Origin of the sequence: Pseudomonas sp. MYb118 (assembly GCF_040947875.1) — a bacterium.
Taxonomy (GTDB): Bacteria; Pseudomonadota; Gammaproteobacteria; order Pseudomonadales; family Pseudomonadaceae; genus Aquipseudomonas.
Map to the genome: position 1 here is coordinate 1 of NZ_JBFRXN010000003.1, position 226,706 is coordinate 226,706.

Annotated in this window: 207 protein-coding genes, 2 tRNA genes and 9 pseudogenes (1 of these 218 running past the window's edge); 102 read left to right on the forward strand and 116 right to left on the reverse strand. The window is 61.3% G+C overall.

Going from position 1 to position 226,706, the window contains the following annotated elements; translation table 11 throughout:
* The 12 genes from ABVN20_RS21350 to ABVN20_RS21405 form a co-directional block, all read left to right on the forward strand.
* Positions 1–1,544 (forward strand): phage tail protein (locus ABVN20_RS21350; protein WP_368557742.1); only part of this gene is annotated, 1,544 nt, incomplete at its 5' end.
* Complete coding sequence (locus tag ABVN20_RS21355; RefSeq protein ID WP_368557743.1) at positions 1,541–1,888, forward strand: hypothetical protein; 348 nt, start codon at positions 1,541–1,543, stop codon at positions 1,886–1,888. The genes ABVN20_RS21350 and ABVN20_RS21355, both read left to right, overlap by 4 nt.
* A 55-nt stretch (positions 1,889–1,943) precedes the next feature.
* Positions 1,944–2,570 carry a hypothetical protein gene (locus tag ABVN20_RS21360; RefSeq protein WP_368557744.1) on the forward strand — a complete coding sequence of 209 codons (627 nt, stop codon included), beginning with the start codon at positions 1,944–1,946 and terminating at the stop codon, positions 2,568–2,570.
* Positions 2,571–2,653: 83 nt separating this feature from the next.
* Positions 2,654–3,826: a phage tail sheath subtilisin-like domain-containing protein gene (locus ABVN20_RS21365; RefSeq protein ID WP_368557745.1), complete on the forward strand. Its 1,173-nt coding sequence runs from the start codon at positions 2,654–2,656 to the stop codon at positions 3,824–3,826.
* A gap of 11 nt (positions 3,827–3,837) precedes the next feature.
* On the forward strand, positions 3,838–4,341 hold the full coding sequence (locus ABVN20_RS21370; RefSeq protein ID WP_368557746.1) for a phage major tail tube protein: 504 nt from the start codon (positions 3,838–3,840) through the stop codon (positions 4,339–4,341).
* Positions 4,342–4,353: 12 nt separating this feature from the next.
* Positions 4,354–4,665 carry a phage tail assembly protein gene (locus tag ABVN20_RS21375; protein ID WP_368557747.1) on the forward strand — a complete coding sequence of 104 codons (312 nt, stop codon included), beginning with the start codon at positions 4,354–4,356 and terminating at the stop codon, positions 4,663–4,665.
* A gap of 148 nt (positions 4,666–4,813) precedes the next feature.
* Positions 4,814–7,237: a phage tail tape measure protein gene (locus ABVN20_RS21380; RefSeq protein WP_368557748.1), complete on the forward strand. Its 2,424-nt coding sequence runs from the start codon at positions 4,814–4,816 to the stop codon at positions 7,235–7,237.
* Positions 7,238–7,249: 12 nt separating this feature from the next.
* Entirely contained in the window at positions 7,250–8,095 is an 846-nt protein-coding gene (locus ABVN20_RS21385) for a phage tail protein (protein ID WP_368557749.1), read from the forward strand.
* Positions 8,070–8,276, forward strand: a complete 207-nt coding sequence (locus ABVN20_RS21390) for a tail protein X (RefSeq protein ID WP_368557750.1) — start codon at positions 8,070–8,072, stop codon at positions 8,274–8,276. The genes ABVN20_RS21385 and ABVN20_RS21390 overlap by 26 nt, the downstream gene beginning before the upstream one ends.
* An 84-nt stretch (positions 8,277–8,360) precedes the next feature.
* Positions 8,361–9,407: a phage late control D family protein gene (locus ABVN20_RS21395; protein ID WP_368557751.1), complete on the forward strand. Its 1,047-nt coding sequence runs from the start codon at positions 8,361–8,363 to the stop codon at positions 9,405–9,407.
* Between the two features lie 56 nt (positions 9,408–9,463).
* Complete coding sequence (locus ABVN20_RS21400) at positions 9,464–10,027, forward strand: glycoside hydrolase family 19 protein (RefSeq protein ID WP_368557752.1); 564 nt, start codon at positions 9,464–9,466, stop codon at positions 10,025–10,027.
* Positions 10,009–10,548 (forward strand): lysis system i-spanin subunit Rz, encoded by a 540-nt coding sequence (locus tag ABVN20_RS21405; RefSeq protein WP_368557753.1) that lies wholly within the window; start codon positions 10,009–10,011, stop codon positions 10,546–10,548. Before ABVN20_RS21400 ends, ABVN20_RS21405 begins: the two co-directional genes overlap by 19 nt.
* Here ABVN20_RS21405 and ABVN20_RS21410 read toward each other — a convergent pair.
* On the reverse strand, positions 10,537–11,106 hold the full coding sequence (locus ABVN20_RS21410; RefSeq protein WP_368557754.1) for a hypothetical protein: 570 nt from the start codon (positions 11,104–11,106) through the stop codon (positions 10,537–10,539). The two genes, ABVN20_RS21405 and ABVN20_RS21410, sit on opposite strands and share 12 nt — an antisense overlap.
* Positions 11,107–11,280: 174 nt before the next feature.
* Between ABVN20_RS21410 and ABVN20_RS21415 the strand changes: the two genes are divergently transcribed.
* Positions 11,281–12,075 carry a DNA adenine methylase gene (locus ABVN20_RS21415; RefSeq protein WP_368557755.1) on the forward strand — a complete coding sequence of 265 codons (795 nt, stop codon included), beginning with the start codon at positions 11,281–11,283 and terminating at the stop codon, positions 12,073–12,075.
* Between the two features lie 212 nt (positions 12,076–12,287).
* Here ABVN20_RS21415 and ABVN20_RS21420 read toward each other — a convergent pair whose 3' ends face one another.
* On the reverse strand, positions 12,288–13,001 hold the full coding sequence (locus ABVN20_RS21420; protein ID WP_368557756.1) for an SOS response-associated peptidase family protein: 714 nt from the start codon (positions 12,999–13,001) through the stop codon (positions 12,288–12,290).
* A 102-nt stretch (positions 13,002–13,103) separates the two neighbouring features.
* Here ABVN20_RS21420 and ABVN20_RS21425 point away from each other — a divergent pair.
* From ABVN20_RS21425 to ABVN20_RS21450, 6 genes and pseudogenes are all read left to right on the forward strand, one after another.
* Positions 13,104–13,527 (forward strand): annotated as a pseudogene (locus ABVN20_RS21425) (LexA family protein).
* Positions 13,520–14,299 (forward strand): hypothetical protein, encoded by a 780-nt coding sequence (locus tag ABVN20_RS21430; protein WP_368557757.1) that lies wholly within the window; start codon positions 13,520–13,522, stop codon positions 14,297–14,299. The pseudogene ABVN20_RS21425 and the gene ABVN20_RS21430 overlap by 8 nt, the downstream one beginning before the upstream one ends.
* A 57-nt stretch (positions 14,300–14,356) precedes the next feature.
* Positions 14,357–14,578 (forward strand): annotated as a pseudogene (locus ABVN20_RS21435) (DNA polymerase V subunit UmuC); the annotation flags it as partial.
* 66 nt (positions 14,579–14,644) lie between these two features.
* Complete coding sequence (locus tag ABVN20_RS21440; protein ID WP_368558691.1) at positions 14,645–14,800, forward strand: DUF4113 domain-containing protein; 156 nt, start codon at positions 14,645–14,647, stop codon at positions 14,798–14,800.
* Positions 14,801–15,103: 303 nt separating this feature from the next.
* Positions 15,104–16,234 (forward strand): AAA family ATPase, encoded by a 1,131-nt coding sequence (locus ABVN20_RS21445; RefSeq protein ID WP_368557758.1) that lies wholly within the window; start codon positions 15,104–15,106, stop codon positions 16,232–16,234.
* A complete protein-coding gene (locus tag ABVN20_RS21450; RefSeq protein WP_368557759.1) occupies positions 16,234–17,274 on the forward strand; it encodes a DUF4435 domain-containing protein in 1,041 nt (346 codons plus the stop codon). Before ABVN20_RS21445 ends, ABVN20_RS21450 begins: the two co-directional genes overlap by 1 nt.
* A gap of 471 nt (positions 17,275–17,745) precedes the next feature.
* Here the strand turns inward: ABVN20_RS21450 and ABVN20_RS21455 are convergent, their stop codons facing one another.
* Complete coding sequence (locus ABVN20_RS21455) at positions 17,746–17,955, reverse strand: hypothetical protein (RefSeq protein ID WP_368557760.1); 210 nt, start codon at positions 17,953–17,955, stop codon at positions 17,746–17,748.
* Between the two features lie 557 nt (positions 17,956–18,512).
* Between ABVN20_RS21455 and ABVN20_RS21460 the strand changes: the two genes are divergently transcribed.
* From ABVN20_RS21460 to ABVN20_RS21470, 3 genes are all read left to right on the forward strand, one after another.
* Positions 18,513–18,599 (forward strand) — tRNA-Leu (locus ABVN20_RS21460).
* Positions 18,600–18,859: 260 nt separating this feature from the next.
* Complete coding sequence (locus ABVN20_RS21465) at positions 18,860–19,069, forward strand: hypothetical protein (protein ID WP_368557761.1); 210 nt, start codon at positions 18,860–18,862, stop codon at positions 19,067–19,069.
* Between the two features lie 3 nt (positions 19,070–19,072).
* The gene (locus ABVN20_RS21470) at positions 19,073–19,555 is read left to right on the forward strand and encodes a type II toxin-antitoxin system YhaV family toxin (protein WP_368557762.1); all 483 of its coding nucleotides are present in this window, start codon (positions 19,073–19,075) and stop codon (positions 19,553–19,555) included.
* A 94-nt stretch (positions 19,556–19,649) separates the two neighbouring features.
* Here the strand turns inward: ABVN20_RS21470 and ABVN20_RS21475 are convergent, their stop codons facing one another.
* From ABVN20_RS21475 to ABVN20_RS21520, 10 genes are all read right to left on the reverse strand, one after another.
* Positions 19,650–20,633: an alpha/beta fold hydrolase gene (locus tag ABVN20_RS21475; protein ID WP_368557763.1), complete on the reverse strand. Its 984-nt coding sequence runs from the start codon at positions 20,631–20,633 to the stop codon at positions 19,650–19,652.
* Positions 20,634–20,791: 158 nt separating this feature from the next.
* Entirely contained in the window at positions 20,792–20,995 is a 204-nt protein-coding gene (locus tag ABVN20_RS21480; RefSeq protein ID WP_368557764.1) for a hypothetical protein, read from the reverse strand.
* Between the two features lie 286 nt (positions 20,996–21,281).
* The gene (locus tag ABVN20_RS21485) at positions 21,282–21,563 is read right to left on the reverse strand and encodes a hypothetical protein (RefSeq protein WP_368557765.1); all 282 of its coding nucleotides are present in this window, start codon (positions 21,561–21,563) and stop codon (positions 21,282–21,284) included.
* Positions 21,564–21,849: 286 nt separating this feature from the next.
* Positions 21,850–22,080, reverse strand: a complete 231-nt coding sequence (locus ABVN20_RS21490) for a hypothetical protein (RefSeq protein ID WP_034147138.1) — start codon at positions 22,078–22,080, stop codon at positions 21,850–21,852.
* Between the two features lie 107 nt (positions 22,081–22,187).
* Positions 22,188–22,409 carry a hypothetical protein gene (locus ABVN20_RS21495; RefSeq protein WP_368557766.1) on the reverse strand — a complete coding sequence of 74 codons (222 nt, stop codon included), beginning with the start codon at positions 22,407–22,409 and terminating at the stop codon, positions 22,188–22,190.
* A 71-nt stretch (positions 22,410–22,480) separates the two neighbouring features.
* Positions 22,481–23,521, reverse strand: coding sequence for a DNA topoisomerase IB (locus ABVN20_RS21500; protein ID WP_368557767.1), 1,041 nt, complete (start codon positions 23,519–23,521; stop codon positions 22,481–22,483).
* A 75-nt stretch (positions 23,522–23,596) separates the two neighbouring features.
* Positions 23,597–24,676, reverse strand: a complete 1,080-nt coding sequence (modC, locus tag ABVN20_RS21505; RefSeq protein WP_368557768.1) for a molybdenum ABC transporter ATP-binding protein — start codon at positions 24,674–24,676, stop codon at positions 23,597–23,599.
* Positions 24,677–24,679: 3 nt separating this feature from the next.
* A complete protein-coding gene (gene modB, locus ABVN20_RS21510; RefSeq protein WP_368557770.1) occupies positions 24,680–25,360 on the reverse strand; it encodes a molybdate ABC transporter permease subunit in 681 nt (226 codons plus the stop codon).
* Entirely contained in the window at positions 25,361–26,107 is a 747-nt protein-coding gene (gene modA / locus ABVN20_RS21515; protein WP_368557771.1) for a molybdate ABC transporter substrate-binding protein, read from the reverse strand.
* A 141-nt stretch (positions 26,108–26,248) separates the two neighbouring features.
* Positions 26,249–27,313 (reverse strand): NAD(P)H-dependent flavin oxidoreductase, encoded by a 1,065-nt coding sequence (locus tag ABVN20_RS21520; protein WP_368557772.1) that lies wholly within the window; start codon positions 27,311–27,313, stop codon positions 26,249–26,251.
* Between the two features lie 243 nt (positions 27,314–27,556).
* Here ABVN20_RS21520 and ABVN20_RS21525 point away from each other — a divergent pair, with 243 nt between their 5' ends.
* A complete protein-coding gene (locus tag ABVN20_RS21525) occupies positions 27,557–28,540 on the forward strand; it encodes an MDR family oxidoreductase (protein ID WP_368557773.1) in 984 nt (327 codons plus the stop codon).
* Between the two features lies 1 nt (position 28,541).
* Here ABVN20_RS21525 and ada read toward each other — a convergent pair whose 3' ends face one another.
* The 4 genes from ada to ABVN20_RS21545 form a co-directional block, all read right to left on the reverse strand.
* A complete protein-coding gene (ada, locus tag ABVN20_RS21530; protein WP_368557774.1) occupies positions 28,542–29,588 on the reverse strand; it encodes a bifunctional DNA-binding transcriptional regulator/O6-methylguanine-DNA methyltransferase Ada in 1,047 nt (348 codons plus the stop codon).
* An 87-nt stretch (positions 29,589–29,675) separates the two neighbouring features.
* Positions 29,676–30,341 carry a DNA oxidative demethylase AlkB gene (gene alkB / locus ABVN20_RS21535; protein ID WP_368557775.1) on the reverse strand — a complete coding sequence of 222 codons (666 nt, stop codon included), beginning with the start codon at positions 30,339–30,341 and terminating at the stop codon, positions 29,676–29,678.
* 11 nt (positions 30,342–30,352) lie between these two features.
* A complete protein-coding gene (locus tag ABVN20_RS21540) occupies positions 30,353–30,523 on the reverse strand; it encodes a hypothetical protein (protein ID WP_368557776.1) in 171 nt (56 codons plus the stop codon).
* A 7-nt stretch (positions 30,524–30,530) separates the two neighbouring features.
* The gene (locus ABVN20_RS21545) at positions 30,531–30,833 is read right to left on the reverse strand and encodes a DUF1883 domain-containing protein (protein WP_368557777.1); all 303 of its coding nucleotides are present in this window, start codon (positions 30,831–30,833) and stop codon (positions 30,531–30,533) included.
* Between the two features lie 203 nt (positions 30,834–31,036).
* Here ABVN20_RS21545 and ABVN20_RS21550 point away from each other — a divergent pair, with 203 nt between their 5' ends.
* Together ABVN20_RS21550 and ABVN20_RS21555 are read left to right on the forward strand one after the other, a co-directional pair.
* Positions 31,037–31,396 (forward strand): hypothetical protein, encoded by a 360-nt coding sequence (locus ABVN20_RS21550; RefSeq protein ID WP_368557778.1) that lies wholly within the window; start codon positions 31,037–31,039, stop codon positions 31,394–31,396.
* Positions 31,397–31,468: 72 nt separating this feature from the next.
* On the forward strand, positions 31,469–31,699 hold the full coding sequence (locus tag ABVN20_RS21555) for a hypothetical protein (RefSeq protein ID WP_368557779.1): 231 nt from the start codon (positions 31,469–31,471) through the stop codon (positions 31,697–31,699).
* A gap of 3 nt (positions 31,700–31,702) precedes the next feature.
* Here ABVN20_RS21555 and ABVN20_RS21560 read toward each other — a convergent pair whose 3' ends face one another.
* Together ABVN20_RS21560 and ABVN20_RS21565 are read right to left on the reverse strand one after the other, a co-directional pair.
* Positions 31,703–31,984, reverse strand: coding sequence for a hypothetical protein (locus ABVN20_RS21560; RefSeq protein ID WP_368557780.1), 282 nt, complete (start codon positions 31,982–31,984; stop codon positions 31,703–31,705).
* Positions 31,985–32,234: 250 nt separating this feature from the next.
* A complete protein-coding gene (locus ABVN20_RS21565; RefSeq protein WP_368557781.1) occupies positions 32,235–32,423 on the reverse strand; it encodes a hypothetical protein in 189 nt (62 codons plus the stop codon).
* A gap of 272 nt (positions 32,424–32,695) precedes the next feature.
* Between ABVN20_RS21565 and galU the strand changes: the two genes are divergently transcribed.
* The 4 genes from galU (at position 32,696) to ahpF (ending at position 38,332) form a co-directional block, all read left to right on the forward strand.
* Complete coding sequence (gene galU / locus ABVN20_RS21570) at positions 32,696–33,535, forward strand: UTP--glucose-1-phosphate uridylyltransferase GalU (protein ID WP_011061681.1); 840 nt, start codon at positions 32,696–32,698, stop codon at positions 33,533–33,535.
* A 108-nt stretch (positions 33,536–33,643) separates the two neighbouring features.
* Complete coding sequence (gene gorA, locus ABVN20_RS21575; RefSeq protein WP_368557782.1) at positions 33,644–34,996, forward strand: glutathione-disulfide reductase; 1,353 nt, start codon at positions 33,644–33,646, stop codon at positions 34,994–34,996.
* Positions 34,997–36,072: 1,076 nt separating this feature from the next.
* Positions 36,073–36,636 (forward strand): alkyl hydroperoxide reductase subunit C, encoded by a 564-nt coding sequence (gene ahpC, locus ABVN20_RS21580; RefSeq protein WP_007975937.1) that lies wholly within the window; start codon positions 36,073–36,075, stop codon positions 36,634–36,636.
* A 130-nt stretch (positions 36,637–36,766) separates the two neighbouring features.
* Entirely contained in the window at positions 36,767–38,332 is a 1,566-nt protein-coding gene (gene ahpF / locus ABVN20_RS21585) for an alkyl hydroperoxide reductase subunit F (RefSeq protein ID WP_368557783.1), read from the forward strand.
* 209 nt (positions 38,333–38,541) lie between these two features.
* Here ahpF and gloA read toward each other — a convergent pair whose 3' ends face one another.
* Positions 38,542–39,063: a lactoylglutathione lyase gene (gene gloA / locus ABVN20_RS21590; protein ID WP_368557784.1), complete on the reverse strand. Its 522-nt coding sequence runs from the start codon at positions 39,061–39,063 to the stop codon at positions 38,542–38,544.
* A gap of 142 nt (positions 39,064–39,205) precedes the next feature.
* Between gloA and ABVN20_RS21595 the strand changes: the two genes are divergently transcribed.
* On the forward strand, positions 39,206–39,724 hold the full coding sequence (locus ABVN20_RS21595; protein ID WP_368557785.1) for a DUF4946 domain-containing protein: 519 nt from the start codon (positions 39,206–39,208) through the stop codon (positions 39,722–39,724).
* Between the two features lie 165 nt (positions 39,725–39,889).
* On the opposite strand, the gene ABVN20_RS21600 is transcribed toward ABVN20_RS21595, so the two are convergent.
* Both ABVN20_RS21600 and ABVN20_RS21605 read right to left on the reverse strand, forming a co-directional pair.
* The gene (locus tag ABVN20_RS21600) at positions 39,890–40,255 is read right to left on the reverse strand and encodes a histone-like nucleoid-structuring protein, MvaT/MvaU family (RefSeq protein WP_368557786.1); all 366 of its coding nucleotides are present in this window, start codon (positions 40,253–40,255) and stop codon (positions 39,890–39,892) included.
* A 235-nt stretch (positions 40,256–40,490) separates the two neighbouring features.
* Positions 40,491–42,026 carry an EAL domain-containing protein gene (locus tag ABVN20_RS21605; RefSeq protein ID WP_368557787.1) on the reverse strand — a complete coding sequence of 512 codons (1,536 nt, stop codon included), beginning with the start codon at positions 42,024–42,026 and terminating at the stop codon, positions 40,491–40,493.
* Between the two features lie 455 nt (positions 42,027–42,481).
* Between ABVN20_RS21605 and hppD the strand changes: the two genes are divergently transcribed.
* The gene (hppD, locus tag ABVN20_RS21610; protein WP_368557788.1) at positions 42,482–43,558 is read left to right on the forward strand and encodes a 4-hydroxyphenylpyruvate dioxygenase; all 1,077 of its coding nucleotides are present in this window, start codon (positions 42,482–42,484) and stop codon (positions 43,556–43,558) included.
* A gap of 133 nt (positions 43,559–43,691) precedes the next feature.
* On the opposite strand, the gene rarD is transcribed toward hppD, so the two are convergent.
* Both rarD and ABVN20_RS21620 read right to left on the reverse strand, forming a co-directional pair.
* Positions 43,692–44,573 carry an EamA family transporter RarD gene (gene rarD, locus ABVN20_RS21615; protein WP_368557789.1) on the reverse strand — a complete coding sequence of 294 codons (882 nt, stop codon included), beginning with the start codon at positions 44,571–44,573 and terminating at the stop codon, positions 43,692–43,694.
* 206 nt (positions 44,574–44,779) lie between these two features.
* The gene (locus ABVN20_RS21620) at positions 44,780–45,787 is read right to left on the reverse strand and encodes an aldo/keto reductase (RefSeq protein ID WP_368557790.1); all 1,008 of its coding nucleotides are present in this window, start codon (positions 45,785–45,787) and stop codon (positions 44,780–44,782) included.
* Positions 45,788–45,901: 114 nt separating this feature from the next.
* On the opposite strand from ABVN20_RS21620, the gene ABVN20_RS21625 reads away from it, so the two are divergent.
* The 4 genes from ABVN20_RS21625 (at position 45,902) to ABVN20_RS21640 (ending at position 51,594) form a co-directional block, all read left to right on the forward strand.
* Complete coding sequence (locus tag ABVN20_RS21625; protein WP_368557791.1) at positions 45,902–46,999, forward strand: sugar diacid recognition domain-containing protein; 1,098 nt, start codon at positions 45,902–45,904, stop codon at positions 46,997–46,999.
* Positions 47,000–47,221: 222 nt separating this feature from the next.
* Positions 47,222–48,361, forward strand: a complete 1,140-nt coding sequence (locus ABVN20_RS21630; RefSeq protein ID WP_368557792.1) for a glycerate kinase — start codon at positions 47,222–47,224, stop codon at positions 48,359–48,361.
* A 333-nt stretch (positions 48,362–48,694) separates the two neighbouring features.
* Positions 48,695–50,320 (forward strand): methyl-accepting chemotaxis protein, encoded by a 1,626-nt coding sequence (locus ABVN20_RS21635; RefSeq protein ID WP_368557793.1) that lies wholly within the window; start codon positions 48,695–48,697, stop codon positions 50,318–50,320.
* 86 nt (positions 50,321–50,406) lie between these two features.
* Complete coding sequence (locus ABVN20_RS21640; protein ID WP_368557794.1) at positions 50,407–51,594, forward strand: pyridoxal phosphate-dependent aminotransferase; 1,188 nt, start codon at positions 50,407–50,409, stop codon at positions 51,592–51,594.
* Between the two features lie 127 nt (positions 51,595–51,721).
* Here the strand turns inward: ABVN20_RS21640 and ABVN20_RS21645 are convergent, their stop codons facing one another.
* From ABVN20_RS21645 to ABVN20_RS21665, 5 genes and pseudogenes are all read right to left on the reverse strand, one after another.
* Positions 51,722–52,327: a LysE family translocator gene (locus tag ABVN20_RS21645; protein ID WP_368557795.1), complete on the reverse strand. Its 606-nt coding sequence runs from the start codon at positions 52,325–52,327 to the stop codon at positions 51,722–51,724.
* A gap of 52 nt (positions 52,328–52,379) precedes the next feature.
* Positions 52,380–53,218, reverse strand: a pseudogene (locus tag ABVN20_RS21650) (AraC family ligand binding domain-containing protein).
* A gap of 77 nt (positions 53,219–53,295) precedes the next feature.
* A complete protein-coding gene (locus ABVN20_RS21655) occupies positions 53,296–53,937 on the reverse strand; it encodes a DUF1345 domain-containing protein (RefSeq protein ID WP_368557796.1) in 642 nt (213 codons plus the stop codon).
* 187 nt (positions 53,938–54,124) lie between these two features.
* Complete coding sequence (locus ABVN20_RS21660) at positions 54,125–57,220, reverse strand: multidrug efflux RND transporter permease subunit (protein WP_368557797.1); 3,096 nt, start codon at positions 57,218–57,220, stop codon at positions 54,125–54,127.
* 15 nt (positions 57,221–57,235) lie between these two features.
* On the reverse strand, positions 57,236–58,393 hold the full coding sequence (locus tag ABVN20_RS21665; protein WP_368557798.1) for an efflux RND transporter periplasmic adaptor subunit: 1,158 nt from the start codon (positions 58,391–58,393) through the stop codon (positions 57,236–57,238).
* A gap of 277 nt (positions 58,394–58,670) precedes the next feature.
* On the opposite strand from ABVN20_RS21665, the gene ABVN20_RS21670 reads away from it, so the two are divergent.
* The 3 genes from ABVN20_RS21670 (at position 58,671) to ABVN20_RS21680 (ending at position 61,249) form a co-directional block, all read left to right on the forward strand.
* The gene (locus ABVN20_RS21670; RefSeq protein WP_368557799.1) at positions 58,671–59,372 is read left to right on the forward strand and encodes a response regulator; all 702 of its coding nucleotides are present in this window, start codon (positions 58,671–58,673) and stop codon (positions 59,370–59,372) included.
* A gap of 4 nt (positions 59,373–59,376) precedes the next feature.
* A complete protein-coding gene (locus ABVN20_RS21675; RefSeq protein WP_368557800.1) occupies positions 59,377–60,675 on the forward strand; it encodes an ATP-binding protein in 1,299 nt (432 codons plus the stop codon).
* A gap of 298 nt (positions 60,676–60,973) precedes the next feature.
* Positions 60,974–61,249 carry a hypothetical protein gene (locus tag ABVN20_RS21680; RefSeq protein WP_368557801.1) on the forward strand — a complete coding sequence of 92 codons (276 nt, stop codon included), beginning with the start codon at positions 60,974–60,976 and terminating at the stop codon, positions 61,247–61,249.
* Positions 61,250–61,285: 36 nt separating this feature from the next.
* Here the strand turns inward: ABVN20_RS21680 and ABVN20_RS21685 are convergent, their stop codons facing one another.
* From ABVN20_RS21685 to ABVN20_RS21715, 7 genes are all read right to left on the reverse strand, one after another.
* Positions 61,286–62,053, reverse strand: coding sequence for an anti-sigma factor (locus tag ABVN20_RS21685; RefSeq protein WP_368557802.1), 768 nt, complete (start codon positions 62,051–62,053; stop codon positions 61,286–61,288).
* Entirely contained in the window at positions 62,050–62,547 is a 498-nt protein-coding gene (locus ABVN20_RS21690; RefSeq protein ID WP_368558692.1) for an RNA polymerase sigma factor, read from the reverse strand. The genes ABVN20_RS21685 and ABVN20_RS21690 overlap by 4 nt, the downstream gene beginning before the upstream one ends.
* 46 nt (positions 62,548–62,593) lie before the next feature.
* The gene (locus ABVN20_RS21695; protein WP_368557803.1) at positions 62,594–63,124 is read right to left on the reverse strand and encodes a tetratricopeptide repeat protein; all 531 of its coding nucleotides are present in this window, start codon (positions 63,122–63,124) and stop codon (positions 62,594–62,596) included.
* A 188-nt stretch (positions 63,125–63,312) separates the two neighbouring features.
* Positions 63,313–64,266: a D-2-hydroxyacid dehydrogenase family protein gene (locus tag ABVN20_RS21700; protein ID WP_368557804.1), complete on the reverse strand. Its 954-nt coding sequence runs from the start codon at positions 64,264–64,266 to the stop codon at positions 63,313–63,315.
* Positions 64,267–64,279: 13 nt separating this feature from the next.
* The gene (locus ABVN20_RS21705; RefSeq protein WP_368557805.1) at positions 64,280–65,302 is read right to left on the reverse strand and encodes an alpha/beta fold hydrolase; all 1,023 of its coding nucleotides are present in this window, start codon (positions 65,300–65,302) and stop codon (positions 64,280–64,282) included.
* 85 nt (positions 65,303–65,387) lie between these two features.
* On the reverse strand, positions 65,388–65,822 hold the full coding sequence (locus ABVN20_RS21710; RefSeq protein WP_368557806.1) for a YqaA family protein: 435 nt from the start codon (positions 65,820–65,822) through the stop codon (positions 65,388–65,390).
* Complete coding sequence (locus ABVN20_RS21715) at positions 65,822–66,268, reverse strand: DUF411 domain-containing protein (RefSeq protein WP_368557807.1); 447 nt, start codon at positions 66,266–66,268, stop codon at positions 65,822–65,824. Before ABVN20_RS21715 ends, ABVN20_RS21710 begins: the two co-directional genes overlap by 1 nt.
* Positions 66,269–66,610: 342 nt before the next feature.
* Here ABVN20_RS21715 and ABVN20_RS21720 point away from each other — a divergent pair, with 342 nt between their 5' ends.
* Positions 66,611–67,141, forward strand: a complete 531-nt coding sequence (locus tag ABVN20_RS21720) for a hypothetical protein (RefSeq protein ID WP_368557808.1) — start codon at positions 66,611–66,613, stop codon at positions 67,139–67,141.
* A gap of 242 nt (positions 67,142–67,383) precedes the next feature.
* Positions 67,384–67,572, forward strand: coding sequence for a hypothetical protein (locus ABVN20_RS21725; RefSeq protein ID WP_096511186.1), 189 nt, complete (start codon positions 67,384–67,386; stop codon positions 67,570–67,572).
* A 19-nt stretch (positions 67,573–67,591) separates the two neighbouring features.
* Here ABVN20_RS21725 and ABVN20_RS21730 read toward each other — a convergent pair whose 3' ends face one another.
* The gene (locus ABVN20_RS21730; RefSeq protein ID WP_368557809.1) at positions 67,592–67,963 is read right to left on the reverse strand and encodes a fe2+ zn2+ uptake regulation protein; all 372 of its coding nucleotides are present in this window, start codon (positions 67,961–67,963) and stop codon (positions 67,592–67,594) included.
* Positions 67,964–68,214: 251 nt separating this feature from the next.
* Here ABVN20_RS21730 and ABVN20_RS21735 point away from each other — a divergent pair, with 251 nt between their 5' ends.
* On the forward strand, positions 68,215–70,560 hold the full coding sequence (locus ABVN20_RS21735; RefSeq protein WP_368557810.1) for an acylase: 2,346 nt from the start codon (positions 68,215–68,217) through the stop codon (positions 70,558–70,560).
* A 50-nt stretch (positions 70,561–70,610) separates the two neighbouring features.
* Here ABVN20_RS21735 and ABVN20_RS21740 read toward each other — a convergent pair whose 3' ends face one another.
* Both ABVN20_RS21740 and ABVN20_RS21745 read right to left on the reverse strand, forming a co-directional pair.
* Positions 70,611–71,630 (reverse strand): FecR domain-containing protein, encoded by a 1,020-nt coding sequence (locus tag ABVN20_RS21740; RefSeq protein WP_368557811.1) that lies wholly within the window; start codon positions 71,628–71,630, stop codon positions 70,611–70,613.
* 201 nt (positions 71,631–71,831) lie between these two features.
* Complete coding sequence (locus ABVN20_RS21745) at positions 71,832–76,607, reverse strand: DUF6543 domain-containing protein (protein WP_368557812.1); 4,776 nt, start codon at positions 76,605–76,607, stop codon at positions 71,832–71,834.
* Between the two features lie 222 nt (positions 76,608–76,829).
* Between ABVN20_RS21745 and ABVN20_RS21750 the strand changes: the two genes are divergently transcribed.
* Positions 76,830–77,870: an Ldh family oxidoreductase gene (locus ABVN20_RS21750; RefSeq protein ID WP_368557813.1), complete on the forward strand. Its 1,041-nt coding sequence runs from the start codon at positions 76,830–76,832 to the stop codon at positions 77,868–77,870.
* 167 nt (positions 77,871–78,037) lie between these two features.
* Here the strand turns inward: ABVN20_RS21750 and ABVN20_RS21755 are convergent, their stop codons facing one another.
* Positions 78,038–78,355 (reverse strand): YqjD family protein, encoded by a 318-nt coding sequence (locus tag ABVN20_RS21755; protein WP_192308529.1) that lies wholly within the window; start codon positions 78,353–78,355, stop codon positions 78,038–78,040.
* Positions 78,356–78,517: 162 nt separating this feature from the next.
* Between ABVN20_RS21755 and ABVN20_RS21760 the strand changes: the two genes are divergently transcribed.
* Entirely contained in the window at positions 78,518–78,772 is a 255-nt protein-coding gene (locus ABVN20_RS21760; RefSeq protein WP_368557814.1) for a hypothetical protein, read from the forward strand.
* 9 nt (positions 78,773–78,781) lie between these two features.
* On the opposite strand, the gene ABVN20_RS21765 is transcribed toward ABVN20_RS21760, so the two are convergent.
* Entirely contained in the window at positions 78,782–79,690 is a 909-nt protein-coding gene (locus ABVN20_RS21765) for a LysR family transcriptional regulator (protein ID WP_368557815.1), read from the reverse strand.
* An 84-nt stretch (positions 79,691–79,774) separates the two neighbouring features.
* On the opposite strand from ABVN20_RS21765, the gene ABVN20_RS21770 reads away from it, so the two are divergent.
* Positions 79,775–80,698, forward strand: coding sequence for a carbon-nitrogen hydrolase family protein (locus ABVN20_RS21770; RefSeq protein ID WP_368557816.1), 924 nt, complete (start codon positions 79,775–79,777; stop codon positions 80,696–80,698).
* A 126-nt stretch (positions 80,699–80,824) separates the two neighbouring features.
* On the opposite strand, the gene ABVN20_RS21775 is transcribed toward ABVN20_RS21770, so the two are convergent.
* The 3 genes from ABVN20_RS21775 to ABVN20_RS21785 form a co-directional block, all read right to left on the reverse strand.
* On the reverse strand, positions 80,825–81,298 hold the full coding sequence (locus ABVN20_RS21775) for an LEA type 2 family protein (RefSeq protein ID WP_368557817.1): 474 nt from the start codon (positions 81,296–81,298) through the stop codon (positions 80,825–80,827).
* Between the two features lie 55 nt (positions 81,299–81,353).
* Positions 81,354–82,826 carry a nucleobase:cation symporter-2 family protein gene (locus ABVN20_RS21780; protein WP_368557818.1) on the reverse strand — a complete coding sequence of 491 codons (1,473 nt, stop codon included), beginning with the start codon at positions 82,824–82,826 and terminating at the stop codon, positions 81,354–81,356.
* A gap of 273 nt (positions 82,827–83,099) precedes the next feature.
* Entirely contained in the window at positions 83,100–83,993 is an 894-nt protein-coding gene (locus ABVN20_RS21785; protein WP_368557819.1) for a LysR family transcriptional regulator, read from the reverse strand.
* 101 nt (positions 83,994–84,094) lie between these two features.
* Between ABVN20_RS21785 and ABVN20_RS21790 the strand changes: the two genes are divergently transcribed.
* Complete coding sequence (locus ABVN20_RS21790; RefSeq protein ID WP_368557820.1) at positions 84,095–85,186, forward strand: polyamine ABC transporter substrate-binding protein; 1,092 nt, start codon at positions 84,095–84,097, stop codon at positions 85,184–85,186.
* Positions 85,187–85,205: 19 nt separating this feature from the next.
* Positions 85,206–86,165, forward strand: coding sequence for an agmatinase (speB, locus tag ABVN20_RS21795; protein ID WP_368557821.1), 960 nt, complete (start codon positions 85,206–85,208; stop codon positions 86,163–86,165).
* A gap of 57 nt (positions 86,166–86,222) precedes the next feature.
* On the opposite strand, the gene ABVN20_RS21800 is transcribed toward speB, so the two are convergent.
* Positions 86,223–87,275 carry an aldo/keto reductase gene (locus tag ABVN20_RS21800; protein WP_368557822.1) on the reverse strand — a complete coding sequence of 351 codons (1,053 nt, stop codon included), beginning with the start codon at positions 87,273–87,275 and terminating at the stop codon, positions 86,223–86,225.
* A gap of 184 nt (positions 87,276–87,459) precedes the next feature.
* Here ABVN20_RS21800 and ABVN20_RS21805 point away from each other — a divergent pair, with 184 nt between their 5' ends.
* The 5 genes from ABVN20_RS21805 to ABVN20_RS21825 all read left to right on the forward strand — a co-directional run bounded on the left by ABVN20_RS21805 (position 87,460) and on the right by ABVN20_RS21825 (position 91,240).
* Positions 87,460–88,176 carry a helix-turn-helix transcriptional regulator gene (locus ABVN20_RS21805; RefSeq protein ID WP_368557823.1) on the forward strand — a complete coding sequence of 239 codons (717 nt, stop codon included), beginning with the start codon at positions 87,460–87,462 and terminating at the stop codon, positions 88,174–88,176.
* Positions 88,177–88,228: 52 nt separating this feature from the next.
* Positions 88,229–88,570 (forward strand): nuclear transport factor 2 family protein, encoded by a 342-nt coding sequence (locus ABVN20_RS21810; RefSeq protein WP_368557824.1) that lies wholly within the window; start codon positions 88,229–88,231, stop codon positions 88,568–88,570.
* 30 nt (positions 88,571–88,600) lie between these two features.
* Positions 88,601–89,722, forward strand: coding sequence for a cell division protein ZapE (gene zapE / locus ABVN20_RS21815; RefSeq protein WP_368557825.1), 1,122 nt, complete (start codon positions 88,601–88,603; stop codon positions 89,720–89,722).
* Positions 89,723–89,739: 17 nt separating this feature from the next.
* A complete protein-coding gene (locus ABVN20_RS21820) occupies positions 89,740–90,321 on the forward strand; it encodes a DinB family protein (protein WP_368557826.1) in 582 nt (193 codons plus the stop codon).
* Between the two features lie 424 nt (positions 90,322–90,745).
* Complete coding sequence (locus tag ABVN20_RS21825) at positions 90,746–91,240, forward strand: GNAT family N-acetyltransferase (RefSeq protein ID WP_368557827.1); 495 nt, start codon at positions 90,746–90,748, stop codon at positions 91,238–91,240.
* Positions 91,241–91,379: 139 nt separating this feature from the next.
* On the opposite strand, the gene ABVN20_RS21830 is transcribed toward ABVN20_RS21825, so the two are convergent.
* From ABVN20_RS21830 to ABVN20_RS21840, 3 genes are all read right to left on the reverse strand, one after another.
* Positions 91,380–91,580, reverse strand: coding sequence for a hypothetical protein (locus ABVN20_RS21830; protein ID WP_368557828.1), 201 nt, complete (start codon positions 91,578–91,580; stop codon positions 91,380–91,382).
* A 162-nt stretch (positions 91,581–91,742) separates the two neighbouring features.
* Positions 91,743–93,488, reverse strand: a complete 1,746-nt coding sequence (locus tag ABVN20_RS21835) for a phosphoethanolamine transferase CptA (RefSeq protein ID WP_368557829.1) — start codon at positions 93,486–93,488, stop codon at positions 91,743–91,745.
* 197 nt (positions 93,489–93,685) lie between these two features.
* Complete coding sequence (locus tag ABVN20_RS21840) at positions 93,686–93,868, reverse strand: DUF6026 family protein (protein WP_368557830.1); 183 nt, start codon at positions 93,866–93,868, stop codon at positions 93,686–93,688.
* Between the two features lie 271 nt (positions 93,869–94,139).
* Between ABVN20_RS21840 and gnd the strand changes: the two genes are divergently transcribed.
* Genes gnd through ABVN20_RS21855 form a run of 3 tightly spaced genes read left to right on the forward strand, consistent with a single transcriptional unit; the run spans position 94,140 to position 97,452 of the window.
* The gene (gene gnd / locus ABVN20_RS21845) at positions 94,140–95,120 is read left to right on the forward strand and encodes a phosphogluconate dehydrogenase (NAD(+)-dependent, decarboxylating) (protein ID WP_368557831.1); all 981 of its coding nucleotides are present in this window, start codon (positions 94,140–94,142) and stop codon (positions 95,118–95,120) included.
* Complete coding sequence (gene zwf, locus ABVN20_RS21850) at positions 95,117–96,640, forward strand: glucose-6-phosphate dehydrogenase (protein WP_368557832.1); 1,524 nt, start codon at positions 95,117–95,119, stop codon at positions 96,638–96,640. Before gnd ends, zwf begins: the two co-directional genes overlap by 4 nt.
* A complete protein-coding gene (locus tag ABVN20_RS21855) occupies positions 96,637–97,452 on the forward strand; it encodes an HAD family hydrolase (protein ID WP_368557833.1) in 816 nt (271 codons plus the stop codon). The genes zwf and ABVN20_RS21855 overlap by 4 nt, the downstream gene beginning before the upstream one ends.
* A 119-nt stretch (positions 97,453–97,571) precedes the next feature.
* On the opposite strand, the gene nhaB is transcribed toward ABVN20_RS21855, so the two are convergent.
* From nhaB to ABVN20_RS21870, 3 genes are all read right to left on the reverse strand, one after another.
* A complete protein-coding gene (nhaB, locus tag ABVN20_RS21860) occupies positions 97,572–99,074 on the reverse strand; it encodes a sodium/proton antiporter NhaB (RefSeq protein WP_368557834.1) in 1,503 nt (500 codons plus the stop codon).
* A gap of 78 nt (positions 99,075–99,152) precedes the next feature.
* A complete protein-coding gene (locus ABVN20_RS21865; RefSeq protein WP_368557835.1) occupies positions 99,153–100,457 on the reverse strand; it encodes a hypothetical protein in 1,305 nt (434 codons plus the stop codon).
* A gap of 278 nt (positions 100,458–100,735) precedes the next feature.
* Positions 100,736–101,002 (reverse strand): hypothetical protein, encoded by a 267-nt coding sequence (locus tag ABVN20_RS21870; protein WP_368557836.1) that lies wholly within the window; start codon positions 101,000–101,002, stop codon positions 100,736–100,738.
* A 340-nt stretch (positions 101,003–101,342) separates the two neighbouring features.
* Here ABVN20_RS21870 and ABVN20_RS21875 point away from each other — a divergent pair, with 340 nt between their 5' ends.
* Together ABVN20_RS21875 and ABVN20_RS21880 are read left to right on the forward strand one after the other, a co-directional pair.
* Positions 101,343–102,671 carry a sigma 54-interacting transcriptional regulator gene (locus tag ABVN20_RS21875; protein WP_368557837.1) on the forward strand — a complete coding sequence of 443 codons (1,329 nt, stop codon included), beginning with the start codon at positions 101,343–101,345 and terminating at the stop codon, positions 102,669–102,671.
* A 61-nt stretch (positions 102,672–102,732) separates the two neighbouring features.
* Positions 102,733–102,888: a DUF3693 domain-containing protein gene (locus ABVN20_RS21880; RefSeq protein WP_368558693.1), complete on the forward strand. Its 156-nt coding sequence runs from the start codon at positions 102,733–102,735 to the stop codon at positions 102,886–102,888.
* Positions 102,889–103,305: 417 nt separating this feature from the next.
* On the opposite strand, the gene ABVN20_RS21885 is transcribed toward ABVN20_RS21880, so the two are convergent.
* The 9 genes from ABVN20_RS21885 to ABVN20_RS21925 form a co-directional block, all read right to left on the reverse strand.
* Positions 103,306–104,583 carry a hypothetical protein gene (locus ABVN20_RS21885; RefSeq protein WP_368557838.1) on the reverse strand — a complete coding sequence of 426 codons (1,278 nt, stop codon included), beginning with the start codon at positions 104,581–104,583 and terminating at the stop codon, positions 103,306–103,308.
* Between the two features lie 46 nt (positions 104,584–104,629).
* Positions 104,630–105,370, reverse strand: a complete 741-nt coding sequence (locus ABVN20_RS21890; RefSeq protein WP_368557839.1) for a hypothetical protein — start codon at positions 105,368–105,370, stop codon at positions 104,630–104,632.
* A 33-nt stretch (positions 105,371–105,403) separates the two neighbouring features.
* Positions 105,404–106,084: a C39 family peptidase gene (locus ABVN20_RS21895; RefSeq protein WP_368557840.1), complete on the reverse strand. Its 681-nt coding sequence runs from the start codon at positions 106,082–106,084 to the stop codon at positions 105,404–105,406.
* A gap of 62 nt (positions 106,085–106,146) precedes the next feature.
* Positions 106,147–107,439 (reverse strand): heme utilization protein, encoded by a 1,293-nt coding sequence (locus ABVN20_RS21900; RefSeq protein ID WP_368557841.1) that lies wholly within the window; start codon positions 107,437–107,439, stop codon positions 106,147–106,149.
* 50 nt (positions 107,440–107,489) lie between these two features.
* Positions 107,490–108,062, reverse strand: coding sequence for an adhesin (locus ABVN20_RS21905; RefSeq protein WP_368557842.1), 573 nt, complete (start codon positions 108,060–108,062; stop codon positions 107,490–107,492).
* Position 108,063: 1 nt separating this feature from the next.
* Entirely contained in the window at positions 108,064–108,504 is a 441-nt protein-coding gene (locus ABVN20_RS21910; protein WP_368557843.1) for a hypothetical protein, read from the reverse strand.
* 333 nt (positions 108,505–108,837) lie between these two features.
* Positions 108,838–109,362 (reverse strand): AAA family ATPase, encoded by a 525-nt coding sequence (locus ABVN20_RS21915; protein WP_368557844.1) that lies wholly within the window; start codon positions 109,360–109,362, stop codon positions 108,838–108,840.
* Positions 109,359–109,922: a nicotinamide riboside transporter PnuC gene (pnuC, locus tag ABVN20_RS21920; protein ID WP_368557845.1), complete on the reverse strand. Its 564-nt coding sequence runs from the start codon at positions 109,920–109,922 to the stop codon at positions 109,359–109,361. The genes ABVN20_RS21915 and pnuC overlap by 4 nt, the downstream gene beginning before the upstream one ends.
* 114 nt (positions 109,923–110,036) lie before the next feature.
* Positions 110,037–111,671: a methyl-accepting chemotaxis protein gene (locus ABVN20_RS21925; protein WP_368557846.1), complete on the reverse strand. Its 1,635-nt coding sequence runs from the start codon at positions 111,669–111,671 to the stop codon at positions 110,037–110,039.
* Between the two features lie 296 nt (positions 111,672–111,967).
* Here ABVN20_RS21925 and ABVN20_RS21930 point away from each other — a divergent pair, with 296 nt between their 5' ends.
* Both ABVN20_RS21930 and ABVN20_RS21935 read left to right on the forward strand, forming a co-directional pair.
* Positions 111,968–112,795, forward strand: a complete 828-nt coding sequence (locus ABVN20_RS21930; RefSeq protein WP_368557847.1) for an undecaprenyl-diphosphate phosphatase — start codon at positions 111,968–111,970, stop codon at positions 112,793–112,795.
* Positions 112,795–113,229, forward strand: coding sequence for a DUF1294 domain-containing protein (locus ABVN20_RS21935; RefSeq protein ID WP_368557848.1), 435 nt, complete (start codon positions 112,795–112,797; stop codon positions 113,227–113,229). Before ABVN20_RS21930 ends, ABVN20_RS21935 begins: the two co-directional genes overlap by 1 nt.
* Positions 113,230–113,241: 12 nt before the next feature.
* On the opposite strand, the gene ABVN20_RS21940 is transcribed toward ABVN20_RS21935, so the two are convergent.
* Complete coding sequence (locus ABVN20_RS21940) at positions 113,242–113,598, reverse strand: MmcQ/YjbR family DNA-binding protein (protein ID WP_368557849.1); 357 nt, start codon at positions 113,596–113,598, stop codon at positions 113,242–113,244.
* Positions 113,599–113,732: 134 nt separating this feature from the next.
* Here ABVN20_RS21940 and cynR point away from each other — a divergent pair, with 134 nt between their 5' ends.
* The gene (gene cynR / locus ABVN20_RS21945) at positions 113,733–114,632 is read left to right on the forward strand and encodes a transcriptional regulator CynR (protein ID WP_368557850.1); all 900 of its coding nucleotides are present in this window, start codon (positions 113,733–113,735) and stop codon (positions 114,630–114,632) included.
* A gap of 21 nt (positions 114,633–114,653) precedes the next feature.
* Here cynR and ABVN20_RS21950 read toward each other — a convergent pair whose 3' ends face one another.
* From ABVN20_RS21950 to ABVN20_RS21960, 3 genes are all read right to left on the reverse strand, one after another.
* Positions 114,654–115,316: a carbonic anhydrase gene (locus ABVN20_RS21950; RefSeq protein ID WP_368557851.1), complete on the reverse strand. Its 663-nt coding sequence runs from the start codon at positions 115,314–115,316 to the stop codon at positions 114,654–114,656.
* A gap of 84 nt (positions 115,317–115,400) precedes the next feature.
* Positions 115,401–115,868, reverse strand: a complete 468-nt coding sequence (gene cynS, locus ABVN20_RS21955) for a cyanase (RefSeq protein WP_368557852.1) — start codon at positions 115,866–115,868, stop codon at positions 115,401–115,403.
* A 136-nt stretch (positions 115,869–116,004) separates the two neighbouring features.
* Complete coding sequence (locus ABVN20_RS21960) at positions 116,005–116,913, reverse strand: LysR substrate-binding domain-containing protein (protein WP_368557853.1); 909 nt, start codon at positions 116,911–116,913, stop codon at positions 116,005–116,007.
* Between the two features lie 129 nt (positions 116,914–117,042).
* Here ABVN20_RS21960 and ABVN20_RS21965 point away from each other — a divergent pair, with 129 nt between their 5' ends.
* On the forward strand, positions 117,043–117,654 hold the full coding sequence (locus tag ABVN20_RS21965; RefSeq protein ID WP_368557854.1) for an FMN-dependent NADH-azoreductase: 612 nt from the start codon (positions 117,043–117,045) through the stop codon (positions 117,652–117,654).
* 169 nt (positions 117,655–117,823) lie between these two features.
* Positions 117,824–118,861 (forward strand): alpha/beta hydrolase family protein, encoded by a 1,038-nt coding sequence (locus ABVN20_RS21970; protein ID WP_368557855.1) that lies wholly within the window; start codon positions 117,824–117,826, stop codon positions 118,859–118,861.
* Positions 118,862–118,996: 135 nt separating this feature from the next.
* Here ABVN20_RS21970 and ABVN20_RS21975 read toward each other — a convergent pair whose 3' ends face one another.
* Together ABVN20_RS21975 and ABVN20_RS21980 are read right to left on the reverse strand one after the other, a co-directional pair.
* Positions 118,997–120,184, reverse strand: coding sequence for an MFS transporter (locus ABVN20_RS21975; RefSeq protein ID WP_368557856.1), 1,188 nt, complete (start codon positions 120,182–120,184; stop codon positions 118,997–118,999).
* Between the two features lie 358 nt (positions 120,185–120,542).
* Positions 120,543–122,129, reverse strand: coding sequence for an ABC-F family ATPase (locus ABVN20_RS21980; protein WP_368557857.1), 1,587 nt, complete (start codon positions 122,127–122,129; stop codon positions 120,543–120,545).
* Between the two features lie 309 nt (positions 122,130–122,438).
* Between ABVN20_RS21980 and lpxO the strand changes: the two genes are divergently transcribed.
* Entirely contained in the window at positions 122,439–123,338 is a 900-nt protein-coding gene (gene lpxO / locus ABVN20_RS21985; protein WP_368557858.1) for a lipid A hydroxylase LpxO, read from the forward strand.
* A gap of 102 nt (positions 123,339–123,440) precedes the next feature.
* Here lpxO and ABVN20_RS21990 read toward each other — a convergent pair whose 3' ends face one another.
* Positions 123,441–124,286 carry a Ku protein gene (locus ABVN20_RS21990; protein WP_368557859.1) on the reverse strand — a complete coding sequence of 282 codons (846 nt, stop codon included), beginning with the start codon at positions 124,284–124,286 and terminating at the stop codon, positions 123,441–123,443.
* 185 nt (positions 124,287–124,471) lie between these two features.
* On the opposite strand from ABVN20_RS21990, the gene ABVN20_RS21995 reads away from it, so the two are divergent.
* Both ABVN20_RS21995 and ABVN20_RS22000 read left to right on the forward strand, forming a co-directional pair.
* The gene (locus tag ABVN20_RS21995) at positions 124,472–124,822 is read left to right on the forward strand and encodes a hypothetical protein (protein ID WP_368557860.1); all 351 of its coding nucleotides are present in this window, start codon (positions 124,472–124,474) and stop codon (positions 124,820–124,822) included.
* An 18-nt stretch (positions 124,823–124,840) separates the two neighbouring features.
* Positions 124,841–125,992 carry a PQQ-dependent sugar dehydrogenase gene (locus tag ABVN20_RS22000; protein ID WP_368557861.1) on the forward strand — a complete coding sequence of 384 codons (1,152 nt, stop codon included), beginning with the start codon at positions 124,841–124,843 and terminating at the stop codon, positions 125,990–125,992.
* A gap of 123 nt (positions 125,993–126,115) precedes the next feature.
* On the opposite strand, the pseudogene ABVN20_RS22005 reads toward ABVN20_RS22000, so the two are convergent.
* Positions 126,116–126,559 (reverse strand): annotated as a pseudogene (locus ABVN20_RS22005) (GNAT family N-acetyltransferase); the annotation flags it as partial.
* A gap of 188 nt (positions 126,560–126,747) precedes the next feature.
* Between ABVN20_RS22005 and ABVN20_RS22010 the strand changes: the two are divergent.
* From ABVN20_RS22010 to ABVN20_RS22025, 4 genes are all read left to right on the forward strand, one after another.
* Entirely contained in the window at positions 126,748–128,226 is a 1,479-nt protein-coding gene (locus ABVN20_RS22010; RefSeq protein WP_368558694.1) for a RimK family protein, read from the forward strand.
* A gap of 7 nt (positions 128,227–128,233) precedes the next feature.
* Complete coding sequence (locus ABVN20_RS22015; protein WP_368557862.1) at positions 128,234–129,157, forward strand: magnesium transporter CorA family protein; 924 nt, start codon at positions 128,234–128,236, stop codon at positions 129,155–129,157.
* 301 nt (positions 129,158–129,458) lie between these two features.
* Complete coding sequence (gene ilvA, locus ABVN20_RS22020; RefSeq protein WP_368557863.1) at positions 129,459–130,466, forward strand: threonine ammonia-lyase, biosynthetic; 1,008 nt, start codon at positions 129,459–129,461, stop codon at positions 130,464–130,466.
* A 325-nt stretch (positions 130,467–130,791) separates the two neighbouring features.
* A complete protein-coding gene (locus ABVN20_RS22025) occupies positions 130,792–131,058 on the forward strand; it encodes a DUF1652 domain-containing protein (protein WP_368557864.1) in 267 nt (88 codons plus the stop codon).
* A 68-nt stretch (positions 131,059–131,126) separates the two neighbouring features.
* Here ABVN20_RS22025 and ABVN20_RS22030 read toward each other — a convergent pair whose 3' ends face one another.
* Positions 131,127–131,387: a DUF2790 domain-containing protein gene (locus ABVN20_RS22030; protein ID WP_368557865.1), complete on the reverse strand. Its 261-nt coding sequence runs from the start codon at positions 131,385–131,387 to the stop codon at positions 131,127–131,129.
* A gap of 343 nt (positions 131,388–131,730) precedes the next feature.
* Between ABVN20_RS22030 and ABVN20_RS22035 the strand changes: the two genes are divergently transcribed.
* Entirely contained in the window at positions 131,731–133,032 is a 1,302-nt protein-coding gene (locus tag ABVN20_RS22035) for an OprD family porin (RefSeq protein ID WP_368557866.1), read from the forward strand.
* Between the two features lie 585 nt (positions 133,033–133,617).
* On the opposite strand, the gene ABVN20_RS22040 is transcribed toward ABVN20_RS22035, so the two are convergent.
* From ABVN20_RS22040 to ABVN20_RS22090, 11 genes and pseudogenes are all read right to left on the reverse strand, one after another.
* Positions 133,618–134,559 carry a carbohydrate kinase gene (locus ABVN20_RS22040; RefSeq protein ID WP_368557867.1) on the reverse strand — a complete coding sequence of 314 codons (942 nt, stop codon included), beginning with the start codon at positions 134,557–134,559 and terminating at the stop codon, positions 133,618–133,620.
* Positions 134,560–134,572: 13 nt separating this feature from the next.
* Positions 134,573–136,069: a xylulokinase gene (gene xylB / locus ABVN20_RS22045; protein ID WP_368557868.1), complete on the reverse strand. Its 1,497-nt coding sequence runs from the start codon at positions 136,067–136,069 to the stop codon at positions 134,573–134,575.
* Positions 136,070–136,208: 139 nt separating this feature from the next.
* Complete coding sequence (locus ABVN20_RS22050) at positions 136,209–137,681, reverse strand: mannitol dehydrogenase family protein (RefSeq protein WP_368557869.1); 1,473 nt, start codon at positions 137,679–137,681, stop codon at positions 136,209–136,211.
* Positions 137,682–137,697: 16 nt separating this feature from the next.
* Positions 137,698–138,801, reverse strand: a complete 1,104-nt coding sequence (locus ABVN20_RS22055; RefSeq protein WP_368557870.1) for an ABC transporter ATP-binding protein — start codon at positions 138,799–138,801, stop codon at positions 137,698–137,700.
* Between the two features lie 188 nt (positions 138,802–138,989).
* Positions 138,990–139,820 carry a carbohydrate ABC transporter permease gene (locus ABVN20_RS22060; protein ID WP_368557871.1) on the reverse strand — a complete coding sequence of 277 codons (831 nt, stop codon included), beginning with the start codon at positions 139,818–139,820 and terminating at the stop codon, positions 138,990–138,992.
* Between the two features lie 10 nt (positions 139,821–139,830).
* Positions 139,831–140,730, reverse strand: a complete 900-nt coding sequence (locus tag ABVN20_RS22065; RefSeq protein WP_368558695.1) for a carbohydrate ABC transporter permease — start codon at positions 140,728–140,730, stop codon at positions 139,831–139,833.
* Between the two features lie 163 nt (positions 140,731–140,893).
* The gene (locus tag ABVN20_RS22070; RefSeq protein ID WP_368557872.1) at positions 140,894–142,204 is read right to left on the reverse strand and encodes a sugar ABC transporter substrate-binding protein; all 1,311 of its coding nucleotides are present in this window, start codon (positions 142,202–142,204) and stop codon (positions 140,894–140,896) included.
* A gap of 356 nt (positions 142,205–142,560) precedes the next feature.
* A pseudogene (locus ABVN20_RS22075) lies at positions 142,561–143,467 on the reverse strand (helix-turn-helix domain-containing protein).
* Between the two features lie 89 nt (positions 143,468–143,556).
* Positions 143,557–144,399, reverse strand: coding sequence for a phospholipase (locus ABVN20_RS22080; RefSeq protein ID WP_368557873.1), 843 nt, complete (start codon positions 144,397–144,399; stop codon positions 143,557–143,559).
* Positions 144,400–144,598: 199 nt separating this feature from the next.
* On the reverse strand, positions 144,599–145,891 hold the full coding sequence (locus tag ABVN20_RS22085; RefSeq protein ID WP_368557874.1) for a glycosyltransferase: 1,293 nt from the start codon (positions 145,889–145,891) through the stop codon (positions 144,599–144,601).
* Positions 145,892–145,983: 92 nt separating this feature from the next.
* Positions 145,984–146,349 (reverse strand): response regulator, encoded by a 366-nt coding sequence (locus ABVN20_RS22090; RefSeq protein WP_368557875.1) that lies wholly within the window; start codon positions 146,347–146,349, stop codon positions 145,984–145,986.
* Positions 146,350–146,624: 275 nt separating this feature from the next.
* Here ABVN20_RS22090 and ABVN20_RS22095 point away from each other — a divergent pair, with 275 nt between their 5' ends.
* The 8 genes from ABVN20_RS22095 to ABVN20_RS22130 all read left to right on the forward strand — a co-directional run bounded on the left by ABVN20_RS22095 (position 146,625) and on the right by ABVN20_RS22130 (position 157,645).
* The gene (locus tag ABVN20_RS22095; protein ID WP_368557876.1) at positions 146,625–150,116 is read left to right on the forward strand and encodes a response regulator; all 3,492 of its coding nucleotides are present in this window, start codon (positions 146,625–146,627) and stop codon (positions 150,114–150,116) included.
* Entirely contained in the window at positions 150,116–150,949 is an 834-nt protein-coding gene (locus ABVN20_RS22100) for a protein-glutamate O-methyltransferase CheR (protein WP_368557877.1), read from the forward strand. The genes ABVN20_RS22095 and ABVN20_RS22100 overlap by 1 nt, the downstream gene beginning before the upstream one ends.
* The gene (locus ABVN20_RS22105; protein WP_368557878.1) at positions 150,946–151,539 is read left to right on the forward strand and encodes a chemotaxis protein CheB; all 594 of its coding nucleotides are present in this window, start codon (positions 150,946–150,948) and stop codon (positions 151,537–151,539) included. Before ABVN20_RS22100 ends, ABVN20_RS22105 begins: the two co-directional genes overlap by 4 nt.
* Complete coding sequence (locus tag ABVN20_RS22110) at positions 151,533–152,714, forward strand: ATP-binding protein (RefSeq protein ID WP_368557879.1); 1,182 nt, start codon at positions 151,533–151,535, stop codon at positions 152,712–152,714. Before ABVN20_RS22105 ends, ABVN20_RS22110 begins: the two co-directional genes overlap by 7 nt.
* Positions 152,715–152,791: 77 nt before the next feature.
* Positions 152,792–153,169: a response regulator gene (locus tag ABVN20_RS22115; RefSeq protein ID WP_368557880.1), complete on the forward strand. Its 378-nt coding sequence runs from the start codon at positions 152,792–152,794 to the stop codon at positions 153,167–153,169.
* Between the two features lie 247 nt (positions 153,170–153,416).
* The gene (locus ABVN20_RS22120) at positions 153,417–156,257 is read left to right on the forward strand and encodes an RHS repeat-associated core domain-containing protein (RefSeq protein ID WP_368557881.1); all 2,841 of its coding nucleotides are present in this window, start codon (positions 153,417–153,419) and stop codon (positions 156,255–156,257) included.
* 249 nt (positions 156,258–156,506) lie between these two features.
* Entirely contained in the window at positions 156,507–156,812 is a 306-nt protein-coding gene (locus ABVN20_RS22125) for a transposase (RefSeq protein ID WP_368557882.1), read from the forward strand.
* The gene (locus tag ABVN20_RS22130) at positions 156,809–157,645 is read left to right on the forward strand and encodes an IS3 family transposase (protein WP_368557883.1); all 837 of its coding nucleotides are present in this window, start codon (positions 156,809–156,811) and stop codon (positions 157,643–157,645) included. The genes ABVN20_RS22125 and ABVN20_RS22130 overlap by 4 nt, the downstream gene beginning before the upstream one ends.
* Before the next feature lie 268 nt (positions 157,646–157,913).
* On the opposite strand, the gene ABVN20_RS22135 is transcribed toward ABVN20_RS22130, so the two are convergent.
* The 11 genes and pseudogenes from ABVN20_RS22135 to ABVN20_RS22185 all read right to left on the reverse strand — a co-directional run bounded on the left by ABVN20_RS22135 (position 157,914) and on the right by ABVN20_RS22185 (position 174,069).
* Positions 157,914–159,584 (reverse strand): ATP-binding protein, encoded by a 1,671-nt coding sequence (locus ABVN20_RS22135; protein ID WP_368557884.1) that lies wholly within the window; start codon positions 159,582–159,584, stop codon positions 157,914–157,916.
* Positions 159,581–161,084, reverse strand: a pseudogene (locus ABVN20_RS22140) (ATPase domain-containing protein). Before ABVN20_RS22140 ends, ABVN20_RS22135 begins: the two are co-directional and overlap by 4 nt.
* Positions 161,085–161,198: 114 nt before the next feature.
* Positions 161,199–162,254: a tetratricopeptide repeat protein gene (locus ABVN20_RS22145; protein ID WP_368557885.1), complete on the reverse strand. Its 1,056-nt coding sequence runs from the start codon at positions 162,252–162,254 to the stop codon at positions 161,199–161,201.
* A 99-nt stretch (positions 162,255–162,353) separates the two neighbouring features.
* Entirely contained in the window at positions 162,354–164,309 is a 1,956-nt protein-coding gene (locus tag ABVN20_RS22150) for an acetoacetate--CoA ligase (protein ID WP_368557886.1), read from the reverse strand.
* 182 nt (positions 164,310–164,491) lie between these two features.
* Entirely contained in the window at positions 164,492–165,265 is a 774-nt protein-coding gene (gene hbdH / locus ABVN20_RS22155) for a 3-hydroxybutyrate dehydrogenase (protein WP_368557887.1), read from the reverse strand.
* A gap of 7 nt (positions 165,266–165,272) precedes the next feature.
* On the reverse strand, positions 165,273–166,664 hold the full coding sequence (locus tag ABVN20_RS22160; RefSeq protein WP_368557888.1) for a GntP family permease: 1,392 nt from the start codon (positions 166,662–166,664) through the stop codon (positions 165,273–165,275).
* A 276-nt stretch (positions 166,665–166,940) separates the two neighbouring features.
* A complete protein-coding gene (locus ABVN20_RS22165; RefSeq protein WP_368557889.1) occupies positions 166,941–168,356 on the reverse strand; it encodes a sigma-54 interaction domain-containing protein in 1,416 nt (471 codons plus the stop codon).
* 147 nt (positions 168,357–168,503) lie between these two features.
* Positions 168,504–170,075: an ABC transporter ATP-binding protein gene (locus tag ABVN20_RS22170; RefSeq protein WP_368557890.1), complete on the reverse strand. Its 1,572-nt coding sequence runs from the start codon at positions 170,073–170,075 to the stop codon at positions 168,504–168,506.
* 45 nt (positions 170,076–170,120) lie between these two features.
* Positions 170,121–171,143, reverse strand: coding sequence for an ABC transporter permease (locus ABVN20_RS22175; protein WP_368557891.1), 1,023 nt, complete (start codon positions 171,141–171,143; stop codon positions 170,121–170,123).
* The gene (locus ABVN20_RS22180; protein ID WP_368557892.1) at positions 171,143–172,204 is read right to left on the reverse strand and encodes a microcin C ABC transporter permease YejB; all 1,062 of its coding nucleotides are present in this window, start codon (positions 172,202–172,204) and stop codon (positions 171,143–171,145) included. The genes ABVN20_RS22175 and ABVN20_RS22180 overlap by 1 nt, the downstream gene beginning before the upstream one ends.
* Positions 172,204–174,069 (reverse strand): extracellular solute-binding protein, encoded by a 1,866-nt coding sequence (locus tag ABVN20_RS22185; protein WP_368557893.1) that lies wholly within the window; start codon positions 174,067–174,069, stop codon positions 172,204–172,206. The genes ABVN20_RS22180 and ABVN20_RS22185 overlap by 1 nt, the downstream gene beginning before the upstream one ends.
* Positions 174,070–174,291: 222 nt before the next feature.
* Here ABVN20_RS22185 and ABVN20_RS22190 point away from each other — a divergent pair, with 222 nt between their 5' ends.
* Entirely contained in the window at positions 174,292–175,194 is a 903-nt protein-coding gene (locus ABVN20_RS22190) for a hypothetical protein (RefSeq protein WP_368557894.1), read from the forward strand.
* Positions 175,195–175,274: 80 nt separating this feature from the next.
* Here ABVN20_RS22190 and ABVN20_RS22195 read toward each other — a convergent pair whose 3' ends face one another.
* The 3 genes from ABVN20_RS22195 to ABVN20_RS22205 all read right to left on the reverse strand — a co-directional run bounded on the left by ABVN20_RS22195 (position 175,275) and on the right by ABVN20_RS22205 (position 177,823).
* Entirely contained in the window at positions 175,275–175,556 is a 282-nt protein-coding gene (locus ABVN20_RS22195; protein ID WP_003445034.1) for a peptidylprolyl isomerase, read from the reverse strand.
* Positions 175,557–175,641: 85 nt separating this feature from the next.
* The gene (locus ABVN20_RS22200) at positions 175,642–176,523 is read right to left on the reverse strand and encodes a lipase family alpha/beta hydrolase (protein WP_368557895.1); all 882 of its coding nucleotides are present in this window, start codon (positions 176,521–176,523) and stop codon (positions 175,642–175,644) included.
* Between the two features lie 226 nt (positions 176,524–176,749).
* Positions 176,750–177,823, reverse strand: coding sequence for a 3-deoxy-7-phosphoheptulonate synthase (locus tag ABVN20_RS22205; RefSeq protein ID WP_368557896.1), 1,074 nt, complete (start codon positions 177,821–177,823; stop codon positions 176,750–176,752).
* Between the two features lie 602 nt (positions 177,824–178,425).
* Between ABVN20_RS22205 and ABVN20_RS22210 the strand changes: the two genes are divergently transcribed.
* From ABVN20_RS22210 to ABVN20_RS22240, 7 genes are all read left to right on the forward strand, one after another.
* On the forward strand, positions 178,426–178,890 hold the full coding sequence (locus ABVN20_RS22210; RefSeq protein WP_368557897.1) for a GNAT family N-acetyltransferase: 465 nt from the start codon (positions 178,426–178,428) through the stop codon (positions 178,888–178,890).
* Positions 178,891–179,015: 125 nt separating this feature from the next.
* Complete coding sequence (gene uvrY, locus ABVN20_RS22215) at positions 179,016–179,657, forward strand: UvrY/SirA/GacA family response regulator transcription factor (RefSeq protein ID WP_008015884.1); 642 nt, start codon at positions 179,016–179,018, stop codon at positions 179,655–179,657.
* Positions 179,658–179,659: 2 nt separating this feature from the next.
* Positions 179,660–181,483, forward strand: coding sequence for an excinuclease ABC subunit UvrC (gene uvrC, locus ABVN20_RS22220; protein ID WP_368557898.1), 1,824 nt, complete (start codon positions 179,660–179,662; stop codon positions 181,481–181,483).
* A 32-nt stretch (positions 181,484–181,515) separates the two neighbouring features.
* A complete protein-coding gene (gene pgsA, locus ABVN20_RS22225) occupies positions 181,516–182,076 on the forward strand; it encodes a CDP-diacylglycerol--glycerol-3-phosphate 3-phosphatidyltransferase (RefSeq protein ID WP_368557899.1) in 561 nt (186 codons plus the stop codon).
* Between the two features lie 63 nt (positions 182,077–182,139).
* Positions 182,140–182,215, forward strand: a tRNA-Gly gene (locus ABVN20_RS22230).
* A 225-nt stretch (positions 182,216–182,440) separates the two neighbouring features.
* On the forward strand, positions 182,441–182,677 hold the full coding sequence (locus tag ABVN20_RS22235) for a type II toxin-antitoxin system ParD family antitoxin (protein ID WP_368557900.1): 237 nt from the start codon (positions 182,441–182,443) through the stop codon (positions 182,675–182,677).
* On the forward strand, positions 182,674–183,003 hold the full coding sequence (locus tag ABVN20_RS22240; RefSeq protein WP_368557901.1) for a type II toxin-antitoxin system RelE/ParE family toxin: 330 nt from the start codon (positions 182,674–182,676) through the stop codon (positions 183,001–183,003). The genes ABVN20_RS22235 and ABVN20_RS22240 overlap by 4 nt, the downstream gene beginning before the upstream one ends.
* A gap of 1 nt (position 183,004) precedes the next feature.
* Here the strand turns inward: ABVN20_RS22240 and ABVN20_RS22245 are convergent, their stop codons facing one another.
* Complete coding sequence (locus tag ABVN20_RS22245; protein ID WP_368558696.1) at positions 183,005–184,018, reverse strand: LacI family DNA-binding transcriptional regulator; 1,014 nt, start codon at positions 184,016–184,018, stop codon at positions 183,005–183,007.
* 186 nt (positions 184,019–184,204) lie between these two features.
* Between ABVN20_RS22245 and ABVN20_RS22250 the strand changes: the two genes are divergently transcribed.
* Genes ABVN20_RS22250 through ABVN20_RS22260 form a run of 3 tightly spaced genes read left to right on the forward strand, consistent with a single transcriptional unit; the run spans position 184,205 to position 187,737 of the window.
* Complete coding sequence (locus tag ABVN20_RS22250; RefSeq protein WP_368557902.1) at positions 184,205–185,371, forward strand: Gfo/Idh/MocA family protein; 1,167 nt, start codon at positions 184,205–184,207, stop codon at positions 185,369–185,371.
* On the forward strand, positions 185,368–186,444 hold the full coding sequence (locus ABVN20_RS22255) for a sugar phosphate isomerase/epimerase family protein (protein ID WP_368557903.1): 1,077 nt from the start codon (positions 185,368–185,370) through the stop codon (positions 186,442–186,444). Before ABVN20_RS22250 ends, ABVN20_RS22255 begins: the two co-directional genes overlap by 4 nt.
* 42 nt (positions 186,445–186,486) lie before the next feature.
* On the forward strand, positions 186,487–187,737 hold the full coding sequence (locus ABVN20_RS22260) for a nucleoside permease (protein WP_368557904.1): 1,251 nt from the start codon (positions 186,487–186,489) through the stop codon (positions 187,735–187,737).
* 118 nt (positions 187,738–187,855) lie between these two features.
* Here ABVN20_RS22260 and ABVN20_RS22265 read toward each other — a convergent pair whose 3' ends face one another.
* From ABVN20_RS22265 to ABVN20_RS22275, 3 genes are all read right to left on the reverse strand, one after another.
* Positions 187,856–188,260, reverse strand: a complete 405-nt coding sequence (locus ABVN20_RS22265) for a helix-turn-helix domain-containing protein (RefSeq protein WP_368557905.1) — start codon at positions 188,258–188,260, stop codon at positions 187,856–187,858.
* 113 nt (positions 188,261–188,373) lie between these two features.
* Positions 188,374–189,453, reverse strand: a complete 1,080-nt coding sequence (locus tag ABVN20_RS22270; RefSeq protein ID WP_368557906.1) for a metal-dependent hydrolase — start codon at positions 189,451–189,453, stop codon at positions 188,374–188,376.
* Between the two features lie 125 nt (positions 189,454–189,578).
* Positions 189,579–190,097 (reverse strand): RNA polymerase factor sigma-70, encoded by a 519-nt coding sequence (locus tag ABVN20_RS22275; protein ID WP_368557907.1) that lies wholly within the window; start codon positions 190,095–190,097, stop codon positions 189,579–189,581.
* A gap of 204 nt (positions 190,098–190,301) precedes the next feature.
* Here ABVN20_RS22275 and ABVN20_RS22280 point away from each other — a divergent pair, with 204 nt between their 5' ends.
* Together ABVN20_RS22280 and ABVN20_RS22285 are read left to right on the forward strand one after the other, a co-directional pair.
* Positions 190,302–191,267, forward strand: a complete 966-nt coding sequence (locus ABVN20_RS22280; RefSeq protein ID WP_368557908.1) for a FecR domain-containing protein — start codon at positions 190,302–190,304, stop codon at positions 191,265–191,267.
* 97 nt (positions 191,268–191,364) lie between these two features.
* Positions 191,365–193,740, forward strand: a complete 2,376-nt coding sequence (locus tag ABVN20_RS22285) for a TonB-dependent siderophore receptor (RefSeq protein WP_368557909.1) — start codon at positions 191,365–191,367, stop codon at positions 193,738–193,740.
* Between the two features lie 142 nt (positions 193,741–193,882).
* Here the strand turns inward: ABVN20_RS22285 and ABVN20_RS22290 are convergent, their stop codons facing one another.
* On the reverse strand, positions 193,883–194,539 hold the full coding sequence (locus tag ABVN20_RS22290) for a glutathione S-transferase (RefSeq protein ID WP_368558697.1): 657 nt from the start codon (positions 194,537–194,539) through the stop codon (positions 193,883–193,885).
* Between the two features lie 185 nt (positions 194,540–194,724).
* On the opposite strand from ABVN20_RS22290, the gene ABVN20_RS22295 reads away from it, so the two are divergent.
* Complete coding sequence (locus ABVN20_RS22295; protein WP_368557910.1) at positions 194,725–195,288, forward strand: TetR/AcrR family transcriptional regulator; 564 nt, start codon at positions 194,725–194,727, stop codon at positions 195,286–195,288.
* A 36-nt stretch (positions 195,289–195,324) separates the two neighbouring features.
* Here ABVN20_RS22295 and ABVN20_RS22300 read toward each other — a convergent pair whose 3' ends face one another.
* The 5 genes from ABVN20_RS22300 to ABVN20_RS22320 all read right to left on the reverse strand — a co-directional run bounded on the left by ABVN20_RS22300 (position 195,325) and on the right by ABVN20_RS22320 (position 200,151).
* Positions 195,325–196,656, reverse strand: coding sequence for an amidohydrolase (locus ABVN20_RS22300; RefSeq protein ID WP_368557911.1), 1,332 nt, complete (start codon positions 196,654–196,656; stop codon positions 195,325–195,327).
* Positions 196,657–196,968: 312 nt separating this feature from the next.
* Entirely contained in the window at positions 196,969–198,030 is a 1,062-nt protein-coding gene (locus ABVN20_RS22305; RefSeq protein ID WP_368557912.1) for a dihydroorotate dehydrogenase, read from the reverse strand.
* A 10-nt stretch (positions 198,031–198,040) separates the two neighbouring features.
* On the reverse strand, positions 198,041–198,973 hold the full coding sequence (locus tag ABVN20_RS22310; RefSeq protein WP_368557913.1) for a DUF6282 family protein: 933 nt from the start codon (positions 198,971–198,973) through the stop codon (positions 198,041–198,043).
* A 27-nt stretch (positions 198,974–199,000) separates the two neighbouring features.
* The gene (locus tag ABVN20_RS22315; protein WP_368557914.1) at positions 199,001–199,759 is read right to left on the reverse strand and encodes an HpcH/HpaI aldolase/citrate lyase family protein; all 759 of its coding nucleotides are present in this window, start codon (positions 199,757–199,759) and stop codon (positions 199,001–199,003) included.
* A complete protein-coding gene (locus ABVN20_RS22320; protein WP_368557915.1) occupies positions 199,756–200,151 on the reverse strand; it encodes a cupin domain-containing protein in 396 nt (131 codons plus the stop codon). The genes ABVN20_RS22315 and ABVN20_RS22320 overlap by 4 nt, the downstream gene beginning before the upstream one ends.
* 182 nt (positions 200,152–200,333) lie before the next feature.
* On the opposite strand from ABVN20_RS22320, the gene ABVN20_RS22325 reads away from it, so the two are divergent.
* From ABVN20_RS22325 to ABVN20_RS22360, 8 genes are all read left to right on the forward strand, one after another.
* Positions 200,334–201,764, forward strand: a complete 1,431-nt coding sequence (locus ABVN20_RS22325) for an NAD-dependent succinate-semialdehyde dehydrogenase (protein ID WP_368557916.1) — start codon at positions 200,334–200,336, stop codon at positions 201,762–201,764.
* 28 nt (positions 201,765–201,792) lie between these two features.
* On the forward strand, positions 201,793–203,382 hold the full coding sequence (locus tag ABVN20_RS22330; RefSeq protein ID WP_368557917.1) for a GMC family oxidoreductase: 1,590 nt from the start codon (positions 201,793–201,795) through the stop codon (positions 203,380–203,382).
* A gap of 50 nt (positions 203,383–203,432) precedes the next feature.
* Positions 203,433–204,773 (forward strand): MFS transporter, encoded by a 1,341-nt coding sequence (locus ABVN20_RS22335; RefSeq protein WP_368557918.1) that lies wholly within the window; start codon positions 203,433–203,435, stop codon positions 204,771–204,773.
* Between the two features lie 75 nt (positions 204,774–204,848).
* Entirely contained in the window at positions 204,849–205,649 is an 801-nt protein-coding gene (locus ABVN20_RS22340) for an IclR family transcriptional regulator (RefSeq protein WP_368557919.1), read from the forward strand.
* 297 nt (positions 205,650–205,946) lie between these two features.
* Positions 205,947–208,427 (forward strand): DUF4062 domain-containing protein, encoded by a 2,481-nt coding sequence (locus ABVN20_RS22345; RefSeq protein WP_368557920.1) that lies wholly within the window; start codon positions 205,947–205,949, stop codon positions 208,425–208,427.
* Positions 208,428–209,132: 705 nt separating this feature from the next.
* A complete protein-coding gene (locus ABVN20_RS22350; protein ID WP_368557921.1) occupies positions 209,133–209,954 on the forward strand; it encodes a hypothetical protein in 822 nt (273 codons plus the stop codon).
* A gap of 1,156 nt (positions 209,955–211,110) precedes the next feature.
* Positions 211,111–211,338, forward strand: a complete 228-nt coding sequence (locus ABVN20_RS22355; RefSeq protein ID WP_368557922.1) for a hypothetical protein — start codon at positions 211,111–211,113, stop codon at positions 211,336–211,338.
* Between the two features lie 75 nt (positions 211,339–211,413).
* Complete coding sequence (locus tag ABVN20_RS22360) at positions 211,414–211,695, forward strand: hypothetical protein (protein ID WP_368557923.1); 282 nt, start codon at positions 211,414–211,416, stop codon at positions 211,693–211,695.
* Between the two features lie 74 nt (positions 211,696–211,769).
* Here ABVN20_RS22360 and ABVN20_RS22365 read toward each other — a convergent pair.
* From ABVN20_RS22365 to ABVN20_RS22415, 11 genes and pseudogenes are all read right to left on the reverse strand, one after another.
* A pseudogene (locus ABVN20_RS22365) lies at positions 211,770–212,243 on the reverse strand (IS5 family transposase); the annotation flags it as partial.
* Between the two features lie 120 nt (positions 212,244–212,363).
* Positions 212,364–212,561: pseudogene (locus ABVN20_RS22370) on the reverse strand (integrase); the annotation flags it as partial.
* 3 nt (positions 212,562–212,564) lie between these two features.
* Positions 212,565–212,772: pseudogene (locus ABVN20_RS22375) on the reverse strand (integrase); the annotation flags it as partial.
* 11 nt (positions 212,773–212,783) lie between these two features.
* Complete coding sequence (locus ABVN20_RS22380; RefSeq protein WP_368557924.1) at positions 212,784–214,010, reverse strand: OprD family porin; 1,227 nt, start codon at positions 214,008–214,010, stop codon at positions 212,784–212,786.
* 156 nt (positions 214,011–214,166) lie between these two features.
* Positions 214,167–215,261, reverse strand: a complete 1,095-nt coding sequence (locus tag ABVN20_RS22385) for a class II histone deacetylase (protein ID WP_368557925.1) — start codon at positions 215,259–215,261, stop codon at positions 214,167–214,169.
* Positions 215,262–215,286: 25 nt separating this feature from the next.
* A complete protein-coding gene (locus tag ABVN20_RS22390) occupies positions 215,287–216,618 on the reverse strand; it encodes an MFS transporter (RefSeq protein WP_368557926.1) in 1,332 nt (443 codons plus the stop codon).
* Between the two features lie 207 nt (positions 216,619–216,825).
* Entirely contained in the window at positions 216,826–217,626 is an 801-nt protein-coding gene (locus tag ABVN20_RS22395; protein ID WP_368557927.1) for an ABC transporter permease, read from the reverse strand.
* Positions 217,623–218,840 carry an ABC transporter permease gene (locus ABVN20_RS22400; protein ID WP_368557928.1) on the reverse strand — a complete coding sequence of 406 codons (1,218 nt, stop codon included), beginning with the start codon at positions 218,838–218,840 and terminating at the stop codon, positions 217,623–217,625. The genes ABVN20_RS22395 and ABVN20_RS22400 overlap by 4 nt, the downstream gene beginning before the upstream one ends.
* Before the next feature lie 14 nt (positions 218,841–218,854).
* Positions 218,855–219,898, reverse strand: a complete 1,044-nt coding sequence (locus tag ABVN20_RS22405) for an ABC transporter substrate-binding protein (RefSeq protein WP_368557929.1) — start codon at positions 219,896–219,898, stop codon at positions 218,855–218,857.
* 90 nt (positions 219,899–219,988) lie between these two features.
* The gene (locus tag ABVN20_RS22410) at positions 219,989–221,143 is read right to left on the reverse strand and encodes an ABC transporter ATP-binding protein (protein WP_368557930.1); all 1,155 of its coding nucleotides are present in this window, start codon (positions 221,141–221,143) and stop codon (positions 219,989–219,991) included.
* Positions 221,140–222,510, reverse strand: a complete 1,371-nt coding sequence (locus tag ABVN20_RS22415; RefSeq protein WP_368557931.1) for an aminotransferase — start codon at positions 222,508–222,510, stop codon at positions 221,140–221,142. Before ABVN20_RS22415 ends, ABVN20_RS22410 begins: the two co-directional genes overlap by 4 nt.
* A gap of 317 nt (positions 222,511–222,827) precedes the next feature.
* Here ABVN20_RS22415 and ABVN20_RS22420 point away from each other — a divergent pair, with 317 nt between their 5' ends.
* Both ABVN20_RS22420 and ABVN20_RS22425 read left to right on the forward strand, forming a co-directional pair.
* The gene (locus tag ABVN20_RS22420; RefSeq protein WP_368557932.1) at positions 222,828–223,616 is read left to right on the forward strand and encodes an IclR family transcriptional regulator; all 789 of its coding nucleotides are present in this window, start codon (positions 222,828–222,830) and stop codon (positions 223,614–223,616) included.
* Between the two features lie 122 nt (positions 223,617–223,738).
* Positions 223,739–224,731, forward strand: a complete 993-nt coding sequence (locus ABVN20_RS22425; protein ID WP_368557933.1) for a cytochrome-c peroxidase — start codon at positions 223,739–223,741, stop codon at positions 224,729–224,731.
* A gap of 54 nt (positions 224,732–224,785) precedes the next feature.
* Here ABVN20_RS22425 and ABVN20_RS22430 read toward each other — a convergent pair whose 3' ends face one another.
* Complete coding sequence (locus ABVN20_RS22430; protein WP_368557934.1) at positions 224,786–225,745, reverse strand: oxidoreductase; 960 nt, start codon at positions 225,743–225,745, stop codon at positions 224,786–224,788.
* A gap of 82 nt (positions 225,746–225,827) precedes the next feature.
* Here ABVN20_RS22430 and ABVN20_RS22435 point away from each other — a divergent pair, with 82 nt between their 5' ends.
* On the forward strand, positions 225,828–226,706 hold the 5' portion of the coding sequence (locus ABVN20_RS22435; RefSeq protein ID WP_368557935.1) for an AraC family transcriptional regulator. 42 nt of this gene lie beyond the right edge of the window; 879 of the gene's 921 nt are visible here — the first part of the coding sequence; it begins with the start codon at positions 225,828–225,830; its stop codon lies beyond the right edge, outside the window.

Genomic DNA, 226,706 nt, shown 5'->3' on the forward strand with positions numbered 1-226,706 from the left:
GCGGACTCGCCAAACCTGAGCAAACCAGGCTGATCAACGAGTGGCGTCGCCGGCCGTTGAATCAACTCAAGGTTGATCCGGTAGACCCGTCGATCATCATTGCCGAGCAAGTCATCCCAGCCGATGAGGGAGGGCGCTGGATTCGTGAAATCGGTCTGTACGACGAGGCGGGCGATCTGGTGGCTGTGGCCAACTGCGCGCCGAGCTATAAGCCACTGCTGGCTCAAGGCTCTGGTCGCACGCAAGTGGTGCGGATGAATTTCATCGTCAACAACTCCGGCAGCGTCACGATCAAGATTGACCCGTCCGTGGTGCTGGCTACGCGCGGGTACGTGGATGCGGCCATCCTGGAGGTGTTGCCGGCGAACAAAACAGCCGGCGAGTACACCCGCGTCAAGACCAACAATCGTGGCCTTGTGGTGTCGGGGGATAATCCAAATACCTTGGCCGCAATGGGCATCACCGATGCTTTTACCCGGGCTGAGGTGCTTTTCACTATCCAGTCCCAAGCCGCGACGGCATTCACCACGTCGGGGGCTTCCCCGGCGTACACGCTGGCCCCGGTCCCGGCCATTGGGGTTTATGCGGCGAACCTGCGCTACCGTGTCAAATTCCATGAGGCAGGATCAGGGCCCGCAACGCTGAATGTTTCGGGGCGTGGTGCGAAAGAACTCAAGCAGTATGACCATACCGGTGCCAAGGTCGCGGCGGTGATCGCTGCCGGTCAACTGGTCGATGTGGAGTACGACGGTGTCGACTTCGTTTTGATGGACCGGTTGCCGGCGCCCTTGGCGTCTGGTGTTCGTGGGGCATTCAGTAACCTCAAGCTATCCGCTACCGGCACCAATACCAACATCACGATTTCTGCGGATGAGCTGGTGTTGGAAAACGCTGATGGCCTTTACAAAACAGTTCGAAATGTCGCCCTGACGATCAATCAGGGTGGCAGCCTGGATGCGGGGCTTATTACCGCATCCACATGGTACTCGGTGTGGGTCATTGCGTCGGCTGATGGCTCGGCGGTTGCGGCGATCACGTCGCTATCTGCAACGGCGCCGGCGCTGCCTGGTGGCTACACCTTCAAGGCTCGGGTGGGCTGGTTCAGGACGGATGCCACGGGGAACAAGTTTCCGTTGGCCTATTGCCAGTTTGGTCGACAGGCCCGTTACGCGGTGACCGCGGGGAGCAACCTGGTGGCCTTGCCATCCATGGCGGGTGGGGTGCTGGGTAACCCTGGGGCGGGCGGTTATGTCGCGGTGAGCCTTGCGCCATTTGTTCCGGTTACGGCGGCGGCGGTGGATTTCTTTGCATTTGCCCAATCTGCCGGCGCTTATTACGCGGTTGCCGATACCAACGCATACGGCACTTACCTGAGCACCACCAACCCGCCGCCGATTGCGAGCGGCGCGTCTACCTCAACTTCGGCGGTCGATTTCTGGCGCTCCATGTCGCGCTTGATGCTGACCGCTGGGCAAAACCTTTACTGCGCCTCAAATGCTGCGGACTTCAGCATGCGATGCCTGGGCTGGGAGGACAATCTATGAATGGCTTTGCCGTGAATGCGGCGGGTGGTTTTCGCGCTGTCAGTAGTGCGGAGGATGTGGGCGAAGACGAGACGTTTTCGAAAGTGGTGCCGCCGGCGTATGTCGCCCCCCTGGCCGACGTCGAGCGTGCTTGGCGTGATGCTGAAGTGGTACGTGTGTCGTGGCTGCGTGATCGGCATCGCGACCAGCTCGATGCAGGCATTGAAACCACATTGACGACGGCTCAGTTCGCTGTGCTGTTGACCTACCTTCAGGCGTTGCGCGATTGGCCGCAATCGCCCGATTTCCCCGACAGTCAGCACCGGCCGGTCGCGCCGGAATGGATCGCCGAACAGGTCGAATAAGCGCCCCGCACTGACGGGGCGTTTCTTTTCCGCTGTCTACTACCGAGGTTTGTTTATGACGTCGCATATCTTGCGCGCTGCTTTGCAGTGGGCGTTGTTCCTGCCGTTACGCTTAACGCTGATCCTGTTGGGGTTTCTGGTGGTGCCAGCCGCGCTGCCACTCCTGGCGATCGAGGGGCCGGCAATTCCATTCAGTCAGGCGCCGGGCAACTGGAGGCTGGCCAAGCTGCCGGCCTGGGCCTGGCTCTGGTCGAACGATCGCGACGGTGCCCTGGGCGACAAGCGTGGCTGGTGGCACCTGAATGCGCCCTTCGGACTGGGCGCCTATCACTGGTTTTCCCAGCTCTGGTGGCTGGCCATTCGCAACCCGGCCAACAACATGCGCTTTCATCCCTGGTTCAGTTGCCCGGTGGCCGAGTGTGATTACCGCTATTGGGGTGACGGGAGCGTAGAGGATCGCCCCGGGGAGGGCGGCCGCCGGCTGCTGCTGGCCACGCACAAAGCCACCGGCCGGCGTTACTACGGTTTCTATGGCGTGTGGCAGTGGTCCGACACCCGCGCCCTGGTGATCCAACTGGGCTTCAAACCCGAGCCCAGCGACTGGGCCGAGGACTACAGCAGCGACCCGACCGCGCAGTGGAAAGGCCTGACGTTTGAGGTCAACCCCTGGAAATCCATTTAACCCCGCTGCGCCGTTACGCGTAACGCAGACACCCCTCACAACCTCGCTCACGCGGGGTTTTTCGTTTTTGGAGACTGACCTTTATGAGTGGTTCTTTTTTTCACGGCGTCACCACGACGTTGATCGACACCGGCGCGCGCACCATCTCGCTGCCGTCGTCCTCGATCATTGGTTTGTGCGACACCTTCACCCCGGGCGTGCTCGGCGGCGGCACGGCCAAGGCCGGTGATCTGGTGCTGCTCACGTCCGAGCGCGAAGCCATTGCCGCGTTCGGTGCTGACTCGGCGATTACCAAGGCCGCCCAGGCGATCTATGTGCGGGCCAAGGCGGTGATCGTCGCGGTGGGTGTGGCCAAGCTGGAAGATCCCGCGCTGCAAACGTCGGCCATCATCGGTGGCGTACTGGCCTCGGGTCAGCGTACCGGCCTGCAAGCGCTGCTCGATGGCAAGAGCAAACACAACGCCCAGCCGAAACTCATCATTGCCCCCAAGCATTCCGCCACCCAGGCGGTGGCCACCGCCATGGACGCGCTGGCCGCCAAGTTGCGCGCGATCGCCATCATCGACGGCCCTAACACCACCGACGAGGCGGCTCTGGCCTATGCCGAGGAATTCGGCAGTAAGCGTCTGTATATGGTCGATCCGGGTGTGCAGTACTGGGACACCGGCACCAGTGCCACGATCGACGCGCCGGGCTCGGCCTGGACGGCGGGTCTGTTCGCCTGGACCGATGCCAACTATGGCTACTGGGCATCGCCGTCGAACAAGGAATTTGTCGGCATGACCGGCACCACGCGGCCGATCGAATACCTCGACGGCGACGAGACTTGCCGGGCGAATCTGCTCAACAACGCCAATATCACCACGATCATTCGCGACGGCGGGTATCGCTTGTGGGGCAACCGCACGTTGTCCAGCGATGCGAAATGGGCGTTTGTTACCCGAGTTCGCACCTGCGACATCCTGATGGATGCGATCCAGGCCGGGCACAAGTGGGCGGTCGACCGCTCGATTACCAAGACGTACGTCAAGGACGTTACCGAAGGTCTGCAAGCGTTCATGCGCGATCAGAAAAACGCCGGTGCGGTGATCAATTTTGAGGTCTACGCAGACCCCGAAATGAACACGGCCAGCCAAATCGAGCAGGGCAAAATCTACTGGCGCATCCGCTTCACCGACGTGCCGCCGGCGGAAAACCCGAATTTCCTCATTGAAGTCACCAACGAGTGGCTGACCGAAGTTCTCGAAACTGCCTAAGGGGCCAAACGATGATTCCTCAAGTTCTCTCCAACTGCGCCGCGTTCGTCGACGGTGTGAGTTTTGCCGGCGACGTGCCGACCCTGACGCTACCCAAGCTGACCCAAAAAACTGACGACTATCAAGGCGGCGGCATGTCGGCGCCGATTGAGTTCGCGATGGGCCTGGAAAAGCTGGAGGCGGCGTTTACCACCAATGGCGTTCGCCGTGAGTCGCTGAAGTATTTCGGCCTGGCCGATCAGACCGCGGCCAACATCGTGTTTCGCGGCTCCTTCAGGGGCCTTAAGGGCACCGTGGTGGCGGTGATCGTGACCATGCGCGGCGGCATCAAAGAAGTCGACATGGGCGACTGGAAGCTGGGTGACAAGGCGGAAATCAAGCACGCCGTGAAGCTCACGTACTACAAGCTCGAAATCGACGGTCGCGTGATGTACGAGATCGACCCCCTCAACATGATCCAGGTGGTCGACGGTGTCGATCAGCTGGCTGCCGAACGCTCGGCCCTGGGACTTTAAGGATAAATGAACATGACACCAATCAACCTCAACAAGCCTTTGCCGAGCTGGCTGGTCCTGACGGACGAAGGCGTTACCGTAACGCTGGCCTACAAGGCGAATATCGGCGGCGTCGTGGTCGACAAGTTGTCTATGCGCGCGCCGAGCGTGAAGGACATGGAGGCCGCGAAAGCGGCCAGCGGTGGCGAAATGGACAAGCTCGAAAAGAACCTCTTTTGCAGCTTGGTCATGGCCAGCGATGCCGAGCTGACCGCCCTCAAGATCAAGGACTACAACCGTTTACAGGCGGGCTATTTTCGCCTGGTTGAAGACGACGACCTGTAACGAAGCCACCTTGAAGGTGTTGGCCCGACGCTTGGCTAAGGAGACTGGTTTTTCCGCGGCCGAGATTAAGGCCATGCCTTTCTCGGAAATGGTGTGGTGGCTCACGGATTGAGCCGCTGTTGAATTCCTCGACGTATGGGGCACGCACATGGCGAATAAACTCGCGCTCGGCCTGGTCATCGGCGGGGCAGTTAGCTCCACGGTGGGCAGCGCATTTAAGGATGTCACCGGGCGCATCAAGAAGCTGGAGGCTGAAGGGCAAAAGGCCCGGGTGCTGCAAAAGACCATCAGCGACACCATCCGTCTGCGCGATGAGTGGCGCAAGTCGCACCTGGCAGGTGAGCAGGGCGCCGGCGCGCTGCTGAAGAAGCTCAATAGCAACCTCGACAGCCTGAAGAAACAAGGCATTGAGGTGCGTAACTTGGGTAAGGCATACGCCACGATGGGGCAGGCCGCGGTCAAGGCGGAGCTGAAAGCCAAAGGGCATATGCAACTCGATGAGGGCAAGGAGAAGCTCAAAAGCAGCGTCGGCCAGGCCGTGGCGGCCACGGCCGCGATGGCCATCCCGACCAAGGTCAGCGCGGACTATGGCGCAATCATTCGTGACATTGCGATCAAGTCGAACATTGCCAACAAGCCCGAAGAGGGCGACATGTCGCGAAGGATCATCGACACGTCGCGTGAAACGGGCATGGCGCGCAATCAGGTGGCCGAGGTGGTCAACGCCCTGGTAGGCGCTGGTATGGAACTGGACAAGGCCCTGGCCTACGCACCGACGGCGGCTAAGTTTGCCATCGGCCAGGGGTCGGACGGCGGCGAAACGGCGCGCATGATCAACGCCCTGGGGCAGAACGCCAAGATCACCGACCCGGCCGACATGCAAAAAGCCCTTGAGGCGATCGCTTTCCAAGGTCAGGCGGGCAGCTTTGAAGCCGCCGACATGGCGCGCTGGTTCCCTGAGCTGCTCGCGGGGATGGGCAAGCTGGGCATTACCGGTATGGACTCGGTGACGCAACTGGGCGCCATGCTGCAAGTGCAGATGAAGACCGCCGGCGGCGCCGATGAGGCGGCCAACAACCTCAAAAACTGGATGGAAAAAATCGGCTCGGGTGACACGATCGAGGCCTACAAAAAGGCCGGGATCGACTATCAGGGTTCGATGAACACCGGCCTGCAGAATGGCAAGTCAACGCTGGAATCCAGCTTTGAGTTGGCACAGAAGTACATCGCGGCGACCGATCCGAAAAAGGCCGCGGCCATGGCTGAGGCCACGGCGAAGATCAGCAAGGAGCAGGATCCGGAAAAAGCCAAGGCCATGATTGCGTCCCTGGAGCAGGCGTTGCGCACCGGCGACCTGTTCAACGATATGCAGGTCAAGGGCGCGTTGACCGCGTTCATGCAGAACAAGGACCTGTACGCCCAGCTCAAAAAGGACTCGGCCGATGCCACCGGGATTCTGGACAAGAACCTGGAAGAGCGCCGGCAGTCGTCGGCGCAGAAGTGGGCCGAAATGGCGCAGAACACCGATGACGCCATGCGCGCGATCGGTGATGCCTTCCGACCGGTGACCGACGCGGTGGCCGATGGACTGACCTACGTCACCCAAGGCCTGAGCAAACTGTCTGATGAGTCCCCGAAGGTGGTTACAGGTATCGGCGCCGCGGTGGCGGCGCTGATTGCGTTTCAAACGGCGATGAGCAGTTTCAAGATCGCCAAGGGTTTGCTGAACATCGGCCGCGGTTCGTTGATGGGCAATCCGAACATCCCGCAAAAGGTGATCGTGACCAACATGGGCGCCCTGGGCGGGGCCGGCGGTCCGGACTTGGGCGACCTGGGCGGTGAAGGAAAAAATGGCAAGGGCGGGGCCAAGGGGGGCGGTGGCGGTGGTGTAAGCGTGGGCTCGGTGGTCAAGGGGGCCACGATGCTTGCGGTGGTGGAGGCGGGCTTTAAGGCCGTTGACACCTATCAGAATGCCGAAACCCAGGACGAAAAAGCCGAGGGTTATGGCGCGGCCGTGGGCGGCCTGGCAGGCGCCATCGGCGGTGCGGCGGCGGGGGCCATGATTGGCTCAGTGGTGCCGGTGATCGGTACGGTGGCTGGTGGGCTTATTGGCGGGATTATCGGCAGCCTTGGCGGTGATCCACTAGGGGGCTATCTCGGTAAGTCGATGTTTGGCACCGATGAATCGCTGAAGCGCATGCCGGACGCGGGTCCACTGATGATGGCCAACGCTGGCCAGAACCTGCCGCCAGTGATGGGCGCTATCGGGCGGTCCTTCGCCAAGCCTGGCGGTGCCCAGCCCGGCGATGCCGCGCGGGCAATGTTGATGCCGCCGGCCAGTGCTGACGCCGCCGCGGCGCTGCTGGCCAAGCCGCCGGCCGCTGAAAAGGCCGAGGGGGTCAAGGTCGATTCCAAGGTGGATATCCAGGCGCCGTTTACCCTGACTGTCCAGGGCGATGTCAAAGACGGCGCCCAGCTCTATGCGCAAATTCGCCCGTATCTTGAGCAGCATCAGCGCGAAATGGCCCAGCAACTGGAAAGCCGCAAGCTGTACGACGCGCCGCATATTTAAACAGGGGGACTTATGCCTGCATTGGAGCAGTTGCAATCGGGGTTGAAGTACCTGGCGTCAGCCGGGGAGACCGGTCGGCGCAGCATGGACGGCATGCTGGGGCCGGTGAACGGTGCGATCGGCGAAATCACCGGCGCCGCGTCCGAGTTGGAGGGCGTGCCCTTTGTCGGTCCGGCGCTGGGCGCCAAGCTGCAACGGGTCATGCGCGGAGTGAATGCCGCGCAGGCCAAGGTCGGCCAGGTGGTGGCCATGTATGGCACGGCCACCCGAGCGGTGTCGCAAATCGACGAGCGCCTGGGTGTGCTCAAGGAGCAGGCCAGCCGGGCGGCCACGGCGATCAATAAGGTCGCCGGCAACGCCAGTCCCGCCTTGGCCAACATCTTGCCCACTGGGGCCTTTGCCACGGATCAGACGCCGGCGCCGGAAGCGGTTAAGCCGTTCCCGCACCTGTTGATCATCCAGCCGCAAGACCCTAAGGCGGCGCCGTATTTCTTCAACCTCGACACCGCAGCCTTTGACGAACTGCGCCGATCGACGGCGTTCCGCTGGGCTTCCCAAGAGCGCCTTGGGCGCCGGCCGGCCCAGCAAGGGATCGGCATGGGGGACGAGAAAATCACCCTCAAGGGCGCGATCTTCCCGGGCTTCAAGGGGGGCTTGAAACAGCTCGACACCTTGCGCCAGATCGGCGGCCGGTTGCAGCCGCTGACCCTGACCACCGGTTATGGCGAGGTGTTGGGCACCTGGTGCCTGACCTCGATCGAGGAAGAGCAAAGCGTGCTGATGCCGGGCGGTATCCCGCGTAAACAAGGGTTCACACTGGAGTTTGTCTGCTATGGCGACGACATGCAGAACGTCTGATGGGGATCTGCTGGATACTATCTGTCACAACTATTACGGCCATCTGGTCGGCAGCGTGGAGGCGGTGCTGGCGGCCAATCAGGGCTTGGCCGATGAGGTCCAGCCCTTTCGCGCCGGCGTGCTGATCTGGCTGCCGGATCTGCCTGCACCCATGGTTGAACACGTCTCATTATGGGATTAGTGGTCTACACTCTCATGGCTTGTATCCTCCAAGCTCCTTACGTTTCTGACCCGCCTTGTGCGGGTTTTTTTTCGGAAAAATTCCATGAACCCCAAGTTTCGCGTGGTCGCTGACGGCGCCGATATCACGGCGTTGATCAATGACCGGCTGTTACTGCTGCGCACCTCGGACAAGCCCGGGATGGAGTCGGATGAGTTCGAATTGCGCATTGATGATCGCGATGGCCTGGTGACGTTGCCGCGCCGCGGGGCCGGTGTTGAGATTTACCTGGGCTACGAAGGGCAAAGCCTGGCGCGCCAGGGGCGTTACGTGGTTGATGAGGTCGAGGTGTCCGGTCCGCCGGATACGCTCGTGATCCGCGGCAAGGCCAGTGACATGCGCGGCAGCGGCAAGACCATTCGTAGCGGCAGCTGGGAAAACGTACCGCTGTCGAAGATCGTCGCCGATATCGCCGCACGCAACGGCTGGCAGCCGGTGTGCCCGGTGTCGACCAAGGTTGCCCGCGCGGATCAACTCAGTGAGTCGGATTTCAGCTTTATCACCCGGCTGGCCAAGCAATACGACTGCACAGCCAAGGTGGCCGACGGCAAGCTGTTGGTCATGCCGCGCCAGGCTGGGGAAAGCGCGAGCGGTCAGAAGTTCGGGGCGATCACCCTTACGCGATCGGACGTCAGTCGCTGGCAATTTCGCCTGGGTGATCGCAACGCGCACAAGTCGGTCGGGGCCAAACATCAGGACAAGAAGACTGGCGAATTGGTGGTGGTCGCCCTGGACAACGACGACGTGCCGGATGGCTTGCCGGCAGTGCATACCGATCGACACATTCACCCGAACAAGACCGCCGCCGAGTCGGCCGCCAAGGCGCGCTTGGCTGCGTTCAATCGCTCGACTGCCGGCGTGCGGTTTGAAATGCCGGGGCGAACCGACATTTTTGCCGAGCGCCCGATAAACGCCCAGGGCTTCAAGGTCGGGCTCGATGGCGAGTACCTGGCCGACTCGGTCGAGCAGGTTTACACCCAGTCGGGATGGTCGACCACCGTCGAATGCAACGGCGGCAAGAAGGGCAAGGCCAAGGCCAAAGGTAAGAAAAAGAAAGCTGAGAAGCCGGTCAAGGTGGTCAGCCTCGCATAGCGCTACAGCGCATCCCATCGGCCGCCGCGAGCGGTTTTTTTACGCCTGGAGTTTGTATGTCACTCACTGAGCAACAGCTTTTACGCATCATGCCCAACGCCCGCCGCCAAGCGGGAGTTTTTGTATCCGCGCTCAATGCCGCCATGGCCGGCCGGCAAATCGACACACCGAAACGTCAGGCAGCGTTCCTGGCCCAGGTCGGGCATGAGTCCGGCCAACTGCAGTACGTCCGCGAGCTGGGCGGTGAGCAGTACCTGAGCAAGTACGACACCGGCACTTTGGCGGCCAAGCTCGGCAACACCCCCGCGGCCGACGGCGATGGTCAACGCTATCGAGGTCGCGGCCTGATCCAAATCACTGGCCACGACAACTACCTGCGCTGCAGCTTGGCGCTGTTTGGTGATGAGCGATTGCTGCGCACTCCGGCGCTGCTGGAACAGCCGCAATGGGCCGCCGAGTCAGCGGCCTGGTTCTGGTTCGTCAACGGGTTGAACGCGCTTGCCGATCGCAATGAGTTCAACGCGATCACACGCAAGATCAACGGCGGCCTGAATGGGCTGGCCGATCGGCTGCAACTGTGGGAGCGAGCGAAGGGGGTGTTATGCGTTTCAGCGACCTGATTCCGCCGCAGTATCGGATGTTCATGATGGGCGCAGCAGTGCTCGTCGTGGCAGGCTGTTTCGGCGCGCTGGCCTGGCAGGTCCAGGACTGGCGCTACGGCCAGAAGCTTGAGCAACAAGCCCGCCTGCACGTTGACACCCTGAATCAACTGGCCTTGGCAGCCGCCGCGCAACAACGAACTGAGCGCGACAACCGCTTTGCCCTGGAGCAGCGCCTGTCCGCCAACGAGCAAACTCATTACCGAGCCCTGAACGATGCCCAACGTGATCAAGATCGCCTGCGCGATCGCCTTGCCACTGCTGATGTGCGCTTGTCAGTCCTACTCGCCGCCAAACCCGGGAACGCAAGCGGATCGGTGCCTGCCACCACCGCCGGCGGCGGCGTGGTTCATGGTCCCGCAAGAGCCGAACTTGACCCGGCGCATGCTCAAAGAATTATCGGCATCACCGACGACGGTGATACAGGATTGATGGCGTTAAGGGCATGTCAGAATTATGTGGAGTTGATATCAAGGCCCTAGGCCAATGAATGCAAAATACGATTTATAAGTCCCATATCCAAATGCAGCGAGTCCCAGTAAACCTAGTAAAACGGCTATTGCTTGCAGGGCAATGCCAGACCGGGTTCTTAGTTTACCTTCTTCGGAATAAATAAGTTGCGTAAGATAGCTTATTCCGGAGGTGAGTCCTGCAGTAAACGCACCAATCACAAAAGTCGTTAGTGGTGTTGCGAAAAGTGGGATTTGTCCTGTGCCGGCGAGTTTGCCGATGAAGGCAAGTAGAGCAACGGCTGCGCCACCATTGAGCAGCATGATTGACTTGATAGCATTCTGCCCGGTTTCAATGATGGACTTGAACATTTCCAAGTCTACAGCGTGATTGTATTTTTGTATTTCGACTTGGGACTGTAGGTATGCTTTTAATCTTTCAATAACTACGGCTTCACTCTCCTGATCGTCCGCCGCAATAGCTTTGTCGAGTGCAGAGGTCAGGATGTCGATTTTGATCGACTCATTTCCTTGGGCAGAAAATCTTTCAATCTCAGATTTTAGCTGCTCAGCAAATTCTTTTAACTTCATAAGGAATATCCCTTTCATCCGTAGTAAGGAGCGAGCCTGTTAGATGCGTCAACATCTAATCAGGCCCGCTAAACTGCAGACCAATCCTGCAAGTCCAGCCATGGCTCCTGCCCTGTGCACAAAGCACAGCGAGCCTAGCACCTGTTTATTCATACAGTAAAGGTCTTGCTTTCAATGTCTACTCCTATCATCCCTTGGATGGGTGGCAAACGTCGCCTAGCCGATCGCCTCATTCCGCTTTTTCCGCCACACGAGTGTTACGTTGAAGTCTTTGCCGGCGGTGCCGCGCTTTACTTCATGCGTCCCCAGGCCGCGCCCGTTGAAGTGCTCAACGACATCAACGGCGACTTGGTGACGTTGTACCGCGTCGTGCAGAACCACCTTGAAGAGTTCGTGCGCCAATTCAAATGGGCGCTCAGCTCACGCCAGGTGTTCGAGTGGCAGAAAATGACCCGTCCCGAAACGCTCACCGACATCCAGCGTGCGGCTCGATTCTTCTACCTGCAACACCATGCCTTCGCCGGCAAAGTCGCCGGGCAGACGTTCGGCACTGCGACTACCGCCCCGGCGATTAACCTGCTGCGCATCGAGGAGAACCTCTCCGCCGCGTGGCAGCGCCTGTCTGGCACCTACGTCGAAAATCTCCCCTGGCTTGAATGTGCAGAACGCTACGACCGTGCGCACACGTTCCACTACATGGATCCACCGTACTGGCAGACCGCCGGCTACGGCGTGGATTTTCCGTTTGAAAACTATGAGCGCATGGCTGAATTCATGCGTCGCTGCAAGGGCAGGGTGATGGTCAGCATCAACGATCACCCCGACATTCGCCGCGTATTCGAGGGCTTTCACTTTGAGACCCTTGATATCCGCTACACCACTGCCAACCAGCGGCAGGGGAAAGCTGACGTCAGTGGTGAACTGGTAATCATGAACTGGGTGCCGGCCGCGTTAGGAGGGCTATTCTAATTTTGGCTGGAGGGCTCGGAGTAGAGCACTTCCGCGCGGATTTGCAGTATTGCAAGAGGAGCTCAATCGGCCCATGCTGCTTGTTCAGTGCACCAGGCCCGGCCAATGGACAAGCAGCTCGTTGGACTTTCAATTTTGATGACAGTCGTGTGGGTTTCGGCGGTGCTGCTGGTAATGTGTTGGATGTCGTAGTGAAGGTAAAGACCTTCGGATCAGCCATTACCTTTCTCATCCCCACCTAGGATGTCACCCACCGGCGTGATCAATTCCTTCCCTTGGTTTCGAACATTGCCCACGGCGCGGTCGACCTTAAACCACTCGAACGCATTGCTGGGCTCACCCTGCATCAACACCATCTGCTCAGCGCGCTCCTTGAGCGTTGCCGGATCAAGCCATTCGCGCGCCAGTTCTGGTGACAACACCACGGGGCGGCGGTCGTGAATATCCACCATGCCGCCAGCGCTGTCGGCGGTGATGATGACGAAACCATCATGCTCACTGGGTTCGTGCTCGGCGTTCGGGTACTGGCCGATCGCTGCGCACAGAATCGGCATGCGGTCCCTGTGGCGGATGAGGTAGGGCTGCTTTTTTGGTTCACCTTCGTCAACCCATTCAAACCAGTTGTTGATGGCGACGATTGCTCGGTGTGGCCAGATCGCCCGAAAGAAGGGGCCATGGGCGACTTTCTCGACACGGGCATTGATGGGCGCGGCACGATCCTTAGCCCAGTGTGGTCGCCAACCCCAGCGCACCATGTCCGCGCGCAGGGAGTCACCTTCCTGATGAAAGAGGGCGAGCTGGGTGGTCGGGGCGGCGTTGTAGCGTTCGAACGGTTGATCGCCGGCATTGTTGATCAATGCATTGGGCATGCTCAGTGCAGCGACGAAGTCGTGTATGCCGTCGTATTGAGAAAGTCGTCCACACATCACTCACCCCCCCCCACCTATCAGATTTCTTCCTGCATAAATTGACCGCAAGGCTTTTTGAAAGTTAACTGTATATTCGTACAGTATCGGAAATCGTGCGTCATGAGCTTTTTAACTATAGGGCCAATCGCCAGGCCGGCCGGAAGCTGCCACTGTGTTTGTTTCGCGTGCCGGCGGCTTTACCGTCGCCAGCAGCTGACCATATCGAGGCCCAAATCTCGCTCGATGAGGTTCTGAATATTCGGGCCCCGCATGTGTACCTGGTGTCGATTACCGGCGACAGCATGCAGGGGGCCGGTATTTTGAAGGCGATTTGGCGATTGTGGACCGTTCGCTCGAGCCTGCTCATGGCCACATCGTGGTGGCGTTGCTCAACAACGATCCAATCTGTAAGCGGCTATGCATCCGCGGCAAAGAAGTGGTGCTGCTGTCGGAGAATCCGAAATACCCAGCGCGGTACATCCTGGAGAGTGACGAGCTGTCGATTTGGGGTGTGATCACGGGCACGGTGCGCAGCCATGTCTAAGCCTTCACCGGTGTTCGGCTTGATCGACTGCAACAGCTTCTATGCCAGTTGCGAGCGGGTATTTCGTCCGGACCTGGCCAAGGTGCCTATCGTGGTACTCTCTAACAATGACGGCTGTGTGATTGCCCGTAGCTACGACGCCAAGCCGTTTGTGAAGATGGGCGAGCCGTATTTCAAGATCAAGCACACGCTAAGGCAGCACGGCATTATTCCCTTCTCGTCGAATTACGCACTATATGGCGACATGAGCGAGCGGGTGATGTCCTTGATCGAGTCGATGGTGCCGGCGGTCAAGGTGTACAGCATCGACGAGGCCTTCGTTGACCTAACGGGAATCCACGGCCTGGATGCGCTGGGCCGCCATATCCGCAGTCAGGTACTCCGCTGTACAGGCATCCCGGTCGGCGTTGGCATTGCTCCCACCAAAACCCTGGCGAAGCTGGCCAATCACACGGCAAAACGTCTGCAGGCCCAAACCGGTGGCGTAGTGAACATCTGCGATCCGGTAAAGCGTGACTGGGTCCTGCGGAACACCGATGTTGGTGAGGTATGGCGGCGTAGGCCGGCGCATGAAAGTGCACTTGAACACCTTGGGTATCAAAAGCGCTATGGACCTGGCAAAGGCCGACGCTTGGTCGTTACGGAAAAACTTCAGTGTCGTTATCGAGAAAACCGCTCGGGAGCTGGCCGGCACCTCGTGCCTGGATCTGGAAGAGCCAGATCCCCCAAGCTAGGAGGATCTGTTGCAGCCGTATGTTTGGCAAACGGCTGAAAGAGCTGCCGCCAATCGAGGAAGGCGGCGGCCACCTTACATGATTCGAGCCTCGGAAAAGCTGAGGGCACAGATTCTTTGTGCAAAAAGATCAGGGTCAGCATCCGTACCGGCATGTTCAACCCCGACGAACCCAAGTACGCAAACGGTGTGGTGGTGGAGTTGCCCTACCCAACGGATGACGTGCGCCTGTTGACCAAGACTGCTGTGGATGCGCTAGACCGCGTGTACCGACCAGGATTTTCATACAGCAAAGCGGAAGTGCTGTTGCTCAACCTTTGCCAACCTGGCGAGTACACAGACGACCTATTCGCTGTCTCTCAGACTTCCGAGGCAACCCGTGTAATGGCAGTGTTGGATCGGATCAATGGGAAGTGGGGGAGAGGGACTCTGCGAGCTGCCAGCGTGCCAGCCACTCCAGATTGGAGGATGCGGCGCGAATTAATGAGTCAAAGCTACACCACGAATTTGGATCAGCTGTGGAAGGTGGCCTGCGTTTGAGTTCGGGATGCAAAATCGAGATCACTCTGGCGCCGTTCACACAGTAAGGTGAATTAAAATGAAGGGATTTTCGGAATCTCGGGTACTCGCCAGCAGAGATTGGTCAGTGAGAGTCAGCCCGATCTGATCAGACCGACAGTAGGTCTTGATTAGTATCGGATAGTGAGCCTGTGACGCCTGCAGTTTGTCCGTGTGTGGCTCAAGCGAAGGTTCAGGGAGACAAGGCGTAGCAAAAGTAATCAGAAAAGTCTAATATCTCACAAGCTAAATCAAATTTCTTATGGTTTAATCTTTGAAGGCCACATGAATCGAATAACGAAAGTAGGAATACATAATATATTTACGGATGATGAAACTGCCTTCATTGATGTTGACTCTCCAATTACGATATTTACGGGTTATAACGGAATCGGCAAGTCAACTGCTCTCGGAATAATTCATAGTACTATTTCACTTGCGAATCGTGGGGAGTATTTATTTCCTCGCTCGAATTGGGCAAGTCAAATTTTTCTATTGGATGGGCGTATTCTCAATCATGGAAAGGTAGCCCGGCCAGTTTCAGACGATTTTTCCCCACCGCAGATCAAAAATCCACAGAAGGAAGATTCACTAAAACAGTACTTCACTGATTTGAACTCAAGAATTTTGCCAATTAACAAGAAAAATAAAACTCTTGTTAGTAAGGATGGTGAGAAGCGAGATTTGCGCTCAACAAATGTTCTGACTATTGCCGATAGTTCTAGGGTTAAAAAAGGGGCTGCTGCTACCGGGATTGGGGTGCAGTCACTTCTTTATTGTGATGAGCTATTTAACTTTAACCAAGATGTTGATCAATCTGAGAGGTTGGAAGAGCTAGATATATTTTCAAAAAAGAATACTCTTGATAAAACTCTATACCTGTTGATTATTGAATTTTCGATGGTGGAAACAAAGACTAATTTTAATAGTGAACTGCATGATTTGATTAAGCAGATCGACGAACTATTTTCTGATAGCGAGATGCCGTTATCGCTCAGGGAGAGAGTCGAAGATCTACGGTCAATCTCTACTCCAGAGTCTTCATTTCTAACTGAGGTCAACATTTTTTTTAGTATGACTGGTAGAGAGATATTTTATACTGATGAAAAAATGCTGCAGCTCAGAGTTAAGTCTCGGCCTAAAGAGTCAGTCGAGTGGTTCAATTTGTCTAAAGGCGAAAAGACTCTACTTTGTTTGTTGTTGGCGGCATATTTGAACAAAGATAAAGACACTGTGTTTCTTTTGGATGAGCCAGATCTTTCACTGCATATAAAATGGCAAAAACAACTCTTGAAGAGTTTGAGGGCCCTGGCTCCAAAATCCCAGTTCATAATTTCTACCCACTCTCCCGCAATGATCGGCAATGCAGAAGGTGAAAAAATTATCAATGTTGGATCTTTTGCACGGGTGAAATAATGGAAGATTTGGGATTTGCATTGGATGCTGATTACATCGAGAATCAAAAATACTTTATGGATAGTAATGAGATTCCTGAAGTCGTCGTTTGGTTGGAGTCTCATGACGACTGCCGTCTGTGGTTACCATTATTTGAAGGGTTTGATAAATTTAAATTTGTATTCAAGCCAGCTTCAATATTCCCGGCGCCAGATGGAAAATCATCTAATGGATGTAGTAGGCTGCTGGCATTGTTAGATAGAGGGCAAATTAATTTAGGTAAATATCAAATTTTCTGCTTGGATAGCGATTTTAGATTTACGTCAAAGATTGCGGATGATTTCGCCGGGTCTGTCAATGCGGATGGCAATATTTACTGGACATTGGTGCATTCGAAAGAAAGTATATATTTTAATCCTGTTTTAGTAGATAAAGTAATAAGTCACCAAACAGGTGTGTCTTCGAAGCATTTAAAGCAAACCTCGGAGGAAATTTTTCAGAACATTTCCGAGCAAGTGTATGAGCCATTTTCTAAAATTCTTTATTTAGAAGCACTGCTGTGGGGTAAAACAAGCTCAGAGTTATCCTATTTCAAGTCGAACTTTAAAGCGGCCATGGATATTCTTAAGTCGAAGCCAGTTTCTGAGGCGATTGAATTCTCTGGATGCACGCACTGGAATGATTTTATTGAGGCGCTAGCGGTACTAGATGTCGAGTTAAATTCTTATTTAGCCGCTCAGTCACTACTAGATCGCTTTAAAAGCTATCAAAAATCACTGTCCGTCTCTGGGGTGGTGCCTAGCAATGTCTATTTTTTTGTCAGAGGGCACGACTGGAGCGAAGTAGTCAAAGAGCTTTCGTGCAAACGACTGGAATTCCACAAAAAAAGACGGATTGGTGAGATTGTTTCAGCCGCTTCAACAAACGCTCCAGAAAAAATTAGAGAGTATGTAGGGTCATTTGGTAGCTTTACTGAAATTTTATCTTCGCGAACCCCTATTTATGATGGTGTGCCTTTTTTTGACTCGACTTTAAATCAGATAAAGGCTCAGTACGCATGAGTAAACGTGTGCGAAATTATTGTTTGTGCGTGGATTAATCTGATTTCAAATCCAGGGTCTGTTGTGCGGCTCTGGACTCGCCGCAATTCCTGAGCGTGGTTGGCAGTAGTTGAGCAGTAAACTAATCCTCCCACTGAAAGATTTTTATCGTCGAGCCTAGACAGCGTAATAGCGCCGCCACACGTTCCAGGTGGCAATAGGCGGAAAGAGCTATTATCGGTCTTCTAAGTTGTAAAATATATATAGCTGTGCGGCAATGCTAATGACACATATTTATTGTTTACAGGTGTCAGAAGTTGTTCTGATGCACAATCTGCGAAGAAAGGCTAGTTGGATGGGTGGCGCAAAAAGTGGCACGGTGCTCTCTCGGGTCAGCGTGAACAGCCTTTCTTTAGGGGGTGAAATAGAACCGGTTGAACCACCATAGGGATCAGTGGACGTCTGAGTCTGACCGATCACTTGCCGTAATTTTCATTCCGGTGACATGAGTACCGCAAGTGTCAGTTTGATGAACTCTTCATTCTTGTCGATAGTATCAAGAGCACCGCGAACGTTGTCGGCGACTTCTGCTGATCCGCGAGCCTCCACCCAGTTGGAGAGTTCCAGGATAGCAGCTTCCAGAGCGAGTTGATTCTCGTTGAGCTTGTAGAGCAGGGAAGGTAATAGGTCTGATTGGTACATGATGGCTCCTCCTTGACAAGAGCAGCTTAGCGGTATGAATACATTATGAGAAGGACGAGATTGGACGCCAATTCTTATCAGTCTTTGCATTGACCTACAAATCGGGCTAGGACGGTGGGCAGAGCGGGAATCGAGTGACTCAATGTCGTCGGTCCAGCCTAGCGCGGCCCGGTCCCGGCCTCAAAGCTCTAAAAGCTGGACTAAAAAGCGTTCCGCAAGCAAATGTCGAGCCCGCGTAGCGCGTGGGTTGCAGCGCCAGGAAAAATGGTGGCTTGCGGAACGGTTTTTCTGCTAAGCTATTGATCTACTTAGCTTTGTGGCGTGGATTGCAAATCCGCCTACGCCGGTTCGATTCCGACCTCGGCCTCCACTCTTGAAAAGCTCCGTAGATTGTTGATTTACGGAGCTTTTTCATTTGCGCAGGACGGCAAGATTTAGTCTTGAAAAGGGCCCTCGCAAACTTGCTTCACCGGGACGGGATGTATATATTTCGTCCTTTGCTGCACAAGCGGCAGAACTGACAGGCCAAGGCCTTCAGACCGCTTGACCGCGCTACCGCCCGAATGGCGAAACTGGTAGACGCATGGGACTTAAAATCCCCCGCTCGTAAGGGCGTGCCGGTTCGATTCCGGCTTCGGGCACCATCTTTATCAAGGGTTTGCTGGCGAAAGCTGTGCAAACCCTTGTTCGTTTTTGGGCCGCAATTTACTGAGTGTGCCTACTTTTCGCCCCTTCGATTGCGGATGCGTAGCTTCATTAAAGTTGCCGACGTATACCTGTGTTGACGCTCGCCGCTCGGAACCCTTTGAAATTGCCGGTAACCACTTGAAGGCCCGTGAAACCCTGTGTGTTGTATAGTCACTCTGAGGTCAGCCCTTGGTAACGCTGACTCAAGGAGTGATTTGTGTCTAAGAGAAAGGGGCAGGTGTCATCTCTCGCCGCCGAACGTGAGGAGCAGGAGACCAGGAAAGCATTTCTCGGTCTGCTGAGCGTCGATATCTGTGAAAACCCTGAACGTATCGAACCAATTTCTGCGTCGTTGTTGAAGCGCATGGAGCGCTTACGCGTCAAAGCACGCGTTAATCGTGGGCGAGGCGATCTTCTAGAAGGATAAGGAATGCTTTCACGGACGAATGCTGTTATCAATGACTGGGCGCTTTATGGGCACCCCTTGTTCCTGAATCGCTTGGAAACTTTGGTGGAAGAGGTTGAATCGCTTGCCGATGAACACCCAGATCGTTTCCATCAGCACCCGCACTACAAGCTATTGGAGAAGGTCGACTTTTCAATACTGGTTCGGGTGCCTGCGAATCCAGCAGCTTCAGAATACCTTCAAGGCAATACGCTAGGAAAAGACTGCCGGCACTGGCGCAGAGTCAAATCAGGCCTGCCAAATCGATATCGACTGTTCTTTCAGTTCGTGGGAGATGCTCCAAAACGAATTGTCTATGCCTGGTTAAACGACGTGACCACCCTTCGCAAGGACGGAGCCAGAACAGATGTGTATGCGGTGTTCAAATCCCTGCTTAAGAGTGGTCAAATGCCATCAACGTTCGCTGATTTGATAAAGGCATCCGCTCCGGTGCCCAAACACGGATGATAGCCAGAAAAAAGCCCAGCCTAGCGGTGGGCTTTTTGTTTTGGCGAATGGCCAACGTTCGTTGATTTCCGGCCGCAACGTCGCAGCCCACCCATCACCCCTTGATAAACGCCAGCAAATCCGCATTGATCGTGTCGGCATGCGTGGTGCACATGCCATGGGGCAGGCCAGGGTAGGTTTTCAGCGTGCCGTGCTTGAGCAGTTTGATGCTCAGGCGCGCTGAGTCTTCGATGGGGACGATCTGGTCATCTTCGCCGTGCAGGACCAGGGTCGGTACGTTGATCATTTTCAGGTCTTCGGTGAAGTCGGTTTCCGAGAAGGCCTTGATGCAGTCGTATTGCGCCTTGGCTCCGCCGGTCATGCCCTGGCGCCACCAGTTGTCGATCACGGCTTCGGAGACTTTGGCGCCTGGTCGGTTGAAGCCATAGAAAGGACCGGCAGCCACGTCGCGGTAGAAGTTCGCGCGGTTGGCGGCGAGGGCTTCACGGAAGCCGTCGAATACTTTGAGTGGCAGGCCACCGGGGTTGTTCGCCGTTTGCAGCATGATCGGTGGGACGGCGCCGATCAGTACGGCCTTGGCCACGCGGCCATTGCCGCCATGGCGTGCGACGTAGCGTGCAGCTTCGCCACCACCGGTGGAGTGACCGATGTGTACGGCGCCCTTGAGATCGAGGTGGGCGGCCAGTTCGGCGAAGTCGGCGGCGTAGGTGTCCATGTCGTTGCCGGTGGCGGTCTGGCTGGAGCGGCCGTGGCCACGGCGGTCATGGGCGATCACGCGAAAGCCTTTGCTGAGGAAGAACAGCATCTGGTTGTCCCAGTCGTCCCCCGACAGCGGCCAGCCGTGATGGAAGACGATGGGTTGGCCGCTGCCCCAGTCCTTGTAGAACAGGCGGGTGCCGTCCTTGAGGGTGAGATAGCCCGAGCCCTGATGGCGTGAACCGCCGCTGGCGGGCGTTGGCGCTTTACCCGGTTGGCCCGGTTGGCCCGCGAGGGCCGGCACGGCCACCGCGAGGGCTGCCACTGTCAGGCCCGCGTTCATCAGCGCGCGGCGGGAGGTTCCTTGGATTTCGTCGGTCATGGTGAGAGCTCTCGTCTGGGTACCGCGCTTGCGGCGAATGAGGGCCGGAGGGTGTTGAAGTACCGGCCCGCAAACCCTATTCCCAGGCGAAAGTCCGCACCATCGTCCATGTGTATCGAATGGCCATACTTACGTTTCGATGGCGGGCGACTCTGCTCTTATTGCTGACCACCCCAATCCTGGTCCTGGCGTCGCTCGACACCCGCCGGGTTGCCGATGTTCACCAGGCGTCGTTCCACCAGGATGTTCTGCAGCGCCTGGCGGGCGCTGGGGTCCAGTTGGTGCTCGCGTTCCTTGAGTTCCAGCAGGATCGGGCTGGACCACATGCGATAGGTTTTCTCGGCTTCATGAATGAGTGTCATCGCTCCTCCTTGATCAGGTGCTCGCGCAAAAGGTCGACATTGTTCGAATGCGCTATTGATCCTAGCCGAGCAAATCCGTTATCGCCCCGCCGAACGTCGTTCTCTTGCCTGGCAAATTGTCGCACCCTGAGGAGGTCTGCTTGATTCATACAACCCCCTGTAGGAGCGAGCACGTCGAGGCGTCGAACCGTCGCGATGGTGGTTCAAACACCGCGGGGTGTCAGGCTGCCAGCGTTATCGTTGACGACCATCGCGAGCATGCTCGCTCCTACAGGGGGAGGTTCAGCTAGACGAAGTGTTGCCCGGCAAAACCACGGGGCAGGCGTTGCAGTCCGGCCATGGCGGTGAGCCGTTCGATCCATTCGCTGCGCCAGTCATTGGCGGTATGGACAGCCCTGGCTTTGCGCGCAGCACGACGGGCCGCGTTGCGCTGGTCCTTGCGTGCATCCTTGTAGGCATCGGTATTCCGACAGCTTCGGCATTTGACCCGATTCAGTTCGGTGGTCGAGGGGAGTTTGCCTTTGTGACCGCAGGCCAGATGCCCGCCAGTTTTGAAGTGAGTAACCATCAGACGCCTCCTTCGTGACGTGTGATCGTTGGACCGTTCCCTGGCGGCGACGTTCGGTCACCGGATCGCAGGCAAAAAGAGACCCGCATGCGGGCGGGTCAGGGTGGGATCAAAAAGGAGTGAGTTCACAGTACGAAGGTCAATGTGAAGAGAATGTGAAAAAACCGGGCAAAAAAATCCCGACACGGGGTCGGGTGGGTGTTTGGCGATAAACGGTCAGACAGGACAGCGGGCGGTGGCTGATATGCCACCGTTCATGCACCTGCACCTGGCCGTGACCCTGGGGTCATCTGAACCGGGGCAGTGGCCGATCGACAGGTTTGAGCGCCGACAGCGTATTGCGAATCAGCGGTGTGTCTTTTTCGATGTCGTTCAGCCGGTCGCGGATTCTCAGCGCGGTCGGGTGGCCGCCTTGATGATCGACCCAGTCGGCGATTTCCTTGCAGGCTGCGGCCAGGCGAACCTGGCGGGAGTCGAGCAGGGTGAGCAATGTGGTGATGGACTCTTTTTCGGACATGACAAACCTCCGTTCAAGAAACCTGGCAAAAATGGCATCAAAAAGCCCGCGTCAGGCGAGCTTTTGCCGTTGCTGGTCCCTCAGCCATTTGAGTATAGACCCGGGCGTCAACCTTGCCGGGCCGTCACGCGGGAGCGGGCATTGAGCTGGAGGCAGACGCGCTGGGCCTCTTCCTCCCTGTCATAGCCGTCACCGATGAAGCCCTGGGTGCGGGTATCGGCAATGCGATACCAGACGGCAGCATCAGGCGGTTGATGATCGGTTTCCCCGGCTCGGCGCCCATGAATGATGATCTTGTTGCAGCGCTTCACAACGAAAATGTCTTCCATGGCTTCACCGAAGCAAAATTTCTGTCACACAACTATAGAAGCCCTGAGTGATCGTGCAAAAAATGCACGGGTCAGTTCGTCGGTTGTGTCGCCTCGATCATTTGTTCGAGAAACATCGCCAGCCCGACTTCCTCGGCCCGCAGGCCCTTGCGCGTGCGCGGGCGCGGCAGTGCGGCCAGCGCGCCCAACAGAAAACCCTCGAGCACGGCGGGGTGGATGTAGCACTTGCGACAGACCGCCGGCGTGTTGCCCAGTTGCCGGGCCACACCCTTGACCATTTCCACCACATGCCGCTTGGCGTCCGATTCCGGCTGCCATTGCAATTCGCGCAGCACCGCCAGCGCCAGCGCACTCCCGGCCCAGGTGCGGTAGTCCTTGGCGGTGAAGTCGGCGCCGGTCAGGGTTTGCAGGTAGGCGTTCACATCGCTTGAGCTGACCGTGTGCCGCTCGCCGTCCTCGTCCAGGTACTGAAACAGGTTTTGCCCGGGGATCTCCTGGCAGCGCTTGATGATCCGCGCCAGGCGCCGGTCCTTGACGGTGATCTGGTGTTCGATGCCGCTCTTGCCTCGAAACTGGAAGCGGATCGCCGTGCCGTTGACCTCCACATGCCGGTTGCGCAGGGTCGTCAGCCCGTAGGAGCGGTTGTCTCGCGCGTACTGGGTGTTGCCGACGCGAATCAGCGTCGCATCGAGCAAGGTAATCACCGTGGCCATGACCTTGTCGCGGCTGAAGCCCGGTGCCTCCAGCAGCGCTTCGAGCTGCTTGCGCAACTTAGGCAGGGCCAGGCCGAATTCGCGCAGGCGCGAGTATTTATCGGCATCACGTACTTCGCGCCAGCGCGGGTGATAGCGGTATTGCTTGCGCCCGCGGGCATCGCGGCCGGTGGCTTGCAGATGCCCGCGCGGGTCGGCGCAGATCCACACATCGGTGTAGGCCGGCGGTACGGCGAGGGCGTTGATGCGCTGGATTTCGTCTTTGTCGGTGATGCGCTGGCCTGAGGCGTCGAAGTAGCAGAACTTGCCGCGCAGCTTTTTACGGCTGAAGCCGGGCTGGGTGTCGTCGACGTAATGCAGGTCGGGTGGTAGTACGTCGGGCAGGGCGGTGTCGGGCATGGCAGTCATCCTGGAGCGCGAATCGAGGGCCGTTACAGCCATTGACCGCGCGCCGTTGCCGTGGTGCCAGCGGGTTTACGCCAGGACCGCCACCGCCTTGATCTGTGCCCAGAGCTGCTGGCCGGGGTGGACCTGCAATTGATCCCGGGAGAAACGGGTGATCCGCGCCAGCAGCGGCGTGCCGGCGGCCTCCAGGCGGATCAGCACGTGCGCGGCATTGTCGGCGGGCGTCTCGCTGACCACGGTGACCGGCAGGCGATTGAGGATGCTGCTTTGCTCGGCGCTTTGCAGGCTGAGGCTGACGTCCCGCGCCTGCACCTTGCCACGCAGCGCCTGGCCGACGGCCATGGGCGTGTGGGCCACGCGAATGCTCAGCGTGCTGCCGGGCAATTGCAGGGTCAGCAACTGGTAGTCGTCGTCGTAGGCGCTGACCTGGCCCTCGATCACCACGCCGGCGTCATCGCCCTGGGCCAGCGGCAGATCGAGGCGTGCCAGGGTTTCGACGATGGGGCCGCTGGCCACGGCCTTGCCTTCGCCGAGCAGGACGATGTGGTCGGCCAGGCGCGCCACTTCATCCCGCGAATGACTGACGTACAGCACCGGGATGTCGAGTTCATCGTGCAGGCGTTGCAGGTACGGCAGGATTTCGCTCTTGCGCTTGGCATCCAGCGCCGCCAGGGGTTCGTCCATCAGCAGCAGTTGCGGGCTGGTCAGCAGGGCACGGGCAATGCCGACACGCTGGCGCTCGCCGCCCGACAGGTGCTGCGGATGACGGTCGAGAAGATGGCCGATGCCGAGCAATTGAGTGGCATGTGCCATGTCGACCTTGCGCTGCGCCTTGGCGATGCGCTTGAGGCCGAACTCCAGGTTGGCCAGCACCGACAGGTGCGGGAACAGGCTGGCTTCCTGGAACACATAGCCGATCGCGCGTTTGTGCGGTGGTACGAAAATCTGCTTTTCGCTGTCCTGCCAGACTTCATCGTTGACCTGGACAAAACCCTGTTCGGCCCGTTCCAGGCCGGCGATGCAGCGCAGGCAGGTGGTCTTGCCGGAGCCCGAATGACCGAACAGCGCGGTGACGCCACGGCCGGGCAATTGCAAATCGACATCCAGGGCGAAGCCCGAGTAGTTCAACTTCAAACGCGTGTGAATCATCAATCAGCTCCAGCCGGCTTTGGTTTTACGGCTGGAGTAGAGCGCCAGCAACACGGCGAACGAGAACACCAGCATGGCACCGGCCAGCCAGTGCGCCTGGGCATATTCCATGGCTTCGACGTGATCGTAGATTTGTACCGAGACCACCCGGGTCTTGTCCGGGATGTTGCCGCCGATCATCAGCACCACGCCGAACTCGCCGACGGTGTGGGCAAAGCCCAGAATCGCGGCGGTGATGAACCCCGGTCGGGCCAGGGGCAGGATGACGCTGAAGAACACGTCCCAGGGGTTGGCACGCAAGGTTGCGGCCACTTCCAGCGGACGGGTGCCAATGGCGGAAAAGGCGTTTTGCAGCGGCTGGACCACGAATGGCATCGAATACAGCACCGAGCCAATCACCAGGCCTGCAAAACTGAAACTCAGGGTGCCCAGCCCGAGGGACTGGGTGAACTGGCCGACAAAGCCGTTGGGGCCCAGCGCCAGCAACAGGTAAAAACCGATCACCGTGGGTGGCAGCACCAGGGGCAGGGCGACGATCGCCCCGACCGGGCCGCGCAACCAGGAGCGGGTGCGCGACAACCACAGGGCAATCGGAGTGCCGACGATCAGCAGGATGACCGTGGTCAATGAGGCAAGCTTCAGGGTCAACCAGATTGCGGAAAAATCGGCACTCGACAGGGACATTTAGATCTCGTAGCCGTAGGACTTGATGACAGCAGCGGCTTTCGGGCCTTTCAGGTAATCAACCAGCGCCTTGGCAGCCGGGTTGTCCTTGCCCTTGTTGAGGATCACTGCATCCTGCTTGATCGGGTCGTGCAGGCTGGCTGGAACGATCCAGGCCGAACCGCTGGTGACTTTGCCGTCCTTGTAGATCTGCGACAGGGCAACGAAGCCCAGCTCGGCGTTGCCGGTGGACACGAACTGGAACGCCTGGGTGATGTTCTGGCCTTCGACCAGCTTGTCCTTGACCTTGTCGGTCAGGCCTTGCTTGGCCAGCACCTGGGTGGCAGCGAGGCCGTAGGGTGCGGTTTTCGGGTTGGCGATCGACAGGTGTTTGTACTGGTTATCGGCCAGCACTTTGCCTTTGGCGTCGACGTAACCTTCCTTGGCCGACCACAGCGCCAGGGTGCCCACGGCGTAGGTGAAGCGCGAGCCCTTGACGGTGTCGCCTTCGGTTTCCAGCTTGGCCGGGGTGGTGTCGTCAGCCGACAGGAACACTTCGAACGGCGCGCCGTTCTTGATCTGGGTGTAGAACTGGCCAGTGGCGCCGAAGGAGGTGACCAGTTTGTGCCCGGTGTCTTTCTCGAAATCAGCGGCGATGGCCTGGATCGGCGCGGTGAAGTTGGCCGCGACCGCAACCTGGACTTCGTCGGCATGGGCGCCGGCAATGGCGAATACGGCGAGCAGCGGGGCAAAACGTGAGGCTGTCATGAAACGGCTCCGTTATAGGCAGTTGTTGCGAGGGATAAATCGCTATGTAAAAAACTATATAGCGAAATGCCTTCAAACGGAATCCATCGGATGCGTCGAATTGTCCCGGCAGCCGCTAGAAGCAGCGACTGCCGGGGTGCATCAGGCTCGCAGCAGCTTGGCCAGGCCCTCTTTGGCCAACTGCCGGGTCAGCTCGGCGGTGCTCATTTCCACCGATAGCGGGAATGCCTGACCGGCCCAGAGGTTGGCGAACTGCGCTTCGCCCTTGGCACGCAGAGGCATCAAGGCACCACCGGCCAGCGGGAACGCCGGTGCCTGGTCGCTCATGGGGCCGATTTCTCGCATCACCCGATTGAAAATGCCCCGCGCCGGGCGCCCGGTGAACAGGTTGGTGAGGGCGGTGTCGCTCTCTTTGGCGGTGCGCAACGCGGTGTGATGGGAGGCGCTGACTTTGGCTTCCGGGGTGAACAGATAGGCCGTGCCGACCTGCACCGCCGAGGCGCCGAGCACCAACGCGGCAGCGACACCACGGGCATCGGCGATGCCGCCGGCGGCGATCACCGGTACTTTCACCGCGTCGACAATTTGCGGCAGCAGTGCAAAGAGGCCGACCTGGCTGCTGATGTCATCGGTCAGGAACATGCCGCGGTGGCCGCCGGCCTCGTTGCCCATGGCGATGATCGCATCGCAGCCGTGCTGTTCCAGCCAGATGGCTTCCTCGACCGTGGTTGCCGAAGACAGCACCTTGGCACCGGTGGCCTTGACCCGGTCCAGCAGGGGTTTTTCCGGCAGGCCGAAGTGGAAACTGACGACCTCAGGAAGCAGTTCTTCGACGATGGCGCAGGTGGCGCTGTCGAAAGGCGCGCGGTTGGATACGGGCGTCGGCGCGTCGAAATCCACGCCCAATTCGCGGTAGTAGGGTTCCAGCAGGTTTTTCCAGTTCTGCGCGCGCTGTTCGTCTGCGGCTGGCGGCTGGTGGCAGAAGAAGTTGACGTTGATCGGGCGGCGGGTTTGCTGGCGAATGCTCTTCAGGTCTTCGCGCAATTGCTCGGTGCTCAACATGGCCGCCGGCAGCGAGCCCAGGCCACCGGCTTCGCTCGCCGCGACCACCATGGCAACCGTGGTTGCGCCGGCCATGGGCGCCTGGATGATCGGCAGCTCGATCCCCAGCAGATCAATAATTCGGGTGTCTGGCCATTGGCTCATGTGCGATTCTCCGACGTCAAAACAGGGCAGCAAAGGTTTTACCACGCCACCCCCTGTAGGAGCGAGCTTGCTCGCGATGAGGCCAGTACACATCCAGCATCAATGGCGACTGACACGCCGCCATCGCGAGCAAGCTCGCTCCTACAGGGGTGGGGAGGGGGTCGCCGAAAGTCGGGTGTGGGGATCGGGCGGGGATGTGTTATTCCATTGCTCCACAACCAGACGAATGCGCAGGAGACAGTCATGTTCCAAGGTATTTTGATCGACAAGGACGACAGCGGTTATCGAGCCACGCTGCAACAGATCAGCGACGATCAACTGCCCGAGGGCGATGTGACGGTGCGGGTCGCGTACAGCACGTTGAACTTCAAGGACGGCCTGGCCATCACCGGCAGCAGCCCGGTGGTGCGCAAATTCCCCATGGTGCCGGGCATCGACCTGGCAGGGACGGTCGAGGCCAGTGAGCATCCGGACTACAAGGTCGGTGATCAGGTCGTACTCAACGGTTGGGGCGTCGGCGAAGGGCACTGGGGCGGCCTGGCGCAGAAGGCGCGCTTGCAGGGTGACTGGCTGATCCCGCTGCCGCAGCAATTCTCTCCCGCCCAGGCCATGGCCATCGGCACCGCCGGTTACACGGCGATGCTCAGCATCCTGGCACTGGAGCACAACGGCGTGACGCCGGAGCAGGGCGAGATCCTGGTCACCGGCGCCAACGGCGGTGTCGGCAGCTTTGCCATCGCCTTGCTCAGCAAGCTCGGCTATCGGGTGGTCGCGTCCACCGGGCGCACTTCGGAGCACGACTACCTCAAGCGCCTGGGTGCCAGCGACATCATCGACCGCGCGACCCTGTCAGAACCGGGCAAGCCATTGGCCAAGGAACGCTGGGCCGCGGTGATCGACTCGGTGGGCAGCCACACCCTGGCCAACGCCTGCGCCAGCACCAAGGCCAACGGCACGGTCGCCGCCTGTGGCCTGGCCCAGGGCATGGATTTTCCGGCGTCCGTCGCGCCGTTCATTTTGCGTGGCGTGACCCTGGCCGGGATCAACAGCGTGACCCAGCCCAAGGCCAAGCGCATCGAGGCCTGGAACCGCCTGGCCACTGACCTGGACTTTGCCCTGTTGCCGCTGATCAGCCATGAGATCGGCCTGAGTGAAGCGATCGAAGCCGCGCCACGTCTGCTCGCCGGCCAACTGCGCGGCCGGGTGGTGGTGGATGTGAATCGCTGAGTCAGCGCGACTCACGCTCCAGCAACTGGCGTTTGCGCTCCACGCCCCAGCGGTAGCCCGACAGGTTACTGTCGCTGCGCACCACGCGATGGCAAGGGATGGCCACCGCCAGGCTGTTCGCGCCACAGGCCTGGGCCACGGCGCGCACCGCTTTCGGCGCACCGATGCGATGGGCGATGTCGGCATAGCTGGCGGTGCTGCCCACCGGAATCTCGCCCAGGGCTTGCCAGACCCGCTCCTGGAACGCCGTGCCGCGCACATCCAGTGGCAAATCCAGGCCGATCGCCGGCGCCTCGATGAAACCGACGACCCTGGCGATCAGTTGCTCGAACTCAGGGTCGGCGCCAATCAGGTTGGCCCGGCGAAACTTGTCCTGCAGGTCGCACACCAGTTGATGGGGATCGTCCCCCAGCAGAATCGCGCAGACACCCCGCGCACTCTGTGCCACCAGGATCGCCCCGAGGGAGCACTGGCCCACGGCAAAACGGATGTCATTGTTCTGGCCCTCGGCGCGGTAATCGCCGGGTTTCATGCCCAGGACTTGATCGGCCGCCGCATAAAAACGCCCATTGGAGTTGAAGCCGGCGTCGTACAGGGCATCGGTCACCGAGCCGCCCGCGGTCAGATGTTGCCGGACCTTGCGTGAACGGTGAGCCGTGGCGTAGCCCTTGGGCGTCAGCCCGGTAATGGCTTTGAACACCCGATGAAAGTGAAAACTGCTCAGGCCTGCGGCATCCGCCAGCTCAGCCAGGGTCGGCAACTGCTCGGCGGTTTCGATCTGGCGACACGCGGTGGCGACGGTCGCCGCGTGCTGTGCGGCCACCTCGCTGTGATCCTTCGCCGCGCGTTTGCTCGGGCGATACCCGGCCGCCTGGGCCTGTTCGGCCGAGTCGAAGAACTCGACATTCTGCGGCTTGGGCAAGCGCGCCAGGCTGCTGGGGCGGCAATACACACCGGTAGTTTTCACCGCATAGACAAATTGCCCGTCGGCACGGGGATCGCGGGCGACGACGGCGGCCCAGCGTGGATCGTTCTCGATGGTGGTCATGGCGTTAGGTCCGTTGATCCGTTTGAATCAGGTTAACCAGACGACGAGGTCGCCGCACTCCGGGTCTTGCGGTCAAATTCCGCCTGTTCAGTGGGAGGTGCGAAAGGTGAAGTTGATCCGTTGCTCGCCCAGGCGCGGGTGCTGGCCTGGTTTGATCGGCAAGACGCCGTGATAGCGCAGGCGATCGACGCCACCCCAGACCACGATATCGCCATGCAAGAGCGGCACGCGCTGGCTTTTGTCGCTGCGCTCGAAGCCGCCGAACAGGAACATCGCCGGCAACCCCAGCGACACCGACACGATGGGCGCGGCGTAGGACGCTTCGTCCTTGTCCTGGTGCAATGACATCTTTGCGCCGGGGATATAGCGGTTGATCAGGCAGGAATCCGGGACGAAATCCGCAAAGCCCGCTGCCTGCGCCGCAGCCTGCGCAAGGGCCAGGAACGCCTCGGGCATTTCGGGCCAGGGCGCAGCGGTTTGCGGGTCGACGCGTGAATAGCGATAGCCGTTGCGGTCGGTGGTCCAGCCCCAGGTGCCGCAACTGCTCAAGGCGGCGGACATGGTGAAACCACCGGGCGTGACCATTTGCCGAAACGGCGCAGCCGCCAGCACCTTGTCCAGCGCCGGCAGCAATTGTTCCAGCCAGGGCAGGGCGAAGCCGCGCAGGACCCAGGACTGTTCGCCGATCTGTTCGCGCCGGGGCGATGGCTCGGGCTCGACGTCGGCAAACAGATCGAAGGTGATCGGGGTCATGACGCTGGCCGTTACAGCGCCTTGCTGACGCTGATCTCGCTGATGACATCGTCACCAGGGCCATGCAGAGCGTCCAACGCTGCCCGGGCCTCGGCTTCGGTGCCGTTTTCCAGTTGGGCAAATTCGAAGCGGCGCTCGCCGTTGAGCTTGTACTTGATGACGTATTTGGTGGTTTGGGCCATGGTCGGTTCAGCTCAGTTTCGTGGTGGAACGACGAATGATCTTGATCGAGTGGGTCAGGGTCGGCTTGCGCGTGACGCTGATGGCGCGGCGGCTGACGGTGTCGATGGTGATGTTCCAGAAGCCGGTGCTCGGGGCGGTGATGCGCGCCGGGAATGTATCGAATGCGCCGCCATGATACGTGTGGCGGCCACCATTCTTGAAGCTGCGGAAGTTGGCGTCGTTCATCAAACGGATGTTGCACGTTTGCGAGCACTGGATGACGACGATGTCGTCTTCATTGAGGTGCTCGCGCTGGTGGATAAATTTCATTGAGGCGCCTCCAGAAGGGCTTTTGCTACAAAATCAAAACGATAGCTTGGTCGATTGGCGCAGTTTATCAGCCCGGACAGGTTATTATCTGGCCGCCGGGCGTCGCTTTGGCAATAAAAGCAGATCAATGTATGAAAAAAACACGGAGCCCTGGAGAAAAGCAGCGTTTGCGCTGTCCCAGGCTCTTTGTCGGAGATTTTGTTATGAAGTGGGCTGTGTGGGTCTTGCCGATGGCATTGGCAATCAGTGGTTGTGCGAGTGTTGAGGAAATCAACGAGACGCTGCCGACCATGAACGTGATGTCGGGCAAGAAACCCCATGAATACGCGCAGTGCCTGACCGAAAAGCTGGCCGGTAGCCGTGGAGCCCTGCAAATAGAGCCGCAGGGCAAGGACGGCGTGCGAGTCATCGTCCCGCAGAAGTTTTCCTCAGGTCCGGCTGCGGTGTTCGACATTGAAGAACGTTCCAACGGCAGCGGCATCAAGCTGCACGAACGCATCTCCAATGTACCGCTGCGCCCGATGGATGTGCGCAACGCCGCCACCGCGTGCATTTCCGGCTGATACACTAGCGCCCGACAGCACCGATGCCGCCCCAGCAACGCTTGGGCGGCATCGTCATTTCTGGAGTCGAGCATGAAGCGAGAGCAGGTACGGGAGCGCCATGCAGAGGGTCAAATCTCTGCCACCCACGTGATTCAGAACCCGGCGGAACCCGCGCAATGGATCGTGTTTTTCAAGAAAAGCGCCGGGCGCAGTTATTTCCTGGTGGATGACAACGACGAAGTCGAATCCTTCACCAGCCTCGATGAGCTGATCGAGACCGTGCGCGGCCTGGGCATCAAGTTCGCCGAAATCCACATGTAGGTTTTATTTGCAGACCACCACGACGCTGCGGTTCTTGTAGTTGCCAATGTCGGCGCCGAGTGTCTTGTCTTCTTCATCGGGTGCCGGTGTGCCGTTGGTGCCGACGATTCGATAGCCGGTGCCGGCGCAGGAATCATCGGCTTTTTCATAGCATGCCGCCCAGGAGTTGGCCTCGCCGGAGCAGTCGATCGCCAGGCCTTGTTCGCCATTGTTCAGGTAAGTGGTTTCAGTGGTGGCACAGCCGCCCAGGGCCAGGAGCGCAATCAACGGCAAGAATCTGTTCATGTTTGGGGTCGTCGTCAGGGGATGGGGCTAAGCCTGTGACAGCGCCGTGAGCAAAAGGTTATAGCCAAAGGCCATGACTTTGTCACCCATTCGCAAATACTCCGAAACTACTGTGGGAAAACCACTGTGGGAGCGAGCCTGCTCGCGATTGCGGCCTGTCAGACACCCACCATGTTGGATGTCCCGGCCTTATCGCGAGCAGGCTCGCTCCCACAGGTTTATTGCCCCGCAAAAACAGCAGGGAGGCAGGTCATTCCTTATCCTTGCCCCGCCGCGCAGCAGCCGGGCGCTCAAGCTCCAGCACACTGGCCACTTCAATCGCCATTTTCTCGCTCGGGAACGGCCCGGCGATGCGTTCGCCGTTGGCGCTGTCGACCCACCACTGGCCGTCGTTCGCTTTGTTGATCAGGAAACCGTTGACGCTTTTTGCTGCCGACATCTATCTGCCTCGTTGGCTGGTTGAATCGCGCCATGATAGCGTCAAAAGGCCGCATCCGGCGCGGGCAGAAAAAACGGCTCCGACGCCAATTTCTGCTATGCCTAATGGCACGCCTGCGATCCTGCGGAACTCACGCCAACGTTCCTGCGGAACTATCGGCAGGAATATTTCTCTATGTTGACATCGGTTAGCCAGCGCGGGGCATTGTAAGGTGCACGCCGCCTGATTAGACTGCGCCGAAACTCGTACACACAGCCCTTTCAAGGACTTTTATGATCAAGAAATGCTTGTTCCCAGCAGCCGGTTACGGTACTCGCTTCCTGCCAGCGACTAAGGCCATGCCCAAGGAAATGCTGCCGGTGGTAAACAAGCCACTGATCCAGTACGGCGTTGAAGAGGCATTGGATGCCGGTTTGAACGAAATCTCCATCGTCACCGGTCGCGGCAAGCGCGCCCTGGAAGACCACTTCGACATCAGCTACGAGCTGGAAAACCAGATCAAGGGCACCGACAAGGAGAAATACCTGGTCGGCATCCGCAAGCTGCTTGACGAGTGCTCGTTCTCCTACACCCGTCAGACCGAAATGAAAGGCCTGGGCCACGCCATCCTGACCGGCCGCCCGCTGATCGGCGACGAGCCGTTCGCCGTGGTGCTGGCGGACGACCTGTGCGTCAACCTCGAAGGTGACGGCGTGCTGACCCAGATGGTCAAGCTGTACAAGCAATTCCGCTGCTCGATCGTGGCGATCCAGGAAGTCGACCCGCAGGAAACCAACAAGTACGGCGTGATTGCCGGCGAGATGATCCGCGACGACATCTACCGCGTACACAGCATGGTCGAGAAGCCAAAACCGGAAGACGCGCCATCGAACCTGGCGATCATCGGTCGCTACATCCTGACCCCGGACATCTTCGACCTGATCGAACAGACCGAGCCAGGCAAGGGCGGTGAAATCCAGATCACCGACGCCCTGATGAAGCAGGCCCAGAACGGCTGCGTCATGGCCTACAAGTTCAAGGGCAAGCGTTTCGACTGCGGCGGCGCCGAAGGCTACATCGACGCCACCAACTTCTGCTTCGAGAACTTCTACAAGACCGGCAAAGCTTACTGATAGCGCACCTCTTGTACAGAAAGCCACCTTCGGGTGGCTTTTTGCTTTTCTGCGCTTGCCCAACCAACGGCGGCGAGTATGCTGATGGGCTGCCGAGGAGATAGACAAATGGCCTTTGATTTTGACCTGTATGTAATTGGTGCCGGTTCCGGCGGTGTACGCGCGGCGCGGTTCGCGGCGGGGTTTGGCGCCAAGGTGGCTGTGGCCGAGAGCCGCTACCTGGGTGGCACCTGCGTCAACGTCGGTTGCGTGCCGAAAAAACTGCTGGTGTTCGGCGCGCACTTCGCCGAAGACTTCGAACAGTCTGCGGGCTTTGGCTGGACCCTGGGCGAGGCCGATTTCGACTGGGCGACGCTGATCGCCAACAAGGATCGCGAGATCAACCGTCTCAACGGCATCTACCGCAACCTGCTGGTCAACAGCGGCGTGACCCTGCATGAAGGCCACGCCAGCATCGTCGACCCGCACACGGTCGAGATCAACGGTGAGCGTTTCACCGCGAAAAACATCCTGATCGCCACTGGCGGCTGGCCGCAGATCCCCGAGATTCCGGGGCACGAGCATGCGATCAGTTCCAACCAGGCGTTCTTCCTCAAGACCCTGCCAAAACGCGTGCTGGTGGTGGGCGGTGGCTACATCGCCGTCGAATTCGCCGGGATCTTCCACGGCCTGGGCGCCCAGACCACCTTGCTGTACCGCGGTGACCTGTTCCTGCGCGGCTTCGACGGCTCGGTGCGCAAACACCTGCAGGAAGAACTGACCAAGCGCGGCCTGGACCTGCAATTCAACGCCGACATCGAGCGCATCGAAAAACTCGCCGACGGCAGCCTCAAGGCGACGCTCAAGGACGGTCGCGTGCTGGAGACCGACTGCGTGTTCTACGCCACCGGCCGGCGCCCGATGCTGGACAACCTCGGCCTGGAAAACACCGCGGTCAAACTCAACGACAAAGGTTTTGTCGAGGTCGACGAGCAATACCAGACCGCCGAACCGTCGATCCTCGCCCTTGGCGATGTGATCGGCCGGGTCCAACTCACCCCGGTGGCCCTGGCCGAAGGCATGGCCGTGGCGCGGCGCCTGTTCAAGCCCGAGCAGTATCGCCCGGTGGATTACAAGATGATCCCGACGGCGGTGTTCAGCCTGCCGAACATCGGCACCGTCGGCCTGACCGAGGAAGAGGCGCGGGCGGCCGGGCATGACGTGGTGATTTTCGAAAGCCGCTTCCGGCCGATGAAACTGACCCTGACCGAGTGCCAGGAACGCACGCTGATGAAGCTGGTGGTGGACGGCAAGACCGACAAGGTCCTGGGTTGCCACATGGTCGGCCCGGATGCCGGCGAAATCGTCCAGGGCCTGGCCATCGCCCTGAAAGCCGGCGCCACCAAGCGCGACTTCGACGACACCATCGGCGTACACCCGACGGCGGCGGAAGAATTCGTGACCATGCGGACCCCGGTCTAAAGAATCACTCGATCTAAACCCCCTGTGGGAGCGAGCCTGCTCGCGATGGTAGCCCAGACAACGCAGGCACTCAGACAGTCCGCGTCATCGTTAACGACCATCGCGACGGTTCGACGCCTCGACATGCTCGCTCCTACAGAAACAGAAACAGAAACAGAGCGACAATCCCACAGGCGCCGCAGATCGCCCCGTCGGAAGGCCGAGTGGAGGTTCTGCGCAGTGGGCAACCCGGCATGGATGCCGGGTTAGCCGCCCTCGGCCAAGGATGGCCGATGGCGGCAGGCCCACGGAGCAGGACCGGAGCGAGGGAACCCGGAGCGCCAGCGAAGGGCCGTACGTCAGGGGCCGGGCGTTTTGGTTACTTTGCGCCGGGCCGCGTAGGCGACAAAGTAACCCGCCGTAAGGGCGGAACCAAAAGCGGGCCGTTACCGCAGAAATGGATATGTACGCCTGTAAGGCCGCCATCGCGGGCAAGCCCGCTCCTACAGAGCCACCAAGTCACCCGCCGTAAAGGCGGAACCTTAAGTGGCCGTTACCGCAGAAAAGGATATGTACACCTGTAAGGCCGCCATCGCGGGCAAGCCCGCTCCTACAGAGCCACCACCCGCCGTAAGGGCGGAACCCAAAGCGGCCGTTACCGCAGCAACGGATATGTACACCCGTCAAACCGCCATCGCGGGCAAGCCCGCTCCCACAGAGTCACCCGCCGTAAGGGCGGAACCATTAGCGGCCGTTACCGCAGAAATGGATATGTACACCTGTAAGGCCGCCATCGCGGGCAAGCCCGCTCCTACAGAGCCACCACCCGCCGTAAGGGCGGAACCATTAGCGGCCGTTACCGCAGAAATGGATATGTACGCCTGTAAGGCCGCCATCGCAAGCAAGCCCGCTCCCACAGGGGTTGGTGGGGTGACAGACATCGGGAGCGAACATCCCTCAGATTCCTTTCTTCTATTAATAATGTCCGCTAATAGCGAAAACCGATCAGCAGCATCAGGTTTGCCAATGAGCCAAGCGCCGCCTGAGTCGGTAAAGTCATCTCCATCAACTTCTTAACCCCTGACGGAGAGTCAACGATGCCTATCATCAACAGCCAAGTTAAACCGTTCAAAGCAGACGCCTTCAAAAACGGCGACTTCGTGAAAGTCTCGGACGCTGACCTGAAAGGCAAGTGGTCTGTCGTGTTCTTCTACCCAGCCGACTTCACCTTCGTTTGCCCAACCGAGCTGGAAGACCTGGCTGACAACTACGACGCGTTCCAGAAACTGGGCGTCGAAATCTACAGCGTTTCCACCGACACTCATTTTGCCCACGCTGCCTGGCACAACACTTCGCCAGCCATTGGCAAAATCCAGTACACCATGATCGGCGACCCAACCCACGCCATCTCCCGCAACTTCGACGTGCTGATCGAAGAAGCTGGCCTGGCTGACCGTGGCACCTTCGTGATCAACCCTGAAGGCCAGATCAAAATCGTTGAACTCAACGATGGCGGCGTAGGCCGTGACGCTTCCGAACTGCTGCGCAAAATCAAGGCAGCCCAGTACGTCGCTGCTCACCCAGGCCAGGTTTGCCCAGCCAAGTGGAAAGAAGGCGAGGCCACTCTGGCTCCGTCCCTGGACCTGGTCGGCAAGATCTAAGTCAGTGACACGCTCCACAGGGCGGTTCACCGCACCTACTCAGTAAGCTGCACCGCCCAATAAAAACGCCCGGGCGAGATTCGCTCGGGCGTTTTTTTATGCAAAAAATTTGATAAAGGAAATCGCCCGTATGTTGGACGCCAATCTTAAAGCCCAGTTGAAATCGTACCTGGAACGGGTCACCCAACCGATCGAGATCGTTGCTTCGCTCGACGACGGTGCGAAATCCCAGGAAATGCTCGAACTGTTGAAAGACGTTGCCAGTCTTTCCACCCTCATTACCTTGATCGACAGCGGTGACGATGCTCGCAAGCCATCGTTCTCGATCAATCGCCCAGGCCAGGACATCAGCCTGCGGTTTGCCGGCCTGCCGATGGGCCACGAATTCACCTCGCTGGTGCTGGCCCTGCTGCAAGTCGGCGGCCACCCATCGAAGGCCAGTGTCGAAGTGATCGAACAGATCCGTTCGCTCAAAGGCGAATTCAACTTCGAGACCTACTTCTCGCTGTCCTGCCAGAACTGCCCGGACGTGGTCCAGGCGCTGAACCTGATGGCGGTGCTGAACCCGAACATCCGCCACGTCGCCATCGACGGCGCGCTGTTCCAGGCCGAAGTCGATGAGCGCAAGATCATGGCCGTGCCCAGCATCTACTTGAATGGCGAAGTGTTCGGCCAGGGTCGCATGGGCCTGGAAGAAATCCTCGCCAAGATCGACACCAGTGGTGCCGAGCGCCAGGCCGAGAAGATCAGCGCCAAGGAAGCCTTTGACGTGCTGGTGGTCGGCGGTGGCCCGGCCGGTGCTTCGGCGGCGATCTACGCGGCCCGTAAAGGCATCCGCACCGGTGTCGCGGCCGAACGTTTTGGCGGCCAGGTGCTGGACACCATGGCCATCGAGAACTTCATCTCCGTGCAGGAGACCGAAGGGCCGAAGCTGGCCAGTGCACTGGAAGAACACGTCAAGCAGTACGACGTCGACATCATGAACCTGCAACGGGCCAACGCGCTGATCCCGGCGAAGAACCCTGGCGAGTTGCACGAAGTACGCTTCGAAAGCGGCGCGAGCCTGAAAACCAAGGCGCTGATCCTGGCCACCGGCGCCCGCTGGCGCGAAATGGGCGTGCCTGGCGAGCAGGAATACAAAGCCAAGGGCGTGTGCTTCTGCCCGCACTGCGACGGTCCGCTGTTCAAGGGCAAGCGTGTGGCAGTGATCGGCGGCGGCAACTCCGGCGTCGAAGCGGCCATCGACTTGGCGGGTATCGTCAGCCACGTCACGCTGCTGGAGTTCGACAGCAAGCTGCGCGCCGATGCGGTACTGCAACGCAAGCTGTTCAGCCTGCCCAACGTCGACGTGATCACCAGCGCGCTGACCAGCGAAGTGAAGGGCGACGGTGAGAAGGTTACGGGCCTGGTGTACAAGGACCGCGATTCGGGCGAGTTCAAGACGGTCAACCTCGAAGGCATCTTCGTGCAGATCGGCTTGCTGCCTAACACCGACTGGCTCAAGGGCACCGTCGAGTTGTCGCCCCGTGGCGAGATCATCGTCGACGCCCGTGGCGAAACCTCGCTGCCGGGTGTATTCGCCGCCGGTGACGTGACCACCGTGCCGTACAAGCAGATCGTGATTGCGGTCGGCGAGGGCGCCAAGGCCTCCCTGAGCGCCTTCGACCACCTGATCCGCACCTCGGCCCCGGCGTAACGCCTGGCCTGAAACACAAAAACCCCATGAGTGATCATGGGGTTTTTTGTGTTTTGCACTTCTCTGAAACTGGGGAGTACTCACTCACTGTGGGAGCGAGCCTGCTCGCGATTGCGGTGTGTCAGCTAAATCTCAGTTTCTGACACACCGCAATCGCGAGCAGGCTCGCTCCCACAAAAGAAGGTCCCACAGGGATTTTGCGCGGGGCTTTAGAGCGGCGCAGGCTGAATGATTTCAACCCAATAGGCATCCGGGTCCTTGATGAACGCCAGGCTCTTCATGCGCCCGTCGCTCAGGCGTTTCTGGAAATCGCAGCCCAGGGCTTCGAAGCGCTCGCAGGCGGCGACGATGTCGGGTACCGAGATGCAGATGTGGCCAAAGCCGCGCGGGTCGGTGTTGCCGTTGTGGTAGGCGAAGTCCGGGTCGTTCTCGGTGCCGTGGTTGTGGGTCAGTTCGAGGATGCCCGGGATCGACTTCATCCACTCGGTGCGCGCGGCGGCATCGGCCGGGATCTGGTCCTTGTCCACCAGCGCCAGGAAGTACAGGCTGAACTCGGCTTCCGGGAAGTCGCGTTTTTCCACCAGCGAGAAACCGAGGATGCGCGTGTAGAAGTCCAGGGACTTGGTGATGTCCTTGACCCGCAGCATGGTGTGGTTGAAGACGAACTTCCGGGTGGCGCTGTCCGGCTGGGCGGTCACGCCGGGGAAAGTGTTCAATTCGTGCAGGCTCATGGGCCCTCCGTAAACAAGTGGGGCTAAACAATGGTGCCAATGATACGCAAGGGGGCTGGCATCACCAAACCCAAAGCGCAGGCTTGCCTGAGCGCGGGCTGGGGCTCAGACTTTGCGGTTCTATCCGCGAGTGCTCATTGCAATGATCCGATCCTGTCCATCGCTGTTCGTTCTGTTGGGTTTGCTGTCCGGCGTTGCCCTGGCCGATGCGCCTGTCGTCACCTGGCCTTCCGGCTGGGAAATCGAAGCGGTGCCGCAGGATGGTGCCCAGCCGCAACTGTCCCGCCAGCGGGCGGTGAAACATGATCCGGGCGGTACGCCGGTGATGGTCATGGAGTTGACCACAACCGCGGTGGACAGTGGGCATCAGGTCAATTTGCAAGGCGTGTTACTGGAGATGCGCAAGTCCGTGCAGAAGGACTTTTTCCAGGGCGGTTATCAAAGCGTGTGCAATAAGATCCACCCGGCGACGCTGAGCCGGTTAACGGCGCTGGAAACCACCTGCACGATTACCCAGAACGGCCGCCATGTGCTCTCGCAAACATTGGTCGCGGCGCTGGATGGCGATAAGGCGTATGTTTTTTCCTACGCGGGGCAGGCCGAGGCTTATAAGGCCAGCGAGGACGAAATAGCGCTGGCTCGTAACAGTCTGAAACTTTAGTTGGAGCAATTGCGTAATCCTGCAATGCGCCATGTTTAGATATCCAAAAGGATTAAGCCGAAAGTAAAACGGCGATGAAATATAGGTCGATTCAAATCATTGCATTTGTTGAGTATTCATGAAAAAGCCCCGCATCATGCAGGGCTTTTTTGTTACCGCCAGCGCTTAGCCACGCAGCCAGGAATCAACGGTGGAAGCACCGTATTGTTCCTTCCAGGCTTTCAGGCCGCGGTGGTTGCCGCCCTTGGTTTCAATCAGTTCGCCAGTGTGTGGGTTCTGATAAACCTTGACCACGCGAGCGCGGCGGGTTTTAGGTGCTGTGGCTTGACGCAGGCCGGATTTGGCCGGGTTCGGATCGAGAATGGCGATGATGTCGCCCAGGGACTTGCCGTAGGTTTTCATCAGCCCCTGGAGCTTTTCTTCGAATTCGATTTCTTTCTTGAGCCCGGCATCGTTCTTCAGGGATTCCAGCTGTTTGAGCTGTTCTTGAAGGGCCTTTTCAGCTGCACGAAATTCAGCGAGTCTGGACAATATCTTTACTCCAATAGTGTGTTTGGCTGATACCAACCGCAAACAAAGCTATAAGCCAAGAGCCTTGAAGCGACTCGGTGACAAGTGGCTCACCTGCCAATCTAGCGCAGGCATGAAAAATTGTAGTAGTTAATGCTCAAAGAGTAAATCCTGACTTTTTCTTCATGTAACAAGATTGGCCGTTTAGATTCAAATTGGTGCGCGATATGGTTGTTTCGTCGCATGAATTGGCGAGTTAATGAAGAGTTAATGCTCTAATGAAGTCCGCCCCCGGCATCGGCTTGCCGAACAGATAACCTTGCAGGAAGTTAACGCCGTGGGCGCTCAGATAATCACTCTGTTCGGTGGTTTCCACCCCTTCGGCGACGATGCCCAGGTCGAGTTTCACCGAGAGTTCGATGATGCTGTCCAGAATGTGCCGGGACAGGGCGTCGGCGCCGATCATGGCGACGAAACTCTGGTCGATCTTGAGGAAATCGACATTGAACTGGCGCAAGTAACCCAGGCTGGAATGGCCGGTACCGAAGTCGTCGATGGCGATCTTCACGCCCAGAGCATGCAGTTGCTCGAACAATTGCAGGGTCACCGGCGCAGGTTCGATGAGCTCGCGCTCGGTCAACTCCAGCACCAAATGAATGGAGCCGGGCGCAAAGGCGCTCAGGAAGGTCCGGCAATCGTCCACCAGTTCCAGGTTCTTGCAGTGGCTGGCGGTAATGTTGATACCGATATGGAAGGGTTCATCGAAGGACGCGGAGACCGGCCCCAGCAATTTTGCCGTTTGCTGCATCAGCGAGCGGGTCATCGGCACGATCAGGCCGGAATGCTCGGCAAACGGAATGAACAGGTCGGGCCGCACCAGGCCTTCCTTCGGATGATTCCAGCGCATCAGCACCTCGGCGCCGGACCACTGTTTGTTCGTGCCGTGCACCACCGGCTGGAAATACGCAACGAACTCCTCGGCATCCAGTGCCCGAAGCAGTTCATGGCTGGGCGACGACGAGCGCTTTTGCAGAACATGCCCGATCAGTGCGGACACCGCGCCAAAGAAGATCAACAGGCTGAACAGTGCCGGGTACTCGCTGCGCATGTAGCGCCAGGTTTCACCTTCGGCAAAGCCGGCGGCGACCGTGAAGTCATACCGCGTGGACGTCAGTTTGCTCTCGGCCACGGGCAAGGCGGGCAGGGCGGCCACGTGGACCTTGCCGTCAGCGGATAGCCAGTTGGGGCCGACACGCAGCAACAGCAGGGTCTGGCGACCGATCAGGCGCAGCACATTGCTCAGGTGATACCCGTCCAGGGTGGTCAACGCCCCCTGTTTGCCGTCGCTGAGCCGATACACCAGCAACGCGCTGTCGGGGGTGACCGGGTTGCCATTCATCAGCCATAAGGTGCCCTGGGTGTAATCGCCGGCGTTGACCTTCTCCTGATAGTCACCAAACAGCGAGCTGCAATAGAGGTTGTCTTCCCACACCAGGTTGGTCGAGCGCACGAACGGCCGCCGGGTGACCTGTTCGCGTAACGCCAGCTTGACCGCGTCGCAAGGCTGGCCAGCCAGCGGTAGCAATTCGCGCGCCGCCTGGGCGGTGTTATCGAGCATCAGTTCGAATTGGCGGATGGCTTCTTCAGCGGTCAGACGGGTGTCGTGCTCCAGCGTGCGTTGTGCCTGCAGGTAAAGAATGACGCCGCCCAGGACGATCGGCAGCAGGCCACAGAATACGGTGACCAGCAAACGAATGCGGCGGCTGCGGCGGGCTTTGATGATCAGTGGCATTCGGGAAACCTGTGAAGAGGGATGTGGCGCTCAAATGCGGGTCGGGCAACGGCAGGGCCTCCCAGGAAGCGTGGGTTACCGGCCATGATAGTTGGGGTCGGGCGCGAATGGAGCCTGTCAGTCATATCCGGCTGTTTCCGGCGCTGATTTCTCCTGCAACAAACCTCTTGCACGCGCGTCGAAAAAGGGCTTCTGATAAGGGCGGAGCGACAGGAAGCGGACAAACCGTTTTACGCTGTGTAGAATCGGTTTACGCATACAATAATAATCCTGCTGGCAGCAGACGCCTTGCCTGCCAGCGCCTTGGGTCGACGATGAAGAGTTTCGGGTTTCAACTGATCTATGGTGACTTCCTCGCCCGCAGCGTGCGGGGCATCTCCTGCGCGCCACCCGGCGGCCTCAGCTTTTTCAGCCACTGACGATCGTTAATTGAAAAGCATGATGAGGCGCCAACCATGGCAGATCTATACGAAAACCCAATGGGCCTGATGGGCTTCGAGTTCATCGAATTCGCATCGCCAACGCCCAACACCCTGGAGCCGATCTTCGAGATCATGGGCTTCACCAAGGTCGCGACCCACCGTTCCAAGGACGTGCACCTGTATCGCCAGGGCGCGATCAATCTGATCCTCAACAACGAGCCGCACAGCGTGGCCTCGTACTTTGCCGCCGAGCACGGGCCGTCGGTGTGCGGCATGGCATTTCGCGTCAAGGACTCGCAGAAGGCCTACAAGCGCGCACTGGAACTCGGCGCGCAGCCGATCCACATCGAAACCGGGCCGATGGAACTGCACCTGCCGGCGATCAAGGGCATTGGCGGTGCGCCGCTGTACCTGATCGACCGTTTCGGCGAAGGCAGCTCGATCTATGACATCGACTTCGTCTACCTCGAAGGCGTCGACCGTAACCCGGTGGGCGCGGGCCTGAAAATCATCGACCACCTGACCCACAACGTCTATCGCGGGCGCATGGCGTACTGGGCGAATTTCTACGAGAAGCTGTTCAACTTCCGCGAAATCCGCTACTTCGACATCAAGGGCGAATACACCGGCCTGACGTCCAAGGCGATGACCGCACCGGACGGCATGATCCGCATTCCGCTCAACGAAGAGTCGTCCAAGGGCGCCGGGCAGATCGAAGAGTTCCTGATGCAGTTCAACGGCGAAGGCATCCAGCACGTGGCGTTCCTCACCGACGACCTGGTCGGCACCTGGGACCGCCTGAAGAAGATCGGCATGCGCTTCATGACCGCACCGCCCGACACCTACTACGAAATGCTCGAAGGTCGCCTGCCGAATCACGGCGAACCGGTGAACGAACTGCAATCGCGGGGCATCCTGCTCGACGGCTCTTCCGAGGCCGGCGACAAGCGCCTGCTGTTGCAGATCTTCTCGGAAACCCTGATGGGGCCGGTGTTCTTCGAATTCATCCAGCGCAAGGGCGATGACGGTTTCGGCGAGGGCAACTTCAAGGCGCTGTTCGAGTCGATCGAGCGTGATCAGATTCGGCGTGGGGTGTTGAACGCCGAGTAATGAATGAGTAACTGTGGGAGCGGGCTTGCTCGCGATGGCGGAGTATCAGTCAACAGTGTTTTGACAGACCCACCGCCATCGCGAGCAGGCTCGCTCCCACAATGATTTCTCCAGCAATGATCTTGAGTGTCAGTCAAGGCCTGCGCTGTCGCATCAAATGCTTGAACCCCTCGAACACCAGCACCAGCACCGCCATCCAGATCGGGATGTAGGTCAGCCATTCCCCAGGCTTGATGCTTTCCCCCAGCAGCAACGCCACACCCAGCAGCAATACCGGCTCCACATAACTGAGCAGGCCGAACAGGCTGAACGGCAGCAGGCGGCTGGCGATGATGTAGACCACCAGCGCCGAGGCGCTGATCAGCCCGAGCAGCGGGATCAGCCACATCAGGGCCGGGGCCTGGTCGAACACGCCGAAACCGTTGGCGCCGCCGTGCACGAACCACCAGGCGACGGGCAGCATGATGGCCATGTCCAGCCACAGACCGCCAAGGTTGTCGGATTTCAGCCATTTGCGCAGCACGAAATACAGCGGGTAGCCGACCACCACCACCAGCGTGGCCCAGGAGAAGCCGCCGACCTGATACAGCTCATTGGCCACACCGAGGCTAGCGAAGAACACCGCGACTTTTTGCAGGTACGACAGGCGTTCGCCATAGGCGATGCGCCCGGTCAGCACCATGGCCAGCGGCAACAGGAAGTAGCCCAGCGACACATCCAGGCTGTAGCCGTTGAGCGGTGCCCACATGAACAGCCACAGCTGCACGCCAAGCAGGGCGGCGGAAACGATCAGGCAGGCGATCAGCTTCGGGTCGGCGGCCACGCGTCGCACGATCTCCACGGCACGTTTCCACTCGCCGGAAAGCAGGATGAACAAGGTCATGCACGGCGCGGTCAGCAGCATGCGCCAGCCGAAAATCTCCACACCATTCAATGGGGTGAGCAGTGAGGTGTAGTAATACATGACGGCAAACAGCACCGAGGCTGAAACCGATAGAGCGATACCTTTAGACAAACTGTCCTCGCGAAGTCGAGCGTTGAACGGGGTGCGGAGGATACGCGGTTTTTGTTGTGAATATTGGCCGAGTGATCAAAATCCACAACACTTCAAAGCCTAGCCCAAATTACTGTAGGAGCGAGCTTGCTCGCGATGGCAGTGTGTCAGACACATCAAGGCTGACTGGTACACCGCCATCGTGGGCAAGCCCGCTCCTACAGGGATCACCGAGCCCTACGCCCCGAAACAAAATGCCCGACATCATTGAACCCCGGTGTCGAGGCATGCCCCGGTGTCACCAGCGAGTCGATGAACGCTTCGTCCTCGGCGGTGATCTTCACCGCCTGCGCCTTGGTGTAGGCGTCCCATTGTTCCTCGGTGCGCGGCCCGACGATGGCCGAGGTGACGGCGCTGTTGTTGAGCACCCAGGCAATCGCGAACTCGACGATGCCCACGCCGCGCTCCTGGGTGTATTGCTGGATCTGCTGGGCGATGCGCAGGGATTCGACGCGCCATTCGACTTCCAGGATGCGCTTGTCGGCACGGCCGGCGCGGCTGTTGGCGTCGGGTTTGGCGTCCGGGGCGTATTTGCCGCTGAGCACGCCACGGGCCAGCGGGCTGAAGGGCACCACGCCCAGGCCGTAGTTCTGCGCGGCGGTGATCTGCTCGGGCTCGGCCTGGCGGTTGACGATGTTGTACAGCGGCTGGCTGATCACCGGGCGGTCGACCCCCAGTTGATCGGCCAGGCGGATCACCTCGGCAATGCGCCAGCCACGGTAGTTCGACAGGCCCCAGTAACGCACCTTGCCCTGGCGGATCAGGTCGCCCATCGCCGATACCGTGACCGCAAGCGGTGTGTTGTGGTCCTCGCGGTGCAGGTAATAGATGTCCAGATAGTCCGTGCCCAGGCGCGTCAGGCTGGCGTCGATGCCGTTGAACAGGTGCTTGCGGCTCAGCCCTGAACGATTGGGTACGCCATCGGCCGGACCGAAACCGACCTTGGTGGCGAGCACCCACTGGTGACGGTTGGCGGCAATCGCTTCGCCGACGATTTCCTCGGAGCGCCCGCCTGTGTAGACGTCGGCGGTGTCGATGAAATTGATGCCCTGGTCCCAGGCCTTGTCGATGATCCGCAGGGAATCCTCGGTGCTGGTCTGCTCGCCAAACATCATGGTGCCCAGGGTCAGGGTGGACACCTGCAAACCGGAATGACCCAACGTGCGATAGCTCATGCTGAATTCCTTTTGCCAGTGGGAAAGCTTCAATCAAATACCAGAATTTTCCCGCGTGGCAAACGGTATCGGTTGCGGTAACGTGGATCTCCCCGCGCTTGCAAGGATTCTTGAATGTTCGAACTCGATCACGACCTGGCCCAGGACATCGTTGACCGGGCCATGGCCATCCTGCCGTACAACGTCAACGTCATGGACAGTCAGGGGCTGATCCTCGGCAGCGGTGAAGCGGGAAGGGTCAACACCCGGCACGAAGGTGCGCAACTGGTGCTGGCCAACCAGCGGGTGGTGGAGATCGACGCGCAGACGGCCATGCACCTCAAGGGGGTGCAACCGGGGATCAACCTGCCGCTGTGGCTCGACCAGCGCCTGATCGGGGTGCTGGGCATCACCGGCGAACCCGAACAATTGCGCACCTACGCCGAACTGGTGCGCATGACTGCCGAGATGCTGGTGGCCCAGCGCAATCAGCAGAGCGACCAGCAATGGCGGCGTCAACGCTGCGATGACCTGCTGGCGTTGCTGTTGAGCGAGGCCGGCGATGCGCCGCGGCTGATCGACGAAGCGCAGCAGATGGGCCTGAAGCCGCAACTGGCGCGGGTGCCGTACCTGTTCGAACTGGGGGCGGGACAAACCGTCGAGGCGCTGGGGGCCTGGTTGAGCGCGCGTTACCCGGACAGCTGGTGCGTGAGTGCGTCCGCATCGTCGTTGCTGTGGTGCCGGGCGGCGAGCCTGACGGTGGACAACGAGCGGCTGCTGGAGAAACTCGACAAGCAGGGCGGGAACATTCTGCGCATGGCCGTGGGCGCGCCGGCGGAGGGGCTGGCGAGCCTGCGCCGCGGCTGCCAACGGGTCGCTGACCTGCTGGCCTACGGCCGCGATGTGCAACCCCGAACCCGGGAGCTGAGCCTTTCGCGCTATCGCCTGCCGGTGTTGCTGTGGCGTCATCGCGATGACGATGCCCTGGATGAACTGCTCAAGCCGCTGCGCGAGCTGATCGCCCGCGATGGCAACGGCCAGTTGCTGGCGACCTTGCGTAGCTGGTGCGAGCACGACGGCCAGAGCCAGGCCTGCGCTGATGCACTGGGCATCCACCGTAACAGCCTGCGTTATCGGATGGAGCGGGTGGCCGAGATCAGCGGGGTCGATCCTTTGCGGTTGGAGGGGATGCTCGTGTTGTATTTGGGGGTGCAGTTACTGCCCGAAAATTGAGGTGTCCTTTCGGCCGCCATCGCGAGCAAGGCTCGCTCCTACAGGGGGCAGCGGCGCTCACAAACCTGTAGGAGCGGGCTTGCCCGCGATGACGGCGCCACGGTCACCATCCATCCCCCTTTGTAAAAATGAACAATAAACACCACCGCCTCTTGTGCGCCGCAACGGCGTAATCCGCCAGGGCGACTGGCAGCATGAAGACCTGAAAACAGGAGAATCCCCATGAAGATCGTCATCGCCCCCGACTCGTTCAAGGACAGCCTCAGTGCCCAGGGTGTCGCCGACGCTATTGCCCAGGGCCTGGCGCAGGTCTGGCCCGATGCGCAACTGGTCAAATGCCCGATGGCCGACGGCGGCGAAGGCACGGTCGAGTCGATCCTGGCCGCCTGCGAGGGCCAGTTGCGCCGCACCCAGGTGCGCGGGCCGCTGGGCAAACCGGTCGATGCTGCGTGGGGCTGGCTGCCCGAGAGCCACACGGCGATCATCGAAATGGCTGAAGCCAGCGGGCTGCAACTGGTCGCCACCGACCAGCGCGACGCCTGCATCAGCAGCACTTATGGCACTGGCGAGTTGATCCGCGCGGCGCTGGATGCCGGCGCGCAGCGGGTGATCCTGGCGATTGGCGGTAGCGCCACCAACGATGGCGGCGCCGGGGCGGTGCAGGCGCTGGGGGCGAAGTTGCTCGATGCCCAGGGCCAGAGCCTGGCACCGGGTGGCCTGGCGCTGGCGCAACTGGCGCGCATCGACCTTGGCCAACTCGACCCACGTCTGGCCGCCGTGCGCTTCGACATCGCCGCCGACGTCAACAACCCGCTGTGCGGCCCCCATGGCGCCTCGGCGATTTTCGGCCCGCAGAAAGGCGCGTCGCCACAGCAGGTCGAGCAACTGGACCGCGCGCTGGGGCACTTTGCCGACCATTGCGCGCAGGTGCTCGACAAGGATGTGCGCGATGAACCGGGCAGCGGCGCGGCGGGCGGCCTGGGCTTTGCCGCCAAGGCCTTCCTCGGCGCGCAGTTCCAGGCCGGGGTCGAGGTGGTGGCGGAGCTGGTGGGTCTTGCCGAGGCGGTGAAAGGCGCAAGCCTGGTGATCACCGGCGAAGGCCGTTTCGATGCACAGACCCTGCGCGGCAAGACCCCGTTCGGCGTGGCGCGTATCGCCCGGCAGCAGGGCGTACCGGTGATCGTGATCGCCGGCACCCTCGGCGAGGGTTACCAGGCGTTGTACGAACACGGCATCGACGCTGCGTTCGCCCTGACCAGCGGCCCGATGACCCTGCAACAGGCGTGCAGCGAAGCACCACGCCTGTTGCAGGAACGGGCAAGCGACATCGCCCGGGTTTGGCGGATGGCCAGCCAATCCTGATCCCCGCGCGCGCCCCTGTGGGAGCGAGCCTGCTCGCGATAAATGTCAAAGATAGCTCGGTCAACCTGACACCCCGCAGTGCCTGCGCATTCATCGCGAGCAGGCTCGCTCCCACAGGTGGCACACCGTACCTGCAGGAGCGAGCAGGGACGTTCGTACCATGTCGAAGTGCAGTGTTTCATGGGTGAAACACTCGTAACTCGTTGAAATATATTTCGCAAATCCCCGCAAAAAATCTCAAGCCCCGCCGATATAGAAATCAGGCGCACCCCAGTCGTGCCCAACCAGAAAGCAAGGATGCTCGAAGCCACACTCACCCCCGAGTATCGTCCTATGTCCTTGCGTAATCTGAACATCGCACCACGAGCCTTCCTGGGATTTGCCTTCATCGCCTTGCTGGTGATTGTGCTGGGCGTGTTTGCGGTCAACCGCATGTCGGTCATCCGCCAGGCCTCCATTGACATGGGCAATACCCAGCTGCCGAGTGTCGGTTACCTGGGCAACATCACCGAGAACGTCCTGCGCATGCGCATTCTGTCGTTCCGCATTCTGGTCAACCGCGAGCCGGCCAGCCTGCAGGAAGCCGACGCGCGCATCGGTGTGCTCAGCGACAAGGTGCGCAAGGCGCAGGCCAATTATGCGGCGTTGCCGATGGGGCCGAGTGAAGCGGCGCTGTACAAGGAATTCAGCACGACGCTGGACAACTACATGCAAGCCCAGCGCGAGATGGTCGACCTGTCGCGCCAGAACAAGGTCGATGAGTTGCGCACCCTGATCAACACCCGGATCAAGGACGGCACCGACCTCATGGGCGAGCAGCTCAACAAGCTGGTGGCGTTCAACGCCGAAGGCGCGAAAGCCGCCGGGGTGACCGCTGCCAACAACTACAGCGGTGCCATCAACGGCATCATCGCGGTGGCGGTGCTCGCGGCGGTGATGACCGTGCTGCTGGCCTGGCTGCTGACCCGCAGCATCGTCACGCCGCTGGCCCGCGCGGTGCAGGCGGCCGAAACCATTGCCGGTGGCAACCTGACCAAAGCCGTCGAAGTCGATGGCAAGGACGAGCCGGCCCGTCTGCTCAGCGCCTTGTCCACCATGCAGGGCAACCTGCGCAAGACCATTGAGCAAATTGCCGGTTCCGCCACGCAACTGGGCGCCGCTGCCGAAGAACTGAGCGCGGTGACCGAAGAAGCGTCGCGCGGCATGCAACAGCAGAATGACGAAATCGAACAGGCCGCCACGGCGGTCAATGAAATGACCGCCGCGGTGGAAGAGGTGGCGCGCAACGCGGTGTCGACCTCCGAAGCGTCGAACCAGTCGACCCAGGCCGCGCGCGAAGGCCGTGACCGTGTGGTGGAAACCGTTGACGCGATCCAGACCATGACCCACGACGTGCAGAACACCTCGCTGATGATCGAAGGCCTGGCGGAGCAGGGTCGGGACATCGGCAAGGTGCTGGACGTGATCCGCGCCATCGCCGAACAGACCAACCTGCTGGCGCTGAACGCCGCCATCGAAGCCGCCCGTGCCGGTGAAGCCGGGCGTGGGTTTGCCGTGGTGGCCGACGAGGTGCGGGCGCTGGCCCATCGCACCGCGCAGTCGACCCAGGAAATCGAGAAGATGGTCGCCGGCATCCAGAACGGCACGGGCGAAGCGGTGTCGTCGATGCAGCAGAGCAACCAGCGCACTCAAAGCACCCTGGAAATGGCCCGTGCCGCCGGGATTGCCCTGGAGCAGATCACCCAGTCGATCCACCAGATCAACGAACGCAACCTGGTGATCGCCAGCGCCTCGGAAGAACAGGCGCAGGTGTCCCGCGAGGTGGACCGCAACCTGGTGAACATCCGCGACCTGGCCACCCAGTCCGCCGCCGGCGCCAACCAGACCAGCGCCGCCACCCACGAACTGTCACGCCTGGCCGTGGACTTGAACGCAATGGTGGCACGCTTCGTCATCTGATCACCGCGAACGGCGTGGGCCCACTGGCGGGTTTGCAGATTTGAGATAGGGTTGAGGCAAGGAGACACCGCGCGAAAGGAGGCCCCATGCGCTACTCAGCCCTGACTCAACGAATTGCCGGCGACGGCGCGGCGGCCTGGCGGATTCACGATCGAGCGCTGCAACTGCGCGAGCAGGGCGTCGATGTGTTGCTGCTGTCGATTGGCGATCCGGATTTCGACACGCCCAGGCCCATCGTCCGCGCTGCCATCGACAGTCTGGAAGCGGGCGACACCCATTACCCACCCGTGCGGGGCACCGCGGGGCTGCGCGACAGCATCGCCCGCCGCCATCGCCAGCACAGCGGCCAGGAGGTGAGCGCCGAGCATGTCATCGTCATGCCTGGCGCCCAGTGCGCGGTGTACTCCGTGGCGCAGTGCCTGCTCGATCCTGGTGATGAAGTGATCGTCGCCGAACCGATGTACGTGACTTACGAAGGCGTGTTCGGCGCCATCGGCGCCAGGGTCTTGCCCGTGCCGGTGCGCCCGGACAACGGCTTTCGGGTCGACCCCGCCCAGGTGGCGGCGCTGATCACGCCGCGGACACGCGCCATCCTGCTCAACAGCCCGAACAACCCTTCCGGCGCCAGCCTGCCGTTGCTGGTCTGGCAGGAACTGGCGTCGCTGTGTGTGCGGCACGACTTGTGGTTGATCAGTGACGAGGTCTACAGCGATCTGCTGTACGAGGGCGAGCACATCAGCCCGGCCAGCCTGCCCGGCATGGCCGAGCGCACGGCGACCATCAACAGCCTGTCCAAGTCCCACGCCATGAGCGGCTGGCGGGTCGGCTGGGTGATCGGGCCGAAACGTCTGGCCGACCACCTGGAACATTTGTCCCTGTGCATGTTGTTCGGCATTCCCGAGTTCATCCAGAACGCCGCGCAGCGGGCGCTGGACGAGGAGCTGCCGGAAGTGGCGATGATGCGCGAGGAGTATCGCCAGCGCCGTGACCTGGTGTGCACGCGCCTGAATGGATGTCCCGGGCTGCGGGCGATTCGGCCGGATGGCGGCATGTTCGTGATGGTGGACGTGCGCCAGACCGGCTTGACCGCCCAGCAATTCGCCGAACGGCTGCTGGAGGGTTACGGTGTTTCGGTGCTGGCAGGCGAAGCCTTCGGGCCCAGCGCAGCCGGGCATATTCGCCTCGGCCTGGTGGTGGGGCAGGTGCAACTGGCGGATGCCTGTCGGCGGATTGCGTTGTGTGCGATGGATATGCTCGAGGGGCGGCGGGCCTGAGGGTTTTGTGGTGGCTGTTCCGGCCCCATCGCGAGCAGGCTCGCTCCCACATTTGGATCTGTGAACACCAACCCACTGTGGGAGCGAGCCTGCTCGCGATGAGGCCCGCCAGAACAACAAACAACTTTCAGAGCACACTCAACCAGGCCGACCCCAACAGCAACAACGCCATGCACCGATTGAACCGCTGCACCGCACGCGGCGAACGCAACCAGCGCACCGAACCCGCCCCCAGCAACGCCCAGACCCCAAGGCACGGCAGGGAAATCAGAAAAAACGCCAGCGACAACACCAACACATGCCCCAGGCGTTCTTCCCCGGCACCGGCGAACACACTGACCACCGCCAGCGCCATCATCCAGGTTTTCGGGTTGATCAGTTGCAGGCTCGCCGCGCCCACCAGGCCCAACCGGCCGTTGGGGTCCGGGGCGTCCAGGGCCTCGGCGGGGGCGCTGAAGATCTGCCAGGCCAGGTAGCTCAGCCAGGCGACGCCGATCCACTGCATCGCGCTTTGCACGGTGGGCATTGTGGTCAACGTCGAACCCGCTCCGGTCCCCACCAACAACACGATCGTCGCGGCGCTGGCGCAGGCACCGAAGATGATCGGCAGCGCCGCGCCCAGGCCGTACCGCGCGCTGTTGCTCAGCACCAGGATGTTGGTCGGGCCAGGGGTGATCGAGGCCACGAAGGCAAACAGCAAAAAGGGCAGCAAGGTCGGGAAGGAAGTGAACATCGCGGGCAACTCCGGTGAAGATCATTGCAACCGATCTTCACAAGCCCAGCGCTCAACTGTCTGGAAGATTTGAGCAGCGCTTGCGGTACAGCGCCGGTGTCAGGCCGTAGGCGCGCACGAACCAGCGGCCCAGATGGCTCTGGTCGGCGAAGCCCAGGGCCATGGCCACCGTGGCCGGTTGTTCGCCACGGGCGAGCATGCGCCGGGCGCTGGCCAGGCGCAGTTGCACCAGGTAGGCGTGGGGCGCGATGCCGAAGGCGGCCTTGAATGCGCGGGTCAGGCGAAAGCGATCAACGCCGGTGGCGAGGGCCAGTTGGTCGAGGCCGATGTCTTCGTGGGCATGGGCGTGCAAGTACTCGCGTGCCTTGAGCGCCACCTGCGGCAGGCGCGGGTCGTCGCCATAACGGGCGCGCCAGTGCAGGTGCGTGGTCAGGCGTTCGAGCAAGCCGTCGAGGGCAGTCTGGCGGACGATCTTCAACTCGCCATGGTGCAGGGTTTCAAACGCCAGCACGGTGGCGCGGGCCAGCGCCGGGTCGGTGCTCAGGGTGTGGGCGAAGCCGAGTTCGCCGTGGTCGGGGGCCTTGTCGAACATCGCGCTGACCTCGCGGGTCAGCCACTGCGGGTCGAGGTACAGCATGCGGTAGGTGAAGCCGTCGGCGGTGGGCGCTTCGCCGTCGTGGATGTCACCGGGTTCAAGCAGGAATACCTTGCCCGGCGTGCTCTGGTGTTTCGTGCGCCGGCAATTGAACTGCTGTACGCCTTGCTCGGTGACGCCCACCAGGTAACTGTCGTGCCAGTGCGGGTCGTAGGCGTGGCCCTCGAAGTGCGCGCGCGCGTCTCGATGCCGGTGTCGGCATCCTGGGCCAGGTCGATCCAGTCGTGGCTTGTCATGCGGCACCTGTGGGACGGATTGCCCGGTCATTTAAGCGCAGCAGCGCGCCGGATGCCTAGAACGTTTGTGCAGCTCTTCAGTTGACCAGCCCGGCGGCAATGTTGATGGAAAACCCCAGGATCGCGGTGTTGAACAGAAAACCGATCAGCGATTGCGCCAGCACGATCTTGCGCAGCTCCCGCGTGGCCACGCCGACGTCGGAGGTCTGCACCGCCACGCTGATGGTGAACGAGAAATACAAAAAGTCCCAGTAATTGGGCGTGCTCAGGCCCTCGGCGAAACGCAGGGCCGGGTCCTTGCCAGTGCAGGTGTAGAACAGGCGCGCATAGTGCACGCTGAAAATCACCCCGATCAGCAGCCATGAACCGATCACCGTCAGCGCGGTGAAGCCGTAGTGCAGCAGCCGGGGGGCGGTGGCCAGTTCCTTGCTGCCGGCCAGTTCGAAAGCGATGGTGGCGAGGCTGGCGATGGCCGCGATGCACACCAGCAACAGCACCAGCCCGGCATTCTCGTCCTCGACCTCGGCAATGCGCTTGACGTCCGGCGCCTTGGCCCGGGTGGCGAGCCAGAACATCAACAGCAGATAGGTCCAGACCCCGGCGTTCCAACCGATGAGGATTTTACTGATGATCGAGTCGCTTGGCGCCAGGATGCCCACCGCCACGCCCAAGGTGGCAGCGGCAGACAGGCGCGGGTGGGTGCGGGCGAGGAAGGGCATGGGGGCTCGGGGGTGGGGGAGATGTGGATACCTTAGCACCCAGGGACCTATAAGGTGCTCTGCTCTTTGTGGGAGCGAGCCTGCTCGCGATGAGGCCGGCTGATTCAGCATCAATGGCGACAGTTACGCCGCCATCGCGAGCAGGCTCGCTCCCACAGAGGCAGGAGTGAGGTCAGGGGAGTAGGAGTCAGGTCTTTTTACGCCCCCGCACCACCTTCATCACCACCACAAAAAACACCGGCACGAACACCACCGCCAACGTCGCGGTGATCATCCCGCCGATCACCCCGGTGCCGATGGCCTGCTGGCTCGCGGAGCTTGCGCCAGTGGCGATGGCCAGCGGCACCACGCCGAGGATGAACGCCAGCGAAGTCATGACGATCGGGCGCAGGCGCAGGCGGGCCGCTTGCAGGGTTGCGTCGATCAGGTCGTGACCCTGGTCGTACAGGCTCTTGGCGAACTCGATGATCAGGATCGCGTTCTTCGCCGACAGGCCGATGATGGTGATCAGCCCGACCTTGAAGAACACGTCGTTGGGCATGCCGCGCAAGGTCACCGCCAGTACCGCACCGAGGACGCCCAGCGGCACCACCAGCAGCACCGACGTGGGGATCGACCAGCTCTCGTACAGCGCCGCCAGGCACAGGAACACGATCAGCAACGACAGGCCGAGCAGGATCGGCGCCTGGCTGCCGGACAAGCGTTCCTGCAACGACAGCCCGGTCCATTCCTGGCCCAGCCCCGCAGGGCCCAGCGCCACCAGCCGTTCGATCTCGGCCATGGCTTCACCGGTGCTGTGCCCAGGTGTGGGCTCGCCGGAAATGGCGATGGCCGGGTAGCCGTTGTAGCGGGTCAATTGCGCCGGGCCTTGGGTCCATTTAGCTTGGACGAACGCCGACAGCGGGACCATTTTCCCGTCGCTGTTGCGCACGTGCATCTTCAGCAGGTCATCGACCTGGCTGCGTTGATCGCCTTCGGCCTGCACCACCACCCGTTGCATCCGCCCCTGGTTGGGGAAGTCGTTGATGTACGCCGAACCGACCGCCGTGGACAACACGTTGCCGACGTCGGCGAACGACACACCCAACGCGTTGGCCTGCTTGCGGTCGACGATCAACTGCACCTGCGGCGCTTCGGCCAGGGCGCTTTCGCGGACGTTCATCAGGATCGGGCTTTTCTCGGCGGCCGCCAGCAGCTCGCTGCGCGCCTGCATCAGCGTGGCATAACCCAGACCGCCACGGTCCTGCAGGCGGAATTCGAAACCGCTGGAGGTGCCGAGGCCGTCCACCGGTGGCGGCAGCACGGCAAAGGCCATGGCGTCCTTGATGCCGCTCAGGGCCATGTTGGCGCGGTCGGCGATCGAGGCGGCCGAGTCATCGCTGCCCCGTGCCGACCAGTCCTTGAGCGTGGTGAAGGCCAGCGCCGCGTTCTGCCCGCTGCCGGAGAAGCTGAAACCGAGGATCACCGTGCTGTCGCCCACGCCGGGTTCACCGGCGTTATGCGCTTCGATCTGCTCGACCACCTGCACCGTGCGGTTCTTGCTGGCGCCGGGTGGCAACTGGATGTCGGTGATGGTGTAGCCCTGGTCTTCGGTCGGCAGAAACGACGACGGCAGGCGGCTGAAGCACAGGCCCAGGCCCACCAGCAGTACGCCGTAGATCAACAGGTAGCGACCGCTGCGTTTCAGCGCATGGGCAACCCAGCCCTGATAACCCTCGGTCATTTGCTCGAACTTGCGATTGAACCAGCCGAAGAAACCGCCCTTGGCGTGATGCTCGCCCTGGGCAATCGGCTTGAGCAGGGTGGCGCACAACGCCGGCGTCAGGGTCAAGGCAAGGAACGCCGAGAACAGGATCGAAGTGGCCATGGACAACGAGAACTGCCGATAGATTACCCCGACCGAACCCTGCATGAACGCCATCGGAATGAACACCGCCACCAGCACCAGGGTGATGCCGATGATCGCCCCGGTGATCTGCTGCATCGCCTTGCGGGTCGCTTCCTTGGGCGACAGGCCCTCGCTGACCATGATCCGCTCGACGTTCTCCACCACCACGATGGCGTCGTCCACCAGGATGCCGATGGCCAGCACCATGCCGAACATGGTCAGCACGTTGATCGAATAACCCAGCGCCAGCATGGTGGCGAAGGTGCCCATCAGCGCCACCGGCACCACCAGGGTCGGGATCAGCGTGTAGCGGATGTTCTGCAGGAATAAAAACATCACCGCGAACACCAGCACCATGGCTTCGAGCAGGGTGTAGACCACCTTGGTGATCGACACCTTGACGAACGGCGAGGTGTCGTACGGGATCTTGTACTCGACGTTGGCCGGGAAGTAGCGCGACAGCTCGTCCATCTTCGCCCGCACCAGGGTCGCGGTGCTCAGCGCGTTGGCGCCAGGCGACAACTGCACGCCGACGGCGGTGGACGGCTTGCCGTTCAGGCGCGTGCCGAACTGGTATTCCTGGCTGCCGATCTCGACCCGCGCCACATCGCCGATGCGTACGGTGGAGCCGTCGGGGTTGGCCTTGAGCACGATGTCGGCGAACTCTTCCGGGGTCGAGAGCTGGCCCTTGACCAGGATGGTCGCGGTGATTTCCTGGGTGGTGCGGGTCGGCAGGTCGCCGATGCTGCCCGCCGAGACCTGGGCGTTCTGCGCGACGATGGCGGCGTTGACGTCCGCCGGGGTCAGGTTGAAGCCGATCAGCTTCTGCGGGTCGATCCAGATGCGCATGGCCCGTTCGGCGCCATACAGCTGGGCCTTGCCGACCCCGTCCAGGCGCTTGATCTCGTTCATCACGTTGCGCGCCAGGTAATCGCTGAGCGCCACGTCGTCGAGCTTGCCGTCGGTGGAGGTGAGGGTGATCAGCAGCAGGAAACCGGCGGAGACTTTCTCCACCTGCAAACCCTGCTGGTTGACGGCTTGCGGCAGGCGTGACTCGACGACCTTGAGGCGGTTCTGCACATCGACCTGGGCCAGTTCCGGGTTGGTGCCCGGCTGGAACGTCGCCTTGATCGTGGCGCTGCCCAGGCTGCTCTGCGACTCGAAGTACAGCAGGTGGTCGGCGCCGTTGAGTTCTTCCTCGATCAGGCTGACCACGCTCTCGTCCACGGTCTGCGCCGAGGCACCGGGGTACACCGCGTAGATTTCGACCTGCGGCGGCGCGACATCGGGGTACTGCGCCACCGGCAATTGGGGGATGGCCAGGATACCGGCCAGCAGGATGAACAGGGCGACCACCCAGGCGAACACCGGGCGGTCGATAAAGAACTGCGGCATGAAAAAGCGTCCTGCTTACTGGCCAGTGACCTGGGCGAGTGGAAGAGGGGAGTTGTCGACCTGCACCTTGTCACCAGGCCTTGCGTGTTGCAGGCCTTCGACGACGATGCGGTCGCCCGGCTTGAGGCCGGCGGTGACGATCCAGCGATCGTTCTGCACGGCACCCAGTTCAACCGGTTGCTGGCCGACCCGCTGTTCGGCGTCGAGCAGCAGCACCTGGGCGATGCCGGCGCTGTCCCGCTGGATGGCCCGTTGCGGCACGCTGATGCCTTGCTGGTTGACCGCCTGCTCCAGGCGCACGCGCACGAAGCTGCCGGGCAGCAGGTCGAGGTCCGGGTTGGGGAACTCGCTGCGCAGGATGATCTGCCCAGTACCAGGGTCGACGGTGATGTCGGTGAACAGCAGCTTGCCCGGCAGCGGGTAGGGGCTGCCGTCATCCTGGATCAGCGTGGCCTTGGCCTCGCCCTGGCCGACTTCCTGCAGTTGCCCGGAACGGAACGCCCGGCGCAGCTCGTTGAGTTCGCGGGTCGATTGGGTGAGGTCGGCGTGGATCGGGTTCAGTTGCTGGATGAGCGCCAGCGGCGTGGTTTCGTTCTGCCCCACCAGCGCGCCTTCGGTGACCAGCGCCCGGCCGATGCGCCCGGAAATCGGTGCGGTGACGGTGGCGTAGCCGAGGTTGAGTCTGGCCCGGTCGACGGCGGCCTTGTTCGCGGCGACCTGCGCGTTGGCCTGGCGCACGGCGGCGCGGGCGTTGTCGTAGTCCTGGCCGCTGATGGCCTTGTCTTCGATCAACTGGGCGTAGCGCTGCTCCTGCAATTTCGCCTGGAAGGCATTGGCCTCGGCCTTGCGCAGTTCGGCCTCGGCGCTGTCCAGGTCAGCCTTGAACGGTGCCGGGTCGATGCGAAACAGTACGTCGCCCTTTTTCACGTCGCTGCCTTCACGGAACACCCGCTGCAACACCACACCGGCCACCCGCGCGCGCACTTCGGCGATACGCGGCGCGGCGATGCGCCCGCTCAGTTCGCTGGTGATCGACAAGGGGCGCGCTTCGAGGGTCTCGATGCGCACGGTGGCCAGCGGCGCCTCTTCTTCGGCGGTCGAGGCCTTGTCGCACGCGCTGAGCGTCAAGGCCAGGGCCAGCAGGCTTAGCTTGGCAAGCAGGTTCTGTGACATGGAAATACCCCAATAATGAACACCCGCATCCTACGGGGAGCGTGCGAGGTTAGCGGTGAAGCTTTGTTGGTGCTGTGTGAAATTGTGTAAGGGTTTTAGTCAGGGACGAGTGAGGGCGTATATCCTTTATGGCTTGGAATTGATTATGTCTGTCAGGCCGCCATCGCGGGCAAGCCCGCTCCTACAGGAATTTTGTGAGCGCCACAGACCCCTGTAGGAGCGAGCTTGCTCGCGATAGCGATTTACCAGACACCCCAGCACCCTTTGGAAACACCCCATGCCCAACATTCTCCTGGTCGAAGACGACAGCGCCCTGTCCGAACTGATTGCCAGCTACCTGGAACGCAATGGCTACAGCGTCAGCGTGATCAGCCGCGGTGATCATGTGCGCGAGCGCGCGCGGATCAATCCGCCGGACCTGGTGATCCTCGACCTGATGCTGCCGGGCCTCGACGGTCTGCAGGTGTGTCGCCTGTTGCGCGCCGATTCGGCAACGTTGCCGATCCTGATGCTCACCGCCCGCGACGACAGCCACGACCAGGTGCTGGGCCTGGAAATGGGCGCCGACGACTACGTGACCAAACCCTGCGAGCCACGGGTGTTGCTGGCGCGGGTGCGCACCTTGTTGCGCCGCAGCAGCCTCAGCGAGCCGCAGACCGCCAACGATCGCATCCTGATGGGCAACCTGTGCATCGACCTGTCGGAGCGCACCGTGAGCTGGCGCGGGCAGCCGGTGGAGTTGTCCAGCGGCGAGTACAACCTGCTGGTGGTGCTGGCCCGGCATGCCGGCGAAGTGCTGAGCCGCGACCAGATCCTGCAACGCCTGCGCGGCATCGAATTCAACGGCACCGACCGCTCGGTGGACGTGGCGATCTCCAAGCTGCGGCGCAAGTTCGACGACCACGCCGGCGAGGCGCGCAAGATCAAGACCGTGTGGGGCAAGGGCTACCTGTTCAGCCGTTCCGAGTGGGAATGCTGAGACGATGTTCAGAATCCTCTTTCGCCTGTACCTGGTCACCATCGTGTCCTACAGCGCGGCGATTTACCTGGTGCCGGACGTGGTGGTCAAGGTGTTCCATGAGCGCTTCGTCACCTACAACCTCGACTATTCCCGCGGTCTGCAAACGCTGATCGTCAAGCAGTTCCGTGACGTGCCGCAAAGCCAGTGGCCGGCGCTGGCCGCCGAGATGGACAAGCAGTTCCAGCCGTTGGGCATCGTGCTCAGCCGCAATGACGACGATGGCCTGACGCTGGCCGAGCAGAAGCGCTTGCAGCGGGGTGAAAACGTGGTGCGTATCGGCGACTGGGGCTGGCGCACCCTGGCCGTGGCACCGCTGAATGAGCAGATGGTGGTGCAAATGGTGGTGCCGCCGGACCCGCTGGACGTCAACCTGCTGTACTGGAGCATCAACGTGCTGGTCGGCGCGACCATGCTCGCCTGCCTGCTGGTGTGGCTGCGCCCGCACTGGCATGACCTTGAGCGCCTCAAGGCGACGGCGGAGCGCTTCGGCAAGGGCCACCTGGGCGAGCGCACGCAGATCGCCGCGAGTTCCAACATCGGCAGCCTGGCCCATGTGTTCGACACCATGGCCGGCGACATCGAGAACCTGCTCAACCAGCAGCGCGACCTGCTCAATGCGGTGTCCCACGAATTGCGCACGCCGTTGACGCGGCTGGATTTCGGCCTTGCCCTGGCCCTGTCCGATGATTTGCCGGCCGCCAGTCGCGAGCGCCTGCAAGGCTTGATCGCGCACATCCGCGAGCTCGATGAACTGGTACTGGAACTGCTGTCCTACAGCCGCCTGCAAAACCCGGCGCGCCTGCCGGAGCGGGTCGAGGTGGCGCTGGACGAGTTCATCGACAGCATCCTGGGCAGCATCGACGAGGAACTGGAGTCGCAGCTGGTTATCGACGTGATGCTGCACGGCCAGCTGGAACGCTTCATCCTCGACCCGCGCCTGACCGCCCGGGCCATTCAGAACCTGTTGCGCAATGCCATGCGTTACTGCGAGAAGCGCATTCAGGTGGGGGTACACGTCTGTCCCAAGGGCTGTGAAATCTGGGTCGACGACGATGGCATCGGCATTCCGGACGACGAGCGCGAGCGCATTTTCGAGCCGTTCTATCGCCTGGACCGCAGCCGCGACCGGTCGACAGGCGGCTTCGGCCTCGGACTGGCGATCAGTCGGCGGGCGCTGGAAGCGCAGGGCGGTACGCTCAACGTCGAACCGTCACCGCTGGGCGGCGCACGGTTCCGCTTGTGGTTGCCGACTCCGGCATGAATTTTTCGCCGCTCCCCCCACTGTAGGAGCGAGCTTGCTCGCGATGTGGTGTGTCAGCCAAAAAATTCATCACAGACCCACCGTAATCCCCTGTAGGAGCGAGCTTGCTCGCGATAGCGGTGTGTCAGCCAACATTTTCATCACAGACCCACCGCTTCGCGAGCAAGCTCGCTCCTACAGGGGCGGTGGCGATCCATTTTTTTGTGAAACCTGTCAAACCTGACAGTAGTCACGCTGCCCGTTTAGGCGTTTCATGATCCTTCGCCGTCAGGTGTCCAATGACGGCAGGAGGGTAGAAATGGGAGCACTGATCATAAAGCAACACGCCGAGGGCACCATCAGCGCCATTCGGCACGTCAGGGTCGACGACATCCCGACCAAGTTCGCCATGGTCACATCGGGGGAGGGTTACCCGAGGATGGCGGTGCGCATAGGGCACAACATCACCGCCGAGGGCAACGACCATTTCGTGGTCGGCGACCGGGTCAGGTACACCGTGCTGATGGACGGGGCCGGCGAGTTTCCCCGGGCCCTGGACCTGCAGAAGTTCAGCGACGACGGCCATCGCGGTTGAAGGCCTGACCGGGCATCACGCAGCAGTCGCCGGCCCTCATGCACTGAGCCGGCTTTTCAACAGTTTCGCCATCTCCTCCAGCTCCGCCGCCGGGTTATGCCCGATCAGCATCCACGCGTGCTCCGTGTCCGCCCAGTACACCACGTTCATTTCATGCCGGCGCTCGTGGGCGAACGGTCGGCTGCCTTTGTGCGAGAGGGTGACGCACAACGCCATGGCCCCATGGGCCGGGTCCAGGTAGGTGATCTGGGCGATGGGTACGCCATCGTACTCGAGGATCTGCGCGCGCCGCAGTTCCACCCGTGGCAGGGCCAGTTGCGCCGGGGTCAGGGTCACGCCAAGGCGTTCGTCGATGGTGCGCAGTTGCGCGCCGTGGGTCAGGTCATCGACCGGCAGGTGCTTCAGGGTTTCCGGCACGTACAGCGCCATGTAGTCGGCGACCAGGCCGCGCCAGTTGTGTTTGGTCTGGCTGGCGCGCCAACCCAGGTACAAGCGGTCTGCCAGCACGCCACTGAGCACCAGGCCGGCCGCAGCAGCCAGAAAGCGCCGGCGGTTCAGTGCCGGTTTGGCGGGCGCCGGCAGGGTGTCGAGCATGGCCTGCAAACGGTCCACCGGCGCCTGTTGCGCCAGTTCGTCATAGGCCTGGCGAAACGGCAGGTTGCTGCGGGCCAGCCATTGCAGGCGCAGGTTGAGGGTCGAGTCTTCGGCGATGGCGGCATCGACGCGGCTGCGCTGGTCGGTGTCGAGTTCGTCATCGAGGTACGCCACCAGTTGCTCGTCCGATGGTCTTGCCTGTTCGTTCATCGACGTTCTCCGGTGGAAGGGTTCGGTATCGCCTGCAAGGGCGGGTACTCGGCCAGTTTTGCCCGTGCGGCCGCCAGGCGGCTCATCACGGTGCCGATGGGCACGTCCAGCACCTCGGCCACTTCGCGATAGGACAAGCCTTCGACGTAGGCCAGAAACACCGTTTCGCGCTGCGCTTCGGGCAATGCATCAACACGGCGGATCACCTGGGAGGCGAGCACGTGGGTCTGCGCGGCGTGCTCGCCATCGAATGCCAGGACGTTGTCGACATCCACTTGCCCCTGGCCCAGGCGTACGCGGCGCGAGCGTACCTCGTTGAGCCAGATCGAATGCAGAATGCTCATCAGCCAGCGATCCATGCGGCTGCCGGGCACGAACTGCCCGGCGCGTTCGAGCGCCCGCACACAGGTCGCCTGCACCAGGTCCTCGGCAACATGCCGCTGCCTGGACAGCAGCAGGCCGTAACGCCACAGTCGCGCCAGGTGCTGCCCCAGCTCCGCGCGTATCGTCTGATCGCTGGCGATAACGACCTCCGTTGTTTCACGTATTCGATGAACCCTGAATCGCTTCGGCCAGATCCCGATATTCTTCGCAGGTATTGCCGCAGATCGCCTCGATCATCTGCAACTGCTCTTGCGCCAGGTCCAGCCGCCCCTTGATCACATACGCCTCGCCGAGGTATTCGCGCACTTGCGCATACTGCGGGTCGAGCTTCACCGATTGTAGGTAATAATTGATGCCTTCGTCGGTGCGTCCCAGTTTACGCGTGGCATAACCGCGGTAGTTCAGCGCTTTGGCCGTGTCGGGTTGTTCAAGGGTGTCGAGCAAGGCCAGGGCTTCCTCGTATCGGCCGTCCTTGGCCAGGCGGTAGGCGTAGTCGGTGCGGTCGGCATCCGGCACCAGGTGGCTGGTCTGCAACACGCATTTCTGCGACTTGGTGTCCCACACCTGGCCTTTGGGGCAATTGGGCCTGGCGGGGGCGTCATCCTCGCCGTTGGCCAGGGCGAGGGTGCTGCACAAGGCGACGGCGAGCAGCAGTTGGGTGGCAAAAACGGCAAAACGGACGTTCATGGAATGATTCTCCGCAGCGGGTTCGTAGTTCTGAACAATGAACACCGCAGCAGGAGATTTTATTCGATGACCAGCCTGGTTATCTGGGGTGTGGCTATCGCGAGCAGGCTCGCTCCCACAGAAGATTTGTGGTGTTCACAAAAATCCCCTGTGGGAGCGAGCCTGCTCGCGATGAAGCCGACGCGGTATCAGCCAAGAAGCCGGATCGGCGCTCCCGCCGCCCACGCCTGGATGTCCTCGATCATCTGCGCAAAGAACTGATGATAATTCTGCTGGCTGACATACCCGACATGGGGCGTGGCCAGCACGTTGTCCAGGGTGCGGAACGGGTGGTGCTCGGGCAGGGGCTCGTGTTCGAACACGTCCAGCGCCGCCCCGGCCAGGCGTTGTTTTTGCAGTGCCTTGATCAGCGCCGCCTCATCGACGATCGGCCCGCGCGCGGTGTTGACCAGCAGGGCCGTAGGCTTCATCCAGCCCAGCGCCTGGGCGTCGACCAGGCCACGGCTGCGGTCGCTGAGCACCAGGTGCACCGAGAGGATGTCGGCCTGCTCGAACAATTGCTGCTTGCTGACGTAGGTCACACCGACCTCGGCCGCACGTTCGGCGGTGAGGTTTTCGCTCCAGGCGATCACCCGCATGCCGAACACCTGGCCGAACTGGGCGACCCGCTGGCCGATGCTGCCCAGGCCCAGAATCGCCAGGGTCTTGCCGTGCAGGTCGCCGCCCAGGCCTTGCTGCCAAAGGCCGGCGCGCAGGGCGTTGGCTTCCACCACCAGATTGCGCGTGGCCGCCATGATCAGCGCCCAGGTCAGCTCCGGCGCCGCGTGTTTGTAGCTGTCGGTGCCGCTGACCTGGATGCCCAGGTTCGCCGCGGCCGCAAGGTCCAGTGCGGCATTGCGCATGCCGCCGGTCACCAGCAACTTGAGCTTGGGCAAGCGGCGCAGCAGCGCCTCGTCGAAACGGGTGCGCTCGCGCATCACGCAGATCACTTCGTAATCCGCCAGACGCTGCGCCAGCGTCTCGGTATCGGCGGGGTAATCATGCAGGAAGCTCACCTGGCCAATCGGCTCCAGCACCGACCAGTCCAGCACATCTTTCGCCACGTCCTGCCAGTCATCGAGCACCGCAATCTGCACAGCCATCAGCCTTACCTCATCAACGAACAGGGTGGGTCTTGTCCAGCCAGGCGAGCAGGGCCTGGTGGAATTTCGCCGGCTCTTCCATCTGCGGTGCGTGGCCCATGCCGGGGAATTCCACCAGCGTGGACTGCGGGATCAGTTGCGCGACCTGTTTGCCCAACTGCTCGTAGCGCCCCAATTTCGCCTTGACCTCGGGCGAGGCGATGTCGCTGCCGATGGCGGTGGTGTCGGAGGTGCCGATCACCAGCAGCGTCGGCATTTTCAGGTCCTTGAACTCGTAGTACACCGGCTGGGTGAAGATCATGTCGTAGATCAGCGCCGAGTTCCACGCCACTTGCTTGTGGCCGGGGCCTTTGTTCAGGCCGGCGAGCATGTCCACCCAGCGATCGAATTCCGGCTTCCAGCGGCCATCGTAGTACGTCTTGCGTTCGTAGTTGCGGATGCCTTCGGCGGTGAGCTTCAGCTCGCGCTCATACCATTGGTCCACGGTGCGATAGGGCACGCCGAGGGCCTTCCAGTCTTCCAGGCCAATCGGGTTGACCATCGCCAGTTGCTCGACCTGATCGGGGTATTGCAAGGCGTAGCGGGTGGCGAGCATGCCGCCGGTGGAGTGGCCGAGCACGCTGGCTTTCTGGATGCCCAGGGCCTTGAGCAACTGGTTGGTGTTGGTCGCCAGCTGCTGGAAGCTGTACTGATAGTTGTCAGGTTTGCTGGAGGTGCAGAAACCGATCTGGTCCGGGGCGATGACCCGGTAGCCGGCGTCGCTCAGGGCCTTGATCGAGGTGTCCCAGGTGGCGCCGCAGAAGTTCTTGCCGTGCATGAGCACGATGCTGCGACCGTTGGCTTTGCCGTTGGCGGCGACATCCATGTAGCCCATCTGCAGGGATTTGCCCTGGGACTCAAAGGTGAAGTGCTTGACGGTGTAGGGGTATTCGAAACCTTGCAGTTCGGGGCCGTAGGCCGGGCCTTCGGCGGCGAAAGCGGGCAGGGTGGCGGTCAGCAGCAGGCCGGGCAGCCAGCGGGAGAGGGCGAGGGGCATGGGCAAACTCCAGAAGAAATCGGCCGATCCTGGATCGGCTGGATTAGGGCGACATTAAACACAGGCAATGTTCGCCGGGGATCGTTCAACCCAGCCAACCCAGGGTCGCCAGGGCCAGCACGCCGTAACGCGCGCCTTTGGCCAGGGTCACGATCAGCAGAAAGCGGCCGATCGGCTCGCGCATCACCCCGGCCACCAGGGTCAGCGGATCACCGATCACCGGCACCCAGCTCAGCAGCAACGACCAGTGACCGTAGCGTTGATAGTGGCTGCGGGCTTTGTCCAGATGCGCCGGGCTGACCGGGAACCAGCGGCGCTCACGAAAGCGCTCGATGCCGCGCCCCAGCCACCAGTTCACCAGCGAGCCGAGGACATTGCCCAGGGTCGCTACCGCCAGCAGCCCCCAGAGCCAATAGCGCTCGCTGAGCAGCAGGCCCACCAGCACCGCTTCCGATTGCAACGGCAACAGCGTCGCCGCACCGAAGGCGGCGAAGAACAGCCCGATGTAAGCGCCAGGCATCAACGGGCGGGGTAGTCCGCCACCACCACGTCAGAACCGTCCTTCTTCAGGCCGATGACTTGATAGGCGTCGCTCATGCCGTCCATTTCCATGCCGGGCGAACCCATGGGCATGCCGGGGGCGGCGACACCCAGCAAGTCGTCGCGCTGGCTCAGGGCTTTGACCTGATCGGCCGGGACGTGCCCCTCGACGAATTTGCCGTTGATCAGGCCGGTGTGGCAGGACGCCAGGCGCGCCGGCACGCCGTGCTGCTGCTTGAATGCGCTCATGTCCTTTTCAACATGGTCCTCGACCTTGAAGCCGTTGTCCTGCAGGTGGCTGATCCACTTTTTGCAGCAACCGCAATTGGCGTCGCGGTGAACCTCGATGGGGATCAGGTCGGCGGCCTGGGCCAATGAAGAGATGAACAGGGCGCTCAGGGCGAGCAGACGCAAATGAGTTCGCATGGAGGGTCTCGTCTCGGGTTGCGGAGGGCCAACATTCTGAGCCTTTCGGTAGAAGGCAGCCGGAGAAATTGTATCGAAGTGATGCTGCCAGGGCGGGTGTCCGGCTTGATACAAATCAACTAACTGTGTCGTACACAGGAATAAACCTTGGTTTAGTCCAATTATCCGAAAGTGCTATAGGCCAATAAAAGCCGGGGGTCTGGCGCTTTGTATCGAAAATGTACGAGAATTGTAAAAACTTGAAATAGTTATTTGTGTAGTGTTTGTCAGGCCCGGATACTCCGGGCATCGAACTTGTTTAAACAAGGATTTTCCTGTGATCGTCTTTAAAGGATTTTGGTCATGACTATCGGCTATACCGGCGCATGGACTTCCAAGGCGGGCCTGCTCGTTCAGGACACCGGCACTTCCACCAAACCCGTGTCCCAGAGCATCAAGGTCAAGCAGATGCTGGCATTGGTGGGCAACAATCCAAACGCGCTGGACACAGCGAAGATGGACAAGTTGAAGATTCACAAGCAGATCAAGGGGTTTGATCCGGAGAACGTGACAGCCAAGTCACTGGGCAGCCTGACGACTTTCCTGAAAGAGAACGGCCTGATCACCGATGTGACCGCGGTGACCCTGAGCAACGCTGGTGACAAGTTCGATCGCTTCGGCATTCCGAAAGACCCGGAAGCCAGCTTCAACGCCCTCGAATATTTCGCCACCCAACTGGACAGCATCCAGAACAACAACATGAAGGGTAACAAGTACGCCAACTACTTGATTCCCGAGTATAAAAAGGCCATCTACGTCCTGCAGAACCTGGCCACTTACGGCAAGGGCAACGGTTCGACCCCGACCGACAAAAACCTCTCCGCCAAGGCGTAAGCCGGCCCTGTCGATCTGATCGTTCCCATGCGCAGCAAAGGAACGCATCCACGGACGCTCCGCGTTCGGCTTCGGATCTGGAACGCAGAGCATTCCGGGCTGCGTTCCTTTGCTGCGCATGGGAACGATCATGCGCCGCCGTACGCAGAAATTTTGCGATGCGACCCTGTCCTCATAGGCTGTAACATGAACGCCCGCTTGCAGCGGCGTATCAGCTGCATGTTCTGGTTTGAGGAAAGGCAATGACCCAGTCGCAACGTTTGAAGTACTCGATTCTGATCTCCCTGGTGGTCCTGGCGATCATGTTCGGCCTGTCGTATCTGCAAAATACCGGGGTCATCAGCGAAAAGCTGTTCCAGTACATCGCCATTGGTGTGGCGGTGATCGTGGTGGTGATCAATGGCGTGATGCGTCGCAAGGTCAAGCCCTGAGCGACGCTCCCGCAATCGCTTACTCGCCGTGCAGTATGGCGGCAGCCTGCGGATGCAGGCTGTAGCTCTTGTCCGCATTGAGGACGATCACGCCTTCGCTGCACAGGCGCTTCAACACTTCGCGCACACTGAGGAAGGACAGGGGGATGTCCAGGTCCAGCAACTGGCTGTGCACGCCGCGAACCCCCAGGCTGCGGTCGCTGTTGGCGGCATTGAGCAGGGCGTCGATGACTTTCAGGCGGATCAGGCTGGTTCGCAGGCCGAAGTGCTTGAGCAGAACGCGGATGCGTTCGTTGCCGTTGCGCTCGGTGCGCGTGTCGAACAGGCGTGGCCCCAGGGAATTACCCAGAGGTGCAATGCTACCGTCCGTTGGCAGTTGCGAGTTGTACATGCAAAAACTCCTTTTCAGAGCCTGAACCGGAATGAATTGTTGGGTGCTCTTATCAATTAAGACGAATGAGCCACTCGAATCATGAAGCGCAAAATGTAGAAATTTCGTAATCGCCACGTCGCAAACCTGTGAACCCCCCGCAAAATCGACCTGCGGCGCGCTAAATTTTTTCCACTCCATTCGTTCCCGTAGTCAGGCCTTTTGCGTTTTTCAGGCAGGGCAGACCTTCGTTTATTCGATCAGGAGCGAGCGTGATCATTACCAGCCCATTCACTCGATTGAGCCTTGCCGTGCTGTTGGCGGCCTCAAGCGTTGCGGCCAGCGCACGCAGCCAGCCGGACCCGGCGACGGCCGATATCCGCCGGACCAGCTTCGGAGTGCCGCACATCCGCGCCGACAACGAACGCGGCCTCGGTTACGGCATCGGTTATGCCTACGCCCAGGACAATCTGTGCCTGCTGGCCAATGAAGTGGTCACGGTGAACGGCGAGCGTTCGCGCTATTTCGGCCCCGAGCAGTTCACCGTTGAGGAACGGCAAAACCAGGTCAGCGATGTGTTCTTCAACTGGTTGAATACGCCGCAGGCAGTCGATGCGTTCTGGCAGGCACAACCCACCGAGGTCCGCGACCTCATGCAAGGTTATGTGGCCGGTTACAACCGCTCGCTCACCGAGCGTCGCGCGCAGGGCTTGCCGCAACTGTGCCAGGGCGAGTGGGTGCGGGAGATCGGCGTCCAGGACCTGGTCAAGTTGACCCGCCGCCTGCTGGTCGAAGGCGGTGTCGGGCAGTTTGCCGAAGCCCTGGCAGGGGCTACGCCACCCGGCGCTGTCGCGCGCCATGGGCAGGCGTCATCCTCGTTCCAGCTCGCCGATCAACGGGTTCAACGCTTCGCTCTCGATCGTGGCAGCAACGCCGTGGCGGTGGGCAGTGAGCGCTCGTTCAACGGGCGCGGGATGCTGCTGGCCAACCCGCATTTTCCCTGGATCGGCGGCATGCGCTTCTATCAGATGCACCTGACCATTCCCGGCAAGCTGGACGTGATGGGCGCCGCGCTGCCTGGCCTGCCGCTGATCAACATCGGGTTCAACCAGCACCTGGCCTGGACCCACACCGTGGATTCGTCCAAGCATTTCACCCTGTACCGCCTGCAACTCGATCCCAAGGATGCCACCCGCTATCTGGTCGATGGCCAATCCCTGCCGATGCAGCGGCAAACCGTGAACGTGCAGGTCAAGCAGCCTGACGGGCAGACCACCACGGTGTCCCATGTGGTCTACAGCTCGCAGTTCGGCCCGATCGTGCAGTGGCCGGGAAAACTCGACTGGGACAAGCAGTTCGCCTACAGCCTGCGTGACGCCAACCTCGAGAATGACCGGGTATTGCAGCAGTGGTACGCGATGAACCGCGCGACCAGCCTCGAGGACTTGCAGGCTTCGGTGCATTCGATCCAGGGCATCCCGTGGGTCAACACCCTGGCGGCGGATGACCAGGGGCAGACGCTGTACATGAACCTGTCCGTGGTGCCGAACGTCAGTGCCGCCAAACTGGCCCAGTGCAGTGACCCACGGATCGGCCTGCAGATGATCGTGCTCGACGGCTCCAACAGCGCCTGCGCCTGGGACATCGACCCGGCGGCCGCGCAAAAAGGCATCTATGCCGCCGCGCAGTTGCCGCAATTGTTGCGCAAGGATTTCGTCCAGCATTCCAACGATTCGGCGTGGATGGCCAACCCGGCGCAACCGCTCACCGGCTTTTCGCCGCTGATCAGCCAGGAGGGCCAGCCGCTGGGCCTGCGCTCGCGCTTTGCGCTGGATCGCCTGGCCGCGCTGGGCAAGGGGGGACCGATTGCGGCCATCGACCTGCAACACATGGTGATGGACGATCAGGTGTATCAGGCCGGGCAGGTGTTGCCGGATCTGCTGCAGTTCTGCGCCACGGGGCTGGGTGAAGAGGCAGCGGCCCTGGGCGACTTGTGCAGCAGCCTGAAATCCTGGGACCGCCATGCCAACCTGGACAGCGGCCTGGGCTTCCTGCATTTCCAGAACCTGATGGCTGCGATGCAGGAGAGCCCTGATATCTGGCGGGTCGCGTTCGACCCCAAGGACCCGCAAAACACCCCACGCGGCCTGGCGCTGGATCGCCCTGAGGTAACCCAGGCCCTGCGCGAGGCAATGCTGGCGTCGGCGCAGCAGGTCAAGGCCTCGGGGCTCGCGCCGGACAGCCGTTGGGGCGACATCCAGGTGGTCAGCCGTGGCAGCCAGCAGACGCCGATCCACGGCGGCCCTGGCACCCTCGGCGTGTACAACGCCATCCAGAGCGTGCCGCGTAGCGACGGCAAACGCGAAGTGGTCAGCGGCACCAGCTACCTGCAAATCGCCACGTTCGACGACAAGGGGCCGCAGGCCCGGGGGCTGCTGGCGTTCTCGCTGTCCAGCGACCCGGCGTCACCGCACGCCAACGACCAGACCCTGGCGTTTTCGCAGAAGCAATTGAGCGTGCTGCCGTTCACCGAACAGCAGATCACCGCCGATCCGCAGTATCAGGCACAGACCATCCGCGAGCAGGATGAACAGGCCGGCAAGGTGGCTAAACAGTAGGAAACAGCGGGGCAAAACAAAGGCCGCACCTCGAAAGGGTTGCGGCCTTTTCAGCTTCTGGGGGTTTGTTGCGGGATGGAGTTGAGCACCGGGTTGCCATCCTTGTTGCGCGTCAGGTAGACCGGCAGCACCTTGGGCAGCGTGCCCACCAGGCTGTTGAGTTCCTTGATGTTGTAGATACCGCCGAGGCGGATCGTGCCGGTGCTGCTGTCGGCCAGCATCAAGGGTTTGCTCAGATAACGATTGATCAGGGGCAGGGCTTCAGACAAGGCCAGGTCGTCGAGCACCAGCTTGCCCTGGCGCCACGCCAGCGAGGTGTCATTGGCGTAGGTCTGGCTGATCTGCGGGGTGAAGTCGCCGTGTTTGTAGCGCGCCTGCATCGACGGCTCCAGGCGCAGGCCGTCGCCCGGCAGGTCATCGTTGCTGCTGACCAGCACCGAGCCTTCGATCAGGTTGACCCGCACCTGATCTTCATACATCCACACGTTGAACTGGGTGCCGGTGACGCGGATCCGGCCTTCCGCCGCCTTGACGATAAACGGGTGCGCGGCATCGTGGCGGACGCTGAAGAAGGCTTCGCCCTTTTTCAACGTGACCCGACGCTGATCCTTGTAGTTGCTGAAGGTCAGCTCGGTGCCCAGGTTCAACTCCACCTTACTGCCGTCACCCAGGGTGACCTGGCGGGTCGCCGTGCTCGCCTCGAAGTGTTCGTACGAGTTAGGCAGCCAGCCCAGGTTCCAGCCGGTGTAGGCCGCCAATGGCAACGCCAGGGCGCATACGGCGGCGGCAACCGCCAGGGGACGCCAGGAGGAGGTCGGCTGGCGTTGGGCAATCGCGACGACAGGCTCGACAGGGGTGGGTGTTTCCGTGCGCGGCAAGTCTTCGGCCACCACCCAGATCTCCAGCATCGCCTCGTACTCGAACGCATGCAGCGGATGGGCATCGCGCCATTGCTCGAATGCCTGTCGCTCTTGCTCGGTACAGTCAGAGGCATGCAAACGCATGCACCAGTGCGCAGCGGCATCGGTGATGGCGTCGTATTCGGCTTCGGAGAGGGGGCTATCGGTCATTGACTCATCCTGATTTCCTGCATTCTAACCTCGGGAGGAAGTCGGCGAGAACAGCCGTCATGGCATTTACCCATCAAACGGCCGTTTATTTTCATCGCAAGCCTTTTAAACGGGGCTTGTCAGGCAGTATCCATAAGGCGCGTGAAAAAAAAGTCATGCGCAGTGACGCATGACTTGTTTAACGGACGATTAAGTGGATGCTCAGGTCGTCGGGTCGAGCTGGCGGCCCATTTCGGTGATCAGGTAGGCCAGCGAGTCGGCGTTGTGCAGGATCACCTCGATGCGCATGGCCGGGTCCACCCGGTTCAGGAACGCGCTGCGAGCGTCGGCCATGGTCTTGCTGTCGGTCAGCTTGAGGATTTCCTTGCCCACATGTTCCAGGCCCGGGATCGCATCCAGGCTGATCCAGGCGCTGAGCGTGCTGTTCCAGTGGGCGAACAGCTCTTCGCGGGGGGAGGCCAGGGACAACGCCGTGCGCTGGAAGTCCAGCTGTGACTGTTTCATCGCCGCGCCATAGCCGGTGATCGGCGCAATCAGGTCGCTGAACGGCCGCCGGGCTTCGAGGGTGGCGATGTCCAGCGCCTTGGCGTAGATGTGCGCGAATTCGTGGATCAGGGTGGCCGCCTGGCTGTGCCCTTCGACGTTGAACGGTTCGGTCAGGCATGACTTGTACCAGTCGAGCCCCTGGTCAAAGAAGCGTTCGGTGAAATGCACGGCCTTGCGTGTGTCGTTGTCGAGGACGAAGGCGATCAGGTCGTTGCCCAGATGACGGGTCGAGCCCACCACGAAACGCTCGGAGCTGAGCAGGTCTTCGCCAGGGTCCACCAGGGCGTCGCAGATCGGCACGATGGCCTGCTTGATTTTGTCGAGCAGGGGGGTATCGACGCTGGCCACATCAAAAAACGCCTTGAGAAAGGTGTCCAGCCGCGTGCCCGGCAGCAATCGGCGTAACTGCGCCAGGTTGTGCAGGCTGTTGAACGCGTAGAAGCGCGCCATGTCGATGGCCTGCACGATCATCCGCGCCTTGTGCGGGTACAGCGCGCGGATCTGCTCCATGCCCCGCGCCTCGACGTTCAATACCCTGCGCGCCTGATAGTCGTTGGCGTAACGGTTATGGAGGGTCGACAGGGCCTTGCCGAAGTGCACGGTGTGTCGGTCGAGGTCGATGGCCAGTTGCTTGCCTGCGGTTTTCGCAAGGTACGGGCCGTTTTCCTGGTCGTTGACGATCTGCCAGACCGCGCCAGGCTTGGCGACGCGATAGACCTTGCCGGCGATGGCGGCGTAGTGGTATCGCGTTGCGGCGTCCTGGTAGGTGCCCTCGCTGGCGTCCTTTTTCAGGTCCTTCAAGGCCACGTCTGTCACTTCGAAGCGTTGCAGCGAGGTGCGCGCCGGCGCGGTGGGCGGCACGTCCGGCCATTTCGGCGCAACGGCCGCTGTGGCAATCGGCGCGGAGGGCGCGGGCGCCGGGCTTTGTGGGGGTGCGTCCTGCGACAGCCTGCCCAGCGCGACCATCTGTGCGCCGCCGTCGATGAAGGATTTGAGCGCACGTCGCCAGTGGCGATTCTGCAACGCTTCAGCGGAGTCCTTGAAGTCCTTGTAGGCGCCCCACAAGAAGCGCATGTAGGCCAGCTTGCCGGGCAGGATTCTGGCAATCAGCCTGATGCCCTTGCTGAACAGGTCCTTGGCCGCCTCCCAGTCCGATTGCCCGCTGGCCTGGGACCGGCTGCCGAGCAGGCGCGCCAGCAGGCGGGTGTTGTCGCTGAACCAGTGCTGCAACGCATGGCCCTGGATGGGCGTGGTGCCGAGGGTGATTTCGCTGGTTTCATTGACGCTGGACGTCAGCAGATTGCGGAACGAGGCCTGCTCGCCGTCCGGCAGCCGTCGCACGATCAGGTCCTGGAGGGCGCCAGGGGTATTGATCGCCGCCACCACCGCGGTCTCGTTGGCGAATTCGCTGAACAAGGGGCCGGAAAAGTACGGCGCGTAGAGCACCTGCGGCCCGGTCTTGCCGGTGCCGGGGCCGATCAGATAAAGGCCCAGGGCCTGCACGGCCTTGGCCCCGGTGGTCTTGATCAGTTCCAGCGGCCGCACCATTGCCCGGGCCCCCGCCACCGCGGCGCGGGCGATGGCGTCGGGCATGTCCAGCACCTGGGTGATCAACTCGAAGGCGCTGGAGGACAGGTGTTGTTGCAGTGTCTGGCTGTGGGCGTGGTGCAGCAGTTGCCAGGGCAGTTGTTTGACGAAGCGTGCCTGGCGGTCGGCGTCGGACAGCGCCTCGGTGACCTTTTGGGCGTAGTCGTCGGGAATGCTCAGCGACAGCAGGAGCTGGTTGATGGCGGCGGGGTTCAAGCCTTCGGGCAGGGGCCGCAAGGTGTTGGAGGTGACCCGGAAGCCGCTGCCCTGGGCGGTATTGACGTGGTTGAGGGCGAACTCGGTCAGGGTCTGCGCGGGCCCGGCCAGCGCCAGGTTGGGCGCGATGTTGATCTCGTCGGGGTTGAGCGATTGTCCGGGAAACCGCGTCGCCAACAGCGCGGTGAGGGTCTGGCGCACGTAGTCTTCGAGTGTGGGCAGGCCGTGCAGGTAATCCTTGTCGTCGACGATGCTGTGGCGGTACTGCTCCAGCAACTCGATGTGCAACTGCTGCTCGTCCACCGGCGCCAGGCCCAGCCAGGCCGGCAGCGATTGCTGGTGGCTGATGGCGTCGGCGATCCACTTGGCGCGGTGCAGGTTGGTGTCGATCAGGGTCTGGGTCAGGGTGTAGAACGCCTTGTTTTCCTTGTTGGTGCCCAGCTTCAGCGAACGCAGGTGCGCGCAGCGCGCCAGGAACAGTTCGATGGCCGACTGCATCAGGTGCTGCAGGACGTTGCCGCTGATCAGTTGCAGCGAATGCAGTGAATAGCGGCGATGGAAGTTGCGCTGGTCGGGGGCGAGGTTTTCCAGGAACACCAGGCGCTGGTCAGGGTCCGGCAGGCGCAGGTTCAATTGCTCGCGGGCGTGGCCCACCGAGCCGAAGACCTCCAGCCCGGCCCCCGGCGTCCACAGGATGGCGCGCCCGGAGTGCTCGACATCCAGGCCGCCGCGTTCGCTCAGCATGACGCACTGGGCCAAGGGCAGCAGCCTGGTTTCACCGGCGCATTGCAGCACCAGGGAAAACGCATCGGGGTAGAAGCCGCGGATGGCTGGCCGGCTCTTGCGGTCGGGCCGGTCCGGGTTGAACACCGTGTCGACCAGGTGCCAGTCGGCGTTGCGCAGGCTGGCGCTGAGCTCACGCAGGGTGGCTTCGCCGCGCAGGCCGACCGACAGCAGATGCGCCAGGCGCCCCTTCATGTTTTCCAGGTACTGGCGTTGCCCTTGGGAGGTCGCCACCGTTTGCTCGGCGAACTCGCTGCGCACCGGCAGTTCGACGTCTCGAAAGGTCCTGGCGTGGCTCGCCGCGGTGTCCGCCAGGACCATCGACGGAGGCTGGCCGGACAGCACCGGGCGGGTGCTCCAGCGTCCCTTGGCGTCCAGTGTCAGCAGGTGTTGGCTGAGCATGGCGCGGATGTCCAGGGCCTTGTCGAAAAACGCCTGGAGATTGACCGCGCCATCGCTGTGGCGGAACACCTGGAAGGCGTAGTCGAGGTTCTGCTGTTGCTTGTCGATGATCGCTTCGAACAGTTGGGTGAACACCCAGCCGGTCAGCGACGCGCCCGACACCTGTGCCTGCTCGAAGCCGATGAAGCGGGCGCGCTCTTCAAGGCTGAGCAGGTCGTACAGTTCGTCGTCGTGGCCGGCGGTGGTGGACTTTTCCTGCAGGGTGTCCTTGAGGTCCTGGTAGTCCTTGAGCACCTCGAACCCGCGGGCGGGGGTGTAGAGGAAGGCGTTGGCGCTGTCCTGGCTGATCATCAAGGCGCCGGCGAGTTCGACGTAGTTGGCCGGGTATTCCCACAGGCGCACCGTTTCCACGCTGAGCGTCGAGGCCGTGCCGACGGTTTGCTCGATCAGCGGTTGCAGGGCGCGGGCCTGTGCGGGGCTGACGATCTGTTCGTCACGCCTGTGCAACAGTTGCGCCCGTGCCTTGTCGCCGATGACCCGGCTGAAGAATGCCCGGCGGGTCGCACCGTCGGCGCTCATGCCATTCCAGAAACGCTGCAATTGCACGCCCAGACGAGCGGTCAGGGTGTCGGCGGCCTTTTCCATCAGGGTTTGCCATTGCTGCTGGTCGCGGGCCTCGGGCTTTCTGAGTGGATGGTAGAACTCGGGGCGTTGGCCGATCGGCCAGCGTCGGTGGCGGTAGTAGGACAGCAGCGCCTCGGCCAGGGACTGCGAGCTGATCCAGCGACGGTCGGGTGACTCTCGCGGTGTCGCTTCAGCATAGAAATTGACCACCGTGCGCCGCTGGTCCACGCCGGTAAACGCGGTTTTGAACGTGTCGTGCAGCAGCGCATCGAGCAGGCCGGCAAGGCTGGGCAACTGTTGCAACTCATCGAGCAGCGCCTGGTCGTTGGCCTGCTGATTGTGTTGGAGCAGGGCGCGCTGGTCGGCGAATACATCGCCGTCGATGGTCTCGAAGCCGACCTCGATGTCGCTGGCTGCCGCCAGGGTCTTGCGTGCGGACAAGGACAGGCAGGCCAGCAGGTCATCGTCTTCGTCGGCGCTGTCGAGGGTGGTTTTCAGGTGGCTGGACAGGCTCTTGCGACTGTCGAACTTGCGCAGGCCGCCGTAGGGCGTGTAGAGGATTTCGCCCTGGTCATCCGGCGTTGCGCTCAACACGAAACTGCCGGCCAGGGCACAGGACCATTGACCGCTGCTGACCCGGATGCGCTCGGCGCTCATCGCCGGGCTCTGCTGGCGGCGTAGCGCGTGGCTGGCCAGTTTCACGTGGGCGAGCCACTGGAAATCCTTGCGCGTCAGGCCGTGGACTTTGCCCAGATCCGCCCATTGGCCGGGAGATTGCAGGGCCTGGGGGAAGAACAATGGCGTGGAAGGTGTGGACATTGTCGAATCTCGTGCAGGGCGCACCCGAGTGCGCCGTTGGGGTGAGATTCGAGACTAAGAGCTGGCGGCGTGACGTTGGCGGTAGATAGTTAACGCACCCGGTGTGGCCGCACGCATGCACCCTTCGCGAGCAGGGTTGACAGGCTGGTGGTCGCCCGTGATTAATCAGCGGGTCTGCTACCTACGCTGTTGTTCCCTCCAATAATTAGTCTGGAGCTTCAGATGTCTGCGCCACACGATCAAGCGTCTACTGCGGTCTCGCACAACCTGGGTCTGGATGAGTTGACCGGGCTGCTTGAGAAGATCTTTTTACGCCACGGCACCTCGGCCGAGGTCGCCCGGGTATTGGCGCACAACTGTGCCGGCGCCGAGCGCGACGGCGCCCATAGCCATGGTGTGTTCCGCATGCCCGGCTACGTCTCGACGCTCAAGAGCGGCTGGGTCAATGGCGAGGCCGTGCCGGTGGTCGAGGACGTGGCGTCCGGGTTCGTGCGGGTCGATGCCGGCGATGGCTTCGCCCAGCCGGCGCTGGAGGCTGCGCGCCCGCTGCTGGTGGAAAAGGCCCGCAGCGCCGGCATTGCGGTGCTGGCGATTCGTAACTCGCACCATTTCGCGGCGCTCTGGCCGGATGTCGAACCCTTCGCCTATGAAGGGCTGGTGGCGTTGAGCGTGGTCAACAGCATGACCTGCGTGGTGCCCCATGGCGCCGACCGTCCGCTGTTCGGCACTAACCCGATTGCCTTCGCCGCACCACGGGCCGACGGCGACCCGATCGTCTTCGACCTGGCCACCAGCGCCATTGCCCATGGCGATGTCCAGATCGCCGCGCGTAAAGGCGAACGCCTGCCGGCGGGCATGGGCGTGGACAGCCTGGGCCAGCCGACTCAGGACCCGAAAGCGATCCTCGAAGGCGGCGCGCTGCTGCCGTTCGGCGGGCACAAGGGCTCGGCGCTGTCGATGATGGTCGAGTTGATGGCGGCGGCGTTGACCGGTGGGCATTTCTCGTTCGAGTTCGACTGGTCGAACCATCCAGGGGCGAAAACCCCGTGGACCGGGCAACTGCTGATCGTCATCGACCCGAGCAAGGCGGCGGGGCAGAGCTTCGCCGAACGCAGCCAGGAACTGGTGCGGCAGATGCATGGGGTTGGGCTCAAGCGCTTGCCGGGTGATCGCCGGCATAACCAGCGGGCGAAATTAATGGCCAACGGCATCGCGCTGGATGCGCAGACGTTGGCGGGTTTGCGGGAGTTGGCAGGACTTTGAATGGCTTCACATCACTGTGAATCTGCTTTTTGTGGGAGCGAGCCTGTCGAGTCGTCGAACCGTCGCGATGGGCGTCAACGATAACGCGGGCCGTCTGAATGCTCGCGGTGCCTGAACCACCATCGCGAGCAGGCTCGCTCCCACAGAGGTGTCATGGGTCTCGGGGGTTATTTACGGCCCAACAGCAGACCCACCACCAGGCCAAACCCTGCCGAAATCGCCACGGTCTGCCACGGATGACCACCGATGTAGGTCTCGGTCGCCTCAACCGCAGGCAATGTGCGGTCGCGCACGCTGGTCACCGAGTCACGGGCCTGCTGCAGTTTCTGCGCGATCTGCCCGCGCAGGGTGTCGGCTTCCTCGCCGACCAGTGAAGCGCTGCTCTTGAGCAGTTTCTCGGATTCTTCGATCAATGCCTGAAGTTCGCTGAACGCCTGATCCTTGATTTGATCCTCGGCGGCTTGTGCGACAGTTTTGCGGGCCATTGGGTTACTCCTTGTGGGTGATTGGGCAGTGAACAATGGAGTCTGCGGCGACGGGAAAAGTTGCAGTGATTTTGCTCGTAGGCTCGATCCAGTAAAAATCCAGCGTCGGGGATTTCTTCCTACAGTGTAAGATGACGCAATTTACGCAACAGGTAATTCCCCATGAGTTTCAATCTGGCCAACAAAACCCTTGCCGAGCGCGCGGAAATCGAGGACGAGAAGTCTCGCCTGTTCGAGTTGTGGCAGAGCAACCTGGGTAAAGCCAAGGGCGAAGCGGGGCGTCTGTTCGGTGAGCGGGCCAAGCGCAAGGGCAAGTGGGCCGAGTGGGTTCGCGCCGAACTCGATGGCATGTCGCCCCCGGAATTCGCCAACATGGTGCGCAGTGAAGTCAACCGCTTGATGGCCGCCAACAAATAAGGCCGCCCCTCAGGCGAAGCAGGCGACAATCGCCTCGCGCACTTTCAACACCACAGGGTCCAGCTGCGTGCTGGTGCGCCAGCCCAGTTCTACCGGGTAACGCGGCAGCGCCAGCGGGCAGGGCAGCAGCGTCAGGCCGCTGAGTGCGGCGATGCTTTGCGCGGCGTGCCCCGGAATGGTCGCCACGGCCTGGCTGCCCTTGAGCAGATGCGGCAGGGCGGCGAAATGCGTGGTGGACGCGCACACCCGTCGGCTCAAACCCACGGCGGCCAGGCCTTCATCGGTGATGCCGATGAAACCGCCCGACGACACCAGGATGTGCTCGCGCGCGACGAACTCTTCAAGGCTCAGGCTGTGTTGCCCCTCGGCGAGGCTGCGCGGGTCGACCAGGCACTGATAATCGCCTTCGCCGAGCACCTGCCGACTGAGCAGGCGTTCGGCGAACCCGCCGGCGGTGATCGCCAGGTCAATGCTGCGCTCCATCAGCGCCTGGGCGACGATCTGGCTGTGGGTCTGGCGGAAGATCAGGCGCAACTTCGGCGCGCAGCGGGCAATTTCCTCGATCAGCTGCCGGCCGTAGGCAATCTCGAAATCATCCGACATACCCACCGTCACCGAGCGGCCGTCGTACTGGTGCGCCGCCGGATCGACCATCGCCAGGCTCTGCCGGCATTTGTTCAGGGCTTCGCTGAGCACCGGCTTGAGTTGATTGGCCTTGAGCGTGGGTGCCAGGCCGCGGCCGGTGCGCACGAACAATTGATCGCCATACACCTCGCGCAGCCGACGCAAGGCCGCGCTGACCGCCGATTGCGTCACGCCCAGGCGCAGCGCCGCACGGCTGGCGCTGGATTCTTCATGCAGTGCTTCGAAGACTTTGAGCAGGTTGAGATCGAGGGTCGCGATATTCATCTGGTTCATATCATTCAGCAGCGAAACGGTCTTTATTCATGATCGCCGGCGGCCTGAGAATGAGCAACACCTGATGTGAATGGAGTGGCCCACATGCCCAAGTCAATCGTTGCTGCACTGCAAATCGGCGCCTTGCCCGGCGGCAAGGCCGATACCCTGGAACAGATTCTCTCCTATGAAGACGCCATCACCGAGGCCGGCGCGGCGCTGGTGGTGATGCCCGAAGCGTTGCTGGGCGGCTACCCGAAAGGCGAGGGCTTCGGCACGCAACTGGGTTATCGCCTGCCGGAAGGGCGCGAGGCGTTCGCCCGCTATTTCGATAACGCCATCGACGTGCCCGGCGCGGAAACCGAAGCGCTGGCCGGGCTGTCGGCGCGCACCGGGGCCAACCTGGTGATCGGCGTGATCGAGCGCGACGGCAGCACCCTGTATTGCACCGCACTGTATTTCGACCCGCAGGCCGGTCTTGTGGCCAAGCATCGCAAACTGATGCCCACCGGCACCGAGCGGCTGATCTGGGGCAAGGGCGATGGCTCGACCCTGCCGGTGCTCGACACCCAGGTCGGGCGCGTGGGGGCCGTGGTGTGCTGGGAAAACATGATGCCGCTGCTGCGCACGGCCATGTACGCCAAAGGCGTCGAAGTGTGGTGCGCACCGACGGTGGACGAGCGTGAGATGTGGCAGGTGAGCATGCGCCACATCGCCCATGAAGGCCGCTGCTTCGTGGTCAGCGCCTGCCAGGTCCAGGACTCGCCGCAAGCGCTGGGATTGGACATCGCCAACTGGCCGGCAGACCGCCCGTTGATTGCCGGCGGCAGCGTGATCGTCGGCCCCATGGGCGACGTCCTGGCCGGGCCGCTGCGTGGCGAGCGCGGATTGCTGACCGCCGAGATCGACACGGATGAACTGGTGCGCGCGCGTTATGACTACGACGTGGTGGGCCACTACGCGCGGCCGGATGTGTTCGAGCTGACGGTGGATGAGCGGGCCAAGCCTGGGGTGAAGTTCACTCGCTGAGCTTACTCCTTGCTGGATTGATCACTGTGGGAGCGAGCCTGCTCGCGATGGCGGTACATCAGGCAACAATCAAGCTGGCTGATCCACCGCTATCGCGAGCAGGCTCGCTCCCACAAAAGCTAAACATTACCAGGTGCCTACAGCCGCCCCCGGCAAACTCAACTTGCCACTGTCACTGAACCGCATGGTGCCAAACAACCCACCCGCCAGCTTGCCGCGCAGCACATAGGGCAGGTTGTCGAGGCTCTGCGTCTGGCTCAGCCCCAGGGTCTGGCGCAGCACCGAGAACGCCGAGACGCTCACCGGCACGCTCAGCACCGTTTCGGAAAACCGCGCAATCGAGCCCGCCTGGTCACTCACACCGGAGGCCAGCGGTTGGCCGTTGACGGACAGGTCCAGGGCGACGCCGTTGTAGTCGATGGCGGTATCGTTGGGGTTCTGCACGCGGATCTTCACGGCAAAACGCACTTCCATGTCCTGGCTGGCCAGCGGTTCGAACCCGACCACGTTGATGTTCAGCGGGTCGCGGTTGGGCAGCAGCGCGCAGGCGCTCAGGGTCAGCAGCAGGAGGGACAGGACAAGGGCAGGGACACGGCGCATGGGCAGACTCTCGAAAAGAAAAGGCCGAACCACGAGGGCTCGGCCTTGAGCTTGCCTAGCGGTTCAACTGTGCGACATCCCCAGGGGCGGCAGGTTCACCCTTGGCCGGGACATCCGGGTTTTCCATGACCTGGAGGATCGAGGCTTCCGGGTCGAAATCGTCTTCTTCCAGTTCGATGAATTCTTCGGGCAGGAAGATATTCAGCACGATAGCGCACAATGCGCCCACGGTGATCGGCGACTCGAAGATGTTGTGCAGCGCCTTGGGCAAGGTGCTCAACACTTCAGGCACGGCAGCCACACCCAGGCCCATGCCCACGGAAATCGCCACGATCAGCATGTTGCGCCGGTGCAGGCCGGCTTCGGCGAGGATCTTGATGCCGGCCACGGCCACGGTGCCGAACATCACCAGCTCGGCGCCACCGAGCACCGGCTTGGGCATCAGTTGCAGCACCGCGCCAATCATCGGGAACAGCCCCAGCAGCACCAGCAGGCCGGCGATGAACAGCGCCACGTAGCGGCTGGCCACGCCGGTCAGCTGGATCACGCCGTTGTTCTGCGCGAAGGTCACCATCGGCATGCTGTTGAACACCGCCGCCATGGCCGAGTTGAGGCCGTCGGCGAGCAGGCCGGACTTGATCCGGCGGATGTACACCGGGCCCTTGACCGGCTGGCGCGAGATCATCGAGTTGGCCGTCAGGTCACCGGCGGCTTCCAGCGGCGACACCAGGAAAATCACCGCCACCGGCACGAACGCCACCCAGTCGAAATTGAAGCCGTACTTGAACGGCACCGGCACGCTCACCAGCGGCACCTCGGGCATGCTGGCGAAATCCACGCTGCCCGTCAGCCAGGCGACGAAGTAGCCGAGGGTCAGGGCGATGACGATGGCGCCCAGGCGCAGGAACGGCACGTCCACCCGGTTCAGTACCACGATGGTGCCCAGCACCAGCGCGGCCAGACCGATGTGGCTGGCGGCACCGAGATCCGTGGCACCGAAGCCGCCGGCGATGTCGGTCATGGCGACCTTGATCAGCGACAGCCCCATCAGGGTGATGATGGTGCCGGTGACCACCGGGGTGATCAGCATGCGCAGCTTGCCGATGAATTGGCTCAGCACCACTTCGATGAACGCGGCGAAAAAACACACGCCGAAGATCGTCGAGAGGATTTCATCGGTGCCACCGCCGCGGGCCTTGACCATGAAGCCGGCACTGAGGATGACGCTGATGAACGAGAAACTGGTGCCTTGCAGGCACAGCAGGCCCGAACCGATCGGGCCGATACGCCGCGCCTGGACAAAGGTGCCCAGCCCGGAGACGAACAGCGCCATGCTGATCAGGTAGGGGATTTCGCTTTGCAGCCCCAGGGCGCTGCCCATGATCAGGGTCGGAGTAATGATGCCGACAAAACTGGCCAGCACGTGTTGCAGGGCGGCGAACACCGTGGCGGTCAGGTGCGGGCGGTCGTCGAGACCGTAGAGCAGGTCACTGTGGCGCGGAGCGGGAGCTTTTTCAGAGGCAATCATGGTGGTTTGCGTGCACAAAGGCGGCCGGGTCGGAAAAGGGAGGCGCAGGATGCCAGAAAACCTGTGTTACACAAATCAAATGATCACTGATCAACCCTGTGGGAGCGGGCTTGCTCGCGAATACGGTCTATCAGCCAACATTTAAACAACTGACCCACCGCTTTCCCTGTAGGAGCGAACTTGCTCGCGATAGCGGTGTGTCAAACAACAATTTATTAACTGACCCACCGCCATCGCGAGCAAGCCCGCTCCCACAGGAGGGCGTGTGATCCTTCAGGCAAACGCCCCCAACAAATCCTCCTCGAACGCCTTCTGCGCGTCCCCCGGCACCTGCGCGCGGTGGCGGGCCAGGTGGAAGGTCACGTCGAAACTCAAATCATGGCGGCGCACCGCCCGCAGCAAACCCTTGTCTTCCCAGCCGCGCGCAAAGTGCTCGGGCAGGTAGCCGACGTGCCTGCCGGAAAGGATGAAGGCGAGGGTGCCTTCGACCTGTTCCGAGCGCGCCGAGCAGCGCTGGCCCTGGAACGGCTCGTCGCTGCGCAGGAAGCGGTAGGGGTGGTCGACCCGGTCGCAGGCCTGCAAGTCCTGTTCGCTCGGCTGCGCTTTGTCGAACAGCGGATGCCCGGCGGCGCAGTACAGGTGCTGGGTTTCGATGAACAGTTCGCGGTAGTCGAACGCGCTCTGCACCTGTGAGAAATAGCCGATAGCCAGGTCCAGCCGTTGCTGCAACAGCAGGCGCTCCATTTCCCCCGGCATGGCGCTGATCAGCTCGATGCGCACTGACTCGTCGCGCTGGCGAAAGCGCCGGATCGCCTCGGCGACCTGTTGCAGCACGGCCTGGTCCAAGGCTTCGGACAGGCCCAGGCGCACCTCGCCGAGCAGGCGCCCGGCGACGCCGTTGGACTGATGCCGAAACACTTCGATGGACTGAAACAGCTCACGGGTGGCCAGCAGCAATTGCTCGCCCTTGGGCGTGATCCGAAAGCCGCCCTTGCCGCGACTGCACAACCGGTAGCCGAGGCGGGTTTCCAGCCGGGCCATCTGCTGGCTGATGCTCGACTGGCTCAGGCCCAGTTCACCCTGGGCCGCACTGAAACCGCCGCATTCGACCACGCTGACGAACAGGCGCAGCAGGTGCAGATCCACGTCATGGAGCTGGCCGAGCATCAAACATTACTCCCGGATAATGTCAGGGTAACTGACTTGGTATTTTTCCAATGTAACAGGCGCTGCATGCTGCAACCACTTCCCCTGGTCAGGTGTTCGTCATGGCTCCCTCATTCAAGCGCTGTGTTCCTGCGTTGTTACTCGCCCTGGCCGTGTCGGCCCAGGCTGCCGACAACGAGGTCAACCTCTACAGCTGGGCCGATTACGTGGCCCCCGAAACGTTGCAGCGGTTCGAGCAGGAAACCGGCATCCATGTGCGCTACGACACCTTCGATTCCTCGGAGGTGCTGGAAACCAAGCTGCTCACCGGCGGCAGCGGTTATGACGTGGTGGTGCCGTCGTCCAGCGTGCTGGCGCGGGGCCTGGCCGCCGGGGCGTTGAAGCCGATTGCCCATGAAGGCCTCAAGGGCTACGCCAACCTCGACCCGGACCTTCTGGAAAAACTCGCCGCCGTCGACCCCGGCAACCGTTACGGCGTGCCGTACACCTGGGGCACCCTGGGGCTGGGCATGAACGTCGAAGCAGTGAGACAACGCTTGCCCGACGTGCCGCTCAACAGCCTCGACCTGCTGTTCAAGCCCGAGTACGCCAGCAAGCTGAAGGACTGCGGCGTCGCGATCATCGACTCGCCCCAGGAGGTCATCGGCCTGGCGCTGCACTACCTCGGTAAAGATCCCTACAGCACCGACAAGGCCGATCTGTCAGCCGCCGACGCGCTGCTGCGTCAGTTGCAACCCAATGTGCTGTACGTCGCCAGTGGTCGGCAGATCAACGACCTGGCCAACGGCAGCGTCTGCCTGGCGCTGACCTACAACGGCGACGCAAGCATGGCGGCCGACCAGGCGCGCAAGGCCAACAAACCCTTTGAGGTGGCGTACCGGATTCCCCGGGAAGGCACGCTGGTGTGGCAGGACAACCTGGCGATCCCCAAGGACGCACCTCACCCCGAAGCGGCCCGTGCCTTCATCGAGTTTATGTTGCGCCCCGAGTCGGTGGCGGCGCTGACCAACACGCTGTTCTTCGCCACGGCCAACCAGGCGGCGACTCCGCTGGTGGATGAAGCAGTGCGCAACGACCCGGACATCTACCCGCTGGCCGATGTGCGCGAACGCCTGTACGCCGACCGCAGCATGAGCCTCAAGGACCTGCGCCAGCGCACCCGCCTGTGGACCGCTTTCCGTAGCCGCCAATAACGATCAGAAGGAGCACCCGATGGACGTCCCAGCACTCAACGACCAGGCCATGACCCGCGACAGTCTTTATGGCACGGCCGCGGAAAGCACCTACGCCGGCATCACCAGTTTCATGCGCCGTCGCTACAGCCGCGATTTGCGCGGGGTCGACGTGGCGGTCAGCGGCGTGCCGTTCGACACCGCCACCAGCAACCGCCCCGGCGCCCGGTTCGGACCGCGGGGCATTCGCGCGGCGTCCACCGGGATCGCCTGGGAACGGCACTGGCCGTGGGCCTTCGACCCGTTCGACCACCTGGCGGTGATCGACTACGGCGATTGCGACTTCGACTACGGCGCGCCGCACTCGACACCCGAGACCATCGAAGCCCACGCCGAGCACATCCTCCAGGCCGGTTGCGCGATGCTGACCTTTGGCGGCGATCACTTCATCAGCTATCCGCTGCTCAAGGCCCACGCCCGCAAACATGGGCCGCTGTCACTGATCCACTTCGACGCCCACAGCGACACCTGGCCGGACGAGGAGGGCAAGCGGGTCGATCATGGCACCATGTTCTGGCATGCGGCGCGCGAAGGGCTGGTGGATCCGTCGCGCTCGGTGCAGATCGGCTTGCGCACCACCAATGACGATCACCAGGGGTTTCAGGTGCTGGATGCGCGGCAGGTGCATCGCCGTGGGGTGGACGCGATTGTCGAGGCCATTCGTGCGCGGGTCGGCGATCACCCGGTGTACCTGACTTTCGACATCGACTGCCTCGACCCGGCCTTCGCCCCTGGCACCGGCACGCCAGTGTGTGGCGGCCTGAGTACGGTGCAGGCGCTGGAAATCCTTGGCGGTTTGCGCGGGATCAATCTGGTGGGCATGGATCTGGTAGAAGTGGCGCCGGCCTACGACAGCGCGGACATTACCTCACTGGCGGCGGCGACGCTGGCGATGGAAATGCTGTGTCTGTATGCCGCCCGACACAAGGTGGACCTGTAACCCTCTTGTGCCTGATCGTTCCCACGCAGAGCGTGGGAACGATCAATCGCTGGCGAATCAAGCCACCGCAATGACCGGCAGATCCAGCGTCTCAGCCCCTGAATAGCGCGGTTTCGATCCGGCAATGGTGCCATGGGGCACCCCGGCCTCTATCGCACTGACCGCCTCCAGTCGCGCCAGTTGCTGCGCACTCAATTGCAGGCTCAACGCCCCCAGCGTCCCGTCCAGTTGCTCACGGGAGCGCGATCCCAGAATAGGAATCAGAGCGGTCGTCGAGCGCCGGGCCTTTTCCAGCAGCCAGGCGATGGCGACGTGGGTCGGGCTGGCGTCAGCTTCAGCGGCGACGGCAAGCAAGGCATCGAGAAGGGCCGTCTCGCGGGCGCTTTTTTCAGCATGCACCAGCATGCCGAGTTTGCTCGCGCGGTTGTCACCGTCGTTGCTGCGGTACTTGCCCGTGAGGAAACCGCCACCCAGCGGCGACCACAACGTGGCCGCCAGGCCCAGGGCCTCGGCCATTGGCAGCATTTCCCGTTCGGCGGTGCGCTCGACCAGGCTGTACTCGACCTGAATTGCGGCAATCGGCGCAAAGCCGCGCAGTTCGGCCAGCACATCGGCGCGGGCGATCCGCCACGCCGGAAAGTTCGACAGCCCGGCGTAATGGATCTTGCCGGCGCGCACCAGGTCGTCGAACCCGCGCAGGATTTCTTCCATGGGCGTCACGCCATCGCTGATGTGCGCCCAGAACAGATCAATGTGCTCGGTCTTCAGGCGTTTCAGGCTTTCTTCCACCGCGCGCACCATGTTCTTGCGGCTGTTGCCCGTGTGGGAAATGCCCGCTGCCGGCGTGGTCCCGAGGCTGTACTTGGTGGCGACAACCAGACGGTCACGTTCAGGGCCAATGAGCTCGCCGAGCATGGCTTCCGACTGGCCACCCTGATAACCGTTGGCGGTGTCGATGAAGTTGCCGCCGGCCTCCAGGTAACCCTCGAAAATGCGGGTGGCTTCGTCGCGCTCGGCGCCATGACCCCAACCGGTTCCAAAATTGCCGGCACCCAGCGCCAGTTCCGAGACCCGCAGGCCGGTTTTGCGGCCGAACACTTTGTAATGCATGGGAAGACTCCTGAGACGAGACGCGTTATAGATGTTTCTAAGAATGTATTTAAGATGATGCTAGTCATGTATAACGTCAAGTCGAATTTTCCCGGCGGCAAAACACCCCCTGTCACTCCTGACATTAACTGACAGGAGCCTCTGCTAAGCTGCGCCAACCTCCCAAGACCGAAGTCAATCGACCATGTCTCGCACCACGCGTTTACTCACCCTGTTGCAAGTGCTGCGTGGCAAGAGCCGGCCGGTCACTGCGGCGACGCTGGCCAGTGAGCTGGAGATTTCCGAACGTACGCTGTACCGCGACATCGCCGAGTTGACCGCCCTGGGCGCGCCGATCTATGGCGAGGCCGGGATCGGTTATGTGTTGCGCAGCGGCCTGTTCCTGCCACCACTGATGCTCAATGCCGACGAGACCGAAGCCATCGTGCTGGGCCTGCGGTATGTCGACCAGCGCGGCGATGAAGTGCTGGGAAAGGCGGCGGCCGATGCGTTGGCCAAGATCGCCGCGGTACTGGCGCCGGAAGCCCTGGATGCGCTGCACAATCCGACGGTGCTGCCGGGCCCGCGCGGTTATGGCTTCGCCCCCAACGTGGTGTCGTTGAACGTGTTGCGTCAGGCGATCCGCGCGCAAGCCAAATTGCACATCGAATACGCCGATGCCCAGCAGGTGCCCAGCCAGCGATTGATCTGGCCGCTGGCGCTGGGGTTTCTCAACGAGGTGCGCATCATCGTCGCCTGGTGTGAACTGCGCGGCGCCTACCGGACCTTCCGTACCGACCGAATCGCGGCGGCGAGCGAGCAGGGCGAGCGTTATCCGGGGCGGCGTGGCGACCTGCTGCGCACCTGGCGCAAGCAGATGGAACTGGACGAGGCGGGGCGTTTCACTCCTGACAAAAACTGACGCAGGGCTGTTTTAGCATGGCCTCATCACCGATCAACAAGGAGTCGTCACCATGTCCAGTCCCGCCGCTTCGCTGGCCCCGGCCATCGCTGCCTACATCGCCGCGGCCAATGCCCGTGATACGTCGAAGGTCGCCAGTTTTTTCGCCGAGGATGCCAACGTGTTCGATGAGGGCCAGCACCAGGTCGGCGCCCAGGCCATCGCGCAATGGATGCAGGACACCGGCCAGCGTTACCAGCCAAGGTTCGAGGTGCTCAATGTGCAACAGCGCACCGGCAAGGTGCTGGTGCACAACCTGGTGTCGGGCACCTTTCCCGGCAGCCCGCTGGAGTTGCGCTACATGTTCCGGTTGAACGAGCAAGGCAAGATCGCGCGGCTGGATATTTCCCTGTAGTCATGGCGGGGCGATGGCATACTGCCGCGCATGAATGCCAACTCTCCGTTAAGTGCCTGGCAGCAGGCTGTGCAACAGAAGGGCTTCGTCCAGGACGAGGCCCAGGAACATGCTGTCTGGGCGCTGCAAAAATGCTACGAAGCGCTGTACCAGGGCGACCATGCGCAGGTACAGGGCGTTTACCTGTGGGGGCCGGTCGGGCGCGGCAAGACCTGGCTGATGGACCAGTTTTACCAGAGCCTGCAAGTCCCGGCCCGACGCCAGCATTTTCATCATTTCATGGGCTGGGTGCACCAGCGCTCGTTTCAGCTGACCGGCACTGCCGACCCGCTGAAGGCCCTGGCCCGGGAACTGAGCGCAGAAGTGCGGGTGTTGTGCTTCGATGAGCTGTTCGTCAATGACATTGGCGATGCGATCATCCTCGGGCGGCTGTTCCAGGTCATGTTCGAGCAGGGCGTGGTGGTGGTCTGCACCTCCAACCAGCCACCGGACGGGCTGTACTCCGATGGATTCAACCGGGAGCGCTTCACGCCGGCGATCGAGGCGATCAAACAGCACATGCAGGTGATCGCGGTGGACGGCGGTGAAGATCATCGTCTGCACCCCGGCGCCGGTCTGCAGCGCTACTGGGTGGCCGAACCGGGCCAGCCCGGTGCACTGGGCGACGTGTTCAAGGCCCTGACCGTCGGCCAGACGGTGTCTGCCGAGCCGATTCAGGTCGGCTACCGGTCGCTGGCCGTGGTGCAGGCCAGCGCCAGCGTGCTGTGGGCCCGTTACGCCGACCTCTGCGAGCAACCCCTGGCCGCCATGGACTTCATGGCCCTGTGCGACCGGTTCAAGGCTATCCTGTTGAGTGACGTGCCCAACCTCAGCGCACAAAAACGTCCGGGGCGCATTGCCCGTGGCACGGAAGACGGCGTCGAGCGGGTGGTGGCGGGCGACCGCGAGCTGCCGCAATTATCGGTGCATGACGATGGCGTGCGGCGGTTCATCGCGCTGGTCGACGAGTGCTACGACCGCAAGGTGCCGTTGTACCTGGAAGCCCAGGTGCCGATGCAAGACCTCTACACCGAAGGCTATCTGGAGTTCGCCTTTCGCCGCACACTCAGCCGGCTCCAGGAGATGCAACTGCAACGTTTCGCCGAGGCTTGAACCCAGGGAGCGCGAGGATGAATCAGCCCTTGTCCCATCATTTGCTGACCATGGCCTATCAGAACGCCTGGGCCAATCACCGACTGGCCAAGGCCTGGGGGCAGTTGAGCGCCGAGGAACTGGCGGCGCCACGGGTCAGTTTCTTCCCAAGCCTGCGCGCCACGCTCAACCACATCCTGACCTGCGACTGGTTTTACGTCGACGCCCTGGAACGGGAGTTGCGCGCCGATGAGCCGCACCCGGACTGCTACGTGTTTTTCAGCGCCGAAGAGCCTTTTACCGATGCCGCGACGCTGCGGCACGAACAGGTTCAGGTGGACCGGCGGCTGATCGCCTACTGCGAGCAACTGCGCGACGCCGACCTGGGCAAGATCGTCACCATCGCCCGCGACACGCCCCAGCACGACAGCCGCCTGCGCCTGCTGTCGCACCTGTTCGAGCACCAGATCCATCATCGCGGCCAGGTGCACGCCATGCTCAGCGGCACCGGTGTCGCACCGCCGCAACTGGACGAATTCTTCTGCGCCGGCGAATCCGGCCTGCGCGCGGCCGACTTCGCCGAACTGGGCTGGACCGAGGCGTTGATCTGGGGGCATTGAACCAGATCAGCCTGTTCGCGATTCGATGTCACATCCAACATCAATGGCGCCTGACCGACCGCCATCGCGAGCAAGCTCGCTCCTACAGTGGTCCGGGCATGCCGCAGGTTTTGTGACCGGCGCGCAACCTGTGGGAGCGGGCTTGCTTGCGATTCGGTCTCACATCCAACACCCATGGTGCCTCACCCACCGCAATCGCGAGCAAGCTCGCTCCTACAGAGGTCCGGGCATGCCGCCGGATTTGTGATCGACACGAAGCCTGTGGGAGCGGGCTTGCCCGCGAATCGGTCTCACATCCAACACCCATGGCGCCTGGCACGCCGCCATCGCGAGCAAGCTCGCTCCTACAGTAAAGGCCTTGCGCAGCCTGGAGTGCCCGCGCTAGGGTCGCCGCTCGCTGTTTAACGTGTTGTTGAGGGTGGAAATGGAATCCGCAGAAATTCTCGTGCTTCAGGCCAGCTACACCAACCCGGTGCATGCCGAGGCGCTGCGCGTGGTGTTGAATCATTACGCCGAAGACCCGATGGGCGGCGGGCACTCTCTGCCCGCCGAGGTGCTGGAACATTTGTCTGGGGAACTGGCCAAGCGGCCGCATGCGTTCAGTGTGCTGGCCTTTGTCGGGGGCGAGCCGGCAGGGCTGGTCAATTGCTTTGAAGGGTTTTCCACCTTTGCCTGCCGACCCTTGGTCAATGTGCATGATGTGGTGGTCATGAAGGCATTTCGCGGCTTGGGCCTGAGCCAGAAGATGCTGCAAAAGGTCGAGGATATCGCCCGCCAGCGCGGCTGCTGCAAAATCACCCTGGAAGTGTTGGAAGGCAACGACGTGGCCCAGTCGTCGTACGCCAAGTTCGGCTTCTCCGCCGGCATGTTCGACCCTGCGCACGGGCGGATGCTGTTCTGGACCAAGGCGTTGAATTAAACCGATTGGTGCCCCCTGTAGGAGCGAGCTTGCTCGCGATGGCGATACATCAGGCACCCATGATGTTGGATGTGCTGGCCACATCGCGAGCAATCGAGCGTCGACCGGCTGCTCCTACAGGGACGGTGGTACGTTCCAATCAGGGCTTGTAACGCTCCGTCACCTGCGCCGTCTGATCATCCGGCACTTTGACTTCGCTGGTGGGCTGGGTTTGATTCGCGGTTTGGCTGAGCCGCAGGCTTTCGTAGTAATAGCGCATGCGTTCAGCGCCGCCCTCGGCCATTGCGCCGAACGAAACGAAGGTCATCAGGCCGGCCACGATCACGGGTGTGCGTTTCATGGTGCGTCTCCCATAACGGTTAACGGGTGCCTTCCATCCATGAAGCCAGGTCGAAAGGTGATTATCCGCCGATTCCGTTAAACGAGAATTAACCGCAGCCGGTGTTCAGATGTCCGGTGCCGCAGGCGCAAAAAAAGGGGCCGGAATCGGCCCCTGGAAGGATTACTTGGCAACTACCTCGCCTGGGTTCGGCTTGGTCTTGGGCTTGATCAGGCTGAAGTCGATCAAGGCCTTCTGCTCGCGTGCATAGGGGTCGCCGATCAACAGTGGGCGCGCCTTGAAGTCGGCACTGACCAGGCTCTTGCTGCGGTCCAGCTCATCGAAACTCAAGCCTGCCAGGTCGGCCCAGGTGTGGATCAGGTGCGAACTGCTGTACGGCCGGTCCAGGTCGCCGGTGAAGTTCCAGTCATGGGTTTCACGCCATTTTGGCGACGCCCAGGCCATGAACGGGATGGTGTACATCGGCGCCGTCGGTTTGTTTTCGTTGCGCCCCAGGGTGTTGTGCCCCGCGGAGTCGAACACATCCTCGCCATGGTCGGACAGGTACAGCAGGAACCCGTTCGGATCGGCCTTGGCGTAGTCCTTGATCAGGCTGGACACCACGAAGTCGTTGTACAGCACGGCGTTGTCGTAGCTGTTGTAGGTGGGCAACTGATCATCACGCACACCGGGCGGCACGCCATTGCGGTCCTGGAATTTGTCGAAGCTCGGCGGATAGCGGTACTGATAGCTCATGTGCGTACCGAGCAGGTGCACGACGATCAACTTGCGCGGCGCCACATCGGCCAGGGCCTTGTTGAACGGCTCGATCACGTCGCCATCGTACTGGGCGGCGTTCTGGTTACGGTTGTTGTTCAGGTACACCTGTTCGTCGGCCTGCTCGGAGAAGGTCGTGAGCATGGTGTTGCGCTTGGTCATGGTCTGCTGGTTGGTGATCCAGAAGGTCTTGTAGCCGGCCTGTTTCATCATGCTGACCAGCGACGGCGTGGTCAGGTACGCCTCGGGATTTTCCTCGTCGGCGAAAGTCAGCACCTGTTGCAGCGCCTCGATGGTGTAGGGGCGCGGGGTGATGACGTTATCGAAGACCGCCAGTTGATCCTTGAGCTTGTCCAGTTCCGGCGTGGTCTTGCGCGGGTAGCCATACAGGCTCATGCGCTGGCGGTTGGTGGACTCGCCGATGACCAGCACCAGCGTGGTCGGCTGGTTGGCCTGTGCATCCTTGAGGTTTCGCAGAGGCGCTACCTTGCTGGCGCTGTTGAGCATGTCCTGCATGCCGGCCAGGGTATCGAGGTAGCGGTGATAGGCCACGGCCATCTGCCAGGGCACTGCGGGCTCGATGCGGGTTTCGAATTTCTCGAACCCTTCGGCGAAGTTGCCGGTGCGCAGGGTTTGCTTGATCAAGGGGTAACCGACCACGGCCACCACAATCGCCGTTGCCGCCACCAACGCCCGGCCCCGTGGCAAATGCACCGGGCGCAAGCGGGTCCACAGGAAATACGCAAACAGCGTGTGGGCGAGGAACGCCGGGACCATCCACCAGGCAAAGTACTGGGTCATGTACTCGCCGGCTTCCGAGACGTTCGACTCGAACATGATGAAGATGACGCTTTGCGAAAATTCCTGCTGGTAGATGAAGAAATAGCCCAGGCTGGCCATGGAACAGGCCCACAGCACCACGCCGATCACGGCGGCCATGACCCGGGTCTGTTTCGGGAACAGCAGCATGGGCGCCAGCCAGACGGCGCTCATCACGAAGGCCTGGCGAAATCCGGTGAAGCCGGAGGTGCCGGTCAGTTGAATCAGCAGTTGGGTGATGCCAGAGAAATACCAGAAGAAGACGAACAGCCAGAGAAACCCTGCCCAATCGAATCCTTTCGCAGTCGAACTGCTGCGTTGAAACCAAGCCATCGTGCGCTCCAGCCAGAATCACGTTCCACCGTCGGGACTGAGAATGTCCGACGAACGGGCGCCGCGCGGATACCGTGCGGCCACTAAAGGGCCGGAGTATCAACAAGCGGGTGTGAAAGTTTCGTGAGCTTGGCGTGGGCGAATCGTGATGGCATTTCGGAAACAGCTCAGGGGCTGTTTCCGAATCAGGCGGGGGATCAGGCGTGAGGAGCGCGCAAGGTGGTCACCGGCTTCGGAGCCTGGATACCTTGCGTCAGCAGGCGCAATTGTTCGACTTCGTGCTTCAACTGGTCGCGTTCGTCCTGCAACTGACGCAACTCATCGCGGCGGATCGTGACGTAAAGGGTTTGTGCTGGCCGTGCTGCTTGTACTGTGCCCATTGCTCACCTCGCAAATGGCTGTCTCAACTGTAAATCTGCCCCGACATCGGGTGCTGATCTACTATCGGCGCCGATTTTGATTTCTTTTGCCCGGGAATGGAACTTTTTTATTTTTCACTGTCGTTGTGTCTTTGCGACGATTCCCGACGTTATCCATCAGGATCGGGCACAATGCCCGGAAACTTCAGCCCGACGCTCTGGACTAACCCCATTAGTCGCGTTGGGCTATAACCATTGACACACTTTTATTTGTAGTAGGGAGCATCAGCACATGCAACTCGGGATTATTGGACTGGGCCGCATGGGCGGCAATATTGCACGGCGCCTGATGCTCAACGGGCACACCACCGTTGTATTTGACCGCAACAGCGCCTTCGTCGATGCGCTGGTCGCCGAGGGCGCCCAGGGCGCGGCGGACCTGCCCGCCCTGGTAGCGGGCCTGGCCAAGCCACGCGCGGTCTGGGTCATGCTGCCGGCCGGTGCACCGACCGAAGACACCATCGAAACCCTGAGCACCTTGCTCGAACCCGGCGACACCATCATCGACGGCGGCAACACCTTCTATAAGGACGACATCCGTCGCGGCAAGACGCTGGCCAAGAAGGGCCTGCACTACGTCGACGTCGGCACCTCCGGCGGCGTCTGGGGCCTGGAGCGCGGCTACTGCATGATGATCGGCGGCGATGCCGAGACCGTGCGCCGCCTCGACCCGCTGTTCGCCACCCTGGCGCCGGGCATGGGTGACATTCCGCGCACCAAGGACCGCAATTCCGACGACGACCGTGCCGAGCGCGGCTACATCCACGCCGGTCCTGCGGGCGCCGGGCACTTCGTCAAGATGATCCACAACGGCATCGAGTACGGCATGATGCAGGCCTTCGCCGAAGGCTTCGACATCCTCAAGACCAAATCCAGCACCAAGCTGCCGGAAGACCAGCGCTTCGACCTCAACGTGGCCGACATCGCCGAAGTGTGGCGCCGTGGCAGCGTGGTGTCGTCGTGGTTGCTCGACCTGACCGCCGATGCCCTGGCCGCCGATCCGCAGCTCGACGGTTTCTCCGGCTCCGTGGCTGACAGCGGCGAAGGCCAGTGGACCATCGAGGCCGCCATGGAACAAGCGGTGCCGGTGCCGGTGCTGTCCAACTCGCTGTTCGCCCGCTACCGCTCCCGTGGCCAGGGCACCTTCGGTGACAAGGTCCTTTCGGCACAGCGCTTCGGCTTCGGCGGCCACGTGGAGACTTCGAAAAAATGACCCGACTGATCCGCAATAAATCCAAGGCAGAACCCGCACCACCGACCACGCTGTTCCTGTTCGGTGCCCACGGTGACCTGGTCAAGCGCCTGCTGATGCCGGCGCTGTACAACCTGAGTCGCGATGGTCTGCTGGGGGAGGGATTGCGGATCGTTGGCGTTGACCACAACGCCATCACCGATGAAGCCTTCGCGCAGAAGCTCGAGGACTTCATCCGCGCCGAGGTGGCCAGCAAGGTCGGCAAGGCCGATCAGGCCCTTGACCCGCAATTGTGGGACAAGCTGGCCGCCGGCATCAGCTACGTCCAGGGCGATTTCCTCGACGACAGCACCTATCAGGCGCTGGCGGCGAAAATCGCCGCCAGCGGCACCGGCAATGCGGTGTTTTACCTGGCCACCGCGCCGCGTTTCTTCAGTGAAGTGGTGCGCCGCCTGGGCGCCGCCGGTTTGCTGGCGGAAACCCCGGAGGCGTTTCGCCGGGTGGTGATCGAAAAACCTTTCGGTTCCGACCTGCAAACCGCGCAAGCGTTGAATGCCTGCCTGCTCAAGGTGATGACGGAAAGCCAGATCTATCGGATCGACCATTACCTGGGCAAGGAAACCGTACAGAACATTCTGATCAGCCGCTTCTCCAACAGCCTGTTCGAAGCGTTCTGGAACAATCATTACATCGACCACGTACAGATCACCGCCGCCGAAACCGTCGGCGTGGAAACCCGTGGCAGTTTTTACGAACACACCGGCGCCCTGCGGGACATGGTGCCCAACCACCTGTTCCAGTTGCTGGCGATGGTGGCCATGGAGCCGCCGGCTGCCTTCGGCGCCGATGCGGTGCGCGGCGAGAAAGCCAAGGTGGTGGGGGCCATTCGCCCCTGGTCCATCGAAGAGGCGCGGGCCAACTCGGTGCGTGGCCAGTACGGCGCTGGCGAGGTGGACGGCAAGTCATTGCCCGGCTACCGCCAGGAAAACAACGTCGCACCGGACAGCAACACCGAAACCTACGTGGCGCTCAAGGTCATGATCGACAACTGGCGCTGGGTCGGCGTGCCGTTCTACCTGCGCACCGGCAAGCGCATGAGCGTGCGCGACACCGAGATCGTCATCTGCTTCAAACCGGCGCCTTATGCGCAGTTCCGCGACACCGAGGTCGACGAGTTGCAGCCGACCTACCTGCGCATCCAGATCCAGCCCAACGAAGGCATGTGGTTCGACCTGCTGGCCAAGCGTCCGGGGCCGGCGTTGAAAATGGCCAACATCGAGCTGGGTTTTGCCTACAAGGATTTCTTCGAAATGCAGCCGTCCACCGGCTACGAAACGCTGATCTACGACTGCCTGACCGGCGATCAGACGCTGTTCCAGCGCGCCGACAACATCGAAAACGGCTGGCGCGCCGTGCAGCCGTTCCTCGACGCCTGGCGTGAGGACGCCAGCGTACAGGGCTACGCCGCCGGCGAAGACGGACCGAGCGCCGCCGAAGACCTGCTGACCCGCGATGGCCGCGTCTGGCATGGCCTCGGATGAGTGACCAGCCGGCGATTCGCTTTCTGCTCAGCGACATGGACGGCACCTTGCTGCTGCCCGATCACAGCCTGAGCCAGCGCACCATTGAAGCCGTCCGCTCGCTGCGTGAAGCCGGGGTGTTGTTCAGCCTGGCCACCGGGCGTCCACCCAAGGCCATGTTGCAGCAGATCGAAGCCCTGGGCGTCGATCTGCCGACGGCGGCATTCAACGGTGGCACCATCGTCCACCCCGATGGCAGCCTGCTGATCGCGCATTACCTGCCCGCCACGGCGGCGCTGACCACGCTGACGCAGTTTGCCGACCTGCCGGACATCGAGGTCTGGGTGTTCAGTGGCGGCGATTGGCTGGTGAAAGACCCGAACGGGCCGATGGTGCCGAGGGAGCAGCACGGCCTGGGCTACGCGCCGGTGGTCGTGGACAGTTTCGAGCCGTACCTGCAACACATCGACAAGATCGTCGCGGCGAGCAACAACGCACAGTTGCTGATCGAGCTGGAGGCGCAATTACTGCCCAAGGTCGAAGGGCAGGCCCAGGTGTCGCGTTCGCAACCGGTCTACCTGGATGTGACCGCGATGCGGGCCAACAAGGGCGACGCGCTGGCGACCCTGGCCGAGTTTCTCGGCGTGCCGCTGGAGCAGACGGCGGCCATGGGCGACGGCGGCAACGACCCGGCGATGTTCCATCGTGCCGGGCTGTCGATCGCCATGGGGCAGGCGGAAGACGCGGTGAAGCGCCAGGCGGATGTGATGACCGGCGCCAACACCGAGGACGGCGCGGCGCAGGCGATCGAGCGGTACATCCTGCCTCGATAGGTTATGGCACTCACCTACCTCCTTGTGGGAGCGAGCCTGCTCGCGATAGCGGTCTATCTGATCCACCGCCATCGCGAGCAGGCTCGCTCCCACAGAGGGTTGTATCCAGTGCTTGGTGCCTACAACCAATAACTCACCGCATACCACCCCAACACCCCCATCACCACCGTATACGGCAACGCCATCCACACCATCCGCCCATACGACAGGCGAATCAGCGGGGCAATCGCCGAGGTCAGCAGGAACAGGAACGCGGCCTGGCCGTTGGGGGTTGCCACGCTTGGCAGGTTGGTGCCGGTGTTGATGGCAATCGCCAGGGTGTCGAAATGCTCACGGCTGATGTGCCCGGCGAGGAACGCCTGTTTGACTTCGGTGATGTAGATGGTGGCGACGAACACGTTGTCGCTGATCGCCGAGAGCAAACCGTTGGCGATGAACAGCATGCCCGGTTGCTGGTCTGCCGGCAGGGCCAGCACCCACTGGATCAGCGGCGTGAACAGTTGCTGGTCGTGAATCACCGCCACCACCGCGAAGAACACCACCAGCAGCGAGGTGAAGGGCATGGCGTCCTTGAAAGCGCTGCCCAGCCGGTGCTCGTCGGTGATGCCGGTGAACGCGGTGATCAGCACGATCACCATCAAACCGATCAAGCCGACCTCGGCAATGTGAAAGGCCAGGCTGGCGATCAGGATCAACGCGGCGAGGCCCTGGACGATCAGCGCCGCGCGTTGGCGTGCGGTGCGCCCGGCATCGTCTTCGGCGGCGTAGTTGGCCAGCACGGCGCGGACGTTGTCCGGCAGCAATGTGCCGTAACCGAACCAGCGCAGTTTCTCCAGCAGCACGCAGGTCACCAGGCCGGCCACCAGCACCGGCAGGGACACCGGGGCGATTTTCACGAAGAACTCAGTGAAGTTCCAACCCATCTCGTGGCCGATCAGCAGGTTCTGCGGTTCGCCCACCAGCGTGCAGACGCCGCCCAGCGCGGTGCCGACAGCGCCGTGCATCAGCAGGCTGCGCAGGAAGGCGCGGAACTGGTCGAGGTCGTCGAGGCTGAGCTTGGGCAAATGCCGGTCATCGCTGAATTCGCTGTCCTGGCGCGGGTCATTGCCCGAGGCCACTCGGTGATACACCGAATAGAAGCCGACGGCGGCACTGATGATCACGGCCGTCACGGTCAAGGCATCGAGGAAGGCCGAGAGAAACGCCGACAGAAAACAGAACATCAACGCCAGCATGGCCTTGGAGCGAACCCCCAGCAGCAGGCGCGAGAACAGAAACAGCAGCAGGTCTTTCATGAAGTAGATGCCCGCCACCATGAACATCAGCAGCAGGATCACCGGGAAGTTGTGCTGCAACTCCTCATAGAGCGCCTGGGGCGTGGTCATCTTCAGCAGCAGCGCTTCGATCAGCAGCAGGCCGCCGGGCATCAGCGGGTAGCATTTGAGCGCCATGGCCAGGGTGAAAATGAACTCCAGCACCAGCAGCCAACCGGCGGCCACCGGGCCTACGGTCCAGAACATCAGCGCGTTGAGTATTAAAAAGCCGACGACGGTGGCCTTGTACCAGCGCGGTGAGTTGCCGAGAAAATTGTGCGCGAACGCCTGGGCCATCGAACCGGACATCGGCCACTCCTTGTAGTTAGAAGCGCGCAAGTTGCCGTAAGCCGCGGGTAAGATCAAGCGTAGAAAAGTTCGAAGTCACTAGCCCAGGTAGCGTGCGACCATCGCCCGGTAGTTGCCATCGAGTGAATAGCCGCCCACGACAATATTGCCGTCGGCCTGCACGGCCAATGAAGTGGCGGTGTCCGGGCTGCGGCTCAGCCGGGTGCGGACCCAGCCGACGCCCTGGCCGAAATGCTCATCGAGCTGCCCGTCATGGCGGTGCCGCGCCAGGATGAAGTCCGCCTCGATTCCCCCGATCGTGGCGCCTGCGGTCAACACGCTGCCGTCAGGCAGGCGGTGCGCGGCGGTCCATTGGCAGCCGCTGCGGCCGATTTCCAGCAGCCGGGGTTGGCCGTCGTTATCGTGCAGGTCCGGTCGGCCATTGCCGTGGAGTTTCAGCGCCATGCAGTGCATCGGGTCACGGCTGGTCCCGAAGCAGTGTAAGTCGCCGTTGTCATGCTGGACGATCTGGCTGACCTGGGCGCGACGGCCCTGGGCCATGAAACTCATGAAACCGTCCAGGGCAAAGCGCTCATCCAGCGAGCCGTCGCTTTGATAGCGCGCGAGCAGACCTTCTTCGGGAAAATTGATCGAGCCGCCCACCAGGATTCGCCCGTCGCGCTGCACCAGCAGGCTGCCGAGCCAGGTGTTCATCAGCAAATGCCTGACCAGCACGAAACCGCGCCCGTTGAACGTGATGTCCGGCGAGCCGTCGGCGTTGAGGCGAATGATCAGGCCAACGTGATCGGCCTGTTCGAAATGATGGTTGGCCAGCAGCAGGATTTTGCCATCGGCCTGTACCTGGACATCACAGACTTCGGCGCCTGGCACGCCCGGTGGCAGCCAGGTGTCGCGCGCGCCTCGGGACAGGTGGCCAGGCAGGCGGACCACGCAACGTCCGTTGTCGGCGAACGAGCGCACCGGGTTACCGTGTTGATCGAACAGGGCGAGGGCGGGGAGGGTGTGGGTGGCGTCTTCGTAATGCAAGCCAGCCACCAGCAGGTGGCCATCGGCAAGGACCCGGACATTGCCGGCCATGGCCTCGAAGCCGGGTTCGAACTGGCCGACGACGCTGCCCTGTCGGCCGAACGCCAGGTCCGCCGAACCGTCCGGCAGCAGTCGCGCCAGGCCAAAGCGGCTGCCTCCCGGCGTGCCGACTTTCGCCGCGATCAGCAGGCGCCCGGCCGCGTCGATGGCAACGCCATTGGTCATGCTGCTCAGGCTGCCGGCGAAGTAGACCTGGGTGATGCCGGTGCCGGCGAAGGTGTCATCGAGTTTGCCGGCGTCGGTGTGTGCCAGGTGTGGGGCAAAAGCGGTCTGGGCTGACCCGATCTGGATGGACATGCACGCATCTCCTTGCGAGTCGTCGTGATCCAGGGTTGGGTGTGGCGACTGGGGAAACATTCAACGCCGGAATGGCCCAATGCACAACTGGCAGAAATAACAGGCGGAGGGTCGCTGTGTGCCAGAACATTGTCTTTTCGAACCAGTACTAAGCCTGCCAACAAGTGGGCGCAGGAAAGTTCGAAAAACAGCAATGACGAAAGTGTTGGTTTTTACCACCAACGAACTAACGAATAGACAGGGGGAAGGCGGATTACTTGCGGTAATCCGCCTGATACTTAGTGCGGCATAGACCAGGGTTGCAGTGCGTAACCTTCCTGGCTCAGCTCTTTGCGGGCTTCTTCCAGAACATGTTCGAGTTGCGCGGGGTCGGCGTAGGCGCTGCTTGGGATCTGCGTGCGGCCAATGCGGTTGTTGGTGCGGTCGATGACGGTCAGGCTGAGTTCGCCATTGCCGTCTTGTGGGGCCCAGGCCACGCATTGAAATGGCTGGAATGCGCGGTCGGCAATCAAAAGAGCTTCGTTGATACGGAGCGGGGCGGTCATGGGGTCTTCTCTCTGTGTGCCCAATCAAATGATGTGCCGTCGGTTGGGCGTACCGTTCGGCTGGTTACTTGTACTGATGCCTGCTACCCGTGGGTGGGTCACATATTATTAAAAGAAATCTCGACTTTTTTGTCCTGGCTCAATTTTTCCGGCGTTTTTGAAAGCGTAATGAAAGACTCGACTCGTTAGTTAACTAATGGACCGCGGCTTATATCCGCAGGAGCGAAAACCTTTAGACAAACGGTCCAGGCCTGCGTCAAATTCTTGCTAACGTTACAGTCGGGCTTGCCAAATGGCTGTTTTTAATAAAATTCCTCTGATTTGGCGCCAAGGAATAGTCATGATTGAAGCGCCTGCATCAAGACGTCTATTAGTGGTCGACCCCTGCGACGACTGCCATCGTTTACTGCCCGGTTTGCGCGACATCGGCTGGGACGTCGACAGCTGCAGCCTGGACAATGCCGTCGATCGCCCGTGCGATGTGGGCCTGTTGCGTTTGCAGCCGTTTCACCTGGAAAGCCCGGAAGCGGTCAAGGATCTGATCACCCGCAGCAATGCCGAGTGGATTGCCGTGCTGGATGCGCAAATGCTGCGGCTGCAGAACGTCGGGGATTTCGTTTGCGAATGGTTTTTCGATTTCCACACCTTGCCGTTCGATGTGTCCAGGGTTCAGGTGACCCTCGGCCGCGCGTTCGGCATGGGGCGCCTGCGTGGCCAGGGCACGGTGCATATCGAGCCCGAGCACGAGCATGAGCTGCTGGGTGACAGCAAGTCGATTCGCGAACTGCGCAAGCTGCTGAGCAAACTGGCGCCCACCGAGTCGCCGGTGCTGATTCGCGGCGAAAGCGGCACCGGTAAAGAATTGGTCGCCCGCACCCTGCATCGACAATCCCAGCGACACAACAAACCGTTTATCGCGATCAATTGCGGTGCGATCCCCGAACATCTGATCCAGTCCGAACTGTTTGGCCATGAAAAGGGCGCGTTCACCGGCGCCCATCAGCGCAAGATCGGGCGGATCGAAGCCGCCAACGGCGGCACGCTGTTCCTCGACGAAATCGGTGACCTGCCGCCGGAATTGCAAGCCAACCTGCTGCGCTTTCTCCAGGAGAAACACATCGAGCGGGTGGGCGGCAGTCAGCCAATACCTGTGGATGTGCGGGTTTTGGCCGCGACCCACGTCGACCTCGAAGTCGCCATCGGCAAGCAGCGCTTTCGCGAAGATCTGTATTACCGCCTGAATGTGTTGCAGGTGGTCACCGCGCCGCTGCGTGAACGCAATGGCGACCTGGCCATGCTGGCCAACCATTTCTCCCATTTCTACAGCCGAGAAACCGGACGACGACCACGCAGCTTCAGCGAGGATGCGCTGGTGGCCATGGGCAACCATGACTGGCCGGGCAACGTCCGCGAGCTGGCCAACCGGGTGCGTCGCGGATTGGTGCTGGCCGAGGGCCGACAGATCGAGGCCCGGGACCTGGGCCTGATCAGCCACCAGGCGTCGGCATCACCGATGAGCACGCTGGAAGACTACAAAATGCGCGCCGAACGCCAGGCCCTGTGTGATGTGCTCAACCGACACAGCGACAACCTGAGCATCGCCGCCAAAGTCCTGGGAATCTCCAGACCCACCTTCTACCGGCTGTTGCACAAACACCAGATCAGATAACAGCGACAATCCTCGCCCCCGCGGCTTGCCCGGATCCCTTGTGGGAGCGGGCTTGCTCGCGATGGTCGTTAACGATAACGCGGGCTGTCTGGATGCCCGCGGTGCCTGGGTGTCCATCGCGAGCAGGCTCGCTCCCACAGGTTTTGTGTCGATCACACATCTCGCGGCTTGCCCGGATCCCCCTTGTGGGAGCGAGCCTGCTCGCGATGGTCGTTAACGATGACGCTGGCTGTCTGAATGCCCGCGGTGCCTGGGCGTCCATCGCGAGCAAGCTCGCTCCTACAGGTTTTTGTGGTGATCCTCGATCTCGCGGCTTGCCCGGATCCCTTGTGGGAGCGGGCTTGCCCGCGATGGTCGTTAACGATAACGCTGGCTGTCTGGATGCCCGCGGTGTCTGGGCGTTCATCGCGAGCATGCTCGCTCCTACAGGTTTTGTGTCGATCACACATCTCGCGGCTTGCCCGGATCCTCCTTGTGGGAGCGAGCCTGCTCGCGATGGTCGTTAACGATGACGCTGGCTATCTGGATGCCCACGGTGCCTGGACGTCCATCGCGAGCAGGCTCGCTCCCACGGATCGTATGAACGACCAACGCCCACTGCATGGCTGCAGCGGGCGTTGTTGGTCTGGGGGGATCAGAAGTAGTACGGGAATTTCAGGCTGAAGGAGAAGTCCGGCGCGTCTTCGGTCAGGCCGATGGCCAGTTGTGGGACGATCGTCAGGTTGGGGGTGGCGGCCAGGGTCATGCCGATGTTGAAGTTGGCCGAGTTGTAGTCGCTGTTGGTGATCGACTGCCAGTCGCCGCCGTCCGGTTTGATTTTGCTCTTGCGGGCGAACTGGTCGGTGAACGAGAACGACATACTCATCTTCTCGTTCAAGGCGAAGGCAATACCGGCGCCGACCTGCCAGGAGTCACCCAGCTTCACGTCGCCCTTGACCTTGGAACCGACCTGAGGACTGATATCGCTGAACGAATCCTGCATGTTGTAGGTGTAGGACAAGGTGCCGAACAGCACGGCCGGGTCATAGGTCTTGACCAGCGAGATACCCGGCGTAATCGCCCAGACACCGTTGCCGGTAGGCAGGGACTCGGGTACCGCGAGGTTGTCGTTGTTCGGGTCTTCCACCAGTTTGATGCCGTAAGGGTCCTTGCCCGTTGGCGCCTTGATGCGCAAGGTAGCCACGGCGTCCGGCAGGTCAGCCGTTTCATCAATGAATTTGTAGGCCACGCCGACGTTCACATCGCCGATTTCCGGGTCGCGGGTGACGGTAGCGTCAGACGTCACCGGGCCAGCGCCACCGGCGCCTCCGGAGGAATACGTCGATTCGCGATAGACCACGGGTACGTTGATGTCGAACTGCCAACGCTGTGCCACGTTGTAGCGGGCGGTCAGGTCCAGGGTCCAGTTGTCGGCCTTGATCCGGTCCAGGTTGATGTTGCCGAGGAAAATCGAGTCCAGTGCCAGGAAACCGTTGAGCGTCAATGCACGGGTATCGTAGTGGGTGTAGGTCAGGCCGGTTTCGACGCTGAACTTGCCGCCACCGAAGAAGCCGCTGGCTTCGTCGTACAGGTTGGAGACACTCTGTGCCGGTTGTGAATCATCCGCCAATGACTGGCCGTAGGAACTGCCCGAGGCGCCCGGGGCCCCGGAGGCCACGGTCTGGCCCTTGGTCGGGTCGGCGGGGGATTTGGTAAGGCGTTTGGGAGCAGGCGCCGCCGGGGTTTCTTCTACCTGGCGAACGCGCTGCTCGAGGACCATCAGGGCATTCTGTTGTGCTTCATAACGTTGCTTGAGCTCCATGAGTTCTTGTTTTAGTGCTTCGACCTGAGGGTCCGGGGCCGCATACAGCAATGTGGCCGGGGCCAGGCTACTCAAACAAACGACAACTTTGAACGTTGAAGATCGGTGCATGGGTGAGCCGTCCCTTCTGACTGCATCTGATGAGACTCAGCGTAGATCAAAATCCCATGGTGCGAAGACCTTTGAGCTGATCCAGATTGCCGGTCAGCGCCGCGCCGGAAGGCACGTTGTCACGCAGCACGACATTGAGCGACGTGAGGTTCCTGACCTGGTTGCCAGCGCCCAGCAAAGTCGTGTTCTGCATCAGGCCACCCTGGCCCAGGCGCTGCATTGCGCTGCCCTGATTATTGTTGGCAACGATGTTGAGTTGCACGCCGCCGCCGGTCGAAGACACGCTCATCGCGCCAGCTTCATTACTGCCTGTCAGGGTCGAGCCTGAGGCCAGTACCTGGCCCTGGGGTGGCGTGACCGAGGCCTCGTTGCCGCGGGTGACGTTGATGCCCACATCGTTGTAGGCCGCGTTGTTGTCGCCGGCGGCACGCACCACCTGGGTGACACCGTTGGTGTTGTTGAGGCCAGCGCCGCCGGTCACGTTGCCGGTGCCTCGCGCGGTGGAGGTGCCCGTTCCGGTATGGTCGATGGTCGATACATAGAACTGCGGCGTGATGGTGGTTTTTTGCACCTGCATCGTCGTGGTGGCGCCGATGGTCGAGCCATTGGCGTTCTGCCAGACACTGGTCATGACAATGCCGAAACTGACGATCCGTCCCGGCATGACGTAGCGGCCGCGAAGGCTCGCCAATTCTGAATCCTTCAGTTCGATGGGTTTGAATATTTCTGCCTGGATCGGCAGGCTGGCGGCCATACAAACCACCGCTAGCCAGGTTGGAGTTTTCATTGAATGCTCCCGGAGCGTCGTGCCCCTTTATTCTTAGAAGAAGTCACTTCGAATGAAGCCGAAATCCATCAGCTCTACATCCTTGACCGGGGCGAATTCGTTGACGCGATTCTTGGCGGTCAAAGGGATTGGCGGATCGAGCAATGCGTTGTTCTTGTCGTAACCCTGGCCGATGACGGCGAAGATGATGCCGTTCCAGCCTTTGACGAAGTCATCCACTTTGTAGCGTTTGTGGCCGAGCACCGGATCACCGATGTACACCCAACCCCTGTCGACGCGTTGCAGCACCACGAAGTGCTTGTAGCCACGCACATCCATGAGCACCACCACGGGAATCTTGACGTCGTTCAGGGTTTCCGGTGCCACTTTGTAACCACGGGCCCGCATGCCGAGACTTTCCACGTACTTCTTCATGTCGAGCATGGAGAAGCCCTGGGTACGCACCAGGTTCTGGTCGGCGTGGGCCAGCATGCCTTCAATGATCTGTTCTTCATTGACGTCTAGCCAATAGGCCTGACGCAGAATGGTGGCCAGTGCGGCAGCACCACAACTGAAGTCGGTTTTCTGTTGCACCAGGTCGGCAAACTTGCGCTCGCGCACACTCTGGATCGGCTTGTAGATCACCGCGCCCCCAGGTAAGACAGAAAGCGGCATTTGAGCCGCCTCGATCACACTGGTTACGCACAGCAGGACTGCCAAGGCGAGAATGCGCATGGTCGGACGCCTTCCGGTTGCGTTGAGAAAGGCCCCCGTCAGGGGGCCTCCAGGCTCAGCAGTTAGAACGATTGGTTGGAGATGGCCAACGAGTTGCTTTGTTGGTTGCCCACGCCAGCCGCCACGTTCACACCCAGGTTGCCGCTGCCACCGTTCACCGAACCACTCAGGGTTGCAGTGTTGGTCACAGGGTTCAGCCAGCCGACTTGAGTGAGAACCTGATAGGACACAGTGTTGCTCAGCTCAAACGCGCTGCTTTCGCTGTAGTTCTTCGCAAAGTCTTTCGACGAAGAGGACGATTGTTCGCCCGACTTGTCGTACGAAGAGCTGAACGACTTGGTGAACGAGGATTCGTGCGAGTTATCGTACGAGGAGTTGCTGGTGTTGCTGGTTTCGGTGTTGACGGATGCATCGAGGTTAGCCGTCACGTTCGCGTTGCCACTGGCGCTGCGAGTGCGATCACCGTTGCCGTTGTTCCAGGTAACCGAGCGCGAGCCCTCGATCCCGGCAGTCAGGTTGGCAGTGATGGATGCTGCGCTGGTGGAGGCGGAGTCAGCGCTTTGCGAGCCGCTGGAGTCATGGGATTTCGAGCCGCTGGCGTCAAAGGCGTTGGAACCGCTGGCTGCCCAGTTGCTCGAAGAGTTCCTTTCGGAACTGCCGCTGACATCTTTGTTGTACGACTTGCTGCCGGCGAGCGTAGTGGTCAGCGAGTACGTTGCCACGGCAAGATCGGCATTGGCGCGGTTGTTCACGGTCAGGCCAGGCCCGCTCTGTTCGGCAGAAGCAGTGGCGGATGCACTACCCAATGGCGAATTGGAGTTGGCAATGGCCATGGTGTTTTTCTGTTGGTTGAGGTCGCCACCGGCAATGTTGATGCCCATGTTGCCGCTGCCGCCGTTACCCGAGCCGCTCATCACGCCAGAGTTGGTGGTGGAGTAGTTGTCGACCCGGTTGTTGTTGCTGTACTGGTTGACTCGGGCAGTAGCCGTTGCATTGCCGAACACGAAGCTGTTGTCCAGGCTCGAGTCCGAGGATGCGTTGGCGATGGCAGCCGCGTTGTCTTGTTGGTTGCCGTTACCGGCCGCCACGTTGACACCCACGTTACCGCTGGCGCCACTTGCCGAACTGCTCATCTCGGCAGAGTTCTGGGTGCCTTCGTTCAGGATGCGGTTGCCGGTACTGGTTTGCCGGTCCGTTGCCGTTGCCGTGGCGGAGACAAGGATTTTCGTAGGAGGAGGAGTGTGGTTATGGCCATTACCGTGGCCACGACGATCGCCCTGTTCAGCTTGTACAGCAACAGCCATGAGCGCAGCAATTGCGAAAACCAGAGGCTTGAGTGCCATCGAAGGTTTCATGGTGATTCTCCGTACTTATTTAGGTTAAGTGTTGTTTTTACCTGTTCGGATCAATCCGCGATCCGTACGCTGAAGGTGTTGGCCATTTGGTTTCCCACCCCTGCGCTCTGGTTCAACTGAATAACCCCACGGCTCCCGGTGAAAGCCTGATCACTGGTGGTGACCTGGCGAGTGCCTGATGCGGAGTCAATTGGACCGGAGTTGTTGAGCAGCGCCACGTTCTGTTGCATGAGGACGCTGTCGTCGAGACTTTGTGGCTGCGCACCGATGCTGATGCGCAGCGCGTTGGCTTGCTGAGTGCCGGCACCCGCGCTCTGGTTCACGCCCAGTGCGCCGCTGCCATTGGTGAAGGAGTTGCCCTGGATGCTGGCCGTGGCGTCGACCCTGGGGTCGTGCGCCGTGTTCAGCCGTTGGCGAATCTGCGTGGTCGCGTTGGCATCACGGCCAATGGCGAAGGCCCGGGCGTTGGCCTGTTGCTGTTGGTCGCCAGCGGCCTGGTTGACCCCGACGTTGCCCGAGTAGCTCGCGCCGGAGTTGTCGATGGTGGCCGTGTCCACCACCGGTGAACCGGCGAAGGCCGTTGCACTGCAAAACATGGCGATCATGAGCAGCGTGCGATTCATATCAACGGTCTCCCGTGATGATTTTCAGCGCGCCCATGCCTTGCTGGACACTCGAATTGACCATGTTGGCAATGCCGTTGCCACCGCCGGTCGCACGGCCACCGGCCTGGTTGGCCAGTTGGTTCTGCGTGCTGATGTTGCCGCCCAGGTTGGTAGGGCCGTTCAGGTTCATCATGCTGGAGATGCCTGAGCCGCTGGCGATGCCGGCGAATTCACCGTCGCTCAATTCGTTGGTTTGCTGCAGGACATACTGCGAGGGGTTGGCGTTGACAGTCGTCGGGTTGGGGTCGGGAATCACCGGCGCCCGGGTCGCCATGCGGGGTTGCACATCGCGTGTGATAACGATGATGCCGTTGTCTGCCTGAGCAGACAGGCTGATGATCGAGCCGAACGTGACTCCGGTCAGCATCAGGCTTACAAAGCGTTTATCGAACATCCCCACGGTGGCAATTCCTTCTGTAAATGGAACGCTAACCCAATTGAACGTTGCGAGGGGTAGAGAGCAGAAGGTGTGCCGCTTTTGCTTTTTGTTGTAAAAACAGTGACTTGGGTGTAGTTGTTCGAGAGGGCTGGAAAAATCTGTATCAACACCGAGACAAAGCTGCGCCGCAACCGCGTCAATACGGGCAGTATTGCTAAGCAGCGGCGTCGCAGGCAGGTTGTATCAGTGGAGTAACATTTTTCGAGACAAATGCCTCGAACGCTCTGGCTCAAGGGTTTGAGGCAAGCGCAGTGTTTCAGGAATGGACAAATGCGCCGGGATTTGGCGTCCCGGTCAGGTCTTCAGCAAGTTTTTTACCGCGATGAAGGCGGCATCCTTGCGCTGTTGCCAATCTCCTTGCACCACCTGATAAGGCTGTTGGTGCAGGTCCAGCCAGCGGCGACTGTCATGGAAAAACGCCTGACGGTCTGCCAGTTGTGGTTGGCATCGCTGGCCGTCGTCGTGCCATTCGACTGTCTCGGGGCTCAGCAACAAGTGCAGGTCGTAGCGACGTGCCATTAGTGCTGGCTCCAACCAGTCGGGGCAATCGCTGAACAACGCGCGGCTCCACAGGATGTTGCTCAACAAGTGCGTATCGAGAATCAGCAGGGGCGGTCGTTTGGCCCGCGCTTCGTCCTCCCAGGCCAGCTGGCCATGTGCTATTGATGCAATGTCATCGTAGCAGGTTTCCCGGGCATTTCTCTCGATAAAGTGCCGAACATACTCTTCGACCAATATGCCGCCAAAATTGGCGTGAATCTCACCTGAGAGCCAGCTTTTGCCACTCGATTCCGGCCCCGTCAGCACCACTACCTTCATGAGCCGAGCACCGGATCACTACGCCAGGCGCGCCAGCCCTGGATGGCCAGCAGGGTAAACAGGCCATACAGGGCCGCCGTCAGGTACATGTCCTTATAAATGAACAGGCCGACGAACACGCAATCCAGCACGATCCACAGCGGCCAGCATTGCAGGCGTTTGTGCGCCATCCAGAACTGCGCCACCAGGCTGAAGGCGGTGAGGGCGGCATCCAGCCAGGGTTGGGCCGCGTCGGTCCAGTGCGCCATGGCCGCGCCGAGCAGCAGGCTGCCGAGGGCGCCAAGCGCCAACCCGGAGGCCATCGCCGGCGCACCCAACCGGCTGACGGTGCGGCCCTGATGTTCTGCACCGAAGCGCGTCCACTGCCACCAGCCGTACAGTTGCAACGCGGCATAGATCACTTGCAGGAGCATGTCCGAGTACAGCTTCACCTCGAAAAAGATCCAGCTATATAGAAGCACCATGACCAGGCCGATCGGCCAGCACCAGGGGTTTTGCCTGACCGTGAGCCACACGGCGATCACGCCGAGGACGGCAGCCAACAGTTCAAGCCCGGACATGCACTGACCCTGGGGGAAAAGAAGAGGGGGCGGATTGTACCGACAGGCGCCGCCGAACAGAACCGGCGCGCGAAAAGTCCCGCAGCAACGGTGGTCGTTGCTGCGGGAAGGGCTTTAAACGCGGAACTGCTTGAGCAGGGCGTTCAACTGTTCGCTCAAGTCCTTGAGCCGCACGCTGGCCACGCTCGACTGTTCCGCCGCCAGCGCGGTGCTGTGGGACAACCCGGCAGCCTGGGTGACGTTCTGGTTGATGTCCTCGACCACATGCGCCTGTTGCAGGGTGGCACTGGCGATGGAAGTGTTCAGCCCATTGAGGTTGCGCAGCGCCTGGCCGATGGCGTTCAGGCTCGCCCCGGCGAGGCCGGCCTGTTCGATGGTCAGCTGGGAGGCGCGGCTGCTGTCGCCGATGACCTTGACCGCCGCTTCGGAGTGGCTTTGCAGGCGCTCGATCATCGACTGGATCTCGGCCGTGGACTTTTGCGTGCGTTGCGCCAGCAGGCGTACTTCATCGGCGACCACCGCGAACCCGCGACCTTGCTCGCCGGCACGCGCAGCCTCGATGGCGGCATTGAGCGCCAGCAGGTTGGTCTGCTCGGCAATGGAGCGGATCACTTCTAGCACGCTGCCGATCTGGGTGCTTTCGGTGGCCAGGGTACGGATGACTTCCACCGCCTGGTCGATGGTGGAGGACAACTTGTCGATCTGTTCCAGGCTGCTGTCGATGTTGACCTGGCCCTGCTGCGCCTGGGATTCGGCGTCGCGCATTTCGCTCGCGGCCTGCTCGGCGTTCTTTGCCACGTCCTGCACGCCGTAGGTCACTTCATTAATAGCGGTGGCCACCAGTTCCATCTGTTGCGATTGCTGCTGGCTGCGCTGCTGGGCCTGGGCGGCATCGTTGCCCAGCTCGCTGGACGACTGGCCCAGGGCGCCGGCCGACACTTGCAGTTGACTGATCACCCCGCGCAGCTTGGCGGTGAAGGCGTTGAAGTGATGCGCCAGTTGCGTGACTTCGTCCTGGCCGTGGGTGTCGAGGCTGCGGGTCAGGTCGCTTTCGCCGCTGGCGATGTTGGCCATGGCGTTCACGGTTTCCTGCAGGGGGCGCACGATGCTGCGGGCGATCAGGATCACCAGCAAGGCCATGACGAGGGCGATCGCCAGGCCGACACCCGACGCTTTCCACACCTGGCCCATAAACTCGGCCTGCATGTCGTCGATGTACACGCCCGAGCCGATCACCCAGCCCCAGGGTTGGAACAGTTGCACGTAGGAGGTTTTTTCCACCGGCTCGCTGGCGCCGGGTTTCGGCCAGCGATAGTCGATGGCGCCGCCGCCCTTGGCCTTGGCCAGCGCGACCATTTCGTTGAACACCGCAAACCCGTCCGGATCGCGGATCGCCGAGAGGTTCTGGCCGTCCAGTTTCTGGTTGACCGGGTGCATGATCATCACCGGGGTCAGGTCGTTGATCCAGAAATACTCGTTCTGGTCATAGCGCAGGCCGCGCACGGCACTCAGTGCCTGCTTCTGCGCCGCTTCGCGGGTGAGGGTGCCGGAGGTTTCCAGGCCGTGGTAATAGCTCAGAATACCGCTGGCGGTCTGTACCACATGCTGGGTTTTCTGCGCCTTGGCGTAAGAGAGGTCGTCGTGAATCTGCTTGAGCATCAGCACACCCAGCGTCAAAAGCATCATGACGGCGACGATCAATATGAGCCACAAACGGCGGCTGATCGACATACTGCGCAAGCTGTTCATAGCACTGTCACTCCGGTGTTTTATTTTTGTAATAAATGATCGCCAGCATCCCATCACACTTTGTCGATCGGGCATATCCGACCCAAGTCCAATAACGTGGCAGCGTTATTCAGGCTTGTCTGATAGGATTTCGGCCCCGCATGGAAAAACCTGAATCCCCGTCGATTTTTTCACGGAAATTTTATGGCTCCGTGCGGATTCTGTGCGCGCCGCCTTCCGGTGGCGCTGATTACAGTCAACGTTTTGTAATAAATACTATCGGGGCATGCCTGGGGGCATCGCTTCTTGGGGGATTGATGGATTTTTGGACCGCCTTGCAGGCATTGATTCTTGGGGTTGTGGAAGGGCTGACCGAGTTTTTGCCGATCTCCAGTACCGGACACCAGATCATCGTGGCCGACCTGCTCAACTTCGGGGGCGAGCGGGCCATCGCGTTCAACATCATCATTCAGTTGGGGGCGATCCTGGCGGTGGTGTGGGAATTTCGCCGCAAGATCCTCGACGTGGTCACCGGGTTGCCGACGCAGCCGAGCGCCCAACGGTTTACTGTCAACCTGCTGGTGGCCTTCATGCCGGCGGTGGTGCTGGGGGTGATCTTCTCCGATCTGATCCACCATTACCTGTTCAACCCGATCACCGTCGCGGCGGCGCTGGTGGTGGGTGGCATCATCATGTTGTGGGCGGAAAAGCGTCAGCATGAAGTCCACGCCGAAACCGTCGACCAGATCACCTGGAAAGACGCCCTCAAAGTCGGTTTCGCCCAGTGCCTGGCGATGATCCCGGGGACCTCGCGGTCCGGGGCCACCATCATCGGCGGCCTGTTGTTCGGCCTGTCGCGCAAGACCGCCACCGAGTTCTCGTTTTTCCTCGCCATGCCCACCATGGTTGCGGCAGCGGTGTACTCGGGGTTCAAGTACCGCCACCTGTTCGAGCCTGCCGACCTGCCGGTATTTGCCATCGGTTTCGTTACCGCGTTCATTTTCGCGATGATTGCCGTGCGGGCGTTGCTCAAATTCATCGGCAGCCACAGCTACGCGGTCTTCGCCTGGTACCGCATTGCATTCGGCCTGGTGATCCTGGCCACCTGGCAGTTCGGCTGGGTGGACTGGACGGCGGCCAAGTAATGAGTGACGGCCGCGCGCGCCGCTCTCCCGGACGTTCCTCGGGAGGGCAGATGCAGCACCCGCGGCTCAAGCTGCTGGTGTTCGCCCTGGTGTGCGCGCTGCCGCTGGCAGGTTCCGTGTCGTTCGTGCTGCGGGGGATTTCGTGGGTGCCCCTGGCAGCCTACGGCGCAGTCAGCGTGCTGGCGTTCTTCCTTTATTGGCGCGACAAGCACAAGGCGCGCACGAACAGCTGGCGTACGCCAGAGAACGTGCTGCATGCCGTGGAATTCGCCGGCGGCTGGCCAGGCGCCTTGCTGGCCCAGCAGGTCTTCCGGCACAAGACACGCAAAGTGTCGTTTCAAGTGCTGTTCTGGAGCATCGTGGTGTTGCATCAGGTGTTCTGGATTGATCAGCTATTTCTCTCGGCGTCGTCAGTCGGCTGGTTGTTGCGCTGATCAATGGCGGCGTTAAAGCAGCCCCACCTGGGTGCGTTTGGGCAACTTGCTCACCACCAGTTGATGGGAGCGCTGCAACAACCCTTGCAGTTCCTCGGTGCCCAGTGGGTAGGGCGTCTGCATGATGACCCACTGGGCCCGTGCCAGGTAAGGCGCGGGATGAATGCCGGGACGATCGCAATGGCCGAGGAACAGGTCTTTGTCGACCTTGAACGCCAGGGATTCGCCCCGCAGATTCTGCAGGGCGAACATCTTGTTGCCGGCAATCGAAAACACCCGCACGCCACCCCATTTGTAATCTTCCCGCGCGCCCGGCAGGGCCAGGCAAAATTGCGCGACGTCCGCTTCGCTCATGCGTCCAGCCTTCATATCCATTGTTCCCAGTGATTAAAAGTTCGGTGCGCTGCGCGGCTGATTCGCCGGCGCAGGCGTGTGGCTGATGCTAATGGTTTTTGCCGCTTCAAATGCAATGTATAAGCAGTGCCTATAGAAGGAGAGTTTCCATGCTGCTACGACATTTGCGCTATTTGCTGGCTGTCGCGGACAACGGCGGGTTTACCCGTGCCGCGCAGGTGCTGCATGTTTCCCAACCCACGCTGTCACAACAGATCCGTCAACTGGAAGACACGCTCGGCGTGGTGTTGTTCGACCGCACCTCGCGCACGGTCAAAGCCACCGATGCGGGCGAGGCCTACATCGCCTGCGCGCGCCGCGTGCTGGTGGAGCTGGCGGCGGGCAAGCGGGCCTTGCACGATGTCAAGGATCTGTCCCGGGGCACGCTGCGCCTGGCCATGACGCCGACGTTCATGGCTTATCTGGTCGGTCCGCTGGTGCGGGATTACCGGGCGCTGTATCCCAACATCCATCTGCAGATTGTCGAATGCTCGATGACCGACATCGAAACCGGGCTGGCCGATGACTCGCTGGACATCGCGATCGCCTTCGACCAAGTCAGGAACCCGGACATCGAAGCGATTCCGGCCTTCACCGAAACCCTGGGATTGATGGTCGGGCGCGATCACCCGCTGTACGACTGTCAGGTGCCGTTGACCGCGCAACAACTGGCGGGGCTCGAATTCGCGCTGCTGACGCCGGACTTCGTGACCCGTACCTGCATCGACGAGTACTTTGCCCAGGCGCAGATCACGCCCAACGTGGTCATCGAGGTCAACTCGGTGAGCACCTTGCTGGAAGTCATGACCCACACGAAAGTCGCCACCATCCTGCCGGAGCCCATCGCCACCGAAGATCGAGCCCTGCGCAAGATCGCGCTGGTGGACAAAGGCCCGCAACGCGGCGCCGCGTTGTTGCGGCGCAAGAACAACTACCACAGCGCCGCTTCCAGGGCTTTTGTCGATTTGATGTCGGGGACGACGATGGTGGGCGACAGGGCTGCGCGGTAAGCGCCGGTCATTCACCGTCGCTCAAGCGACGGCCTTGGCTGCACGGGCTCGCACGGCACAGGTGCCTGGCTGTTTGATCAGGGAATTGAAGGTACGCAGGTCGGCGTCCAGGGCGTCGATCGAGCCGGTGCCGATGTCATACACCCAGCCATGCAGGTTGATCAGGCCTTTTTCCTGCGCCAGTCGCACGCTTGGGTGGGTCTGGATGTTGGCCAGTTGTGCAATGACGTTTTCCCGGACCATCGAACTGACCTTGGCCGCTTCATCGGCGTGAGGGCGCGATTCGTTGATGACCTTGGCGGACTCGGCATGCTGCAACCAGGCGGCCACCGCCGGCAGGTGATTCATGCAGGTGCACTTGGCGACCGCCGTCATGGCGCCGCAATCGGAATGGCCGCAGATCACGATGTCGGTGACGCCCAGTACGGCCACGGCGTACTCGACCGTGGCGGACACGCCACCGGGGTGAGGGCTGTAGGACGGCACGATGTTGCCAGCGTTGCGGATCACGAACAGCTCGCCCGGCTCCTGCTGGGTCAGGAGCTCCGGCACCACCCGGCTGTCAGAGCAGGTGATGAACAGTGTGCCGGGCTGTTGGGTGGTGGCCAGGTGTTTGAACAGGTCTGTGCGCTGTGCAAATGCCTCGTTGCGGAATTTCAAAAAGCCTTCGATGAGCGCCTTCATGGTGTTTGCCTTCGAGTGAGGTGGTCAGGACGTTGGGCGGAGCAGGCCCGCAGGGCGCGGGCCTTGTGACAGTGACGGTCGCGATCAGAACGGACGCAGGGGCAGGAACTTGCCGTCGAGGGTGATCACGGCGCGGTGGCCGCCTTCCGGGTCTTCGACCTTTTTCATGTCCAGCTTGAAGTTGATGGCGCTGATGATGCCGTCGCCGAACTGCTCATGGACCAGAGCCTTGAGCGTGGTGCCGTAGATCTGGATCATTTCGTAGAAGCGGTAAATGGTCGGATCGGTCGGGACGCCGGACAGGCTGCCGCGCAGCGGGATGATTTGCAGGCGGGCGACCAGGTCGGCGTCCAGGTCGAGTTTTTCGCCGATCACTTTGGCCGCGCTTTCCGGCAGCGGGTGTTGGCCGAGCAGGGCGGCGGTGACGTAGGCCAGGCCAAGGCCGGTGCCTTCGACCAGGTCCTCGAAGGACAGTTTTTTGCGCGCCTTGGCGTCAAGGATCCGGGCGGTCAGTTCAAGGCTGGTGTCGTTGTAGGCGTGGGACTGTTGCATGGTGTCTTTCCTCTCGAGCGGGCTAGGGGTATGGCTGGTTTGAAGCCATCCTCTGCCGTTTTCCCGATAGCGTCCAAGACCGATATGCAATCCAATGCATAAGTACTGCCTATAGATGCAGTGGGCGTGCCCCTGGCTAAATCAATCGGTCCCCGCAGGCATTGAACGACTCGATCAGGTGGTCGAGCCAGGCGCGAACGGCCGGCATCACCCCGCGCCGATGCGGGTACACCGCCTGCAACCAGCCACCGGGCAGCGACCAGTCGGGCAGCAACTGCACCAGCACGCCGCTCTGCAGTTCTTCCTCGCAGTACATCATCGGCAGCATGGTGAAGCCCTGGCCCGCCAGCGCGCAGGTCTTGCGCACGATGAAGTCGTCGATGCCCAGGCGCGGTTCCAGGGCGATTTCGTGGCTCTTGCCCTGCTGATCGAGCATGCGGATGTGCACCTGGCGGTCGGCTTCGGGGGCGCCGAGTACCGGCAGACCCTTGAGGTCATCGGGATGATTGACCTGGCGGCCGTTGAGAAAACCGGCGCTGGCGACCATCAGCATCTGCGCCTGGCGCAGCCGGCGGGTGACCAGTAGCGGGTCTTCATCGCCCGGTTCACGCACCCGCAGGGCGACATCGACGCCCTCGGTCACCAGGTCCACGCGCCGGTTGACCAGCATCACGTCCAGTTGCACTTGCGGGTATTTTTCGAGAAAACGGCTGATCACCCCTGGCAGCATTTCATGGGCCAGGCCCACGGGGCTGGACACCCGCAGGCGCCCACGGGGTTCGCTGGACATGCTGGCTACGGCTTCATCGGCCATCTCGGCTTCCAGCAGCATCGCTTGGCAATGGCGCAGGTAGCGCTCGCCCACGGCGGTCAGCTTCAGTTGGCGCGTGGTGCGTTGCAGCAGGCGCGCGCCCAGGCGTTCTTCCAGTTCGGCAATCCGCCGCGACAGTCGCGACTTGGGGATGCCCAGAGCGCGCCCAGCCGCCGCGAAGCCACCGGCTTCGACCACCTTGGCAAAATAGAAGAGGTCATTGAGGTCTTGCATGGTGATCGCTCGATTGTTCTATCAGTGGGACAAACTATCGCATTGTCACGGACTAATCAGCTATTGGATTCGATTGTAGGATTCTCTCCATCAGATCGCCCAGTCGCGGTCCTCAACTGGAGATTCCACATGAAACTGCTGCATATCGACTCAAGCATTCTGGGTGACAACTCGGCTTCCCGTCAGCTGAGCAGCGAAGTCGTCAAAGCCTGGCAAACCGCCGAGCCGAGCGCCGTGGTGACTTATCGCGACCTGGCCAGCGACGCCATCAGCCACTTCTCGGCCAATACCCTGGTCGCCGCCGGCACCACCGCCGAACTGCGTGACGCCGCGCAACAGCACGAAGCCGACCTGAGCGCGCAAACCCTGGCCGAATTCCTTGCCGCTGACGCCGTGGTCATCGCCGCGCCGATGTACAACTTCACCATTCCGACCCAGTTGAAAGCCTGGATCGACCGCATCGCCGTTGCCGGCCAGACGTTCCGTTACACCGAAGCCGGCCCTGAAGGCCTGTGCGGTAACAAGAAAGTGGTAATCGTCTCGACGTCCGGCGGTTTGCACCTCGGTCAGGCCACCGGTGTGGCCCACGAAGAATACTTGAAGGTGATGTTCGGCTTCCTCGGCATCACTGACATCGAATTCGTCCGCGCCCACGGCCTGGCCTACGGTGACGAAGTGCGCGGCAAAGCCATGAGCGACGCCCACACGCAGATCAGCGAGCAACTGTTCGCCGCCGCGTAAGGCTTGCGTAAAGATGTAAATCTGCTCAGGCAACACCCCAGAAAACTCTGTATTCTGATTACGCAAGTATCAGATGCGGAGTTTTTTGTTTCTGATTGCTTCGTGCGCTGGCCCGGGATATGCAGAATTGCGCCCTATATGGCCAAAATTAGAAAAGTGGGGGTAGCCCATGATGCGTCTTAGTGCAGCGTTACTGATTTGCCTGCTCAGCAGCCTGAATTCAGTGCACGCAGCGCCTGCGCCGCACCCTCACTGGAGCGTCGGCTTCCACGAAATGAGCTTTCTCGACCCGCTGGACCTGCAACCGATGCGGGCCATCGCGTTCTATCCGTCCAGCGACCGCGAACACGTCAGCAAGCTGGAGGGCTACACAGTGGAGGCGGGCGAAGATACCCGCGTCGCCATTGGCCGTTTCCCCATGTTGATGCTGTCCCACGGCAACACCGGCACTCCGCTGGCCTTGCATGACCTGGCCACGTCGCTGGCGCGCAAGGGGTTCGTGGTGGTGGCGGTGATTCACCCCGGCGACAACTCCAGGGACCACAGTCGCCTGGGCACCATGAGCAACCTCTATGGTCGGCCGATCCAGATTTCCGAAGCCATCACCGCGACCTTGGGCGACCGCATGCTCGCGCCGTTCGTCAACGCCGAGCAGGTCGGGGTGATCGGTTATTCGGCGGGCGGGGAGACGGCGTTGATCCTGTCCGGGGCGACCCCGGACCTGGATCGTCTGCGTCGTTATTGCCAGGAACGTCCGGACGACCACGATGCCTGCAACACCCAGGGCGAACTGATCGTCGATCGGGATGACCTGCAACCGGTTGCCGATCCACGGGTTCATGCGCTGCTGTTGATGGCGCCGCTGAGCCTGAAATTCGGTCGGCATACCCTGGCCGACGTGCACGTGCCGGTGCTGCTGTACAGCGGCGATGGCGACAAGCTGGTGGCTTTCGATAAAAACGCCGCGGCACTGGCGCGCAAGTTACCGACCGCGCCGGACTTCAAGTTGCTGGCCGGGGCAGGGCACTTCGTGTTCATGGCGCCGTGCAACGAAGAGCAGATCATCGCCATGCCGGCGTTGTGCACCGATGCCGATGGCGTCGATCGTGAAGACATTCACCGCAACATGATCTCGGAAGCCGGGCGGTTCTTCTCCCGGACCCTGGGCCGGCCGACCCGCGCCGGCATGCAGACCGCCGACCAATAAGCTAGTTGCTTGAAACCACTGTGGGAGCGAGCCTGCTCGCGATGGTCGTCAACGATGACCCGGGGCGTCAGGATGCCCGCGGTGTCTGAGATTGCATCGCGAGCAGGCTCGCTCCCACAAGGGGGGGCGCGATGCTCAGACTCCCGCGCGGCGTTTGAGCAACAGGGTCAAGGCCAGGCCGCTGACGGACAACAGCGCCGCGCTGAAGAAAATCCACGAATAGCCCAGGTTCAGCGCCACCGCGCCCATCAGCGGGCCGGCGATCGCCAGTGCCAGGTCGAAGAACACCGCATAAGCACTCAAACCGGCACCGCGGCTGGAGTTCGGTACCTGCTTGATCGCCTCCACGCCCAGGGCCGGGTACACCAGCGACAGGCCGAAGCCGGTCAGGGCGGCGCCGAGCAGGGCGAAACCGGTCGAAGGCGCCAGCCACAGCAACACCAGGCCCACGGTTTCGATGGTCATGCAGGCAATCGCCGAGCTGAAGCCACCGAAGCGGCTGATGCTGGAAATGAACAGCAGGCGTGCGAGGATGAAGCAGATGCCGAAGACCGTCAGGCAGTACGCGGCGCCGGTCCAGCCGCGGCTGACGTAATACAGGGTGATGAAGGTGGTCAGGGTGCCATAGCCGATCGACGCCAGGCTCAGGCTCGCACCGAACGGCGCGATGCGCCCGAACACCGCCCAGAACGGCAGCCGCTCACCGCGCACCACCGGCACCGAAGGCTTGTTGCGGATCAGCAGCAGCGCCAGCGCGGCCAGCAGGGACAAGGCGATGCCGAGGCTGGCGAAGCCGTATTCGGCCACCATCACCACGCCTAGCGGTGCGCCAATGGCGATGGCACCGTAGGAGGCGATGCCGTTCCACGAGATCGAACGCGCCGTGTGCTCGGCACCGACCTGGCCCATGCACCAACTGATGGTGCCCACCCCGATCAGCCCCTGGGCGATACCGAGCAGCAGGCGCCCGGCGATCAGGATCAGCAGGCTGGTCAGCGGAAAACTTTGCAGCAGGGTCGACAGCAACGTCAGCACGCCACTCAACACAATGCCGCTCAAGCCATAGATGATCGCGCGCTTGGTGCCCACGGTGTCCGACATGCGCCCGGCCATCGGCCGGCTGAGCAGGGTAGCCAGGTATTGCGAACCGATGGTCAACCCGGCCACGACCGCGCTGAAGCCCAGTTGCTCATGGACATAACCCGGCAACACCGCAATCGGCAAACCGATGCAGAGGAAGGCGATGAAGGTGTAGAAAACGATGGAGACGATCTGCAGGGTGATCGCCATGGAGCTTTGCGGTGGCAGTTGCTGCGCAGACATGAGGGCTCGTTCGCGGGCGGCGGTGGGAGAGCTGCATCATGGCGCGGGTGTCGAATAAATGAAAGCAGGCTAACTATATTTCCTGCAATTGATTCCTCTGCAACCCTCTATGGGAATGCACATCCCACAGTGTTACAGGGTGCACAGAAAATACGGGCAAGCCGCAGATCTTGTGGGAGCGAGCCTGCTCGCGATGCAATCCCAGGCACCGCGGGCTTTCTGATGCCCCGCGTTATCGTTGGCGACCATCGCGAGCAGGCTCGCTCCCACAGGGAAGAGCTTCACAACAGGTAGATATAAAAAAGCCCCGTCACATGGACGGGGCTTTCAACTTGCCGCTTGCAGCTAATGGCTGCTCTTAGAACACCACACCCTGACTACGCAGGTAATCGTCATAGGTACCGCTGAAGTCGGTCACGCCGTTCGGGCTCAGTTCGATGATGCGGGTGGCCAGGGACGAGACGAACTCACGGTCGTGGCTGACGAAGATCAGCGTGCCCGGGTAGTTCTCCAGCGCCAGGTTCAGCGCTTCGATGGATTCCATGTCCAGGTGGTTGGTCGGTTCGTCCATCACCAGCACGTTCGGCTTTTGCAGGATCAGCTTGCCGAACAGCATGCGGCCTTGCTCACCACCGGAGATCACCTTGACCGACTTGAGAATCTCGTCGTTGGAGAACAGCATGCGGCCCAGGGTGCCGCGAATCATCTGCTCGCCCTGGGTCCATTGGCCCATCCAGTCGAACAGGCTGACGTCATCTTCGAAGTCATGGGCATGGTCCTGGGCGTAGTAGCCCAGCTCCGCGCTTTCGGTCCATTTCACGGAACCGGCGTCCGGCGTCAGTTCACCCATCAGGGTGCGCAGCAGGGTGGTCTTGCCGATACCGTTCGGGCCGATGATCGCCACGCGCTCGCCAGCCTCGACGGTGAAGCTGAAGTTCTGGAACAGGGTCTTGCCTTCGAAGCCCTTGGACATCTGCTCGATGGTCACGGCCTGGCGGTGCAGCTTCTTGGTCTGTTCGAAACGGATGAACGGGCTCACACGGCTCGAAGGCTTGACCTCGGCCAGCTGGATCTTGTCGATCTGCTTGGCGCGGGAGGTGGCCTGCTTGGCTTTCGAGGCGTTGGCCGAGAAGCGGCTGACGAACGATTGCAGCTCGGAAATCTGCGCTTTCTTCTTGGCGTTGTCCGACAGCAGTTGCTCGCGGGACTGGGTCGCCGCGGTCATGTACTCGTCGTAGTTGCCCGGGAACAGGCGCAGCTCGCCGTAGTCCAGGTCGGCCATGTGGGTGCAGACACTGTTGAGGAAGTGCCGGTCGTGGGAAATGATGATCATGGTGCTGTTACGCGCCGTAAGAATCGTTTCCAGCCAGCGAATGGTGTTGATGTCCAGGTGGTTGGTCGGTTCGTCGAGCAACAGCACTTCCGGATCGGAGAACAGCGCCTGGGCCAGCAATACACGCAGCTTCCAGCCCGGTGCGACTTCGGTCATCGGGCCAAAGTGCTGTTCCAGCGGAATACCCAGGCCCAGCAGCAGCTCACCGGCACGGGATTCGGCGGTGTAGCCGTCCATTTCGGCGAATTCGGTTTCCAGCTCGGCCACGGCCATGCCGTCTTCTTCGCTCATTTCCGGCAGCGAGTAGATGCGGTCGCGCTCGGCCTTGACCTTCCACAGCTCTTCGTGGCCCATGATCACGGTGTCGATCACGGTGAATTCTTCGTAGGCGAACTGGTCCTGGCGCAGTTTACCCAGGCGCACGTTCGGCTCCAGCATGACCTGGCCGCCGGACGGCTCGAGGTCGTCACCGAGGATCTTCATGAAGGTCGACTTGCCGCAACCGTTGGCGCCGATCAGGCCGTAACGGTTGCCGTTGTTGAACTTGACCGAAACGTTTTCGAACAGCGGCTTGGCGCCGAACTGCATCGTGATGTTAGCTGTAGAAATCAAGGGTTTTTCCTGTGAAGCATTCAGTGGCCAGGGTGCGGCAGTACCGCGCTTGGCCCGAGTCGAAGTGCGCTGAAAACCGGGGACATTCCCGTCGTCAGCCAAAGAGGGCGCAAAGTTTGGCGGCGATTGTACTGGTCTGGCGCTCCGAACGATAGGGCGTTGAGGCCGACAGGCGAATTGGCAGTATCAACAGCGATATTTTCGCATTTACAGGTTAACTATTGGTTACAAATAGTGGCTAAAATGCGGCTTCGACTGGTGCCGACAGGCGCGGACGCAGTTTGTTCACTTTTGACGTGTGACGATTCCGTGAAACTCATCATTGCCGCTATCTATATTGTCTCGATTGCCTACGTGCACCTGCGCGGGCGCGTGCGCCACAAGCTGGGCCGCCAATTGAGCGACCACTCGTCGTTTCTGGCGCCGATCAACTGCTTTCTTTACCTGTTCTCGAAAAAGCCCAACACGCCGTTCCTCGATCCGGCCGAGTTCCCGGACCTGAGCCCGTTGCAGGCACATTGGGAAGAAATCCGCGCCGAAGGGCAGAACCTGCTGCGCGCCGGTGAGATCAAGCGCTCGAACCAGTACGACGACGTGGGTTTCAACTCGTTCTTCAAGACCGGCTGGAAGCGCTTCTACCTCAAGTGGTACGGCGACAGCCACCCGTCGGCGATGAAACTCTGCCCGCGCACCACCGAACTGGTGCAGAGCATCGGCTCGATCAAGGCGGCGATGTTTGCCGAGTTGCCACCGGGCTCCAAGCTGGTGCGCCACCGCGACCCGTACGCCGGTTCCTACCGCTATCACCTGGGCCTGGAGACGCCGAACGATGCCGGCTGCTACATCAACGTCGATGGCGAGAGCTATCACTGGCGTGATGGCGAGGCGGTGATGTTCGATGAAACCTTCATTCATTACGCGGAAAACACCACCGAGCAGAACCGCATCATCCTGTTCTGCGACATCGAGCGGCCGATGAAGTACCGCTGGGCGGCGGCGTTCAACGGCTGGTTCAGCCGCAACGTGATGTCGGCGGCGGGTGCGCCGAATGATGTCGGCGACCGTACGGGTGGGCTCAACCGGTTGTTTGCGCGGATCTACAAGATTCGGCTGCGGGGCAAGGCGCTGAAGAAGCGGAATCGCAAGCTGTATTACCTGGAGAAGTGGGCGATTTTTGCTGGGTTGTTGGCTTTATTTATTCTGATTTGAGTGTTGTTGTGTTTGTGATGGCCCCATCGCGGGCAAGCCCGCTCCTACAGGGGGACGTAACTCACTGTAGGAGCGGGCTTGCCCGCGATGAGGCCCTGAAGCTCACCGCTTACTCGCTTTCTTGGCCGCAGGCTTGGCTTTCGCCGCCGGCTTGGCCGCCTTACCCCCCAAACTACGCTTGAGCAACTCGGTCAAGTCGATCACATCCGCCGTCTTGCGCTCTTCCTCGCCAGTGGCGGTCTCCACATCCTCGATCTTGCCTTCATGGGCCTTTTTCTCCACCAGGGCCATGATCTTGTCTTCGAAACTGTCGCGGTAATCCTCAGGGTTCCAGTCGCCGCTCATGTCCTGCACCAGGCGCTTGGCCATGTCCAGTTCGCCCTTGGCCAGGGTCGGCTTGGTCACGTCGCTGCCCAGTTCCAGGGTGTCCAGGCTGCGTACTTCGGCGGGCCAGCGCAGCATCACCAGGACCATCGCCGAGTCCAGCGGCATCAGCGCCGCCAGATGCTGGCGGGTGTGCAGCACCACATGGGCGAGGGCGACCTTGTTGGTTTTGCTCAGGGTTTCGCGCAGCAACGCATAGACCTTGCCGCCGCGTTTGTCCGGGGCGAGGTAGTAGGGCGTGTCGATGTTCTGCAGAGGGATCTGGTCGCTGTCGACGAAGGAAAAGATGTCGATGGTCTGGGTCGACAGCGGGTGCGCGGATTTGATTTCCTCCTCGCTGAGCACCACGTAGCGACCCTTTTCATATTGCACACCCTTGACGATGTGTTCCTTGGTGACTTCCTTGCCGGTCACCTTGTTGACGCGTTTGTAGCCCACAGGGTCCATGCTGCGGCTGTCCAGCCAGTCGAAATCCACGCCCTGGGAGGACGTCGCCGAGACCAGCGCCACGGGGATATGCACCAGCCCGAAACTGATTGCGCCTTTCCAGATTGCCCGTGCCATGGTCGTCTACTCGCGAGTGATGATCAGGTGACCCGCGGCCCGGCGCAAAAGTTTCAGCGGCGTGCAGCTCGGGCCGGCCGGGGGCTCAACTTCGTGTTACATGTTGCCGGCAAGGTTTGGGTTAACAAAAGCGAACCCTGGGCGTAGCGTGATATCGAAGGCTTTATCACGTAGCGAGGCGTCCCATGAACCGATTTGCGCTTGGCCTCGTGGCGATGGCATTGACTGGCGCACTGAGCACGCTCGCCCAGGCGCAAGTCCCATCGCCCGCCAACCCGGTGTTGCTGGCCCAAAGCCCCACGGGAGCCACCAGCAACCCCTACAACAGCCCGATTCGCCGGGCCAACCCCAACAGCATGCAGGGCACCCAGCCCAGTGCGCCGACGATTCGCGGGCCCAATACCGTGCCGGTGCCCCGGCCGCCGACGCTGGACAATGGCGGCATAGGCAACCGTTACCCGCAGGATCGCACCGTCCCTGCCAGCCCACCGAAATTCATCCCCAACCCGCCATCTCGCGATGCGAACACCCGTTAATCACAAAAGGAATCGTGCATGCTGCGTAAAACCCTGTTGGCTACCTTCTGCGCCAGCGTCCTGATCGGCGCTGGCATGCCCGCATTCGCGGCAACCTCCCAGTCACTCAAAAGCGAGCAGGGCACCCTTGAGGTCACGCCGATTGCCAAGGGCCTGGATCACCCCTGGGCCCTGGCTTTCCTGCCGGACCAGAAGGGCATGCTGGTGACCGAAAAGTCCGGCAACCTGCGCGTGGTGACGGCCGACGGCAAGCTTTCGGCGCCCATCAGCGGCGTACCGAAGGTCTGGGCCCGGAGCCAGGGTGGTCTGCTCGACGTAGTGCTGTCGCCGGACTTTGCGCAGGACCGCACCGTTTACCTGTCCTACGCCGAGGGCGGTGGCGAAGGCGGCACAGCGGGCACGGCGGTGGGGCGCGGGCAGTTGTCGGCAGATCTGACCCAGCTGAACAACTTCAAAGTGATCTTCCGCCAGGAGCCCAAGCTCTCCACCGGCAACCATTTCGGCTCGCGCCTGGTGTTCGACCGCGATGGCTACCTGTTCATTTCCCTGGGCGAAAACAACGACCGGCCCACCGCCCAGGACCTCGACAAGCTGCAAGGCAAGATCGTGCGCATCTACCCCGATGGCAAGGTGCCCGACGACAACCCCTTCGTGGGTCAGTCCGGCGTGCGTCCGGAAATCTGGTCCTATGGCCAGCGCAACCCGCAGGGCATGGCGCTCAACCCGTGGACCGGCGTGCTCTGGGAAAACGAACACGGCCCCAAGGGCGGCGATGAACTGAACATCATTGAGCGCGGCAAGAACTACGGCTGGCCGCTGGCGACCCACGGCATCAACTATTCCGGGCTGGCGATCCCCGAAGCCAAGGGCAAGAAAGCCGAAGGCACGATCGCGCCGCACCACGTCTGGGAAAAGTCCCCGGGCCTGAGCGGCATGGCCTTCTACGACGCAGACCGCTTCAAACCGTGGCAGCACAACGTGTTCATTGGCGCTCTGGCGACCCAGGAGCTGATTCGCCTGCAATTCGACGGCGACCGCGTGGTGCACGAAGAGCGCCTGATGGGCGAGCTGAACCAGCGCATCCGCGACGTGCGGCAGGGGCCGGATGGTTATCTGTATGTGCTGACGGATGACAGTGATGGGGTGTTGTACCGCGTGGGTTTGAAGTAACCGAACCCCTGTAGGAGCGAGCTTGCTCGCGATAGCGGCGTATCAGTCAATGTTGATGTGTCTGACACACCGCTATCGCGAGCAATCGAGCGTCGACCGGCTGCTCCTACAGGTGTGGCGTTAGATGCACTTTTGCAGGCGCCACGCATCGGTGTGGTCCTGGTAATAGCCATGGCGCAGGGCAAAGCGCCGGTAGCCGTTGCGCTCGTACAGCGCCAGCGCCGCCGGGTTATCGACGCGTACCTCCAGGCGCAACACACCACAGCCGTGCGCCGCGGCACAGGTTTCCAGGTGTGCCAGCAACCGCCTGCCCAACCCGCCGCCACGTGCCTGCTCGGCGATGGCAATCGAATACAGGCGCGCCACCGTGCCACCCCGACGAAACAGCAGCATCGCATAGCCGAGCAATGGCTCGTCCTGGGCCAGCACCCACAGTTGCCCATGGCCCCGATGGATCAGCCGGTGAAAGCTGCGACGGCTCAGCCGATCAGTGCTGAAGCATTGCTGTTCCAGCGCCAGCAACGCCGGCAGATCCTCTACAACCGCCAAGCGAAAAACAGTACTCATATGACCGCCGTAAAAGTTGCGTAACGAAACGAGACTTTCGAAAAAGTTCGTGCTTAATAGCAATGGTCTTGTTCTCCAACGGATCAATCACTATGTCAGCGGTACAGGGTCATTGGCGCGAAGTATCCGGGCAAAGTTTGCCGGCAGCAACTTATTTAAACCCAGGTGTGAGAACTTCCAGTCAACTGATGATCATCGTCGAACGCAAGGAAGACTGGGCGTCTTACTTTCCCAGCGAAGACATTGTCAGCGCCCAGGAATACCTCGAACAGACCCGTGACACCGACCAGGGCAAACGGGTCCAGGTGATCAACCTGTGCCGCAGCTACAAGTACCTGGGCCACGGCTATTACTGCTCGTTGCTGGCCGAGGCGCGGGGGCACAAGGTGATTCCGTCGGTGCGGACCATCAGTGAGCTGACGCGCAAATCGTTGTACGGCCTGGCGCTGGACGATCTGGATAAAACCCTGGAAAAAGCCCTCAGTCATCATCTTTACAGCGACACCGAAGGTTTTACCCTGACGCTTTATTTTGGTCAGACGCATATCGAGCCACTTCAGGATCTGGCCCGGCAATTGTTTGAAGTCTTTCCATGCCCGATTCTGTTAGTTGAGTTTCGCCGAACTAACGGTTGGCACATCGAAGGCATAAAGTCCGGCGCGTTGCACAAGTTGCGCGAAGACCAGGAAGATCAATTCGCCCACTCGCTCGACAGTTTCAGTCGCAAGATCTGGCGCATGCCGCGCTCACGGCGGGTGGCCCGTTATGACCTGGCGATCCTGCATGACCCGCAGGAAGCGTTGCCGCCGTCCAACCCGAGGGCCCTGGACAATTTCGTACGGGTCGGCAAGACACTGGGTATCGACGTCGAGCTGATCGAGCGCAAGGACTACGCGCGCATCGCCGAATACGACGGCTTGCTGATCCGCGAGACGACCAGCGTCGACAACCACACCTACCGTTTCGCCAAGAAAGCCGAAAGCGAAGGGCTGGTGGTGATGGACGACCCGACCTCGATCCTGCGTTGCACCAACAAGGTCTACCTGACCGACCTGCTCAAAAGCCATCAACTGGGCATGCCGGCCACCGAAATCCTCTACAAGGAACGACCGCAGGACGTCGAGCGCGTCGGCGAGCGCCTGGGTTTTCCGCTGGTGCTGAAGATCCCCGACGGCTGTTTTTCCCGCGGGGTGATCAAGGTCGAAAGCCAGCAAGCCTTGCTCGAAGCGACCGCCGAATTGTTCGAGCATTCGGTGCTGTTGCTGGCCCAGGAGTTTTTCTACACCGAGTACGACTGGCGCATTGGCGTGCTCAACCGCAAGCCGATCTTCGCCTGCCAATACTTCATGTCCAGGGGCCATTGGCAGATCTACAACCACAAGGCCAAGGGCCAGGACATCAACGGTGAATGCCGCACCCTGGCGGTCCACGAAGCGCCGCGTGCCGTGGTGGAACTGGCGGTGAAGACCGCCAACCTGATCGGCGATGGCCTCTACGGCGTGGACCTCAAACAGTCCGGCGACAAGGTGGTGGTGATCGAAGTCAACGACAACCCGAACCTGGACGCCGGCATCGAAGACGCCTATCTGCAAGACGACCTGTACTCGCTGGTGCTGGAAGAGTTCGTGCGCCGCCTGGAACTCAAGCGCCGCGGCCAGGCCTGGTGAGCGGTCGATGATCAAGAGCTTTCAACTCCATCACGGCGCGTTGCAGGCGGTCGAGCGCCTGGACGCCGAAGTCATGCTGTTCAGCAACCCGGATGCCGCCGAGCGCGACTTGCTGCACAGCCATTTCAAGCTCGATGAACACGCGTTGGCTTCGGCACTGGACCCGGACGAGGTGTCGCGCATCGAGTTTCACCCCGACAACCTGTTCCTGATCTGGAAGCGCCCGGAGAATTACTCCGGCGCCGACAGCCTGGCGTTCGAAGTGTCGTCCTGCGGCCTGCTGTTCAGCACCCAGCGTCTGCTGGTGATTGCCACCGATGATTCGCCCCTGCATGGCCTGGGCACCCGCCAGCGTCTGAACACGCCGCTGGATGTGCTGCTGGATTTGCTGTTCAACAACATCCATCACTACCTGGGGCACCTCAAGGTCATCAAGCTGGTCGCACGGGAGTTGCAGCAAAAATTCAACCGCTCGATGCAGAACCAGCATCTGATCCAGATGTTCAACCTGAGCGAAAGCCTGATCTATTACATCAACGCAATTCACAGCAACGGCGCGGTCCTGACCCGCCTGCGCAATCACGCCGAAAAACAACGCTTCAGCGCCGAAGCGATCAGCCTGATCGACGACCTGATCATCGAAAACAACCAGTGTTACAAGCAGGCGGAAATCTATTCCACGGTGTTCTCTGGGCTGATTGAGGCCCGCGGCAACCTGATGAACAACAGCATGAACAACCTGCTGCGCAAGCTGACGCTGATCAACGTGGTGTTCCTGCCGCTCAACCTGATCGCCAGCATCGGCGGCATGTCCGAGTTCAGCATGATGACCGCGGGCACGCCGTGGTGGATTTCCTACCCGTTGTTCCTCGGCGCGATGATGGCGGGTGCCGGGGTGATGGTGCTGGGGTTGCGGCGGTTGGCCAAATGATTCCACGCCGTCCCTGTAGGAGCGAGCTTGCTCGCGATGACGGAGTATCAGTCAATATTGATGTGTCTGACACACCGCATCGCGAGCAAGCTCGCTCCTACAGGGTCGGCAGTGTTGACATATTGAGGATTACCCAGCTAACTTCACCCCCATGACTTCCACCGTACTGCGCTGCCAGCCAAGCATTATTACCGCCATTCCTCATATGGCGGGCTAGCTCACGACTGCAGCACCCAACCCGCCCTAGAGGCGGGTTTTTACTTTCTGTCTCCGGGGTTTTCAAACGTGTCAGGAGACGACCATGCCCACCACGCTCGCCCAGCAGACCCTGCTTGAGCACTATGTGAAAAAGATCCTCGCCGCGCCGGTCTACGAGCTGGCGGTGCGCACGCCCTTGCAGGAGGCGCCGGCATTGTCCGAGGCGCTGGGCAACCGGATTCTGCTCAAGCGCGAGGACTTGCAACCGACCTTTTCCTTCAAGATCCGCGGTGCCTACAACAAGCTGGTGCAACTCGGCGAAGAACAGAAGTCCCGCGGCGTGATCACCGCATCGGCCGGCAACCATGCCCAGGGTGTGGCACTGGCCGCGCGGGAACTGGGGATCGCGGCGACCATCGTCATGCCCAGCACCACGCCGCAGTTGAAGGTGATAGGCGTGCGCAGCCGTGGCGCCGAGGCGGTGCTGCACGGGGAGAGTTTTCCGTTTGCGCTGGCGTATGCGCTGGAGCTGGCCGAACGCACCGGGCGTACCTTCGTTTCGCCGTTCGACGACCCGGACGTGATCGCCGGGCAGGGCACCGTGGCCATGGAAATCCTGCGCCAGCACCAGGGCGAGCTGGATGCGATCTTCGTTCCGGTGGGCGGTGGCGGGTTGATTGCGGGCATCGCGGCGTACGTCAAATACCTGCGCCCCGAGGTGCGCATCATCGCCGTCGAGTCGGAGCATTCGGCGTGCCTGCAAGCGGCGATGAACGCCGGCGAGCGGACGGTGCTGCCCAGTGTCGGCACCTTCGCCGATGGCGTGGCTGTGGCGCAGATCGGTGCCTTCGGCTTTGAGGTGTGCCAATTCTGCGTCGATGAAGTGCTGACCGTCAGCAACGATGAGCTGTGCGCGGCGATCAAGAACATCTACGACGACACCCGTTCGATCACCGAGCCTTCCGGCGCGCTGGCCGTGGCCGGGATCAAAAAGTACGTGGCCCGCCACGGCGTCCAGGGGCAGACACTGATCGCCATCGACTCGGGAGCCAACATCAACTTCGACAGCTTGGGCCATGTAGCGGAGCGTGCGGCCCTGGAGGCCGTTTAGAACAGCCCGCAATCCCCTGTGGGAGCGGGCTTGCTCGCGATAGCGGTGGGTCAGTTAGCACATATGTTGGCAGGTACACCGCCATCGCGAGCAAGCCCGCTCCCACAGGCCTGCGCGTTGCAATTTGCAGGCGTAAAAACCGGCATTCCTGCAATTTGCATGATGGCCTTTAGGGTTGGCCCGCCTAACCCGTTGATTTGCCGATGAGCTGCACAGCGAAATCCGGGGCATGTTTTATGCTGTAGCTGTCTGTAAAAACTGGCCGGGTTTTACAGAGTCAGTCCTTAACCATATCTGGCTGTCGCACACTCAGGAGAGGGTCGTCATGTTTCTGTCTGCCTTGGAACTTCGCAACATCATCGAAAGCAGTTTTCTCCCCAAACGCTGCCAATGCACACTGTCTTCGGACTTGTTGATGTCCGTCAAAGTGTTTGCCGACGGGCAGACTGACCAGGTGGATTTGTTCGTGAGCGGCATCGACGCCACCGCGCTCAACAGTTGCCGGGAAATCAACAACCTGATCGCCGGGCTGCGTTCGGGCATACCGCAGCCCATGGACACGGCGCAGCATTCGAACTATCAGTCGCTGTAACCTGCTTTTTTTCGTTTCAATGCGGGTCTGGCTGCGTCGCCAGACCCGTTGTCGTTGGCCGCGTAAAACTAGCCGCCCTGTTCAGTGCAGGCCTGGGACAGTTTGCGGTATGAAATCTCTGCGGGCTTGCCTGCCGTGTCGATGTACTTCATGTCGGCCGTCACTACCTTGCATTCCAGGGTCGGTGGCTCGCTGAGCGATACCACTTTGGCCACCTGCAACGGCATGCCGTATTCGTAGGGCACCGCTTGCGACTCGTCGGCCTGGGCCAGCCCGGTGAAACCGGCGCAGGCGAGGGCGGTGGTCATCAGTAAAGTACGCATCTTCATCGTTCATCTCCCGTGCTCAACTCGACAGGGGCGTCGAGGCTGCCGCACTGGGCGTCAGAGGAGTCTGAGGGCGTGCGGTCCAGTGAAGTGTTGGACAGCAGGGTTAAGCGATGGTTAACCCGGCTGAATGCCGCCTGTCGCACAGGGAGATTGTGTCAGGCGTCCCACGGCGCTGGACTGCCCGGCGCCCTGGTCCGACTAAAGTCGTCTACACCGCGTAACAGCCAACTGCCATCATCGCACCTCACCCCGCGTGTCCCTTTCATCCTGGCCAGTTCCTGTCCGGGATGACGCTATTTATTGGTCTGCGCCCTGCGCAAACGCTGCACTGTTGGAGTTTTTCATGCGTCCCCCTTTTCAATTGATCACCGCGCGCCAGGCATTCGGCTTCGGCGCCCTGGCCCTGTGCGCGAGTTTTACCGCCCAGGCGCGCGCCAGCGGTTTCATCGACGACACCACGGCGAAAATCGAATCGCGCACGGTGTATTTCAATCGTGATTTCCGGGATGGGCACACGTCCACAGAGCAGGGCGCGTCCAAGCGTGAAGAGTCGGCGCAGGGCTTCATTCTCAATCTGCAATCGGGTTACACCGAGGGCACGGTGGGCTTTGGTGTCGACGCGCTGGGCATGCTCGGCATCAAGCTCGATTCCAGCGCCGACAGCAGCAACAGTGGTCTGCTGCCATCCACCGGGCACAATCCGCGCGGCTCCGTGGACCAGTACGCCAAGCTCGGCCTGACTGCCAAGGTGCGGGTGTCGCAGAGCGTGTTGAAGTACGGCGCGCTGCTGCCGGATGTGCCGCTGCTCAAGTACAACGACGGTCGCCTGCTGCCGACCATGTTCAATGGTGCGCAACTGACCTCGAAGGAGATCAAGGACCTGACGTTCATGGCCGCGCGCCTGGACAAGTACACCGCCCGGGATTCCACCGATGCCCAGGACATCCGCGTGCACTGCAAGAACAAGCGTTACGCGTGCAACATCACCGCCGATCATTTCGACATGTATGGCTTTGACTACAAGATCAATGACCAGCTGACGGCGCAGTACCACTACGCGGAACTCGAAGACATCTACCGCCAGCACTTTGTCGGCTTGCTCGCCAGCCAGCCGCTGGGCGAAGGTGTGCTCAAGGCCGACCTGCGCCTGCTCAAGAGTGCCGACAGCGGCGCCGAACGCGCCGGCTCCATCGACAACCGTGCACTGAGTGGCATGCTGGCTTATGCCATCAGCGGCCACACCTTCAGCGCCGGCTGGCAGCGCATGAACGGCGATAACTCGATGCCGTACCTGGATGGCACCAACCCGTACCTGGTCAACTATGTGCAGGTCAACGACTTCGCCGCCGCGCAGGAGCGTTCCTGGCAGTTGCGTTATGACTATGACTTCAAGGCCATCGGCCTCAATGGCTTGAGCTTCCTGACCCGTTATGTGAACGGTGACCACATCAAGGTGCTGGGCAGCGACCAGGAAGGCAAGGAATGGGAACGCGACAGTGAGCTCAAGTACGTGGTGCAGAGCGGCACGTTCAAGGACGTCAGCTTGCGTCTGCGCAATGCCACCTACCGCACCAACTACGAAAAATTTGCCCGGGATGTCGATGAGACGCGGTTGATCATCAGCTACAATTTTTCGGTGCTGTAGGGCCTGACAGGGCGCCATCGCGAGCAGGCTCGCTCCCACAGGGGGTTGGTGTTGGAATGCGGATTTGTGCATGACACCCAAACCTGTAGGAGCGAGCTTGCTCGCGATTAGGCCGGCACATTCAACATTTCTGGCGACTGACACACCGCCATCGCGAGCAAGCCCGCTCCCACAGGGGGTTGGTGTTGGAATGCGGATTTGTGCATGACACCCAAACCTGTAGGAGCGAGCTTGCTCGCGATTAGGCCGGCACATTCAACATTTCTGGCGACTGACACAGCGCCATCGCGAGCAAGCTCGCTCCTACAGTGGGTTGGTGCTGGAATGCAGATGTGTGCATTACACCAAAACCTGTGGCAGCGAGCTTGCTCGCGATGAGGTCGGCACATTCAGTATTTTTGGTGCCTGTCATGCCGCTATCGCGAGCAAGCTCGCTCCTACAGGGGGTTGGTGTTGGTATGCAGATGTGTGCATGGCACCAAAACCTGTGGGAGCGAGCCTGCTCGCGATGAGGGCGGCACATTCGACATTTTTGGTGCCTGAGATGCCGCTATCGCGAGCAGGCTCGCTCCCACAGTGGGGTGGTCATTGCGACAACTGCCGCCGATACGGTAAGTCCGGCCCGGTCTTGCTGCAGGTCAGTGCGGCGGCCTGTACGGCGAACTTGAGCATGGCGTCGATCTGCTCGCGGGTCAGTTGCTGTACGCCTTCCACCGAGTCCAGTTGCTGCTCGGTCAGCCAGGTGATCAACGCTGCCTGGAAGGTATCGCCTGCGCCTACAGTGTCGGCGATTTTCACTTGGGCGGCCGGGACCGACCAGGTGCCGTGCCGACGACTGAACACCGCCGCGCCGTCGCCGCCTCGGGTCAGGAACACGACCTGGCAGCGATGCTGCAACCAGCCCTCGATCACCTGCGCCGGGTCCTGTTCGGGGTAGAGCAGGTGCAGGTCCTCGTCGCTGACCTTGATCAGGTCCGCCAACGGCACCAGCGTCGCCACCCGTGAACGCCACAGCTCGATGTCGGGCTGCGGGTTGAGGCGTACGTTGGGGTCGAGGCTGATCAGGCGTTTACCGCTTTCGCGTTGCACCAGCGCCAGCAGGGTGTCGGCAATCGGCTGTACCACCAACGAGTACGAACCCACGTGCAAGCCGCGCACTTCGGCACCGAGGTTGGGCAGGTGCTCGATCTGCAACTGCCGGTCCGCGCAGCCTTCGCCGCGGAAGCTGTATTGCGGCGAACCATTGGCGCCCAGAGCGACCATGGCCAAGGTGGTCGGCGCGGCAAAATCCAGCAGGTAGTCGGCGCGTACGCCTTCAGCCTGCAACACCTTAAACAGGCGCCGGCCCAGGTAGTCGGTGGACAGCCCGGCGAACAGCGCCGCATCCACGCCCAGGCGGCGCAAACCCACGGCGACGTTGAACGGCGAACCGCCGGCAATCGCCTTGAAATTCACGTTGGACGCCAGCCCGTTGGCGTCCTCTTCACTGAAGAAATCGAACAGCGCTTCGCCACACACCAGATACATAATTGTTCGCTCGTTAAAGGGTTGCGACATGCTGTTGATAGCGTTCATAGACCTGCTGGTTCGCCGCCACGTTGGCGGCGATCGGCAGGGTTTCGCTGGACGGATCGAGCGCCACGCAACGCTCGCACAAATCCGCCAGGCTGTCTTCCCGGCCATTGGCCCGGGCCCGGCACCACGCCGCCTGGATCGCCGCGCCGAGGGCGGCGGCTTCGCTGTGGGCGGTGCAGATGACCGGGGTGTTCATGATGTCGGCGACGATCTGCCGCCACACCGGGCTTTTCGCGCCGCCGCCGATCAGGCGAATGCGCAGCCCTTGTAAGCCATTGTGCCGCAACAGGTCCAGCCCGTAACGCAGGCCGAAGGTGGTGCCCTCGACCACGGCGCGGCACAGGTTGGCGCGGGTCAGGTTGGTCATGGTCAGGCCCAGGAGGCTGCCGGTGGCGTGGGGCAGGGCGGGCACACGCTCGCCGTTGAGGAACGGCAACATGCTCACGCCCTCGGCGCCGATGGGGGCCTGGGCCACCAGCTCGTTGAACTGCACGATGTCGAGGTCGAGCAGTTCGCGGATCGCCCCGGTGGCGTTGGTCAGGTTCATGGTGCAGATCAACGGCAGCCAGCCGCCGCTTGACGAGCAGAAGGTCGCGACCACAGCGTCGGGGCTGACCTGCGGCTGGTCAGCGTAGGCGTACACGGTGCCGGAGGAGCCCAGGCTCATGGTGATCACGCCGGGCTGGATGTTGCCGGTGCCGATGGCGCCCATCATGTTGTCGCCGCCACCACTGGACACCAGCGCCCACGGGTTGAGGCCCAGTTGTTCGGCGATGTGCGGCAGCAGCAGGCCGACCGGCTGATGGGCTTCGATCAGTTCGGGCAACGCCGCTTCCAGCCGCCCACTCGGGTCGATGTCGCGCAGCAGTTCGATGTCCCACTGACGGCTACGCACGTTGAAATAGCCGGTGCCCGAGGCGTCGCCGTATTCGCTGCAACTGCGGCCGGTGAGCCAGTGGTTGAGGTAGTCGTGGGGCAGCAGGATGTGAGCGATGCGCTCAAACACATCGGGGTGATGCTGTTTGGTCCACAGCAACTTGGATACCGTGTAGCCCGGCGCGATGACCACGCCCAGGCGTTCCAGCGAGCCGACCTCACCACCCAGGTAGGCGAGCAGGCGGTCGTTCTCCGGGGTGGTTTCAGTGTCGCACCACAGCTTGGCCGGGCGCAGCACCTGGCCCTGGTCGTCGAGCAGCACCAGGCCGTGTTGCTGGCCGGACACGCCGATGCCCTGGATGGCCTGGCCGTCGATGTTGGCGGCGGCCAGGGCCTGTTGGGTGGCTGACTTGAAAGCCTCCAACCACTGCGCGGTGTCCTGCTCGCGGCGGCCGTTGGCGGCGGTGATCAGGGTGTGCGGGGCGGCACCTTCCCCCAGGACCTGGCCGCTGGCCGCGTCGAGGACGATGGCCTTGGTGCCCTGGGTGCCGCAGTCGATGCCGAGGTAGAGCTGTTGGGTGGGCATGGGGTGGTCCTTTGGGTGTCAGTTTTTCCGAGTCAAGCCAATCGCGAGCGGGCTCGCTCCCACAGGGATTTGTGTCTCACCATAGACCACGGTGGGAGCGAGCCTGCTCGCGATGACGGCGGCACAGTCACCACCGCATTCAAGCAAGCACCCGCTCCAGCGTCGCCGAAACCCCCACCTCACGCAAACTATTGCAGCACCACTCGAACGCCGCGACAAACTCCGCTGAACGAGGGATCGCCGTGCCAAAAATCTCTTCCACCGCCAACAACCGCTGGGTGATCAACGCATCATCAGCCACCAGCGCCTGGCAGAACGCCGCCCGTGGATCGGGAATCGAGTAGGTCACGCCGTTCTCATCGACCCCCTTCAGATACAGCGCCCACGCCGCCACCACCAGCGCTGCACGCCGGGTCTCGCGGCCATCGGCAATCAGGCGGTTGATGGTCGGCACGGTGAACTTGGGAAACTTCGACGAACCGTCGGAGCACACGCGCTCCAGTTGATCGGCAATCGCCTGGTTGGAGAAACGCTGCACCAGGGTGTCCTGGTAGTCGCCCAGGTCGATACCCGGCACCGGCGACAGTTGCGGTGTCACGTCCAGCTCCATGTAGGCGCGCATGTAGCGCACGAACAGCGGGTCGTTCATGGTTTCGTGGACGAAGCGGTAACCCTTCAAAAAGCCCAGGTAAGTCAACGCCAGGTGGCTGCCGTTGAGCAGCTTGATCTTCATCTCTTCATACGGTGTCACGTCGTCGGTGAACTGCACGCCCACGTCTTCCCAGGCCGGGCGGCCGTTGACGAACTTGTCTTCCAGCACCCACTGCACGAACGGTTCGCAGACCACCGGCCAGGCATCGTCGACGCCGTGCTTGTCGGCCAGTTGCAGGCGGTGGGCCGTGCTGGTCATCGGCGTGATGCGATCGACCATGGCGTTGGGGAAGCTCACATGCTCGGCGATCCAGTCACGCAGCCCGGCGTCCTGCAGCGCGGCAAACGCCAGCAGCGCCTTGCGGGTGACGGCGCCATTGTGCGGCAGGTTATCGCACGACATCAAGGTGAACGCCGGGGTGCCCGCTGCGCGGCGCTTGGCCAGGGCGGCGCAGAGGAAACCGAACACCGTGGTCGGCGCGTGCGGGTGCGCCAGGTCATGCTGGATCTGCGGCAGGTGGGCCATGAATTCGCCGTTGCTGTCGTCGATGCAGTAGCCGCCTTCGGTGATGGTCAGCGAGACGATACGGATCTCGGGGCTCGCCAGTTTGTCGATCAGCGCCTGGGCACTGTCTTCGGCCAGCAGCATGTCGCGGATGGCGCCGATCACCCGTACTTCGGTGTCATCGCTGTCGCCCAGCTCGAACAGCGTGAACAGGTAGTCCTGCTCTTTGAGATCATCGCGGGCGCGGCGGTCTTCGGGGCGCAGGCCGACGCCGCAGATCGCCCAGTCCAGGGCCTTGCCGGTGTTCATCAAGGCGTCGGTGTAATACGCCTGGTGGGCGCGGTGGAAACCGCCGACGCCGATGTGGGCGATGCCCTGGCGGGTGTCGCTCAGGTGGTAGGCGGGCAGGACCACTTCGGGGGCGAGGTGGTGCAGGTTTTGGCTATTGAGTTTCATCGCAAATTCTCGCAAATCAGGCCGCAGCGCGCAGGGGACGGGCCAGCGCCACGCCGTCGGCATCGAATAAATGGCAGTGCTGCGCATCCAGGTGCAGGTTCAGGGTTTCGCCGTAGCAGCTGGCCAGGTCACCGCGCACGCGCAGGGTCAGTGCTTCGCCGGAGGCGGTGCGCACGTGGCAGAAGGTGTCGCTGCCCAGGCGTTCGCTGACGTCGGCGGTGACCTGCAAGGTGCAGTCGCCGGGTTTGGCCAGTTCCAGGTGTTCGGGGCGAATCCCCAAGGTCACTGCGCTGCCAGGGCTCAGATGGACAGCGCCCAGCGGCAGGCTGATGCGGGTGCCGGCGTCCAGCGCCACTTCACAGCTCTGGCTGTCGACGCGGGTGAGCTTGCCCTTGAGGAAACCCATCTTCGGCGTACCGAGGAAGCCGGCGACGAACAGGTTGGCCGGGTGGTGATAGAGGTCCAGGGGCGAGCCGACCTGCTCGATCTTGCCGCCATTGAGCACCACCACCTTGTCGGCCATGGTCATGGCTTCTACCTGGTCGTGGGTCACGTAGATCATGGTCGCTTGCAGGTCCTTGTGCAGGCGCAGCAGCTCCAGGCGCATCTGCACGCGCAGGGCGGCGTCGAGGTTGGAGAGCGGTTCGTCGAACAGGAAGATCTTCGGGTTGCGCACGATGGCCCGGCCGATCGCCACGCGCTGGCGCTGACCGCCCGACAGTTGCTTGGGCTTGCGCTCGAGCATCGGCCCCAGTTCGAGGATGCGCGCGGCCTCGGCGACCTTCTTCTCGACCTCGGCCTTGGACACGCCGGCCAGGTCCAGGGCGAACGACATGTTCTTGCGCACGCTCATGTGCGGGTACAGGGCGTAGGTCTGGAACACCATGGCCAGGTCGCGCTTGGCCGGGCTGACTTCGGTGATGTCGCGGCCATCGAGTTCGATGGTGCCGCCGCTGACTTCTTCCAGGCCGGCGATCAGGCGCAGCAGGGTGGACTTGCCACAGCCCGAGGGGCCGACGAAGACCACGAATTCCTTGTCGTTCACTTCAAGGTCGATGCCCTTGATGATGGAGAAGCCTTCGAAGCCTTTTTGCAGGTTCTTGATTTTCAGGTTGGCCATGGTAGTGGGCCTCCACTTTTTATTCGGTTGTGCCTGGCAGGCTTGTCATGTGTGCATTCATCCCTTGTGGGAGCGAGCCTGCTCGCGATAGCGGTGGGTCAAACGCAGCCATGTTGGCGGGTGCACCGCATCGCGAGCAGGCTCGCTCCCACAGGGGTTTTCCATAAGGGATTGAAATTGGGGTTGATTTATTTCACTGCACCAAAAGACAACCCACGCACCAACTGCTTCTGGCTGATCCAGCCAAAGATCAGGATCGGTGCGCAGGCCAGGGTCGAGACAGCGGACAACTTGGCCCAGAACAAGCCTTCGGGGCTTGAGTAGGAGGCGATCAGGGCGGTCAGCGGCGCGGCTTTCGAGGAGGTCAGGTTCAGCGACCAGAACGCCTCGTTCCAGCAAAGGATCAGCGACAGCAGCACGGTGGACGCCAGGCCGCCCTTGGCGATGGGCAGCAGCACCCGGAGCATTTCCTGGGCCAGGGTCGCGCCGTCCAGCCGGGCGGCTTCGAGGATGTCCTTGGGGATGTCCTTGAAGTAGGTGTACACCATCCACACCACGATCGGCAGGTTGATCAGCGTGTAGATCACGATCAGCGCCAGCCGTGTATCGAGCAGGCCGAACTGCTTGGCCAACAGGTAGATCGGCATCAGCACGCCCACCGGCGGCAGCATCTTGGTGGAGAGCATCCACAGCAGCGTGCGCTTGGTGTTGCGCGTCTCGTAAAACGCCATGGAGTAGGCCGCCGGCACCGCGATCAGCAGGCACAGGGCGGTGGCGCTGAAGGAAATCACCACCGAGTTCCAGGCGAAGCTGAAGTAATCGCTGCGCTCGTTGATGTGCAGGTAGTTTTCCAGCGTCGGCGTGAAGATGAACTGCGGCGGCGTGGCGAACGCGTCGATTTCGGTCTTGAAGCTGGTCAGCACCATCCAGAAGATCGGGAAGAAGATCAGGATCGCGATGGCCCAGGCCAGGGTGCCCAGCAGCAGGCTTTGCAGGCGACGGGATTGTTGAAGGGGCATGGCGCGGGCCTCAGGCTTTGTCTGTCAGGTTTTTGCCGATCATGCGCACCAGCACGATGGCCGCGATGTTGGCGATCACCACGGCGATCAAGCCGCCCGCCGAGGCCATGCCGACGTCGAACTGCACCAGCGCCTGGTTGTAGATCAGGTAGGCGAGGTTGGTCGAGGCATAGCCGGGGCCGCCGTTGGTGGTGGTGAAGATTTCGGCGAACACCGAGAGCAGGAAGATCGTCTCGATCATCACCACCACCGCAATCGGCCGGGCCAGGTGCGGCAGGGTCAGGTGCCAGAAAATCGCGATGGGACCGGCACCGTCCAGGCGCGCGGCTTCTTTCTGTTCCTGGTCGAGCGACTGCATGGCGGTCATCAGGATCAGGATCGCGAAGGGCAGCCATTGCCACGAGACAATGATGATGATCGACAGCAGCGGGTAGTGCGCCAGCCAGTCCACGGGCTGGGCGCCGAACAGCTTCCAGACGTAGGCGAGGATCCCCGACACCGGATGGAAAATCAGGTTCTTCCAGATCAGCGCGCCCACCGTGGGCATGATGAAGAACGGCGAGATCAGCATCACCCGCACGATGCCACGGCCGAGAAAGTCGCTGGCTTCGAGCAGGGCGCTGATCAACACCCCCAACACTACGCTGATCAGCAGCACGCTGCCCACCAGCAACAGGGTGTTGGTGGCGCCGGGCATGAACCCCGAGTCGGTCAGGAAGTAGGTGAAGTTCTCAAGCCCGACGAATTCGTTTTCGCCGGGGTAGAGCAGGTTGTAGCGGATCATCGAGAAGTACAGGGTCATGCCCAGCGGCACGATCATCCACAGCAGCAACAACGCCACCGAGGGGCTGACCAGAAACCAGCCGGGGTTGGCCAGCCGGTTCTTGCGCACCGGCTGGGGGATGTCCATGTGGGCTTTGGCGGTTGAGGTGTTCATGGCAGTCACAATTCCTGGCATCGACGCAGGTCACTGTAGGAGCGAGCTTGCTCGCGATGCGGTGTGTCAGGTTCATCAATGTTGGCAGACACATCGCCATCGCGAGCAAGCTCGCTCCTACAGGGGGCGGGGGTTCTTACTTGGGATAACGCGCCCGCTTCATCTCGCGTTCGGTGGTTTGCTGGGCGGCGGCCAGGGCCTGGTCGACCGTGCTCTGGCCGATCAGCGCTGCCGAGAACAGCTTGCCGACCTGGGTGCCCACCGCCTGGAATTCGGGGATGGTCACCAGCTGGATGCCGATGTACGGCACCGGGCGGGCGCCGGGTTGGGCTGGGTTGGCCGCCTTGAGCGATTCGAGCGTGACCTTGGCGAAGGGCGCTGCGTTCATGTACTCCTCGCTGTAGGTCGAGGCGCGGGTGCCTGGTGGGACGTTGGCGATGCCGTCGGTTTTCGCCACCAGCGCGCCGTACTCCTTGGAGGTGGCCCAGGCGCTGAAGGTTTTCGCTGCGTCCTTGGCCTTGGAGCTGGTGGGGATCGCCAGCGCCCAGGAGTACAACCAGGCCGAGCCTTTGTCGGTGGTTTCGTGCGGTGCGTAGGTGAAGCCGACGTGGTCGCTGACCTTGCTCTGGGTCTTGTCGGTGACGAACGAGCCGGCGACGCTGGCGTCGACCCAGATCGCGCACTTGCCGCTGTTGAACAGCGCGAGGTTCTCGTTGAAACCGTTGCTGGACGCGCCCGGCGGGCCGGATTTTTTCATGGTGTCGACGTAGAAGTTCAGCGCGTTCTTCCACTCGGGGCCGTTGAATTCCGGCTGCCATTTTTCATCGAACCAGCGCGCGCCGTAGGCATTGGCCACGGTAGTGATCAGCGCCATGTTCTCGCCCCAGCCGGCCTTGCCGCGCAGGCAGATACCGTATTGCTCCTTGTCCTTGTTGGTGAGCTTTTCGGCGAATTCGGCGATCTGGGTCCAGGTGGGGCGCTCGGGCATGGTCAGGCCGGCGTCCTTGAACAGGTCGGTGCGGTAGTAGGTGATCGAGCTTTCGGCGTAGAACGGCAGGGCGTACAGCGAGCCCTTGACCGACAGGCCTTCGCGCACCGAAGGGAACACGTCGTCGAGTGCGTAACTGGCCGGCAGGTCCTTCATCGGCTCCAGCCAACCCTTGGCTCCCCACAGTGCGGCTTCGTACATGCCGATGGTCAACACGTCGAACTGTCCGCCCTGGGTGGCGATGTCGGTAGTCAGGCGCTGGCGCAGGACGTTCTCTTCGAGCACCACCCAGTTGAGCTTGATGTCCGGGTGCTCGGCCTCGAAAGTCTTCGAGAGCTTTTGCATGCGGATCATGTCGCTGTTGTTGACGGTGGCGATGGTCAGGGTCTGGGCGCCAAGGCTGACGCTGCTGAGGGTCATGCAGGTGAGGGCTAGCAGAGCTTTTACCGAAGGTTGCATCGTGCACTCCTTTTCTGCGCCCGGCGGGCAGCAGAAGGACAGTTATTGTTTTTGTGTCTTCCATCGGTGGAAGAGGTGGGCTGATTACAGCCTTCAATTGATGATGAGACAAATCATTCATCGCACTTGGACTGATACTTTTTTGCACTGGGGTTTTGTCGGGGAGGTGCGGGGGAGAGGGGTGTGGGCTTGCAGGGGTATTGAATCTGTACAGGTTTCAACCCTGTAGAAACCTTCCATTGTGGGAGCGAGCCTGCTCGCGATGCGGTGGATCAGCCAGCATGTAAGTGTCTGACACATCGCATCGCGAGCAGGCTCGCTCCCACAGGGGGAGGGGGCACATTCACAGGGAGAGATCAGCCCAGATTCTGCTCAGTCAACCGCTGCACCACCAGCCGCCGGTAGTGCGAAGGGGTCATGCCCTTGAGTTGCTGAAAGCGCCGGTTGAAGTTGGAAATGTTGTTGAAGCCCGACTCGAAACACACATCCGTCACCGGCTTGTCACCGTCGGCCAGCAGTTCGCAGGACTTGCTGATGCGCAGCCGGTTGACGAACTCGATGAAGCAGCGCCCGGTGGCCTGCTTGAATACGCGGCTGAAGTAGGTCGGCTTCATGCCCAGGTGCTCGGCCACTTCTTCCAGCGGCAGTTCGCGGGCGTAGTGGGCGAAGATGTAGTCCACGGCGCGGTTGGTGCGGTCGACGTTGTGCTCGTCGGCCAGTTGCGGACTGGTCGCGCCGGACAGCAACTGGTAGTCGTCGGAGCTGGCGAGCAGCTCCAGCAGAATGAAAAAGTGCCCCAGGCGCGTCACGCCCTGGGTGTCGGCGATGCGCTGCATCAGGGTCATGGCCTGGCGGATCGTGCGTTTGCAGCGGAATTCGATACCGTACTGGGCGCGCTCCAGCAGGGGCGCCAGGGTCTTGAGTTCGGCGAACACCTGGTGGCCGCTCTCGAACAGCTCGTCGGTGAAGTTGACCAGCATGTCGCGCTTGGGCACCACTTCGTCCTCACCGACCTGGCTGATCCAGTTGTGGGGCAGGTTGGGGCCGGTGAGGAACAGGGTTTCCGGGTAGAAGTTGCCGATGTAGTCGCCGATGAACACCTTGCCGGAGCTGGCGACGATCAGGTGCAGCTCGTACTCCTTGTGGAAGTGCCAGCGCACCAGCGGACAGGGGAAACCGTGCTGGCGATAGATGATGGACAGGCCGTTATGGTCGTCCATCAGCTCGTATGGAAGGGTCGGTCACGCGGGCTGTTCGGGTCATGTCGGGACGCTTTTTTTGTTATCGCGCCTCGATCATGCCTCGTTCCCGCCGTTGAATGCCAGCGCGATGTGTGGGGTGCGTTGCGCCTGTTATTTATCAATCAGTCGGCGCGCATTGCGAAAGTTGGCCTCACTGCAATACTTGACCAGATTGGACTCTTCAATAAAGTCGACATTGATGATGTTGCAGTTGTACACCCAGTCTTTTTTTGCTGGGTCGAACCAGCGGTTCAAGTATTCCTTGATGTCCACGGGCCCGCCGATATTGCTGTAACTTGTCGCGGACAGCGACCAGGGTGAATAAGAGGAGGGCGGAGAGTTCATGACTTGGGTGATATGAGCTTGCACTTCTTCGGCGCTGGCATCGGTAATGCCACTCCACTCATGTTTGATTCGCACCATGAACCGGTTCTGGTCCAGTTGCGGGTGCTGGAAGGCGGCCACCCAGACCCGTTGAACCCGGCTCTGTTGTTTCAGTTCGCCCAGACTCAAGTATTGGTTGCGCACCGGAATCATCTGGTCGCCCAGGTGCGTGAGCATGAAACGGTTGAACTCCTTGTAGTCGAAGGGCTGCTTCAAATCGTGGAAATCCAGGACGATGAACTCGTCGGGGTTCTCCTGGAGAAAGCGCCGCACCTGCATGACCAGGTTTTCCAGCGAGCGGGAAGAGCGGTAGCCGTTGTGCTGGAACCAGAAGGTGCCGACGCCGCGGGAGTCGCGTTCGTATTCGATCCGCGCATCCAGCACGCGTGCGCCGTTTTGCAGTTGCTCGTAAAAGGAGTTGTTCTGGCAGGCGACCCAATGTGCAATGCCCGGAGCGCTGTAAGTGGCTTTTTTATCGACGCCCGAATTATGCGCGCCCGGTAGAACCAATTGACTCAGGGTCAATAAGTCGATGCCCGCGGTGGTGGACATCCAGCGGTTGTTATTCATTTGAATTTCCCTATTAACTTAAGACACACTTCCTGTAGGAGCGAGCTTGCTCGCGATAGCGGTATGTCATCCAACATTGATGTTGACTGATACGCCGCTATCGCGAGCAAGCTCGCTCCTACAAGGGTGGGTGTAAGTTATAGGTGGGCAAGTTGCAAGCCAAGTTCAGGCTTGCTACAGGAAGTATCTCGCCAGCAACTTACAAGTTGCGATTCTTCGCTTCGATCCACTGCGCCATGTATTGAGTACTTTTATGTTGGTGATGACGCAACATGCTGCCGGTAAAGTTGTCCCGGCGAAGTTGTGCCAGGTTGCGCCGGCAGTCCAGCAGTCTTTCGATCAGGGCCGGGCCGTGGACGGCCTGTCGATACCGCTCGCTCAACAGCGCCTGCCCTTGCGCCTGGGCGTCCAGCCATCGGGCTTCATCGTTGTACAGGCGCACGGCCTGGTCGGCGAACGCCTGCGCCGTGCAGGTCACCGCACCGGGCCAGCCGCTTGCGCCTTGCATGCCTTCGGCGCCGATGGGCGTGGTGACGTTGGGCGTGCCGCAGAGCATGGCGTCGATGATCTTGCCCTTGATGCCCGCACCGAACCGTAGCGGCGCCAGCAGCACTCGCGCCGCCGTCATCACTTGCAAGGCATCTTCTGCCCAGTTCATGACGTGGAAGCCCTGGGCCGCATTGTGCAGCGCCGTCGCCTTGGGCGGCGTGTAGGCCCCGTAAATGTGCAGTTGCGCGCCCGGCAGTTGCTGACGAATCAACGGCCAGACGGTGGACTTGAGCCAGAGCACCGCGTCCCAGTTGGGCGCGTGGCGGAAGTTGCCGATGCTGAGAAAGTGCGCACGTGAGGCGAAGGGCGCGGCTGGCACGCTGGGCGGTTCGACCATCAACGGGCACTCGTGCAGCAGGCTGCGCGGCACCTTGAACTGTTCGACCAGCAACTCGATTTCCACGTCGGAAATCATCAGGTTCAAGTCGCAGCGGTACAGCGCCGCGATCTCGCGCTTGGCCAGGTCGGTTTCGGCCATCAGCTCGAACTCTTCGCGCAGGGCAGGCGCAAACAGTTCGCTGAAGTCGTTGTCGTCGTCACTGGCGTTCAGGCGATCCTTGAGCCGTTGATGCCGGGCATGGCGCAGGCTTTGCAAATCCTGGGTGGCCAGCACGCGCAGGGCGTCGGGGCAGTGTTTCTCGACGCGCCAGCCGAACTGCTCTTCCATCATGAATTGCTCGAACAGCACGATGTCCGGGGCCAGTTCGCGCACGAACACGTCGAAGCTTTCGTTGTTCAGCTCGATCGGCACTTCGCGGATGCCCAGCGCCGTCAGGTCTTCCTGGTGTTCGCCGGCGCCGGCCGGGCTGCTGAACGTCACCTCCCAGCCCTGTTGCAGGAAGGTGTTCAGCAGTTGCATCACGTAGCCACCGGCCGCCGAAGACTTGGGTTCCGGCCAGACGTAACCGATGACCAGGATTCTGCTGGCGGGGGGCTGATTCATGCGGGCATTCCTTGAAGCGGGGGGGCAGGGGTGAAAAACGCAGCGGTATTAAACCACGGCCGGGGCGATTCCCGGCCGTGTGCGGGCAAGGCTCATGCCTGGTTGAGGATGCCCTTGACCTTGTCGCGCAGCTGGTCGATGGAGAACGGCTTGCCGATCACGTACATGTCGGCGGGCACCTCGATGCTCTCGGCATAGCCGCTGGCAAACAGCACCGGCAGCGTCGGCCGCGCCTGGCGTGCCCGGCTGGCCAGTTCACGGCCGTCCATCACCGGCAGCCCGAAGTCGGTCATCATCAGGTGAATGACCTGGTTGCTGTCGTTGAGGTGCGCCAGGGCCTGTTCGCCGCCGTCGGCCTCCAATACCTTGAACTCCAGCTCTTCCAGGACATCTACGATCAGCATGCGCACGATGTCGTCGTCTTCTACGACCAGGATGGTGGATTGTTCGGCAGACATAATGGGGCTCTCAGAAGTGGGTTTTGCAGGTGCCGGTCGATCAAAAACGCCGGTCTCTTGCATGAGTAAGTGACGAAGCCCGACAAGTTCCCAGTTGCACTGGAAAAAGAATAGCTGCACACAGGAAGGCAAGGATAACGCGCTGCGCCTCGCGGGAGCAGTGGAATGTAGGATTTTGCACACATTGACGTCAGAAAAATGGATCCATGTGGCGAATTTCGGGCAAACTCCCTGCCATCCCTTACTTTATTCCCAATAGACGACAAGGCCCGCCCATGACCACAGCGTCTTCGGTTGATGAACAACGCTTTCGTAAACTGCTGAGCCGCAACATCAGCCTGCCCCTGGGCGTCGGCGCACTCAGCGCGGTGTTCTTCGTCGCGCTGATCTCCTATCTGCTGTCGGTGATCCAGTGGGTCGAGCACACCGACCGGGTGATCAATAACGCCAATGAAGCGGTGAAACTCACCGTTGACCAGGAAACCGGCATGCGCGGTTTCCTGCTCGGGGGCGACGAGAAGTTTCTCGAACCTTACGAAATGGCCAAGCCGAAGCTGGCGGTGACCATCAACACCCTGCTGGAATTGACTGCAGACAACCCGGTGCAAACCGACCGTTTGCACCAGATCCAGGCGTTGCAGAATGAATGGGGGGCGTATGCCCAGACCATGATCGACCTGCAGCGCTCCTCGGGCGATTATCGCGGTGCGGTGAAGGCCGGTCGTGGCAAGCGCTTGACCGACGAGGTGCGCAAACAGTTCGACGATGTCGTGGCCACCGAACAGCAATTGCGCGCCTCGCGCAATGCCGATGTACGCAGCACGACGATCTGGAGCATCACCCTTTACCTGCTGTTCATCGGTGCGATCAGCGCCTTGCTGGCCTACATCGGTCGCCGGGACCTGGTCGGCCTGTCGCAGAACTACGCCGCCAACCTTGCTGCCCAGGAAGCCAGCGCTCAACGCCTGGCGAAGCAGGCCTGGTTGCGCACCGGGCAGACTGAATTGGCCGGGCAAGTATTGGGGCAACTGTCGCTCAACCTGCTGGGCCGCAACATCCTGCAATTCTGCGCGCAGTACCTGGGCAGTGCGGTGGCCGCCATTTATGTACGCGAAGAGCACGGCGGCCTCAAGCGTGTCGCCACCTACGGCTTTTCCCGCGAGCAGGAAGCCCTGGACCAACACATCTACAGCGACGAAGGCATTGTCGGCCAGGTGGCACAGCAAGCGCGCCTGATTCGCCTGGACGCGGTGCCCGCCGATTATTTCAAAGTCAGCTCGGGTCTCGGCGAAGGCTTGCCGCAGAGCGTGCTGGTAGTGCCGACCAGCGACGACGAGCGGGTCAACGGCGTGATCGAACTGGGCTTTTTGCGCCCGTTGGATGACCGCGACGTCGAGTTGCTGGAGCTGATTGCCGGCAACATCGGCACCTCCATCGAGGCCGCCCGGTATCGCCAGCGCTTGCAGGAAGTGCTCGCCGAAACCCAGCAGCTCAACGAAGAGTTGCAGGTGCAGCAGGAAGAGCTCAAGACCGCCAACGAGGAGCTGGAAGAGCAGTCGCGGATTCTCAAGGAGTCCCAGGCGCACCTGGAAACCCAGCAGGTGGAGCTGGAGCAGACCAACGAACAGCTGGCCGAGCAGGCGCAGACCCTGGCCGACCAGCGCGACGCCATGGACCTGAAGAACACCGAGCTCAACCAGGCGCAGGCGCAGCTGGAAGAGCGCGCCGAGGAGTTGCAGCGTTCGAGCAAGTACAAGTCGGAATTCCTCGCCAACATGTCCCACGAGCTGCGCACGCCGCTCAACAGTTCGTTGATCCTGGCCAAGCTGCTGGCGGAAAACCCCCAGGAAAACCTCAGTGAGGAACAGGTCAAGTTCGCCGAGTCGATCTACTCGGCCGGTAATGACTTGCTCAACCTGATCAACGACATTCTCGACATTTCCAAGGTGGAAGCCGGCAAGTTGGAAATGCGCCCGGAGAACACCAGCGTGGCGCGCCTGCTGGATGGCCTGCGCGGGATGTTCCTGCCGCTGGCGGCGGACAAACAACTGGAGTTCGCCATCGACGTACAACCGGGTTCGCCGACGATGATCTTCACCGACCGTCAGCGCCTGGAGCAGGTGATCAAGAACCTGCTGTCCAACGCCGTGAAGTTCACCGAGCGCGGTGCGGTCAGCCTGACCGTGGCCAGCCAGCCCAACGACGGCATTGCCTTCATCGTTCGCGACTCCGGTATCGGCATTGCCGCCGATCAGCAGGAGAGCATTTTCGAGGCGTTCCGCCAGGCGGACGGCACCACCAACCGGCGTTACGGCGGCACAGGCCTGGGCCTGTCGATTTCCCGAGACCTGGCGGCGTTGCTCGGCGGCACCATCAGTGTCACCAGCGAGCCGGGGCAGGGCAGCGTGTTCACCCTGGTGCTGCCGCAGCAGTACGTTGAATCGGCACCGGTGCGGGTTGCACCGGTGCCGGTTGCGCCGGCCGCCAGCCTGGCCATCGCCCCGGCTGCCGCGCTGGAGCCGTTGATTGCCCCGGTCGACATTCCTCGGTTCGAAGACGACCGTGGCAGGGCGCCGTTCAAGACCCGCAGCATTCTGGTGGTGGAAGACGAGCCGAACTTCGCGCACATCCTCTACGACCTGGCCCACGAACTGGATTATCAGTGCCTGGTGGCCCATGGCGCCGATGAGGGTTACGAGCTGGCCAAGGACTACGTGCCCGACGCGATCCTGCTCGACATGCGCCTGCCGGACCATTCCGGCCTGACGGTGTTGCAACGCCTGAAGGAAAACGCCGAGACCCGGCACATTCCGGTGCACGTGATTTCGGTCGAAGACCGGGTCGAAGCCGCCATGCACATGGGCGCCATTGGCTACGCGGTCAAGCCGACCACCCGCGAAGAGCTCAAGGACGTGTTCGGCCGCCTCGAAGCCAAGCTGACGCAGAAGGTCAAGCGCGTGCTGCTGGTGGAAGACGACGACTTGCAGCGCGACAGCATTGCCCGGCTGATCGGCGACGACGACATCGAGATCACCGCCGTGGGCCTGGCCCAGGACGCGCTGGAGCTGCTGCGCACGACGATCTACGACTGCATGGTCATCGACCTGAAGCTGCCGGACATGCTCGGCAACGACCTGCTCAAGCGCATGTCCACCGAGGAAATCTGCTCGTTCCCGCCGGTCATCGTCTACACCGGGCGCAACCTGACCCGTGACGAAGAGGCCGAGCTGCGCAAGTATTCGCGCTCGATCATCATCAAGGGCGCGCGCTCCCCGGAACGCCTGCTCGATGAGGTCACACTCTTTCTGCACAAAGTCGAATCCAAGTTGTCCCATGAACGGCAGACGATGCTCAAGACCGCGCGCAGTCGCGACAAGGTCTTCGAGGGCCGCAAGGTGCTGCTGGTGGACGACGATGTGCGCAACATCTTCGCCCTCACCAGCGCGCTGGAGCAGAAGGGTGCCGTGGTGGTCATTGGCCGCAACGGTCGTGAAGCAATCGAGAAACTCGACGAAGTCGAGGACATCGACCTGGTGTTGATGGACGTGATGATGCCGGAGATGGACGGGTACGAGGCCACCAGCCTGATCCGCCAGGACCCGCGCTGGCGCAAGCTGCCGATCATCGCCGTGACGGCCAAGGCCATGAAGGACGATCAGGAGCGCTGCCTGCAGGCCGGCGCCAACGATTACCTGGCCAAGCCCATTGACCTGGATCGCCTGTTCTCGTTGATTCGTGTGTGGTTACCGAAGATGGAAAGGATTTAGTGGAAGCGACGTATCCAGAAAAGCACAGCAGTGAGATCGAACTGCGGCTGTTGATCGAGGCGATCTACCTCAAGTACAGCTATGACTTTCGTGATTACTCCGGGGCGTCGATCAAGCGTCGCGTCCTGCATGCGTTGAGTCAGTTCGAGTGCGCGACCATCTCGGCGCTGCAAGAGAAGGTGCTGCACGACCCCACGGCGTTCATGCAGTTGCTGCAATTGCTGACGATCCCGGTCAGCGAGATGTTTCGCGACCCTTCGCACTTCCTGGCGATCCGCCGGGAGGTGGTGCCGCTGCTCAGGACCTACCCCTCGATCAAGATCTGGATCGCCGGGTGCAGCACCGGGGAAGAGGTGTATTCGATGGCCATCCTGCTGCGCGAGGAAGGCCTGCTCGAGCGCACCATCATCTACGCCACCGACATCAACCCGCGTTCGCTGGAGAAGGCCAAGCAGGGGATCTTTTCCATGGAAAACGTCCGCGCCTACACTCATAACTACCAGCAGGCCGGTGGCCAGCGCTCGTTCGCCGATTACTACACCGCCGCCTATGGCTACGCGATTTTCGACAAGAGCCTGTGCGAAAACGTGACCTTCGCCGACCACAGCCTGGCGACCGACAGCGTGTTTTCCGAAACTCAGTTGATTTCGTGTCGTAACGTGTTGATTTACTTTAATAAAAAACTGCAGGATCGTGCGTTCGGGCTGTTTCACGAATCGCTGTGTCATCGCGGTTTCCTGGTGCTGGGCAGCAAGGAAACCCCGGACTTTTCCAGCTTCGGCAACCAGTTCGAACCCTTGGTCAAACAAGAACGGATCTACCGTAAATCATGAACAGTGCAGCCGAACTTCCTCGGGTAAAGGCCATCGTGATCGGTGCCTCAGCGGGCGGTGTGGAGGCCTTGCTGGGCATCCTCGGGCCGTTGCGTGAAGGCTTTGCGCTGCCGATCATCGTGGTGCTGCACTTGCCGGACGAGCGTCGCAGCCAGTTGGCCGAGGTGTTCGCCCGGCGTGTGCCGATGCGCGTCGAGGAAGCCGGCGACAAGACCCCGGTCGAGGCCGGCACGCTGTATTTCGCCGCACCGGGTTATCACCTGTCGGTGGAACATGACCACAGTTTTTCCCTGAGCCTGGAGGACCGCGTGCATTATTCGCGACCGGCCATCGACTTTCTGTTCGAATCGGCGGCCGATGCCTACGGCCCGGCCCTGGCGGCGGTGCTGCTGACCGGCGCCAACCGCGATGGCGCGCATGGCCTGGCGCAGGTCAAGCGGCATGGGGGGCTGACCATCGTGCAGGACCCGGCCGATGCGCAGGTCGCAACCATGCCTCTGGCGGCGCTGGACACCCATCAGCCTGACCATGTCCTCCCCATCCACGGCATTGGCCGTCTGCTTGCCGAGCTGGAACGAATCGCATGCTAAGTAACATCCAAGCCAAACTGCTGATCGTCGACGATCTGCCGGAAAACCTGTTGGCGCTCGAAGCGCTGATCAAGCGTGAGGATCGTCAGGTCTTCAAGGCGTTGTCGGCCGACGAGGCCTTGTCGCTGCTGCTGCAACATGAATTCGCCATGGCCATCCTCGACGTGCAGATGCCCGGCATGAACGGTTTCGAGCTGGCCGAATTGATGCGTGGCACCGAGAAAACCAAGCACATCCCGATCGTGTTCGTCAGCGCCGCCGGCCGCGAACTGAACTACGCGTTCAAGGGCTACGAAAGTGGCGCCGTGGACTTCCTGCACAAGCCGCTGGACATCCATGCGGTCAAGAGCAAGGTCAATGTGTTCGTCGAGCTGTACCGCCAGAGCAAGGCCATGCAGCAGCAGGTCGAGGCGCTGGAACGCAGTCGCCGCGAGCAGGAAGCGCTGCTCAAGCAGTTGCAGAGCACCCAGCTGGAATTGCAGCAGGCGGTGCGCATGCGTGATGACTTCATGTCGATCGTCGCCCATGAGGTGCGCACGCCGCTCAATGGCCTGATTCTGGAGACGCAGCTGCGCAAGATGCACTTGGCCCGGGATAACGCCTCGGCGTTCACCCTGGACAAGATGCATGCGATGGTCGATCGCGACGAACGGCAGATCAAGAGCCTGATTCGCCTGATCGAAGACATGCTCGATGTGTCGCGCATTCGCACCGGCAAGTTGTCGATCCGCCCGACACTGTTCGATTTGTCGGAGCTGGTTCGCACCTTGTTACAGAATTTCGCTGCACAGATCGACGCCGCCGAGTGCACGGTTTCCCTGGACGCGGCGCAACCGGTGCTGGGCAATTGGGACGAATTTCGCATTGAGCAGGTGATTTCCAACCTGCTGACCAACGCATTGCGCTACGGTGCCAGAAGCCCGATCAGTGTGAAGGTGTACAGTGTGGGGCAGCAGGCACGGGTGGAAGTGCGCGATTTCGGGATCGGTATTGGCGAGGAGAACCAGAAGCGCATTTTCCAGCAGTTCGAACGGGTGACGGCCAAACACGCGGTCGCCGGGCTGGGCCTGGGGTTGTTTATTTCAGAACAGATCGTGACCGCCCATGGCGGCACCATCACCGTCGAGAGCCGGATTGGCGAAGGCGCCCTGTTTCGCGTTTGTCTGCCGCTGTAGGAAAACAGCCGGACGCACGCAACCTCTGATCGACCCCACGGTCGTATCAGCAGCTATTGACCGAACAAAGGCTTCCCATGAGTGAAGATGCACAAGACGTCGTACTGATCGTCGAAGATGACCCCTCGATTCTGATGGTGCTGTCGGCCTATCTATCGGGGGAGGGTTATCGGGTGCTGCAGGCCGAAAACGGCGAGCAGGCCTTCGCGATCCTGGCGAGCAAGCCACACCTGGACATGATGATCACCGATTTCCGCCTGCCGGGCGGGATCTCCGGCGTGCAGATCGCCGAACCCGCAGTCAAGCTGCGACCGGAGCTGAAGGTGATCTTCATCAGCGGCTACCCACAGGAAATCCGCGAGACCGACAGCCCGATCACGCGCAAGGCGCCGATCCTGGCCAAACCGTTCGACCTGGATGTGTTGCAGGAATTGATGCAGGACATGTTGGAGTAGGGATTTACCTGTGGGAGCGAGCCTGCTCGCGATAATTTTTGCGCACGATGATGGCTGCCTGATGCCCCGCGGTGTTTTCCAAACCATCGCGAGCAGGCTCGCTCCCACAGAGGGCGCGTGTTGCTTTTGATCTTCTGTGGGAGCGAGCCTGCTCGCGATATTCGTCCTACCTGTTATTTCTGTCAGTTGACGGCTGCGGCGCCAAGGCCATAAATGGTCCGATGTATTCGGCTGGCTGGGCCGTGCCATGCATCGACACACACCGACTGTCGTCGTCCTCGATCCGCGTGGCGCTCTTGTCCGCGAGGTGGCCTATCACCGGCGTTCGGCTCAGGACGCCATCGAGCCGCGCATTCATCAGCATGTCCATGATGCCCTGGGCCACCTGGTGCAAAGTCGTGACCCCCGGTTTTTTGCCCGCTATGAGCGTGGCGTCTCGCCACTCGCCAACCAGGCCACGGTCTTCAGTCTGACATCCGGCGTGCTGCTTTCGGACAACGTGGACGCTGGCTGGCGATTGCATCTGGCCGGGGCGGCGGGCCAGGATCTGGAAAACTGGGATCCGACATTCAATCATCTGCGCACCACCTACGATGCATTGATGCGTCCGGTCAGCGAGTTCGAATCGACCTCCGGCGCGCAGCGACGCACGGCGTGTTTCACCTACGCCGCTGCTGATGCCCAAGCCGCCCGATACAATGGTTGCGGTCAACTGGTCCGCACCGACGACGGCGCCGGCAGCGTCTACATGAGGGCGTTCAGCCTGCTTGGCCAGTGCCTTGAGCATGGCCGGCGCTTTCTTGATGATCCGCAACCGCCCGACTGGCCCGACGATGAAGCCGAACGTGATGCGCTGCTGGAGCCGCAATCGGCACTGACCCGCCTGCGCCATAACGCGGTGGGCGAATCGACCGGTCACGTCGATGCCATGGGCAATCAGTACAGGCAACGCCAGACGGTGGGCGGAGCGTTGTCCGGGGCAAGCATCCAGTTGCCGGGCAGTGACGAAGAGCTCGTGCTGGTCAGTGACATTCACTACAGCATTTTTGGCGAAATAGCGCAGCAAACGGCCGGGAACGGTGTGATCACTCGCGCCACGTTCGAGCCCGAGACCGGCTGGCTGCAGACCCTGCACGCGCAGATCCCGGGTGAGGCGCCGCTGCAAAGCCTGGTGTATGCCTACGACCCGCTGGGCAATCCGCTGCGCATCAGTGATGAAGCCCAGCCGATCCGCTTTTTTCGCCAGCAGCGTGTCGCCGCCATCCAACTCTACCAATACGATACGCTCGGCCAACTGATCGAAGCCACGGGACGACAGCGGGCCAATGTGGCCTATGGGCCGCAGTTGCCGGCCTTTGTCTCGCCGCCGGATGCCAGCCAGTTGGAGCCGTATCGCCAGACGTTTGCCTACGATCCCGGCGGTAATCTGTTGACCCTGAATCACCACGCCGCCAGCGGTGACCGTACCGAGCGTACGGCGGTGGCAACGGCGAGTAACCGTAGCCTGCCGTGGGGCGAGGCGGGGCAGGCCCCGGGGGACGATGAGGTCGAGGCCGCTTATGACCCCAGTGGCAATCTGCGCGCTCTTCAGCGCGGCCAGGTGCTGCAATGGGACGCCCATCATCGCTTGCGCCAGGTTACCCAGGTGGCCCGGCGTGCGGCGGCCGACGACATGGAGCTGTATGCCTACGACAGCGACGGTCAGCGTGTCCGGAAAATCCGCACGGCAGCCGCCGCAAGCGTCAATCGACGCCAGGAAACCCGTTACTTGCCGGCGCTGGAAGTCCGCTCCAGCGCGGATGAAGTCTTGCAGGTCATCAGCCTCCAGGCCGGACGCTGCGCTGTACAGGTCTTGCATTGGGCTACCGGGCGGCCGACGGGCATTGCCCAGGATCAGCTGCGTTTCAGCCTGGCTGACCATCTGGGCTCCGGGACGCTGGAACTCGACCGGCACGGCGCGTTGATCAGCCACGAATTGCATTTCGCCTATGGGGGGACGGCTTGGTGGGCGGGCCGGGACAGCGTCGAGGCCGGTTACAAGACGCGCCGTTATTCAGGCAGGGAACGCGATGCGACCGGCCTTTACTACTACGGCGAGCGCTACTACATGCCCTGGCGGCAACGCTGGTTGAGCGCGGACCCCGGCGGGGTGGTGGATGGGTTGAACCTGTATCGAATGTTGGGGGGCAATCCGATCGGGTATGTGGATGTGGAGGGGTTGGCGAAGGTTCGCTTTCAAGAGGCCAGGGTACAAGCCTCCGGTCTTGTTCGGGGTGTGGTTGCGGCGACTGCCGGCTATGGTGCGAAGCAGCTGGCGCGAATGGCCTTGCAAGGTGTTTTGGGGCAAACGGTAAGGCTTCCTCTGGCGTTGATGACGGGGGCGGCAGCGGGTGTTGTCGGGGGCAGGACGGCCGCCCGTGTGCTGGGTAGTCGTGGCCAATCGGGCGCGTTGGCAACACTGGGAGCTGTGGGCGTCGGTATTGTGAGTGCCAGCGTGGGCGCCGTCGTCGGGCTCAATACACCCGACCCCATCGGTGCCCTGCAAGGTGCAGCGAAAAACTGGGGCACTGGTGTCATGGGCAGTCTGGTTTCGGAAATAGGTCCTTCGCGCTCCAATGAAATCGACTCGGGACGGTCGCTGGCGGTCAACACCGTTGCCAATCTGAGTGGGAATGTGGCCAAGGGTATGGTGTCGGCTCTGGTGGCGAATCAGGTTCATCCCATCGTGCGCACTTTTGTGGGCGGGACCGTTAAAAACCTGGTGGCTGGCTCGATTCGCAAGGCAGGCAAGGTTCCCTCCCGGCTCAACCTGGGCAAAGGTATTCCACTGCGGCGGCCGACCCGCAAAGATGTCACGGATGCGGGAGCAACGCTGCTTCAACAGGCTACATCAAGCACGCTGTACAAGTTGGCCAATGCAGAGGTCGACCGAGGATTGACGTTCGTCATGGGGCCCAGGAGCGGTTCGGTCGTTGAGGATGGCCTTTATCGGATCAAACTCGCCAATGAGCTGGGGGCTGTCGGTAAATACTTCCTGAAAAATCGACAGACCGGCGTTGTTGCGCCTTCCCCGGTGATACATGTCTGATCTGCGCAGTCATGAGGTTGACTGCCTGATGGCCTGCGGTGTTCTTGAGGCCTTTGGTTGTGGACATATCCGTTGCTGCGGTAACGGCCGCTTATGGTTTCGCCCTTACGGCGAGTCCCTTTTGGCAAGCGCCGGACTGCCGGCCCAGCCAAAAGGAACCAAAAACGCTCGCCCCAGCGTACGGTGAACTGGTCTAATGATTCCGGACACTTCTTAAGGGCGATATTATTTCGCGAACTTGGAGGTTCCATGAACGAAAGAAAAGTCTATACCCGCGAGTTCAAGCTGCAGGCTGCCAGCATGGTGCTTGATGATAACTGCCCGGTTCCAGACGTTTGTGCATCGTTGGATATCGGGCCCACCGCTTTACGGCGCTGGGTCGATCAGGTTCGTAAGGAGCGTGAAGGGCAACCAGTCAAAGGCACCAAGGCAATTACTGACGATCAGCGCCAGATCCAGGAGCTCAAAGCCAAGATCAAGCGGATGGAGATGGAAGCAGAAATCCTAAAAAAGGCTACCGCTCTCTTGATGTCGGATCCCGATCGTTTTCGATGATCGCGGAGCTAAGAGAGTCATTCCCGACGGCCGTGGTGTGTCGTGTGTTCGATGTGAAGCGCAGCAGCTTTTACGAGTGGATTCAGCGGCGTGCCAAGCCACGAATCGAACGTGAAGAACTCAAATCGAAAGTCGTTGCATTGCACAACCAAAGCCGCGAAGCCATGGGCTCCAGGATGATCAGCAAGGGCCTGAAGTCCCAAGATATTGAAGCAGGAAGAAACCTGGTCAGAGCACTGATGAGGGAGGCCAACATTGTCAGTAAACAACGCCAGCCACATCCATTTAGATCCAAGGGCGTGGAGGCATTTGTCGCGCCTAATCGGCTCAAACGCAACTTCAAACCAACTGCAATCAATCAGGTTTGGTGCGGCGACGTTACCAGCCTGATGGTGGGAAAACGCTGGATTCATCTGGCCATCGTGATCGATTTGTATGCTCGCAGGGTCATTGGTTGGGCTTTCTCTCTGGTCAATGACGCCAACCTGGTCAGCAAAGCGCTACGCATGGCAACAGCGGTACGGACGTGTCCTCCAGGGCTGGTGTTTCACTCGGGTCAGGGCTGTCAGTACACCAGCCACAAATGTCAAGATGAGCTGACGCGCCACGGCATTTTGCAAAGCATGAGCCATCGGGGCCAATGCTGGGATAACGCCCCAACAGAGCGTTTTTTCGGCACACTGAAGTCAGAGTGGGTACCTCGCAATGGCTACAACCTGATCGAGGAGGCGAAAACGGACATGGTGCGCTTCTTCATGTACTACAACCGCACCAGGCTCCACAGCTACAACAACTACCTGTCGCCAATAGCCATGGAGCAAAAAGCGGCATAGCCACCGTAATCGGTGTCCGGGATTACTTGACCAGTTCATGCTCGCTCCTACAGGGGGTTGCGGGATGCTTTTGATCTTCTGTGGGAGCGAGCCTGCTCGCGATGGTCGTCAACGATGACGCGGGCTGCCTGAATGCCCGCGGTGTCCGGTCTACCATCGCGAGCAAGCTCGCTCCTACAGGGGATTGCGGGATGCTTTTGATCTTCTGTGGGAGCGAGCCTGCTCGCGATGATGGTTAACGATGACGGGGGCTGTCTGAGGATTGGTTTTAGACTCGGATCATTTCCCGCACCTTTGCGGTCAGCAGGTCGAAGGTGAAGGGTTTGGTGATCATTTGCATGCCGGGGTCGAGGAAGCCGCCGCGGACGGCGGCGTGTTCGGCGTAGCCGGTGATAAAGAGGACTTTGAGGTCGGGGCGGTATTGGCGGCCGATTTCTGCCAGTTGGCGGCCGTTCATGCCGGGCAGGCCGACGTCGCTGATCATCAGGTCGATGCGCTGCGTCGAGTCGAGGATCGGCAGGGCGCCGTCGGCGTCGGCGGCTTCGACGAAGGCGTAGCCGAGGTCGCTCAGTACGCTGCTCACCAACACCCTGACGGCCGGGTCGTCTTCGACGATCAATACGGTTTCGCCCGCCTGGGCGAACAGGGTGGGGCTGATGTGCGTCGGGCTGTCCAGCGGTAGGTCACCGCCAAAACGCGGCAGATACAGACGGACCGTGGTGCCTTTGTCCACCTCGCTCTCGATGGAGACATGCCCGCGCGACTGCTTGCTGAAGCCATAGATCATCGACAGGCCCAGGCCGGTGCCCTGGCCGATCGGTTTGGTGGTGAAGAACGGGTCGAAGGCGCGGTTGATCGTGCTTTGTGGCATGCCGCAACCGTCGTCGCTGACGCTGAGCACCACATAGTCGCCTGGGGCGAGGTTGGCGTGGGCATCGGTGAAGTCACGACCCAGGTGCTGATTGTGGGTGCGCACCACCAGTTTGCCACCGTCGGGCATGGCGTCGCGGGCGTTGATCACCAGGTTGAGCAGGGCGCTTTCCAGTTGATTGCGGTCGGCCTCGGCCACCCACAATTCCTTGTCCAGTTGCATGTCCAGGCGAATGCTTTCGTCGATGCTGCGGTGCAGCAGCTCGCCCATGGACGCCACCAGCTCGTTCATTTCCACCGGTTTGGAATCCAGCGACTGGCGCCGGGAGAAGGCCAGCAGGCGGTGGGTCAGGCCCGCCGCGCGGTTGGCCGAGGTTACGCCGAGGTCGATCAGGCTGTCCAGATCCTCGGTGCGTCCGCGGGCCAGGCGCCGGCGCAGCAGTTCCAGGCTGCCGATGATGCCGGTGAGCATGTTGTTGAAGTCGTGGGCGATGCCGCCGGTGAGCTGGCCGACGGCTTCCATCTTCTGTGACTGACGCAGCGCCTCTTCGTTGTGGCGCAGCTCGGCGGTGCGCTCCTCGACCTGTTGTTCCAGGGTTTCGAGGGTGGTTTGCAGGCGCAGTTCACTCTGGCTCAGGTCCACCAGCCGGTCCCTGGCTTCGTACTGTCGCCTGCGTCCGCGCAAGGCGGTGCTCACCAGGCTGATCAGGGTGACGGGGTGGAAAGGACGTTCGAGGAAAGTGACGTTGCCCAGTTGCGCGCCAAACTTCGAGCCGTGGCTGTGTTCGGGGCCGCCACGGTGGGTCATCAGCACGATGGGCAGGTCCGACCAGGCCGGTTGCTGCTCGATCAGGTCGAACAGCGGCTCCATGTCCGCGCCGAGCAAGGCTTCGGACGAGATCAACAGCAAGCCTGCACCCTGTTCCAGTTCAGCGCACAGGCCGATCAGGTCACGGGTGACGACACCGGCATACCCTGCTTCATTGAGCATCATCAGGGCGATCTGGCTGTCCCGTCCGAGCGGGGCGAGGATGATCGCGCGCTCGGACTTCGATGAGCGAAGCGTCACGGCGCTTCGTCCGCGAGCAACGGCTGGCTGGCGCCCAGGTAGGTCGGAACACCGCGCAACACGCCCTGGAAGGCATCCAGGGGTTCGCCGATGGTCATGCCTTTGGCGCTGATGCGGTACTCACGAATGGTAGATTCATGGCTGCCGGTGCGTTTCTTGATGATCGAGATCGCCCGGCGCACCTGCCCGATTGCTTCGAAATACCGCAGCAGGATGACGCTGTCGGCCAGGTAGGTGATGTCCACCGGGGCCATCATGTCGCCGACCAGACCGTGCTGGGCGACGGTCATGAAGGTCGCCGCGCCCTTGCGGTTGAGGTACAGCAACAGCTCGTGCATGTGCAGCACCAGGGCGTTCTCTTCCGGCATTGCTGCCTGGTAGCCGTTGAGGCTGTCGATGACCACGGTCTTGATGTGGTGCTCGTCGACGCAGCGGCGCACCCGGTGGGAGAACTCGCCAGGGGACAGTTCGGCGGCGTCCACTTGCTCGATCAACAGGTTGCCGGTGTCCTGCAGTGCCTTGAGGTCGATGCCGATGTTGCGCATGCGTTCGAACAGCAGGCCCAGCTCTTCATCGAAAATGAACAGCGCGGCCTTCTCGCCGCGATTGACCGCCGCCGCCGCGTAGATCAGCGCGATCAGCGATTTACCGGTCCCGGCAGGGCCAAGAATCAGCGTGCTGGAACCGGTTTCGATGCCGCCACCGAGCAGCGCGTCCATTTCCTTGATGTCGCTCTTGAGCTGCGTGCGCACGTACTCGCCGCGGTGTTCGGCGGCCACCAGGCGCGGGAACACGTGCACGCCATCGCCCATGATGGTGAAGTCGTGAAAGCCGCCGCGGTATTTCTGGCCACGGTACTTGACCACGCGAATGCGGCGGCGCTCGGCGCCGTAGTTGGGGGTCAGTTCCTCCAGGCGAATCACGCCGTGGGCGACGCTGTGCACGGTTTTGTCCAGGGATTCGGTGGTCAGGTCATCGAGCAGCAGTACCGTGGCGTCGTAGCGCACAAAGTAATGCTTGATTGCCAGGATCTGCCGGCGATAGCGCAGTGAGCTTTGCGCCAGCAGGCGGATTTCCGAGAGGCTGTCGAGCACCACGCGGGTCGGCTTGAATCGCTCGACCGCTTCGAAAATCTGCTTGGTGGTTTCCCCCAGTTCCAGGTCCGAGGAATACAAAAGGCTTTGCTGGGATTCGCTGTCGAGCAGGCTTTCCGGTGGCGTGAGCTCGAAGATATGGATGTGCTCATCCGAGATCCCAGCCATGAGACGACGCGCCCTGGCGCAGCTCGCGCTCGGTTTCGGACAGGGTGATGTACAACGAGCGCTCGCCGGCTTGGGCGCCGGCCAACAAGAATTGCAAAGCGACGGTGGTTTTGCCGGTACCGGGTTCACCCTCCAGCAAAAATACATGACCACGGGACAGGCCGCCGGCGAGGATGTCATCGAGACCCTCGATACCGGTGGCGGCTTTTGCATTGATCAACTCGTTAGATGTAGACAAAGAATGTCCTCTCGTGACTCGAAATGGTGAGGCAACGGACCGCAAAGGCCTGATGGGGCTGCCTTTTCACTTGACCATTGGTCGCGATGAGCGTTCCACGGTTCATCCGACTTTTTACAGGCCCTGCTGCAAGGCCGGATCGTCGGGATTGAGCTGTTCGAGCTGGGCCTGGAGGATCTGCACGTTCTGCAACTGGCCGCTTTCCTTCCAGTAGTTGATCAACAGTACCCGCGCCTTGCGGTCGGCCGGATGACGCTGGACGATTTCCTGCAATTGCTTCTGCGCCGCTTCCAGTTCGTGCTCGCCGTGCAGGGTGGTGGCCAGGTCGTAGCGGTAATGTTTGTTGTCCGGCTCCAGCTCCACGGCCTTGGACAGGCCGAGCAGGGCGAACTCGCTCTGGCCGTGATGCAGCAGCCACATCCCCAGGGCGTGTTGCAGGTAGGCGGAATCGGGTTGGGCCTTGAGCTGTTTGGCCAGCAGCAGGCGGGCGGCTTCGCTCTGGCCTTGCTTGTCGAGCACTTCGATCTGCATCACCAGCGCCGGCAGATTGTCCGGGGCCAGGCGCAGGGTGTTGTCCAGCGCCTGTTGCGCGGCTTTGTATTCGCCGTTGTGCAGGTGCAGCCGGGCCAATTGGTACTGGTTCTCGGCACTTTCCGGCGCTTGCACCAGCACCTGTTCCCAGGCGTCGATGGCTTGTTCCAGCGGCCCGAAATACAAGCCCAGCTCATCCGGCGAAAGCCCCAGCAGGGCGTTGACGGCGGCCAGCCGCACGCTTTGTTCGCTGTCATCGAGCATCGGCCCCAGCAGCAGGCTGCGCTGGCCGTTGGGCACCAGGGCGCTGATGCTGTTGATGGCGGCGATGCGCACTTCGGGGGCTTGGTGTTGCAGGTCGGCGTCCGCCAGTTTCAGCGCCACCGAGCTTGGGTAGTTGGGCAGTTCGGCGTGCAGCCAGACCCGGCGCTTGGGCGAGATGTCGGGGCGGCCCAGTTGCTGATAGAGCACCCGCGCCGCGCCCGGTTGGCCGTTGCGTGCCTGGGTCAGCGCTTCACTGTAGCCACGCCTGATCGCTTCCGGCACCACCGGCGTGGTGCTGCGCAGCAACAGCCAGGCGACGCCAAGGGCGAGCAGGGCACAGAGGCCGATGATCAGGTAGCGACGGGGCAGGGGCATGCAGGTATCCGGAAGCTGACAATCGGTTACAAAAGCTGTCAGCTTCGGTCAGGCAGGGCCGTGAGTCAAACCCGACGGCCCTGAAAAGTGCTCAGCTGCTCAATCGCGCAACTCGACGCGGTCGCGAAACTGCGCCAGGGCCTCGGGGTTGGCCAGTGCGTCGGTGTTTTTCACCGGCCGCCCATGCACCACGTTGCGCACCGCCAGTTCCACCACCTTGCCGCTGATGGTGCGCGGGATGTCGCTGACGGCGACGATCTTCGCCGGTACATGGCGCGGCGTGGTGTTGGCGCGAATGACCTGGCGAATCTGCTGTTGCAGGGCCTCGTCCAGTTTGACGCCCTCCTGCAAGCGCACGAACAGCACCACGCGCACGTCGTCCTGCCATTGCTGGCCGATGGCGACGCTGTCCTGCACCTGCGGGACTTTCTCCACCTGCCGGTAGATTTCCGCGGTGCCGATGCGCACGCCGCCGGGGTTGAGCACGGCGTCCGAGCGGCCGTGGATCATCATCGCGCCATGGGCCAGTTGTTCGGCGTAGTCGCCCTGGGCCCAGACTCCGGGGAACTGGCTGAAATAGGAGGCACGCAGTTTTTCGCCGTCCGCATCGTCCCACAGGCCGACGGGCATCGCCGGGAAATGCCGGGTGCACACCAGTTCGCCTTTTTCGCCGATCACCGCCTGGCCGGCGTCGTTCCACACCTCGACGGCCATGCCCAGGCTCTTGCCCTGGATCTCGCCACGGCGCACCGGTTGCCACGGGTTGCCGTTGACGAAGCAGGAGATGATGTCGGTGCCCCCGGACATCGAGGCCAGGCACAGGTCGGGCTTGAGGTCGCGGTAGACGTAGTCATAACTCTGTGGCGACAGCGCGGAGCCTGTGCACAGCAAGGTTTTCAGGCTGCCCAGGTCATGGCTGTGGCGTGGTTTGACGCCGGCGTTTTCCAGGGTCGCGAGGAATTTCGGGCTGGTGCCGAACACGCTGATGCGCTCGTCGTCGATCAGCTCGATCAGGCGCTCCGGGTCTGGCTCGAACGGAGAGCCGTCGTACAGCACGATGGCGCTGTCCACGGCCAGGGCCGAGACCAGCCAGTTCCACATCATCCAGCCGCAGGTGGTGTAGTAGAACAGCCGGTCGGCGGGGCCGAGATCGCAATGCAGGCCGTGCTCCTTGGCGTGTTGCAGCAGCACGCCGCCGGTGCTGTGGATGATGCACTTGGGTACGCCGGTGGTGCCGCTGGAGTAGAGGATGTACAGCGGATGGGCGAAGGGCACGGCGACGAAGTCCGGTTCGCCGCCGGGTTCATAGAAGTCCTCCCAGAGCGCGACGTCGGCGTGGGTGTGGAAGTCGCTGGCGTGCACATCGGCGCGGGCGTAGGGCACGACGATCAGTTGTTGCAGGGTCGGCAGGCGTTCGAGGATTTCGTTGACTTTGGCGCGCTGGTCGATGTCCTTGCCGGCGTAGCGGTAACCGGCGCAGGTGATCAGCACTTTCGGCTCGATCTGGCCGAAGCGGTCGATCACCCCCTGGGTGCCGAAGTCCGGCGAGGAACACGACCAGATCGCCCCCAGGCTGGTGGTCGCCAGCATCGCCGCCAGGGTTTGCCAGGTGTTGGGCATGCACGCGGCCACGCGGTCGCCCAAGCCGACACCGGCGGCTTGCAGGCTGTGTTGCAGGCCGGCGACGTGCTCGGCAAGTTCCGCCCAGGTGAACTGCTCGCGCTGGCCGTTCTCGGCGATGGCGATCACCGCCACGGCATCGTCACGCCGGCGCAACAGGTGTTCGGCAAAGTTCAGGGTGGCGCCGGGAAACCACTGGGCGCTGGGCATGTGCTCGCCTTCGACCAGCACGGCGTCGGGCTGGGTGTGGAAGCGGATGTCGAAGAAGTCGACGATGGCCTGCCAGAAGTGCTCGCGCTGGTCGATCGACCATTGGTGCAGGGCCGGGTAGTCATCGAGGTGCACGGCATGGCGCTGCTGGACGAAGCGGCGGAAGGCTTCCATGCGGGTCTTGCCAATGCGCTCGGGGCTGGGTTGCCAGAGGATGTCGGACATGGGGTTGCCTCTTGTTATAGGTATGACTGATGCACCGCCATCCCCCACTGTGGGAGCGAGCCTGCTCGCGATGATTGACCAGGCACCGCAGGGGTGTCAGGCAGCCATCATTTTCGTTGACGTCCATCGCGAGCAGGCTCGCTCCCACAGGGGGGGGCAGGAGCCGAAAAGGGGGCTGCCAATTATTGCGCCAACCACCCACCATCAATATTCCACGCCGCGCCACGCACCTGGCTGCCGGCTTCGCTGCACAGGAACAGCACCAGCTCGCCCAGTTGCGGCGGGGTGACGAATTCCAGTGACGGTTGTTTCTCTGCCAGCAAGTCATGCTGCGCCTGCTGCGGGTCGGTGCCGGCGGCGATGCGGTCGTCGATCTGCTTTTGCACCAGCGGCGTCAGCACCCAGCCCGGGCAGATGGCGTTGCAGGTGACGTTGCTGGTGGCGGTTTCCAGGCCGACCACCTTGGTCAGGCCGATCACCCCATGTTTGGCGGCGACGTACGCGGCCTTGCCCACCGAGCCGACCTGGCCGTGTACCGAAGCGATGTTGATCACCCGGCCCCAATCCTTCTTGCGCATGCCCGGCAGGCTCAGGCGCGTGCTGTGGAATACCGACGACAGGTTGATGGCGATGATCGAATCCCAGCGCTCCACCGGGAACTCTTCCACCGCGGCCACGTGCTGGATGCCAGCGTTGTTGACCAGGATGTCGACACCGCCGAACTCACGCTCGGCGTAGGCGATCATGTCGGCGATCTGCGCCGGGTCGCTGACGTCGGCCGGGTGATGGCCAACCTTGCCGCCGAACTGCCCAACTTCGGCGATCACCTGCGAGGCATCGCCGAAGCCGTTGAGAATCAGGTTGGCGCCGGCCTTGGCCAGGCTCAGGGCAATGCCCAGGCCGATGCCGCTGGTGGAGCCGGTAACCAGTGCGGTCTTGCCGGTAAGAGTGGTCATGAATACCTCACACAATGCCAGTGGCGTAGAAAACACCGATCACCACGAAGACCGCCAGGGTCTTGATCAGCGTAATACAGAAAATGTCTTTGTAAGCTTCGCGGTGGGTCAGGCCGGTCACCGCCAGCAGGGTGATCACGGCGCCGTTGTGCGGCAGGGTGTCCATGCCGCCGCTGGCCATCGCGGCCACCCGGTGCAGCACTTCCAGCGGAATGTTGGCCGCGTTGGCGGCTGCAATGAAGTCATTGGCCATGGCCGCCAGCGCGATGCTCATGCCGCCCGAGGCGGAGCCGGTGATACCGGCCAGCAGGGTCACGGTGATGGCTTCGTTGACCAGCGGGTTGGGGATGCTCTTGAGCCAGTCGGCCAGCACCAGGAAGCCCGGCAGGGAAGCGATCACTGCGCCGAAACCGTATTCCGAAGCGGTGTTCATCGCCGCCAGCAGCGCACCGCTGACCGCGCTCTTGCTGCCTTCGGCCAGCTTGCTGCGAATCGCCTGGAAGCCGAACACCAGCACCATCAGGATGCCCACCAGCAACGCTGCCTGCACCGCCCAGATGGCGGTCAGCTTGGCGATTTCGGTGGTCACCGGCGCGGCCATGCCCGGCAGCGCCAGGCTGTGGGTCTTGCCGTACCACTGCGGAATCCACTGGGTGAACAGCAGGTTCATGATGCCCACCGCCAACAGCGGCGACAGGGCGACCCACGGGTTGGGCAGCTTGATGTCGGCGGCGGTTTCCGGCTCGTTGCGCAGTTCGGTGCCATAACCTTCACCGGCGCGCTGGGCCTTGTTGCGCATGTGCTGCAGGAACAGCATGCCGGCGCTGAATACGAAAATCGTGCCGATCAAGCCCAGCCACGGCGCCGCCCAGGCGGTGGTGTTGAAGAAGGTGCTGGGGATGATGTTCTGGATCTGCGGGGTGCCGGGCAGGGCGTCCATGGTGAACGAGAACGCACCGAGGGCGATGGTCGCCGGGATCAGGCGCTTGGGAATGTTGCTCTGGCGGAACATCTCGGCGGCGAACGGGTAGACCGCAAACACCACCACAAACAGCGAAACACCGCCGTAGGTGAGCAGGGCGCACACCAGCACGATGACCAGCATCGCCTGGCGCGTGCCGAGCAGGCGAATGGCGGCGGCGACGATGGAACGCGAGAAGCCCGACAGCTCGATCAGCTTGCCGAACACGGCGCCGAGCAGGAACACCGGGAAATACAGTTTGATGAAGCCGACCATTTTTTCCATGAACACCCCGGTGAAGGCGGGGGCGACGGCGGAAGGGTCGGTGAGCAGTACGGCGCCGAGGGCGGCGATGGGGGCAAAGAGGATAACGCTGTAGCCGCGGTAGGCAGCGAGCATCAGCAGCGCCAGGGCTGCCAAGGCGATGATCACACTCATGGTGTGTCTCCTGGGATTGTTATTTTTGTGTGGGTGAAGCTGTGGGGAGGGGCTTTAGCTAGATTTGTGCCATGTATGTAACATGTTGAAATATAAGGATATTTTTATTTTTTGGAGTAGTGTTTCGGATTTTTGTCTCTGATTTGAGACATTTGTTGATTGGGAGGGCCTCATCGCGGGCAAGCCCGCTCCTACAGAGTTTGCGGTGAACCCATAACCTGTAGGAGCGGGCTTGCCCGCGATTGGATCTGTCTACCAATGGAGATGCATGTCTCTTTATTGAGACTCTGCAATCCCCAAAGCCACCATCTTCTTGTACAAGGTCGACCGCCCCAGCCCCAACCGCGCCGCCGCCTCAACCACCTTGCCCCCACATTGCGCCAGGGCCGACTCGATCAATTGCCGGTCGAACCGCTCCCGCGCCTGGCTGAACGTCTCATGGCCCAGCGCCTCGACCACCACCGGCGTCGCACGCTGCACCGGTGCAAACGTACCGATGGCCCCGCGAATATCCTCGGCATTGAGCTGTAAGTCATCACTGAGCAGCGCGGCGCGCTCCAGCACGTTGCGCAGTTCGCGGATGTTGCCGGGCCAGGCGTGCTGGCCCAGCAGTTCCAGGGCCTCGGCGTTCAATTCATGCTGGCTGCGCAGCTCTTCAAGGATCGCCTCGCTCAGGGCCGGCAGGTCATCGAGGCGATCGCGCAGCGGCGGCACCTGGATCGGCAGTACATTGAGCCGGTAGTACAAGTCGGCGCGGAACTCGCCGCGCTTGATCGCTGCTTCAAGGTCGATGGAGGTCGCGGCGATGACCCGCACATCGCTCTGGATCACTTCATTGGAACCCACCGGCTCGAATTCCTTTTCCTGCAACACCCGCAGCAGTTTGCTTTGCAGCGGCAGGGGCATGTCGCCGATTTCGTCGAGGAACAGCGTGCCGCCCTGGGCGATCTGCAACTTGCCGGCGCGGGCCTTGCGGTCTGCACCGGTGAAGGCGCCGGGGGCGGTGCCGAAGAATTCCGCTTCCAGCAAGGCTTCGGGAATCGCCGCGCTGTTGATGCTGACGAAGGCCTTGTGCGCACGCGGCGAGGCGCCGTGGATCGCCTGGGCCAGCAATTCCTTGCCGCTGCCGGTTTCCCCCAGCAGCAACACCGGCGAATCGGTACTGGCGCTGCGTCGGGCGCGGCGTTTGACCTCCAGGCTGGCAGCGCTGGTGCCGATGAAGTGGGCGAAGTTGTACTTGGTCTGCCGTGCCCGCAGCAGCGAGCGGGTCGAGGCCAGTTCTTCCTGCATGCTCATGTAGCGCTTGAGCATCGGCGACAGGCTGCGCAGCTCGTCGAACAGGGCAAAGCCGATGGCGCCGATGACCACGCCGGCGTCATCGTGGATCGGCAGGCGCATGACCACCAGCGGCTCCTTGGGCGTGTCCTGCATGTCCAGCAGGATCGGCCGGCCGGTGCGCACCACCTCGCGCAGCAGGCTGCCGGGGATCACGCTTTCACAGGCCTTGCCGATGGCGAACTCGGCCGACTCCAGGCCGAAACGCCGGGCATAGCGCTCGTTCATCCAGACGATGTTGGCGTCGCGATCGACAATCACCGTGCCTTCGCTGGATTGCTCGATGATTTCGAACAGCGAGCGGATTGCCAGGAGGCGGACGCGTTGGTAGTCCTTCAGGCTTTCGGTGGAATTCATGTCGGTGAATCCTGGATTTGTGTTGTCTGGTCGGGCGTCATCGCGGGCAAGCCCGCTCCTACAGGGGGGCAGTGTTTTCATTAACACCGCATTCCACTGTGGGAGCGGGCTTGCCCGCGATGGCCGCGACACGGTCGCCAATTATGCTTACAACTGATGCGCCGCCGCCAACAGCTCCTTGGTATACGGATGCTGCGGCGAGTCGAACACCTCGTGGCTGGCGCCGCTCTCGACCACCTTGCCGTCCTTGATCACGATCATGTCGTGGGCCAGGGCGCGGACCACCGCCAGGTCGTGGCTGATGAACAGGTAGGTCAGGCCGTGTTTTTCCTGGAGCTGGCGGAGCAGGGCGACCACCTGTTTCTGCACGGTGCGGTCCAGGGCCGAGGTCGGTTCGTCGAGCAGGATCAGCGCCGGCTTGAGCACCAGGGCCCGGGCAATGGCGATGCGCTGGCGCTGGCCGCCGGAGAATTCGTGGGGGTAGCGATGGCGGCTTTCCGGGTCCAGGCCCACCTCGCGCAGTGCCTGGATCACCTGGGCGTCGCATTCGCCGGCGCTGGAGTCGCTGTGCACCTCGAGGCCTTCGCTGATGATCTGCGCCACCGACATCCTCGGGCTCAGGCTGCCGAACGGGTCCTGGAACACCACCTGCATCTTCTTGCGCCAGGGCCGCAGTTGTTTTTGCGACAGGCCATCGAGCGCCTGGCCCTGGAAACGAATGCTGCCTTCGGAGTCGAGCAGGCGCAGGATCGCCTGGCCCAGGGTCGACTTGCCCGAGCCCGACTCACCGACAATGCCCAGGGTCTTGCCGCGCTGCACATTCAGGCTGATGCCGTCCACCGCGTGCAGGTAGCTCTTGCGCCGGAACAAGCCGCCACCGAGGGCGAACCGAACTTGCAGGTTGTCTACTTCGAGGACGTTCTCGCGCTCGTCCCGCGGCAGCGCTTCGCCTTCGGGTTCGGCATTGAGCAGCACGCAGCTGTAGGGGTGCTGCGGCTCGGTGAACAGCGTCTCGCAGGGGGCTTGCTCGACGATTTCCCCGGCCTTCATCACGCACACGCGCTGGGCGATGCTGCGCACCAGGTTGAGGTCGTGACTGATCAGCAGCAGCGACATGCCCAGGCGCTGTTGCAGGGACTTGAGCAGGATCAGGATCTTGCGCTGCACCGTGACGTCGAGCGCGGTGGTCGGTTCGTCGGCGATCAACAGCTCCGGCTCGCAGGCCAGGGCCATGGCGATCATGATCCGCTGGCGCTGCCCGCCGGACAGCTGATGGGGGTAGGCCTTGAGCCGTTCCTTGGGTTTCTGGATGCCCACCAGTTGCAACAGTTCGAGAATCCGTGCCTGGGCCGCCTTGCCGGTCAGGCCCTTGTGCAGCATCAGGGTTTCGCCGATCTGCTTTTCGATGCTGTGCAGCGGGTTGAGCGAGGTCATCGGCTCCTGGAAAATCATCGCGATGCGGTTGCCGCGCAGCTCACGCAACACCTTCGACGAGGCGCCGAGCAGTTCCTTGCCGCGATAGCGGATGCTGCCGCTTGATTGCGTGTCGGTTTCCGGCAGCAGTTGCAGGATCGAGTGCGCGGTCACCGACTTGCCGGAGCCCGACTCGCCGACCAGTGCCAGGCATTCACCGGGGCGGATGTCCAGGCACAGGTTGCGCACCACGGTCTGGCCGCTGAAGGCCACGCTGAGGTTGCGGATTTCGATCAGGTTGCTCATGTCGAATGCTCGCTGGGTGACGTGGGCTGAGGCTCAAGAGCGTGCTCAAGAGCGAGGGTCAAATGCATCGCGCAACGCCTCGCCAATGAATACCAGTAGGGAAAGGATCAGCGCCAGGGTGAAAAACGCCGTCAGGCCCAGCCAAGGCGCTTGCAGGTTCTGCTTGCCCTGGCCGATCAGTTCGCCCAGCGAGGCGCTGCCCGCCGGCATGCCGAAGCCGAGGAAGTCCAGGGCGGTCAGGGTCGAGATCGCGCCGGTGAGGATGAACGGCAGGTAGCTCAGGGTCGCGTTCATCGCGTTGGGCAGGATGTGCCGCACGATCACCTTGCGGTCGGTGAGGCCCAGGGCGCGGGCCGCCTTGACGTATTCCAGGTTGCGTCCGCGCAGGAACTCGGCGCGCACCACGTCCACCAGGGCCAGCCAGGAGAACAGCGCCATGATCCCCAGCAGCCACCAGAAGTTCGGCTCGACGAACCCCGAGAGGATGATCAACAGGTACAGCACCGGCAAGCCCGACCAGACCTCCAGCAAGCGCTGGCCGAGCAGGTCGACCCAGCCGCCGTAGTAGCCTTGCAGCGCGCCGGCGGCGATGCCGATCAGCGCACTGACGAAGGTCAGCATCAGCGCGAACAGGATCGACACCCGCGCGCCGAAGATCACCCGCGCCATGACGTCACGGGCCTGGTCGTCGGTGCCCAGCCAGTTGACGCTGGACGGCGGGCTCGGCGCGGGTTTATTGAGGTCGTAGTTGGGCGTGTCGTCGCTGAACGGGATCGGCGGGAACAGCAGCCAGCCGCCGTCCTTCTTGATCAGTTGCTGCACGTAGTCGCTGCGGTAGTCGGCCTGGAACGGCAGTTGCCCGCCGAATTCCTGCTCGGTGTAGCGCTTGAACACCGGGAAGTACAACGAGCCCTGGTAGCTGACCAGCAGCGGCTTGTCGTTGGCGATCAGCTCGCCGCCCAGGGTCAGGATGAACAGGCCGACGAACAGCCACAGCGACCACCAGCCACGGCGGTTTTTCTTGAAACGCTCGAAGCGCCGGCGCGCCAACGGTGAAAGCTTGAACATCAGGCGTTCCTCGCGGCGAAGTCGATACGCGGGTCGACCAGGGTGTAGCACAGATCCCCGACCAGTTTGATCAGCAGGCCGAACAGGGTAAAGATGAACAGCGAGCCGAACACCACCGGGTAATCGCGCGATACCGCCGCCTCGTAGCTCATGCGGCCCAGGCCGTCGAGGGAGAAGATCACCTCGATCAGCAGGGAGCCGGCGAAAAACACGCTGATGAACGCCTGCGGGATGCCCGACACCACCAGCAGCATGGCGTTGCGGAACACGTGGCCGTACAGCACGCGGCGCTCGCTCATGCCTTTGGCGCGGGCGGTGACCACGTACTGACGGGTGATTTCATTGAGGAACGAGTTTTTCGTCAGGATCGTCAGGGTGGCGAAGCCGCCGATCACCAGCGCCGTCACCGGCAGCACCAGGTGCCAGAAGTAGTCGGCGATCTTGCCCACGGTGGACAGCGATTCGAAGTTGTCCGAGACCAGCCCGCGTACCGGGAACCAGTTCAGCGACGTACCGCCGGCAAACACCACGATCAAAAACATCGCGAACAGGAACGCCGGCATGGCGTAGCCGATGATGATCGCCGTGCTGCTCCAGATATCAAAATGGCTGCCGTGGTGCACGGCCTTGCGGATGCCCAGCGGGATCGACACCAGGTAGGTGATGAGCGTGGCCCAGAGCCCGAGGGAGATGGTCACCGGCATTTTCTGCAGGATCAGGTCGGTGACCGTGGCGCCGCGGAAGAAGCTCTTGCCGAAATCCAGTTGCGCGTAGCTCGTGAGCATCAGCCACAGGCGTTCGTGTGCCGGTTTGTCGAAGCCGTACTGTTTTTCGATTTCCTTGATCAGTTGCGGGTCGAGGCCGCGACTGGCCCGCGAGCTGCCGCTGGCGATGTCGCCGGAGCCGCCGCCGACACTGGCGCCGCCAATGCCTTGCAGGTGCGCGATGGCCTGTTCCACCGGGCCGCCGGGTGCGGCCTGGACGATGACGAAGTTGACCAGCAGGATGATCACCAGCGTCGGGATGATCAGCAGCAGGCGCCGCAGAATGTAAGCCCACATCAGTGCGGCCCTCCGGGTTGGCCGCGCTTGATCAACTCGGCGGTCATCTGCTGGTTGGTCAAGGGCGTAGTGCTGACTTCCCACCAGCTCTCGATGGCTTCGTCATTGGCCGCCTGCACGCTGGGGATGCCGAAGCGGTTCCACCACACGGTCGAACTGCCCGGCGGGTAATAGTTGGGAATCCAGTAGTAGTTCCATTGCAGCACGCGGTCCAGCGCATGGGCGTAGCGCAACATGTCGGCCTGGGTGGTAGCGCGCACCAGACCCGCCACCAGGGTGTCGACCGCCGGGTTCTTCAGCACCATGTAGTTGTTGGAACCGGGGTCGTTGGCCGCTGAAGAACCGAAGTAGTTGTTCAGTTCGTTGCCCGGCGAGGTGGTGACCGGGTAGCCGGTGACGATCATGTCGTAGTCCCGGGACATCAGCCGGTTGACGTACTGCGAGGAGTCGATGCGGCGGATGTTGAGTTCGATGCCGATCTGTTTCAGCGTGCGCTTGTAGGGCAGCAGCAGGCGGTCCATGCCGTTCTGGCTGACCAGGAAGGTAAAGCTCAGCGGCTTGCCGTCGGCATTCACCAGTCGGTCGCCGTCGGGTTTCCAGCCGGCCTGTTCCAGCAGCGCCAGGGCTTGCAGTTGCTTGTCGCGGATCACGCCGCTGCCGTCGGTTTTCGGCGCTTCGAAGACCTGGGTGAACACTTCGTCAGGGATCTGCCCGCGCAGGGGTTCGAGAATCGCCAACTCGGCGGCATCCGGCAGCTCGCGCGCGGCCAGGTCGGTGTTGGAGAAGAAGCTCTGCTGGCGGATGTAGAGGTTGCGCATCATCTGCCGGTTGCTCCACTCGAAATCCCAGAGCATCACCAGGGCCTGACGCACACGGCGATCCTGGAACAGCGGGTTTTGCAGGTTGAACACGAAACCTTGCGCCGATTGCGGGGCATTCTGCGCCAGGTGGGCCTTTTGCAGGCGGCCGTCGCTGAGGGCCGGGCTGTCGTAACCGATGGAATACCCGGTGGCGGAAAATTCGCGGTTGTAGTCGTAGGCGCCGCCACGCAGGACCTGGCGTGCGACGTCGGTGTCGCCGAAGTACTCGATGCTGAAACGGTCGAAGTTGTACAGGCCACGGCTGACCGGCAGATCCTTGCCCCACCAGTTGGGATTGCGCTCGAACGTGATGCTGCGCCCGGAATCGACCTTGCTCACCTTGTACGGGCCACTGCCCAGCGGCGGCTCGTAACCGCCGCCACCGGCGAAGTCGCGGGTTTTCCACCAGTGCTCGGGAAACACCGGCAAGGTGGCGATGTCCAGGGGCAGGGTGCGGTTTTCGTTGCTGCTGAAGTCAAAGCGCACCGTCAGGGGCGACTCCACGACCACGCCTTTGACGTCGGCGAACTGCGTGCGATAGCGCAGGCTGCCCTGGGTCATCAGCAGATTGAAGGTGTAGCGCACGTCTTCGGCGGTGATCGGCTGGCCATCGGCGAAGCGGGCCTTGGGGTTGAGGTAGAAGCGTAGCGACAGGCCGTCGTCCGAACGCTCCATTTTCTGTGCGACCAGGCCATACACGGTGTAGGGCTCGTCGAGCGAGCGCTGGGCCAGCGGCGAATAGAGCCAGCCGTCGATCTGGGTCACGCCGATGCCTTTGTCTATATACGGCAGGATATGGTCGAAGTGGCCGATTTCCACGGCCGAACGGCGCATGGTCCCGCCTTTGGGCGCGCGCACGTTGGTGTAATCGAAATGACTGAAACCGGCGGGGTATTTCGCCGGTTCGCCGTAAACGGTCAGGGCGTGTTGCGGTGTGGCGGCAGTGGCTGGCAAACCCGGGAGCAAGGCCAGGGTGATCAACAGTGAAGATAAAAACAATCGCATTGTCGGCCTTGTGGCGTGAGTCTGGGGTGACGGCGGTTGGCTCGCAGATTACCGGGCAGTAAACCACATTGCCATGTCGTCCGGGGATCGGCGACGTGATGGCAGCGTGTTACCTGTCATTTGTGACAGTAGACAGGGCGCAGGCGGGGGCGCCAACTATCACCGGCGATTCTGGAGTTCGCATCACTGTCTATCTGATCGAGTCGGCGAAGGAGTCTGGTCATGGTTAACGATCCCAAAAAAACCTACCTTGAAATCAAGAGGGCGTTCACGCGCAGTGTGTTTCTCAGGGAGATCAATGATCCCTGGTCCGTCATCGTGCCCATCTGGACGGATGCGAAAGTCAGGGATGAGTACACGTTGCATTTGTTGGGCACTTTGGTGCCGGGAGAACCGAGCGAAGAAACGCTGGTGTACAACGACAGGGTGACCGCGGCGGATTTGAGCAGAGGTTTCGTCCAGATTGATTTGGGCAAGAATATGCTCATGGAATACGCTGATCAAACCAATATCCTTGTAAAGTTTGCAGCCATGGTTCAAGGCAAGATGACGCACTTTCCATGGATTCGTTACCGGCTGAATAAAACCCACCACGCACTGACACTGTTCGACCGTGGCCAGTTTGAAGGCTGGGATCAAGGCGCCGAAACCACCCCCGCTGATTTCACATTCATCACATTGAACGACAAGCCATGCCTGTGCTTTAACGTTGAAGAAGAGTTGCCCAGGAAGGTCATCATCTCGAAGAGTTTCAACCTGGTGCCGGGTAAGAAATACATCGTTGAAGCCGGCATCCAAATGCTCAGAACTGACCCGATGGAATTCATCTATGTCATCCTGAAGGAAGAAAAGCACGAGACCTGGTGGGTGTTTCAAAGTCATCTGGATCGACCTCACTACATTGAGCTGGGTGTTACGGGTGCTCGGTCCGGCTCTACCACGATTGAAATTGTTGCCAGCGATACGACGGAGAAGGGGCAGGGGAACACCCACTCTTTTGCAATCACTGATATTGCTGTTTACGAGGCCAATTCGCTGTGGTGGGAACCGGAGTGGGACCAGGAGTGGAATGTCGAGGACGAGCCCCCTGTCAAAGAGCCAGAGGCGGAGCCGGCACAGGCGTGAGGTGGCAGTGCACACAGTAAAACGCCGCTGATCCGGAAAGATCAGCGGCGTTTTTTACCGGGTGCCACTCAGGGCGTGGATCAGTCCTGGCGACTGGTCACTTCCAGCAGGTGGTAACCGAACTGGGTTTTCACCGGGCCTTGCACTACGTTGATCGGTGCGCTGAAAACCACGGTGTCGAATTCCTTGACCATCTGGCCTGGACCGAACGAACCCAGGTCGCCGCCCTGGCGGCTGGACGGGCAAGTGGAGTTGGCCTTGGCCACTTCGGCGAAGTCGGCGCCGCCTTCGATTTGCGCTTTCAGTTCGTTGCACTTGTCTTCGCTGGCAACCAGGATGTGACGGGCAGTGGCTTTAGCCATGGGTAAATACTCCTTCAACGTTCAGTAAAGTGCCGAGCCTACCGGATTGTGTGGCCCATTTCTCGTCAAAGTTCCTGGGAAATGCTTACAGGCCGACGTCGCGCAGGCGCTCGGCGTGGCGCACGTACAACTCGACCGGGTCGATACCCCTGCGCACCCGGCCACTCAACTGATTGATGACGTCCAGGTGGTCCAGCGGATAGTCCGAGCGGATCACGGTGCCCAGGTGCGAACTGAATCGCCCGACCATGCCGTCGTTTTGCTCGGCTTCGGTGTTGAAATAACGGGAAAAAGCCCTGCACATCGTGTTCAGTGGGTCGAGTGGATTGATCCCCTCGTCACCGATATTGCCCTGTAGCGTGCCGCTCCAGGAGTAGTAGCGAACCCCGTTGACCAGCTCGCGACCCTTGCCACCCCAGGTTTTCGGCAGTCCCTGAGGGTATTTCCGGTTGAATGCGCACACCTCTTCCGTGGTTATCGCGTTCAGTGCAGCGACCGCGTTCTGTGGCAGCTTCGGGCTACCGCTCAATAGCGACAGGAAATCGGCGAACAGGGTCGCCACCTCTTCGGCGGTCTGCTCTGCAAGATGGCCGGGTATCAACGCCCTGTGCAAAAAATCAGCCAGCTCCGAACCCTGGTTCGGTCCGCTGACCGACGTCACCGAAGCGACAACCTGCGGCGCGACCGCCGCGGCATACCGCGCCGCCAAGGCGCCCTGGCTGTAACCGATCAGGTTGACCTTTTGCGCACCGGTCCCTTCCAGCACCCGCTCGATCTGCGCCAACAACTGATCGCCACGTGCTTCGTTGCTATGGGTAACCGACAAATGCGGAATGAACACCCTTGCGCCACACGTGCGCAATGCTTGCTTGATGTCATGAAACAGTCCGAAGGAGCCGATCTGGTCAAAACCGAACAGGCCGTGAACCAGCAGGATGGGATAGAGAGTGCTTGCATTCCGTTGCATGTTCATACCTTTTCGCGAAAGTTCGAGGATGTGCGAGAGGCCCACTCTAAAGCACTCGTACGGTCGCAGGATGTATGAAAAAGCCGCTGTAAAAGCGCGAAAACGGAATAGGTGGGGCGTGAATTTTCAAAGAGGGTGATGGGGTTTTTCGGATTGTGCGGACATCCTTTCATCGGAGGTAGCTCAGAGCTATGCAATGACCTACCTCCTCGATGTCATTTGCCTGTCAGCAACGGGAGGCTCGCAACCGCTGCGCTGCATCGCGCAACAGTTCTTCCGTGCCGCTCCAGCCCAGGCAGCCATCGGTCACCGACACGCCGTACTTGAGTGAAGCCGACAATGGCTGGCAGCCCTCGAACAGATGGCTCTCGATCATCATGCCGATCAGCGAGCGATCACCTTGCAGGCGTTGTTCCAGCACATCGTTGAACACGGCCGGTTGACGCAGTGGGTCCTTGCCGCTGTTGGCGTGGCTGCAGTCGACCATGATCCGTGCCGGAATTTTCAGCTTGGTCAGGTCGGCGTTGATCTGGGCAACGCTGGCGCGGTCGTAGTTGGGGCCGCGATGGCCGCCGCGCAGCACCAGGTGGGTGTCGGGGTTGCCCGGGGTCTGAATGATTGCCGGGTGGCCCTGGCTGTCGACGCCGAAATGCCGGTGCGGGTGGGCGGCCGAGCGCATGGCGTCGCTGGCTACGCCGACGCCGCCGTCGGTGCCGTTCTTGAAGCCGACCGGCATGTTCAGGCCGCTGGCCATTTCCCGGTGGATCTGCGATTCGGTGGTGCGCGCGCCGATGGCGACCCAGCTCAGCAGGTCGTCGAAGTAGCCGGCGGCCATCGGTTGCAGCAACTCGGTGGCGACCGGCAGGCCCAGGCGCAGCATTTCGCGCATCAGTTCGCGCGACAGGGTGAGGCCGGCGGCCATGTCGTCGCTGCCGTCCAGGTGCGGGTCGTACGCCAGGCCTTTCCAGCCGACGGTGGTGCGCGGCTTTTCCACGTAGGCGCGCATGACCAGCAGCATTTCATCGCTGACTTCGTGGGCGAGGCGGGCGAGGTTGCCGGCGTATTCCAGGGCCGATTGCGGGTCGTGGATCGAGCAGGGGCCGACGATGACCAGTAAACGGGAGTCTTCACCGTTGAGGATGGCGCGGACGGCGTCGCGGTGGGTGGCGACCTGGCGGGCGAGGTCATTGCTCAGGGGCAATTGCTGTTTGAGTTGCAATGAGCTTGGCAGGCGCAGGGTCAGCGCTTCGTTGGCAGGGCTCAGGGTGGATAGCGGCAAAGCAGAGACGGATGAGTTCATGTTCAGGCTTCCTGGGCGAGCGGCGGGTTCGTTCCCGCGCACTCGGCCCTACAGGGGTGTTCGACAATTGGCCAAATTGGCTGCGTGTGTGTGCTTGCCACCAATGGGTGACCGATCGGAGGCGGCAGGCTGTCCCGAACGGAGGCTGCTAAATCGCCAGGCGGTAAAGGTGTCGTAGCGGTAATAGGTGGCGTAGTTCATGTCGTGAATCCTCAAAATGTCTGGTTGTTGCAAAAAAGGGTGGGGCTGAAAAAACAAAACCCCCGGTCGGGAGGCCGACCGGGGGTTGAGAAATCTCTGGTGGCGACCCGTTCAAGTGGGCGCCATTTGGGTATCAGGCGCGCCAGTGGCTAAACCAATACCCAAAATAAAAGCTGACCGAAGCACAAACACCGTTCGCCCGGGCAGCCGCAACCGAGCGCGGGGCGCTGGCGGTACGAAGCTGTGAGAGGGCGTTGAACATGGTCTGTCTCCGATGGATGGACCGAGCTTACTAGAGGCCGGTAGGCGGATTCAATCAGAAATTGCTATCAATCGCCGATGGCGTTTGCTATCGCTTGGGTGTGAAACTTCCAACTCATCAACCCGCGCCCAGTCGAACCATGACCTCCCAGACCTTCGCCGCCGAACTGCAATGGCGCCCGGCAACGGCCACCGACCTGGCCTTCGCCCGCGACCTGACGTGCCAGAACATGCTGCGCTATTACATCCAGCACGACCTGTTGTGGCAGGACGAAGCCTTCGACGTGGCCTGGGCCGGGCGGGACAATCGGGTGATCGTGCACGGCGATGCCCGGCTGGGGTTCGTCAGCCTCAGTCGTGACGCCAGGGCCCTGTACATCCGCGAGTTGCACATCGTCGAAGCGTTTCGGGGGCAGGGTGCCGGTTCCTGGGTGTTCGATCAGGTTTTGGCCCTGGCCGGCCTGGAACGACGCCCGGCCCTGCGCTTGACCGTGTTTGAAAATAATCCGGCAAAAAAGCTTTACAGCAGAAAGGGCCTGGCGGTGGTCGGCAGGGACGAATGTTTCCTCAGAATGCAGTGCGACATTGCCTGCGCAAATCGCTGAGACACATATAAGACGAGCCTTTCAAGATGTATTGAAACTTTTTATCTGGCGCTTGCCGCTAGGTCTGCCAAGCGCTTTTTGCTAAGGTGTCGGCAACTCAACAAGACCAATCACGAGGTGTCTGCTTGATTAGGGTGCTAGTAGTCGATGACCATGATCTCGTTCGTACAGGCATTACACGGATGCTGGCTGACATCGACGGCCTGCAAGTGGTCGGCCAGGCGGAGTCCGGGGAAGAGTCCCTGCTCAAGGCGCGTGAGTTGAAACCCGATGTGGTGCTGATGGACGTGAAGATGCCTGGCATCGGCGGTCTGGAAGCCACCCGAAAGTTGTTGCGCAGCCACCCCGATATCAAGGTGGTCGCGGTCACGGTGTGCGAGGAAGACCCGTTCCCCACCCGACTGCTGCAAGCCGGCGCCGCCGGTTACCTGACCAAGGGCGCGGGCTTGCCGGAAATGGTCCAGGCCATTCGCCTGGTGTTCGCCGGGCAACGCTACATCAGCCCGCAGATCGCCCAGCAACTGGCGATCAAATCCTTCCAGCCGACCAACGATTCGCCGTTCGATGCCTTGTCCGAGCGGGAAATCCAGATTGCCCTGATGATCGTCGGCTGCCAGAAAGTGCAGATCATTTCCGACAAGTTGTGCCTGTCGCCCAAAACCGTAAACACCTACCGTTACCGAATTTTCGAAAAGCTTTCGATCAGCAGCGATGTCGAGTTGACGCTGCTGGCGGTTCGTCACGGCATGGTTGATGCCAGCCTCTGAAAATGACCGAAACCTTTGATCCAAGCGCGTTCCTGTCGACCGTCAGTGGACGCCCCGGCGTCTACCGCATGTTCGACAGCGAGGCGCGTCTGCTCTATGTCGGCAAGGCCAAGAACCTCAAGAATCGCCTGTCGAGTTACTTCCGCAAGACGGGCCTGGCCCCCAAGACCGCCGCGCTGGTGGCGCGTATCGCCCAGGTCGAAACGACGATCACGTCCAATGAAACCGAAGCCCTGTTGCTCGAGCAGACGCTGATCAAGGAATGGCGTCCGCCGTACAACATCCTGCTGCGCGATGACAAATCCTACCCGTACGTGTTTTTGTCCGACGGCCAGTTCCCACGCCTGAGCATTCATCGCGGGGCGAAGAAGGCCAAGGGCAAATACTTCGGCCCCTATCCCAGCGCCGGGGCGATCCGCGAAAGCCTGAGCCTGCTGCAAAAGACCTTTTTCGTCCGCCAGTGCGAGGACAGCTACTACAAGAACCGCACGCGCCCGTGCCTGCAATACCAGATCAAGCGCTGCAAGGCGCCTTGCGTCGGGTTGGTGGAGCCCAAGGTGTACGCCGAAGACGTGCGCCACTCGGTGATGTTTCTCGAAGGGCGCAGCAATGCCCTGACCGACGAATTGTCGGCGGGCATGGAAGAGGCGGCGATCAACCTCGAATTCGAGCGCGCCGCCGAACTGCGTGACCAGATCGGCCTGCTGCGCCGGGTCCAGGATCAGCAGAGCATGGAAGGCGGCTCGGGCGATGTCGACGTGATCGCTGCGTTCGTCAACCCGGGCGGCGCCTGCGTGCATCTGATCAGCGTGCGCGGCGGCCGGGTGCTGGGCAGCAAGAACTTCTTTCCGCAGGTGGGTATTGAAGAGGACGTCTCCGAAGTCATGGCGGCGTTTCTCGGCCAGTACTTCGTCAGCAGTCCCGAGCGGGACTTGCCGAGCGAACTGATCGTCAACGTGGTTCACGAAGACTTCCCCGCGCTGATCGAGGCCATTCACGAGCTGCGCGGTCGCGAACTGACCATCAGCCACCGGGTGCGTGGCACGCGGGCACGCTGGCAACAACTGGCGGTGACCAACGCCGAACAGGCCCTGGGCGCACGCCTGGCCAACCGCCAACACGTGGCCGCGCGTTTCGACGCCCTGGCCGAAGTGCTGAACCTGGATGAACCGCCGCAGCGCCTTGAGTGCTACGACATCAGCCACTCCAGCGGCGAAGCCACCGTGGCCTCCTGCGTGGTGTTCGGCCCGGAAGGCCCGATCAAGGGTGATTACCGACGCTATAACATCGAAGGCGTGACCGCCGGCGATGACTACGCGGCGATGCACCAGGCGCTGACCCGCCGCTTCAGCAAACTGAAGGACGGGGAGGGCAAGCTGCCCGACATCCTCCTGGTGGACGGCGGCAAGGGCCAGTTGTCCATGGCCCGCGACGTGCTCAACGAGCTGGCGGTGCCGGACCTGATCCTGCTCGGCGTGGCCAAGGGCGCTACGCGCAAGGCCGGTTTCGAAACCCTGTACCTCAACGATGCCGCCCACGAATTCACCCTGCGCGGCGATTCCCCGGCGCTGCACCTGATCCAGCAGATCCGCGACGAGGCCCACCGGTTCGCCATCACCGGCCACCGCGCACGCCGTGGCAAAACCCGCCGCACGTCTACACTCGAAGGCGTTGCGGGGGTAGGGCCGACGCGTCGGCGCGACTTGTTGAAACATTTTGGTGGATTGCAGGAGCTGTCTCGTGCCAGCATCGAAGAAATCGCCAAAGCCCCCGGGATCAGTAAAAAGCTCGCAGAGTTGATTTATGCAAATCTGCACAGCGAGTAGAATGCCCCCTCACCTCGTAGCCAGTTGTGCCGATGAATATCCCTAATCTGATTACCGTTCTACGCGTCCTGCTTATTCCGATCTTCATTTTACTGTTCTACCTGCCTTACCAATGGAGCTACGCGGCCTCCGCCTCGGTCTTCGCCTTTGCTGCCGCCACCGACTGGCTGGACGGCTACCTGGCGCGCCGCCTGGAGCAAAGCACGCCCTTCGGCGCGTTCCTTGACCCGGTAGCGGACAAACTGATGGTCGCCGTGGCCCTGGTGCTGCTGGTGCAGGAACACGGCAACCTGTGGCTGACGCTGCCGGCAGCGGTGATCATCGGCCGCGAAATCGTCGTCTCGGCCCTGCGCGAATGGATGGCCGAAATCGGCGCCCGTGCCCACGTCGCCGTCTCCAACCTGGGCAAATGGAAAACCGCCGCGCAAATGCTCGCGCTGGTCATCCTGCTGGCCAACCCGTCGCACTTCACCTTCTGGGTGCTGCTGGGCTACGTCTTGCTGATGATCTCCGCCGGCCTGACCCTGTGGTCGATGGTCCAATACCTGCGCGCCGCCTGGCCACATCTGAAGATCGACGTGGAAAAGAAATAAAACTTTTTTGAATCAAGGGCTTGACGGGGCTTCTGGATTCTATAAAATGCGCCACACCAAGACGCGGGAATAGCTCAGTTGGTAGAGCACGACCTTGCCAAGGTCGGGGTCGCGAGTTCGAGTCTCGTTTCCCGCTCCAAACATAGCATTGCAGCTTTCGCTGTAATGATCGTAGAAAGGACCTTCGGGTCCTTTTTTCGTTTCTGTTCATCGTGGGCCGTTGAAGGTCATGCCTTAAGGTGGCAGTGATCATTTACAGCATTACGCTGGATTGGCGCTGTAACAATTTCGGATGTATGTGCGGCTGCTGATACAGAAGAAGGGCATTATACTTTGGCAAATTTTGTCAAAACGGGACAAAGCCATGAGTACCATGAACGTCTCCCTGCCGGACGCCCTCAAGTCATTTGTCGATGATCAGGTAAGTCTGCGTGGTTACAGCACTAGTAGTGAATACGTCAGGGAGCTGATTCGCAAGGATCAGGATCGCCAGCATCTGCGCGGCTTGCTGATGGCCGGGGCTGCCTCGGCATCTATGGACGTCGCGGATCGTGATTACTTCGACTCCTTGCGTGCACGGGTGAGAACCGCTCAAGGATGAAGGCTAAACCCGTCATCCCGCGCGCCTTGGCTGGGCAGGATGTCGAGGAATCCATTCGTTATTACCTTCACGAGAAAGCTGAGCAAGCGGCACTGGATTTCATTGACGACTTGGAGCGTGCCTATGCCCATATCGGTCGTCATCCAGCCTCAGGTATCTCTCGCTATTCCCATGAGCTCGAATTGCCTGGGTTGCTTTGCTGGCCTTTGAGGCGCTATCCCTACCTGGTGTTTTACATAGAGCGTGATGATCACATCGACGTCTGGCGCGTTCTGCATGGATCGCGGGATATTCCGGAGTGGTTGACCGATAGTCATGACGCTTGAGTTAGATGAATGTGTTCTTTTGTCCTGACGGGGCCGCCGAGCTTTTACGTATCGTCAGCTCAAAAGGCAGGATCACATGCTGCTGTGGATTGGTCTTTTTCTCGATCAGGTTGATCAGCATTTCCACGGCCTGGCGGCCAAAGCCTTCGGCTGGCTGAGCAATCGTGGTCAGTGGCGGATCGCAGTAATGTGCCAATGGAATGTCATCGAATCCCACCAGAGAGATATCTTCAGGCACGCGCAGGCCTGCTTCCTTGATGCGCTTGAGCGCACCAATGGCCATCTCGTCATTCTCACAAAACAGCGCTGTAGGGCGGTCTTGCATCGTCAGCAGGGAGGCGGCGCCATCGTAGCCCGCGCGTAAGCTGAAGTCGCCGTGGCAAATAATCGTCGGGTCGGTGGGGATGCCTGCCTGATCCAGGGCGGCCAGGTAACCCGCGACACGATCCTGCGTCAGGGGACTACTTTTAGGGCCCTTGATCAGGCCTATCCGGCGATGGCCCAGACTGATCAAGTGTTCGGTCATGGCCTTGGCGGCCGCATGGTTGTCGAGGCTGATGGTGGGGTGTCGTCCGCCCTTGATGACTTCACAGGCATTGACCATCGGTGGGGGCTCAGCGCTGTCGGCCGGGAAGGGGTCGTAGGCGCGCAACTGAATCACACCATCGGCCTGGTGTGCGTAGACCAGATCGGCAAACTCACGCTCGATGTCTTCGCGGCCTTGGGTATCGCACAGCAGCAGTCGGTAACCGGCGGCTTGGGCAGCCAGTTGTGCGCCGCTGATCACGCGGGCGAAAAAAGTATTGGCAATTTTCGGAACCAGGATCACCAGGTTGGCCGTGCGCCGTGAACGGAACTGTACGGCCATCAGGTTGGGGCGATAACCCGCTTGTTCGACGGCGGCGTTGACCTTGTCCCGGGTAGCCTGGCGCACGCAGTCGGGTGATTTCAGGGTGCGCGATACGGTAGCCACCGAGACACCGGCGAGCCGGGCAACTTCACGAATATTGGACAAAAGCACCTCATCTTCAAACTCTGCGTCGGGCGAGCTTAACAGCAGCTCGGTCGTCACTGAAATCTTTGCAGCTGCCGTTTCTGATTTGACAGCCTGCGGGGCAGCGCATAAATTCACGGAAAAATGTAACCGGTTACATTTTTCTTCAGGCAGCCATTCAGCGGGCTCGAACAGAGAAGATCAGTGATGAGCGCAGTGATACCTAAAATAAGAATGGGCTTTGTCGGTGGAGGAGAGGGGTCGTTCATCGCCCAGGCCCATCGTCAGGCTGCGGGGCTCGATGGGCGCTTTGAGTTGGTGTGCGGTGCATTCAGTCGCGACGCGCAGAATAACCTGCGCACGGGTAGTCAACTGGGGCTGGCGCCATCGCGTTGCTACAGCACCTGGCAGTTGATGCTGGAGACAGAGCAGGCGCTGCCGGCCGAGCAGCGCATGGAACTGCTGGTGATTGTCACCCCCAATCATCTGCATGCGCCGGTAGCCAGCGAAGCCTTGGCCGCTGGCTTCCATGTGTTCAGCGAGAAGCCTGCGGCGTTGAACCTGGCGGAACTGCGAGCTTTACAAACCCGCTTGCACAACAGCGACCGGCTCTATGGTTTGGCTCACACGTACCTGGGTTACCCCATGGTCTGGCAGGCGCGGGAAATGGTGCGCGGCGGCGTAATCGGCAGCGTGCGCAAGGTTCTGGTGGAGTATGCCCAGGGCTGGCTCAGCCAGGATGTGGCCGCGCAGGGCAACAAGCAGGCCGAGTGGCGGGGGCAGCCAGCGTTATCCGGGTTGGGTGGCTGCATCGGCGATATCGGCACCCATGCTTTTTCCTTGGCGGAGTTTGTGGCCGGTCAAGCTGTCACTCATTTGTGTGCCACCCTGGGTGTGCACATTGAAGGCCGTCAGTTGGATGACGACGCCTCCATGCTGTTCAAGATGGAGCAGGGCGCCAGTGGCGTGCTGATCGCCAGCCAGGTCTGTGCGGGCGAAGAGAACCCGCTGAGCATTCGGATCTACGGCGACAAGGGCGGCCTCGAGTGGCGCCAGGAACAACCCGCCAGCCTGATTCATCGCTCACTGGACCAACCGATGCGCGTGTTGCGCTCCGGCACCGGGCAGCCGTGGTTGTGCGATGCCGCGACCCAGCGTATGCGCTTGCCCGCCGGCCACCCCGAAGGCTACCTGGAAGCCATGGCCAACCTGTATGGCGATTTTGCCCAGGCCATACGCGGGGAAGTCGAAGGCCATACCGCGCCCGGTGTGCCGGGGATCGAGACAGGCCTGCGGGGCATGGCGTTTATCGAGACAGCCATTGCCAGTCACAACAGTCATGCCAAGTGGACCCTCCTGGAGTGCAGCGTATGAACCAGCAGACAACTCAAGGCCTGCGTGGCCCTGGGATATTCCTGGCGCAGTTCATCGCTGATGAAGCGCCTTTTGACAACCTGGCCAGTATCGCCCAATGGGCCTCGTCCCAAGGCTACAAAGCGATCCAGCTGCCGACCCTTGGTACGCGCTATATCGACCTTGAACGCGCAGCCGAAAGCCAAAGTTATTGCGATGAACTGAAGGCCGTGTGCGCGGCTGCCGGGGTGGAAATCAGCGAGCTGTCGACTCACCTGCAAGGGCAATTAGTGGCCGTGCACCCGGCGTTCGATGCGCTGTTCGATGACTTCGCGCCGGTTCATCTGCGGGGCCGACCACAGGCGCGCACCGAGTGGGCGATCGAGCAATTGAAGCTGGCGGCGCGTGCAAGCAAGCGACTTGGCCTGACGGCGCACGCGACCTTTTCAGGCGCCTTGCTCTGGCCTTACATGTACCCCTGGCCACAGCGCCCCGCCGGTCTGGTGGAGCAGGGATTCGCCGAGCTGGCCAGGCGCTGGTTGCCAATTCTCGACTGCTTCGATGAGGCCGGTGTCGACCTGTGCTACGAAATTCACCCCGGTGAAGATCTGCATGACGGTGCTTCATTCGAGCGTTTTCTCGAGGCGGTCAACCATCATCCCCGCGCGGCCATCCTTTATGACCCCAGCCACTTGTTGCTTCAGCAAATGGACTACCTGGGGTTTATCGACCGTTACCACTCACGTATCCGCATGTTCCACGTCAAGGATGCGGAGTTACGACCCGATGCGCGCTCGGGTGTTTATGGCGGTTACCAGGGCTGGGTCGAACGCCCGGGACGGTTCCGTTCACTGGGGGATGGCCAGATCGACTTCAAGTCGATTTTCAGCAAGCTCACCCAATACGGCTTCACCGGCTGGGCGGTGCTCGAATGGGAATGCTGCCTGAAAGATTCCGCCCAGGGCGCCGCTGAAGGCGCAGCGTTCATTCGCGAACACATGATTACCCGAAGCCAAAAGGCCTTTGACGACTTTGTCAGCGTCGCCAGCGATGTGGCTTCCAACCGGCGTTTGCTCGGATTGCCTGACGCCTGAGTTTCACCTCTTTCCTTCAATAACAATAAGACGGAGGCTGTTATGACGTGGATGAGTGCGCGCTTGAGCGCCATGATGTTTATGCAGTTTTTTATCTGGGGTGGCTGGTTCGTCACGCTGGGCACATTTTTGTCCAGCCAGTTAGGCGCCACCGGAGGCCAGATCGGCATGGCGTTTTCGACTCAGTCCTGGGGCGCGATCATTGCTCCGTTCGTGATCGGGCTGATCGCTGACCGTTTCTTCAACGCCGAACGCATTTTGGCGGTGCTGCATCTGGTCGGGGCGGTGTTGCTCTATCAGCTCTATCGGGCCTCGGATTTTGCCGCGTTCTATCCCTACGTGCTGGCGTACATGATGATCTATATGCCGACCCTGGCACTGGTCAACTCCGTTGCCTTCCGGCAGATGCGCGACCCGGCCCTGGAGTTCTCGCGCATTCGGGTGTGGGGCACCGTGGGCTGGATTGTCGCCGGTGTGGTGATCAGTTTTGTCTTTGCCTGGGACTCGAAAGCCGCGATTGCCAGCGGTGGCCTGCGCAACACCTTCCTGATGGCTGCGCTGGCGTCTCTGGTGCTGGGCGTCTACAGCTTCACGCTGCCGAATACCGCGCCGCTCAAAGCGGAGCAAACGCGAACCGGCTTCAGGCAGATGCTCGGCCTCGATGCCCTGGGCCTTTTGAAAGACCGCAGTTACCTGGTGTTTTTCATTGCGTCGATCCTGATCTGCATCCCGCTGGCGTTCTATTACCAGAATGCCAACCCTTTTCTGGCCGACATCGGCATGACCAATCCTACGGCGAAGATGACCATCGGGCAGGTCTCCGAAGTCCTGTTCATGCTTTTGCTGCCTCTGTTCATTCATCGCTTCGGGATCAAGATTGCCTTGTTGATGGGCATGCTCGCGTGGGCCCTGCGCTACGTGTTGTTTGCCTACGGTAACAACGCCGACCTGGCCTTCATGCTGTTCACCGGTATCGCCCTGCACGGCATCTGCTACGACTTTTTCTTTGTGTCCGGGCAGATCTACACCGATGCAAAAACCCCGGAGCGTTTCAGGAGTTCGGCGCAGGGATTGATTACCCTGGCCACCTACGGCGTGGGCATGCTGGTCGGCTTCTGGGTCGCGGGCCACATCTCCGATTATTACGCCACTGCGGCGGGTCATCAGTGGCAGAGCATCTGGTTGTTCCCGGCGTTCTTTTCCCTGGCCGTGGTGCTGGTATTCATGTTCGCCTTTCGTGATGCACAACCCGCGCCGCCAGCGTCTGCCAAGGAGCGATCGGCGACGAGTTGATGTCAACCCCCGCTGGGAAATGACGATGGGCGGGGCTGGAAAAGCCGGATGGCGAATCGGATGTTCTTCAGACCCCGCGTCAGCCTTATTCCCAGCGCTCGGTGGCGGCATCGCACTGTCAATCAGCGAACGAAAACTCAGTTTGTTGAGTCGCTTTGAACGGCTGCCTGCCTTTGGGTAATGCCATTGGACGATGGCTTTTCGTCGTTTCAACTTCGGGAATCTGCAGTTGCTTCAACACTCCGGCGCGAGCAAGCTCACTCGTCTCATCTTCAAGGCGATTGATCAGGGATCTGATGGATTCACCCGTCTCCGTCGCAATGGTAATGGCCACCAGGGTCAAAGGGCTGACTTTCAAAGGAGGGCTGAGGGTATGCATCATCTCCAGAGTCGGGCTGCTCTGGGCACGCTCCAGCTTTGAGACGTAGGTACGACTGCTGACTTCTGCCAGGTTTTTTTGCGAAAGCCCTCGGGCGCCGCGCATCGCTTTGAGTACGGCAGCAAAGGCAGTTTTCAGTGACATAACACATTCCGACTTTGGTAGTTTCAGTGACAGCCCACGGATCGTGCGGGCGCCCCAGGGGTGAGGCTAACACAGTGAAGTCGGAGGAGGGCCAGTGCAAGTATCGGGTTGGCTTATCGGCCCTCGGCATCACCCAGATACTTGGTTGTCCAGGCTGCCAACGGCAGCGGTGGCTGTTGATAAAAAATGCGGTGCCAGATCAGGGTGAGGTCTTCGTAATTGAACAGCGAGTTGGTGCCCATGCTGCAGCACCTTTCGGGGGTAATCGCTTCCCAGCCGCCGGCGGCATTGCGCTCGGCCATTTTGAAGCGGAAGGTGTAGTTGCTCGGAGTGCCCATACGCAGGTCGGAGACCACCAGGCCATCCTCAACGATGTCGTAACGCAGCCAGTCATCTGTGAACCAGCGCAACCGATTGTGCAACGGTACCCCAGCCAGAGACTGACCGAGTTCAAGATTGAATGAGTGGCGCTGCATTTCCGGCGGTGCTCGGTCAAATACGCTGCTCACACCCTCGTAATACTCGCCGTTCGGCGTTTTAGCCAGCACCCGCCATACCAGGCTGTTGTACGCCACGGGCAACGCGCGCACTTCACCGACGATGACACCTTGCTGACTCAGCACTGATGCAAACCGCTGCTCGACAACGAAGCGAGCCGCCAGGCACAAGCCCAGATAAGCCGTGCTCAGCAACAGCACCGTTCCCATGACGTACGTTGCACGCCCGGCAAAGCCTTTGCACAGTGCGTAGATAACGGCCCCCAGCAGTGGCAATGTGTAGACAGGGTCGATGATGAAAACGGCTGACCAGCTTTCCGGCACCCATTGCAATGGCCAGAACAGTTGGGTGCCGAAGGCCGTGAATGAGTCGAGCAGCGGATGCGTTACAAGTGTCAGCCAGAAGGCCAGGAACAGCCTGGTGAACGTATAACCCTTGTCTGGCCAACGCCGCTGGGCAAGCCAATGCACAACGAAGGCCAGCAGCAGGGCAACGCCTGTGAGCACAAAGATGGAGTGCGAGAAGCCGCGATGGAAGGTCATCCTCGACACGGGGTCGGCGTAACGGATGAGCACATCCAGGTCGGGCAGGGTGCCCAATGCCGCGCCATACAGCAATGAACGTCTGCCCTGTATGCGGCCCAATACCGTGCCTTGAACTGCGGCACCGAGTACAGCTTGGGTGAGAGAGTCCAATCGCCAGCTCCCTGGATACTTATCGGCGAAACGCTACTCACGAGGGTGCGCTGCCGCAATTGCTGTACCGTTACAGCATATGACAGCAAATGCCGGTTTTGCTGGAAGAGTCCGTTAGCCTGGCTTCAGAGGGCTTTCTGCCGACAGTGGAGCAGGGCCTCGCTGATCATGGCGTGGACCAGTGCTGGAGAAACGCCCAGGACTTTCGCGATGTCTTTCTGCTTCATACCGTGAATGCGGCACATTTCGAACGCATAACGAGTGCGCTCGGGCAAATCGGACAATGCTCCGCAAACCTTTTCCAGAACCTGTTGATCTGACACCAGTGCTTCCGGCGTTTCCGTCTGCGGGCCGGACACCTCGCTGCTGTCATCTTCGGGGAAGATCCAACGCTCTTCAAATTGACGGCGACGGTAGTGGTCGATCGACAGATTGCGCACTACACGAGTGAGGTACGAGGCCTGGGAGCGAATCGGCGCACTGGCGTCAGCTTCACCCACCTTGAGAAATGCTTCATGGACAATGTCTTCCGCATGACTGCGGCATCCCGTGATCCGGGCCGCGAGCCCAATCAAGCGCTGACGCCGCTCGAAGAACACTTCAAGCAACTGGGAACTGGTCCCCGCCGAATTGGGCTTTTGCATGATGCACCTGCATTGTTTTGATGAATCTGCCAGCGTGGCTCGTGAATCTATTATTATTAAGAATTATTTGCAATAAGTCTCACAGGCAGTTCACCCTGAGTGCCATCAACCAGAGCCGAAAGGGACTTCAACGGCGTCCTGCAACTGAAACAAAATCACGGGACATGGAGTAAGCTTGCGAAAATTTCCCCTTTACCAGCCATGATGACCAATCCTCCCAGCCCGCCGAAATCCACTGAAGAAATTGCTGCCGACTGGTGTGTGCTGTTGCATTTCGGCGAGTGCACGGATGCGGATCGTGCAGCGTTCCAGCGCTGGCATGACGCTGATCCGTCCCATGCGCTGGAATACACGAAAATGTGTCGAATCTGGCAGGTCAGCGAGCAGTTGCCGGCCAGCGTTGATGTCGAGCGGAATGCACGTTCGCGCTGGAGCCAGCGTCTGCCCCTGATGGCGCGCGCGGCGGTGCTCGTGGTCGCCCTGGGGGCGGCTTGGGGTATCGGTTGGTCAGCGGGCATGCTGCCAGGCAGTGTTCGTTACTTCATGGCGCAGGACGTCCGTCGAGAGGTGTTGTTGCCTGATCAGAGCCAGGTGCAACTCAATCAGCGCACGGGGCTGGTCTACCTGGGTTTTCGCGATCAGCGCCAGGTACTGCTACGCAATGGCGAGGCATATTTCGATGTGCATCACGACCCTGAGCAGCCGTTCGTGATTCGTGCCGATAACGCCAGCATCAGAGTCACCGGTACGCATTTCAATGTCTGGACCGGACCTGAACTCACCACGGTAACCGTGACTCAGGGTTCGGTATTGGCCGCGCGCAATGACGCCAGCAATGACAACAATCAGGGGGCGGTGCTCACCGCTGGAATGCAAGCGGCCTTCGGCCCCGATCGAATGCTGCAGTTGGCTCGCATTGATCCTTCCCGTGCCGCTGCCTGGCGCAATGGCAAGCTGATGCTCGATGATGTCAGCCTGCGCGAAGCGTTGCCCCTGATCAACCGCTACCTTGACGTACCGTTGAAGCTGGCGAGCAGCGATGTCGGCGATCTGCGCATCGGTGGCACCTATGACACCGCCGAGCTTCAGCAACTGGTCAGCGCGCTGCCGAAAATACTGCCCGTCAAATTACGCCACAGTGATCAGGCGACGCTCCTGCTGCGGCGCTGAAACCTGTCTCCTGGATTTCTTTTTTGTGATTTGCTGAACAAATCATCCGCTCATTCGTCGATCCGGCATGCCCTTAAATCACGCTACCGGAAGCATTATGAGCGCCTATCCATTGAATCGACCCGCCCTGCGTCTGCGCAACTGCATCGCCGCCATTCTGGGCCTGACACTGGTGACCGCCGTGCCGGCACTGGCCGACCCGGTCCAGGTCAATATCCCGTCCCAGGCGTTGTCGTCGGCGCTGTCCGATCTGGCCAGACAGACCAATCTGCAGATCATCTACAGCCAGGACACGGTGTCGGGCATTCGCAGTCGTGACGTCGCCGGAGAGATGGAGCCGGAGGCAGCGCTGCGTCAGTTGTTGGGCGGGGCGAGGATTGCCTATCAGATCAATGGCAATCACGTGACCTTGCAAGGCCGCAGTGATGACGGGGCGATGGCCTTGCCCGTGACCAGCATCGTTGGCCAGGCCTACAGCTCCGTCAGCCCCAGCGACGGTTATGTCGCCAAGCGCGCTTCGGCGGGCACCAAGACCGACACACCACTGGTGGAAACGCCGTACTCGGTGTCTGTGGTCACCCGCGAACAGATTGAAGCGCAGCAGCCGAAGACCATCGGCCAGGCCTTGCGTTATACGCCGGGCGTCAATGCCGAAATCGCCGGCCCTCAGTTCGTCACCGACCAGTTGACCATTCGTGGTTTTCAGCAGGGCACCGGGCGCATGTTGCGTGATGGTACGCGCACCTTCCTCCCCGAGTTCCTCGGCTGGGACGCCCCCGAACCCTATGGCCTGGAGCGAATTGAAGTGCTGCGCGGTGCCAGCTCGGTACTTTATGGCGCCTCCGATCCAGGCGGACAGATCAACCTGGTGACCAAGCGGCCGACCGTTGAGCCGCTGCATGAAGTGCAGTTGCAGATGGGCAATCACAATTACCAGCAGGCGGCCTTTGACCTGGGCGATGCGCTGGACGAGGAGGGCATCTGGAGTTATCGCCTGACGGGCCTGTTCCGCGAAGGCGACGCCCAGACCGACCACATCACCAACCGTCGTCAGTACATCGCGCCAGCCATCAGCTACCGTCCCAGCGACGATACCGAGCTGACGTTCCTGGGCGAGTACCAGAAACAGACCGGCAACTTCGCCAACCCCTTGCCGGCTCAAGGCACGGTGTTTCGAGATGTGCGTGGCCGCCTGGACCGCGACACCTACGTGGGTGACACCGGCTACGACTTCATGACCAACGAGAAGACCTCGCTGGGTTACGTGTTCGAGCATCATTTCGACGAGGTCTGGACGGCGCGCCAGAACGTGCGTTACAGCGACTATCGCCAGGCCAGTTCCGAGATCGCCCTCTTCGGGCCAGTGGGCGACCAATACTCACGCTACAATGATCAACGCCAGGGTGATGGTCATCTGTTCACCATGGACAATCAGCTCCAGGCCAACTTCGCAACCGGGCCGCTCGAACACACCTTGTTGACTGGCGTCGACTACAACAACGGCAAGTTCAATCAGGACCAATCGCTGAACTTCATCCTGGAAAGTTTCGACGTATTCAATCCGGTGAACGCGCAGCCACTGACTTTCAGTCCGGTGGGTGCCAGCAGCTATGAACAGAAACTGTCGCAAACCGGTGTCTACCTGCAGGACCAGTTGAAGGTCGACAAGTGGGTGTTCCTGCTGGGTGGGCGCTACGATTGGGCCAGCAACCAGAAGGACGACCGTGCTCCGCAAACCCAGAAGGATGAGAAGTTCAGCGGCCGCGCCGGTGTTGTCTACCTCTTCGACAATGGACTGGCACCGTATGTCAGCTACAGCGAATCGTTTTTGCCGGTGATGGGTATTACCGCTGACAGCTCGCAACTTGATCCGGAAATCGGCAAGCAATACGAAGTGGGCCTCAAGTACGAGCCACCCGGTTCCAACAGCCTCTACACCATTGCCTGGTTCGACCTCACCAAACAGAACGCCACCGAGAACGTCAACGGCTTCTCCCGGCAGGAGGGCGAGGTTCGGTCCAAGGGTATCGAGCTTGAGGCCAAGACCGAAATCACCCAGGGTTTCAACCTGATCGGCAGTTACACCTGGAACGATGTCGAAATCACTCAATCGGACGTGGGCAACAAGGGTAATACTCCGTTCCGGGTGCCGGAGCACATGGCGTCGCTGTGGGGAGACTACATCGTCCAGAGTGGCTCGCTGGAGGGTTTGCGCCTGGGGGCCGGCGCTCGTTACGTGGGCAGCACATTCGGCGATTCGGCCAACAGTTTCAAAGTGGACAGCTATTCGGTGGTCGATGCACTGGTCAGCTATCAACTCGGCAAGGTCGATGCTTCACTGGACGGCGTAGAGGTGTCACTGAATGCCACCAACCTCTTCGACAAAGAGTATGTGGCCGGTTGCTACAGCAACGTCGGCTGTCAGTACGGACAGCAGCGCACGGTCTACGGCACGGTGAGTTACAACTGGTAAACCCGCGCACATTTTGCGGTGGAGCGGGGAAAAAGGCGGCTGATTCTGCCCCAGTGATCAGCCGCCGTTGAATGGTGGTGCAGCAGGATTGATCGCTGCATTCACTATCCGATAGGGCAGTGGATGCGCACCTGCCCGACCATCAGCTTTTGGGTGCGCCTTGTTCGACCAGAGCGCGCCAGGTTTGAACGCTTGGGCGTTCTTGCATCTTGGCATGCCATGCTCGCAACGCGACGCACTCTTCGGGAACCGGCAGTTTTACCAACGAGGCGAAGATCATCCCGCCCAGTACAGCGATGTCCGCCATCGAAAACTGCTCACCGGCAACGAAGGGTTGGCCTTTGAGCACGTTGTCGAAATATCGCATGCCTCGGACCGCTTTCTCGCCCATTTTCGCGCCCCATTCGGCGTTCTGATACAGCTCGACATCAGGCCCCAAGCCTGGAGTCGCGTGGTGAAAATAGACGCTCACGGCATCGAGGAACTCGATCTCGGCGCGTTTGGTCATCATATGGATCAGCCCCTTCTCCAGAGGCGTTTCGCCTGTCAGCGTCGGATGACCGTCCAGGCTGTCCAGATACTGGGTAATCGCAGTGCATTCCGCGATCAGTGTTCCATCCTGGAGCTCAAGTACAGGGAGCGTGCCGGAGTAGTTGATGGCAAGAAATTCGGGTTTCTTGTGCTCGCCGGTCCACAGGTTGACCGAAACGAATTCAATCTTCGGCAACAGCCCTTTTTCGGCGAGAGCGATGCGTACCCGGGCTGGGTACGGGCCATCGAACCAGTCGTGGATTTTCATCGAGGAAAGGGTGGAAGCATCAACGCGTTGCTGTGGAGTAGTCATGAGAAAAGCACCTGCCTATCAGTTGGTAGGTAAAGATTGAGCCAGGATTTCCGGGCTGTCAATACCCTACCTATCAGTTGGCAGGTAGCGTTGCAGCGAGTAGAATGAGCAGCACACAGCAACCACGTCGAGGTTTACAAGTGAGTGAGAACGCCCGAGAGGCCATTCTGGCTGCGGCGAAATCCGCGGCGCAGTTGCACGGATACACCGGTATTAACTTGCGAAGCATTGCCGCAGAAATCGGTATCAAGAGCGCGAGCATCTACTACCACTTTGCGAGCAAAGCTGACCTGGGCGCTGCCGTCGCAGAGCGCTATTGGCAGGACGCGCTGGCGATGCTTGGAGACATACAAGCCTCGAACGCTGATCCGTATCAGTGTTTGCAGCTGTACCCGTCCATCTTTCGTAAATCCTTGAAGGACAATAACAGGCTTTGTTTGTCCAGCTTCATGGCCGCAGAATTCGAAGACCTGCCTGACCAGGTATCCAAAGAGGTCAAGGCATTTGCGGACGTCAACGTGAGATGGCTCGCTGAAATGCTGGTAAGTGCCGGCTGGGAACCTGGGCCGGCTTGTGAACGTCGTGCTCGCGCCATCTACACCGCTGTCGCAGGCGCGCAGCTCATCGCGCGAACCAGGGCAGACGTCAACCTGTTTGACGAATTGATGTTGAGCTATCAGGACGCGGGGTTGATTCCAGCCTGATTGGCCTGCAGTTGAGACAGCATCGGCCAGGGTCAATCACCCTTGCTTCACTGATTGCAAAAACTCAACGGTCAGCCCCGACAACGCCCGCGCCCCAACCACCAACGCCTTCTCATCCACGAAGAACCTCGGATTATGATTCGGTGCCGCAGTCGCCGGATCCTGCCCCTCAGGCGTCACCCCAAGAAAGATAAACAGCCCCGGCGCCTCTCGGGCAAAGAAAGAGAAATCCTCAGCCGCTCCCACCAATGGGCTAGTCGCAACCTTCCCGGAGGCCGCACGCGTAAGCACCGGGGCCATCTGCGCCGCGAGTCTCTCGTCGTTCACGGTCGTGCCATACCCCGCAATCACCGACACATCAGCCTTGGCATCCGCACTTTCGGCAATCTTCTCTGCCGTCAGCTTCACATCACGCCCAATCTGCGCCCGGACCTTCTCGTCGTAAGTCCGAATGGTGCCCGTCATCTGCACTTTTTCCGGGATGATGTTGGCCGCGCTGCCGCCCTGGATCGTGCCGACGGTAACCACCGCCGGCGACTGCGTCAGGTTGGTCCGGCGGCTGACGATGGTTTGCACACCAGTGATGACCTGGGCCGCCGTGACGATGGGATCGACGGTGTTCCAGGGCATGCCGCCATGGCCTTGTTTGCCGGTGACGGTGATGTGCAGGTCATCGCTGCTGGCGGTGGTCGCGCCGGTGCGCCAGCTGAGTTCCCCTGACCGCCCTGGCATCACGTGCACAGCGAAGACCGCATCGGGTTTGAGCGTGTCGAACAAACCTTCCTGCAACATCCGTTGCGCGCCCCACAATTCATTCGGGTCGGAGGCGGGCAGACTGTTGCCTTCTTCGGCCGGCTGGAAGATGAACATCACTTTGCCCGGCAGGTTGTCGCGCAGGCCCGCCAGCACTTCGGCGGTGGCCATCAGCATCGCGGTGTGTGCATCGTGGCCGCAGGCGTGCATGACGTCCACTTCCTGGCCCTGGTAATTGCCGCGAGCCTTGGAGGCGAACGGCAAACCTTCCGGCTCCTTGACCGGCAAGGCGTCCATGTCGGCGCGCAGGGCAACCACTGGCCCGGGCTTGCCACCTTCGAGGATGCCGACCACGCCGGTGTGTGCGATGCCTGTGTGAACTTCTAGGCCGAGTTTGCGCAGGTGATCGGCCACCAGTTTGGCGGTGCGCGTCTCCTGGCTGCCCAGTTCCGGGTGTTGGTGGATGTCGCGGCGCCATTCGATCAGCTTGGTTTCCACTGCGGCCGCACGGCTGTGGGCCTGTTCTTCGAGTGCGCCGGGTGATTGCGCCTGGGCGCTACCGGCCAGGCCCAGCAGCAGGGCGGCCAGGACGACCCAGGAGGAGGAAGTCTGCATGGTCGTTATCCCATCACGCTGTGGCAGATGGAGGGGGAAACGCGGGCGGCGTTACGGCAGGTGGCTTGCATGATCATACCCATTAAGTATTGTTGTAATGGTGATCAGGGTCCCCTGTGAGGCTGGGTGTGTCTAATATCGAACAAGTATTGTTTGATGCCTTGAAGGTATTGAGTGCGTAGCGAGTTCCTGTTTCTGTGTGTTTACGGCATTAACCAGGACGGGCTGGCCAGACGGGGCAACCCATCCAGCCAACCTCTTTTCAAGGCGCCAACAACCGCCAACTCTCAGTGATCTCCCGCCCCAACCGCCTCAGGCGAGAGACCCTTGGCACTTTGGGGCGAACTGCTCCCACCAGCCCTCGCGGCTTGGCTGCTGCTGATAGGTCTGCACCTTGTCCGCCGCGCTGCCCAGCAACTCGCTGACCGTCGATTCGCGTTTGGCCACGTACGTCTCCAGCTCCTCGATGGCATCGCTCAACACCCCGTAACCGCCGGTGAACACCGCCGAGGTCATCTCGGTGGCGCAGGCGCCCGCCAGCAGGAAGCGGGCCACGTCCAGGCCGCTGCGTGCGCCATTGGTGGCGATCAGCGGGTAGTCGTCGCCCATGGCCTTGCGCGTCTGCATGACCCAGCGCGCGGTGAGTGGCAGGGCCCAGGCGCCACCGATGGCGGCGCTGGTGCCAAGCAGGGGCAAGCCGCTGTCCAGGTCCGGGATGAATCCCATGAAGCGGCCCATCATCACCACGCTGTCGGCGCCGCCGCGACGTGCGGCCTGGGCCAGGCCGACCACGTCTTCGCTTTGCCCGGTGAGCTTGATCCACAGGGGCAGGGTGGTGGCTTCGCGCAGGCGGCGCACGATGGCTTCGATACGCGCAGCGCCGCGTTCGAGGACGATGGCGCCCTTGGCGGCTTCTTCGCCGTGGGGCGCACCGATGTTCAGTTCCAGCACGCGCAGGCCGGCCTGTTCGATGCGTTGGGCGAAGGCCGCGCACTGCTCCAGATCGCTGAGGATCAGGCTGGGGATGACGTAGGCGTCTTGCAGGCGCGCTTCGCGGTCGAGCAGCGCCAGTTCCTGCAGCCACTCCTCGAAGTCGCGCTGCACCAGGCCCGAGCGGCCGAAGAGGCTGGCCTCGGCCGGCGGCTGGAAGTTCCAGGGCAGGCGGTTCCACTGGGCGTCGAGCAGCACGTAGTCGGTCTTGTCCAGTTGCTCCTTGGCGGCGGTGGATTCGTTGGTGGACTTGGCCACCACCGCCCCGGCGCCGCTGGCCAGGGCGGCGCGGATAGCGTCTGCGGTCATGGTCTGTTCACCGGCCCCGCAGATCACCGGGTTTTTCAGGGTCAGCCGGCCAATGGTGGTCGTCAGTCGTGTCATGCCCGCACCCTCACAGGTTCATCAGGCGGGCGGCGTTACCGGAGGTCATCTTGCGGATGTCCGCGTCGCTGAACTCCAGGTCGAGCAACTGGCCGATGACGTTGCGGAAGCCGTCGGCGATGCCGGGGTTGCCTTGCTGGCCCAGGTCGGAGCCGAGGATCGTCAGGTCGACGGTGCCGGCCTCGATCACTTCACGCAGGAAGGTGTCGTCGTAGAACTTGAACTTGGAACCCGGGACCCACATGCACATCGAGTGCTCCATGAACACGCCATCGCGGGCCAGTTGGCGCATGTCGTCCAGGGTCGCGTCCACCACGTAGGTCGGGTGGTTGACCAGCAGACGCTTGACCCCACGCAGGCGGGCTTCCTCGAACAGCGGCCAGATCTCGCGGATGTTCAGGTGGCCGGCGGAGAGCACTACGTCATTGGCGGCGATCAGGTCGAGGATGGCCTTGACCTCGTCTTTCAGTTGGTCGTTTTCATCGAGCACGGTCAGCGGGATCGGTTGCAGCATGCGCTGGGTAGTCTGCGGGAATTTCTCGACGAACTTCTTATCCTGGTGGTGATGGGCGATGTGGTTGGCCGAGGAGAAGGTCGGCATCCACACCAGCTTGGCGCCGAGCGTCAGGCCGTGTTCCACAGCGTGCACGTTGAGGCCGCCGACCGCATTGTTCAGTGGTACGCCGGAGAGCATGTGCACCTTCAGTTCACTGAAGTGCTTGTTCAAGATGTGGGTGACCGGCGTGCAGCTGTAGTAGTGGTCCTTGAGCAGCACGGCTTTGAGGCCGGCTTCGGACGCTTCGCGCATGGCTTCGACATGGTCGCAGTAGCGCGGCATGACCGAAGGGCCGCTGTGGCAGTGCAGGTCGATGGCGCCCTGGAGCAGGCTGTCGATGTGCGCCTGGCGTTCTTCGCTGATCGGGGTGTCGATGATGGCATTCATGGAAGGTCTCTCTTGTTGTGGTGCGGGTCAGCGGGCCGACCCGTGGAATTGACGGACTTGCTGGCTCCAGCCAGCGCGCAGCAGCGCCTGGTCGGAACCGAGGATGAAAAAGCTCACGCCGCGGGCGGCGAAGCGTTCGAGGTCTTCTGCGTTGGCGACGAACATGCCAGTGGGTTTGCCGGCGGCGTGGGCCGCGTCGAGCACGCGGCTGACGGCGTCCTCGACCCGCGGGTCGTCCAGGCGCTCGGCGCCCAGGGACACACTGAGGTCAGCGCGGCCGACCAGCAGGCAGTCGATGCGCTCAAGGCGGGCCAACTGGTCGAGGTGCTCCAGCGCTTCGCGGTCCTCGATCTGCGCGATCACCGCATGGCGACCGTCCTCGGCCGCCAGGTGTTCGGCGAGGTTGGCGCGACCGTAGCCGCCAGCCCGGGGCGAGTTGGAGAAACCGCGGCTGCCGTCGCGGTAGTACAGGGCCTGGAGCACTGAGTTGGCCTGGTCGGCGCTGATGATGTGCGGCAACACCAGGCCGTCGGCACCGAGGTCCAGGGCTTGTTGCAAGGTCGCCGGGCGCTTGTCCGGCACGCGCACCAGGCCGCCGGTGCGGGCGGCACGGCAGGCCAGCAGGCTGATGTCCAGCGCGGCGGTATCGAACGGTGCGTGCTCGGCGTCGAGCACCACCGCGTCCAGGCCGGTGTCGCCGGCAATTTCGATCACGGCATGGCTGGGCGTCTTGATGAAAGCGCTGAGCAGGCGCTCGCCCTCGCGCAGGCGGCTGGCGAAAGTCATGCCGGCTGGCCTTTGGCGGGGGCGAACTCGGCGTCCTGGTATTCGATCAGGTGGCGGTAGTCGTCGCGGATCGGCGAGAACACGTCGAGGTTCATCACCACTTCGTCGCCCAGGGGTTCGGCGTAATGCACCACGTGCGGCGGGATGCGAATCATGCTGCCGGGGCCGCCTTCGACCACCTCGTCGTCCAGGTGAAAGCGCACTCGGCCCTGCACGATGATCACCAGTTGCTCGAAGGTGTGGCTGTGGGGGAACACGTCCATGCCGGGGGTCAGCCAGTTCATCACGCACAAGGTGTCGTCGCCGCGAAAGGCAACGCGCTCGACGCCTTTGCGCACGGTTTCGCGGGGCAGGGCATTCCAGTTGTGAAGCAGGGCCTGGGCGAGACTCATCGGGGTTTCTCCGTTTCTTTTATAGGAATAGTATTTCGGTGTGAGATAAACCTACGCCGGCTTTCGGGACGCGGTCAAGTGACTTTTTCGACCTTGACAGCGGTTCTCTGACGACCCTAGGATTGTGTCGTACAAAAAAACAACGTTTCTAAGAAAGAAACAAAGTAAAGGAAGTGCCATCCATGCGAGTCATAGAATCCCTTTTGATCGACGGGCAATGGTCTGCCGGCAATCACCCACGCCGCGCCGACGTGTTCAACCCTGCGTCCGGCGAGGTCATCGCCCACTTGAGCCTGGCCAGTTCCGCCGATCTGGATCGCGCCCTGGCAGCCGCCGCGCGCGGCTTCGAGGTGTGGCGCAAGACGTCGGCCTACGAGCGCTCCAAAGTGCTGCGCCGCGCCGCCGACCTGGTGCGCGAACGCGCCGACGAAATCGCCGCGCTGATCACCCTCGAACAAGGCAAGCCGCTGGCCGAGGCACGCATGGAAGCCTTCGGTGCCGGCGACCACATCGACTGGTACGCCGAAGAAGGCCGTCGCGCCTACGGCCGGGTGATCCCGCCGCGTGCTGCCGGCGTGCGCCAACTGGTGCTGCGCGAGCCGATCGGGCCGGTCGCGGCGTTCAGCCCGTGGAACTTCCCGGTCAGCCAACTGGTGCGCAAGATCGCCGGGGCCCTGGCCGCCGGTTGCTCGATCATCGCCAAGGGCCCGGAAGAAACCCCGTCCTCGTGCATCGAACTGTGTCGCGCTTTTCAGGATGCCGGCGTACCGGCGGGCGTGCTCAACCTGGTGTTCGGCGTGCCGGCTGAGGTGTCCGAGCAGTTGATCCGCTCGGAGATCATTCGCAAGGTGTCCTTTACCGGTTCGGTGCCGGTCGGCCGCGCCCTCGGTGCCCTGGCCGGGCAGTACCTCAAGCGCTGCACCCTGGAGCTGGGCGGCCATGCGCCGTTCATCGTCTGCGACGATGTCGATGTCGAGGCGGTCGCCACCCTGGGGGCCAACCTCAAGTTCCGCAACGGCGGGCAGATCTGCGCATCGCCCACCCGCTTCTATGTGCAGGCCAGCGTCTACGAGCGCTTCGTCGAGACCTTCTGCCGCGTCAGCGCCAACCTCAAGCTCGGCGACGGCCAGGACGCCAGCACCCAGCTCGGCCCGTTGGCCAACCCGCGTCGCGTCGCGGCAGCCCAGGAATACGTCGACGACGCCCTGGCGGTCGGCGCGCAACTGCGCCTGGGTGGGCAGGGCGGCGAGGGCGCGGGCTTCTACTACCCGGCCACGGTGCTGACCGAAGTCCCGGAAAACGCCCGGATCATGAGTGAGGAACCATTCGCGCCGATTGCCTCGATCGTCGCCTTCGACACCGTTGAAGAAGTGATCGCCAAGGCCAACGGCCTGCCATTCGGTCTGGCGGCCTTTGCCTTCACCCGTTCGGTGCAGCGCGCCACGCTGCTGGCCGACGAGTTGCAGTCGGGCATGGTCTCGATCAACCACTTCGGCCTCGCCGCGCCAGAGACGCCGTTCGGTGGCGTCAAGGACAGCGGCTACGGCAGCGAAGGCGGCAGCGAAGGGCTGGACGCCTACTTCACCACCAAGTTCGTCAGCCAGGTCGGCTGATCCTTCTTCACCCAAGAGAACAACAACAATGGAAACCTTCGATTACATCGTGATCGGAGCCGGATCGGCCGGCTGTGCGCTCAGCGCACGGCTGGCCCAGGCTGGCAAGCAGGTGCTGTTGCTCGAAGCCGGCCCGGCCGACAATCACCCCTACGTGCACATTCCCGGCACCTTCATTCGCGTGCACGGCACCCGGCGCACCTGGATGTACCGCACCGAGCCCGAGCCGTTCGTCAACCAGCGCGAAGTGTTCATCCCCCAGGGCCGCACCCTGGGCGGCGGCAGTTCGGTCAACGCGATGATCTACATTCGCGGCCAGGCCGAGGATTACGAAGAATGGAAAAACGCCGGCTGCCCGGGCTGGGGCTGGGCCGACGTGCTGCCGGTGTTCCGCCGTTGCGAAGCCAATGCCCGCCTGGGTGGGCAGTTGCACGGTCAGCAGGGGCCGCTGAAGGTCAGCGACCCACGGCACAAGCATTTCCTCAGCCGCGCCTTCGTCGAGGCCGCGGTCGAGGCGGGCGTGCCGGCCAACGATGACTTCAACGGGGCCAGGCAGGAAGGGGCGGGTTTCTACCAGACCACCACCGCCGACGGCCGTCGTGCCAGTTCGGCGGCCTCGTACCTGCGGCCAATGCGCAAGAACCCGAATCTCACGGTGATGACGAGTGTCCATGTCACCCGGTTGCAGTTTGACGGTTCCCGTGTGGTCGGTGTGCAGGCGCAGGACGAGGCCGGCCGCGAGTTGAGTTTCCGTGCCCGTGGCGAAGTGATCGTCAGCGCCGGGGCCATCGCCTCGCCAAAACTGCTGATGCTGTCCGGGATCGGCCCCCGCGAGCACTTGCAGGCGATGGGCATCGACGTGCGGGTGGACGCGCCGCAAGTCGGCGAGAACTTCCAGGACCACCTCAGCGCCTCGGTCTACGCCCAGACCCGCCAGCCCTCGAGCCTGCTCGGGCACGACCGTGGCCTGCGCGCCGTCGGCCATGGCCTGAAATACCTGGCCACGCGCAGCGGCCTGCTCAGCTCCAACGTGGTGGAAAGCGGGGCGTTCGTCGATGCCACCGGTTGCGGTCGGCCCGACGTGCAGTTTCATGTGGTACCGGCGCTGGTCGGCGACATCGACCGCATGCCGCCGGCCGGTCATGGCATCTCGGTCAACCCCTGTGCGCTGCGCCCGCGTTCCCGTGGCCGGCTGCGCCTGAAAAGCGCCGACCCGCTGGCCGAAGTGGCGCTCAACGCCAACTACCTGAGCGACCCCGAGGACATGCGCACCATGGTTGCCGGGGTGAAACTGGCCCGCAAGATCCTGCGTGCGCCGGCGCTGGCCAATGTGGTGGAGCGCATGCTCATGCTGCCGGAAAACGACGACGTGCCCGACAGCGTGTTCGAGGACTACGTGCGCACCGTCGCCAAGACCGTGTTCCATCCCGCCGGCACCTGCCGGATGGGCTCGGACGCAGCCGCGGTGGTCGACCCGACCCTGCGCGTGCGCGGCGTGCAGGGGCTGCGGGTGGCCGATGCGTCGATCATGCCGACGATCGTCAGTGGCAATACCAACGCACCTTGCATCATGATCGGCGAGCGCTGCGCCGACTTCATCCTGTCGGCCCAGGCCTGATCAGGCTCGCTTCACCCACACCACAACAATTACAAAAAAAGAGTACTGCGATGAAGCTCATAGCCCGCAACACGTTCGACAACGAGCAGGACAGTGTGCTGTACAACCGCATCGCCTGGCGGTTGCTGCCGTTCCTGTTCGTGCTCTACATCATTGCCTTCCTCGACCGGGTCAACGTCGGTTTCGCCAAGTTGCAGATGTCCGCCGACATCGGCCTGAGCGACATGGCCTTCGGTTTCGGTGCCGGGGTGTTCTTCATCGGCTACTGCCTGTGCGAGATCCCCAGCAACATGATGCTGCAAAGGGTCGGGGCGCGGTTCTGGATCACCCGCATCATGGTGATGTGGGGCATCCTCTCGGTGTCGATGATGTTCGTGCAGACGCCGAACCAGTTCTACGTCCTGCGCTTTCTGCTGGGCATGGCCGAGGCCGGGTTCTATCCGGGGGTGGTGTTGTACATGACTTACTGGTTCCCGTCCTATGCCAGGTCCCAGGCCATGGCCTGGTTCAACCTGGGTATCGCCATGGCCGGTGTGCTGGGCAGCCCGCTGTCGGGCTGGATCATGCAGACCTTCGCCGGTGTGCACGGCCTGGCCGGCTGGCAATGGTTGTTCCTGATCGAAGGCACGCCGGCGGTGTTGCTCGGCATCGTGGTGTTCTTCTACCTCGATGACCGTCCGGGCAACGTCCACTGGTTGAGCCCGGAGCAGAACCAGCGGGTGGTGCGCCAACTGGCCGCGCAACGCCAGGCCCAGGAGCATGCGGGGGCGGGGCACAATTTCCGTGCGGCGTTCGTCAACAAGGACCTGTGGCGGCTGATCTACGTGAACTTCGCCCTGTTGTGCGGCACCTACGGCGTGAGCTTCTGGCTGCCGCAGATCGTCCAGGGCCTGGGCATCAAGAGCCTGACCCACACCGGTTTGATCGCGGCCATTCCGTTCGCGATCGCCTCGGTGGTGATGCTGGTGGTCAGCCGCCATTCGGACCGCACCCGCGAACGGCGCTGGCACGGCACCCTGTGCAACCTGGCGTCGGCGGCAGGGCTGGCGATAGCCGCGTTCTTCCACGATCAGCCGGTGCTGTCGCTGGCCGGCCTGAGCCTGGCGATGTCGGGCGGCCTGGCCGGATTCTGCGTGCTGTGGGCGTTGCCTGGGGTGTTGCTGACCGGCACGGCGGCGGCAGCCGGTATCGCGCTGATCGCCACCATCGGTAACCTCGGTGGCTACGCCAGCCCGTTCATGATGGGCTGGGTCAAGCAGGGCAGCGGCCATCTGGAATACGGCCTGTACGTGCTGGCAGTGATGACCCTGATCGGCGCCTACGCGATGTTCTCGGTGAAACCGCCGCAGCAGGATCGCGCTACGGTTTCGGCAGAACCTGCGAGTATTTGATGTCGTAGACCAACACAAGCGTTTCGCCAAGCGATACAATCGGGCTTTCCCAAAAGCTCCATGCGAGGTGAACGCTTGAACCAGGACGATGAAAAGCCCGCCAGCGGTCCGGCCCTGCTCGAGTCGGTGGAGATGGTCTTCCGCCTGCTCGACGAACTGACCGCTGCGCGGCGCCCGCTCGGGGTCACCGAGCTGGCGCAACAACTGCAAACGGCCAAGCCGCGCACCTATCGGCACCTGGCGTCGATGCGCCAACTGGGGATCCTCGAACAGGACCCGACCACCGAGAAGTACATGCTCGGTTCGCGCCTGGTGGCCTATGGCGAAGCCGCCGGCGAGCAGTTCGACCTGCGCGCCATCGCCGACCCTTACCTGACCCGCATTCGCGATGCCACCGGCCAGACGGCCTTGCTGGCGGTCGCCACTCACGACACCGCACTGGTGGTGTCCTGTGTCGAATCCAAGGCCAACGTGTGCATTTCGGTGAAACCGGGCAACCGCGTGCTGCCGTATTGCTCGGCCCAGGGCCGCACGGTGCTGGCCTTTGCCGACACCGCCAGCCAGCAGCGGGTGATGCGCCGCAAGATGCCGCAACTGACGCCCCTGACCCTGCACGAACCGGAAGCGTTGGCCGAGCGCCTGGCGCTGATTCGCGAGCGCCTGTATGACGACGCGGACGGCGAAGTGACCATGGGCATCAATGCGGTGTGCTGCCCGATCTTTCGCGACAACGACCAGATCGTCGGCACCATCGGTATCGTCGGGCCGAGCGCGGCGATCCCGTCGCCACCGCCGGCGGCGATGTTGCGCGAGTTGCAGTCGGCGGCGGCGGAGATCAGCGAGCGTCTGCACGCGGGGACTTACCAGCGCCTCTAGCAGCGCTGGCGGTGGAGACAGAGGTAAGGTTTTTGGCTTTGAGGACCCGGTTTTCGTGGGGCTGGAATTTGGTGGGTTTTTTGATGTACCTCATAGGGTATCTATAAAAAATCAGCTAGTTATGGCTTTCAGTGGAATCGAATCGGAAATTCTTGGGCTCCAACAAGAGCTACGCCCCGCGCTTCATAAGCTAAGTGGCTAACGGCAGAAAACGACCCATTGCGGCCTCTTGCGAACGGCAGCAATCGGCCTACTGCAGCCGGTGATTTGTATCCGTAGAATTAGGTACGATTCATCATGGGCATGGAACAGGTTCAGTGGAAAATGGCAGGCACAAGACGGTTCATCAAAGTATTTCTTGCCTCTCCAAGCGATGTAGCTGAAGAGCGTAAGGTCGCCAAAACCATCGTTGACGATTTCAATAGCCAGCTAGCGGACGCGCTCGGATATCAACTCGAACTGGTCGGCTGGGAAGACACGCTACCCGGCGTCGGCCGGCCGCAAGCGATCATTAATCGCGATCTTGATGGATGCGACCTCTTCATTGGCATGCTTTGGAAGCGTTGGGGCACGCCGCCAGGAACGGAACCCTACACTTCTGGTTTCGAGGAAGAATTCAACCGGTCGATGACGCGAAATGCGAAGGAAGGCCGACCTGAAATCAATCTCCTGCTCAAGGATCTTGACGCCGCGTCTCTCGCCGATCCAGGGGATCACCTCAAGAAGGTCATCGCGTTCAAAGAACAGGTCTTCGCCGAGAAGAAACTGTTGGCCGGCACTTTCACGGACGTGCGGGACTTCGAGGGCAAGTTCCGCAAGTGCATTCAGGGATACGTCATCTCACTTGCCAACAAGGACAAAGAGTCAGAGTCCGAGAAAGATCAAGCACCTTCTCCCGGCACACATGCCACCCAGACATCCGAGCCAGGGCCAACGACTCCACTGTCAGTAGAAGGGGCAAGATTCCTGCGAAACTTCTTAAGCAAGGCCGAGAAGGCGACTGATGAGCATCCCCTGACTGCCATCGACGTAGCGCGGGTCAGATTGCTTTCCATGATAGCGGCCGTCCACGGTAACGATCAACAATCACTGGGACCGCATGACGCGAACCTTCTCTACAAGGCGCGGACGAATTTTGAGTTCGGTCGGCGAGAACTCAACGGGCTACGTGATGATGGCTTGGAACACCTCGAACACGAGAACGTTCCGCTCTGGCACTGGGTTGCAGCAGTCGACGGCTTCAAGAACAACAGACTGCCCGTCTGCTCTTTGGTCGGCTCGACCGAAAGGCGCGTCGGCGCGCTGAAAGCCATGCGCCTGATCGCACTACCCATCGTCGAGGAAGAGCTCGTTGGCCGCAACGAGATCATTTCGCTGTGGTTTGCCGACACTTCCGAAACTGCAGTGCGTGTCTCCGCCTTGGATTATCTGAGCGAATGTGGTCAGCCGTCAGACCTGCCCACCATCCATGAAGAGTTTGCCCGGAACGAGACACAGACGACCAGCGCGGCAGCCAACGCCATCATCCGCATCTTGCTACGTGACGATCGCCGAAAAGCCTTGGAGACTCTCTACAGCTTGCAGCCCACCACGGTGAAGCAGGATCTTCTCGACGAACTGTTCAGCCACGATGCCGAGTTTGACGTTGAAGTCTTGCTGCGTGGACTCAGTCATCGCAATGTTCTGGTCAGAATCACCGTGGTCAAGTTGTTGCAAAAGCGGCGGGCGCTCGGCGCAAGCGTCGCCGAACCGTTGCTAAACGACAGCAATGCCGAGGTGCGCTATGAAGCGCTGCAAGCACTCATCACTGACGGCCGTAGCTATTCCGTTGAACAAGCGAAAGCGGTCCTCGTGCGTAAGAGCCCAGCTCCCATGGGATTATTGTCCGCCATGACTCATGCCGATACGGAAGGTGAGGCAGTCTTAGATCGTTACACCCAGCAGCTCTTTGATCGCTTTACAGACGCGCAGCTCGAAGAAGAGGACCGATTAGCGATCTTCGACCAAAATGCTTATTTCGCGCTGATCCGTCGTAACTTCAGGCTGCATGGCGATAACTTACGTAAGGCAGTTGCTAATCAATTCGTAGATCGTTTTGAGTCGTTGCTGGAGGAAGTGGCTAAGCGGTATGGGCCGTTGACTGGCCTTGTCGAGAAAACTCGCTCACTTGGGGAGTACCTGCGCCGCAAGTTTACTCGCGAAGGCTTGGATATTATCTGTAGTCGACTCGACGCGGCCGACCTTCCGCTAGTTCGCTCAATGCTTGCAAGTGGTAGTGTCAGCTACTCAGCTGCAGACCTTAAGCATCTCGGGAAGTTCGGTCAATGGTGCGACATTCCCTTGGTGATTGCATCGCTCGACCGGCCCGAGCAAGGTAGTACGTATGCATCGCTGCTTTCGATTGCAAGCAGTACCAAGCGTGAGGATGTGGCGTGTACGCTATATGCGCTCGGCAAGCATCGGCTCAACGACCTGCTGGCCATCACGATGCCCGGATACCTCATTGCGCGCATCATTCCATTGATACCCGATAAAGCCTTTCTTGGGCTGGCCGAAGTCGTCATCGTTTCGCTTATACAGTCAGAGTTTGAGGACGTGCGGAAGTTGGCCTCGCTCAAGTATGTCCGTGCCTTTTCTCGCCGCCAGGCAAAGGTGTTTCTTGACAAATACATGGCTGCCGATCAGTTTTATTACAACGTCGTACATTGGTTCGACTTCGGCATATCCGTCCCCAGAGACAGAATGCTGCGTGCAGCCAGGAAGGTGGTGGATGCGTAGCACGCGAAGGGCGCAATGAGTTGCGCCCTGTTTTAACGTCACAGATGTCAAACCATCAGCACTCGCGTCAGCTCAGGATTGAAGCCAGCAGCGCTGCTTCAGTTCATTCTCTACCAGTCCCATTGGTCGCATTTTACTTTGCTGTTTCCGAGACTATGACCCCATAGATACCAAAAGGGAACAGCTGTTAAACTTGAAACATCAAGGCGATGTAGCTCTCTACTCTCCAACCATAATACCAGCATTCATTAACACCAATTCAGCCAGTTAGCCACTATGCACAAGTAGTCCGGAGCTTTCAAATCACATACTGCAACTAACAGAGCAAGAGCAAAGTCAAGTCTCTTCACCATTCAACCTGCCCTCATCAGCCTCTCAATAAACTGCTGAGACAGAGGACGGTCACAAAGTACAAAATATTGTACTCTACTCGCAAAAAAAATACGCCAAGAGTTAAAATTACTTGAAATTCATCCGATATTCATTTATCAATACCTTGACGGTCGTGCCAGCCACCTAAAAAGCATGCTCTTAGAAAAAAAATCCAAACCCAATAAATAGCATAAATCTTCATTAACATCGTGCAGCTAAACGAATCGAAAACAGGCCGCATCAGTTAATGAGCACAGCTTCCTGAGAGTTCATGAAACCACGCAGAATGTATGTGGCGAAATAGTACCGCCGCCAAAAAAGAGATCAATTAGAATGTTTCATCAGCGTCTGCTTCAACGTTATATGCCCGGCGACATAGCCACAAAGACTCTTAATGATGACGGATTTTATTTCAGGAGAATCAATGGTTACCCTAAAGACCGGACAGAGGGCGATCGCGAATATTTTGGGAAAAATGAAAGTCTAATTCTGAGCTCTCTAAACAGCAGATTCTCCAAGACCGCGCATATGACGAAAGAAGAAGGTGCAGAATTATGCAAAAAAATTGTGCAGCGAGATAAAAAAGGCATATTCATTCAAAGTTGGTTTTGGCATCGACAGATGTCGCGCTTCATGTGGGAAGAGTATGCGAAATCTTCAAAAAGCCCCGACTGCGCGTTATTCATTGTTGACCTAATTAAGCTGGGGAACTATCTAGACAAAACTTTACCCGTTGGCTATCAATTCGAGCCCGTCAACTACATTGAAGATAAGCTTCAGCAGCGAGAAGCTGTATTTTCTAAAAATTTAGAGTTTCAGCCAGAACACGAATATAGAATTTCAATTGATATAAAAGAGCTAATGTTTTTCAACAAAAAAATTCTCCCAGAAATAAGCTGGCCACCTCGACACATGGACGTCTACTGTGAAGACGATCTATCCAAACACTATAGAAATGGAGGAATTGCTAGTGAGCACAATTTTAAGTATGTGGACGAATACGGCTTAATTTTGAAAGCCCCGCTACCTGAACTATTGGAGTCAGTATTCATCCCCACCAACGCAGGCAGAGAATTTAGTTTGCAACTAGATAACATTCTAGATTCGAAGGGGTATGACTTTAAGTGCCAAAGAATTGACCTGCCGACTGAATGACGATTTGTGACTGGAGCGAGGATTCTGATCATTCTCGTCAACTGGCTCCGGGGCATGATCATATACAATATTTGGCTGTAAATGATGCCCCAAGCTTTCTTCGATCAACTGGGTAATCCCATCCGCTGTCACCGGCACTGATTCGTAATCACGACAGCCGTAACCCTAGCGAAAATCTTTAACCCAGACTATCAATGGATTTCGAAAGTCGTCGGACTTGAGCTAGAGGTAAACATTTTCAACTTTGGTGTCTGGTCGTATCATGACTGCGCGCCACAGAAGAATCGGGAGCGCAGATTCTGGGTTTAGGCAGGGGATTTCAATGTGAGGTTTAGAGAGCGCTTGCCTTTCTGCACCATGTTTGGGACGACTGGAAAGAGCCATCAAGGAGATTCATATTCTGCTTGACCAGATAGATGTTCCAGTCTGGTTCAGCGAGAACGATGCGCTCCCAGGTAGGTCGCCTAATATGGTTTTCCCCTCATCAAGAGTGCACGCTACGACCATGACATCAGTTATGGATGTCCAAGCAGAGAGCTCGCCCAATATTTCGGCGCTCCTCGCTTTTGGAAAATGCAGATCACTTATCAAAACTCTCTCCTCTCATTCAAAGTCTACCGGTAACTCTGGCTCTGTGCCCCCAGTTTGCTTATGGGGCCACCACACGAAACAGATCGGCCTCAAGCCGGTGTCTGCAACCGCAAGACCAACGCAACTCTGGCCGTTCGAGAAACGACGCCCGAGAACCGATGATCGAAATGCTCAACAGTGCACTGCGGGCACTGCGCTCTGGGGTAGCATCGTGAAACGTACCCGAACGTCTCGGGCTGCGATCCACGGTCTATCGGAGATCTCTCAGCTATCGTGTGCAGTGATGCCTCGATCATAGACCTTATCCGCTCCTATTGGTTATCATGCAATAACCGATGGTAGCTCATCCTTTGAACTACATTGACCGAAGGTTGTGAATTCCCATCACACGATTCACTTCACAACAAGGCGATCGCTAGCCAGATTAAGATTTAAGAAAATTTAAATTGTTGTCTGCCAGATGAAAATTTAGGTTGCGGCACTTAAAATCTCATCCAAAGCAATAGACAAAAAACCAATACCGAAATAAAATCAGACTCGATAAAAACTTGCAAATAGGATTGCAATGAAAGAATTAGACGCCCATCACAAACTTGCAGAAATTAACTCCATAAAAGTACTCGGCGACTGGTTAGATCGCTGTAAAAATGCTCGTGACGGACATTACAAAAGAGCTGAAGCCCTATTTTATCGCTCACAGACCCTTGGGTATATACTTATATATGCGACGGTCTTCGTCACAGTATTTTCATTCTTCCCAATTGATACTAAATCAATTTTTTTTGGAGCATAACCAAACAACATATATTAGTTCTTACGGGGTGTATTTCAGCAGTAATTTCCGGAATAGTTACTCAAGCAAGATATGGTGAAAGAGCTGAAATCCATCGAATCTTCCGGCGCTCGATATGCAAACTTAGCTCGAACAATAGAGCTACTTGAGCTAAAGGTTAGCTCCGGCGTTATTGATAACAATGAAATCACAAAGCAGTCAGTCGAAATCATCGCGGAATGGAATGCTCTGGCAAAGGACTCGCTATTAACCCCACACAACGAAAGTAAATTAAAATTAACATTTCACGTACTCATCGCACTGATAGTTTCTGCACTATTTTTCATTGTAGCAAGCAGCACACAAGCGGCAACTTAACTACAGCATAGTACATTCCAGTACACTAAAAGTTTTCATTAAAAATTATTTAGCACTACCAACACATAACCTTGGGCATTACCGACAGAGAGGAGGCAACGTAACGGTGTCCCATAAGTGCCGCATAGCATATGGCTTTTGGTTCCCAGGCCACAGCGACTGCGGCCTAGAACGTGATCGGCAGGCTCGTGAGGCCCCCTTTTTTCCGCGCTCCAGATGAAGCACGGGTTGCTCGAACAGCGGTCGAATCAATCATCCAGGTGTGGGGAACGATCAAGCCTTTTGTCATTGAGTCTTAGGTGCAATCGTCTGAGCATCTGATCGAATGTTCCGCGGTTTCGCCAGAGTCGGAAGCGGTGATAGACCGTCGCCCACGACCCGAAGCGCTCGGGCATATCTCGCCAGGCTGCTCCTGAGCAGAGCACCCAGAGCACACCATCGAGCATCAAGCGATCACTGCTGCGGGGCCTGCCCCTGACGTGGGCCGCCGTAAAAAGGTCGGCGACCACTGCCCACGCTTCATCCGAGAGTTCATAACGCTTTGCCATCACAGAATTCCTTTCCGTAGATGGCCGGCGACTGTACAGAACCCAGGCTGTTCCGAGGCCACATTTCGGTTTCTTCGGATTTCAGACAGAGCCTAGATATCAGACCGTGTTTTCAAGCTACGTATGGCCGAGCAGGGCCTGAACTGCTGTCAGGTTGTTTGGCCTGCGATAGATCAGCAAGGCCTTCGTATGTATCATCGTGTGAAGGCCGTACAGTGTTGAATCAAGGCCAATTGCTTTTCGATTCTGGCGTAGTGCGGGTGGAGATTGCATTGAGGCGTGTAGTCGGCTTGGAAACAGGCAATTCTCGCTATGGAGATGAATGTTAATCCTGCCTACGCCGTCAGCCTCACGGATTAGTCGTTTCAGATCAGCCAAGATGGCCTCACACAAACGCATGCCGGTGGCTCGCGCCAATAGAACAATCGGCAGCGCGTGGGTGATGATGACGGGATAGCGCATCGACGACCTGCTTAACCTGTTCGCGGTCTTGGCCTTGCGGAGACAGGAGCCGCAACCGGCTCCTGCGTGGGGCAACGCTTAGAAGATGTTGATCGGATACTCGGTGATCACCCGCACTTCGTTGAAGTTCAGCCCGCGATCAGGGCTGCGGAAACTGGCCTGGCGAATGCGGAAGGACAGGTCCTTGGCCGAGCCCGACTGCACCACGTACTTGAGTTCCAGGTCGCGCTCCCAGGCGCGGCCGTTGTCGGTCTGCGCGGTGTGGAAGTCGGTGCCGCGCAGGTAGCGGCCCATGAAACTCAAGCCGGGGATGCCGACACCGGCGAAGTTGAAATCGTAGCGGGCCTGCCACGAACGTTCGTTCTCGTAGTTGAAGTCCGAGTACTGCACGGAGTTGGCCAGGAACACCGTGCTGTTGCCATCCACGCCGTAGGTGTAGTTGCCGGTGCCGGTGACGCGCTGATGGGCGACCGTGAAAGTGTGTGGCCCGGCCGCCAGGGCAGCCGACAAACTCCAGATGCGGTTATCGAGGATGCCGCCCAATTGCCGGCCTTCGCTCTTGGTGTCATAGCCGTTGAAATCGAATGTGGCGGCCAAACCTTCGCTGATCGGTAATGACAACGTGGTGCCCAAGTAATACTTGCGCCAGTAATCTTCCACATCGGAATGATAGGCGCGCAGGTTCAATTGTTTATTGAAGTTGTAGTTGCCGCCGAACAAGTCCACCGAGGTCATGCCGCCGCTGTCGTGTTCACTCTGGTCGCGGGCGCGCAATCCGGTGAAGTGGCCGGCGTGCAGTGTCAGGTCGGGGATTTCCTTGCTGGTGACCAGCCAGCCCTGGGTGGTTTCCGGCAACAGGCGGTTGTCGCTGGTGGCCAGCACCGGCAGGTTCATCAGTTGCTCGCCGAACTTGAAGACGGTTTTCGAGAACCGCGCCTTCACCGCAGCGCCACCCTTGGAATAGCTGCTCTTGGCGCCGTCGCTGTCTTCCTCCAGCAGCAGCGTGCCACCGCCTTTGCGTCCGCCGCCGGTGTCCAGTTTCAAGCCGAGCAAGCCGATGGCGTCCACCCCGAAGCCAACGGTGCCCGGGGTATAACCGGACTCGAAAATGCCAATGAAACCCTGCGCCCATTCTTCGGAATAGTTCTGCGAAGTGCGGTCGTCGAGGAAGTTGCGGTTCATGTAAAAGTTGCGCGCTTTTATCGAGAAGTGCGCATCTTCGACAAAGCCACCCGTGTCGGCCATGGCGTTGCAGGAGAGGGCGCAAGTAACAGCCAGTGCCAATTTGGTCTTCTTAGCATTCATGTAGTTATTTTCCAGGCGTGTGCGTGAGCGCACGGCCGACATCAAGGCGATGACGGCCGTGGGTTCAAGTTCGATAAATCAATAAGTGTGTTGGCGGACGAATGGAGGGTTGGAATTATTCGCTAGGCGTTATCTCCGAAGTGTTTGGTGGGGTGATTACAGCAGTTGGTCGATCAGGGTTTTCTGGAAGGCCACGGTTTGCGCATCGGGCTGCTGCGATTCGAGCATGGCCAGCAACGGGTCCTGCACCTCGGTGCGCAGGCCACTGAGCGCCTCGATGGCCGCCAACCCGCAGAACGGCACATAGGCTTCGGCGTAACCGCCTTCATGCACCAGCACCAGTTTGCCGTCGCACAGGCGTTCGGCCGCCTCGCGGGTCAGGCGGGTCAGTTCGCGGTAGCTGTCGCTGTGCAGCAACATGCGCCCCAGCGGGTCGACGCCACTGGCGTCATAGCCGCAGGCGACGATGATCAGTTGCGGGCGATAACGCTCCAGCGCCGGCAGGACGATGCGCTGCATCGCGTACAGGTAGGCCTCGTGGCCACTGCCCGGTGGCAGCGGCACGTTGACGTTCAGGCCGGCCCCGGCGCCGCTGCCGGTGTCGTGCTCGCCGGTGTAGCCGCGGGGGTAGGCGCGCTGCTGGTGGATCGACAGCGTCAGCACATCGTCGCGCTCGTAATAGATTGTCTGGGTGCCGTTGCCGTGGTGCACGTCCCAGTCGAGCACCGCCACGCGCTCGATACCAAAGCGCTCGCGGGCGATCTCGATGGCGATGGCGATGTTGTTCAGGTAGCAGAAACCCATGGCCTGGTCGGGCAGGGCGTGATGGCCCGGCGGGCGGCTGAGTACATAGGCGTTGCTCAGCTCGCCTTGCAGCACCTGGTTGACCGCCGCGCTGACCAGCCCGGCCGAGACCCGGGCGACCTCGTAGGTGGCCGGGCCGACCGGCGCGCCCGGGTCGAGCAGGCCGCCACCGTTGGCGCACAGCTGGCGAAAGCGTTGCAGGTATTCGGGCGTGTGTACCTTGAGCATCTGCGCCATGGACACCGGCTCGCCGCCGCGCTGCACCAGCGACCTGCCCAGGCCCGAGACTTCCACCAGGTTCTTCAGGCGCCGTTTCGACTCCGGCGATTCGGCGTGGGCGGCGCCCGATGGCGGTTCGACCCAGCCGCCCACCGGCAAGGTCAGGGCGAACAGGCCGCCGCTGTGCCAGAAGCAGTGTTCATCGTGAAAAAATCCGCTGTTGCTCATGTGTATTCCTTGCATCGAGGCAGGCTCAGCCTGCGGTACCAATGGCGGTGACGGGCGCGGCCTGGGAGCGCACCCGGGCCATCACCAGCGCGGCCACCAGGTTCAGCGCGGCGAGGACGAACAGGCCGTATTCCAGGTGCCCGCTGGCTTGCTTGATCCAACCCATCATGAACGGGCTGGCATAGCCGCCGAGGTTGCCGACGGTGGTCATCAGGGCGATACCGACGCCGGTGGCGGCACCGGTCAGCAGGGTGCCGGGGATCGCCCACAGCACGTTGAACGCCGACAGGCTGCCGGCCATCGCCAGGCACAGGCTGGCCAGGCACAACACCGGCTGGTTGTGGAAGGTCGCGCTCAGGGCCAGGCCCAGGCACGCGGCGAGGATCGACAGCGAGGCGTGCCAGCGGCGCTCGCGGGTGCGGTCCGAATGCTTGCCAACGATCAGCATGCACACCGAGCCCACCGCAAACGGCACGGCCGACAGCAGGCCGGTCTGCAACAGCGTCTGCTCACCCAGGTTGCGGATGATTTGCGGCAGCCAGAAGCTCACGCCATAGGTGCCGCACAACAGGGCGAAGTTGACGAACACCAGGCACCACAACGCGCGGTGGCGGAAGGCGCTACGGAACGTGTGGGTGGCACCGGCCTGCTCGTGTTCGCGGCGTTGGCGGTCGAGGTCGGCGACCACCTTGGCGTTCTGCGCGGGGCTGAGCCAACGCACCTTGCCCGGACGATCATCGAGGTAGAAGAACACCACGATGCCGAGGATCACCGCGGGCAGGCCTTCGAGCAGAAACAGCCATTGCCAGCCGGCCAGGCCGTGCATGCCGGCGAAGGTCTGCATGATCCAGCCCGACAGCGGCCCACCGATCACCCCGGCGAAACCCACGCCCAGGCTAAGGCAGGCCAGGCCCTGGGATTGCGCATAGGACGGCAGCCAGTACGTCAGGTACAGCACGACGCCGGGATAGAAACCGGCTTCGGCCACCCCCAGCAAAAAACGCAGGATGTAGAACGAGGTGGGGCTGGAGACGAACATCATCGACGTCGAGATGATGCCCCACACCACCATGATCCGCGCTATCCACAGACGTGCGCCGACGCGCTGCAGCATCATGTTGCTGGGGATCTCGAACAGGCAGTAACCGAGGAAGAACACCCCGGCGCCAAAGCCGAAGGCCATGTCGCTCAAGCCCACGTCGGCAGCCATCTGCAATTTGGCGAAGCCGACGTTGACGCGGTCGAGGAAGGCCACGACATAGAGCACGAAGAGGAACGGCAGGATGCGCCAGGCGATGCGGTTGTACAGCGAGCAATCCTGCTCGCTGACAAAGGTATTGCGGGAAATGAGATTCATCAGAGGCTCTCTGGAATTATCGGGCAGCCTGCGCACAAGGCAGGCCGCAATGCTTTTTTGGGCAGCGAGCGGTAAAACTGTTCTTCGCTATTTTGTTTTTATCTGCGAAACATTGTTTCTCTGAGTGGTGGCGATAGTAAGAAGCCCTCCGAGTGGCTGTCAAGGGTTGGCGGGATGAATGGGCAACGACCTGCGTTGCGCCGGGGTTTAGCGACGGGACAGCGAGCGCGAGAGCAACAGCAGCACGGTGGCGAACAGCACCATGATGGTCGCGGCGGCCAGCAGCACCGGGCTCAAGGCTTCGCGGGCGGTGGTGAACATCTCCCGCGGCAGGGTGCGTTGGTCGGGGCCGGCGAGGAACAGCGTTACCACCACTTCGTCCAGCGAGGTGGCGAAGGCGAACAGCGCGCCCGAGACCAGGCCCGGCGAAATCAGCGGCAAGGTCACCTGGCGCAGCGTCACCCTGGGTGTCGCGCCCATGCTGGCCGCCGCCCACAACAACCGTTGGTTGAGACCACCCAGCGCGGCGCCGACGTTGACGATGACGAAGGGCACCGCCAGGGTCGTGTGGGCCAGCACCAGGCCTGTGTAGCTGCGGGTCAGGCCGGCACTGGAAAACACGAAGTACATGCCGACTCCGACGATCACCGCCGGCACGATCATCGGCGCGATCAGCAGCACTTCGATCACGCGCTTGCCGGGCATCGCCGGATGGCGCAGACCGAGCGCCGCCAGGCCACCGAGCAACACCGCCAGGGCGGTGCTGGTCAGGGCGATGGCGAAGCTGTTGGCCAGCGCGCCCAGCCACTGGCTGGAGCCGAAGAACTGCTCGTACCAGTGCAGGGTGAAACTGCCCAGTGGCAGCGACATGTAGCGGTTGTCGCTGAACGACAGCGGCAGCACCACCAGGATCGGCAGCAGCAGGAACGCCAGCACCAGCACGCCACTGAGCGACAGGCCGAGGTTGCCGAACCAGGCCAGCGGCCCGCGGTTGGGATTGCGGATCATCGTTTGGCTCCTTCATGGCCGCGCCGGGCCAGGTGTGCCTGGACCAGATAAAGCAGGGTGGTGGCCACCAGCAGGATCAGGCCCAGGGCCGAGGCCAGGCCCCAGTTGAGGGTGCCGGTGGTGAACTGGGCGATGTAGAAGCTGATCATCTGGTCGGCGGGCCCGCCGAGCAGCGCCGGTGTGATGTAGAAACCCAGGGTGACGATGAACACCATCAGCGCGCCGGCCGCCAAGCCCGGCAACACCTGCGGCAGGTAGACCTGGAAAAACACCCGCAACGGCCGCGCGCCCATGGAGTAGGCCGCCTGCACCAGCAAGCGGTTGCAGCCAGCCATGGCCGCCAGCAACGGAAAGACCATGAACGGCAGCATCACGTGGACCAGCGCCAGGATCACCCCGAAGCGGTTGTAGAGCAGGTGCAAGGGGCTGTCGACCAGGCCCAGGCGCAGCAGCCAGGCGTTGACCAGGCCTTCGTCCTGCAGCAGCACCATCCAGGCAGTGGTGCGCACCAGGATCGAGGTCCAGAACGGCAGCAGGATCAACAGCAGCAAGGCATTGCGGGTGCGCGGCGTGCGCTTGTCGAGAAAGGCGCACAACGGGAACGTCAGCAGCACGCAGACAAGCGTAGTGATCGCTGCAATGCCGAAGGTCCGGCCGAGGATCGCCCGGTACAGCCCGGCTTCTTCCCTGGCCACCAGCCCGTCGCGGTAATCGTGCTTCAAGTCCACCGCCGACAGCAGGTGATAGCTGCCCACTGGCCCGGCGGCACGCTTGAAGGTCTGCCAGGTGGCGTTGTCCAGCCAGCGTGGGTCGAGGGCCTGCAACGAGGCGGCGGTGCCGTCCAGTTTGGTGACCTCGCGCCGGGCCGTGGTCAGCAGGGCGCGCAGTGCTGGCGCCTCGTAGGCCAGGCGGCGTGCCGCTGCGGCGAGTTCCCGTGGCGGCACTTGTTGCAGGTCCTGCACCAGTGGCGCGAACAGGCGTGCATCCGGCGTTGAGGTGCCGTCCCACTGCGCCACGGCCTGCGCCGTGGCGGGCAGCGCCTGGGCCAGTTCCGGGTCGGCCACGGCGCGCCACAACAGCGTGCCGATGGGCCCGACGAAGGTCAGCAGCAGGAACAGCACCAAAGGCGCCAGCAGGCCATAGGCCCGCCACAGCGCTGCGCGGTCCTTGCGCGCCACCACCGGGATGGCGTTGTCGAAGGCAAGAGCACTCATGTGATTTCCCCGGCTCACTTGGCCGCCCAGGCGGTCCACTTGGCGTTCAGTTCATCGATGCGATCGACCCAGAAGTGGTCGTCCAGCACCAGCACGTTGGCACTGTTCTGTGGCGCACTGGGCGAATCGGCCAGCGCCGCCGGGTCGGTTTCGGCGATGCCCTTGAGCGAGGTGATGCCGGTCGGTTGCAGGGCTGGCCAGCGTTTCTGGTTCTCGCCGTCACCCATCACCTTGAGCAGGCCGTAGGCCTTTTCCACGTTCGGCGAGTTGGCGAGGATCGCCCAGCTGTCCATGGTTTGCAGCGACTGGTTCCACACCAGTCCGAACGGCTTGTGGTCCTGGCGGATGGCGTTGGTCACGCGGCCGTTGTACGAGGTGGTCATCGCCACCTCGCCGGAAGCCAGCAGTTGCATCGGCTGACCGCCCGCCTTCCAGAACAGCAACTGGCCCTTGATGCTGTCGAGCTTGTGGAAGGCGCGCTCGACGCCGCCGGGCGTGCCAAGGGTGGTGTAGACGTCGGCCGGGGCCACGCCGTCGGCCATCAGGGCGATTTCCAGGTTGCCCTTGGGGCCCTGGCGCAAGGCGCGCTTACCGGGGAACGTGGCGGTGTCGAAGAAGTCGCTCCAGCCGGTGGGCGCGCGCTTGAGTTTGCTGGTGTCGTAGCCGATGACGAAGTTGTAAACCGCATTGCCGATGCCGCAGGTGCTGGTGGCGCTGGGGATGTAGCTGGCCTTGCCGCCGATGCGCGCCACGTCCAGCGGCACGAACAAGCCTTCGCCACAGCCCAGCTCCAGGTCTTCGCTCTCGACCTGCACCAGGTCCCAGCCGCCGTCGTCGCTTTCGGCGCGGGTGCGCAGCAGGCCGATGCCGCCTTCCCAGCTGTCATCGACGACCTTGTTGCCGCTGGCCTGGGTGTAGGGTTTGAAGAAGATTTCCCGTTGCACGTCCTGGTAGGCGCCGCCCCAGGAGGCCACGGTGAGGTCGCGGGCCTGGGCGCCGCTGGCGAGCAGGGCGAGCCCGCAGAGGGTGAGGGTGCTGATGCGGTGACGATTGAACATGGTGTGACTCCCAGCCTTTGGAATTGGAATTGGTTGGCAGTGATGCAGTTCGAGCCGAAGCGTTCTTGTTGTAGTGGATCTTGCAAAGGGTCAGCGCAGCACCATGGCCTGCTCGGTCGGCACGGCCAGGGCCAGGCTTTCGCCGGGTTGCGGGGGCGTGCGACCGAGACTGGCCGGGTTGCAGGTCATCGACAGTTGCGCACCCCGGGCCATGCGCAGGCGCAGGCGGCTGTGGGCACCGTGGAAAATGCTGTCGATCACCTGCACGTTGAGCGCAGGTTCGCCGGGTGCGGCCAGGCGCAGGTTCTCCGGGCGAATCGCCAATGCCGCGCGATCACCGGGGGCCAGGCTTGCGTCGGCGCAGCAGGCCTGATGCACGCTGCCGTCTTCTTCCAGGCGGACCTGGGCGTGGCTGGCGGTGCGAGTGAGCACCGTGCCTTCGAGCAGGTTGGTCTCGCCCAGGAAGTTGGCGACGAAGCGGGTCGAAGGCCGTGTGTAGAGCAGGTGCGGCGCGTCGATTTGAGCGATCTTGCCTTCGTTGAACACCGCCACCCGGTCGGACATGGTCATGGCTTCGTCCTGGTCATGGGTGACGTAGACGAAGGTGATGCCCAGTTGTTTGTGGATGGCCTTGAGTTCCAGCTGCATGTGTTCGCGCAGCGCCTTGTCGAGGGCGCCCAGCGGTTCGTCCATCAGCAGGATGCGCGGGCGATAGACCAGCGCCCGGGCCAGCGCGACCCGTTGCTGCTGCCCGCCGGACAACTGCCCGGGGCGACGGTCTTCGAAACCTTCCAGGCGGGCCAGTGCCAGCGCTTCGCTGACCCGCGTGCGGGCCTCGGCGGCCGGCACCTTGCGCAGGTTCAATGGGAACGCCACGTTCTGCGCCACGCTCATGTGCGGGAACAGCGCGTAGCTCTGGAACACCACGCCCATGTCGCGCTTGTAGGCGGGCAGGGCGCTGATGTCCTGGCCATCCATGAGGATGCGCCCGCGGTCCGGCGCGTCGAAGCCGGCCAGCATCATCAGCGTGGTGGTCTTGCCCGAGCCACTGGGTCCGAGCAGCGACAGGAACTCGCCCTGGCGAATGTCGAGGTCGAGGTTGTCGACCACCCAGTTGCGCTCATCGTAGGTTTTGTACACCCCGTCGAAACGCACCACGGTGGCGGCGCTGGCCGGGGCGGCGACAGGGTCCTGCGGTTGCGGCATGGCGACCTCGGGCTGTGGGCGCAAGGACTGGGCGATCATGGCCGCACACCTGCAAGGACTTCATCCAGAGCCTGGGCCACTGCCTTGAGAATAGTCTGGATCTGGTCGGCATCGACGATCAGCGGCGGCGCCATCACCAACGTGTCGCCCAGTGCGCGCAGGAGGATGCCGTTGCGTTGCAGCACGTTGCTGACCTGCTGGGCGATCTTCAACTCGGCAGCAAAGGGCTGGCGGCTGTGCTTGTCGGCGACGAATTCCAAAGCGGCCATCAGACCGATGCCGCGTACCTCGCCCACCAGCGGGTGGTCGGCCAGCGCACGCAGGCCGGCCTGGAACGCCGGGGCCACTTCGCGGACATGGGCGACGATGTCCAGCTCGTCGTACAGGCGCAGGGTTTCCAGGGCCACGGCCGCTGCCACCGGGTGACCGCCGTAGGTGTAGCCATGGCCGAGACCGCCAAGGGCCTGGCTCTGGTCGGCGATGGCCTGGTAGATGCGGTCGCTGACCAGCAACGCGGAGATCGGTTGGAACGCTGCCGACAGGCCCTTGGCGCAGGTCAGCATGTCGGGCTCGATACCCACGGCATCACAGCCCCAGTAATGACCGGTACGGCCAAAACCGCAGATGACTTCGTCGGCGATCATCAGGATGTCGTACTTGCGCAGCACCGCCTGGACCTTGGCGAAGTACCCGGCCGGCGGCACGATCACGCCGCCCGTGCCCATGACCGGCTCGGCGAAGAACGCGCCGATGGTCTCGGGGCCGGCTTGCAGGATGGTCTGCTCAAGCTCCTCGGCCAGACGTGTGGCGAAGGCTTCTTCGGTTTCCCCGGGCTCGCCCTGGCGGTACAGGTGCGGACAGCGCACGTGGATCACATCGGCCAGCGGCTCGCCCCAGCCTTTGTGCATGTTCGGCAAGCCGGTGAGGCTGGCGGCGGCGAGGGTGGTGCCGTGGTAGCTGCGCTGGCGCGCGATCAGCCGATGCTTGCCCGGCTTGCCGATGGCGGTGTGGTAGTAGCGCACGAACTTGATCGCGGTATCGACCGCCTCCGAGCCCGAGCTCTGGAACACCACCTTGTCCAGCCCCTTGGGAGCGTGGGCGATCAGCTCGGCGGCAAGGTCGGCGGCCGGGCCGTGGCTGCGGTGGGCGAAGGTCTGCTGGTAGGGCAGCTTGAGCATCTGCGCATGGGCGGCCTCGGCCAGGCGCGGCTGGCTGAAGCCCAGGGTCGCGCACCAGAGCCCGGACATGCCCTCGATGTAGCGCTGACCGTTTTCGTCGAACACGTAGATGCCTTCGCCACGCTCGATCACCAGCGGGCCGACTTGCTCGTGCAGGCGCAGGTTGGTCTGGGGGTGAAGGTGATAGGCGACATCACGCTGGGCCAGTGCCGAGCCTTGGGCATTCATGGGCGTACTTCCTCTTGTTAAAATTCGTAAGCGTATGCGGAACGTGGTTTCATTTTTACGAGCTATCGGGATGGTCGTCAAATGTTTTTTGTTTCGCTGATAGAAAAACTGTTTCGCAGAAAAGACCGGGTCGTTGGTGGGTTTTTCTTTCGTCAGCTTTTTCCGTTTTGAATCAAGAGGTTCGCTATCAAGGGCCTGCTGGGGTGTGACCAGGGCAGGGTTTTTACCGCTTGTCAGCAGCACCAGCCTGAGCGATATTCGCGGCATTGCGTTGTTTCGCCTGTGCGAACGGCGAGCACGAAAGGGAGACAAGAACAATGAGTGAAGAAACCGGGAAGGGTGGCGTCAGGTCGGTGCAACTGGCGTTCGATGTGCTCGAGCGCGTGGCCGCCGCCGACGGCGAGATGGGGGTCAGCGAACTGGCAAACCAGTTGAACACCACCAAGGGGTCGGTGTTCCGCCACCTGAAAACCCTGGTCGAGCGCGGCTACCTGACGCAGAACCCGCAGACCTCGCGTTATCGCCTGGGCATCCAGGCGTTCGTGCTCGGGCGGGTGGCGGCCAACGGTATCGACTTGCTCAGCGCATCCACCGATGCCATTCGCGACCTGCGTGAAGAGCTCGGCCTGACCGTGGTGCTGTCGGCCCTGCAAGGGCGACGCCTGGTGGTGGTCGATACGCAACTGGGCAAGTCGTCGCTGGAAATCGGCGTGCGCACCGGCACCGAGCTGCAGCTGCATTGCAACGCCCAGGGCAAGGTCGCCATGGCGTTCTCCCGCCAGTTGAATGTCGAGCAGGCCCTGGCCTCTGGGCTGGCGGCCATCACCTCGTACACCGTCACCGACCCCAAGGTGTTGCAGCGCCAGGTCAGCGAGGCACGCAGCCAGGGTTGGGCCGCGGCGCTGGAGGAAGAAACCCTGGGCGTGTCGGCCCTGGCCGCGCCGATCCTGGGCATCAACGGCGAACTGATCGGCACCCTCGCGCTGGTGGCGACGGTGCAGCACATTTGTCGGGATATCGACCCGAACCAGGTGCGGGCGTTGAAGATGGCGGCGCTGCGGGCTTCGTGGAACCTGGGGTTCAAGGGTGAGTTTTTGACTGATTGAGGCATTGGCTGCCGCGGCCGCACGTCGCAGGCCGGCAGCCTGCTGGACTGACCCAGGTCATGTCGGCGGCTGCTGTTCGGGCACATGGTGGACTCAAACTATAAGCCTGAGGGGAGTCCGCCATGTACAGACCGTTGATACTGACGTTAGGAGTGATGCTGGGGAGCAGCGCGTGGGCCAATGCCGGCTCGAGCGAGCCGATCCTGCCGGTGCAGCCGGCGAAGATAACCGACGTGAACAAGGTCGAGCTGGGCAAGCAGTTGTTCTTCGATCCGCGCCTGTCCAAGTCCGGTTTCATTTCCTGCAACTCCTGCCACAACCTGAGCATGGGCGGCAGCGACAACCTGCCGACCTCGGTGGGGCACAACTGGCACCAGGGGCCGATCAACTCGCCGACGGTGCTCAATTCGAGCATGAGCATTGCGCAGTTCTGGGACGGTCGCGCGGCCAACCTGCAGGAGCAGGCGGGCGGACCGATCGCCAACCCCGGCGAGATGGGGTTCACCCATGACCTGGCGGTGGATGTGCTGCGTTCCATCCCGCAATACCGGGCGTCGTTCAAGAAGGTCTATGGCGACGATGGGATCAAGTTCGATGACGTCACCAACGCCATTGCGGCGTTCGAGGAAACCCTGGTCACGCCCAATGCGCCGTTCGACCGTTGGTTGAAAGGCGACAAAAAGGCGATCAGTCCGGCGGCCGTGCAAGGCTATCAACTGTTCAAAAGCATCGGTTGCGTGGCTTGCCATAACGGTGAAGCCGTGGGCGGCGGTTCGTTCCAGAAAATGGGCATGGTCGAACCCTATGCCACCCAGAACCCCGCCCAGGGCGTGGCCGGTTTGACCGGCAAGGATGCCGACCGGATGAAGTTCAAGGTGCCGACCCTACGCAACGTCGCGCTGACCTATCCGTACTTCCACGACGGCGCCTACTGGAACCTGGAAGACGCGGTGGACGTGATGTCGCGGCTGCAACTGGGGCGCAAGTTGAGCAGTGACGAAGTCAGCCAGATCGTCGCCTTCCTCGATACCCTGACGGGCGAGCAGCCGAGTTTCAAACTGCCGATCCTGCCGCCGTCATCCCGGCAGACGCCGCGGCCGGCGCCGTTTAACTGAACCACAAAAACCGCAGCAGGACGCTGCGGTTTTTTTTGATTGCGGGATGCGGCGTCAGCCCACATCCAGTCCCGTCCACTCCCGGGAAACCTGCCAGAGACGCTCGGCCAGCTCCGGATCGGCTGCCCACTGCGCGACACCCTTGCGCCCCAGTTCCGAGGCATTGATGGGCGCGACATTGCAGTCCTCACAGTAAACGCCACCGTGGCCTGTCAGATCCTGGCTGGTCGCGCACCACAGGCCGGTCGCTGCCCCTTGCTGGAGGGTCTTAAGGCCCGATTCGGGGTCGACCCTGGGGTTACCCTGGTCGTCGTACACATCGAACGCGGCAATTTCCTCGGTACTCAAGTGACGGGCGAGGTCCGTCAGGATCTGGCCGGGATGCAGGGAGAAGGCACGCACGCCGTGGTGGCTGCCGCGCCGATCCAGGGCCATGGCGAACAGCGCGTTGGCTGTTTTGGACTGGCCGTAGGCGACCCATTTGTCGTAGGGGCGCTGCAAGAAGTCGATGTCGTCGAAATCGACCCCGGCGATCTGATGCCCACGGGATGACACGGCGATCACCCGAGCTTTACCGGCAACGAGAGCAGGCCACAGGGCGCAGGTCAGGCGGTAGTGCCCCAAGTGGTTGGTAGCGAATTGGCTTTCGTGGCCTTGGGCATCGCGCTGCAGGGGCGCGGCCATGATGCCTGCGCAGTTGATCAGCAGGGAGATCAGCTTGCCCTGGATGCGGCGGGCAAAGGCTTCGATGGAATCCGGCTGCATGAGGTCCATGGGGTGCACTTCGATCTGCCCGATGCCGGCCAATGCTTCACGGGCTCTGTGTGGATCCCTGGCCGGTACGATGACGGTTGCACCCGCGGCGGCGAGGCTTTTCGCGGTGACCAGGCCAAGGCCGGAGTGGCCGCCGGTGACGATGGCGAAGTGGCCAGTCAAGTCCACGCCAGCCATGACCTCGGCTGCGGTGCTGGCGGCGCTGAAGGGCGAACGAATGGGGTGTTGTGGCGTCTGCATGGGGTGTCCTCCGGGTATCGAGACTTGTCATTTTTGGTTACTATCGCTGGACAAAACAGGTCAGAACATCCGGGTTTCTATCGTGATCATCCAGAGTGTGGCTTCCGATCCCTTGTCCGACGTGCTCGCCATGACGGGCTTGCGCGCCGCGTGCTCGGTGCGTTTGCAGGCCGGTGGCGTGTGGGCGTTGCGGTTTCGTCCCATCGAGTTGAAATTCAATGTGGTGCGACGGGGCGAGTGTTGGCTGCTGACCGAGCATGGGCCTGCGCAGCGCCTGGTTGCAGGCGATTGTTTTGTCGTATCGCGTACGCCGTTCGTGCTGGCCAGCTCGCCGGAGGTTGAGGCCGTCGATGCGGCCGTGGTGTTTTCCCATGAGGGCGCGTCGGCGACGATGGGCGTGGGCGATGATGTGGAGTTGCTCGGGGGCAGCGTCTGCGTGGAGCGGCCGGGGGCCGTCGAGTTGATCGACCTGCTGCCAGCGGCTTTTGTCATTCCGGCCAGGGCTGCGGGTGCTTCCTCGTTCGCCTGGCTGCTGGATGAGCTCGACCGCGAGTGGCAATCGGCGCAGGTGGGAGGGTTTTCGGTGTGCAATGATCTGCTGCGGATGATCTTTGTCCACGCGTTGCGGTATCACATTTCCACGGCGACCCTGGATAACCTGAGCTGGCTCGGAGGGCTTCGCGACCCGGCGATCGCCGCAGTGCTGGGCGCGATTCACCGACAACCGGAAAAGCCCTGGCGACTGGTTGAACTGGCAGACATTGCCTGCCTGTCCCGTTCGAGTTTTGCTGCAAGATTCAAGGCGCAGGTCGGGCAGGCACCTGTCGAATACGCCGCGCACTGGCGCATGCGCGTGGCCGCGTCGCGGTTGCAGAAGGGCAGTGAGAGCGTGTCAGCGGTGGCGGCTTCACTGGGCTACTTATCCGACGCCGCGTTCGGCGTGGCCTTCCGCCGCGTTCAC

Excerpts from the sequence above, each read along its gene's own strand:
- ABVN20_RS21710 (WP_368557806.1), bottom strand. The coding sequence starts at position 65,822 with ATGCCTGGCGCTTACATCGGGCTGTTCTTCGCCGCCTTCGGTGCGGCG.
- ABVN20_RS21730 (WP_368557809.1), bottom strand. The coding sequence starts at position 67,963 with ATGTACAACTCGCAACTGCCAACGGACGGTAGCATTGCACCTCTGGGT.
- ABVN20_RS22095 (WP_368557876.1), top strand. The coding sequence starts at position 146,625 with ATGACCACAGCGTCTTCGGTTGATGAACAACGCTTTCGTAAACTGCTG.
- ABVN20_RS22390 (WP_368557926.1), bottom strand. The coding sequence starts at position 216,618 with ATGAATCTCATTTCCCGCAATACCTTTGTCAGCGAGCAGGATTGCTCG.
- ABVN20_RS22000 (WP_368557861.1), top strand. The coding sequence starts at position 124,841 with ATGCTGCGTAAAACCCTGTTGGCTACCTTCTGCGCCAGCGTCCTGATC.
- ABVN20_RS21745 (WP_368557812.1), bottom strand. The coding sequence starts at position 76,607 with ATGTCCACACCTTCCACGCCATTGTTCTTCCCCCAGGCCCTGCAATCT.
- ABVN20_RS22025 (WP_368557864.1), top strand. The coding sequence starts at position 130,792 with ATGTTTCTGTCTGCCTTGGAACTTCGCAACATCATCGAAAGCAGTTTT.
- ABVN20_RS21775 (WP_368557817.1), bottom strand. The coding sequence starts at position 81,298 with ATGCGCCGTGTCCCTGCCCTTGTCCTGTCCCTCCTGCTGCTGACCCTG.
- ahpC (WP_007975937.1), top strand. The coding sequence starts at position 36,073 with ATGCCTATCATCAACAGCCAAGTTAAACCGTTCAAAGCAGACGCCTTC.
- ABVN20_RS22210 (WP_368557897.1), top strand. The coding sequence starts at position 178,426 with ATGACCTCCCAGACCTTCGCCGCCGAACTGCAATGGCGCCCGGCAACG.
- ABVN20_RS21475 (WP_368557763.1), bottom strand. The coding sequence starts at position 20,633 with ATGACCGACGAAATCCAAGGAACCTCCCGCCGCGCGCTGATGAACGCG.
- ABVN20_RS21560 (WP_368557780.1), bottom strand. The coding sequence starts at position 31,984 with ATGAACAGATTCTTGCCGTTGATTGCGCTCCTGGCCCTGGGCGGCTGT.
- ABVN20_RS22060 (WP_368557871.1), bottom strand. The coding sequence starts at position 139,820 with ATGCCCCTTCAACAATCCCGTCGCCTGCAAAGCCTGCTGCTGGGCACC.
- ABVN20_RS21360 (WP_368557744.1), top strand. The coding sequence starts at position 1,944 with ATGACGTCGCATATCTTGCGCGCTGCTTTGCAGTGGGCGTTGTTCCTG.
- ABVN20_RS21380 (WP_368557748.1), top strand. The coding sequence starts at position 4,814 with ATGGCGAATAAACTCGCGCTCGGCCTGGTCATCGGCGGGGCAGTTAGC.
- alkB (WP_368557775.1), bottom strand. The coding sequence starts at position 30,341 with ATGACCCCGATCACCTTCGATCTGTTTGCCGACGTCGAGCCCGAGCCA.
- ABVN20_RS21480 (WP_368557764.1), bottom strand. The coding sequence starts at position 20,995 with ATGACACTCATTCATGAAGCCGAGAAAACCTATCGCATGTGGTCCAGC.
- ABVN20_RS22275 (WP_368557907.1), bottom strand. The coding sequence starts at position 190,097 with ATGCAAAAGCCCAATTCGGCGGGGACCAGTTCCCAGTTGCTTGAAGTG.
- ABVN20_RS22055 (WP_368557870.1), bottom strand. The coding sequence starts at position 138,801 with ATGGCCAACCTGAAAATCAAGAACCTGCAAAAAGGCTTCGAAGGCTTC.
- ahpF (WP_368557783.1), top strand. The coding sequence starts at position 36,767 with ATGTTGGACGCCAATCTTAAAGCCCAGTTGAAATCGTACCTGGAACGG.
- ABVN20_RS22130 (WP_368557883.1), top strand. The coding sequence starts at position 156,809 with ATGATCGCGGAGCTAAGAGAGTCATTCCCGACGGCCGTGGTGTGTCGT.
- ABVN20_RS22300 (WP_368557911.1), bottom strand. The coding sequence starts at position 196,656 with ATGCAGACTTCCTCCTCCTGGGTCGTCCTGGCCGCCCTGCTGCTGGGC.
- ABVN20_RS22065 (WP_368558695.1), bottom strand. The coding sequence starts at position 140,730 with ATGGACATCCCCCAGCCGGTGCGCAAGAACCGGCTGGCCAACCCCGGC.
- ABVN20_RS22170 (WP_368557890.1), bottom strand. The coding sequence starts at position 170,075 with ATGAGCAACCTGATCGAAATCCGCAACCTCAGCGTGGCCTTCAGCGGC.
- ABVN20_RS22250 (WP_368557902.1), top strand. The coding sequence starts at position 184,205 with ATGAGCGCAGTGATACCTAAAATAAGAATGGGCTTTGTCGGTGGAGGA.
- ABVN20_RS21940 (WP_368557849.1), bottom strand. The coding sequence starts at position 113,598 with ATGAAGGCTGGACGCATGAGCGAAGCGGACGTCGCGCAATTTTGCCTG.
- ABVN20_RS21670 (WP_368557799.1), top strand. The coding sequence starts at position 58,671 with ATGCCCAACATTCTCCTGGTCGAAGACGACAGCGCCCTGTCCGAACTG.
- ABVN20_RS21390 (WP_368557750.1), top strand. The coding sequence starts at position 8,070 with ATGGCGACGACATGCAGAACGTCTGATGGGGATCTGCTGGATACTATC.
- ABVN20_RS21685 (WP_368557802.1), bottom strand. The coding sequence starts at position 62,053 with ATGAACGAACAGGCAAGACCATCGGACGAGCAACTGGTGGCGTACCTC.
- ABVN20_RS21855 (WP_368557833.1), top strand. The coding sequence starts at position 96,637 with ATGAGTGACCAGCCGGCGATTCGCTTTCTGCTCAGCGACATGGACGGC.
- ABVN20_RS22120 (WP_368557881.1), top strand. The coding sequence starts at position 153,417 with ATGCATCGACACACACCGACTGTCGTCGTCCTCGATCCGCGTGGCGCT.
- ABVN20_RS21540 (WP_368557776.1), bottom strand. The coding sequence starts at position 30,523 with ATGGCCCAAACCACCAAATACGTCATCAAGTACAAGCTCAACGGCGAG.
- ABVN20_RS21665 (WP_368557798.1), bottom strand. The coding sequence starts at position 58,393 with ATGTCACAGAACCTGCTTGCCAAGCTAAGCCTGCTGGCCCTGGCCTTG.
- ABVN20_RS21620 (WP_368557790.1), bottom strand. The coding sequence starts at position 45,787 with ATGAGCTATCGCACGTTGGGTCATTCCGGTTTGCAGGTGTCCACCCTG.
- ABVN20_RS21840 (WP_368557830.1), bottom strand. The coding sequence starts at position 93,868 with ATGGGCACAGTACAAGCAGCACGGCCAGCACAAACCCTTTACGTCACG.
- ABVN20_RS21625 (WP_368557791.1), top strand. The coding sequence starts at position 45,902 with ATGTTCGAACTCGATCACGACCTGGCCCAGGACATCGTTGACCGGGCC.
- ABVN20_RS22410 (WP_368557930.1), bottom strand. The coding sequence starts at position 221,143 with ATGATCGCCCAGTCCTTGCGCCCACAGCCCGAGGTCGCCATGCCGCAA.
- ABVN20_RS21445 (WP_368557758.1), top strand. The coding sequence starts at position 15,104 with ATGAATCGAATAACGAAAGTAGGAATACATAATATATTTACGGATGAT.
- ABVN20_RS21485 (WP_368557765.1), bottom strand. The coding sequence starts at position 21,563 with ATGGTTACTCACTTCAAAACTGGCGGGCATCTGGCCTGCGGTCACAAA.
- ABVN20_RS22115 (WP_368557880.1), top strand. The coding sequence starts at position 152,792 with ATGAGTGAAGATGCACAAGACGTCGTACTGATCGTCGAAGATGACCCC.
- ABVN20_RS22085 (WP_368557874.1), bottom strand. The coding sequence starts at position 145,891 with ATGAATCAGCCCCCCGCCAGCAGAATCCTGGTCATCGGTTACGTCTGG.
- ABVN20_RS21935 (WP_368557848.1), top strand. The coding sequence starts at position 112,795 with ATGAGTGACGGCCGCGCGCGCCGCTCTCCCGGACGTTCCTCGGGAGGG.
- ABVN20_RS21365 (WP_368557745.1), top strand. The coding sequence starts at position 2,654 with ATGAGTGGTTCTTTTTTTCACGGCGTCACCACGACGTTGATCGACACC.
- galU (WP_011061681.1), top strand. The coding sequence starts at position 32,696 with ATGATCAAGAAATGCTTGTTCCCAGCAGCCGGTTACGGTACTCGCTTC.
- ABVN20_RS22145 (WP_368557885.1), bottom strand. The coding sequence starts at position 162,254 with ATGCCCCTGCCCCGTCGCTACCTGATCATCGGCCTCTGTGCCCTGCTC.
- ABVN20_RS22265 (WP_368557905.1), bottom strand. The coding sequence starts at position 188,260 with ATGTCACTGAAAACTGCCTTTGCTGCCGTACTCAAAGCGATGCGCGGC.
- ABVN20_RS21965 (WP_368557854.1), top strand. The coding sequence starts at position 117,043 with ATGAAACTGCTGCATATCGACTCAAGCATTCTGGGTGACAACTCGGCT.
- ABVN20_RS21550 (WP_368557778.1), top strand. The coding sequence starts at position 31,037 with ATGAAGTGGGCTGTGTGGGTCTTGCCGATGGCATTGGCAATCAGTGGT.
- ABVN20_RS21830 (WP_368557828.1), bottom strand. The coding sequence starts at position 91,580 with ATGAAACGCACACCCGTGATCGTGGCCGGCCTGATGACCTTCGTTTCG.
- ABVN20_RS22110 (WP_368557879.1), top strand. The coding sequence starts at position 151,533 with ATGCTAAGTAACATCCAAGCCAAACTGCTGATCGTCGACGATCTGCCG.
- zapE (WP_368557825.1), top strand. The coding sequence starts at position 88,601 with ATGAATGCCAACTCTCCGTTAAGTGCCTGGCAGCAGGCTGTGCAACAG.
- ABVN20_RS21885 (WP_368557838.1), bottom strand. The coding sequence starts at position 104,583 with ATGCACCGATCTTCAACGTTCAAAGTTGTCGTTTGTTTGAGTAGCCTG.
- modC (WP_368557768.1), bottom strand. The coding sequence starts at position 24,676 with ATGATTCACACGCGTTTGAAGTTGAACTACTCGGGCTTCGCCCTGGAT.
- ABVN20_RS22290 (WP_368558697.1), bottom strand. The coding sequence starts at position 194,539 with ATGAAAATCCACGACTGGTTCGATGGCCCGTACCCAGCCCGGGTACGC.
- ABVN20_RS21490 (WP_034147138.1), bottom strand. The coding sequence starts at position 22,080 with ATGTCCGAAAAAGAGTCCATCACCACATTGCTCACCCTGCTCGACTCC.
- ABVN20_RS22205 (WP_368557896.1), bottom strand. The coding sequence starts at position 177,823 with ATGAACTCATCCGTCTCTGCTTTGCCGCTATCCACCCTGAGCCCTGCC.
- ABVN20_RS21410 (WP_368557754.1), bottom strand. The coding sequence starts at position 11,106 with ATGAAGTTAAAAGAATTTGCTGAGCAGCTAAAATCTGAGATTGAAAGA.
- ABVN20_RS22160 (WP_368557888.1), bottom strand. The coding sequence starts at position 166,664 with ATGAGTGTGATCATCGCCTTGGCAGCCCTGGCGCTGCTGATGCTCGCT.
- hbdH (WP_368557887.1), bottom strand. The coding sequence starts at position 165,265 with ATGACCACTCTTACCGGCAAGACCGCACTGGTTACCGGCTCCACCAGC.
- xylB (WP_368557868.1), bottom strand. The coding sequence starts at position 136,069 with ATGCCCACCCAACAGCTCTACCTCGGCATCGACTGCGGCACCCAGGGC.
- ABVN20_RS21970 (WP_368557855.1), top strand. The coding sequence starts at position 117,824 with ATGATGCGTCTTAGTGCAGCGTTACTGATTTGCCTGCTCAGCAGCCTG.
- ABVN20_RS22180 (WP_368557892.1), bottom strand. The coding sequence starts at position 172,204 with ATGTGGGCTTACATTCTGCGGCGCCTGCTGCTGATCATCCCGACGCTG.
- ABVN20_RS22125 (WP_368557882.1), top strand. The coding sequence starts at position 156,507 with ATGAACGAAAGAAAAGTCTATACCCGCGAGTTCAAGCTGCAGGCTGCC.
- ABVN20_RS21655 (WP_368557796.1), bottom strand. The coding sequence starts at position 53,937 with ATGCCCTTCCTCGCCCGCACCCACCCGCGCCTGTCTGCCGCTGCCACC.
- ABVN20_RS22355 (WP_368557922.1), top strand. The coding sequence starts at position 211,111 with ATGAAAGAATTAGACGCCCATCACAAACTTGCAGAAATTAACTCCATA.
- ABVN20_RS21785 (WP_368557819.1), bottom strand. The coding sequence starts at position 83,993 with ATGCTCGGCCAGCTCCATGACGTGGATCTGCACCTGCTGCGCCTGTTC.
- ABVN20_RS21420 (WP_368557756.1), bottom strand. The coding sequence starts at position 13,001 with ATGTGTGGACGACTTTCTCAATACGACGGCATACACGACTTCGTCGCT.
- ABVN20_RS21395 (WP_368557751.1), top strand. The coding sequence starts at position 8,361 with ATGAACCCCAAGTTTCGCGTGGTCGCTGACGGCGCCGATATCACGGCG.
- ABVN20_RS21880 (WP_368558693.1), top strand. The coding sequence starts at position 102,733 with ATGGTCGTTAACGATAACGCGGGCTGTCTGGATGCCCGCGGTGCCTGG.
- zwf (WP_368557832.1), top strand. The coding sequence starts at position 95,117 with ATGACCCGACTGATCCGCAATAAATCCAAGGCAGAACCCGCACCACCG.
- ABVN20_RS21725 (WP_096511186.1), top strand. The coding sequence starts at position 67,384 with ATGACCCAGTCGCAACGTTTGAAGTACTCGATTCTGATCTCCCTGGTG.
- ABVN20_RS21660 (WP_368557797.1), bottom strand. The coding sequence starts at position 57,220 with ATGCCGCAGTTCTTTATCGACCGCCCGGTGTTCGCCTGGGTGGTCGCC.
- ABVN20_RS21440 (WP_368558691.1), top strand. The coding sequence starts at position 14,645 with ATGGCAGTGTTGGATCGGATCAATGGGAAGTGGGGGAGAGGGACTCTG.
- gloA (WP_368557784.1), bottom strand. The coding sequence starts at position 39,063 with ATGAGCCTGCACGAATTGAACACTTTCCCCGGCGTGACCGCCCAGCCG.
- ABVN20_RS22175 (WP_368557891.1), bottom strand. The coding sequence starts at position 171,143 with ATGTTCAAGCTTTCACCGTTGGCGCGCCGGCGCTTCGAGCGTTTCAAG.
- ABVN20_RS22185 (WP_368557893.1), bottom strand. The coding sequence starts at position 174,069 with ATGCGATTGTTTTTATCTTCACTGTTGATCACCCTGGCCTTGCTCCCG.
- ABVN20_RS22010 (WP_368558694.1), top strand. The coding sequence starts at position 126,748 with ATGATCATCGTCGAACGCAAGGAAGACTGGGCGTCTTACTTTCCCAGC.
- ABVN20_RS22405 (WP_368557929.1), bottom strand. The coding sequence starts at position 219,898 with ATGTTCAATCGTCACCGCATCAGCACCCTCACCCTCTGCGGGCTCGCC.
- gnd (WP_368557831.1), top strand. The coding sequence starts at position 94,140 with ATGCAACTCGGGATTATTGGACTGGGCCGCATGGGCGGCAATATTGCA.
- ABVN20_RS22305 (WP_368557912.1), bottom strand. The coding sequence starts at position 198,030 with ATGACACGACTGACGACCACCATTGGCCGGCTGACCCTGAAAAACCCG.
- ABVN20_RS21805 (WP_368557823.1), top strand. The coding sequence starts at position 87,460 with ATGTCTCGCACCACGCGTTTACTCACCCTGTTGCAAGTGCTGCGTGGC.
- ABVN20_RS21760 (WP_368557814.1), top strand. The coding sequence starts at position 78,518 with ATGAGTTTCAATCTGGCCAACAAAACCCTTGCCGAGCGCGCGGAAATC.
- ABVN20_RS21810 (WP_368557824.1), top strand. The coding sequence starts at position 88,229 with ATGTCCAGTCCCGCCGCTTCGCTGGCCCCGGCCATCGCTGCCTACATC.
- ABVN20_RS21545 (WP_368557777.1), bottom strand. The coding sequence starts at position 30,833 with ATGAAATTTATCCACCAGCGCGAGCACCTCAATGAAGACGACATCGTC.
- ABVN20_RS21975 (WP_368557856.1), bottom strand. The coding sequence starts at position 120,184 with ATGTCTGCGCAGCAACTGCCACCGCAAAGCTCCATGGCGATCACCCTG.
- ABVN20_RS21905 (WP_368557842.1), bottom strand. The coding sequence starts at position 108,062 with ATGAATCGCACGCTGCTCATGATCGCCATGTTTTGCAGTGCAACGGCC.
- ABVN20_RS21525 (WP_368557773.1), top strand. The coding sequence starts at position 27,557 with ATGTTCCAAGGTATTTTGATCGACAAGGACGACAGCGGTTATCGAGCC.
- ABVN20_RS22090 (WP_368557875.1), bottom strand. The coding sequence starts at position 146,349 with ATGTCTGCCGAACAATCCACCATCCTGGTCGTAGAAGACGACGACATC.
- ABVN20_RS22395 (WP_368557927.1), bottom strand. The coding sequence starts at position 217,626 with ATGATCCGCAATCCCAACCGCGGGCCGCTGGCCTGGTTCGGCAACCTC.
- ABVN20_RS21790 (WP_368557820.1), top strand. The coding sequence starts at position 84,095 with ATGGCTCCCTCATTCAAGCGCTGTGTTCCTGCGTTGTTACTCGCCCTG.
- ABVN20_RS22200 (WP_368557895.1), bottom strand. The coding sequence starts at position 176,523 with ATGCAACGGAATGCAAGCACTCTCTATCCCATCCTGCTGGTTCACGGC.
- ada (WP_368557774.1), bottom strand. The coding sequence starts at position 29,588 with ATGACCACCATCGAGAACGATCCACGCTGGGCCGCCGTCGTCGCCCGC.
- ABVN20_RS21355 (WP_368557743.1), top strand. The coding sequence starts at position 1,541 with ATGAATGGCTTTGCCGTGAATGCGGCGGGTGGTTTTCGCGCTGTCAGT.
- ABVN20_RS21635 (WP_368557793.1), top strand. The coding sequence starts at position 48,695 with ATGTCCTTGCGTAATCTGAACATCGCACCACGAGCCTTCCTGGGATTT.
- ABVN20_RS21595 (WP_368557785.1), top strand. The coding sequence starts at position 39,206 with ATGATCCGATCCTGTCCATCGCTGTTCGTTCTGTTGGGTTTGCTGTCC.
- ABVN20_RS22415 (WP_368557931.1), bottom strand. The coding sequence starts at position 222,510 with ATGAATGCCCAAGGCTCGGCACTGGCCCAGCGTGATGTCGCCTATCAC.
- speB (WP_368557821.1), top strand. The coding sequence starts at position 85,206 with ATGGACGTCCCAGCACTCAACGACCAGGCCATGACCCGCGACAGTCTT.
- modA (WP_368557771.1), bottom strand. The coding sequence starts at position 26,107 with ATGACAGCCTCACGTTTTGCCCCGCTGCTCGCCGTATTCGCCATTGCC.
- ABVN20_RS21875 (WP_368557837.1), top strand. The coding sequence starts at position 101,343 with ATGATTGAAGCGCCTGCATCAAGACGTCTATTAGTGGTCGACCCCTGC.
- ABVN20_RS21870 (WP_368557836.1), bottom strand. The coding sequence starts at position 101,002 with ATGACCGCCCCGCTCCGTATCAACGAAGCTCTTTTGATTGCCGACCGC.
- ABVN20_RS22325 (WP_368557916.1), top strand. The coding sequence starts at position 200,334 with ATGCGAGTCATAGAATCCCTTTTGATCGACGGGCAATGGTCTGCCGGC.
- pgsA (WP_368557899.1), top strand. The coding sequence starts at position 181,516 with ATGAATATCCCTAATCTGATTACCGTTCTACGCGTCCTGCTTATTCCG.
- ABVN20_RS21950 (WP_368557851.1), bottom strand. The coding sequence starts at position 115,316 with ATGAAGGCGCTCATCGAAGGCTTTTTGAAATTCCGCAACGAGGCATTT.
- ABVN20_RS22070 (WP_368557872.1), bottom strand. The coding sequence starts at position 142,204 with ATGCAACCTTCGGTAAAAGCTCTGCTAGCCCTCACCTGCATGACCCTC.
- ABVN20_RS21925 (WP_368557846.1), bottom strand. The coding sequence starts at position 111,671 with ATGAACAGCTTGCGCAGTATGTCGATCAGCCGCCGTTTGTGGCTCATA.
- ABVN20_RS22420 (WP_368557932.1), top strand. The coding sequence starts at position 222,828 with ATGAGTGAAGAAACCGGGAAGGGTGGCGTCAGGTCGGTGCAACTGGCG.
- ABVN20_RS21495 (WP_368557766.1), bottom strand. The coding sequence starts at position 22,409 with ATGGAAGACATTTTCGTTGTGAAGCGCTGCAACAAGATCATCATTCAT.
- ABVN20_RS21770 (WP_368557816.1), top strand. The coding sequence starts at position 79,775 with ATGCCCAAGTCAATCGTTGCTGCACTGCAAATCGGCGCCTTGCCCGGC.
- pnuC (WP_368557845.1), bottom strand. The coding sequence starts at position 109,922 with ATGTCCGGGCTTGAACTGTTGGCTGCCGTCCTCGGCGTGATCGCCGTG.
- ABVN20_RS21915 (WP_368557844.1), bottom strand. The coding sequence starts at position 109,362 with ATGAAGGTAGTGGTGCTGACGGGGCCGGAATCGAGTGGCAAAAGCTGG.
- ABVN20_RS22015 (WP_368557862.1), top strand. The coding sequence starts at position 128,234 with ATGATCAAGAGCTTTCAACTCCATCACGGCGCGTTGCAGGCGGTCGAG.
- ABVN20_RS21960 (WP_368557853.1), bottom strand. The coding sequence starts at position 116,913 with ATGCAAGACCTCAATGACCTCTTCTATTTTGCCAAGGTGGTCGAAGCC.
- ABVN20_RS22240 (WP_368557901.1), top strand. The coding sequence starts at position 182,674 with ATGAAGGCTAAACCCGTCATCCCGCGCGCCTTGGCTGGGCAGGATGTC.
- modB (WP_368557770.1), bottom strand. The coding sequence starts at position 25,360 with ATGTCCCTGTCGAGTGCCGATTTTTCCGCAATCTGGTTGACCCTGAAG.
- ABVN20_RS22105 (WP_368557878.1), top strand. The coding sequence starts at position 150,946 with ATGAACAGTGCAGCCGAACTTCCTCGGGTAAAGGCCATCGTGATCGGT.
- ABVN20_RS21705 (WP_368557805.1), bottom strand. The coding sequence starts at position 65,302 with ATGCCCCTCGCCCTCTCCCGCTGGCTGCCCGGCCTGCTGCTGACCGCC.
- ABVN20_RS21630 (WP_368557792.1), top strand. The coding sequence starts at position 47,222 with ATGAAGATCGTCATCGCCCCCGACTCGTTCAAGGACAGCCTCAGTGCC.
- ABVN20_RS22425 (WP_368557933.1), top strand. The coding sequence starts at position 223,739 with ATGTACAGACCGTTGATACTGACGTTAGGAGTGATGCTGGGGAGCAGC.
- ABVN20_RS21605 (WP_368557787.1), bottom strand. The coding sequence starts at position 42,026 with ATGCCACTGATCATCAAAGCCCGCCGCAGCCGCCGCATTCGTTTGCTG.
- ABVN20_RS21700 (WP_368557804.1), bottom strand. The coding sequence starts at position 64,266 with ATGGCTGTGCAGATTGCGGTGCTCGATGACTGGCAGGACGTGGCGAAA.
- ABVN20_RS21780 (WP_368557818.1), bottom strand. The coding sequence starts at position 82,826 with ATGATTGCCTCTGAAAAAGCTCCCGCTCCGCGCCACAGTGACCTGCTC.
- ABVN20_RS22280 (WP_368557908.1), top strand. The coding sequence starts at position 190,302 with ATGACCAATCCTCCCAGCCCGCCGAAATCCACTGAAGAAATTGCTGCC.
- ABVN20_RS21430 (WP_368557757.1), top strand. The coding sequence starts at position 13,520 with ATGTCTAAGCCTTCACCGGTGTTCGGCTTGATCGACTGCAACAGCTTC.
- ABVN20_RS21800 (WP_368557822.1), bottom strand. The coding sequence starts at position 87,275 with ATGCATTACAAAGTGTTCGGCCGCAAAACCGGCCTGCGGGTCTCGGAA.
- ABVN20_RS21820 (WP_368557826.1), top strand. The coding sequence starts at position 89,740 with ATGAATCAGCCCTTGTCCCATCATTTGCTGACCATGGCCTATCAGAAC.
- ABVN20_RS22035 (WP_368557866.1), top strand. The coding sequence starts at position 131,731 with ATGCGTCCCCCTTTTCAATTGATCACCGCGCGCCAGGCATTCGGCTTC.
- ABVN20_RS21740 (WP_368557811.1), bottom strand. The coding sequence starts at position 71,630 with ATGACCGATAGCCCCCTCTCCGAAGCCGAATACGACGCCATCACCGAT.
- ABVN20_RS21470 (WP_368557762.1), top strand. The coding sequence starts at position 19,073 with ATGCTTTCACGGACGAATGCTGTTATCAATGACTGGGCGCTTTATGGG.
- ABVN20_RS21385 (WP_368557749.1), top strand. The coding sequence starts at position 7,250 with ATGCCTGCATTGGAGCAGTTGCAATCGGGGTTGAAGTACCTGGCGTCA.
- ABVN20_RS22150 (WP_368557886.1), bottom strand. The coding sequence starts at position 164,309 with ATGTCCGACATCCTCTGGCAACCCAGCCCCGAGCGCATTGGCAAGACC.
- uvrC (WP_368557898.1), top strand. The coding sequence starts at position 179,660 with ATGACCGAAACCTTTGATCCAAGCGCGTTCCTGTCGACCGTCAGTGGA.
- ABVN20_RS21865 (WP_368557835.1), bottom strand. The coding sequence starts at position 100,457 with ATGTCCATCCAGATCGGGTCAGCCCAGACCGCTTTTGCCCCACACCTG.
- nhaB (WP_368557834.1), bottom strand. The coding sequence starts at position 99,074 with ATGTCCGGTTCGATGGCCCAGGCGTTCGCGCACAATTTTCTCGGCAAC.
- ABVN20_RS21555 (WP_368557779.1), top strand. The coding sequence starts at position 31,469 with ATGAAGCGAGAGCAGGTACGGGAGCGCCATGCAGAGGGTCAAATCTCT.
- ABVN20_RS21450 (WP_368557759.1), top strand. The coding sequence starts at position 16,234 with ATGGAAGATTTGGGATTTGCATTGGATGCTGATTACATCGAGAATCAA.
- ABVN20_RS21835 (WP_368557829.1), bottom strand. The coding sequence starts at position 93,488 with ATGGCTTGGTTTCAACGCAGCAGTTCGACTGCGAAAGGATTCGATTGG.
- ABVN20_RS21640 (WP_368557794.1), top strand. The coding sequence starts at position 50,407 with ATGCGCTACTCAGCCCTGACTCAACGAATTGCCGGCGACGGCGCGGCG.
- ABVN20_RS21995 (WP_368557860.1), top strand. The coding sequence starts at position 124,472 with ATGAACCGATTTGCGCTTGGCCTCGTGGCGATGGCATTGACTGGCGCA.
- ilvA (WP_368557863.1), top strand. The coding sequence starts at position 129,459 with ATGCCCACCACGCTCGCCCAGCAGACCCTGCTTGAGCACTATGTGAAA.
- ABVN20_RS21890 (WP_368557839.1), bottom strand. The coding sequence starts at position 105,370 with ATGAAAACTCCAACCTGGCTAGCGGTGGTTTGTATGGCCGCCAGCCTG.
- ABVN20_RS21500 (WP_368557767.1), bottom strand. The coding sequence starts at position 23,521 with ATGCCCGACACCGCCCTGCCCGACGTACTACCACCCGACCTGCATTAC.
- ABVN20_RS21405 (WP_368557753.1), top strand. The coding sequence starts at position 10,009 with ATGCGTTTCAGCGACCTGATTCCGCCGCAGTATCGGATGTTCATGATG.
- ABVN20_RS22030 (WP_368557865.1), bottom strand. The coding sequence starts at position 131,387 with ATGAAGATGCGTACTTTACTGATGACCACCGCCCTCGCCTGCGCCGGT.
- ABVN20_RS21720 (WP_368557808.1), top strand. The coding sequence starts at position 66,611 with ATGACTATCGGCTATACCGGCGCATGGACTTCCAAGGCGGGCCTGCTC.
- ABVN20_RS21455 (WP_368557760.1), bottom strand. The coding sequence starts at position 17,955 with ATGTACCAATCAGACCTATTACCTTCCCTGCTCTACAAGCTCAACGAG.
- ABVN20_RS21900 (WP_368557841.1), bottom strand. The coding sequence starts at position 107,439 with ATGAAACCTTCGATGGCACTCAAGCCTCTGGTTTTCGCAATTGCTGCG.
- cynR (WP_368557850.1), top strand. The coding sequence starts at position 113,733 with ATGCTGCTACGACATTTGCGCTATTTGCTGGCTGTCGCGGACAACGGC.
- ABVN20_RS22330 (WP_368557917.1), top strand. The coding sequence starts at position 201,793 with ATGGAAACCTTCGATTACATCGTGATCGGAGCCGGATCGGCCGGCTGT.
- ABVN20_RS22255 (WP_368557903.1), top strand. The coding sequence starts at position 185,368 with ATGAACCAGCAGACAACTCAAGGCCTGCGTGGCCCTGGGATATTCCTG.
- ABVN20_RS21675 (WP_368557800.1), top strand. The coding sequence starts at position 59,377 with ATGTTCAGAATCCTCTTTCGCCTGTACCTGGTCACCATCGTGTCCTAC.
- ABVN20_RS22335 (WP_368557918.1), top strand. The coding sequence starts at position 203,433 with ATGAAGCTCATAGCCCGCAACACGTTCGACAACGAGCAGGACAGTGTG.
- ABVN20_RS22260 (WP_368557904.1), top strand. The coding sequence starts at position 186,487 with ATGACGTGGATGAGTGCGCGCTTGAGCGCCATGATGTTTATGCAGTTT.
- ABVN20_RS21895 (WP_368557840.1), bottom strand. The coding sequence starts at position 106,084 with ATGCGCATTCTCGCCTTGGCAGTCCTGCTGTGCGTAACCAGTGTGATC.
- ABVN20_RS21645 (WP_368557795.1), bottom strand. The coding sequence starts at position 52,327 with ATGTTCACTTCCTTCCCGACCTTGCTGCCCTTTTTGCTGTTTGCCTTC.
- ABVN20_RS22430 (WP_368557934.1), bottom strand. The coding sequence starts at position 225,745 with ATGCAGACGCCACAACACCCCATTCGTTCGCCCTTCAGCGCCGCCAGC.
- hppD (WP_368557788.1), top strand. The coding sequence starts at position 42,482 with ATGGCAGATCTATACGAAAACCCAATGGGCCTGATGGGCTTCGAGTTC.
- ABVN20_RS22320 (WP_368557915.1), bottom strand. The coding sequence starts at position 200,151 with ATGAGTCTCGCCCAGGCCCTGCTTCACAACTGGAATGCCCTGCCCCGC.
- ABVN20_RS22165 (WP_368557889.1), bottom strand. The coding sequence starts at position 168,356 with ATGAATTCCACCGAAAGCCTGAAGGACTACCAACGCGTCCGCCTCCTG.
- ABVN20_RS21695 (WP_368557803.1), bottom strand. The coding sequence starts at position 63,124 with ATGAACGTCCGTTTTGCCGTTTTTGCCACCCAACTGCTGCTCGCCGTC.
- ABVN20_RS22050 (WP_368557869.1), bottom strand. The coding sequence starts at position 137,681 with ATGAAACTCAATAGCCAAAACCTGCACCACCTCGCCCCCGAAGTGGTC.
- ABVN20_RS21755 (WP_192308529.1), bottom strand. The coding sequence starts at position 78,355 with ATGGCCCGCAAAACTGTCGCACAAGCCGCCGAGGATCAAATCAAGGAT.
- ABVN20_RS21375 (WP_368557747.1), top strand. The coding sequence starts at position 4,354 with ATGACACCAATCAACCTCAACAAGCCTTTGCCGAGCTGGCTGGTCCTG.
- ABVN20_RS22400 (WP_368557928.1), bottom strand. The coding sequence starts at position 218,840 with ATGAGTGCTCTTGCCTTCGACAACGCCATCCCGGTGGTGGCGCGCAAG.
- ABVN20_RS21520 (WP_368557772.1), bottom strand. The coding sequence starts at position 27,313 with ATGAGCCAATGGCCAGACACCCGAATTATTGATCTGCTGGGGATCGAG.
- ABVN20_RS21400 (WP_368557752.1), top strand. The coding sequence starts at position 9,464 with ATGTCACTCACTGAGCAACAGCTTTTACGCATCATGCCCAACGCCCGC.
- ABVN20_RS22080 (WP_368557873.1), bottom strand. The coding sequence starts at position 144,399 with ATGAATAACAACCGCTGGATGTCCACCACCGCGGGCATCGACTTATTG.
- ABVN20_RS21750 (WP_368557813.1), top strand. The coding sequence starts at position 76,830 with ATGTCTGCGCCACACGATCAAGCGTCTACTGCGGTCTCGCACAACCTG.
- ABVN20_RS22040 (WP_368557867.1), bottom strand. The coding sequence starts at position 134,559 with ATGTATCTGGTGTGTGGCGAAGCGCTGTTCGATTTCTTCAGTGAAGAG.
- ABVN20_RS21930 (WP_368557847.1), top strand. The coding sequence starts at position 111,968 with ATGGATTTTTGGACCGCCTTGCAGGCATTGATTCTTGGGGTTGTGGAA.
- ABVN20_RS21370 (WP_368557746.1), top strand. The coding sequence starts at position 3,838 with ATGATTCCTCAAGTTCTCTCCAACTGCGCCGCGTTCGTCGACGGTGTG.
- ABVN20_RS22235 (WP_368557900.1), top strand. The coding sequence starts at position 182,441 with ATGAGTACCATGAACGTCTCCCTGCCGGACGCCCTCAAGTCATTTGTC.
- ABVN20_RS21825 (WP_368557827.1), top strand. The coding sequence starts at position 90,746 with ATGGAATCCGCAGAAATTCTCGTGCTTCAGGCCAGCTACACCAACCCG.
- ABVN20_RS21415 (WP_368557755.1), top strand. The coding sequence starts at position 11,281 with ATGTCTACTCCTATCATCCCTTGGATGGGTGGCAAACGTCGCCTAGCC.
- cynS (WP_368557852.1), bottom strand. The coding sequence starts at position 115,868 with ATGCAACAGTCCCACGCCTACAACGACACCAGCCTTGAACTGACCGCC.
- ABVN20_RS21680 (WP_368557801.1), top strand. The coding sequence starts at position 60,974 with ATGGGAGCACTGATCATAAAGCAACACGCCGAGGGCACCATCAGCGCC.
- ABVN20_RS22315 (WP_368557914.1), bottom strand. The coding sequence starts at position 199,759 with ATGACTTTCGCCAGCCGCCTGCGCGAGGGCGAGCGCCTGCTCAGCGCT.
- ABVN20_RS22350 (WP_368557921.1), top strand. The coding sequence starts at position 209,133 with ATGTTTCATCAGCGTCTGCTTCAACGTTATATGCCCGGCGACATAGCC.
- ABVN20_RS21765 (WP_368557815.1), bottom strand. The coding sequence starts at position 79,690 with ATGAACCAGATGAATATCGCGACCCTCGATCTCAACCTGCTCAAAGTC.
- ABVN20_RS22345 (WP_368557920.1), top strand. The coding sequence starts at position 205,947 with ATGGGCATGGAACAGGTTCAGTGGAAAATGGCAGGCACAAGACGGTTC.
- gorA (WP_368557782.1), top strand. The coding sequence starts at position 33,644 with ATGGCCTTTGATTTTGACCTGTATGTAATTGGTGCCGGTTCCGGCGGT.
- ABVN20_RS22285 (WP_368557909.1), top strand. The coding sequence starts at position 191,365 with ATGAGCGCCTATCCATTGAATCGACCCGCCCTGCGTCTGCGCAACTGC.
- ABVN20_RS22380 (WP_368557924.1), bottom strand. The coding sequence starts at position 214,010 with ATGAATGCTAAGAAGACCAAATTGGCACTGGCTGTTACTTGCGCCCTC.
- ABVN20_RS22310 (WP_368557913.1), bottom strand. The coding sequence starts at position 198,973 with ATGAATGCCATCATCGACACCCCGATCAGCGAAGAACGCCAGGCGCAC.
- ABVN20_RS22190 (WP_368557894.1), top strand. The coding sequence starts at position 174,292 with ATGGTTAACGATCCCAAAAAAACCTACCTTGAAATCAAGAGGGCGTTC.
- ABVN20_RS21565 (WP_368557781.1), bottom strand. The coding sequence starts at position 32,423 with ATGTCGGCAGCAAAAAGCGTCAACGGTTTCCTGATCAACAAAGCGAAC.
- ABVN20_RS22195 (WP_003445034.1), bottom strand. The coding sequence starts at position 175,556 with ATGGCTAAAGCCACTGCCCGTCACATCCTGGTTGCCAGCGAAGACAAG.
- ABVN20_RS21990 (WP_368557859.1), bottom strand. The coding sequence starts at position 124,286 with ATGGCACGGGCAATCTGGAAAGGCGCAATCAGTTTCGGGCTGGTGCAT.
- ABVN20_RS21715 (WP_368557807.1), bottom strand. The coding sequence starts at position 66,268 with ATGCGAACTCATTTGCGTCTGCTCGCCCTGAGCGCCCTGTTCATCTCT.
- ABVN20_RS22385 (WP_368557925.1), bottom strand. The coding sequence starts at position 215,261 with ATGAGCAACAGCGGATTTTTTCACGATGAACACTGCTTCTGGCACAGC.